We start from the raw sequence: 230686 nt of genomic DNA, 5'->3' as shown, positions 1-230686 counted from the left end.
ACCCACGCCACCTCCGTGACCTCGGGGTCCTCGTCGTTGAACACGCCGTCGACGTAGCGCAGGAGGTTGTGGTGGACCGTCTTGTGGATGCGCACGCCGTCCGAGACGAACCAGTAGTCGATCACGCCGAGCGTGTCAAAGGCCTCGCCGACGATGCCGGTCTCCTCCCACACCTCGCGCTCCGCGGTTTTCCACTGGTGCTCGCCCGGCTCGACGTGGCCCTTCGGCATCGACCACAGCAGCCGCCCGCGCCGGTCTAAGCGGCCGATGAGCGCGACGTAGATCCGGCTCATGTCCACCTTGCCGTCCGGGCCGACGGCCTCCGCCATCCCGGAGACGACGAGCCCGCCGGCGGACGTCTCGTCGCGGGTCTCTATCGAGGAATCGTGCCGGTCCGCGTACTGGTGTTGCCGGCGGTTACCGCCCCCGCGGCCGCGCTGGTTCTTCCCCCGCCGGTTGTTCGGGTTCCCGCCCCGGCGCTTGCGCTTCGGCTGCTCGGCGTTGCCTTGCTTTTGCTGGCCCTGCTTTTGTGACGACGCTTTGCCGCGGCGGCGGCGCGGGCGGCGCTTGCCACCCGATGCGCCGCCGTGCTCCGCGTTCGTGTTGTCACTCATTCGTGTCATGCTATCCGCCGTGGCCCCGGTTGTGGTACTTCCCGCGCGGGGGCGGCGGGTATCGTGTCCAAGGTGACAACGCCAGAGAAGCTGTTTGATGTGCCCGACCCGACCGATCCGCTGGCTGCCCCGGCCTTGATGGCGCGGGCCGAAGGGGTCGTCGAGAAGCATGCTGCTCTGCTCGAGCCCCTCGCGCGCGCCTTCCACGAGCGCGGCGAGACCTTATATATGGTCGGCGGCTCCGTGCGCGACGCCATGCTCGGCCGCGGGGTGCACGACCTCGACTTCACCACCTCCGCGCGCCCGGCCGTGATCCAGGAGATCCTCGGCGAGTGGGGCGAGAAGGTGTGGGACACCGGCATCGAGTTCGGCACCGTCTCCGCCATCCGCCGCGGCGAGACCGTTGAGATCACCACCTTCCGCTCCGACCTCTACGACGGCGTCACCCGCAACCCCGAGGTCACCTTCGGCGACACCCTCGAGGGCGACCTCGTGCGCCGCGACTTCGCCTGCAACGCCATGGCCATCGAGCTTTCGCTTGACGACGACCTCCGGCTCTCCCCCACCTTCCACGACCCCGTCGACGGGCTTTCGGACCTCGTTGCGCAGGTCCTGGACACCCCGCAAGCGCCCGAGGTCTCCTTCCGCGACGACCCCCTGCGTATGCTGCGCGCCGCCCGCTTCGTCTCCCAGCTCGGCTTCACCGTCGCGGACCGCGTGTTCGACGCCATGCGCGACATGGCCGGCGAAATCGAGCGCATCACCGCCGAGCGCGTGCAGGCCGAGCTGGACAAGCTCATGTGCGGCGCGCGCCCCTGGGAGGGCATCGACCTGCTCGTGGCCACCGGCTTGGCCGACCGCATCCTCCCCGAGGTGCCCGCCCTCCAGCTCGAGACCGACGAGCACATGCAGCACAAGGACGTCTACCGCCACTCCCTCACCGTCCTGCGCCAGGCCACCGAGCTCGAGGAGGACGGCCCCGACCTCGAGCTGCGCTGGGCCGCGCTCCTCCACGACATCGGCAAGCCCGCCACCCGCGCGCCCAAGGAGGGCGGCGGCGTGACGTTCCATCACCACGAGGTCGTCGGCGCGAAGCTGGCCCGCAAGCGACTCAAGGCCCTGAAGTACCCGAAGCACGTCATCGAGGACGTGGGCCAGCTTGTGTTCCTCCACATGCGCTTCCACGGCTTCGGGGAGGGCCAGTGGACCGACTCCGCCGTGCGCCGCTACGCCACCGACGCCGGCGACCTGCTCCCCCGCCTGCACAAACTTGTCCGCGCCGACTGCACCACCCGCAACGCGAAGAAGGCCGCGCGCCTCCAGCGCACCTACGACGAGCTCGAGGACCGCATCGCCGAGATCGCCGCGAAGGAGGATCTCGCCCGCGTGCGCCCGGACCTCGACGGCAACGAGATCATGGAAATCCTCGACCTCAAACCCGGCCCGGAAGTGGGCAAGGCGTGGAAGTATCTCAAGGAGCTGCGCCTCGAGCGCGGGGAACTCGACCACGACGACGCCGTCGCCGAACTCAAAGCCTGGTGGGAGAAGGAACGTGCCTGAGTACTTTTACGCTGACCGGCTGTTCAACGCACTCGAGCGCAACGAGCCCGAGCCCGGGATGCTCCTCGTCCCCGCGCCGGGGATGTTCTCGGACCTCTTCGCGCGCACGGTCGTGCTCATCGTGGAGCACGACGAGGACCACACCCTCGGCGTCATGCTCAACCGCCGCAGCGACGTCGCCGTCGCCAACGTCATGCCCGGCTGGGCCGAGCTGGCCGCGAAGCCCCAGGCCGTGCACATCGGCGGGCCCGTAAGCCCCGAGTCCGCCGTCGGCGTCGGCGTCACCCGCGTCGGCGTGGACATCGACGCGAGCCAGCACTTCACCCGCTTGGCCAACCGCCTCGTCCTGCTCAACCTCAACGCGGCGCCCGAGGACCTCGCCGACGAGGTCGACGGCATTCGCATCTTCGCCGGCTACTCCGAGTGGGCGCCGGGCCAGCTCGACGACGAGATCCTCCGCGGCGACTGGTTCGTCGCGCCCGCCCTGCCCTCTGACGCGGTCGCTTCTGCGGGGACGGATCTGTGGGGCGACGTGATGCGTCGGCAAGCGATGCCCCTGCCGCTGTTCTCGACCTTCCCCGCGAACCTCGAAGACAACTAGTGGCCGTTTCACGTGAAACATCGGAGCAGGTCCGCCTCGGCCTGCGCGACACCTGGCTCGTCGCCCTCGGGCTCATCCCGCTCGGCCTCGCGTTCGGCGTGCTCATGATCCAGTCCGGCTTCGCGTGGTGGTGGACGCCGATCTTCTCCACCGTCGTCTACGCCGGCTCGATGGAGTTCCTCGCCATCGACATGGTGCTCACCGGCCTCGGCCCGGTCTCCAGCGCGATCACCGCGTTCATGGTGAACTTCCGCCACATCTTCTACGGCCTCACCTACCCGCGCCACGTGATCCGCCGCGGCCTGCCGTCCGCGTACGCCACCTACGCGCTCACCGACGAGGTCTACGCCATCACCTCCACCCTGCGAGGCCCGGCCACCGGCGCGCGGCTGCTTACCATCACCATCGTCTGCCAGCTCGCCTGGGTCGGCGCGGGCATCGTCGGCGCCCTCGCCGGCGCGGTCATCCCGCCGAACCTCGAGGGCTTCGACTTCGCCCTCACCGCACTGTTCGCGGTCCTCGCGTTCGAGGCGTTCCAGGCCAGCCGCGACGTCTCCGCGCCGCTCATCGCCGCGGCCCTCGCGGTCCTCGCCGCGCTGATTGTCCCGGGGCAGGTGGTCATCGTCGGCCTCCTCTCCTACTTTCTCGTCCTCGTCGTGCGTTTTTGGGCACCGCGTATCGACGACACCCTCACCTGGCGGCTGCCATGACCAACTACGGCCTCCCCGACGGCGTCACGCTCGGCATGGTGGCGGCGGTGCTGATACCGGCAGGCGTCGTTACGCTGTTGCTTCGAGCGCTGCCGTTTTCACTGCTCCGCGTGCTCAAAGGCAGCCCCTTCATCGAGTTCCTCGCCCTGCTCATGCCCGTCGGCGTGATGACGGTCCTCGTCGTCTACACCCTCAGCGGCTTCGCCGGAGACCCGGCCCGACTGTGGGCCGCCCTTGCCGCGCTCGCGGTGACGCTGGTGCTGCACTGGTGGAAACGGCGCGCTGACCTGTCGATTCTCGGCGGCACCGCGCTGTACATGGTGCTGGTGAACTTGGTGCTGTAGCTGGGGTTACGCGTCGGCGAAGGCGACCTCCTCGTCCATGAGGGCGTTGTACTCGTCCATCGTCATCGCGTTGTCGCACCGCTGCGCCATGGAGTAGTTCCGGGAGACGAACCTGGTGCCGTCGCCGTAGATGAAGTGGATGTCCGCGTCCTCTTTGACGGTTTGGAGGTATCCCTCCGTAACCAGCGAGTGGCACGCGGAGCACAGCGGGAGGAGGTTCTCCAAGTCGGTGTGGCCGCCGTTCGCCCAGTCCAGGATGTGGTGCATCTCGATGAACCTGGTGTGCGTGCACCCCGGCGCCGCGCATTGCCCGCCCCACATGGTGAGCAGCGCGTTGACCTGCGCGGGATTGACCAGCCGGAACTGCCGGCCGGTGTTAAGGATCAGCCCCGTCTCGTCCACCGTGGACACGCGCATGTTGGCGTTGGCGAGGATGTTCGCGATGGCCATGCTCGGCGCCCCGAGGTTGTTCGGCATGTAGGCGCGCCCGTCCATGGTCGCGGTGATGTTCACGTGCGCCGCGGGCGTGGTCAGCGAGTTCCGCGGGTTCGTGCGGATCATGTGCACCATACCCATCAGCGCGTTGACCAGGATGCGCCCGATCGGCAGGCCGTACCCGGACGCGGTCTGGCGCGCCTGCACGGTCTCCTCGATGTCCATCACCGCGTCCCGCGCCTCGTCGACCGCGTCCTCCTCTTCCGGATCGCCCCCCTCGAGCACCTCGTCGAGGTCGTAGTAGGCGATCTCGCCGAGCTTCAGCGCGGCCATAAACGCCGCCCCGTCCGCCGGGTTGAGATTGCCGTGGAACGAAATGTCGCCGTTGTCGCGCGCGTGTAGGCGCAGGTAGTACTCCGGCGGGTCCTCCTCCCCTTCCCCCTCGGGTTCGCGCCCGGCAAGCGCCCGTTCCAGCTCGTGGTAGCCGAGCTTGAGCGCGAGGCTCACCAGCTCCTCCTCGTTTTCCTCGTTGAGGTACTTCAGCAGCAGCCTCACGGTCGAATAGCTGAGCTCGCCCTCGCGGAAGTGCCGCGCGAGGTGCTGAAACCTGCCGATCCGATGCGCGACGTGCACATATTCGTACGCCGTCGACGAGGAGATTGCGAGCCTGCGCACCAGAAACTGAGCGGTCGTCGTCGCGCCGCATTCGTGAGCGAGTTCGAGACAGTCAAACAGTCGGATCGCCTCAAGCAGATCAGCTTTGCTCCGCGTCATCGCGGTGTGCGCAGCCTCAATTTCCCGGGTCAACGACGTAGCAATGTTCTCCGCAGCGGGCGTGTTCGTCTCGGTCATGATGGCCCTTTCTTAGTCGATTAAAAGTTCGATGTGGAACATTATAAAAGTGCTGCCGATATTAGCTCTGAGCTGGGAAAACGAGGTTTATAACTTGCACTATAAACCGCTGTTTTGAGGCCTGTTTTCGCACTTGCTTATCGACGTTCCTTCGGCCCTCCACGCCCCCGCCTTCAGATGCGTGTGTGTTTCGAGCCCGAACTCCGCATTGCGGACAAGTTGGGCGCCACCAACTAACCCGCTGCGGCCTGGCCTTACCTGTGAAGAACTGATCCGGAACTCCGCATTGCGGAATCGTTGGGTGCGACCAAGTAACTATGGCGGGTGCTGGGCTGATCCGACGTGAACACTCCACATTGCGGACTCGTGGGTATTGACCAACCGTCGCACGCCCGCAACTCAGCGTTGCGGACAAGTTGGTGGTGTGCCAGTAGATCAGTCGCTACCCCACTCCGCATTGCGGACAAGTGGGGCGCGACCAACCAACTTGCTGTGGCCTGGCCATACTTGAGGAACTGATCCGGAACTCCGCATTGCGGACTCGTGGGGTGCGACCAAGTAACTATGGCGGGTGCTGGGCTGATCCGACGTGAACACTCCACATTGCGGACTCGTGGGTATTGACCAACCGTCGCACGCCCGCAACTCAGCGTTGCGGACAAGTTGGTGGTGTGCCAGTAGATCAGTCGCTACCCCACTCCGCATTGCGGACAAGTGGGGCGCGACCAACCAACTTGCTGTGGCCTGGCCTTACCTGTGAGGAACTGATCCGGAACCCCGCATTGCGGACTCGTGGGTATTGACCAACCGTCGCACGCCCGCAACTCCGCATTGCCTCCACATTGCGGACAAGTTGGGCGCCACCAACTAACCCGCTGCGGCCTGGCCTTACCTGTGAGGAACTGATCCGGAACCCCGCATTGCGGACTCGAGGGTATTGACCAACCGTCGATGGAGTCGCACCCCCACACTCCGCATTGCGGACAGGTGGCGCGCGACCAACTCACTGCCGACCTCACAGAACCCGCACTGCATAACGACTACGCTCCAGTTGGTGGGGGCGGCCGGAGGTGCGTCGATACGCGGGGGCTAATGCGGGAACTTGGCGGCGGCCTCGGCCCAGAGCGCCTCGAACTCCTCCTCGCTGAGGCGGGTTGCGGTGATGCCGTCGAGGGCGGCGTAGGTGTCGGGGTGCGGGACGGTGTCCATCGGCTGGTTGGCCTGGCCGATGACGCGGCCGTCGACGTAGATGCCGGTGATGGTCTCGGCGGGGTCGAGTTCGATCATGCGGAGCATGGCGCATTCGCGGGGTGAGAGTTCCTCGAGCTCGGCGATGTTGATGAGCTCGCCGCCGAGGTCGGGGACGCGGTAGTGGGTGCGGACGAAATGTTTCACGTGAAACTCCTACTGGGCATCGTGCTGCGAGACGCGCGAGACGTACGCGGAGCAGATGATGAGCTGGGACATGTGGTAGATCATCAGCGGGATGATCATGACGCCGAGCGACGCGCCGCCAAAGATGACGGTGGCCATGGGCAGGCCGGTGGCCAGCGACTTCTGTGTGCCGCACATTTGGACGGCGATGCGATCCTCGCGAGGGAAGCCGAGGGCGGCAGGCAGCGCGTTGGTGAGCCACAGCATGGCGCCGACGAGGGCGCAGGCGAAGACGACGAGGAAGAGGATCTCCCACAGGGACACGTTCGACCACACGCCGGAGACGACGCCCTTGGAAAACGCGGAGTAGACGACCATCCAAATGGAGCCGCGGTCGACGATCTTGGTGGCCTTCGACTGCGCGAGCTCCCCCACCCGCGGCACGAAGTTGTGCGCGAGTTGCCCGAAGACGAACGGCAGGAGCAGCTGGAGGCCAATGTCGCCGAACACGGAGGCGTCGACGTGCACGCCGTCGCCCGCGCCCATGAGCCACATCACGAGCAGTGGCGTGGCGACGACGCCGACAAGCGACGACAACGACGCCGCCACCACCGCGCCGGAAACGTTGCCGCGCGCCACGCCGGTGAGCGCGACGGAGGACTGGACGGTGGAGGGGACGAGGGTCATGAAGAGGAGGCCCTGGTAGAGGTCCTCGGAGATGATCGCCGTGGTGGGGCGCGCGAGGAGGCCGACGACCGGGTAGATGACGAACGTGAAGGCCAGGATCATGGCGTGGAGGCGCCAGTTGGTCAGGCCCTTGATCGCCTCCTGCGTGGACAGGCGGGCGCCGTAGAGGAAGAACAGCAGGGCGATGGCGAGCTTGACGGCAACGGCGAAGCCGTCCGCGAAGCCGCCGCGCGCGGGGACGAGGAAGGCGAGCACCGCCGCGATGACGATGCCGACAAGGAGCGGGTCGACCTTCTTCATCAGCCGGCCGGGTTCTCCGCGGAAACCTTGTCGCCGTTGTCCTTGAGCTCAACCTTGCGCAGGCCGGACAGCGCCGGGCCGGCGACGCGGTCGCCTGTGGCGATGTCGAAGGTGGAGCCGTGGGCGGTGCACTTCACCTTGTCCCCCTCCACCTTCGTGATCTTCTTCTGCTGGTGGGGGCAGACGCTCGAGTAGGCGACGTAGTTGCCCGCGGTGGGCTGGGCAATGATGAAGCGGTCGAGGATGACTGCCGAGCCGACGGGGACGTCGGTCTTGGCGATGTCTTCGGGCGCCTCCTCCCCGCACGCGGCGAGGAAGGCGCCGGCGAACGTAGTGGCGGTGCCGAGCAGGAACATGCGACGTGAACAGGTCATGGTGCCAGCGTAGCCCCCTTCATCGCGCCCACGTACTCCGTCAGCTCCCGCTTCAGCGCGTCCATGTCCGCGACGCGGTTGCCGTCGAGGTGGCGGGCGATGATGTTTGTGATCGCGGAGCCCGTGATGGCGCCCGCGGCCCCGGCGGCGATGGCGTCGCGCACGTGCTCCGGCTTCGAAATACCGAAGCCGAGGAGCACCGGGGCGCCGCCGAAGGCTTGCACATTATCGACGACGTCCCGCAAGCCCTCCACCGTCGCCTCCTTCTCGGCGCCGGTGACGCCGTCGCGCGAGATCGCGTAGATGTAGCCACGGGAGTTCGCGGCGACTCCCTCGAGCGTCTCCTTCGACGCCTTCGCGGGCGCAATGAAGATCGGGTCGATGCCCGCCCGCTCGGCGGCTGCGGTGAACGGCGCGGATTCCCGGACGGGGACGTCGGGAAGCAAGATGCTGTCGGCGCCCGCCTCCTTGAACTCGCTGTAGAAACGGTCGAGGCCGCGCGTGAACGCGACGTTGGCGTAGATGAGCATGCCGATGGGCAGGTCCGGGTAGCGCTCGCGGATGGTGCGCACTTGGGCGAGTGCCTTATCGACGGTCGCACCTCCGGCGAGTGCACGCACGTGCGCGCCCTGGATGGCGGGCCCGTCGGCGACCGGGTCGGAGAACGGCACGCCGAGTTCGAGGGCGTCGGCGCCGGCGTCGACGACGGCGGAGATGATTTCCTCCGCGTCCTCCGGGTTCGGGTCGGACAGCATGACGAAGGGGACGAAGGCGCCCTCCCCCGTGGCGAAGCGTTGCTCGTAGCGGTTCATCGGTTCTGCTCCTTCTGCTCCAGGGTGGCGCGCACGTGCGCAATGTCTTTGTCGCCGCGGCCGGACAGCCCGACGAGGATGTGCAGGGGTTCGGCGTCGGCGGGGTGCTCGGCCGCGCGCCTGAGTGCGTAGGCGAGCGCATGCGAGGACTCGAGCGCGGGGATGATGCCCTCGTGGCGCGAGAGCAGCTGGAAGGCGTCGAGCGCTTCGTCGTCGGTGACGGGCACGTAGGTGGCGCGGCCCGACTTGGCCAAGTGGGCGTGCTCGGGGCCCACCGCCGGGTAGTCCAGGCCGGCGGAGATGGAGTAGGACTCCTCCACCTGCCCGTCGCCGTCGCGCATGAGGTACGAGTACGTGCCGTGAAGGATGCCGGTCGTGCCCGCGGCGATGGCGGCGCCGTGCTTGCCGTGGCCGAAGCCCTCCCCGCCGGGCTCGGCGCCGACGAGTTGGACGCTGGCGTCGTCGATAAAGTCCGCGAACATGCCGATGGCGTTGGAGCCGCCGCCGACGCAGGCGGTGACGACGTCGGGAAGCCGGCCCGTGCGCTCGAGGATCTGGGCGCGCGCCTCGGTGGAGATGACGCGGTGGAACTCCTTGACGATCTTCGGGAACGGGTGCGGCCCCGCCGCCGTGCCGAGCAGGTAGTGGGACTCGTGGAAGGTGGCGGTCCAGTCGCGCAGCGCCTCGTTCACGGCGTCCTTGAGGGTGCCCGCGCCGGACTCGACGCCGACGACCTCCGCGCCCATGAGCCGCATGCGGTACACGTTCGGCTCCTGGCGCTGCATGTCGGTCTTGCCCATGTAGATGACGCAGTCGAGGCCGAGCAGCGCGCACGCGAGCGCCGTGGCGGTGCCGTGCTGGCCGGCGCCGGTCTCGGCGATGATTCGCGTCTTGCCCATCTTCTTCGCCAGCAGCGCCTGGCCGATCACCTGGTTGGTCTTGTGCGCGCCGCCGTGGACGAGGTCCTCGCGCTTGAGAAAGATGCGCGCGTTGCCGTCGAGCGGCAGGTTGCGGCACTCGGTGAGCGGGGTGGGCCGGCCGAGGTAGTCGCGCAGGAGGGCGCGGTACTCGGCCATGAACGCCTCGTCGTTGAAGGCGTCGACGAAGGCGCGTTCGAGCTGGTCCAGCGCCGGGATGAGCGACTCGGGCACGAACTGGCCGCCGAACTCGCCGTAGTAGGCAGGAAGCAGAGTCATGGGAGTGTCCTTTTAGTAGTGGAAGTTTCGGATGGTGGCGAAGGCTTGCCGCAGCGCGCCCGCGTCCTTCTCGCCGCGCGGGTTCTCGAAGCCGGAGTTGAGGTCGAGGCCGAGGCAGCCGACGCGGAGAGCCTCCTCGAGGTTGCCGGGGTTGAGCCCGCCCGCGAGCAGCGCATTCGTGGTGCCCACCCGCGACCAGTCGAAGGCCTCGCCGGTCCCCCCTGCCCCGGCATCGAGCACTAGCGTATCGACGAGCTCCGCCACCTCCCCCGCAACCTCAGCGGCCGGGCCTGTCATGTCCACGGCGCGCCACACCTCGACGCCCTCGCCGACCTCGCTGCGCACCCGCTCGATGAGCTCGCGCTCCGCGTCGAGCGAGCCCTGGTACGGCGCGTGCACCTGCACGGCCGAGACGCCCGGCTGCACGAGCTCGCCGTAGCCTGAGGCGCGCCGGGAGACGGCGACGTAGTCGAGGCCCGGCTCCGCGGCGATGATCGCGGCGGCCGTTTCACGTGAAACATTGCGCGGGGACGCGTCCTCGAAGATGAGCCCGCCGTAGACCGCGCCGCACGCCTTGGCCGCCTGGGCGGCGGAGGCGGAGCGCAGACCGCACACCTTGTTCGGGCCGTAGACGAGCTCGCGGCAGGCGCGGTCGACGTCCGGCTGCGAGGTGAGCTGCGAGCCGACGAGGAACGCGTCGGCGTGGGCGCCGAGGCGACGGACGGTGGCGGCGTCGCGGATGCCGGACTCGGCCACCACCGCCGCACCCTCGGGCGCGAGCGCGGCGAGGCAGGCGGAGCGCGAGAGGTCGATGGAGAGGTCGCTGAGGTTGCGGTGGTTCACGCCGAAGATGCGCGCGCCGAGGCGGGTCGCGCGGGCGGCCTCGTCCTCGTCGATGACCTCGGTGAGCACGTCCATGCCGAGCGAGTCGGCGACGGCGGCGAGGTGCGCGTACTCGGCGTCGGAGAGCACGGAGAGCATGAGCAGGACGGCGTCGGCGCCGAAGTAGCGCGCGGCGTAGAGCTGCACCTCGTCGACGATGAAGTCCTTGCACAGCACGGGCAGGTGCGTCGTCGCGGCGACGGTGGCGAGGTGGTCGTAGTCGCCGCCGAAGTAGTCCGGCTCGCAGAGGACGGAGATGGCGGAGGCGTAGCGCGAGTACACCGACGCGATCTCTCCCGGCCTGTAGTCGGCGCGGATGGTGCCGAGCGACGGCGAGGCGGATTTGCACTCCATGATGTAGGAGGCGCCGGGGGCCGTGAGGGCGTCGTAAAGCGACCGCTCCGAGTTGGGTAACGTGTCGAAAGGAACGTGATCCACCCGATCACGAATTCCGTCAAGGTGACGCTTTCGGTTGGCGACGATCTCGTCGAGGATGCTAGGCACTGTAGTCCGCCTCCTCGTGGGTGCGCAGCCACTCGGCGACGGTGCCGTCGGCGAGCAACTGCTTCGCGTGGGCGGTGCCCTCGGCGAAGGAGTCGGTGATGCCGTAGAGGGTGAACATCGCGCCGGCGCTCACGGCGACGGCGTCGCGGTGCGCGGCCGGGCCCTCCCCCGCGAAGGTGGCGCGCATCGCGGCGGCGTTCGCGGCGCCGTCCCCGCCGCGCAGGTCCTTGAGCGAGTGCTTTTCGACGCCGAGCACCTCCGGCGTGACGGTGTAGTGGGTGATCTCGCCGTCGCGGAGTTCCCACACGAGCGTGTCGCCGTGGACCGCGATCTCGTCGGTGCCCGCGCCGTGGACGACGAGCGCCCGGCCCCTGCCGAGCTCGCGCATCGTCTCCGCGATCATCTGCCCCTGGGCGGGGTTGGCGATGCCCATGATCTGGAACTCCGGGCGCGCGGGCGAGAGCAGCGGGCCCATGGTGTTGAAGAGCGTGGGCACGCCGAGGGCCTTGCGCACGGGTTGGACGAACGCGATGGCCGGGTTGTACGCCGGGGCGAAGAGGAACGTGAAGTTGGAGGACTCGAACTGGCGCACGGCGCGATCCGGGTCGAGGTCGAGCGGGATGTGCAGCGCCTCGAGCACGTCCGCGGAGCCGGACTTCGAGGAGACGGAGCGGTTGCCGCACTTGATCATCTTCACGCCGCCGGCCGCGGCGGTGAGCGAGGCGGCGGTGGTGATGTTGATGGTGTTCGCGCCGTCGCCGCCGGTGCCCGCGGTGTCCATGATCCCCTCCCCCGTCACCGGGAACGGGCGGCCCGCGGCGAGGAAGGCGCGGGCGGCGCCGGCGATGTCGGCGAACGTCTCGCCGCGGGTACGGATGGTCGCGAGGAGGGCGGCGATGTGCACGTCCTCGTAGTCGCCGACGGTGAGCGGGGTGAACGCCTCGACGGCCTCCTCGAGGGACGGCGCGGGGCTATTGATGAAGCGGCGGAAGATCTCGATGTGGTCAGCCATTGTCACGGCCTTTCTCTAGGAGGGTGTGCACGCACCGGTCCAGGATCTGCGGGCCGGCGGGGGTAAGGATGGATTCGGGGTGGAATTGCAGCCCGATGGACATGCCGTCGGCGCTGCGTGCGGCCATGATGACGTCGCCGATCGCGGTGTCCGCCCAGGCGAGCGGGACGACCCCGGTGGGGGCGTCCGTCGCGCCGAGGGAGTGGTAGCGGGCGACGGGGACGAGGCGGCCGTCCGCGGTGCGCATGGGCAGCGACGTGCCGTGCTCCGGCCCGCAGGGGCGGACGCGGCCGCCGAAGTGCTCGATGAGCGCCTGGTAGCCGAGGCAGATGCCGAGGATCGGGATGCGGCCCTGCGCGCGGTTGATGACCTCCATCATGCAGCCGGCGTCGGCGGGATAGCCGGGGCCGGGCGAGAGCACGATGAGCTCCGGGTTCGCGTCCAGCACGGTGTCGGCGTTCACGGTGTTGCGGTAGACCACCGTGTCGTAGCCCGCAAGTGCGTCGACGAGGTTGTAGACGAAGGAGTCCTGGTTATCCAGCAGTACGATCATTTCTCCACCTCCAGGTCGCGGCCGCCGGCGATGGCCTGGAGCACCGCGTAGGCCTTGTGCAGGGTCTCGTCGGCCTCGGCCTGCGGGTCGGAGTCGCGCACGACGCCCGCGCCCGCCTGCACCGTGGCCGTGCCGCCGGCGACGAAGGCGGAGCGGATGACGATGCAGGTGTCGAAGTCTCCGTCGCCGCGCAGGTACCCCACCGCCCCGCCGTACGAGCCGCGCCGGGTGCCCTCCGCCTCGCGCAGCAGCTCGGTCGCGCGCAGCTTCGGCGCCCCGGTGAGCGTGCCCATGTTCATGCACGCGCGGTAGGCGTCGAGGGCGTCGAGGTCCGGAGCGAGTTCCGCGGTCACCCGGCTGACCAGGTGCATCACGCGCGAGTAGCGGTCCACCTGGAGCAGCTCGCGCACGCGCCGGGTGCCCGGCACAGCGACGCGCGCCATGTCGTTGCGGGCCAGGTCCACGAGCATGGTGTGCTCGGCGATCTCCTTGGCGTCGGTACGCAACTCGAGCTCCATGCGCGTGTCCAGCTCGTGGTTCACCGTGCCATCGGGGTTGAGGCCGCGCGGGCGGGTACCGGCGATCGGGTACAGCTCGACGCGGCGCGTGGCGTGGTCGAACTTGAGGTTCGACTCCGGCGAGGCGCCGAATAGCTCGTAGCCGGGACCGCGCAGGTAGAACATGTAGGGCGAGGGGTTCGCCGCGCGCAGGCGCCGGTACGCCGCGAACGCGTCCGCGCACTCGGCGGTGAAGGTCCGCGCCGGAACCACCTGGTAGATGTCGCCGTTGTGGATGTTCGCCTGCAGCTTCTCGACGTTCCTCCGGAACTCCCCGTCGCCCACATCCGCGCGCACGTGGAGGGTGCCCGTCTCGGTGGGGGGCGCGGTGGGGGGCGGAGCTGCGTCGATACGCTGGGCGAGCTCTTCGAGGTCGATCGCGGTCGTGCCCACGCCCTCGAGCGAGGCGGTGCCCGCCTCGTGGTCGACGCGCAGAAGCACCTCCGCGAGCACGAACTGGTAGTCGGGGTACGTGTTCGGGCCCTCCGCGACCGGGGGCAGCTGCTCAAAGGAGTCGAGGTAGTCGAATGCGAAACCACCGGCGAGCAGCGGGAACACGCCGTTGCCGTAGCCAGCGCGGGTGGTCAGGGCGCGCAGCACGTCTGCGGTGGAGGCGGCGGTGAGGCGCTCGCGCTCGTCCGTGGCGGCGGCCGGCGGGAAGTCGTAGGTGTGCTCGGCGACGCGGTACTCGTCGAGGCCGAGGTCCGCGGCGATCGCCCCGCCGGAGGGGGTGAGCGGCTCGACGGTGACGCGGGTGCCGGTGCACGTCACGCGCAGGGACGCGCGGAGCACAGCCACGGACTGGAGGCCGGAGCGGGTGGTGATGTCGGCGGACTCGAGCAGCACGGCGTCGCTCGCCTCGAGCCCGCCGACGTGCGCGAACAGGCTGGCCACGTCCTCGTGGTAGCGCACCTCGCGGTGGGTGTAGTGCATGGGTTCCTCGGTTTTCGTTTCGGTGCACCGAGGGTGAAAAAAGGCCCGCGGTGCCTGGACAACACACTGGCGGGCCGTGACTTCGTGGGGTGGCGCGCCAGCTAGGCGAGCCACCACCAGTTGCAAGAAGTCATGTCAGTCACAGTTGGCAACTATAGCGGAACAGAATTTGCGCGGGGATTTTTTATTCAGGCAGTGCGTACATGCCGCGCGGGGCGGACTCCACGAGGCCGTCGACCTTGAGGCCCGTGATGGCGGCGTGGGTGAGCACGTCGACGTTGGCCACGCCCGGGTCCGCGAGGCCCTCGGCGACGATGCGGGCGCCGACGTCCTTGTACGCCATCGGCTCCCCCGCCTCGCGCAGGACGTGCAGGATCGCTTCCTCCCAGGTCATGCGGTTACTCCCCGTCTGCGTGGCCGGCGGCGCGTCGCAACGCATCGATGTTCACGGCGGGGCGCTCCGGCTCCGGCTGCGGGGTGTTGTCCTGCGCCTGCTCGACCGCGGCGGCCGCCCGGGCGCCGAAGTTGCCGCCCAGGGACGCCGCGACAACCGCCGCGAGGAACGCGACGGCCGGCAGGAGCCACATCCAGCCGGAGGCGATGAAGGAGAAGGCGGCGCCGAACGCGAGCGCGACGCCGGCGAGCAGCCAGAACGGGCCGGCGACCTTGTGCGCCTGGTCCCAGATCGCCTGGTTCTTGCGCACCGCGGGGACGTGGAGGCCGATCCACTTGTTGCCCGGCAGCTTGCCCGCGGACGCCATCGCGCCGGGGATGAGCAGCAGCAGCGTGAGCAGGATAAAGACGATGCCGACGACGACGTTCAGCGTGGTCATGTTCTCGAACGGGCTCATGGTGTCCAAGCATACGGCCGGGCCGCCGGCGAATGAAAAGTTGTTCAAATTGCAGTCAGGTGCATAATTACCGGCTACGCTGTTCCCATGAAAGATAAACTCCTCCACTCGCTGCTGTTCTGGGTGGTTGTGGCGATCGTCCTCGGCTTCGCCTGCAGCTTCTTCTTCCCGGATTGGCTCGCCCGCATCTTTGTCACGTTCAACGGGCTGTTCTCCAACTTCCTCGGCTTCTTCGTCCCAGTCCTCATCTTCGCCCTCATCGCGCCCGCGATCGCGGGCCTGGGCCAGGGCGCGGGCAAGTGGCTCGGCATCACCGCCGGCCTCGCGTACGGCTCCACGATCATCTCGGGCCTTATCGCCTGGGGCACGGCGTCGGCGCTGTACCCGACGCTGCTCGACGGCAAGCACCTGGTCACGGACGTCGCCGACCCCGAAGCCGGCGGCCTGGAGCCGTACTTCACGGTGGACATGCCCGCCCCACTCGCGGTCATGTCCGCGCTTCTGCTCGCCTTTGTCGTCGGCCTGGCCATGACGGGGGTGAAGTCGCCGAACCTCCTGAACGTGCTCGAGGAGCTCAACGCAGTGGTGATGAAGGTGGTCACCACCTTCGTCATCCCCCTGCTGCCGATCTTCATCTTCGGCACGTTCCTCAACCTCGGCATGAACGATAACTTCGGCGACACCATGGAGGCCATGGGCGTGGTCCTCGTCCTCTCCATCGTGATGACGCTCGTGATCATCCTCCTCCAGTACCTCGCCGCCGGTGCCATCGCGGGCGTGAACCCGTTCAAGGCCCTGAAGAACATGGCGCCCGCCTACTTCACCGCCCTGGGCACCTCCTCCTCCGCGGCGACCATCCCGGTCACCTACGAGTCCGCGCTGAAGAACAAGGTGGACGAGGACGTCGCCGGCTTCGTCGTCCCGCTCTGCGCCACCATCCACCTCTCCGGCTCGATGATGAAGATCACGCTCTACGCCCTCTCCATCGTCTACATGGCCAGCCTGGACATCTCGAGCGGCCAGATCGCAGGCTTCATCCTCCTGCTCGGCATCATGATGATCGCGGCGCCCGGCGTCCCCGGCGGCGCCATCATGGCGGCGGTGGGCCTGCTCCAGGCCAACCTCGGCTTCGACGAGTCCATGGTCTCGCTCATGATCGCCTCCTACATCGTGGTCGACTCCTTCGGCACCGCCGCCAACGTCACCGGTGACGGCGCGATCGCGCTCATCATGAACAAGTTCGCCGCGGGCAAGATCAAGGGGCAGTCGCTTAACGACGCACCTTCGGCCGTCCCCGCGCAGTAGCCTCGCGCCCGTACAGCCGCCCTTCGGGGCGGTTTTTGTTGTTTCACGTGAAACTTTATGGGCTGTCACTATAGGGTTCGGAGCGGTCACTGTATGTAGTGGGGGTGTCACTGTACGTAGTGATGGTGTCACTGTACGTTTACTGCGCCTTGCTGTCGATGTTGGGCTACAATGAGGGTGTGAGTGAACGAATGAATGACATCATGGCGCGGCTGGAGCGCCAGCGGAATGATGATCATTGCATTGAGGCAAAGTCGGGGACGGGCAAGCTAGATACCGCGTTCTGGAAAGCGGTGAGCTCTTTCGCGAATACCGATGGTGGGCTCATTGTCCTTGGTATTGAGGAAGAACAGGCGTCGGGCACCTTCCGTCCCACGCCGGGTTTCGATCCGCGACGCTCGAACGACCAACTCATCAGTGGGTTTACTGAAGGACAAGCAAAGCCACCGGTCACCCCTATTCCGAAACACAACATCGAGTCCGACGAAAATGAAGGCTCACCGGTAATCCTCGTCCGCATCCACCCGATGCGAGGCGATGTGCAGATGGGCAAGCAAATGCCCTGTTACGTCACTGCTCAGGGTTTGCGGGATGGGGCCTACAAGCGGGTACTTGACGGTGACCAGAAGCTTTCCAGTTATGAGGTTTTTCAGCTCACCACCTTGTATCAACCGGACGATTCCGAACAGTCTGTAGTGGACGGAGCGGAAGTTTCGGATTTGGACAGCCATGCTTGGACCGGCCTCATCGAATCGTTGGAAAAGCGCGGTTCGCGCATCCGCCAGGGCATCAAGAGCGAGGAGGAGGTGCTTGAACGCCTGCAAGTGATTGACTCGGAGAGTCGGCCAATCCTAGCGGGAATGCTTGCGCTGGGGTACTACCCGCAGCAGTTCTACCCGCAGCTGTACATTGACGTGGCCGTTCATCCGACAAAAGAGAAGTCGGCCGATACGACCCGTTTCCTCGACCGAGCGCACTGTGATGGGCCTCTCCCACTGGCTGTTGAAGACGCAATCAAGGTAATATTGCGAAACCTCCGGACTCGCACGGTCGAGCACGGATCGACGATGGTCGATGAACCTGAAATTCCGGAGATCGCTTTGCGCGAAGCGGTAGTGAATGCCGTGATGCACCGTGATTACAGCCCGCAAGTTCAAGGGCGTCAGGTGCAGATAGACGTCTTTCCTGATCGTGTAGAGGTGAACAACCCGGGAGGTCTCTGGGGGGACCGGACGCTCGATAACCTCGAAGAAAACAGGTCGATGAGCCGCAACCCAGCGCTCGCCAACCTGTTAAGCAACCTGCCCACCCCGTCTGGATCCATGCGCGTTGCTGAGAATGAGGGCAGCGGGATTCAGCGCATGAAAGACGGAATGCTTGAATACGGGTTGCCGCAGCCGAAATTCGATGCAAGGATCGGGGAATTCACCGTTGTTCTCTACCGATTTGGGCTGCTTGATCCGGAGATGTCGAGCTGGCTGGACTCGATCGCGCCGGAGAGCTCACGACAGGAGCGAGTCGCGCTGGCTATCGCCAGCGGACTTGGCGCGGTGTCTGTCCGCGAGCTCCGGCAGCATCTAGGCCTCGACAGTGATGACGCGCGGAAGCTGCTGATCACGCTGTCCCGAAGCGGTCTACTCAGGCCGGGTTCTGACGAAGACAGCTTCAGGCTAGGTGTGGGCGATAAAGAGCTCACGGAGCAGGAACTCGAGGTGATCGCAGTTTTGGCCAAACACGGCGAATCATCTGCAAAGGAGATTGCCGAGATGATGGGGGTAAGCGTGGGCTCCTTACGACCCAAGCTCCGGAGGCTCGTGGATGCCGGAGAGATTGCGCCTACCGCGCCTCAGACTAGCCGAATGCGGAAGTACCGCCTGCCGCGTTAGCGTTTCACGTGAAACAACGCGCGAGCGCGTACCCTTGACCCATGCCCTTCGAGATCGTCACCACCCACTTTGTGGCGCACGAGCACGACCTCGACAGCGCGTACGACCTGTACCGGCGGCGCATCGCCGGCAGCGGGGCGGAGATCGCCGCGGTCTCCCCGCACCCCCACCCCATCGACGACGAGTTCATGCTCTGGGACCTGCGCTGCCAGGCCGCCTACGACAACCTCGCCGCCCCGGAGTCGCTGCGGCTCTACGAGCTCAACGCGCTCGTGGACTTCGCCACCACGAACCGGGACGAGGCGCTCGACTCGTTCTTCTTCGAGGGCCCCGCCGAGCCGACGCGCTTCCCCGCCTCGCTCGGCGGGCTCACCGGCCTCACCGTGCGCGACGAGCCGCGCGGCCCGCTCTCGCTCACCACCATCGTCTACCTCGGCGCGCCGCAGCACGTGCTCCTCGCGCAGCAGCTTTTCGACGCCACGGTCGCCGCCCACAACACCGTCGCCTACCAGCCCTACGTCGTCCCGCTCGAGGGCACCGAACACGCGGCGCTCGTCGGCCCGCTGTGGCTGCGCGACGCGACGCTCAACCTCATTGGCAAGGGCGACGGCGTCTTCTCGCCCGGCAAGGACGCATGGGCGGGGTGGCTGCTCACGTCGGACGGGCCGGAGGACGTCGAGAAGCAGTTGCGCGAGCGCATCGAACCCGGCACCGTCGTGCTCGCCCGGGCGGTGGCCGAGCCGTTCTAAGGTGGAGCCATGCCCAACCTGAAGCAGATTGGAACCATCCTCGGCGCCACGGCGCTCGTCGGTCTGGCGGGCGGCGGTATCGGCTACGCGGCCGTCGACGTCCCCGACGCGCAGGAGGTGGCCGTGCAGACCGCCGGCGCGCCGCAGGCGAGCATCGACGACCCGCAGGGGGTCCTCTCCCCCGCCGACCGCGAGCGGCTCCTCAGCGACACCTCGCGTATCGACGCCCCGTCGGTGGTCACCGACCTCCACTACATGGTGTTCCAGACCAACCACCAGAACATCATGGACGACGTGGAGGGCCTCCTGCGCTCGGAGTACCCCGACCTCATCGACCAGTCGAAGGGCGAGAACGGCCGCCCGCGCGACGGCGTGCTCATCGTCGGCGTGGGCCTCGACCCGCGCCAGGGGTTCATTTACGGCGGCGACGACGTGACCTCGGAGCTCGCGCTCGACGACGACGGCCACGTCCAGGACCTCCTCGACGCCATGAAGCCCGGCGTGCGCGACGGCAACATCCCCGCGGGCCTGTTCCGCACGGCCAACCAGGCCATGGACGCGGATGCCATCGCGCAGCACAAGGTCGACGCGGCGGAAGATTCCCGCGTGGGCGCCGCGATGGGCCTCGGTCTCGGCGGCGCGGCCGTGGGGTTCGGTGGCTCGGCGGTGGCGGTGGCGGTGCGGGAGCGGCGTCGTAAAGCAATCGCCCAGGCGCGGGAGGACTACGACCTGGTCACCGGCGAGTACACGCGGCTGGCGGGGAGGCTGGACGAGGTGGACGTGCGGGCGAACTCGCTGTCCTCGGCGTTCGCGGACGAGACGCTGCGCCGCCAGTGGGCCGAGGTGCGCGACCGTTTCCTCTCTCTGAACGAGCTGGTCAGCGGCGCGGGCGGCCTGAGCTCGATCAATATGGGCGACGACGGCGTGGTGTACAAGCACCGCAAGCAGCTCGCGGACGCGGCGGAGGCGGTCGAGCACACCTCGAACGCGGAGGACAACATCGACCGCCTGTTCGCGGTGGAGCACGGCGACGCGGCGACGCGGCGCGCGGACCTGACCACAATCCGCACCGACGTCTTCCGCGCGCGCAGCGAGGTGAAGGACCGGGTGCTGCGCGAGGAGCTCGACGGCCTGCTGCGCCAGATCGAGGTGCTCGATGCGAACCCGACCTCCCCCACGTTCGTGGACGACTTCACGCGCATGCTCGGCGACTACCGCGTCATCCTCGAGGAGGTGAAGAAGAAGCAGTTCAGCGACGTGAAGGAGCGCGAAAAGCTCACGGTGCCGGCGGTGTACGACTCCGGCTTCTGGTACACGGGGTACGTGCCGTACGCCCACCTGTCCACGTGGCACGACTCAAACGTGCAGGCAGCACAGGGGGCGTCCTCGGGCGGCGGGAGCTCCTCGGTGTCCTCTTCCGGGTTCAGCGCGGGCGGCGGCAGCTCGAGTTTCTAAGCGTTCGCTCAGGTTCAACTCAGGTGACATTCATCACATTTTGCGTTTCAACTTTTCATTAATGAATCCGTGTTTATACTTGAAGCCACGGAGAAATTCGAAGCGCGGCCCGCCACCTAGAACACGAGGTGGCGGGTCTTTCGTTTTTGGGTCTTGATCTGGCCGCGCGCAAGACGAAACCCTTTCGCCTACTCGCACTCGAAATGGGGGGTGGGTGAGTGCTCTACCGGTCTCGGGGGGGTGGACCGTGGGCGAAAGGGCTCGCGAACATGAATATAGACCATCGCGCGTTGTCTGTCTAGATCATGTGGAGAGTTGGGCGTCGGTGCAGGTGGGGGTTTGGCGTGGGAAGATGGCTCGCATGAGTATTCAGGCCCGTGCGCTGACGTACAAACGTCAGAAGGAAGAGTCGGCGGCGATCCGCCTGCTCCACGCCGATAACGCGCCGGTCCTGCTTGCGGTGGTGGCCGAACACTTCCCGCGTGGCGCGGAGGCCCGGCCAGCCGCTCAGCTCTACGAGCTCATGGCAGCCGACTTCGCGGTGCTGCGCGAGACATTCGACCTACCAAAGACCCCTGCCGCCTACTGCAACGACTGGGTCAAAGCTGGCTGGCTTGTGCGTAAATCTGGCACGAAGGCATCGGGTGAGACACTGGAACCGAGCGAGCAAGCACTGACGGCGCTGCAATTCATGGAGCGGGTGAGCGCCCCGAGGTCGGCGGTGACCGCGAGCCGGGTTGCGTCGATAAGCAGTGCCCTGCAAGCACTCGCCCGAGATACCGATCCGAACATCGAGACACGGCTTGTGCAGCTGGAAGCTGAACGGGCGCGCATTGACGCTGAGATTGCCCAGGTAGAGCGCGGCGAGTTTGAGCTGCCCTCCCCCGCTTCCGTGCGCGAGCGAGTGAGCGACATCCTCGGCCAGGCCAGCGCGATCCCCGGGGACTTTGCACGTGTGCGGCACGAGCTCGAGGCGTTGAATTCGCAACTGCGGCGTCAGCTGCTCGACCCGGAAGGGTCGCGGGGCGATGTACTGGACGAGATCTTTGCGGGCGTGGACCTCATCGGTGAGTCGGACGCGGGGAGGAGCTTCAACGCGTTTTACTCGCTGGTGGTCGACCCAGAGCGCGGCGCGTGGCTGGACACGTGGATCAGGCAGATCCTCGAGCGTGTCGGCGAGGACGCGATGACAGCGGAGGAACGGGCGCGGTTCCGCGCGCTATTCCGAGACATGGAAGACGCCGGCTACGAGGTCAACGCAATGATGACGCGTCTCGCCCGGAACCTGCGCAACTATGTCGCCAGCGAGCAGTTCGCCGAGGACCGTCGGATGATTGAGCTGTTGCGTGATACCCGCAAGCTCGCCGCGGACGCCGCGGAGCGTGAAGAACTCTCTGCAACGCACAAAATGGCCACTCCGCTGCAGCGTATCGGCATGCAGGTGACCTCGGTAGCGCAGCTCAAGCTCGCCGACCCGGGCGCCGAGGTGATCACGAGCACAGTGGAGGCGTTCGAGCCGGGTGAGAGCGACCCCGAGGAGCTCTACAGCGTTGTGCGCGAAAGCGAGATCGATCTGGAGGAGCTCATGGAGGCTGTCAGTGAGACCGTGGAGGCGGCCGGAGGTGCGTCGATAAGCAAGGTGCTCGAACGCCACCCGGCGACCCAAGGCCTTGGCTCTGTGGTGGGATTGGTGTACCTCGCGGCGCGCTACGGCGTGCGTAGGGAGGGGCGCGAACAGGTCAGCTTTGAGGAAGAAGATGGGAGCATTCGCGTAGCGACGGTTCCACGCTGGCACTTCGACGTCGTTGCAGTAGAGGAGATGGCATGACGGAACCCCTGTGGACAGGAGACACCGGCACACTGTCCGAGGAATCGCGCCGGGCGCTAGTGGACCTGCTGAAAGGACCACTCATCACCGCCGACCGGAAGAAGGAAACGTGGCACGCGATCACTACCGATACTGAGGCCCTGCGTTCGCGACTGCACGACGTCTTCTTGGAGCTGATAGTGGACGAGGAAGCCGGCATCGCGTTCACACGCCACGTGCGCCCGGATAACCAGGATGTGCAGGTGCCGCCGGTCCTACGCACGGAGGCGCTCACGCACCTGCAGACGGCTATCTTGCTCCAGCTGCGCCACGAGCTGGGCATGTCCGCACCGGGCGAGCGTGTGATCGTCGGCGAAGACGAGCTGTACAACGCCATCGGCTACGTCCGCGCGGTGGATAACCGGGACGAGGCAGGCTTTAAGAAGCGGTTTACGGCGGCGGTGAACACGATCCGCAAATACAGCCTGCTCACTGACACGGAGACGGAGGGGCGTTGGGAGGTCTCGCCGGTGCTACGGCACATCTTCGACGCGGACACCGTGTACGCCCTGCGCGCGGAGTATTTGCGTTTGGCGCAGGAAGGGGATAAGCAGTGACAGCACAATTCCGTCTCGCGCGCGTGCAGCTGGTCAACTGGGGCACGTTCGACGGCTACTACGACATCCCTGTGGGCCAGAAAGGATTCCTGATCACGGGTGCGTCGGGATCGGGCAAGTCGACGCTCATCGACGCGTTGTCCGCCGTGCTGGTTCCACCCGGAAAGCTGCAATTCAACGCGGCCGCCCAGCAAGAGGTAGGTGGCCGGGACAAGGGCCGCAGTCGTGTGTCGTACATTCGCGGTGCGTGGCGGCGCAGCGAAGATCCAGCGACCGGCGAGATCCGCAGCCAGTATCTGCGCTCGGGCGCGACGGCGAGCATCGTCGCGCTGACCTACCGTGCGGGGGACGAGTCGCTCACGCTCACCGCGATCTACCGCCTCAACGCCGGGCAGCAGCAGGAGGCGCAGGTGAAGACGCTCTACGGCATTTTCCCCAGCGAGGTGGACGTGGACGGGTTCGTGCCGCTGCTGCAGAACTCGCTGGACAAGCGCAAGCTGGAGGCAGCGTACAAGACGGCCGGGGTGACGTTCACGGAGCAGTACTCCGTGTTTGCCAACCGCTTCCGCGCCAAGCTGGGCATCGGCAGCGAGGAAGCGCAGATGCTTCTCTACCGCACCCAATCCGCGAAATCCCTGGGCAGCATGGACGAGCTGTTCCGCAACTACATGCTGGACGTACCGGGCACGTTCAAGATCGCGGAAGACGCCGTGGCCACGCACGAGGACCTGCGCCAGGCGTACGAGCGGCTCGAAGACGTGCACCAGCAGATTGAGACGCTCGCTCCCCTGCCTGGGCTGAACTCCAAGCTCAAGGACGCGCAGGCGACGCAGGAGCACACGGCCGCGCTGTCTGCCGCCCTGCCGCACGTGCGGCGTGCGATTGAGGCGAAGCAGCTGCGCGAGCGTATCGACGTCAGCTCCGCCCACCACGTCGCCCTGGACGTGCAGGCGCAATCCCTTACCGCGCGCAAGGCCACGCAGCAGGAGGCGCTGCAGCGCGCGGCGATGCGGCGCGAGCACTTCGCCGGGGAGAGCCTGGGCGCGCTGGAGCGCGAGATCGCGCGGGAGGAGCAGACGCTTGCCCGGCGTGCAAAGGAGGTGAAAAAGCTCCAGGCCGTGGCGCAGCTAGAAGGCCCGTTGGACACGGAGCGTTTCGCGGAGCTGAAGGCCCAGGCCGCCACGGAACTGGCGGCGGCGCCGGAGCAGGAGCAGCGCCTGCTGGAGGCCTGGTTCGCGGCGCGCCGGGAACGCGACGGGCTCGCTGACGCGGAGGCGGCGGTGGGGGCGGAGTTGGCGTCGTTAGGCAGCCGCTCCTCCAACATCGAGCAGGCGTACGTGGAGCTGCGCGCGCGGCTGTGCGCGGACACCGGCCTGACGGTGGGCGAGCTGCCGTACGTGGGCGAGCTGATCGACGTGCTGCCGGAGCAGACGGAGTGGGAGCCGGTGATCCAGCGCCTGTTGGGCGGGTTCGCGGTGACCCTGCTGGTGCCCGCGGAGCTGGAGCGCGAGGTGAGTGGCTGGGTCAACGGCCGGCACGTAGGGATGCGGCTGGAGTACCGCACCGTGCCGGAGGGCGTGGAGGTGCCGCGCGGGCCGAGGAACGCGGACAGCCTGTTCCATAAGGTGCGGGTGGTGGAGCACGCGATGCGGCCGTGGCTCATGCGCATGCTGGCCACCACCTTCGACTACGCGCTGGTGCGCACCGTGGAGGAGCTGGAGCGGCAGACGCAGCGCGCGGCCACCATCGACGGTTTGGAGCGCAACCCGGCGGATAGGACCGGCTCTGCGCGGTACGTGAAGAACGACCGGCGCCGCCTGGGCGTGCGGCGCGACTACCGCCTCGGCTCCTCCAACCACGCCAAGGTGGAGGCGCTGCGGGCGGAGCTTGCGGACGCGAAACGCGCCACCGCGGCCGCCAGCAACCGGCTGAGCGATGTGGAGCGCAAGCAGCAGGCGCACAAGCGCGATGTGGAGCTGGCCACCACCATCGACGCGCTCGAATGGGCGGACGTAGACGTATCCGGTGTGGAGGAGGTCCTGGCCGGCCTACGCGCGGAGCTTGCGCGCCTGACCTCCTCGCCCGAGGCGCAGGAGCTGGAGCAGGCGTGGCGGGAGGCGTCCGAGGCGCTCAAGGCCACCGAGCGGGAGCTCGCCGGGGTGACGGGCCAGCTCGCGGTGGTGGCCGGGGAGCTGGAGAAGGCCCGCGCACGGCTGCGCACCATCCAGGAGGCGCAGGTTGAGGTGGACCCGGCGCTGGCGCAGGAGCTGGAGGCGATGCTCGCCGCCACCACGCGCCGCCTCACCCAGGAGAACCTGAGCGACAGCGCCGACAAGGTAGCCGCACAGCTGGATGCGCAGGCGAAGCAGGCGGCGCGGACCATCACGGAGTCCAGCAACGCCATCGTGACCATCCTGACCCAGTACATCGCCCAGTGGTCCGCCGAGTCCGCGGACTTGCAGGCCACGGCCGAGTTCGCCGGCGAGGCCATCACGCGCCTGGACGCGTTGCGCTCGGACCGCCTTCCGGAGTTCCGCGGCCGCTTCCTGGACCTACTCAACGGCCAGTCCGTGATGCACCTGAGCAAGATCTACACCGAGCTGCAGCGCGCCAAGGGCGACATTGAGACCAACCTGGGGCCCATCAACGCGTCGCTTCGCCGCTCCCCCTACACCGAGGGGCGTTTCCTACAGATTGAGGTGCGCGACAACCGCGACCGCGTGGTGCGCGACTTCATGCAGGACCTGCGAAACGCCACCGCCGGCAGCTTGAGCGAGGCAGACGAGAAGAACGCCATCGAGCGCTACCACCGCCTGGCCGCGATCATGGACCGGCTCGGCTCCTCCGAGCGCGCCGACCGCAGCTGGCGCAGCGTGGTGCTGGACACCCGCCGCCACGTGAAGTTCGTGGGCAACGAGGTCGACGCCGAGGGCACCGTGCACAACACCCACGTGGATTCGGCGGCGTTGTCCGGCGGCCAGGCGCAGAAGCTGGTGTTCTTCTGCCTCGCCGCCGCGCTGCGCTACCGCCTGGCGGGCGTGGACGCGGACGTGCCCCGCTACGCCACCGTGGTGCTGGACGAGGCCTTCGACCGCGCCGACCCCGTGTTCACCCGCACCGCCATGGACGTCTTCACCAGCTTCGGCTTCCACATGGTGCTGGCCACCCCGCTGAAGCTGATCAAGACCCTCTCCCCCTACGTGGACGGCACCATCGTGGTCCACTACACCGAGGACCCCGTCGCCCGCTCCACCTTCGAGCTCATAGATACCCATGCGCCTGCCTGACCAGTTGCCCGTGAAGTTCAACATGGAGCTTCTGCTTCTCGACGAACCTTCGGCCCTCTCCGTTCCCCTCCATCCCCCGACGCGTGCGCAGGTCCTCGCGGACGAGGCCGGTGCCCGCGCATTCGTCCGCGCCTGGCAGGCCTGGCATCCCGCCGAGGAGGTGGAGTGGGCCACCCGCTCCTGGGCTGGCATGGGCAAGCAGGACGTGCCGGTGCGTGTGGCGTTGAGCGGGTGGGACCGCATCGCGGAGGTGGCCGGGCGCGCCGGGGAGGTTGCGCTGGCCCGCGAGCGGTTCGCGGTGTTGGTGGGGTTGTTCCCGGATTGGCCGGAGTTCCGGGAGCGGGCGGTGCACTCGTGGTCGTCGTGGCTGGTGTTGTCTGACGACGACTTCACCCGCCTGTGCCTCGCTCTGCGATGGTTTCACGTGAAACCTTCGTCCGGCCTGCGCGCCCGCGCTGTGCCCATCGAGGGCTTAGACACCAAGTGGATCGCCGCGCACCGTGGACTGCTGCAGCGCCTGCTCGGCGTGACCGACCTGGGGCTGGCTGAGGGCGATCGGCTGATACGGGTGCGGTTCCTGGATGGTTTGCTTGCGCCCGCGCCGGGGTTGGTGGATGTGGCGGTGCCGTTCGGGTCGCTGGCGTTGCCCGACGGTTTGCTGGTGATCGTGGTGGAGAACAAGGAGACGTTCCTGGCCCTTCCCCAGGCCCCCGGAGGGTCCGGCGCGGTACTGGTGTGGGGCTCCGGGTACACCGCCGGCGCGCTTCCGGAGCTGCCGTGGGTGCGCGAGGCCCGCCGGGTGCTGTACTGGGGTGACGCGGATGCGGACGGTTACGCCATCCTGAACGCCCTTCGGTCGCGGCTGACTGGCGAGGGTTCTTTGGTTCCCGTTGTCAGCGTGGCCATGGACGTGGACACGGTTGAGCGCTTCCTGCACCTTGCGGTTGCCGACCCCGGCGACACGACCCGGGTACTCCCCCACCTCACCGACAACGAGGAACGCGCCCGCCGGTTCCTGGTCGCCTCCGGTGCGAAGCGACTGGAGCAGGAGCGCGTGTCCCTCGAGTGGGCGCTGGCGTTGCCGGAGTTTAAGGCGGTGTGGGGGCCTTGTGATTCGACTGCAGAGTAGTACTATGTGTGGTACTACTGGTTCCCATGGGGGACGATATCCAAAAGATCCTGGACGCGATGCAGCGTTCCGGCAACAACATTCGTTACGCCGATCTTCGTAAGGTGTGCGACCACTTCTTTGAGAAGCGGCCCAACAGTGGCGGAGATCACGATACATACAAGACACCCTGGGTTGGCGATCCGCGCGTCAATATCCAGAACCGCCACGGAAAGGCGAAGCCGTACCAGGTCAAGCAGGTGCTGGCTGCGGTGAAGAAGCTAGAAGAGCAGGAGTAGACGATGACTGAACGCTTGTCGGATAAATACACCTACCAAACCTTCTGGTCTGAGGAAGACGGTGAGTACGTGTCCACCGTTGCCGAGTTTCCGTCCTTGAGCTGGCTCGATGAGGACGCCCAGCGGTCGAGTGCAGGTCTCCGAGCGCTTGTCGCCGAGGTGATCGCAGACATGCAGCAAACCGGTGAACCTATCCCCCAGCCGTTCGGTCAGCGCGACTTTTCCGGACGGTTCAATGTGCGAGTCAGCAGTTCCCTCCACCGCCGTCTTGCCATGGACGCTGCGCGGGAGGGTGTGTCCTTGAACGCGTGGGTGACACAGAAGCTCGCGAGCGCGTAGACGGGAACTTAGGTCGGGATGAGCGCTGTCCGGGTCAATATCCAGCCCCGCATGCTTGCTTGGGCGGTGGATTGCACTGGCCTGCCAGAAGGCGAATTGGAGAAGCGGTTTCCAAAGCTTCCGCAGTGGCACTCGGGTGAGAGTCGCCCAACGCTGAAACAGGCGAGGGAGCTCTCGAAGCTCGCTCGCATTCCTTTCGGCCGATTGCTGTTGGATGAGCCGTCGGGTGAGCGAGTGGGTGTGACGGACTTTCGGACCGTCGGCAACAAGGCGATGGGTACCGTGAGTGCCGATTTGCGGGAGACTATCCGTTCGAGCCAGAGCAGGCTCGCTTGGTACGCCGAGTTCGCTGCTCAAGAGGATATCGCTCCACCGACAATGTATGCCTCGGCCACGGTCGAGCATGATCCGGCTGAAACGGCAGAACGGGCACGGGAGCTTCTCGGTATCGAGAAGGGCAAGCCCCTCCCGGGAAGCGACAAGGTAAGTGAGCTCGCTGCGGCCATGGAAGATGACGGAATCTTGGTGGCGAGAAACTCGATCGTCGGTAACACCACTTCGAGGAGGCTCAGCGTTGGCGAGTTCCGGGGCTTCACGATCGAAGACGGCGGCTACGTCTTGGTGTTTGTTAACACCGCGGATGCCAAAACTGCCCAGTTGTTCAGCTTGGCCCACGAATTGGGCCACGTTGTTCTTGGGCGCACTGGTATCTCTGATCACTCTGAGCATGCGGACGTCGAGCGTTGGTGCAACAGGTTCGCGACCGCGGTGATTGCACCGCTGGAGGCAGTGGAGCAGGACCCCACCTCACGCGCAGAAGCTAGAGACGCGGCCGGGTTACTCGAAGCACATCCATCCGACAAGCGTGAAAGCGGGGGCGCTCCCCCATTTCGCACAATGGTGCGCTTGCGCGTAGGCAGCCGTTTCTTCGACTCGATCACTCATGCATGGAGCCATGGGCAAATTGCGGATAGCGAAGTGTCCCGCCACCTCGGCGTCAGCACTTATGCGTCACTCTTTAAGCTCGTGAGCGCGTAAGGCAAAGTACCCTTAACCACTACTTGCCCTGCAAGCCCCGCGTTTGACCTTTATCTTCAACCGCATGGGAACTTTCATCATCTCGCTGATTGAGGCAATTGCGGCTGCCGCCGCAGCGATTTTGGCGGCCATGGCACTGAAAACCTCGAATAAGGCCAATGATCTCGCGGAGAAAATGCGGGATGACAACCAAAAGTTCAAGGATGAGGAACGCGAAAAAGACGAGGAGCAACGGCGCAATGCGGTTGCGATGAGTGTCTACGCCTACTGGGCGAAGCGGGACGACAATCAGTGGGGAGTGGTGATTAGTAACAAGGGTCCGCGTGCGACGGTGGTGAAGGACTTCCGGGTGGAGGTCAAGTGCAAGGACAAGGAGCGGACCTGCCACGAATCGCACCAGATGGTCGCACTGCCCGTGGGTGAGTTCTTCATCGAGCACAAGACAACGAAGTACGGCTGGGGCAACCTCGTCTCCATCAACGAAAACGAGCGGTTCAAGCCCGTGGTGTACGCCAACACGTGGCGCGTGGACAAAATCAGCTTCATCGACCATCTCAATGAGCAGTGGACCTACACGCCTGAGACTGGCTACACCCACCAGCCGGCCAGCTAGCTAGTCAGCGCCCGAAAATCGTTGCCGTTTCACGTGAAACGTCACGCAACCGACCCCCGCTCAAACACCCGTCCGATATAAACCTCCCCCGCATCGGGCGCGCCGGATAACCTGCCTAGTATGTCTTCTCCCACGCAGGAAGCGCGCACCGAAAATGCGGCGAACTCCACCGCCTACGCGCCGGGCCTCATGGTCAAGGTCCGCGACGAGTTGTGGCTGATCACCAGCGTCACCCAGTCCGTGGACGGGTACCTGCTCAAGGTGCGCGGCCTGTCGGACTACGTCCGCGACACCACGGCGAGCTTCTACACCGCCATCGACGACGTGGAGGTCTTCGACCCCGCCAAGGTGGAGGTCGTCCCGGACCGCTCCCCCGGCTACCGCACCACGCGCCTGTGGCTGGAGACCACCCTGCGCCAGACCCCCGTGCCCCTCTACCAGGAGGAGCTGTCGGTTGCGGACCAGATGCTCATGGATCCGCTGGATTACCAGCTCACCGCCGTACGCAAAGCGCTTAGCGACGACAACCTCCGCCCCCGCGTGCTCATCGCGGATGCCGTCGGCCTGGGCAAGACCCTCGAGATCGGCATGATCCTCTCCGAGCTGATCCGCCGCGGCCGCGGCGAGCGCATCCTCGTGGTCACGCCGAAGCACATCATGGAGCAGTTCCAGCAGGAACTCTGGTCACGCTTCGCCATCCCGCTGGTGCGCCTGGACTCCACCGGTATCCAGCGCGTGCGCCAAATGCTGCCGGCCAGCCGCAACCCGTTTACCTACTTCCCGCGCGTGATCGTGTCCATGGACACGCTGAAGAGCCCGAAGTACCGCGCGCAGCTGGAGAAGGTGCGCTGGGACGCTGTGGTGATCGACGAGATCCACAATGCCACCAACGTGGGCACCCAGAACAACGAGCTGGCCCGCACCCTCGCGCCCACAACCGAGGCGCTGCTGCTGGCGTCTGCCACCCCGCACAACGGCGACCCGGAGAGCTTCAAGGAGATCCTGCGCCTGCTGGACCCCACGGCGGTGCTGCCCAACGGGGAGATCGACAAGGACGCCGTGTCCCGCCTGCTCATCCGCCGCCACCGCCACAGCGACGAGGTCGCCAGCGTGGTCGGCGAGCAGTGGGCGGAGCGCAAGGACCCCGTCAACATCCCGGTGGAGGCCTCCGCGGAGGAAAACGCCGTCGCTGGCGAGTTGGAGCAGACCTGGATCCACCCGGATAGCGCCAAGGCCAACCCGGCCCAGGACCGCCTGTTCCCGTGGACGCTGGTCAAGGCGTTCCTCTCCTCCCCCGCCGCGCTGGGAGAGACCATCGAGAACCGCCTCAAACGCGTCCCCCAAACAGACACCAATCAGCGCGAAGCCCTGGAACGCCTCAAAGCACTCAACGCCAAGGTCACCCGCCAAAACTCCAACAAGTACGCCGCGTTGGTCAACTATCTCCAGGAGATCGGCGTGGGCAAGGGCAAGACAACCAGGGCGGTGGTGTTCTCGGAGCGGGTGGCCACGCTGCATTGGCTCAAGGAGAACCTGACCAAGGACCTGAAGATGCCGGCCGGTTCGGTGGAGGTCATGCACGGCGGGCTCTCGGACGAGGAGCAGATGCGGCTCGTAGACGAGTTCAAGCGCGAGGATTCCAAGCTGCGCATCCTGGTCACGGGCGATGTGGCGTCGGAAGGCGTGAACCTGCACACGCTGTGCCACAACCTGGTCCACTACGACATTCCGTGGTCGCTGATCCGCATCCAGCAGCGAAACGGCCGCGTGGACCGCTACGGGCAGATGGAACCCCCGCAGATCGCAGCCCTCCTGCTGGACACGAAGCAGGGCGGTTACGTGGGCGAGCTGCATGTGCTGACCAAGCTGATCAACCGCGAGAACGAGGCGCATGCGTTGCTTGGCGACGTCGGCTCGCTCATCGGCAAGCACACCGTCTCCGGCGAGGAGGATGAGATCCGCCGGGTGATCCAGAACCAAGCCGGCTTCGATGAGGTGGTCAAGTCCCCGGAGCAGGTCGCGAGTGCGGATGCGCAGTCTGAGGAGGATCTCATCGACCTGTGGATGTCGGGCTTCGGGCTTGACGACGAACCTTCGGAAAGCCCCGTTTCCGACCCCAATGCCCCGCACACGACGAGCCTGTACGCCTCGGAGATCGCCTACCTGGAAGATGCGCTGAACGAGGCCTTCTACGGCGCACCGGAGAAGGCGCTTGCCGCCAACGGCGTGGCCTACGAGCTGGGCAAAAACGGCGTGGCCGAGCTCGCCCCGCCGGAGGACCTGCGCCGCCGCCTGGACGTGCTGCCCCAGGACTACCTGGCGGACCGCAAGGTGCGCGAGAAGTTCCTCCTAGCCACCAACACCGCAGTGGGCAATGAGATCCTGCGCAACGCGCGCACCGGCCAGGACGGTTCCACGTGGCCCAAGGCCCACTTTTTGGGCCCGCTGCACCCGGTGACGGACTGGGCCACGGACCGCGCGCTGGCCTCGCTGTCGTCCGGCCAGATCACCGCCATCGAGGGCGAGGTGGACATGCCCACCGTGCTGCTGATGGCCACGCTGACTAACAAGCGCGGCCAGGTGGTCTCCCGCGCCTTTGTCACCGTCGCTGGCGGCATGCTGCCCAAGACCATCGAGGACCCGGTGGCGTGGTTGCGCGGCATCGATCTGACCGAAAACGCCATCAACCCGGAAACGCTCACACTGCCGGACAACGCGCAGGAGCTCGTCGCAAAGTCTGTGGAGATCGCCGGCAACCAGCTGCAGCCGATGATGGCGGCCGCCCGCAACCACGCAACCAGCCGCATCGAGTACTGGATCGACCGCGCCGACCGCTGGCAGCACGCCAAGGACGACAGCCAGCAGATGCTGCGCGTTGGCCGCTCCGCGAACCTGATCGCTGAGGAGCGCGCGCTGATCGCCTCGCTTGAACCAGACCGTGAACTTATCCGCCCGCTCGTCCTCGTCCTGCCGAAGGAGCAGTAGATCAATGGCTACCTACGACTCAATCATCAACGTTGATGAATGGATCAGCGACCACTACTTCACCACCGACGAGGGCGAGTCCTTCACCAAACGCGTGAAAAACCGCACCAAGGAGTGGGCGCAGCTGGAGCAGGAATCGGGCGCCCCCTCCCCCGTCAAGCGTTTCCAAGCCGAGCGTGGCGAGCTGCAACAAGCCTTTGCGACGCAATCGCCTACCGACGCGCTCGTGCGCGCCGCGTTCAGCTACGGCTCCCCCACCACGCAGCGCTACACCCGCGCCGGGGACACGTTTACCTACCAGGGCTGGGTGGGCAACGCCGGCACGCTGGTGGTGGTCAGCGCCGAGGTCGACGAGGCCACCACCGAGGAAGACCTGACCACACTCCCCGTCACCGGTGGCATCGCCCCGAAGGGTAAGGATCCGGAGCAGGCGAAAGTATCCAAGCTGGTCGGCGACCTTTTCCTCGCCGCCGAACCCCCGGAGTTCATCGTGGTCCTCGCCGGTGCGTGGGCCGTGCTCGCCGAGCGCGAGTCCTGGCCGCTGGGCCGCTACCTCGCGGTAAACCTGCAGCTGGCGGTGGAGCGAAACGACACCAAGAAAGCCGGCGAGCTCGAGCGCGTCGCCGTTATCCTCGCCCGCGAGAACCTGGAGCGCGCCGCCGACGGCACCACCTGGTGGGCCGAGACCCGCGAGGAATCCCAGCAGCACGCCGTGAAGGTCTCCGGCGACCTGCGTGACGCGGTGCGCGAGTCCATCGAGATCATCGGCAACGACGTCCTGAACCGCCGCCGGGAGCACAACCTGCCCATCGACGGCGTCGATGGCAACGAGCTCGCCCACCAGTCGCTGCGCTACCTGTACCGCATCCTCTTCCTGCTCTTCGCCGAGGCCTCCCCGGAGCTGGCCATCCTGCCCACCGGCGCACCGGAGTACGTGGAGGGCTACGGCCTGGACCGCCTCCGCGACCAGATTCTCAACCCGCCAGTGACCGACAAGGCGCGCCGGGGCACCCACCTCTACGACTCGCTGCAGCTGTTGTTCACCCAGGTCAACGACGGCCACGACCCTCTCGAGACCGCAGGCGCCGACCGGGACGCACAGAACGAGGGCCTGACTTTCCGCAACCTCGAGGCGGACCTGTTCAAGCGCGAGGCCACCTCGCTTATCGACGAAGCCAAGCTCTCCAACGACGCCCTTACCCGCGTCCTGCAGAACCTGCTGCTGTCGAAGGTCTCCGCCGGCAAGGACCGCGGCTTCATCTCCTACGCCACCCTGGGTGTCACCGAGCTCGGCCAGGTTTACGAGGGCCTGATGTCCTACCACGGCTTCATCGCCCAGGAAGACCTCTACGAGGTCGCACCGAAGGGCGACGCTTCCAAGGGCTCCTGGGTGCTGCCCACCCACGCCGCGGACACCGTGCCGCAGGACAGCTTTGTCATGGAGACCAAGCAGATGGAGGAAGGCGGCACCTCAAAGGTGCGCCGCGAGCACCCGGCCGGCTCCTTCGTGTTCCGCCAGTCCAGCCGCGACCGCGAGCGCTCCGCGTCCTTCTACACCCCGCAGGTACTCACCGAGTTCACCGTTGGCCAGGCCATCGAAGTGCTCCAGGAGGAAGGGCGCATCGAAACATCCGACGACGTGCTCAGCCTGACCATCTGCGAGCCCGCCATGGGTTCCGGCGCCTTCGCCGTGGAAGCGGTGCGTCAGCTGGCTGAGCTGTACCTGAAGCTACGCGAGGACGAGCTGGACACCCAGGTCGACCCCGAGACCCGCGCCGTTGAGCTGCAGAAAGTCAAGGCCCACATCGCCCTGCACCAGGTCTACGGCGTGGACCTCAACCCCACCGCGGTGGAGCTCGCCGAGATCTCCCTCTGGCTGGACACCATGACCAGCCAGCTCAAGGCCCCGTGGTTCGGCCTGCACCTGCGCCGTGGCAACTCGCTCATCGGTGCACTGCGGTCGACCTACTCCACCGCGCAGCTGAAGAAGCGCGAGTGGCTCACCGCCGTGCCGCGCCGGGAACCGGTACAAAACCTCGCAGAGGCTATCGACGCCGGCGAGCCCAAGGACATCCACACCTCCGGCCGCATCCACCAATTCCTCCTCCCCTCCTCCACCTGGGGTGCGGCAGCGGACGCGAAGGACCTGAAGACCTTGGCCAAGGACGAGATCACCGCCATGAAGGCCTGGAGACGCTCCGTCACCGGCAAGGCCCCCACCAAGGAACAGACGAAGAAGCTGACCAACCTCGCCGCCCGCGTGGAGTCCCTGTGGGCCATCACGCTGTCGAAGATGCGTATCGCGGAGGACCAGATCCGCCGCGACATTGATCTGTGGGGCCGCGAGACCGAGCACACCGCCAAGAACGTCCGCCGCGAACAGATTGAGCGGGAGCTGCTTCACGACGCCGAAGGTGCCTACCTCCGCCTGCGCCTAGTCATGGACGCCTGGAACGCCCTGACGTTCTGGCCCCTCACTGCAACGGAAGAGCTGCCGGACCTGGACGAGTGGCTCTCTGCGCTTACCGACATCCTCGGCGTAGACACCCAGGCCCGCGACGCCAGCCAGATCCGCTTGGCCAGCGCTACCAACTGGGACGAGCTTGTCCAGCTCGAGCGCACCGAGATAGGCCTCTCCGGCGCCCGCAAGATCGAGACCGTGCTGTCAAACCACCCGTGGCTCAACGTGGTGCAGTCCGTCGCCGCCGACCAAGGCTTCTTCCACTGGGACCTCGACTTCGCCGCGGTCTTCGCCCGCGAGGGTTTCGACCTGCAGGTAGGCAACCCGCCGTGGGTGCGGCCACGTACCGATCTGGATGCTCTGTACTCCGAAGCCGATCCGTGGTTCTCACTGGCACACAAGCCGACGCAAGCAGCGAAGAAAGCGCGCCGGGAGCAGTGGAACGATGATGGGCAGACTCGCGAAGTCGTGTACCGAGGTCTCGGCGAGTCAGTAGCGACATCTGCGGTGTTGACCGATGTGACCCGATATCCGCACCTCACTGGTCAGCAGCCAGATCTCTACCGTGGATTCATGGAACGCACCTGGGGAAATACCTCGTCAGAAGGCGTTATCTCGCTCATTCACCCGGAGTCCCATTTCACAGAGAAGAAGGCTGCTCGCCTGCGTCGAGGCGCATATCTGCGATTGAGGCGTCACTGGCAGTTCATCAACGCACTCATGCTGTTCGATATCGACGATCACGTGGTCTACGGTGTGCACCTCTACGGATCTCAACTCGAGGGGCCTAAATTCGTCATGGCCGGTCGCATGTACCACCCGGCAACCGCTCAAGATTCAGTCCATCATGATGGGACTGGGGACCTTCCTGGCATCAAAGATCCCGATTACAACTGGGACCTTCGACCTCATCGTGATCGGCTTCAAATTGTCGACAAGCACACTTTGCAAGTCTGGCACTCAATTCTTGAGGATGAATCGGTTCCGTCTATCGAGGCTCGCATGGTATACACCGTAAACTCCGAAGCCGCTGAGGTACTCGAGAAGCTTGCTTCCGCTCCCCGTATCGGGCAACTGGGGCTACAGTTTTCCGCAGGTTGGCACGAATCCGCCGACAAGAAGGCGGGATACTTCGATACAGGGTGGAAACACCCTGATTCCTGGAATGACGTGATTCTCCAAGGGCCCCACCTTGGGGTCTCAACTCCCATGATCAAACAGCCAAACCCCACTCTGAAACACAACCAGGATTGGTCTGAAATCGATCTCGAGGCGATGGCTGCTGATTTCATTCCGGCTACGGCCTACCAACCGGACCGGGATGCGCAGCCGACGTATGACTTCGACTATTCAAAATTCGAGCATGGCGATCAGGTGAACTCGGCGAAGGATTTCTTTCGCGTTGCGTGGCGTGAAATGGCAGCTACAACTGGGTATCGCACGCTCTACCCAGCAATAATCCCGCCCGGGGCTGCCCATGTGAACGCCGTAAACTCGTGCGCGTCAACATCCGTCTTTGAAACTGCAGCCGCCGGAACAGTGATGAGCACGTTGCTCACTGATTTCGCTGTCCGATCGGCGGGTTCTGCCCATATATCGAATGCGATCATTCGGACGATTCCTCTTCCCGCTGATAACCCGTTGATGACGAAGGCACGGAACCTGTATCTCCGGCTCAACTGCCTCACCGAGGCCTATGCCCCGTTGTGGGAAGAGGTTGTGGGGGAACCTTGGTACGTCGATACGCCTTTGCGTAAGGATGAGGAGCGGCGTGCGGCGCAGGTTGAGATTGATGCGATTGTGGCGTTGTCGTTGGGTGTGACGGCGGATGAGTTGTGCATGATTTATCGGACGCAGTTTCCGGTGATGCGTCGCTATGACCAGGAGGATCGGTTTGATACGAATGGTCGGAAGGTGCCGAAGGAGATTGTGAAAGCCGACGCGAAGTTGAAGGACGACGCGGAGTTGTCGGTGGCGGATCGGACGTGGACGCATCCGCAGTCGGGTGTGGAGTACGTGTACGAGTACCCGTTTAGGCAGTTGGACCGGGAGGCGGATATGCGGGAGGCGTATGAGAGGTTTGAGGGGATGGTGCGGGAGTAACGTTCTACTTATCGACTGCGAGTAATTGTATGGCCGTGGAGTCTTGCCGTTCTTCCGGCCGGAGTTGATTTCGTTTTTACGTGAGGGGAAAGTCTCGAAGGGACGATGAGAGTAGCATCCTGGCACTTCTTTCTACCACTTCTGGATGTGTTGCCTCTTCCACATGGGAAAGTCACACTAAAGACACCGACTGGAATGATATACAGCTCTCTGGGAGAAGCTATGGAGCTCCCTGATGGCGTCGCGATTATCGCCCACCAAGTGTTTGCGCAGGACACGACAGGTACTGCTGAGGAAGCCGTATTTGCGTCTATCGCTACCCGGGTTGCATCTACCCAACGGGTCGCCGCCCCGTCAGCAGTCCAAGTTAGTAAACCTGTCACGGTTCTTGAGGTTGTTGTTAGCCAGAGGTTTAGCAAGATCGGCGATTGGGGGAGGCGTTCTAATCGGGAGGATGCCTTTTCGCATGCGGTGGCAATGGCAAATGAATGGATTGGTGCTTTGTCGCTAGCGCTACAAATGCCACTTGCAAAGGTGCGCGTTGAACTTCTACCAAGTGCTCTTCCAGTCGGAATAGGATTGTTTGAGCCTTGGGAAATCCGTCCCGGAAAATTGACACGTCTAAAGATCGATGGCTGGATGCAGCTAAGGGAAACCCGACCGGTAGTTTCAACGCATCCCCCGCAGCCGGATGAGCTGGATCTTTGGATCGAGGCTGCGCTAATCAACCATGCTGAGAGGGGGCCTTTCGTTCGGTCGTCGGAGCTGCTCGAAGAAGCAATTCGTCAACAGAAAGAAACCGGTGAATATGAGATCGCAATGATTTTGTATGCAGCCTCGTGCGAATCAGCGATAGACGAACTAGTGCAACATCTGTTGTGGGAACAACAGACGACGCCCCATGAAGCGTCAGAGTTCTTTCTCCGAAGCCGCGCCAAAGCGAAAAAAGGGGGAACCCCTGTACCAGAATCGGTTGTTTCGCTTATGAAGAAGAAAGCGCTGAGCCTCCTAAGAGGTTCCACTTTTGGTCCGAGCGATGAGCCGGAACCGTTTAGACAATGGACTAAGTTCGTAGTTGAGCCAAGAAATCATGTAATCCACGGCGGGAAAAGAGTCACCCGTGAGGAGATTGAGAGATGTGAACGGGCGTTTTTCGAATTCCAGGATTGGGTTAAGAACGAGGTTTTCGCAAGTCGCTCGCGTTTTCCAATCACGACCATCGCGCTCTTGGGTGAAGCCCAACTCGTTAAACGGGGTGAGTGGGAGCGTTTTTCGCCTATCGAACAGTCGCTCTCGCAACTCCGTATTCGTCTTCAAACCTTCCGCCGCTGGAGTGACATGGTTGTCTCGCTACGGAGTAGTCCGACCCTGATAGGTCAGCTGGTAGACCCAGAACAAAGTGTTCTTCAGGTTGTTGTATCCGAGGATGGGCCGAAGGAATCATTCCTAGTGCATTCGGGTGGCGCTGTTATTTCGCGCCTACCACAAGAAATCACAGAGGAGATCGGCCGGCGTGTACCCATCCAGCCCGAGGCCGGTCCTGTGATCCAGTTGCTGGATTACGAGCTAGATTTCCTTACCGGCCGGGAGGTATGGGAAACATACCGTTACGAGATGTCTCCTAAACTGCTGTTATACCCATCAGATATCGGATACAAAGATGCTTTAGAGCGATTTGCCGAAGAAAACGAGTGAACCATGCTGAGTGTTGTGCGGCGTAGCTATTACCACCGTGTTGAGTATCGAGAAACTGTCCGGGGGAAGTTTCTGGTGACCGCGCGACCTCAGGGCGCGCGACGCTATCAGAGGTGTCTGATCGTGACTGACACCGGGCGGTAATGGATTACGCGGCGAAAGGGTGGTCTGTGCGCGAATGAGAACAAGTCCTCTCCCAGCGGTGAGACACCTTACGTAGAAGGATAGCTGGTGTCGCGGACATGTAGAAGCTTCTTAGACGCAAGATGTCAACGCAGACTAAAGTTTTGCACCGCGTATGTGGCTCCGTTCGGGGTAGTCGTGATGAGAGCCGAGGAGCTTTCCGACACGAGAGGCTCGGATCTCCAGCTCAGGATCGATGCGATGCGACGGGAGGTCTATGGCATGCTAGATGACATTCACGCGAGCATACGAGTCGCGCGCCCTCTTTCAATCTGGTTCCTTTGCGGGAGGAGTTGATGGGGGAACCTTGGAACGTCGATAAGCCTTTGCGAAAGGATGAGGAGCGGCGGGCCGCGCAGGTGGAGATTGATGCGATTGTGGCGTTGTCGTTGGGTGTGACGGCGGATGAGTTGTGCATGATTTATCGGACGCAGTTTCCGGTGATGCGTCGTTATGACCAGGAGGATCGGTTTGATGCGAATGGTCGGAAGGTGCCGAAGGAGATTGTGAAGGCGGATGCGAAGTTGAAGGATGGCGCGGAGTTGTCGGTGGCGGATCGGACGTGGGCGCATCCGCAGTCGGGTGTGGAGTACGTGTACGAGTATCCGTTTAGGCAGTTGGACCGGGAGGCGTATGCGGGAGGCGTACAAGAGGTTTGAGGAAGCTTTATCATAGTCGCAGTGCCAAAATAGCTCCGACTCTGGATTTCAACTGTTTTCTCCACAGCGCTGTGGCACCCACCCAGTTGCTAGGTGACAAAGCCCACGAGTCTGGTGGGCAGGTAGGTCCGAGGGCAAGTTATTTGCGTATATGCAATCCTCACAAATACAGTCCCGCTCTGGTGCCGTAAGTGGGCCGTAGAGTTGCCATTGTCGCGAAAACTCCGAACCCGAATCGACGGGAAGTATGTAATCGGGCTGTTGAGGGACGAGAAGGCTGTCCGCCTGCACGCCGAGAAGATCGTCCACGATCCGTTCGCCTTCATTGCGATTGAGCAGGTGCAGTCTAATTAAACATGCGATTACATCGAGGGTGGTAAGGCAAACGAGCCCCATCTGCCTAGCAACTTCTCTTCCACGACCGTCATCGATCCAAACAACTGGTTGTTGCGGAAAAATCCCATGAACCGCGTACGCAATACATGCAGACTCACCTGCATGCTTAACTGGGGCTTGAGGATTCGGATTTCTAGAAATCCGTCGCGCAAGAGGACTCTCCTTCGGAAATTTAGTCTCACGAATGAAGTTCGCCTGTCCGTCCGCGTCAGCGTCTAAAGCTAGAACGCAAAGCAGGTCTGAGTTAAGTACCCGTGAGTTGGTGAAGTCGTCTCTTTGGAGCTCCTTTTGCACCTCACGGGGGATGCCGAAGCTTAGCCCCAGCTTAGTGACTAGGCGGAGAACTTCGAGGTGGCCAGACTTTGATAGGTGGGAAAGGGGGCCGGTGTCTGCGATTATCAAGGGAGAGCCACACCGTAGCTGTAGTTAATAGCTTCTAGTTGATCCAGCTTCCCGAGTTTGATGCCCTCGGCAAGTTGACGGGAGTACTCCGCAGGGATCCGGTCAGACGGGAGGACGGAACTATGATCCATAACGCGCTGATCTGCTTCAGAGTGAGTTTTTAGCTTGGCTGCTTGCCCAGAAGAGATATGGCCCGCACTTTTCAGTAGACCGATTGTCGAACGCCAGCCGACTCCGTAAGTTTGCGCAGTTCGCACTGCCTCATCAACCAAAACGGACTCATCAGTAATCTGGCCAAAGTGGGCAAGAGCCTGTTCCGGTAGAAGCAAATGAGCAGCAAAAGAGTTGCAGGCTTGTTCGGGGTGAAGCTTGGAGCCCCTCTCTTTTCGAGAAGAAAACTCGTTGTCCACGGATTTGTTCTCGTAGGCATCTCCGATTAACCAGTGGCACAGCTCGTGAGCTAGCACGAAACGCTGGTGAAAAGAAGGCGAACAAGTGTTGATAACGGCTATGCCGATTGGAAGGTTGGCGGAGTCTGAATCTATTTCGAGCATTAGTCCCTGAGGTCCCCAGTTACCTTCAAACGGGGAGGCGAATTCCCAGAGGCCAAATTTATCACACAAGGCTGGTAGGTCAGCGATGGGTTCGGATTCGGAGATGTTAGCATCCCTTCGCACTTTTCGGGCCAGATGAGCAGCGTCCACGTGAGTTTTTGGACGTTTGAATGGTCCTGGCCTCTTCCCCACGAGGACTCCGGTATCCATGAGGTGGCGAATATCGTAGGCGAGCAATTCGATGCCCGCCTCAATATCTGAAGGTCGCGTGGTGTGCACATCCTGATAGCGCCGCGTGATCTGTGGGATCTCGGCCTGGACTGCCCACATGACCGGCTTGCGAAGAACAGCGAGAATCGCGTTCAGCTCACCTGCTGAGGGAAAGTAATCGCCAGATTCGATTTTGCCGATTGTAGATTCGGGAAGATTAGTGGCTCGAGCGAATTCGTCATCGTCCCACTCCTGGCGCACGAGCTCTGCGCGGAGTTTCTCACTGAAGGGCACGTTCATGATTACAACCTGGATGGCTAAATAAGGGTACTTGGCAACGAACCTTAGCCGATAGGCAGCGTAGAGGTCGCGCCGGACCGGCTGTTTGAAACCATTTCGTGGAATTGCTGTCGTCAGGTTTCGAGATTCTAGCCTGTGTCCTAGATAAAGTTGACTCCGTGTCTACCCTCATCCCCGTCCACGCGTCGGAGCACGTCCTCGGGGGCGTGTCCGAGTATTTGGCCACTGCGTTTTCGCTTGCGAATCCGGAGACGTCCAACGCGCTGAAGGCGTTTTTGGAGGATTCGGAGCGGGGCATGTTCCACGGGCCGTACGTGCGTACGCGGTTGCCGTATGCGCGCGCGATCGGGTGGGACGGGATTCTGGATTGGATGCCGGAGTGGTTTACGCCGTACCACCACCAGGCGGAAGCGTTCCGCAGGCTGCGCAGCAGGGATGAGCAGGGGGCGCGTCGTCCGGAGCCGACGCTGGTGATCACGGGTACCGGCTCGGGTAAGACGGAGTCCTTCCTCTGCCCGGTGCTGGATCACGCGGCGCGGGCTCGCGCTGAGGGGCAGCGCGGCACTAAGGCGCTGCTGCTGTACCCGATGAATGCGTTGGCGAATGACCAGGCGGATCGTCTGGCCAAGCTGATTACCAGTGAGCCGGCGCTTGCCGGTGTCACGGCTGGTATTTACACGGGTGAGGCGACGGGCAGCGTCAAGAAGGTCACGAAGGATTCGTTGATTAACGACCGTGACCAGATCCGCCAGGATCCGCCGGACATCCTGCTCACCAACTACAAAATGTTGGACCAGCTGTTGCTGCGTGAGGCTGACCGGGAGATTTGGAAGCGCTCAGCAACCTCGCTGCAGTACCTGGTGCTGGATGAGTTCCACACCTATGACGGTGCGCAGGGCACGGACGTGGCGTTGTTGCTTCGTCGATTAGGGCTGATGCTCAAGCAGCACCAACCGGAAGGGTTCGCTGGCGAGTACGCGTCGAACCCGCTGGGGTGGGTCACGCCGGTGGCGACCTCGGCAACCCTCGGTGGCAAGGACGACACGCAGAAGGTGCTCGACTTCGCCGAGACCATCTTCGGTGAGACGTTCACTCCGGATGCGCTGGTGGGGGAAAAGACGCTGACGTACACGGAGTGGACGGACGAGATCGCGCAGTCGTTTGGCGCGCATGCCGCTCCCCTCTCTCCCGACATCGATCAGCTGCGCGGCATCGTGGACGCGATCGCTAGCGACAACTCCGGCCGCGACCACGCCGAGGTGGTGCTGGATGTGTTCCGTACGCAGCTGTGGGGCGTGGACGCCGGCGCGGATTTGAAGAGCACCATCGCCGCGTATGCGGTGCACCCGCTGACGGAAAGGCTCCTGGGCGCGGCTAACCCGGCGAAGTCCCTGATCCGCCGTGAGGGCGAGGGCGGCAAGTCGCTGCCGGAGGCCATGTTCGACCCGATCGTGGTGCGCACCCTGGGCGAGACCACTGCGCGGGAGTTTGCCACCCACCTGCTCACCGCCGTGGCGCAGATCCGCGCGCTTGCCGGCGATGAGTTCGGTTTCGGAGGCAAACGCCTGCCAGGTGTGGAAACGCACTTGTGGGTGCGCGAGGTCTCCCGCATCGAGCGAGCCGTCACACCCACCGAGGACGGTGAGACTTTCCGGTTCGCGGACGACGGGCAGCTCGGCGGCGACAACGCCGGGGTGTGGCTGCCGGCCACGTACTGCCGCTCGTGCGGTCGCGCCGGGTGGATGACGGCACTTGAGCCGGGTACGGATGCGGTGGTGCTCAATGGGGCGGAGATTCGGAAGGCGAGCGTCGATAAGCCTGAGCTCGTACGTCCGCTCATCGATGCCACCGCTGAGCACCGCGAAGCCGTGAAGAACCACCTGGAGCTGACCCAGCTCGGCGACGAAGACGGCAACCGTGTGCTGATGTGGTTCCACACCAAATCCCGCACGCTGTCGCGTACCGAGCCCAGCGAGGAAGAGCTCGCTGAGGGCAGCTCCGTGCCGGTGCTTACGTACACTGGGCTTAACACCGAGGAGCTCGCGCGTGAGCAGACGTGCCCGTCGTGCGGGGAGGCGGATGCCATCCGCTACATCGGCTCGCGCGTGGCCACACTGCTGTCGGTGGGGCTATCCAACCTGTTCGGCATGCCGTCGCTGGAGCAGAATGAGAAGAAGACGCTGGTGTTCGCGGACTCCGTGCAGGACGCGGCGCACCGCGCGGGCTTCGTGCAGTCCAGGGCGCGTGCGTTTGGCATCCGTACGCTGATGCGCAGCGTCGTCGGCGACGACGAGGTGTCGCTTGCGCAGATGCCGATGCGGATCCTGGGGCGTGCGGACGGGGCCGCGGACCCGGCGCGTGCGCGCTTTGAGCTGCTGCCGCCGGAGGTGGCGGAGACCACCACGTTCACGCCGTTTTGGGCGAAGGACGCTGATACCGCGGCTCGTCGCGAGGCCACCACTGCGGCGCTGCACCGCCTGGAGTTGGATGCCGCGCTCGAGTTCGGGCAGCGTGCGCACCTGCCGCGCTCGTTGGTGTCCACGGGTGCGCTGGTGCCGTCGGTGCAGGTGGACGATGAAGTCCTGCTGGCGGCTGCCGAGGAGGCGCTGCAGCACGTGGACGAGGGCTTGTTTGAGGTCGCGGACGCCGGCTCGCCGGAGCTGCGGCTGCGCTGGCTGCGGGGCCTTCTGGAGCAGGTGCGCGACCGCGGCGGCGTGTACTCGCCGATGTTGAAGAGCTACCTGCAGGACGACGCGAACTCGTGGCGCCTGCACAACCGCTTTGCCAAGGCGCACGGTATGCCGAGCTTCCCCAAGGGCGGAGCACCCGAGTTCCCGCGCTCGGGGGCTGCCTTGGACGACAAGGACCGTGGCATCACTCCCCTGGGCAGCCCGCGCGGGCGGTATGCGCGGTGGACGTCGAAGGTGCTGGGGATCTCCACCCACGACGCCACGAACGTGCTCACCAACGTGTTCAAGGTGCTCGCCCGGGAGGGAGCGGTGCAGGCGGTGTCCACCAATTCCGGCGGCATCATCTACGCGCTTGCACCGGAGAACGTGGTGGTGCGCCACGAGGATGCAGCCGAGATGTTGCACTGTGGGGTGTGCAGGGGACCGTTGGGCGCGGACAGGCAAACCCGCTCCCTACTCGCCGGGCTGCCGTGCCCGACGCCCGGTTGCCTCGGCGAGCTGGAGGCGGAAGGCATCGAGCAGAACTACTACTCGCGGCTGTACACCTCCACCACCCCGCGCGCGGTGGTGGCGCGCGAGCACACCGGCCTGATCCCCAAGGAGGAGCGGCTGGCGCTCGAGCGAGCGTTCCGCGGCTCGGATGACGAGGCGCCGAATGCGCCGAACGTGCTGGTTGCAACGCCGACGCTGGAAATGGGTATTGATATCGGCGACCTGTCCACGGTCATGCTCGCCTCGCTGCCGACGTCTGTGTCCTCGTACGTGCAGCGCGTGGGCCGCGCCGGGCGCCTGACCGGCAACTCGCTGGTGCTCGCGTTCGTGCAGGGGCGCGGCACGATGCTGCCGAAGCTGAACCAGCCGCTGTCCGTGATCGCGGGTGCTGTGGTGCCGCCGGCGGCGTTCCTCTCCGCCACCGAAATCCTGCGCAGGCAGACCACCGCGTACCTGGTGGACACGATGGCGTTTGCCGCGAACGGGTTGCAGGTGCAACACGCGCAGGACGTGTTCAGCAGCCGTAAGACGTCGCTAGTGCAGGTGCTCAGCGAAGAGATCGCGGCCGGGGTGGAATCTCGTGTAGACGCGTTCTTGTCCACGGTCGAGGACGGCCACGTGGACGCCGCAACCGTGGACGGCGTGCGCGCGTGGGCGTGCGGCCAGGGGCCGGACTCGCTGCTGGGCAAGCTCGAGCGCACACGCCTGCTGTGGGAGGCCGAAAAGTCCGAGCTGCAGGCGCGCTGGGACACGTTGGCGGACCGGTTGAAGGAGCTGGAGGCCAAGGTCGACCCGAACGCGGGCACCGAGAACGCCGACCCGGAGTTGGAGCGGGAAAAGCGCAGTACCCGGGCGGCGTGGCGGCGCGCCGGGCGCGACTACAACGAGATCCTGCTCGACGAGTTCTGGATCAGCTCCATGGAGCGCTACGGGCTGCTGCCCAACTTCACGCTGTTGGATGACTCCGTGGAGCTTGCGGTGGTGGTCTCCCAGCTCAACCCGTCGTCCATGCAGATCGACCCGGAGACCTTCGAGCTCTCCCGCGGCGTGTCCTCGGCGCTGACGGAGCTCGCGCCGGGCAACACGTTCTACGCCCGCGGCATCGCCGCCACGGTAGACGCCGTCGAGCTCGGTGCCGGCGGCGCGGACGTGGAGCAGTGGCGCCTGTGCCCGGAGTGCTCCTACGGCGAAAAGGTGGTCACCGGCACCGCGCCGGGTGCTTGCCCGGTCTGTGGTGCGGGCGCGTTCGCGGACAAGGGCCAGATTGTGGAGACGGTGCGCATGCGCCGAGTCTCCGCCGAGGTGGACCGTGCGCGCGCGACCATCGACGGCTCGCACGAAGACCGCTTCACCATGTTCTTCCACACCGCACTGAGCTTCTCCGTGCCAGACGGCGGCCATGGCGGCAAGTGGTTCCTCTCCCAGGGCTTCGGCGCGGAGTACCTGCGGTACGTGAACTTGAGCTGGTTCAACCTGGGTCGCGGTCCCGCCACGAAGAAGATGCTGGCGGGCAAGGAGATCGACGCTCCCCTGTTCACCGTTTGCAACTACTGCGGGCACCTGGATTCGCAGAAGGGCGCGAACTCGAAGTGGGACCACAGGCCATGGTGTCCGAAGCGCAACGCTCGTGAGGAAGAGTCCGTCACGGTCGCGCTGGGCCGCACTCTGCAGACCCAAGGCGTGCTGCTGCACGTGCCGGTGCAACTCACCGCCGGCGACAAGGCGACCATCCCGAGCCTGACCGCCGCAATCAAGCTCGGCTTCAAGGAGGTCCTCGGCGGCGACCCGGACCACCTCAACGTGGTCACGGTGCGCGTGCCGGACGCCACCGGCAAGACGGTGGAAGCGCTGCTCATGCACGACAACGTGCCGGGCGGCACCGGGTACCTCTCGCAGTTCGCCTCGCCTGAGGACGTCCGCAAGCTCCTCGAGCAGGCCTTCACCAAGGTGCGGGATTGCGACTGCGCTGCTGACGAGCGCCTCGCCTGCCCGGACTGCTTGCTGCCGTACACCCTGTTCCAGCACGTCGAGGTCACCTCCCGCGCCGCCGCCGAGCGCGCCATGCGCGCGATCCTGAGCAACCAGGACCACCCCGCCCAGGACCTGGATCCGATGTCGGTGCAGTGGACCCCGCAGACGGAGGCCCCGCAGCTGGACCAGTCCTCCAACCTGGAGGTCCGCTTCCGCGAGATGGTGCGCGACGCACTCGAGGCCCGCAATGCGACGGTCAAGGACATCCCCAACGCCGGCGGCGTGGAGTGGCACATCTCGTTCGCCACCGGTGAGGAGTGGAGCATGCGCGAGCAGGTGGACTACGGCTACACCCGCCCGGACTTCCTGTTCCAGCACCGCCGAAAGCCGCTGCTGCGCTCGGTGGCCGTCTATACCGACGGTGCCGCGTTCCACTTCAGCGCGCAGCACTACCGCTTCCCCACCGACATACACAAGCGCAACAGTCTGCACTTCGGCGACAAGCAGATCCTGCCGTGGAACGTCACCGACGCCGGCCTGGATTGGTTTGCCCGGGAGACGACGTTCGGCGAGGCCGCACCGTCGTGGGTCAGCGAGAAAGCGGAGAAGCGCACGCGCGCCATGGAGGGCATCGGCAACAATGAGATCGCGTTCTTGAAAGCCTCCCCCATCACGCAGCTGCTGACCTACCTGGCGGAGCCGGAACGGTCCTCCTACACGCTCATGGACAAAGCCCTGCTGCAGATGCTCAGCACCTCCGTGGTGCCCTCGCGCATCCCGGGTGGGGCGCGCCTGACGTTCCGCAACGAGATCCACTTCGACGCCGCCAAGGTAGGCGAAGAGATGGTGCTGCAGCGACTGCTTGTCGACGCGCTGGCACCCGGTTCCATCACCGAAGACAACTGGCGCGACTTCCTGCGCTTCGCCAACATCGTGTGGCTGGCCAACAACACCGTTACGGTCGACGTTGGCGATGGTGATGCTGTGGGCGTTGGGCAACCGGAGGTCGTCGAGAAGCAAAGTGCCGTCGAGGCCGCAGTGGGTGGGCTGTGGGCCGAGGCGATCGAAGAGTTCGAGGACGAAGCGGACGTGGCCGCCGCGCTGCGCACCCTCGTGGACGCGGGTGCGCCGCCGACCGAAGAGATCGGCGAGGAAATCGAATCCATCCCCACCGCCATGTCCTGGACCGAGCTACGTATCGCGCTGCTGATCGAGCAGGACGCCTCCTACGCGGGTGCCGAAGCCAAGCTTCGCGAGCAAGGCTGGACGCTGCTGTACCCCGATACACTCTCGCCAGAGACCATCCCGGCCGCGCTGCTGGGTAAGGAGTGACACCATGGTGACGTTTAGCCTGTACAGCGGGTTGGACCTGGACGGTGCGCTGATGAAGCCGACGATGAACTTCCTGCAGAAGCTGTCTGCGGACCCGACGAACCCGTCGCTGAAGATCAAGACGCTCACGAACGCCGTGGACAAGCGCGTGCGCACCGGCCGCATCAACGACCAGTTCCGCGCGGTGCTCTTTGAGATCCGCGACCAGGACACGCACCACTTCGTGCTTGTGGACGTGGACTCGCACGACGAAGGCAACCTCAAGGCTGAGCGGCTGGACCCGGCGCGGCTGCGCTTGGACGTGAACCCGATCAACGGCATTACGACGCTGATCAAGGAGGAGCCTGCTGCGGGGGATGCTGCGGCGGATGTTGATTCGCGCGCGAAGGCTGAGGCGGCTGCGCAGGCTGCGCACGAGTTGGCGGCCCAGCAGGCGAAGGCGGTTGCGAGGGAGAAAGGGGTGGAGGCGGAGCTCGTCGAGAAGCAATCGCCCGCCCCGCGCGAGGTGCTGGGTGAGCTGACGCCCGAGAAGTTGTGGGAGGAGCTGGGCATCGACCCGGCGCTGACCGAGCAGGTGTTGGCGCTCGAATCCGAGGATGGGTTGGATGCGTTGCTGGCGCCGCGCCCGAAGTGGGAGCACGAGGCCGTGTTGGTGCTGGTGGCGGGGTATTCGGTTGAGGAGACACGCGAGTCGCTGGGTCTGCGGAAGGTCTCGGCGTCGGAGGCGGCGGAGTCCGAGGACGCGCGGTTGCTGGCTGGTCTGCGGCAGGCGGCTGCGGAGCTGGAGTTCGCGTACGTGGACGACGTGGATACCGAGTCTCTGCGCAGCGTGATCGAGTCCGGCAGCTTTGAGAAGTGGCGTGTGTACATCCACCCGGAGCAGCGTCGCATGGCGGAGAACTCGTACAAGGGTTCCGCGCGCGTGTTCGGCGGTGCGGGCACCGGCAAGACGGTGGTGGCGGTGCACCGCGCGAACAACCTGGCCATGGGGCGCGTTGCCGGGGCAGGCCCGCGCGTGTTGCTGACCACGTTTACGAAGGGTCTGGCGCAGGGGTTGAAGTCCCAGCTCAACGCACTGAACCAGTTGTACCCCGAGGCCGGCGAGCCCGGCGAGCACGGCGTGTGGGTGGACAACATCGACGCCGTGGTGCGCAAGGTGGTTTCCCTTGGCACGCCCGAGGAGGTTTCGGAGGCAACCCGGCGAGTCCTCGGCGTCGCCGCCCCGCGAGTCCGTCCGTACACGGAAATGGCCGCGCGCCAAGTGTGGGAGGGCGCGCTTGAGGCTACCGACGAATCCATGCCCCGCGAGATTGCCAACGAAGCGTTCCTGCAGGCCGAGTACGAGACTGTGGTGCTCGCGGGTGGCATTACGACGCTGGCGGAGTACCTGAAGGTCGCACGAAGCGGCCGCGGCACGCCGCTGAACCGCAGGCAACGCAAGCAGGTGTGGGCCGTGCTGGAGTCGTTGATGCAGACCCAGGCCATCGACGGGCAGCTGTTCTGGCCCACCATGTCCGCCGTGGGCGCCGAGATTTTGAATGTGCGCTACGAGCGCGGCGGCGGCTCCCTGTTCGACCACGTGGTTGTGGACGAGGCCCAGGACTTCAACGCCGGCCACTGGCGGTTCCTGCGCGCGTGCGTGGCTGAGGGCCCGAACGATGTTTTCATCGCTGAGGACTCCCACCAGCGCATCTACGGCAACCCGCTGACCTTGTCGCACTTTGGTATTTCTACTCGCGGCCGCGCTTCCCGGCGTTTAACGTTGAATTACCGCACCACCAAAGAGAACCTGGACTACGCGCTGCGCATCCTGGTAGGCGGTGACATGGAGTTCTTGGACGGCGAGGGCGACGTGGACTCCGTGACCGGGTACCGCTCCGCGCGCACCGGCCCGGCGCCGATGATCGTGACCGCCAAGTCCGAGGACGAGGAGTTCGCCGTTGCAGCTGCGTTGATCAACGGTTGGCTTGCGGAGGCCGAGCGTGCGGCCGAGGAGGGTAAGCACAAGGAAGTCCGCGTCGGGGTGATGTGCCGCACCCGCGGGCAGCTTTCCCGCGTGGTCTCCGGTCTTGCCGACCACGGCATCGACGCCGTCCAGACGAAGAACGCCGAGCTGGCCTCCCACGAGCAGGTTTCCGTGATGACCATGCACGGCGCCAAAGGCATGGAGTTCACCCATGTGATTCTCATGGGCGTGGGCAAGGAGATCATGCCGCTGCGGTTCCGCCTGAAGAACCTATCCGAGGAAGACGCCCGCGCTGCCCTGCAGCGGGAGCGCTCGCTGCTGTACGTGGCGGCCTCGCGCGCCCGCGACGCGCTGGTGGTGACCACGGTCGGCGAGCGCTCGGAGCTGCTGCCGGAGGGTTAGGGGGTTTCGGGCGGCTCGGGCAGCACTGCCTGCTGGTCGGCTTCGTCTCCCTCGCGGTCTTCCCAGGCTGCGAGCGTGGTGGACGGTTCATCCTGCAGGTGCTACATCGTTCTGCCATTTGCTGCACCGCCCACCAAGAACGCCGCTGCGGCGGACGGGCTGGTGAACTCCAAGTCAGAGGTCAGCGTGTTGTCCTGGATCTGGTCCGCGCTGGGACGCAGCTCCGGCCGCAACGTGGATCCCTCCAGGACGAGGAAGCCGGAAGCGGTGCGCTGGCCTAGGCCCTGAACACCTTGGCTGAGAACGGTGAGCTCGAAGACCGGTTCCTCGTCATCGCTCGGGCGCGCCGGGGCTGCAGCCGAGTTGGTCGAGGTGCGAGACTTCGACGAAGTTGCCTTCAGCTGGAATGCGGAAACGCCTAGAGCGCTGATGATGAGGTTGGTGTTCTCGATGAACTCGTCCAACTCTGCTTGGGTCTCTTCGCTGACACTGCCGGCGGACGGGGTGTTGCCGTTGGCGACTTCGTAACGGTCTGCCTTAATGGCGCGCTGGTGGAAGGCGTTTTCCAGGAAGGTGATTTCGGTGGCGCCCCAGGAGTCATCCACCACAACCACGTAGATGATGCGGTTGAAAAAGTCTTTGTCCGCGCTGCGTGAATGCTCGGCGGCCCTGGCAAATGCGACGCCGTTCTGACGGGGCGCGGTTTGGCCGATGTAAATGCGCGGCTTGTCCGTCTCCGGGTTCGTGCCAACAAGGAAGTACACCGCGGGGTGGTTCGCTCCGGACGCCTCGGAGTTCTTCAGAATTGAGCTCGGTGCGCGGGATTGAATAGACCCGGCCGACTCAATTTCTAATCGAGGCCTTGATCGGCCCGGCGGCAGTGCCGTCCATCATGAAAAGCTGCAGCGTTTTCGGGGAACCCAAGCGGTTGAGCGTAATCCGAAACTCAGGCTGCCTCAGCTTGAGGTGGCGGAGGTCGCCGATGCGTCATCCCGTGCGGACTCCGCATTGCGCCGTGTGGGGCCTGCCGAGATTCGACAGTTGCGCAGTTAAGCCGGGGTCGGCAATGCCAAGAAAAACTGTGGCGCGGGAGATAGAGTGTTCCTATGAAAAAGCTTCCTCTCCTTGCTGCAACAGCAGCACTACTCATCACAACACTGTCCGTGCCTGCTGCTAACGCCGAGATGACCCCAACTGAGCGGGATCAGTTCCGCACCGATCCCGTCGGGGCGATTGCTTGGCAAGCTATTAAGGGCTCTTCGGAATACGTGCGCGCCGATGGCAACACCATGATGGCCGCGTCTTTCTTCTCCATGACTTCGCCCGGGGAGAGTATCGGCCTGCCAGCCCTGGAGAACTGCGCCGAGCGCGTCGGTTCCTCTTCGCCGGCAGGCGGTGTGCGCTACGTGGCGGCAGCCCTGTGCGCAACCTTCGACCCGAATGCCCGCAGTCAGGTGCAGCGCGGTGACTTTGGCTACGCGCCGCTGGGCTAAGCCGGTGCGTAGATAGGCAGATCGCTGCGTGTATGCGGCCGCGACCACCCTTCGAGCTCACCCGCGACGGAACGAACGCGCCGATCTGATGGGAAATATCGCAAAATTGAGGCTGCGTGCGTCCAACTCGGATCGAACGCACCGAAATGCACTGTTTTGCGCTAAACTTACGGCCTATTGGAACAGATTCGGTGCGAACGTTCCGTAATACGATCGGCGAGGAGGCGTGGCGCGTGGATATTGAGGCACTCGGCAGCTTTGTGCGCGCTCAGCGCAAGGAGCGGAGGCTGACCCAACTGGAGGTCGCGGAGCTTGCGGACGTGTCGGATCGGTTCCTCCGGGAGCTGGAGCATGGCAAGCCGACGGCGGAGATCGGCAAGGTGATCGAGGTGCTTGCGGTTCTCGGTTACGACCTCGAACCTGTTGTGCACAAGGGTGATCTGCTGTGACGTCCCCGGTTGTTGCAGCAGACGTGTACGTGGGCGAGGAACTGGCCGGCCACTTCACTACCCATGCCGATGGCCGCACGGAGTTCGACTACGTGGAGGGCGCCACGAAGGCTGTGGCCTCAACGCTGCCGATCAGTGGCGCGCCCTATGTCACCTCAGCAGGTGCGCTCCCGCCGTTTTTCGCCAACCTGCTGCCTGAGGGCAGGCGGCTCTCCACGCTGAAGCGTTCGGTCAAGGCATCACTCGACGATGAGCTGGCTCTCCTCGTCGCAGTCGGTTCCGACACGGTCGGTGATGTCAGCGTCGTTGCGCACGGCAAGCCGCTCGCGCCCTCCCCCGCCGTGATCGATTTGTCCGGCCCGCTCGATTTCTCGGCGGCCATCACTGACGCCGGAATCGCGGATCCCATTGCCGTTCCCGGCGTGCAGGACAAGGCATCGGCACGCACCATTGCAGCCGCAGTTCGCGGCCACAACACCGAATACATTCTCAAGGTGTCCCCGCCCGAGTACCCGAAGCTTGTGGAGAATGAGGCCGAGTGCTTCGCCATCGCAGCCGCCGCCAAGTACCCGCTCGCTGAAACGCAGTTGCTTATCGACGCCTCCGGTCGCCCCGGCCTCCTCATCACCCGCTTCGACCGGTTAGGCGGCACCCGGCTCCACGTCGAAGACGCCGCGCAGGTCATGGGCCTGTACCCGAGCGCGAAGTACAGCCCAGCAATGGAGGAGGTGGCGGAGGCGTTGATGGGCGTGAGTGCGTCGCCAAGCTTGACTGCCCGATCAATCGCCTTCCAAGTCGCCCTTGCCTGGCTGACCGGAAACGGTGATCTACATGCGAAGAATCTGTCGTTGATCTGGAGGGGCCGCAGGGCCGAGATGTCCCCTATCTACGACATCCCATCAACGGTGCCCTACGGGGATTCCACGATGGCGCTGTCCGTGCAGGGGCGCAAGGACAACATCAGCGGCAAGGCGTTCCGGGCATTCTGCACGGAGATCGGTTTGACGGTGAACGCAACCGAGCGCGTTATGGCCCAAGCCCTGCGGGTAACCGATGGTGCCGCGGAGCGGATCGTGTCCGCGGCCGATTTCGATCCGCGCCGGGCGCGCGACCTCAGGAGGGTGCTGGATCGGCGGAGGGGGTTGTGGGGCTGACCTTTGGTGCGTCGATAGGCGGATGTCCACTGAAATGAGCACGTGAGGGGCTGTGTTTCCGAGGGAAGCGCCGTAAGCTGCCCGGCATGGGGATGAAAACTTGGAAAATTGGGGCCAAGGCGGCGGGGACGCACGTGCGGGGCCAGGTCATTGTTGCGAATCGGGCGGGCGAGCTGGACGCGTACGGGCGGGCGCTCGGCCAGGAGATCGGGGACGAGCTGACCCGGGTGGCGAGGCAGTGGCGCCCGGGCAACGAGAAGCAGCCGGAATCGGGTGAGGTGGCGAAGGACCTCGCGAGCTTGACGGTCATGGCGGGGATACCGCTGTTGCTGTTGCGGCGGGCGTCGACGCCGGAGTCGGCGGGCTCGGCGGCGCGGCTCATGGTGGACGTGTTGCGCGAGGCGATCGAGCTCGAGCCGCGCTTTGCGGGCCTGTACGGGCTGGCGGTCACGGCGCGGGAGCAGGCGGACGACGGCCGGATGGACCAGATGAGGCTGCTGTGCGACAGCATGTCGTGGGCGCTGCCGCAGCCCGTCGAGCGCGCCGGGCTGGTGGATCGGGCGATGCGGGTGGAAGTCCGCGACGTCGCGTTCCCGAAGCCGGGCGTCGAGCTGCAGAGCGCGGGGCTGGCGGAGTTCAACCTGAATTTGAAGTGCGACGAGGTGGACGGCCACGACGTGGGCAGGCAGCCGAGCAGCATGTATTTCCCGCTGCCCCTCTTCGGCCCGAGCCAGGCGGAGCCGCTCGCGGTGCTGGAGATGATGGTCGGCGACTTGCAGGTGCTCGTGGACCTGGAGACGAAGCGCTGCGCCTACGGCGTGCTGCGGGACATGCTGTTTGCGGTCGAAGATGTTGTGGAGGAGCACCGGCTCGAACAGTGGGGATCCCGGCCGGCGTGAGGTTGCGCCGATAGGTTTGGCGGTCCGCCGGCAGGAACCCCCGACAAACCGCCGCCGGCCGAAGGTGCGTCGATACGCAACGCCCCCGGAGTAACGTAAACCTCCATGACTAACGCCGAGCTGCCGGAACAATACAGTGAAGAACACCTGGAGATGGCGCGCCAAGAGTTCGACCGGGAGAACCTCTCGGATGCCGACATCGAGCAGATCAAGGAGCAGCGCGAGGGCGACGACCCGGACGGCTCGTTCATGCGGTGGGTGATCACGCTGTTTGGCACCGGCGTGGGCGCGGGCATCCTCTTCCTGCCCATCAACGCGGGCAGCTTCGGCTTCTGGCCGCTGGTCATCGCGACGCTGCTCATCGGCCCGATGGTGTTCTTCTCGCACCGCACGTACGCGCGCATCGTTTCGGCGTCGCCGGTGAAGGGTCTCGACGTGCTGCAGGTGATCACGGCGCTCACCGGCCGCAAGCGCGGGTTCGCCTCGGCGGTGCTGTACTGGCTGGGCATTTACCCGACGGTGCTCATCTACGGCATCTCGATTACGAATACGCTGGACAGCTTCATCGTTAACCAGCTCGGCGGCGTGCACGTGAGCCGCTGGGTGCTCGCCGGCGTGAGCGTGGGTGTGATGACGGGCGCGTACGCCGTCGGCAAGAAGCTCACCCTGTGGATCGCGAACGTGCTGGTCTACCCGCTCATCATCGCGCTCGCGGCGGTGTCGCTCTACCTCATTCCGTCGTGGGACTTCGACAGCTTCCTCCACTACGACTCCGCCTACCCCGTCTGGCAGGGCCTGCTGCTCATCCTGCCGGTACTCGTGTTCTCGTTCAGCCACATGGCGGCGCTGAGCCAGTTCGCGCTGGACATGCAGAAGAAGCACGACGGCGACGTCGAGGCCACCGAGCGCGAGGTGTCCAAGGTGGAGCTGGTCACCGCGATCATGCTGGTCACCTTCACCATGTTCTTCGTGTGGTCGTGCGCGCTCGCGCTCGGCGCGGACGGCATGGACGAGGCCGCGGCGCAAAACGTGCCGGTGCTGTCCTACCTGGCCAACGAGACGGACACCCCGTTCATGGCGTGGATGAGCCCGATTATCGCCATCTGCGCGATTGTCACTTCGTACTTCGGCCACCTGCTCGGCACGGAGGAGGGCACCGGCTACCTCCTGCGCGTCGTCGCCCCCAACACAGCAGCCCGCTTATCGACGAACACCCTCCGGTGGATCGTGAACATCTTCGTCTTTGTCACGGCGGTGCTTGTCGCGGTGGCGAACCCCTCGATTCTGGACATGATCTCGGTGGTCGGCGGTATCTTCGTGTCGTTCCTCGTCTACATCATGCCGGTGCTGCTGTTCCAAAAGGCGACGGCGTTCAAACACTACGCGCGGCGCCCCGACACGATCTTCGTTCTGGTGATGGGCCTAATCATTATGGCGGTGACGGTGTGGAACATGGTGCGCGGGTAACGCGCAGATGAACTTTTGGTGTGCTCATTTGTAAACACACAGGTCGCGGCGGCGCCGAAAAACCCGTGGTTTACAGACAGGTGAAACTTCGCGTCCGAGTGGAGATTACGTCCAAAATCTGTCGCATAATTTTTCGCTGTGAGCATCACTATCCTCCTCGTACTCATCATCGTCGTCTCGTTATTCTTCGACTTCACGAACGGTTTCCACGACACTGCCAACGCGATGGCAACCTCCATCGCCACCGGCGCGCTTAAGCCCAAGACGGCTGTGGCGCTCGCCGGTGTCCTCAACCTCGTCGGTGCGTTCCTGTCTGTGGCTGTTGCGAAGACTGTCGCGGGCGGCATCGTCAAACTCGACGTTTTCGACCTCAACGACACGCTCGATTCCGAGCGCCTCCTCCTCGTGGTGTTCGCCGGCCTCGCCGGCGGCATCATGTGGAACCTCTTTACCTGGCTCTTCGGCATCCCGTCGTCGTCCTCCCACGCGCTGTTCGGCGGCCTCATCGGCGCCGCGATCGCCGCGATCGGCTGGGACGGCGTGGTCTGGCACGGCGTGCTGGACAAGATCATCCTCCCGGCGCTGTTCGCCCCGTTCGTCGCGGGCCTCATCGCCGCGGTGGGCACCTGGCTGGTGTACAAGATCACCGCGAACGCCGAGCACAACCACCGCGACAACTACTTCCGCTGGGGCCAGATCGGCACCGCCTCTCTGGTGGCGCTCGCGCACGGTACCTCTGACGCGCAGAAGACCATGGGCGTGATCTTCCTCGCCATGGTCGCTGCCGGCCAGTTCGACCAGGATCACCCGATGCCGTTCTGGATCCAGCTCGCCTGCGCCCTGGCCATCGCCATCGGCACCTACTCCGGCGGCTTCCGCGTCATCCGCACCCTGGGCAAGGGCCTCGTTGAGATCCACCCGCCGCAGGGCATGGCCGCTGAGACCTCCTCCGCCGCGATCATCCTCACCTCCTCGCACCTGGGCATGGCGCTGTCCACCACCCACGTGGCCACCGGCTCCATCCTCGGCTCCGGCCTGACCGGCCCGAAGGGCGAGGTCCGCTGGGGCGTCGCCGGCCGCATGGCCCTGGCCTGGATCACCACCCTCCCGGTCGCCGCGTTCGTCTCCTACGTCACCTGGTGGATCGGCCACGGCGTGTCCGAGCTCACCGACAACCTGCTCTGGGGCGGCATCACCCTGGCGCTCATCATCGCCCTCGGCGGCGGCTACATGTTCTGGCAGGCTTCCCAGAAGCCGGTGCACAAGGACAACGTCAACGACGACTGGAGCGGCGACTCCAACTCCCCGGCGCACACCACCGGCTCCTCCGACTCCGACTCCGGCGCTCCGGCATCCGAGCACGACAAGCGCATCGAGCGTCGCGACGAGCGTATCCGCAAGGTGCGCGGCTACGGCGAGCCCGCCGACTTCGTGGACACCTCGAAGGGCCTCGACGCGACCCGCCCGGGCTCCACGACGACCATCACCCCCGACCAGACGCCGCGCGGTTAATAGGAAAGGAACCACGTCATGCCTGATTTGCTGCAATCCCTCCTCGCGGTCACCGGTGTTGGCCTCCTCCTCGGCGCCGGCCTGCCCGCCCTCTACGCCCTGAGCATCCACTTCCTCTCCCCCGGCGAGGACGGCTCCGCCCCGGCGGGCGGCCGCCGCGTGCTCGGCTGGATCTTCCTGGCCATCGTGTTCATCGCGGTCATCGCCGCGCTCCTGCTCATCGCGCGCGAGCGCATCGAGTACATCTCCGGCTGGGATCCGTACCCCTTCCTCTAGCCGCAGTACGGCGCTGCCGGGCTCCCGTTGCGGGGCCCGGCTTTTGCCGTTTCAAGGAGCCGTAACGGAGTGAATTTTTAGTGCGTATGCAGCCATAATGGCGCTGCGCCAATAGTTGGTGTTGACAAACTAATTTTGTGGAACCTAAAGTTACCTCCAGATGAACGGAAGGTGAACAACCTCCCGTCAGAGATGAAAGGAGGTGAACCCGTATGAAGTTCTTCGAGAACATCCGCGCGTGGTTCCGCGACGAGGAGCATGGCATCGCCACGTTCTCCGACGTTTCCCCGCTCGCCGTGCTCCCGCACGTCGACGCACGCTCCTAGCATTCGGAGCGCCAAATAAGACAGGCCCGCCGCCCCGGTCGTGTACCGGAGCGGCGGGCTTGTTATTTTGGCACCACGTACCTCGTGCGCGCGGTCGCGCCGGGGCATCTACGTGTTCATCTTCGTCACGGCCGTCGCCGTCATCATGGCAGTTGCGGTGTGGCAGATGCTTGCGTAGCTGCGCTCTTCCGGCTCCGCACGTACAACCAAATCCCCAGCACCGGCAGCGCGATGAGCAGCGCGATGATGAACACCGTCCCGGCGACGCTATCGCCCGCGAACTCGGCGCCGACGTTGTTCGCCGCGTGCAGGGCGTAGCCGGCGAGGAACCACGCGAGCGCGGTGCCGAAGCGCCAGCCGCCGGACGTGCCCGGGGTGAACATGGCCTTGCCCGCCCCGTACGCCGCCAGCGCGGTGTACAGGCAGTGGCTCACCGGGGTGATCACGCGCCCGGGCGCGGACTGCGCGAACCCGTCGGCGTCGCTGACCATGTTGTAGAGCACGCCCTTGTCCACGTAGAACACGTCCTCGACGCACTGGAAGCCAAAGCCGACGGTCATGCCGATGAGCGCTGCGGCGACCGGGTTGTCAATGCGCTTGAACGACGCCATGACGAGCACCGCGGCGAGCAGCTTGAGCGTCTCCTCCTCGATCGGGGAGGCCGCCCAGCGTGCGAAGCGCCCGGCCCCGTCGAGCGCGCCCATGAGCGCCTCGTTCACCGGCGCCATCGCGCCGAAGACGAGCACGCCTGCGACGAACGCCACCACGAACGCCCACCCCGTGCCGGCAGGCCGCGCCGGGTGGCGCCGCACGAGCAGCCAGTTCACCAGCGCAACAAGCGCCACCCACCCCGCGCCGGCAGCGGCCACGGACGGCACGAGCGCCCCGGTGGGTAGGAACACGAACACGCCGACCGCCGCGAGTACCAGCAGGTAGATGCCCAACAACACCCGGCTCATCGGTGCGCCTCCTCGTAGTGCTCGGCGGTGGCGCGGGCGACATCACCGGCGCCCTCGCCGCTGAGGCTGATGAAGGCGGCCTTGTTGCCGGACTCCTCGTCGAGGGGGACGAGGACGGTGGCGGCGGAGCCGTCGATAAGCATGCGCGTGCGTGCGCCCCGCTCGATCTCGGCGTCCGAGAGGCTGCCGGTGAGCGCCGTGGCGCGCTGCGCGCGGCGCAGGGTGACGTCCGGGTCCTCGTTGCCCCGCTCGACGTGCGCGATGGCCGCGTCGAAGCCGTCGCACGAGAAGGTGGCCATGGACGAGTGCTCGTCTGGGCCGTCGCACTCGAGCGGCGCGCCGTCCGGGCGGTAGGCCTCGAGCACCGACTCGTCGTGGTCGTAGGCGGCGACGGGCTGCCGGACGAGCGAGTCGTCCTCCCGCGCGCCGGCGGCGAATGGCAGCGCGACGCCGACGGCGGCGATCGCGGTCATCGTCAGGGCAATTGCGTGACGACGCCCCTCCGGCACCCCTTCTGTTTGCAATTCGGTCGTTGTGCTCATGGTGTGTCACTGTAACGCCTGGGCTTCATCAACGTAGCGACTACAGGTGCACGACCTCGATGCTCGGGTCCTGTTCGGCGAGGTAGGCGGCCGCCACGGAGCGGTGGCACACGCCCGGGTCGGGTTCGGAGCAGAGGAGGGCGGAGCCGTCGATAAGCTTGGGCATCTCGCGCTCGGCGAACTCGGCGCGCAGGCGCTGCGAAAATTCGTCGAAGGGCAGGCCCTCCTTGCGATACGCGCGCATGAGCCCCTCGCTGGGCGCGAGGGCGAGCTCGTGGGCGTAGCTGATGCCGGCGATCGTGTCGAGGAACCAGGGCAGATCCGACTGTTTGGTAAAGCCGGCGAGCTGGTTCGTGTTGTGCCGGCGGATGTCCACCACCCGCGTTACGCCGTGACCGCGGAGGATGTCAAAGAACTCCTCCGCAGTCTTCTGCGAGTAGCCGACGGTGTACAGGCGCATACCCGTGATGGTAGCGCTCGAAGTTGGCCTGCAGCTCGCGGCGGGTGGCGTCCATCTGCGATGCGTTGAGTGACATGGTGCCGAGGGGGCGCCGGGTGGCTGGGGAAACGGGATGGGGCCGGAGGTGCGTCGATACGCAAACGCCCCCGATTACACTGCGTAACCATGACTGAGGCGACCCCGCACCGCTACACGGCCGAGCTGGCCAACGACATCGAGCAGAAGTGGCAAGCGCACTGGCGCGAGCACGGCACATTCAACGCGCCGAACCCGGTTGGCGACCTCGCCACCGGCGAGGACCTGCCGAAGGACAAGCTCAACGTCCAGGACATGTTCCCCTACCCCTCCGGCGCGGGGCTGCACGTGGGGCACCCGCTCGGCTACATCGCCACCGACGTCTACGCGCGCTACAACCGCATGCTTGGCAAGAACGTCCTGCACACGCTGGGTTACGACGCCTTCGGCCTGCCCGCCGAGCAGTACGCCATCCAGACCGGCACCCACCCGCGCACGACCACCGAGACGAACATCAAGCACATGACCGAGCAGCTCGACCAGCTCGGCCTCGGCCACGACCGCCGCCGCTCCGTGGCCACGACGGACCCGGAGTTCTACACGTGGACGCAGTGGATCTTCCTGCAGATCTACAACGCCTGGTTCGACGAGGAGCAGCAGAAGGCCCGGCCGATCGAGGACCTGGTCAAGGACCTCATGACGGGGGCGCGCACGACGAAGGACGGGCGCGACTTCCGCGAGCTGACCACCGCCGAGAAGCACGCCGCCATCGACGAGTTCCGCCTCGTCTACCTCGCCGACTCCATGGTCAACTGGTGCCCGGGCCTGGGCACCGTGCTGGCCAACGAGGAGGTCACCGCGGACGGGCGCTCCGAGCGCGGCAACTACCCCGTCTTCCGCAAGCGCCTGCGCCAGTGGATGATGCGCATCACCGCCTACTCGGACCGCCTCCTCGACGACCTCGACCTGCTGGATTGGCCGGAGAAGGTCAAGAGCATGCAGCGCAACTGGATCGGGCGCTCGCGTGGCGCCGAGGTCAACTTCGCCTCCCCCGCCGGCGATATCACCGTCTTCACCACCCGCCCCGACACGCTCTTCGGCGCGAAGTACGTCGTGCTCGCGCCCGAGCATTCGCTTGTCGACGAGCTCGTGGCCGAGTCCTACGCCCCCGGCACCGATGCCCGCTGGACCAACGGCGGGGCCACCCCGCGCGAGGCCGTGGACGCCTACCGCCGCGCCATCGCCGCGAAGTCCGACGTGGAACGCCAGGAGAACAAGGAGAAGACCGGCGTGTTCCTGGGCACCTACGCCGTGAACCCCGTCAACGGCGAGGAGGTGCCGATCTTCATCGCGGACTACGTGCTCACCGGCTACGGCACCGGCGCCATCATGGCGGTGCCGGCGCACGACGAGCGCGACTACGAGTTCGCCACCGTCTTCGGCCTGCCGATCACACCGGTGCTCGACAGCGACGTGTCCGAGGCCGCGTTCACCGGGGACGCCGCGCACGTCAACTCCGCGAACGCCGACGGCCTGGACCTCAACGGCCTGGGCAAGGAGGAGGCGATTGAGAAGGCGGTCCGTTGGCTCGTCGATAAGCAAAAGGGCGCCGAGAAGATCCAGTACAAGCTGCGCGACTGGCTCTTCGCGCGCCAGCGCTACTGGGGCGAGCCGTTCCCGATCGTCTACGACGAGAACGGCCAGGCCCACGGCCTGCCGGAGGACATGCTGCCGGTCGAGTTGCCGCAGGTGGAGGACTACAACCCCGTCGCCTTCGACCCGGACGACGCCGACTCCGAGCCCGCCCCGCCGCTGGCGAAGGCTACCGACTGGGTCGAGGTGGAGCTGGACCTGGGCCACGGCACGCAGAAGTACTACCGCGACACGAACGTCATGCCGCAGTGGGCCGGTTCCTCCTGGTACCAGCTGCGCTACATCGACCCGACGAACTCGGAGGCGTTCTGCGACCTGGAGAACGAGCGCTACTGGACCGGCCCGCGCCCCGAGGAGCACGGCGCGAACGACCCGGGCGGCGTGGACCTCTACGTCGGCGGCGTCGAGCACGCGGTGCTGCACCTGCTCTACGCGCGCTTCTGGCACAAGGTGCTTTACGACCTCGGCTTCGTCACCTCGAAAGAGCCCTACCGCCGCCTGTACAACCAGGGCTACATCCAGGCGTACGCCTACACCGACGCGCGCGGCGTCTACGTCCCGGCCGCCGAGGTGGAGGAGCGCGACGGTGCGTTCTGGTACCAGGGCCAGGAGGTCAACCGCGAGTACGGCAAGATGGGCAAGTCCCTGAAGAACGCCGTCGCGCCCGACGACGTGGTCCGCGATTTCGGCGCCGACACCCTGCGCGTCTACGAGATGTCGATGGGCCCGCTGGACACCTCCCGCCCGTGGGCGACGAAGGACGTCGTCGGCGCGCACCGCTTCCTGCAGCGCCTGTGGCGTTTGGTGGTTTCGGAGACTTCCGGCTCGCTCGCGGTCGTGGAGGCGGACCTTACCGACGAGGACCTCAAGCAGCTCCACCGCACCGTCGCCGGCGTGCGTGACGACTACGCCAACCTCCGCGACAACACCGACGTCGCGAAGCTGATCGAGTACGTCAACTACCTCACCAAGACCTACCCGTCCGGTGCGCCCCGTCTTGCTGTGGAGCCGCTCGTGCAGATGGTCTCCCCGCTCGCCCCGCACATCGCGGAGGAGCTGTGGTCGCGCCTCGGCCACCCCGAGACCATCACCTTCGAGCCGTTCCCGGAGTTCTCGGAGCAGTGGCTTACCGACGACACCGTCGAACTGCCTGTCCAAATCAACGGCAAGGTCAAGGCCCGCATCGACGTCGTCGCCGACGCCTCCAAGGACGACCTCCAGGCCGCCGCGCTCGCCGATGCCCGCGTGCAGTCGCTGGTGGAGGGCAAGACGGTGGTCAAGGTCATCGCCGTGCCCGGGCGCATGGTGAACCTGGTGGTGAAGTAGCCGGGCCGGGCTGTCGATTTTTGCAACCGCTCGGGCTGGCTCCGGTTCTGCATTGCGGACTCGTTGGTGCGGCCCCACGATTTGTAAAAATCGGCACAAAGCGGTTTGTATAGGGCCGACCAGCGACCTGGGGAAACGCAGGCACCACCGGCCGCGCGGCTGTCGATTCTTACAACAGCACTCTGCATTGCGGACTCGTTGGTGGGAACCCACTAACCGCAAAGGCTGACACTGCCCGTGCAAAGGTGGTCGGCGAGCTGGGGCCCGGACGTCAACCGGGCGGGCGGGCCGGAAAGGCGGCACCTGGCCCAGCCGCCTGCCTCTGCATTGCGGACTCGTTGGTGGGAACCCACTAACCGCAAAGGCTGACACTGCCCGTGCAAAGGTGGTCGGCGAGCTGGGGCCCGGACGTCAACCGGGCGGGCGGGCCGGAAAGGCGCTACCTGGCCCAGCCGCCCCCTCTGCATTGCGGACAAGTTGGTGCGCACCCACGATTTGTAAAAATCGACACAGCTTCTGGGGCGACCTGGGGAAACGCAGGCACAACCACCCTGGCACTAAGGGCGGCGCTTTGTGTCAAGTGGTTGTGAACAGTTTCTGGTTTAGGCGACGGTAAGTGTGGGTGGCTGTGGGCGGGTTTTGGTGGTTGTGCGGATGATGGTGACCTCCTTGGGTAGTCCGGTCGGTGTTTTTGGCATAGCGGTGATGAGTCCGGCTTCGAGTGCGGCGCGTGCTGCGTTGATGCGGTTGGTTTCGTATTGTCTCCAGGTGCCGTCGAGCACGCTTTGCGGGGTGTAGCCGTTGATGCCGCTGTGGGGCCGGTTGTTGTAGTGCCTGGTAAACCGGGCTACCCATTGGGTGGCGGCGTCGATGTCGGCGAAGACTTTCGGGTAGTACGCAAATCCCTTCATGGTGTGAAACAGCGATTCCATTTGGGGGTTGTCGTTGCTGATGGCCGGCCGACTAAACGATGCGGTGACGTCGTGTTTGGCGAACACACGCTTTAAGGCGTTGCTTCGCATAGCTGCCCCGTTGTCGGAGTGCACGGTTTGCACTGTGGGGTAGCGCGTCAAGATGTCGTCGAAGAGTTTGGATACACCGCGCGCGTCTTCGCGGTGGGTGACCAGCGTGCCAATCACGGCGCGTGAGTACAGGTCGATAATGGTGTGGCAGGCGTAGGTTTCGTTGACGAACGGGCCGGGCAGGAATGTGATGTCCCAGCACAGCACTTGTGCTGGTGCAGTAGCGACGACATGTGGTGGCTGGTTGTTGCCGCGTTTCGACCTGCGTTTGGTGCTTGTGCAGTTGCGGTGTTTCAACAGTCTGTTGTGCTTGCGGGCGATGCGGTAGAAACTGCTCAAACTGGCGATGTAAGCGCCGTGGTTGTAGGCGTTGTAGAACACATCGTCCACGCTGGACTGCGGATTGGCGTCCAGCTGGGCGAGGATCTGGTCGATGTGTTCTTGTGTGAGCCGGGGGATGTTGCGTTCGTGGTGGGCAATCGGGTTGGCGGTTTTCGGCCGTGGGTTGGATTCGTAGTAGATCCGGCTGCGGCTGACTCTCAGCAACACACACGCCCGGGTTGTGGAGTGGCCTAATCCGACAAGTGCGTCGATGAGTCGTTGTTCTTCTTGTCGACCAGCTTCATAGCGTCGCGTTTCGTCTTCGGATAGGCGTTTTCCTCCGCGTCGTAGTCCACGCCAGGAAGATCGGGCATGGACGCTAAAGCTTTTCCCAACACATCACTGGTTTTGACCCATTTATCCAGTTCTTGTTCTTGCCGGGTGAGTTTGCGGTTGGCTTTGGCGAGTTCTTTTTTCAACCGGTCGTTTTCTCGAATCATCGCCTCAACCTGGCGCCGTGACTGCGTAAGGTCATCGGAGGTGTGTTTTCCCACTGTTCCTGCCTTTCGTGTATGCGTGTAATGCGCGATCGATCCGTCTGCAACCATGGTGGCCCACCGCAGCACTGTCCGGTGGCACAGATCATGCTTGGCTAAAAACGCCTCCTTTTCACCGTAAGGAAGTGCAAGGTAGCGCTGCGCCAGCGACGTCACCGCCGCAGCGTCAAGCACCGCTGGTAGTTCCTCGTCGCCGACCGACGCTGCTTTTTGCTGCGCGCAGGTCAAAAGCCCAAGCTGTTGGCCCCACCGAAAGATCTTGACTCCATACAGCCCATGGCGATCAAGCCAGATACCTTTCGCCCCGTAGGGCAACTGGCGATAGATCGTGACCATCTGCCGCTTCTGAGTGGCAGTAAAATCCAACCCCCGCGAATACGGCTCACACGCTCTAAACACAACCGCGCCAGCCTGCGGCATGACCAGGTCATCCTCGTCGAGGACCTCGCCAGGAGACAGCACCGTCACAGCAAGGGACAACACATCATCAGCACAAAGCCTCCGCCTGGGCAGGCGACCGCTTCGAACCTGTTGACCACCGACCGAAGCTGCCTCGGACAGCGCGTCCGGCTCCGGGATCAACACTGGAACATCGAGCAAAGTCATGAACAAAACCTCCTACGGATCGTTGTTCACAACCAGCCTGACAGAGAGGGAACTGTGCCGATTTTTACAAATCGTGGGGCCGCACCAACGAGTCCGCAATGCAGAACCGGAGCCAGCCCGAGCGGTTGCAAAAATCGACAGCCCGGCCCGGCTACTTCACCACCAGGTTCACCATGCGCCCGGGCACGGCGATGACCTTGACCACCGTCTTGCCCTCCACCAGCGACTGCACGCGGGCATCGGCGAGCGCGGCGGCCTGGAGGTCGTCCTTGGAGGCGTCGGCGGCGACGTCGATGCGGGCCTTGACCTTGCCGTTGATTTGGACGGGCAGTTCGACGGTGTCGTCGGTAAGCCACTGCTCCGAGAACTCCGGGAACGGCTCGAAGGTGATGGTCTCGGGGTGGCCGAGGCGCGACCACAGCTCCTCCGCGATGTGCGGGGCGAGCGGGGAGACCATCTGCACGAGCGGCTCCACAGCAAGACGGGGCGCACCGGACGGGTAGGTCTTGGTGAGGTAGTTGACGTACTCGATGAGCTTGGCGGCGACGGTGTTGTCGCGGAGGTTGGCGTAGTCGTCACGCACGCCGGCGACGGTGCGGTGGAGCTGCTTGAGGTCCTCGTCGGTAAGGTCCGCCTCCACGACCGCGAGCGAGCCGGAAGTCTCCGAAACCACCAAACGCCACAGGCGCTGCAGGAAGCGGTGCGCGCCGACGACGTCCTTCGTCGCCCACGGGCGGGAGGTGTCCAGCGGGCCCATCGACATCTCGTAGACGCGCAGGGTGTCGGCGCCGAAATCGCGGACCACGTCGTCGGGCGCGACGGCGTTCTTCAGGGACTTGCCCATCTTGCCGTACTCGCGGTTGACCTCCTGGCCCTGGTACCAGAACGCACCGTCGCGCTCCTCCACCTCGGCCGCAGGGACGTACACGCCGCGCGAATCCGTGTAAGCGTAGGCCTGAATGTAGCCCTGGTTGAACAGGCGGCGGTACGGCTCCTTCGAGGTGACGAAGCCGAGGTCGTAGAGCACCTTGTGCCAGAAACGCGCGTAGAGCAGGTGCAGCACCGCGTGCTCCACGCCGCCGACGTAGAGGTCCACGCCGCCGGGGTCGTTCTCGCCGCGCGGGCCCGTCCAGTAGCGCTCGTTTTCGATGTCCACGAACGCCTCATCGTTTGTCGGATCGATGTAGCGCAGCTGGTACCAGCTCGAACCCGCCCACTGCGGCATGACGTTGGTGTCGCGCCAGTACTTCTGGGGACCGTGGCCCAGGTCGAGCTCCACCTCGACCCAGTCGGTGGCCTTCGCCAACGGCGGCGCGGGCTCGGAGTCGGCGTCGTCGGGGTCGAAGGCGACGGGGTTGTAATCCTCCACCTGCGGCAGCTCGACCGGCAGCATGTCCTCGGGCAGGCCGTGCGCCTGTCCAGACTCGTCGTAGACGATCGGGAACGGCTCGCCCCAGTAGCGCTGGCGCGCGAACAGCCAGTCGCGCAGCTTGTACTGGATCTTTTCAGAGCCCTTTCGCTTATCGACGAGCCACCGGATCGCCCCCTCAATCGCCTCCTCCTTGCCCAGGCCGTTGAGGTCCAGGCCGTCGGCGTTCGCGGAGTTGATGTGCGCCGCGTCGCCGGTGAAGGCCGTCTCGGTCACATCGCCGTCGAGGACCGGGACGATGGGCAGGCCGAAGACGGTGGCGAACTCGTAGTCGCGCTCGTCGTGCGCCGGCACCGCCATGATCGCGCCGGTGCCATAGCCGGTGAGCACGTAGTCCGCGATGAAGATGGGCACCTCTTCCCCATTCACCGGGTTCGTCGCGTAGGAACCGAGGAAGACACCCGTCTTTTCTTTGTTCTCTTGGCGCTCGACGTCGCTCTTCGCAGCGATGGCCTTCTTGTAGGCGTCGACGGCCTCGCGGGGAGTCTGCGCGCCGTAGGTCCAGCGAGGGTCGGTGTTTGCCGGGAAGGTGGGGGCCGTGAGGTCGTCGACAAGCGGATGCTCGGGCGCGAGCACGACGTAGGAGGCGCCGAAGAGCGTGTCCGGGCGGGTGGTGAAGACCTCGATGTCGCCGGCGGCGGATTCGAACGCGACCTGCGCGCCGCGGGAGCGGCCGATCCAGTTGCGCTGCATGGAGATGACTTTTTCGGGCCAGTCGAGGAGTTCGAGGTCGTCGAGAAGCCGGTCCGAGTAGGCGGTGATGCGCATCATCCACTGCTTCAGGCGCTTGCGGAAGACCGGGAAGTTACCGCGCTCGCTTCGCCCGTCCGCGGTGACCTCCTCGTTCGCGAGCACCGTACCCAGGCCCGGGCACCAGTTCACCATGGATTCGGAGAGGTAGACCAGGCGGAACTCGTCGATCGCCTTGTGCTGTTCCTCGGTGGTGAGCTCGCGGAAGTCGCGGCCGTCCTTGGTCTGGCGGGTGCCCTTCATCAGGTCCTGGACCAGGTCCTCGATCGGGCGGGCCTTCTGCTGCTCCTCGTCGAACCACGCGTTGTAAATCTGCAGGAAAATCCACTGCGTCCAGCGGTAGAACTCCGGGTCCGTCGTGGCCACGGAGCGACGGCGGTCGTGGCCGAGGCCGAGCTGGTCGAGCTGCTCGGTCATGTGCTTGATGTTCGCCTCAGTGGTCGTGCGTGGGTGCGTACCGGTTTGAATGGCGTACTGCTCGGCGGGCAGGCCGAAGGCGTCGTAACCCAGCGTGTGCAGCACGTTCTTGCCCAGCATGCGGTTGTAGCGGGCGTAGACGTCCGTAGCGATGTAGCTCAGCGGGTGGCCCACGTGCAGACCCGCGCCGGAGGGGTACGGGAACATGTCCTGGACGTTGAGTTTGTCTGCGGGGAGCTCGGCTCCGGTGGCAAGGTCGCCGACCGGGTTCGGCGCGTAGAACGTGTGGTTGTCGCTCCAGTACTGCTGCCACTTCGTTTCGATCGTGTTCGCCAGCGCGGCGGTATAGCGGTGCGGGTTCGCGGTGGAGTTCGCGGTGGAGTTCGCCTCAGTCATAGTTGGCCAGTCTAATCCGTGCAGTTGGCGAGCTCCCCCGGGGCGCGGCGGTGGTGCGCGCGGCCGGTCTGGCGTCGTCCCCGTTGCAACGGCAGCTGCCCCGTTCCTCCAGCAGTTCATGCCGTAACCCCTGGCGGGCCCTACACCGACCGCTGTCGCACCCACTCCTCGACCACATCGAGGCGATTGAGGTCGACGCGGTCGGTGTCTTTTCCGTACGCGTCGATCATCGCGCGCTCGTTGTCGGACTTCCGCGGCTTCAGCCGCAGCGCACCCACGATCCCCTTCATCACCGCCGAGTGCGCGCTCGACAGCTCGGAGTAGTTGAGGCGGCCGGGCACGTAAAAGCGGGTGACGCGCTCGGCTCGCTCACCGAGCAAACCGGCGGCGGCGTCGGTCTGCACGGCATAGTCGTCGAGCGACATGCCCACCGTCACCAAAGCAACGGGCCACTGCTTCACGACGGCCTCCGGCAGCGACCTCACGAACTTCACCCCCGTGTGGTTGGGCCCGTGAATCGGCGAGAGGACCACGACCGGCCCGTCGGCCTCAACCTGCTCTGGGTGCTCGAGGCCAGAGACGCTAACCCCCAGCCTCTCCCCCAGCGCCTCGGCGTACTCGCGGGTGGATCCGTACACGGTGTCGTAGTAAATGCTGCAGGCCATGCGTTCCATTATTGCGCGTGGATCATGGCCGCACGCCAAAACCGCTAGATCGGTAGGTACTGGCGAACCTGATCGAGCAGCCACTGGACGGCACCGTTGAGCCCCGCCAACATGGCCAGTAGCAGACCAAGCGCTCCCACTGCAGCACCACCGGCGAAAAGACCGATGCTGCTGCCGACGTTGGACGAGCCGTCCTTTGCGGGCTCGGCAATAACTGTCGTCGCCGCCGGTACCGGTGTAGCCGTGACGGTGGTCGGAACGGCCACCGTGGTCGGAACGGCCACCGTGGTCGGGACGGCAACCGTGGTAGGAACGGCCACCGTGGTAGGAACGGCCACTGTGGTCGGGACGGCCACCGTGGTGGTTGCCGGAGCCGGAGTGGATGGCTGAGCAGAGCTCGAGGTAGGAGTCGGTGCCGGGGCCGTGCCGCGCGCGGTCAGCCACTGGTCCGGGCCAATCGGGTGATCCACGATGCGGATCTCGCCAATATTGCCGAACCAACCGTCGACCTTGTCGTTGTCCCAAGCGGACGTGCCCAGCAGCCACCTGTCGTCGTTCCCGCCCATACCCACGGGCCCGTAACCGTCGCGAAGGATGGGGGAGCCGTCGACGTACATGGTTACCGACTTATCCGCCGGATCGTTGACCACCGCAACGTGCATCCACGTGCCCTTCGGCACCTCGTGGGTCCAGTTGGAGAAGCCCCTGCCGTTCTCGCCATAGGAGTACCAGCGCAATTCGCGCAGGCTGGATACGCCGAGCATCTGGATCGGGTCACCGTCCTCGTCCTCCGGGTGGGTGATGGTGCCGGAGGCATCGCGGATCAACGCGTTCGACCACTTGTTGTTGTCGGCGTTCCAATCCTCGTCGAGTTTGAGGAAGGCCTCCATGGTGTAGCCCTTTTCAAACGTCATGGAGTTGATATCGGCGCCCGTTGCAGTCTCGAACCATGCGGTGGAGTGCTTGTACTTCGGGTCGGACCAACGCAGGGAGCCACGGTCGGACGAAAGCGGGTGCTTGTCGGTGGTGAAGGTCACGGCGTCTGCACCGGCCCCGATGCGGTGACGTACACGGGTCATATCGTCACCATTGGCTACGTCGGGGACGATGGCGCCGGCGGGGGCGGGAGCTCCGTCGTTAAGCAGCTTGCCCTCGAATGTGGTCTGGCCCGGACGCCAGTGCACCGCGGTGCCCTCGACGAACGCGTAGTCCTGCTCGTTCTTCGGCTTGTCCTTCTCGGTGACCTGGTATGGGGTGTAGCCGTCGGTGATCGTCTTCTTCAGCACCTCGGCGTAGTTCGGATCGTTCGCGTCACCAGCCTTGAACGCCGGCGCGAAGTTCTTGAAACGATCGGCGAAGTTGATGTCGATGACGTAGGAGTCGCCCTTGCCCTCGAGGAGAAGGTGATCGAACGAGGTCAGCTGCTCGTGCTTCTTCGACTTCACCCACGGCGAATAAGCAGTCATCTCCAGCTGATTGTTGGTCAGGTCGAACTGGAGCTGGCCCATCAGGCCGTTGCCACCCAGGTACGCCATTTGGTAGTCCTGAAGGATGTTGATGACGTCGTGACCTGCATCGTTCTTCTTCACGTGGTAGCCGGCCCCATGGTGGTGGCCCGCGATAGTGAGGAAGATCTGGTCGTTCTTCCGGATGAGCTTGTCCCAGAGATGCTCGCCGTACTCCTCGGTGAAGTACGTGGAACCGTCACCGTTGATACCAGTAATCTCGTGCGAGGTCAGAATGACAGGCAACTCGGGGTGCTTGTCGATGACCTGCTGCGCCCAGTCGAGCGTCTCATCATTTGCCCGGAAACCGAGCGCCAGCACCAGGTACTTTTGACCTTCAGCTTCAAAAATGTGGTACTCGGAGTCGACCGTTTGGCCCGGGAAGGAGTACTTGTCGCCCCTGCCGGTGGAGTAGATGTCGGTGGAGGAGGTGCGACCCATGAACGTGGAGTTCTTTTTCGCGCGCTCCTCCGGGAAGTACTCGGTGAAGGCGGATTTGCCGTCGAACATGGTCAGGTCGTGATTGCCCGGCAGCACGGAGTAGTTCACTCCGGCGTCCTCGAGTGTCTTCATCGCACGGTCCGCGATGTCCCAGCTGGCGCGGTCTTCAGGCTCGTCCACAACGTCACCGAGATGGGTGACAAATTGCGTGCCCAGCTTCTTGTGGTTTTCGGCCAGGAATTCAGTCTGCGCGTCGTACGGGTTGGTGCCGTAGCGGTCGCCGAAGATATCGCCGGCGGCCTCGGTGCCGTAGCGGGAGTAGAACTGCGTGTCCGGCATGACACTGAGGGTGAAGCGGGAGGCGAGATCCTCCGCGTTGGCGACAGGAACTGGGGTGAGCAGGGCGAGGGCGGTGATTGCGGCGACGTGCTTGCGCATGGCGGTCCTTCGTTTCAGAGGGGAAGTAGACAGCTCGAAACGTAGCGCCCTCAGGTTTCGCTGCGGTGAAATTCAGGTGAAACTTATGCTTATCGACGTTCAGCTCCGCCCCGCCGCCGTTTCCCGCTATTTCACCAGGGAATTCTTTTTGGTCCCGTTTTTCGACCCCGAAAGATATAGGAAAGATATAGCGGGCCGGTTTTTACTATTTTACCTGGTCAGCGAATTGTTCCGATATCTTTCTATATCTTTCACGCCCGGATCCAGCGGGTGCCGCGCCCACGCGGGGGACCTTCAGGGTCAATCTGTGCGCGACCAAGGCTGCGCAGGTGGCGGAGAATCCGCCCCGCCTCGGCGACGCTGACACCGGTTTGGTCTGCGATATCGGCGGACCGGAGCGATTCGCCGTCGAGAAGCTTTGCTTCTATCCACTCTTGGATACTCACGGTCGCCAGGTCGCCTGCCTGCCCGCGGCCGAGCAGCTTTCGCGCCTCGCCGCTGAGCGTCCACTCGCTCGCGTCCGCTACAGAGTCGAGTATTCCAAGCTCAACGAGCACACCCATAAGCTCTTCCACCTCAAGGGCAGTGAGTTGCGTTTTGCGGGCTGCAGTTGCGGCAGTGATCAAAGAAGCGGAATTGAGGTGCCAAAGCACAATCAGTGTTGCGACGCTACCGATGACCGGTTCGCCGTAACGCTCCGAGAGCTTCCTAAGCCCCTTTATGAAGGTCGTGTCGGGCTGCTGCGCGGCCAGGACCACTTGAACATAGGACTCGGTAGCAAAAACCTCAGGAACGTTTCGCCCCGTGCGGATCATCGTGGCCCACATGCGGTCGAAGCCGCGCGAGCTTTCCTCCGCCAGACCGAGCGTCCGCATCGCCGCCATGAGCCGGTTGTTCCTCGGAACAGATGTGGTGGTCAGCAGCTTATCCACCGACACTCCCGGCGGCAGGGGACCGGGCGAGGTGATCTTTAGCGTGCGGTAGGTCTGCTCGACCACAACCGGGCCGGGCAGCCGCCAATCGCGGTGAATGAACGCGTTGGAAACCACCTCGTCTACAGCCTGCTCAGGGAAGCGGCTAATAGCGATCTCTTCACCGCCGTCAAACTGCACCCGTTCGATCTCCCTGTCCCCGTTTTCCGCAATCAGGCGCCGCAGGCGGGGCAACGCCAGCAAAACTGGATCCGAAATCAGCGTGGCCTTCGGGTCTTCCCCCGGGATACTGCGCCACAGGTGCCGGACTACAACGTCTGTGGGGTCAGGATCGGCGAGGAGAATCTCAGCCGCCCGCTTGAGCTGGCCGTCATCGCGCACCAGGCCAAGTTCGCGCAGCAGCCCGGTCGTTGTTTGCGGAACCGCGGTCTCAGAACCGCGCGCCCTTCTGTGCTCGCGGAGCATCCTCCGCGCCTCTTCAATCACAGCTAGCGGCAGATCGTCCACGGAAATGTCCGCGGGACCATTCGAATAATCGGGATTGCGCCGAGCCTCGTCGATCGAGCGGCGCATTTCCTCAGTCATCGGCTGGCAGGAGAACTGGGCATCTGCCGTGCGACGTTTCGCAGCACCGTCACCCCGGGTGTAGAGCGCCCGCGCCTCCGGCACATGGATAACCAGAAGCCTCACTCCCCACGCTCGTACTGGCGTGATCTGCACATTCATGTTTGGCTTCGTGCCGTTGAATATCTTCTGAGCGAGTTTTTCCTCGTCCATCTGCGTACCGGTGAACGCGGCCTCGCCCGTGGCTTTATCCGCCACCCCTACAACAATGTGGCCGGTTGCAACTTCACTATTTGCCATGCAGATGGCTTCATTCAGCAGCTTCTCGACGAGCTTCGCTTTCGCCCCGTTCTCCCCCTCCCGAACAGCCGGATCCTCCTTGAACTCCAAGATGAGAGACTCCTGCGAGTCCGCCGTCGCCCCACCATGAATCGCCTCGAGAGCATCTCGGACGTGCGGTGCTAGTTCACCCCAGGCAGATTCCGTAATCATGCCAGCGATTGTACATTTCCCCAGGGAATTCTTTTTGGACCCATTTTCCGGCTCTGAAAGATATAGAAAAGATATAGCGCGGTGAATATACGCCGAAACCTACTGTTCCTGCTGGTCAGAGAATTGTTCCGATATCTTTCTATATCTTTTCGGGCGCGGAAAAGCCCTACCCAACGATGATGTTGCGCACCGCCACACCCATAATCACCAGGCCCACGACAAACACGAAGATGGTGTCGGGGCGGCAGGCGTAGTGCTTGAACGCGGTGGCCTTGTTAAACAGCAGCACCGGCATGATGTAGACCAAAAACGCCACGAACACGCCGCCGACCACGGAGATCATGTCCAGGATCGACGGGTTCAACACAGCGACAATCACTGCGGTGACGAACACGAAGATGTTGACTGTGAGGCGAAGCGTGGACGTCGATACGCGAGCCGCGAAGTTCGGCGCCACCGACCGCAACAAGTACGCAGTGCCCTCCTCCGTGCCGAGCAGGTGCCCGAAGTAGGAGGTGATGATCGCCGCGATAGCGATGATCGGGCTGATCCACGCCATAAACGGCGCGTCCGTCTGATTGGCCAAGTACGACAACACCGGCACGTTCTGCTCGCGCGCGGCGTCCATGCCGTCGGCGCCCAGGGATAGGGCGCACGACCACACGAAGAACATGGTGAAGGTGACCAGCATCGCGGCGGTGATCATCTCCACCTTGGACACCTCACGCTCCGTGGCGGCGACGTCGCCGTCCGTCTTCTTTTGCACATCCAGCGCGAACTGGCTCAGCGCCGCCATGTGGCTGAAGGAAAACACCAGCACCGGAAGGATCAGCAGTAGGCCCTGCCACACCGAATAGGAAGATTCGTAGGCGCGGAAGCTGGCGAAGTCCCAGCTCGGGATCAGGTAGAACGACACCGCCGCCAGGGCGATGATCAGCGGATACACCAGCGCGTTGGCCAGCCACAGGGTGAGTTTCTTACCAAAGGCGTACGCGCCCGTCATCAACCCCGCCGAAGCCGTGGCCAGCACCCACCGGCTCACCTCCGGGCCGCCGAGCTGGTTCACAATGAAACTGTCCAGCGTGTTGGTGATGGAGATGGCGTAAATCAGCACCGTGGGGTAGATGCCCAGCCAGTACACCAGCGCCGAGGCGAAGCCCCGCTTGCGGCCGGTCAGCGCAGTGATCACCTGCAGCACGTCCAACCCCTTCACCGGGGACGCGGAGACGATGCGCGCGTAGGTGCGGTGGGAGAAAAACACCATCGGGCCGATCAAAAGCGTCGCGATCACCAACGGCGAAAACCCGAAACTGCCTGCGTTGATGGGCAGAAACAGGATGCCCGCGCCCACGCCGGTGCCGAACAGCGTGATCACCCAGCGCATGAACGAGCCGTCGGGTTCGTCACCCTCGCGCTGCTCCTTGATCTGCTCGATGTCGGCGTCCGAGAGGTTCTCCCGGTCGAACTCTTGGCGCGAGAGCTTGAGGTGCTCGTCGCTGTGTTGCTCAGGTAGCTGGGCGTTAGTCATGGTGATCTAGATTACTCGTGGTGCCTTTGGGGCCGGTGTTTTGCATTCGCTTATCGACGACCCTCCGGTTGTGCCCACCCTCACCCAACATCCAGTTGTTAGCCAGGTTTTGTTATGTCCATAGGGTTTTTGGACATGGAGTCCGGTCTCTTTTTGGACACGGACTCCATGGTGTTCTTGGACACTTCTAGCGGCTCATGGTTGTAGCCTGCGTTTCGGCCGGGGTTTGGATAGGTTCGGGTTCATCTGCGGTGGTCGGCGATGTTTCATTCCTTCGACGAGGTTGATGTTGACCTGACCACCTGCTGGTCTGTGGCTTAACGTGATCGGCAGTGGCACGCTGAAGAGGAATTCACCATCGTGGGCCGTGTAGAACTCCGCAATGTTATCGACTGTGACCGTGGAGTAGAGTCTGCGATTTTTAAACCTCAGGCCAATGTAGAGACCGAAGCCGCACACGCGTACAACGCCATCTTTGCTCACACAGAGCTGGTCTGGGATGCCCCAATAGTTTGTTGAATTTGTCGTAGGCACCGTTAACGTAGGGGCATCGGTGGGAGGTACGCCTTGCTGAGCTGCCATGTCATCTGTGCTGGCCTCGTGTGAAGTTGCCGCTTCCGCGGGGCCGTTTAGCATGTCGGATGCAGCTTGTGGATTGTGCGCCTGGTTATAGGCAACTACGCGGGCCCAGATCTGATCAGGATCGAGTGGATGCGTAGGCTGTTTAGAAGATCGGAATGGTAGCGGTGTGGTGAGTTTGTGGTAGCGCCTGAGTGGGGATCCGGTAGCGGTCCCTGCTCAGGCGTTTTGTGTGTTACTGGTTAGTTTCCAGTCTCATGTTTGGTCCTTCGAGGGTGATGATTTCGGCGCCGGCGATGAGTCGGTTGAGGATGGACTCGGCGATGACGGCATCCGGGATGGATCTGTACCAGTCTTGCGGGGTGAACTGTGAGGTCACGATTGTTGATCGGTTGCCTTCTCGTTCGGAGAGAATGTTGAAGAGCAGGTGTGCGGTGGTGGCATCGACTGGGGTGGTGAGGAAGTCGTCGAGGACTAACACGTCGACGCTGATCAACTCGCGGATGAGTTTGAGCCGGGCTGGGTCGTCGAGCGGCATCACTGCGAAGTGCGCGGCAAGCATGTCGGTGCGGTAGAACCTGGCGGAGTAGTCGTTGCGGCATGCTGCGGTGATCAGTGCTTGGGCGCGGTAGGTCTTGCCGACTGAGGATTTGCCCAAGATGACAATGTTTTGGCCCAGGTGGCACCATTGTCCGTGAGCGAGTCGGCTGACTTGTTCTGGGTTGATGTTGCGGTCAGGTGCGTAGACAACGTCTTCGAGGCAGGCATCGGGGTTTGGCGATCGTGATGCCTTGAGCAGTTTGTTGATGCGGCGTTCGCGTCTGGCCGCGACTTCTTTGTCGAGTGCGTAGAGCACCTTTTGTGAGAAGGTCCACGTGTCGAAGGCTGGGTCGTTGGCGATGTCGATGACGCTTTTGCCGAAGGCTGTCATGCGCATTGCTGTGAAGTCCGCGAGGACGGATTCGTCGAGGAAGCGCTCCTGCGGCGGGGTCGGTGGGGTCATGGCGTTGTGGTTCCTTTCTTGATGAGGTTGTCCAGGCTGAACTGTGCTGCGCCACCGAGGTAGGCGCCGCTGGTGTCGCGTGTGGCAGCGGCGGGTGCGTGGGCCGGATGCCCAGGTGTGGCCGGTGCCGGTTGGTCGAAGCCGTGTGGTCGGGTTGCGGCTTCTTTGCGTACGGCGGCCATCATGTTTTTGACCGCGGTGTAGGACACCGCCCGGCGGGTCCCGTCGCAGGAGAGCAGACGCTTACATGCTTCTTCCAGCACGGGCTTGTTGGCGTGTTTGCCCATTGACAGCACGTTCCTGCACGATTGGTACGCCTGGGCCGGGATTGCTTTCGCCGCGATCATTTCCTCGATGACGGTGCGTGTCGCCGGGCCGATTTTTTGGGCTTCGCGCAGGAAGTAATCGCTCGTCCACAGGCCCTGGGTGTTATCCATGCTCGCCGGGATGTGATCGGCATCGGTGACATACGCCCCGCGGGTGTGGGAAAGCGTGTGGGTTGTAACGGCACGGCCACCATCGAAGACCGTGAGCACTTGCCCGGTGATGCGCACATCGACAGTGCGGCCAACGAGCTGGTGCGGCACGGAGTACCGCACGCTGGCTACGGTGATGTGGAAATCTGGGGCGATCTTGGCGCGTTTCCACTCGGTGCGCTGCCACGGGGTGTCGGGAAGTGCTGTCAAAAGGTGTCTTTCATGCGCATCGAAAATGTCTTTGCGGCTTGACTGCTGGTGACGAAACGGCACCGCCTGGTTGATCTGGTCAACCAACTGCTGAATTCGCGAGTTGAGTTCGTCAAGGTCGACGCACTGGTGACCATCGAGTGCGTGGATGACCTTGTGGGTGACGATCTTGACTGCGGCTTCGACATTGGCTTTGTCTTTCGGCCGTTTCGACCTCGTGGGCAGCGCTGCGGTGTTGTAATGCTCCAAAAACTGCTCGTAGGTGTCGTTGACCTTGCGGTTTCGATCCGCCGCGCTGATCGCGTTCGACGCAGTCGAGGCATTATCCGGCACCACAACCTCAGGCACGCCCCCGAAGTAGGCGAACGCGTGGTGGTGGGCATCAAGCCAGGAATGCTGGCGCTCATCCGGACATGCGAGGGCAAAAATCATCCCGGAATACGGCATTGAGGCGACAAACACGCTGAGCTTGACCCCCGGTGCGCCATAAGGGTCGAACAGGCGCATCTTGGCGCCTGCCCAATCCACCTGCATGGTGTGCCCCGGAGTGTGGGTGATGCGTGCGGTCAAACCGGCCGCATCGACATGGGACGCCACCAACTGGCGAAACCGGTCGTAGCTGTAATGGAGCTGGCCGGGTAAAGCAGGTGTGGTGGTGTAGCGAGCCCACAGCACTTGCAGTGTCTGCTTGTTACGCCCCGTGCGGGCTTTGACCACCGCATCGAAATCGATAGGGACGAACTCGCCCTGGCCTGTGCTGCGCCCATCGACGAATAACTCGTCGAGCTCATCATCCGTCAACGCCAAAACCTGGTCGACGGTGCGAATCCCGAGGGATCGAAGCACCTGGTTCGACCGGGAAATCGCGCGGTGCGAGCACCCGAGCTGTTGTTCAATCTGGCGGTACGAACGCTGCTGCACAAGCAGCTTCATCACCGCCCGGTAATCCGTCATCAGCGGACTCCTTCCGGTAACCGGCTGCACCCCTGTGGTGCAACCACCCGAAAGCATCACCCGCCACCGCCAACCCCGCTACCGGAAACCCACTGAACCGCTACCCGAAAGTCACCACACCGCTACCAACTAGCCGGTCGCAACATAGGCGACGGTGCCTTTGGGAAAGTATCGAAAGCCTGGCGTGGTGTGATGTGCATCTTGCCGACCAGCAGTGATTGGTGGCGTCGTCGCTCGTTGTAAACCTGGCGATATTCAGCAAGATATGTGTTGACCTCAGCAAGGCTGACTGGGTGGCGTGCATCGAGGAACTGGGTCAACGTACGGTGAGATCGCTCGTCTTTTCCCTGGGTTGTTGGGGCGAAACCTCCAATAGCAAGTACGCCTTCGCTGGCGAGCCAAGTTTCAGTAGCAGAGAGAAAACCCCGGTGGTAGGTGGCGAACGCATCGCCATTGTCAGAAAGGATTTCTTGAGGTTTGCCGTAGGCGGCGAACGCTGCGGCCAGCGCAGCGCGCGCATCAGTACCGTTTTCTGGTAGAGCGAATGCTGTGGTTCCGACATCAAATCTGCTGGCATCATCGATGATCTGGTAAATCGTCACGAGCGTGTGCGCATGGTCGAAGAGGCGATAGACCAGTCCATCGATCTGCCAGAGTTCCCCAACGAAATCGCGGGCGAAGCGCTTATAGGAACTCCGCGGCCGTTTGCGGGCATTGGCATCAACAAACCCCAGCTCTTGTAGCCACAAGGCGATGGTAGAACGCGACGGGGTCCGATCGGCACCGATAGAGTCGAACAAGAAGTAGTAGATCGACCAAGGCCCATAATCCAAGCCCTGCTCCATCAAATGTTGCCTGGCGTGGACAACTGCGATTTTGTCGGCCTTGTCAAATTTCTTAATCGGATTCTTCGGGGCAGTCGAATCAGGCACAATACCTGCGCGACCCTTCTGCGCTATCCGGTTTTTGATGTTGTGGTACGTCTGCCGCGAGATTCCTAATTCTTTGCAAAACTGTGTGACCGTCTTGCCGTCACGAACGGGATCGAAATCTGCGACCTTTCTACGCTTATGCAATGGAATAGCCATCCGGCTATTCCACCGCCGCAAACGTCCAAAAAGCCACTAGACATCCCGTCCAAAAACATCCTGGACTCCGTGTCCAAAAAGTCGCTAGACATCACATCCTTAGCTGAGGGAGGAACTAAACCCAGGGCGCTTCATTCTGAGTGGAACGATGAGCGGATCTCCAGTCTCCGGATCCTCGATCACCCGTGCCCGCAGATCAAAAGCCTGCTGCAGCAGCTCTGCGGTGATGATATCGGCGGGTGCGCCGGAAGCTATTACCTGGCCTTCCTTCATAACCACAAGGTAATCGGAGTAGCGCACCGCCAGGTTTAGATCGTGCAGCACCATTACTACGGTTCTTCCTAGTTTCTGACGCAGGCTATCGACAAGTTCGAGGATGTCCACGGAGGTAGCCAGGTCAAGGTAAGTGGTCGGCTCGTCTAGGAAGAGGATGTCGGTGTTTTGCGCTAGCACCATGGAGATCCACGCCCGCTGGCGCTGGCCTCCGGAAAGCTCATCCAACGTACGGCTCGCAAGATCTGCAGAACCGGTCTGGCTTAGAGCCGCGAAGACTGCTTCCTCGTCGGTAGAGGACCACTGCCGGAACCATGCTTGGTGCGGGTGCCGACCGCGGGCTACCAGATCGGAGACCAACAGGCCTTCAGGTGCCACGGGTGATTGGGGCAACACTGCCAGTTTTCGGGCGACGTCCTTGCGCTTGATGGCCGAGATATCTTGTCCATTTACATATACGGTCCCTGTATCGAGGTCGAGCAGTCCGGACATGGCACGCAGCAAGGTCGATTTACCGCACCCGTTGGGCCCCACGATAGTGGTGATTTTTCCCGCTGGGAACGTGGCGTTGAGATCGCGGATGATGGTGCGCTGGCCGTAGCCTACCGTGACCGAGGAAGCGACCACGCTACTGGTGGTATTCGGTTGGTCTGCGCTTGACTGAGGTATGGGGGAGGTCATGCGTCTGTGCTCCTAGTGCGTTGAACGAGTAGGTAAATGAGGAAGATACCGCCCAGCGCGGAGGTTACAATACCCACCGGAAGTTCCACCGGCAGAATAGTTTGGGTCACGATGTCCGCACCTAGTAACAGTACTGCGCCGGTAAGAGCCGACGCCGCAAGCGGGGGACTGGGTACGCCGCACATCCGAAGGGCTACTTGAGGCGCTACAAAGGCGATGAATCCGATGGGGCCGGCAGCGGAAACAGCTACCGCAGCTAGCGCTACGGCCAACGCCAGCATTGCCACCTGCACGCCGTTGACTCGCTGGCCCAGCGCTCGGGCTAGATCGGGTCCCAGAGTGGTGGCCAGCGTTTGGTGGGAGATCCAAGCCAGCAACGGGGCGCATACAATCACAAGGGCGACCATGGGGATGGTGGTATTCCACTCCGACTTGGCCAGGGACCCGGTGAGCCAGAACTGTGCCTGGCTGGCATCCCGCAGTTTCGCGCGGACCATGAGGAAATTGATGTAGGAACTTAGCAGCGCGGTAATGATGATGCCCACGAGTACGAGGCGGTAGGAATCCGCGTGGCGCCGCCAAGCCAACGCCCAGATAACCGTGGTGCTCAGTATCGCGCCCAGAAACGCGGCCAAGGGAATCCCAATTCCAGCGAGCCAGCCGGCGAAGCCACTGCCGCCACCGCCGAGCACGATGACCGTTACGGCCATGGCAGAGGCGCCCGTGGTGATGCCGAGGATATCGGGGCTGGCCAACGCGTTCCGGGTGACCGTCTGGGTTAGCGCTCCAGAAAGTCCCAGTGCGCAGCCGACCGCGATGGCTGTGGCTACTCGAGGCATGCGCCACTCGAGGACCACGAGTTTTTCCACGCGGGATCCTTCCCCATGAAAGATCACCTGTAGTACTCGGAGGACGGAAATAGGGTAGTCGCCCAGTCCGATGGAGAGTGCTCCTAAAAAGACAATGAGCGCTGTGGCGATAAGACACACCAGCACCACCCGCGGGCGCCAGAGAAAGGAGATTGGCCCAGCTCGGAATGGCACCCTGCCCGGCATCTGCCACGAAGTGCTTTGTTTATCCTGTACAGCCTTGTTATGTCGTATCACAGCGTCATCACCTTTTTCCGAGAGATTAAGGCGAGGAAGAACGGCGCGCCAACGAAGGCCAATACGATGCCCACTTGGAGCTCCCCGGGGCGGGCGATGAGGCGGCCCACTACGTCCGCACACAGCAACAGTGCCGCGCCGGCCAGTGCAGAGTAAGGCAAAATACACTTGTAATCTGGGCCTGTGAGAGCCCGGACAATGTGGGGCACTACCAGACCAATGAAGCCCAGCGGGCCCGCTGCAGCCGTGGCCGCCCCGGCCAGCAGTGCGATGATGCCCATGCCGCCAAGTCTTGCGGCCGCGGTGTTGATGCCGAGTCCTGCGGCCACGTCGTCGCCTAAGTTCAAGATGTTCAACTGTGGGCCGGTGGCAAACGCCAGGATCAGTCCCAGCACTATAAACGGCAGGATGCCTAGTGCAGTGTTCATATCCCGACCGGCAAGGGAACCGACGGTCCAAAAGCGCATTCGATCCAGGTTATTGTCATTGGTGAGAACGAATGCGCTGGTAATGGCGCTTAATACCGCCGACAGTGCGGCTCCGCCCAGTACTAAGGTCAAAGGGTCCACTGCTGCTTTGCCTGCGGAGGCTAGGCCGAAGACTAGTGCAGTGGCTGCGATCGCGCCGAGGAAGGCTACTACTGCGGTGGCCCACGGGGCGGTGATGCCAAACAGAGCGAAGCTGACCACAACGCTCAGGGCCGCGCCGGAGCTGACACCTAGGATTCCCGGATCTGCCAGGGGATTGCGGGTATGGCCCTGAATGAGAGCACCGGCCACTCCCAGTGCCGCCCCCACCATAATGGCCAGCAGGGTGCGCGGTAGCCGCAGCTCGGCTACTACGCGTTGATTGGTTGGAACTTCGTCTTGGGAGCCGCTCGCCCCTGGGAGATCCCGCAGCGCGGCCCACACATCCTCCGCAGGAATGGAACGGGCACCGTACAGCAAACTGCAGATCGTGCCGCCGAGGACCAGTAGGAACAGTACCCCTAGGCCCAGTAGGCGGGTAGTGCGCACACTCATAGCGTGGCCTCCAATCCCTGCAGTGGCCGCCAGCCCGCACCTAGCTGCAGGCGACCACATAACCGAGCCTGTTGGCCTGCCCACTGCTGCTTTCCGATGTCCGTGAAGTAGGCCCTAAAGAGTGCCCAGTAGGCGCTGGTGCTTCGGTAGTCTGGCCCGGACAAAACCATGAGGAGCTCCGAGTCCAGATCCAAGGGTGCTGTGACCCGATGGCCCAAGAAGGACGAGAGACGCTCATGACCGGTCATCTCTGCCATATCGATCACGATGGGAAATCCTAAGTTGTGGGGGCGGGAGAGGTGCGTAACGGTGAATTCGTCCCAGTGCGGTTGACAAAATTCCATATATCCCGACGTGCCCACAGGATCGTTCCTCCGCGATCGGGTACTTGCCACCTCTGGAAGGGGAGGGGAGCTTCGGCCGAGTTGTGGCTCAGACTTTTGCTGGGGGTGGTTGTCAATCATGGGAAAACATATTACCGACTTAAAGTAAGGTAAGCCTTCATTTACTTAAGGGGCGTTCAAAATAAGTTGCTGGAGATTAGGGATTGGCGTAAATGCGGCTACGCCGCTGGCGTCGGCATTCGGCATAACGACAGAATCGAGGGCGATACTCCGCGTATCGAAAAGACGATCCAGAACTTATCGTGACCGTGTCCTCGGACATTGATGAAAATGCATACAAGTAGCTGTCTGATATCGCCCCTGTTGTTGCGCGAAAGGGTGAAGGTATACCCCTTTAGATAGGTAATAACTATAGATCAATAACTAGAATAAACTATTGCAACGTGGCATAGGTAATGCTAACCTAACTTAAGAGTTACCTTCGGGTCTACCGAAAATTCTGATGAAAAGAAAAGAGCTGAAAGGTAGCTTGAGGAAACCGACTTTAAGGATAAAGGATGTCAGTAAAAAGAGGTGCGCGGTCATTCATTGCTGCCGCTATCTGTGCCGGATTAGTTCTGTCGGGCTGCGCGTCGAACGATTCAACCGATGAAGCGGCAACAACCTCCGAGGTTGCAGAAGGCGTGACCATTGAGCACGCACGGGGAACGGACACGTATCCGGTCAACCCGCAAAACGTGGTTGCCGTAGGAACGGCCGTTGATAACCTGCTGGAACTTGGAATTAAACCAGCTGCCGTTGTGCAGAATAGAATAGACAAGAACTCGCCTTGGCGCGAGGCCAAGCTCGATGGCGTCAAAGTGATCGATCAGACAGACTTCAAGACTCTGCCCCAGGAACAAATCGCGGCAATCGAACCCGACTTCATCGTTGGCGACTACTGGACAATTTCCGAGGCTCATTACAAGGAATTGTCTGCAATCGCACCGACTCTCGGCGGAATCTCCGATAAGGGTGAGGGAATTGGCTGGGAATCTCAGCTAGAAGCTTTGGGCAAGATCTTCAATAAGGAATCCGAAGCGAAGAAAGCCATTGAAGAGGATCAGAAGCGTTTCTCCGACGCAAAGGAAAAATTGCCTAACCTCTCCGGTAAAACCGGCGTTGTTTCCCAGTTCGCCCAAGGCTCCTTTGGCGCCGTTGCTGACCCTGAGGATCCGGGTGCTTCCTTCATCTACGATCTGGGCATGAAGTTCCCGGACAAGCTGACGGACGGATCCGTCCCAGCTAATAATGGCCGCGTCACGCTTTCCCCGGAAAATGTTTCCTACCTAGCCGCTGATTTCATGGTTATTTATAACCTCGACAGCTCAATCGAAGAGGTTGAAAATATTCCGGGATACAAAGATTTGCCACAGGTGAAAGCCGATGCGACTCTCGCTGGTGATTCAGCCGTCGTCGCCGGACTTAACAACCCGACGAGCTTGAGTCGAGCTTGGGTATTGGATAAGACGATGCCGACGCTGGAAAAGGTTGGAAAGTAGTCAAGGCCCGCACAACCCTGATACCTGCTAGAAGGGGCTCACTCCGTTGCAGCAGGTAGTCATGAACGCCTTCCGATTTATCGGAAGGCGTTGTTTTAGATGATGAAGTCCAAGGAAGTGGTGAGTTCGTTCTTGCCTCTCCGGCAACGAAATAAAAATCAACTTGACCAAAAGGAATGGTTAAAACTATGCCCAGAAACAGTCGAGGTAGAGAAATTTATCCAATCTCTTACCGGGAATTATATGTGCAAAATGTCGAAGATATATCGCCATGCATGCGGCGCATTACGCTTAGCGGAGAGCAACTCCAGGAGCACAAACACGATGGTATTTCCGTTCCTGCATTATTAAGCAATGGTTTTGATGACGACGTTCGGCTGATCTTCCCGGATCCGGAAACTGGAGAAAGGCCGCACCCAATCGCCCAAAAAGATGGCAACCTACTGTGGCCAGAAGCTGTCAAAAATCTATTCCGGACATACACGGTCCGCCACTTTGACGCTGCTAACCAGCGGTTAGCAATAGATTTCGCGCGCCACGGTGAGGGCCTAGCAGAAAACTGGTCACAGAACGCTCGAATAGGTGACGCCATTTTTGTGGCAGGTCCGAAGTCTTGTGCACAGTTACCTACGCATACCGATTGGCTATTTTTGGCAGGAGATGAGACTGCGCTCCCGGCAATTGGCCGCTGCGTAGAATCACTCCCGTGCGGGCACCCTGCGATTGCGGTGATAGAGGTTCCTACGAGCGCTGATATTCAGAGCTTAGACATTTCCGATTCAGTACAGGTCCACTGGGCGGTACGCGAACGGGGTGAGGACTTCGTGGAAAAGACTAGGGCGCTTTTTGAAGCTACTTCTCCTTCATTATTGCCTGATGGCGAAGGATACGTATGGGCGGCAGGGGAAGCTTCTCGGCTAAAACCGCTGCGCCGTTTGTTTAAAGCTTCCGGAATTACCCCTGAGCATCAAGAAATCACGGGCTACTGGCGGCGTACTAACCCGAAACACGGCAAAGGAAACGCATCGAGCAGTAGTAATAGTGTTTTGCATAATATCCATGATTTAGCTGAGTTGAACTCGGCCTTTGCGCTTCGCACTGCAGTACGTTTAGGACTATTTCAAGAAATCGATGCGGGTGCCAACACAGTCCCTGCCCTTGCTGTTGCGGCAGAACTTCACGAGGAGGCTTTGGGAAGATTTGTCCGTTACTTGGCCGCTCTTCAACTCGTCGAAATCAGCGGGGACGCCCTCACGTTGACTGCAATGGGAATGGAACTGGCGGACCCAGATTCAAATGCGGTGCGCTGGTTAAGCGGGCCTGCACATCTTGAGGCGATGGCGCTGATGCGACTTGAGCACAGTCTTCGTACCGGTGAGTCAGCACCTCAAGGGGAAAAGGGATTGCCGTGGTCAGAGTATGTTAGCCGTGACCCACAACTCGTGGCCGAACGCTTTGAGCAAAAGAATGTGAGCGCTGGGTGGACTGCTCCTTCGGCAGCTAAGGCACTACAGCAGTATTTAGATGAAACCGCTCGCGTTCTCATCATTGGCCAGGGAGGCGCGGTATATGCAGATGAAATACTCCGACGATGGGAGCATGCCCAGAGCCGTATTATCAGTGATGCTTCCTCGGAAGCGGTGCTACAGGAAATCGCAGTAACCTCTCGTGCACGATGCGAGACGAATGGCGAGGGAAGCGGTTTTTATCCCACTGAAGTGGACTATGTGTGGGCAACTGATGTAGTTTTCATCGATCCCTGGGGTGTCTTTGGTAGCGAGGAAGTAGCTCACCAATTAAACCGTGCAATAAGTAAGGATACGTTCCGGCGGGTTTATATCTTTACCGAGGTTATCGATACGGTAGGCGGAGATGAGCATTCCTATGAAGAGGACATGGTGAGGCTTTCCATGTTCGGCACCAAGATACCGACTCAGGAAGACATCAACGCTGCTGTCGCTGACAACGGCGCTTTTATTGCCTCCACCACGGCTGTTGGCTGGGGCAAACGCCTTTTCGTTCTTGAGGCAGAGGCGAAATCCTAAAGAGGAACTGCTGAGGTTTCCCTCGTGTAGTCGACACCCTGGCTGAGGTCAAAGAAAAATGCCGAAGGAACCACGGTGTCTATGCTGCGGTTCATGCCGGATAAAAGCCGCTGCTGTCCCTGTGAAAGAGAATCCGAGGGCAGCAGCGGCTAAAGCGTAGAGCGTGGCGGCTTAGAGCCCGAAGTACTCGCGCAGATCGGCGGCGATGGCATCGAGGCGATCGGCGTCGGGGGACTCGAGGTAGCACTTGAGCTTGGGCTCAGTGCCGGAGGGGCGGACGATGACGCGGTCATGGGCCCGACCCCCGGAAAGTGGACACGTCGGGGGTTAGCTATGCTGCTTTGGTCAGTGTAGCTGATGTGAGTGCTTCGAAGGTATCGGGGGCTACAAGATTGCACCAGGAGTGTCGCCGGCGTGTGTTGTAGCGCATGCACCATCGGAAGACTTCCTGGCGGCAGGCGATCGGATTGTCAAAGACTTTCCTATCACGCAGGACTTCACGCTTTAAGGTGGCGTTAAATGATTCTGCTAGGGCGTTATCCGCACTCGTTCCTACCGCTCCCATGGACTGGCGCACACCCAACGACGAGCAATAGCTTCTAAAGGTTTGTGAGGTGTAAACACTGCCGTGATCGGAATGGAATACAGCCCCGTCAAGACTGCCACGCACACCGTGGGCGTGGGCTAGAGCATCGACGATTAGTGAGACGCGCATGTGGTCTGCGAGCGCATAACCTGCAAGTTTCCGCGAGTAAGTGTCAATAACTGTGGCCAAATACATGTTCTTGCCGCCCTTACAGGGCAGGTAGGTAATGTCGCCGACATAAACGCGGTTTGGCTCGTTGGCTGTGAATTTGCGGCCTACTAAGTCCGGCATGACGCGGTGGCCACGCTTGCGCCTGGTAGTGACGCATCGGCGGCGCTTGGTAAAGCCTTTAAGTCCCATGGATTTCATGATGCGCGCAACCTTCTTGTGGTTTATCGGGCCAAAGCGCGTATCGGCTTTAAGGCTTGCAGCGATGCGTTTTGCCCCGTAAAGCCCGTGCTCATCATCGAAGATGGTCTTGATTTGTGCGCCAATAAGAGCATCGGAACACGTCTTTAACCTGCGTTTTTCGCGGGTATTGACCCATTTATAAAACGAGGAGCGATTGAGCTTTAACACGTGGCACATCCGCTTGACCGAGTATTCGGTTCGGTGGTCATAGACAAACTGGAAGCGGATCACCAGCGTGTCTCTTCGGCAAAATATTTCGCGGCCTTGCGCAGGATGTCGCGTTCTTCGCGCAGTTTTGCGTTTTCTTTTTCTAGCTGGCGGATCCGTTCGGAATCATTCGCCGCTTGGGCTTTATCATGCACAGCTTTAATGCGCGCACGCTTTCCGGTGCCGTACTTCTTGACCCAAGAATGAAGCGAGGCACGGTTGATTCCGAGCTCTGTTGATGCTGCGTTCAGCGAGAGGTCCTCATTGTTTTCATAGAGGGCCACAGCATCACGTTTGAACTGTTCGGAGTACCTAGGCATGGTGGTAGATTACCTTTCTTTCCAACCCAACCGGGCTGGAGATCAGGTGTCCACCAAAAAGGGGTCAGGTCCGTGAAGACAGTGAGCAGGATTGCGGTTAGGGCCAGCGCGCGCGAGGCGTTCTCGGAGCTCTTCTCGCGGCCGTGTGCGGCGACCATGGCCAAGGAGAACTGGGAAATCGCGGGGGAGTGGTTAAAGGAGAAGACCAGCACGGGGATGATGAGGGCGACAGCGCCGACGACGCGCCAATCACTGCTGCCAACCTCCATGAAGGAGGCGATATCCCAGCGCGGGATGAGGTAGATGGACAGTGCGCCGAGGCAGAAGATTAGCGGGTAGACCAAGAACTGCGTGACGGCCAGCACCGCTTTGTGTCGATTTTTACAACCGTGGGGGCCGGGAGGGCGTCGTCAAGGGCAAAGGCCCGAATCCGCATTGCGGACAAGTTGGTGCGCACCCATCAACGTCGCCGGGGATGTGACGGGTGTGACTGTTACCATCTCAAGGGAATGTGACCGATGAGCACGCGAAGGACAAACAGCATGTCGACCCCATATAACGGCGGCGGGTACGAGCCGTACCCGGAGCATCCGCGCGGGAGTCACCCGGAGAATGACCCGTACCCCTACCCGAGCCAGAACCCCTACCCGAGCCAGAACCCCTACCCGAGCCAGAACCCCTACCCGAGCCAGAACCAGTACCCCACCGGCTACGACGAGTTCGAGGTGAACACCGCGGCGTCGGCGGCGGGTGCGAGCGCGCTGCGCTTCCACGGCCAGCAGCTCACGGACAACGTCCCCGGCGACGGCGTGAGCCCCCACCCGATCAACGACCCGGCCTCGAACGGCTGGTTCCACGTCAAGGGCGACGGGAAGGTCCACGTCTTCGATGCGCTGGGCTGGGGCTTTAAGGCCGAGTTCGGCAACGCGAAGCTGTGGATCCCGCTCGGGATCATCTACGCGCTGCTCGTCATTGCACCAATGACCGCGCCGGCCATCGGCGTGCTCACGCCGATTGCCACGCTGCTGTTCGTGCCGTGGCTGACCGGCGTGGCGCTGCAGCAGACGCTGGCGAGAACCGTGACGTACAGCGACGCCAAGGCCCCCGCCTACGGCAAGACCCTGGGGGTGGCTGTGGTGCTCGGGTTGCTGCTCAGTGTGGTCATGACGATTCTCATCATGCTGCTGGCAGCCGGCGCGCTGAGCACGATCGACCTGGATTCGCTGCCGGATCCGAACAACGTCGACGAGGACCCGGAGGCGGCGTGGGACTTCCTCCGCCCGCTGCTCGGCGCGTTCGCGGTCGCGGGCGTGGTCAGCATGCTGGCGGGGCCGTTCTTCGTCATGCAGACCTGGTACGCGGCCGACAACAACGGCAGCTTCGGCGACGCGTTCGCCGCGGGCTTCAAGGCGGGTGCCTCGAACTACCTCCCGCTGCTCGGCCTGTTCGTGCTGCTGATCCTGCTCAACCTTCTGGGCGCGCTGCTCTTCTGTCTGGGGCTCATCGTCACGGTTCCGGCATCGCTGCTCGCGCTCGCGTACGCCTACCGCGAGATCTCCGGCGGTCCGCTGCCCAAGGGGCTATAGCGTCACGACGACGCGCCCGCTGCCCTCGCCAACCAACAGCCGGCGCCCGGCCTCCACCACGCCATCCAATCCGACCTGCTCGGTGCGGATGGCGTCGGTGTGTAAGGACTCGTCGAGCACGCCCCACGCCTCGTCCCGCAGCGCGTTCGGCGTGTCCACCGAGTTCACGCCCACGAGCTGCACCCCGCGCAGGATGAAGGGCAGCACGCTCGCGGGCAGGTCGTTGCCGGCGGCCATGCCGCAGGCCGTGGCCACCCCGCCCCAGCGCAGCTGCGACAGCGCGTTCGCGAGCACCGTCGAGCCGACCGTGTCCACCACGCCGGCGAGCCGCGCCTTCTTCAGCGGCTTGCCCTTGCCCTCGAACTCGGCGCGGTCGAGTACCTCGCTCGCCCCGAGCTCGCGCAGCCAGGCGCCGTGTTCCTCGACGCGCCCGGTCACCGCCCACACCTCGTGGCCGCGCGCGGCGAGCAGCTGCACGGCGATGGAGCCGACGCCGCCGGTCGCGCCCGTCACCAGCACCGGGCCGTCCAGCACCGCACCGTCAACCTCAAACGCCGCGCGCTCGAGCCCCGCCACGGACAGCGCCGCGGTGTAGCCGGCGGTGCCGATCGCGGCGGCGTCGAAGGCCGTGAAGCGGGAGGGGACGCGGGTGATGTCTTGAGCGTCGATACGCAGGCGCGGCGTGTAGCCCCCGTGCCGCCGCTCGCCGAGGCCGCGCCCGTTGACGCAGACGAGCGTGCCGTCGTCGAGCGTGCCCACCGCGTCGATGCCGGGCACGAGCGGCAGGGTGCGCAGGACGCCGCGGTCGCCGGTGAGCGCCATCGCGTCCTTGTAGTTCACCGACGAGTGGCTCACCTCGATGAGCGTGTCGCCCTCGCCCGCGAAGTCGCCTTGCGTATCGACGACCTCCGGCCCCTTCCCAGTAACCACCAAGCTGCGCTGCATGGCCGCCACGATAGTCCGCAGCTACGGTGGGCGGGGTGGCAACAGCGAGCGAGAGGTCGGCGCGAACCGCGGCGGCGGTGGTGACCGCGCTCGTCGTGCTCGCGTTCACCTTGGGCAAGGCGTTCGTGTCCGTGCCGGGGCTGTGGGAGGCGGACGCGCACCAGCTCCGCCAGATCCGCCTCAACCCGCTGGAAACGTTCGAGTACGCGCGCGTGTGGTGGGGGCCGTGGCTCAACTTCTTCGGCAACATCGCCCTGTTCCTGCCGGTGGGCGCGGTGCTCTACGGCGGCTCGGTGCGCAAGGCGGCGCTGTGGGGGGCGGTGTGCAGCCTGGGCATCGAGACGGCGCAGTTCGTGTGGGCGCTCGGTTACAGCGACGCCGATGACGTCCTCTGCAACACCGCCGGGGCGTGGTTGGGGGCGGTGGGGGCCGACAGGGCGTCGAGACGCGACCGCGAGACGGCGCTCTGGGCGATCTTCGCGGGCGGCCTGGTCGTCCTCACGGTGTACGCGGCGCTAGGGTGGGTCGCATGAGCGAGCGCGGTTGGTTTACCAGGCGGGCCTTCCCCGACGGCAAGGAACCCGACCCGCGCTTCACGCTCGCCAACGAGCGCACGTTCCTCGCGTGGACGCGCACCGCGCTCGCCTTCCTCGCCGGCGGGATCGCGCTCGAGGCGTTCGAGCTGCCGGGCGCCGTCGAGCTCATCGTCCTCGCGATGGCGATCTCCGGCGGCGCGGCGGTGCGGTGGGTGCGCATCGAGCGGGCGCTGCGTCACGACGAGCCGATCCCCGCCCCCGCCATCATCCCCGTCCTCTGCGTCGGGGTGTTCGTCGCCGCGGTCGTGGCGGGCGTGGGGCTACTGCGATGATCGCCGTCGCCGACCCCGGCCTGCAGGCGGAGCGCACGGCCATGAGCTGGACGCGCACCGGACTCGCCATGCTCGTGTGCGCGGCGACGCTGCTGCGGTGGTCGGAGGCGTACCCGGGCCTCATCGTCGCGGTGTCGCTCGCGCTCGCGGCGACGGGGCTGGTCATCGGGCTGCTCAACCGGCGCTCCTACCGGGTCGAGGCGGACGCGCTGGCGAACGAGCGCAGCGCGCCGAACACCGCGGCGGTGTTCCTGCTCACCGCGATGATGTTCGGCATCGGGTGCGTGGCGCTCTACCTCGTGTGGTAGTGCGAGAGGTGGAGGTGGAGCAGGAACGTGCCCTCGTCGGTAACGCGGACCTTGTTCGGCTCCGCCTCGCGCATGATCGCGAACGCCTCGAGCCAGGGCAGCCACTCGTGCACCGCTGGGTCGATCGGCTGGCCGCCGACGAGCCACTCCACGATGGAGCGCCAGCGGTCGGCGCCCATGAGCCATTCGAAGGCGCGGCGCAGGTTGCCCTCGATGCGGACGAGGGCGTCGGGGTGCATGTTGACCGCCGCGTCCGCCGCCTTCGTCGTGGACACCGTCCCGCCGCGCTTCTTCAGCAGCCCGCCGGCGACGAGCATGTCCACGACGGTGGCGGCGGGGGCAACGCCGCCGAGCATCTCCTCGATGCGCTGGGCGTCCTCCGCGGGCAGCGCCCCGTCCGCGTACGGTGTGCCGTCGACGAACAGGGACAGCACGCCGGCCACGATGTCGAGCAGGTCGGCTACCTCGCCGCCACCGCCGAGCACGTCGTTGAAGAACTCCGTCACCGCGTTGATCATGGCCGGGTTGCGCTCCGGGTGCGGGTCCATGTCGATGATCTCGAGCAGGTCCGGGCGGGAGTTGATGAAGTCGTCGAAGTGCTGGGCGAGGCCGGGCCCGTCGTTCTCCTCGCCCGCGGCGGCGACCTCGTCGAAGAACATCTCCTCCGCGACGTTGCCGATGCGGGTGGCCACCGCCACCGGGTCCGCCTGCGTGAGCCGGTCGAGCATGCGCTCCGGCGGCATGACGGGCAGGTAGCTGAACATGAGCGTGATGGTCTCCACGTCCGGCTCGATGCCGGCGGCGAGCAGGCGGGCCTGGTCGCGGAACGTGGTCATGAGCTCGGGCCCGGAGCAGGCCTCGATGACGTCGGGGCCTGCGGCGTCGACAAGCATCGGCGTCGGGCCCTCGAGGTGGGAGGGGCCGAGCACCTCGACGTGGATGTTCCAGTTCGCCGCCGGGTCGTAGACGTAGGTCATCGGGCGCATCTCGGCGACGGTGAGCTCGTCCTCGTGGTGCTCGCCCGGGCCCGGGGACTCGGCGTACACCTCCCGCTGCGAGCCCTCCTGGCCCACGAACAGGTGGGTCGCGGCGCCGGTGAAGCCGAGCGCGGCGTCGACGATCTGCGCGAGCTCGCCGAGGCGCATCGTCTCCTCGACGTTGACGCAGCGCGAAATCTCGGGCGACGTGCCCTCGACGATCACAAGCACAGAGACGGTCACGCAGGACCCCCGCCGAGGATGAGCACGTGCGCGATGTTGTCGGAGTGGTTCTCCAGCCCGAGGGTGCGGTGGCCGGCGTCGAGGAAGCCGACGGAGCGGCCGGGCACCGGCGTGCGGTTGACGGCGAGGTCCCCGTCCGCGGCGACGACGGCGTACTCGAACTCCTCGTAGACCGTGATGGCCAGCTCCGTCTCCGGGGCGATGGTGAGCTGCGCGGCCACGCACGGCTCGAGCGTCTCCACGTCGCCGGAGCGGCTGAACATCCGGCCCGCGAAGACGAAGGCCTCGCCGGCGGACTCGGTGGTCACGCTGCGCAGGACGAACGGGTCGGGCTGCGCGCGCTGGACGCGGTCGGGCACCGCGGCGGCGTCGATGAGCACCTGCGCCTGGGCGCGCTCGAGCACCCCGCCGAGGCGGGAGGTGCCGTCGTGGCGCCACATGAGGCTCTTGCAGCCGGCCGGCGTGTCCTCGGGGCCGCCGAGGCCGCGCAGGAACGCGACGCCGCGCCACGGGCCGGAATTCAGCTCGATAAATGACATACGGACAAGATTAGATGATCCGGCGCTGGCGGGCCCTCTCAACGGCGGCTGTCCGGTTGTCTACCCCCAGCTTCGAATAGATGTGGATGAGGTGCGTCTTCACCGTCGCCTGCGAAATGAACAGGCGCTCGGCGATCTCCCGGTTGCTCGCCCCGGTCTGCGGCAGCGCGACATCGCCTGCGGCTTCGTCACCCACGACCGCTCGCTCATCGAGCCCGGCGACGAGGTCTTCGAGCTCGGCGTGCGCGAGCCGGCCTTCGCGTAGCCTGGCCCGCATGTTCTACACCGCCCCCGGCCCCGCCCCGCTCGACCCGGTGCTCCTCGCCGCAGAGATCGACCGCCGGGCGGGGCTGTCCGACGCCGGCCCCCGGGTCACCGCGCTGCCGCCTGTGCCGGCGGACGGGGTGCTCGCCGGCGACGGGTTTTTCGTGGGCGGGCGCAGTGTCGTCGATACGCTGTGTGCGCTCGACCGCAACGCGGTGGCGTACCGGGTGGGCGATGCGTACATCGTGACCTCGGTGCAAGAGATGGGCGCGACGATGGTGCGCGGGCGCGACCTCGTGCGCGTGCCGCACGGCATCTTCCGGGTGCCCGGGTGGGGGCAGCGCACGTACGTCGCCGGCGAGACCGCCGAGTTCCTGCGCGGTGTCGTGGCGCTCGAGCCCGCGGGCCGGTTCGTCGAGCCGCGGCGCTACCGCAGGCGTGCGCGCGACCAGAGCGCCATGACGGCGAACGCGAGCGAGCCGAGGATCACCGAGCACAGCAGTGTGCCGGAGAGGAACCCGGCGTCCACTGCGGCGGCGCCGAGCGCGGAGCCGGACGCGATGCCGACCTGGAACGTGACCACGTAGATCGAGCTGGCGAGGTCCTGGTTGCGCTGGCCCGCGAACAAGAAGATCGTGGTGGCCACCGTGGGTAGCGCGCCCGCCGCGACGCCGAACACGGCGATGACGAGGAACATGCCCACGCCCGAGTTGTAGTGCAGCGCGAGCAGGCCCGCGATGGAGGAGACGACGAGGATCGCCGCGGCGAGGCCGTTGAGGCGGATCATGCGACTATCGACGAACCGGCCGGACAGCGTGACGCCCACAAGCCCGGCGACGCCGTAGAGCGAGACGCCGATGGGCACGAGGTTGTGGCCCGCCGTGTTCTCGACGAGCAGCGCGAGGTAGGTGAACGTGCAGAAGATAGCCATGACGGCGAGCACGAGGTAGATGATGAGCGACGGGATGGCCGACTTCGTGTTCGTGGCGTTGGCGCTCTGCGCGGGCTGCACGGCCGGCAGGCTCGGCAGCGTGATCAGGAGCATGACGAGCGCGCCAAGTACCGCCACGCCGAGCACCCAGGTCGACGCGCGCCACCCGATCGCCGAGCCCATCGCCGTGGTGAGCGGCGAGCCGACCACCATCGACAGCGTCGATCCGAACGAGACCGCCGCCACCGCCTTGCCGGTCTGCCCCGCCGGTGCGATGCGCGCGGCCATGGGATTGACCAGCGACCAGAACACGCCGTGCGTGAACGCCGCCGTGACGCGGCCCGCGACGAGCACGGCGTAGCTGTGCGCGCTCGCCTGCAGCGTGATGCCGCCGAGGAGAAACACCAGCGTCGCGATGAGCAGTGGCCGCCGGTTGAGGTTGCGGGTGAGGTGCATCAGCGGGATGGTCACCACCGCGACCAGGCCCGCGTACACGCTCATGAGCAGGCCAATCTGGCCTTCGGAGACGTTGAGGTCGCGCGCCATCGGGGAGATGAGACCGACGGCGAACATCTCGAAGGTGACGTAGACGAACGCCGCGAAACTCATCGCGGTGAGGGGGACGACCGGGAACTTCTGCGACTGGGTCGGGGCGGATATAGCCACTGCCACGCTACGGCCGCTACTGCATCATCGCAAACGCAGCGCCGGTGCCACCGAGGAGGACGAGCAGCACGACGATGATGCCGATGACCGCGCCGGTGCTCGACCCCGTGGACTTGCTGGTGTTCGAGGCGCCGCTGTTGGCGCTCACGTCCCTGCTCGTGGTGGCGGAGACGTTGATGCTCTCGGAGTGGCCGGAGGTCGTGGTCACGGAGGTGCTCGTGCCGTTCGCGTTCACCGTCACCGTCGTCGACGTGGAGCCCGGCTTCGGGGTGGGCTTCGGCGTCGGCGTGGTCGCGCTGTAGCTCGTCGTCGGCTTCGACACCTGCTCCCCCTGGGCCGTGGCCGGCGCGGTGGGCTCGGACGGCTGGGTCTTCGCCTTGTCCGGGTTCGTGCCGTCGGTCGGCAGGAGCACGATGCCCCCGCCCTGGGCGCAGGCCTTGCGGGCGTCGTCGAACGCGAGCTGGAACTCCGCGACGCGGCGCGCCTGGGAGGTCTCCTCGGTGGAGTTGTAGGCGTCGACCCACGCGGTGATCTGCTCCTTCGGCGCGGACGGGAACCTCGCCGTCTTTGCTTCGATGAGGCCCGCGCGATCCGGGATGCGCTGGGTCTCCGGGTAGCGGTCGTCGCGCGACGGCGCCTTGATCACACCGTCCTTCGCGGCGGCGGTGATCGGGCCCCACAGCGCCTCGAAATCGTAGCCGTCGTGGCCGCTCGTCGTGACGTTGTTCCACGGACCGTACGTGAAGTAGAACTCCGCGATGCTCGCATCGATGCCCTGGGCGACGTACTTGTTTACCCAGACCTTCGTGTTCGCCTCGGGGTTGCGGTTGAGCAAGTTGACATAGCTCGGCGAGGCGGCCAGCTCCAAGAACTCCTCGGTGACCGGCGCCGCCTGGGGGAAGGCGCGCTCAAACGCGTTGAGCCAGCGATCGCGGATCGCCGAATCGCCGGTGCTGACGTTGTGGGGAAGCGAATCCAGGTACGCGCGTTCCGCGGAGTTCATGTTGAACTTGCAGACGCCATTTTCCGGCTTCTCTACCGTGGCGGCCTTTGCGGAGGGTACGACAAACGCCCCTGCGCCGATTGCGGCCGCGCAGGAGAGAGCTGCGATTCTCCGATTGTTGAACACGTTGGACACAGTAGCGCACTTTCTGCGAATGTATGCATTCCACGCGCGAGTGACCTAGATCTCTTTCACGGCCAGATCCGTTTTTATTTAACATTCTCGCAGGCCGCGTGGATGCATTTATGAAGATCTTAGGAAAATAATAGGTGAACAAAAGGAGTATTTTCTCCAAAATTCTCCGAAATACCTGCATATAGGGGTTAATTACGTTCGTGTAATTTATGCGTTTGGGTGTTGGTGGCTGTTGTCGTCGGGTCAGGCGTGCCGGTTTGTAAAAATCCACACCGACCCCTCTCTGTCAGGCTGGTTGTGAACAACGATCCGTAGGAGGTTTTGTTCATGACTTTGCTCGATGTTCCAGTGTTGATCCCGGAGCCGGACGCGCTGTCCGAGGCAGCTTCGGTCGGTGGTCAACAGGTTCGAAGCGGTCGCCTGCCCAGGCGGAGGCTTTGTGCTGATGATGTGTTGTCCCTTGCTGTGACGGTGCTGTCTCCTGGCGAGGTCCTCGACGAGGATGACCTGGTCATGCCGCAGGCTGGCGCGGTTGTGTTTAGAGCGTGTGAGCCGTATTCGCGGGGGTTGGATTTTACTGCCACTCAGAAGCGGCAGATGGTCACGATCTATCGCCAGTTGCCCTACGGGGCGAAAGGTATCTGGCTTGATCGCCATGGGCTGTATGGAGTCAAGATCTTTCGGTGGGGCCAACAGCTTGGGCTTTTGACCTGCGCGCAGCAAAAAGCAGCGTCGGTCGGCGACGAGGAACTACCAGCGGTGCTTGACGCTGCGGCGGTGACGTCGCTGGCGCAGCGCTACCTTGCACTTCCTTACGGTGAAAAGGAGGCGTTTTTAGCCAAGCATGATCTGTGCCACCGGACAGTGCTGCGGTGGGCCACCATGGTTGCAGACGGATCGATCGCGCATTACACGCATACACGAAAGGCAGGAACAGTGGGAAAACACACCTCCGATGACCTTACGCAGTCACGGCGCCAGGTTGAGGCGATGATTCGAGAAAACGACCGGTTGAAAAAAGAACTCGCCAAAGCCAACCGCAAACTCACCCGGCAAGAACAAGAACTGGATAAATGGGTCAAAACCAGTGATGTGTTGGGAAAAGCTTTAGCGTCCATGCCCGATCTTCCTGGCGTGGACTACGACGCGGAGGAAAACGCCTATCCGAAGACGAAACGCGACGCTATGAAGCTGGTCGACAAGAAGAACAACGACTCATCGACGCACTTGTCGGATTAGGCCACTCCACAACCCGGGCGTGTGTGTTGCTGAGAGTCAGCCGCAGCCGGATCTACTACGAATCCAACCCACGGCCGAAAACCGCCAACCCGATTGCCCACCACGAACGCAACATCCCCCGGCTCACACAAGAACACATCGACCAGATCCTCGCCCAGCTGGACGCCAATCCGCAGTCCAGCGTGGACGATGTGTTCTACAACGCCTACAACCACGGCGCTTACATCGCCAGTTTGAGCAGTTTCTACCGCATCGCCCGCAAGCACAACAGACTGTTGAAACACCGCAACTGCACAAGCACCAAACGCAGGTCGAAACGCGGCAACAACCAGCCACCACATGTCGTCGCTACTGCACCAGCACAAGTGCTGTGCTGGGACATCACATTCCTGCCCGGCCCGTTCGTCAACGAAACCTACGCCTGCCACACCATTATCGACCTGTACTCACGCGCCGTGATTGGCACGCTGGTCACCCACCGCGAAGACGCGCGCGGTGTATCCAAACTCTTCGACGACATCTTGACGCGCTACCCCACAGTGCAAACCGTGCACTCCGACAACGGGGCAGCTATGCGAAGCAACGCCTTAAAGCGTGTGTTCGCCAAACACGACGTCACCGCATCGTTTAGTCGGCCGGCCATCAGCAACGACAACCCCCAAATGGAATCGCTGTTTCACACCATGAAGGGATTTGCGTACTACCCGAAAGTCTTCGCCGACATCGACGCCGCCACCCAATGGGTAGCCCGGTTTACCAGGCACTACAACAACCGGCCCCACAGCGGCATCAACGGCTACACCCCGCAAAGCGTGCTCGACGGCACCTGGAGACAATACGAAACCAACCGCATCAACGCAGCACGCGCCGCACTCGAAGCCGGACTCATCACCGCTATGCCAAAAACACCGACCGGACTACCCAAGGAGGTCACCATCATCCGCACAACCACCAAAACCCGCCCACAGCCACCCACACTTACCGTCGCCTAAACCAGAAACTGTTCACAACCACTTGACACAAAGCGGACCCAGAACGCGAGCTGGGAAAACGCATGTGAAACCGGGCCGCCGCCGCGCGATGTCGATTTTTACAAGGACCCCGCCACACGGGCGGCGATGTCGCGGGCGAAAGGGCTCACCCCGCCGATGGTGCCGGCGCCGGGCCCGTTGAGGCGGTCGAAACCCAAGACATACAGCCCAGGGGTGTCCAGGGGGAGGCCGCGGACTGGGGCGAGCGCGGGGCGGAAACCGGTTGCCCAAATGAGGGCGTCGAAGCCGTCGAGCTCGTCCAGGGAGGTGACCATCGGGCTGGCGGTCAGCAGCCCGGCCGCACGGGCGCGGTGCACCTCGGGAACGACGACGATGTCGCCGCCGAAGTCGGCGCCGCCGGGATCGCCGTCGCCGCGGGCGATGGCGACGAAGCGCTCCCGGTTGCGGCGGAAGAGCTGCTCGCCGTCGACGTCGTCGGGCATGAACGCAGGTGGGCGGCGCGTGAACCACTCGACGTCGACGCCGGCGAGGCCGAGGTCGGCGACGATCTGCGCGCCGGAGTTGCCGCCGCCGACGACGGCGACACGCTGGCCCGCGAAGTCGCCGGGCCGATGGTAGAACGCCGAGTGGAGCTGGCGGCCGGGAATGGAACCGGGGACGAAGGGGACGAACGGGGCGGACCAGATGCCGGTGGCCACGACGACGTTGCGGGCGGAAAGGCCGTTGAGGTGGAAGGCGGAGCCGTCGTAACGCATGTGCGAGACCCGCACCCCGCGGCGGATGGGGAGGTCGTAGCGCTGCTCGTAGCGGGTGAGGTAGTCGATGACGTGGTCGCGCGGCGGGTAGCCGTCGAAGGGCGGCATGGGCCAGCCGGGGAGGTTGGAGAACTCCGCGCGGGAGAACAGTGTGAGCGCGTCCCAGTAGTGCGGCCACGCGCCGCCGGGCCTGTCGGCGGCGTCGAGGACGACGAAGTCCGAGCCGTATTTGCGCAGGTAGTAGGCCACGGCCAGCCCGGACTGGCCCCCGCCGACGACGACGGCGTCACGCATGCGAGACCAGCGCCGTCGCCGGCCGGATGAACGCGGCGATGCGGCCGGCGGGCGCCGCGGCGTCGCCGTACGGGGTCGCCGCCGCGAGCTTCGCCGCCACCGCGTGCACGGCCACGGCGCCGGCGAGCGCCGCCTCCTCCCCCAGCGATTTCGCCTCCATGAGCGCGAGGTGCGCACCCATGATGCCGGAGAGCACATCGCCGGAACCGGGGGTCGCCGCCCAGGAATTGCCCGCGTCGACGGCGTAGGCGGTGTGCGGATCGTCCTCGTGTGCAATGACGGTCGCGCGCCCCTTGCGTACCACCGTGCATCCCAGCGCCCCCGCCAGCGCGATCGTCTCGCCCATTCGGTCGCTCTCCCCCACCCCGGCGGCCTCGCGCAGGCGGGCGAACTCGCCGTCGTGTGGGGTGAGCACCGTTGCCTGCGCGCGTCCGCGCACCAGTTCGCGCAGGTCGGGGTGTGTGGTGAGCAGGGTGAGCCCGTCGGCGTCGACAAGCACGGGCACGTCCTGCTCCAGAACCCACCGCAGCTCGTCTGCCGCGCCCTTATCTGTGCCCGCGCCGGGGCCGAACACCCAGGCCTGGACCCGCCCGGCGTCCTCGAGCGTTTGCGTAGCGACGACCTCCGGATGCGCCCGCACCACCTCCGCGGCCTGGGGACCTGCGTAGCGCACCATCGCTGGCGTGGCATTGACGGCGCCGGCGACGCTGAGCACCGCCGCCCCCGGGTAGCCGTCGCTGCCGGCGCGGATGCCAACAACCCCGCCGGAGTACTTGTCGTCGTCCGGGCCCGGGGCGATATCTAGAACCGGGGCCTGCCGCATGGGATACAGGTCCTCCGGCCACGTGCGCTCGGGTGTCACGGCGCGGTTGGCGAGGAGCAGCGGCGGGCCGTCGGCGGCCCACTCGGCGAGCTCGTCGCCGAGCGTTTCGTGCAGGCGCCGCGCCGGGAGGCCGACGTCCGCAAGGAGCTGCGCGCCGCACGCCGGGGACAGCGCGTGCGCGCGGCGCCACCCGCCGAACGTGACGGTCGTGTCGGCCTCGACGTGCACCTCCCCCGCCGCGCCCGTGTCCGCGTCGACGCCGGAGGGCACGTCGACGGCGAGCACCGCCGCGCGCGAGGCGTTCGCCCACTCCGCGGCCGTGCGGAGGCCCCCGCGCAGCGCGCCGGACCCGCCGATCCCCGTGAGTGCGTCGATGACCAGGGCGTAGCCCTGCCCGGCGGCGGGCTCCGGGAGGGCGTCGAGCACGGCGCCGCCCGCCGCCTCGAACGCGCGCAGCGCCCGCTCGTGCGCCTTGCCGGCCGGGAGGAACGCGTCCGTCCGGCGGCCGGCCAAGAGCAGCTCCGCGCCGGCGTAGAGGCCGTCGCCGCCGTTGCCGCCCGGGCCGGCGAGGACGAGGACGCGGGCGGCGTCGTCAGGCAATGCGGCGTCGTCAAGCATCGCCCGTGCCGCCTCCGCGACGGCGTGGGCGGCGGACTGCATGAGCTCGTCGTCGGCCTCCTGCGCGGCGAGCAGCGGCTGCTCCGCCCGCCGGATCTGGTCTGCGGTGAACGTGGGGGCGAACATGGCTGCCACCATACTTTCAGCTGCCCCGCAGCGTTGCCGGGTGCGGGAAGCCGCCCGCACGCCTTAGACTTGCGCGCATGCCGTATGCAATCGGGTTCGACCGAGACAAATACATCCAGATGCAATCCGAGCACATCCAGGCGCGGCGCGCCGAAGTGGGCGGCAAGCTCTACCTCGAGATGGGGGGCAAGCTGTTTGACGACAACCACGCGTCCCGCGTGCTGCCGGGGTTCACCCCCGACAACAAGATCGCGATGCTCGACCGGATCAAGGACGAGATCGAGATCATCATCTGCTTCAACGCCGGCGACGTCGTCCGCCAGAAAATGCGCGCCGACCTCGGCATCACCTACGAGGACGACGTGCTGCGGCTTGTCGACGTCTTCCGCGAGCGCGGCTTCCTCGTCGAGAACGTGGTGTGCACGCAGATCGAGGGGCACAACCAGAACGTCGAGGCGTTCCTCGAGCGCCTCGGCCGGCTGGGCCTGAAGGTCTCGCGCCACTACATGATCCCGGGCTACCCGCACGACACCGCGATCGTGGTCAGCGAGGACGGCTTCGGCCGCAACGACTACGTGGAGACGAGCCGCGACCTCATCGTGATGACGGCCCCGGGGCCGGGCTCCGGCAAGCTGGCCACGTGCCTGAGCCAGGTGTACCACGAGAACCAGCGCGGCATTCCCGCAGGTTACGCGAAGTTTGAGACGTTCCCGATCTGGAACCTGCCGCTGTCGCACCCGGTGAACCTGGCGTACGAGGCAGCGACGGCGGACCTCGACGACATCAACGTCATCGACCAGTACCACCTCGAGGCGTACGGGGAGAAGGTCACCTCCTATAACCGCGACATCGAGGTGTTCCCGCTGCTGAAGACGCTGCTGCGCGAGGTCACCGGCACCGAGCCGTACCAGTCCCCCACCGACATGGGCGTGAACATGGCGGGCTACTGCATCTCCGACGACGACGCCTGCCGGCACGCCGCCCAGCAGGAGATTATCCGCCGCTATTACGCCGCGCGTGTCGACGAACGCCGCGCCGGCACCGACTCCACCATCTCCGACCGCATCATGAACGTCATGCGCAAAGCGGATCTCTCGGTCGCCGACCGCGTCGTCGTCGCGCCCGCGCTCGAGGTGGCGGAGCGCACCGGCAACCCGGGTGCGGCGCTCGAGCTGCCGGACGGGCGCATCGTTACCGGCAAGACCTCGGACCTGCTCGGCCCGTCGGCGGCGGTGCTGCTCAACGCTTTGAAGCTCCTCGCCGGCATCGACGACGACGTGCACCTGCTCTCCCCCGACTCCATCGAGCCGATCCAGACGCTGAAGACGAAGCAGCTCGGCTCCGTGAACCCCCGGCTGCACACCGACGAGGTGCTCATCGCGCTGTCCGTCTCGGCGTCGACGAACCCGGACGCAGCGCTCGCGCTCGAGCATCTGCGCAGCCTGCGGGGCTGCGACGCGCACATCACCACGATCCTGGGCTCGGTGGACGAGGGCATTTTCCGCAACCTTGGCGTCCTGGCCACGTCCGAGCCGCAGTACTGGCGCAAGGGGCTGTACCACAAGCGCTAGGAAACCTATTGCGCTCGTTTCGGTTGTGGTTTAGGGTGGGGGCATGGCTGACAAACTCTCCCCCGTCGAATCCGCGCTTGCCGAGCTCAACGGCAACCTCGCCGTCGCTCGCGCCGAATCCAAAGACGAAGTCGTCCTGCCCAAGCAGACCGCGGTGTGGGTGCGCGACCTGCTCGAAGACATGGCGGAGGGCCGCCTCATGCGCGCCCCCGAGCCCGAGGAGGAGATGACCACCCAGCAGGTGGCCAACCTCCTCGGCGTCTCCCGCCCCTTCGTGGTTAAGCTCATCGACGAGGGCCGCCTTCCCGGGCACAAGGTGGGCACCCACCGCCGCGTGTACACGCGCGACGCGTACGCGTTCAAGCAGAAGCGCGGCTGACCCTAGACTTGTCGGGCATGACCGACAAGATCCTGCTCTACTATAAGTTCCAGCCCGTCGCGGACCCGGACGCGGTGCGCCTGTGGCAGCGCGACCTGTGCGAGGGGCTGGGGCTTACCGGCAGGATCATCGTCTCCCCGCACGGCATCAACGGCACCGTCGGTGGGGACATCCGGGCGTGCAAGACGTACGCGAAGAAGACGCGCGAGTACTTCCACGGCATGGAGTTCAAGTGGTCTGAGGGTTCGGCGGCGGACTTTCCCAAGCTCAGCGTCAAGGCGCGCGAGGAGATCGTCGCGTTCGGCGCGCCGGACGAGCTCAGAGTCGACGAGCACGGCGTCGTCGGCGGGGGAGCGTACCTCACGCCGCAGCAGGTCAACGAGCTCGTCGCCGCGAACCCGGAGGCCGTGCTTTTCGACGGCCGCAACGCGCGCGAGGCCGAGATCGGCCGGTTCAAGGGGGCTGTCGTGCCGGACGTGGAGACCACCCACGACTTCATCGCCGAGCTGGACAGCGGCAAGTACGACTGGATGAAGGACAAGCCCGTCATCTCCTACTGCACCGGCGGCATCCGCTGCGAGGTGCTCTCGAGCCTCATGGTCAACCGGGGGTTCAAGGAGGTCTACCAGCTCGACGGCGGCATCGTGCGCTACGGCGAGCAGTTCGGCAACTCCGGGCTGTGGGAGGGCTCGCTCTACGTTTTCGACGACCGGATGCACACCGAGTTCGGCGCGCCGGACGACCCGGACTACGTCCAGCTCGGCCACTGCGTGCACTGCGGGGCGCCGACGAACCAGTTCTACAACTGCGCGAACGAGCCGGCGTGCCGCCGCCAGTACCTCAGCTGCGAGGCGTGCCGTGAAGCGAACCCGTACTGCAAGGAGTGCGCCGAGCGCTAGGCGGCGAGCATGCCCACGGTGATGATGAGCCAGGCCATGGTGAACGGCACGAGGGGGACCCAGAACACGCCCATCCACGGCACCCAGCGCTCGTAGCGGTTGAGCTTGCGCACGGTGATCACGGCGCACCCGATGAGCCCGGCGACCGGCGGGATCGAGGTGAGCACGGCCCACCACGTGCGCCAGGTGTCGGTGCAGAGCCAGGCGGAGCTGGCGTCGCAAAGCGGACCGCCCTGGGACCGCGAAATACCCGCCAAGAGCAGGGCGAACAGGAGCGTCACCGCGACGGTGCCCAGCGCGTAGACGACGGCGTTGCGGGTGGAGCGGCGGTTGCGGCGGACGAGCTCGAGGGGGTCGGGCTCGTCCGCGAGCTCGTCGAACGTGCGCGGCTCCGGGCGCACGCGCGAGAAGCGGTCGGCGGGGGAGTGCAGGTCGTTCTCGGGGTGCTCCATGCGGCCCAATCTAGCGCCCCGGATTAGCGTTCCGCGCGCGGGCAGACGATGACGGGGACGGAGGCGTAGCGGATGAACTCGCCCTCCCGGGTGCCCACGAAGACGCTGCGCAGCTGGCCCGAGGGCTGGGAGCCGAGGCACATGATGTCGCCCTTCTTCCACTTCACCGAGTCGATGGAGCGCTTCCACCCCTTCGCGGAGGAGACGGCGCTGGTGACGTCGAAGGTTTCCACGCGCTCCGGCGCGAGCTGCGCCGCGAGCGCCCACGCGCAGTCCCGGGCCCGGTCGAGCAGGCCGAGCGTCTCCTCGTTCCAGGCGGAGGTGTGCTGGTCGAAGGCGGTGGGGGAGAACGCGATGATGCGCAGCGGCAGCCCGAGCGCGCAGGCGAGCGCGGTGGCGTAGTCGAGCCCGGAGAAGACCGAGTCGTCCGGGCCGCCCTCGACGATGGCGTAGGTGACGCGGGTGACGCCCTTCTTCGACAGCTTCACGCCGCGCGGCGCGAGCCCGAGGGGGACCGGGCAGGAGCGCATCATCTCGTCCGCCACGCTCGACGGGCGGAAGCGGCCCTTCGGCGTCTTCGCCCGGGAGCCGAGCAGGATGAGGTCGGCGTGGAAGTCCTCCACCGTGTCGTAGAGGGAGCGCACCGTGTCCTTGCTGTCCACAAGGCGCGCCGGGTGCTTCGACCACTGGGAGCGGGGGAGGTGCTGGTCGAGGGTGGATTCGACGCGGCTGCTGAACGCCTCGCGCGCCTCCTTGAGCCACTTCTTGCGGCCCTTCGTCGCCTTCGTCAGCGCTTTCACCGGCGGGACCTGGGTGCTCGACATCACCTGCACCGTCACCGGCAGGGAGCGCCCGAGCCAGGCCGCGAACTCGACGGCCTCCGTGTTGGCCATATCCCACCCCACCACGACGCGCAGCGGCGAGCCGTTGTCCGGCAGTCGCGCGGACTCGGGGGAGATGGAGGGGCAGGTCATGGCAGCTATCATAAACAGCCGCCCGCGGGGGCAAAAACAGCCGTTTACAATCGGGCGGATGTTCAGCTTCGAGCACGAGGTGTCGCACGAGTGGCAGCGGCGCACCGCCCTGCGCGAGCTCAGCCAGGGGCGCTTGCGTGTCGACGACGCCTGCGACGCCGACTTCCTCCTCCGCGCGGCCGCGGAGCACCACGGCGTGGACTCGCCGCGGCCGTGCCCGGTGTGCGGGGCGCCGATGCGCGAGGTGAAGTGGGTGTACTCGGAGAAGCTGGGCCGGCGCACCGGGACGGCGCGCAGCGATGAGGAGATCGACCGGCTCGTCGCGGAGGTGGGTCCGATCACCGTGCACGTCGTCGAAGTGTGCGCCGCGTGCAAGTGGAACCATCTGTTAAAGGAAGTCACAGCTGTCCCTGTAGTGTGAATCCGCACTGGGCAGGTAGGGTGTCCGATAGGTATGAAGTAGGAACTTGCCCGTCTCGCCCTCTCCCGCGGGGCGGGGCGGGTACAACTGTGCAGGGAAAACGTGTGACTGACAAGAGTAACGGCAAGGGCGCAGACCGGGCCGACAAGGTGCAGGTACGCAAGGCCGAGCCAAAGGCCGGCAGCACCGCAGTGAAAAAGAAGAAGAAGTCCCGCGTCTGGCAGTGGGTGCTCGCGTTCCTGCTGTTCCTGCTGCTGCTCGCCTGCATCCCGATCGGGTGGTTCGCGTGGAAGTACTCGAAGGCCGTCGTGCCCGAGCCGGGCGAGATTGAGACGGCGCAGATCTCCTCGATCTACTTCAACGACGGCCAGCAGGAGCTCGCCCGCATCGTGCCCCCGGAGGGCAACCGCGAGCAGGTGTCCCTCGACCAGGTGCCCGAGGACGTGCAGAACGCCGTGCTCGCCGCCGAGGATCGCGACTTCTGGACGAACTCCGGCTTCTCGCCCACCGGCTTCGCGCGCGCCGTGGTGGGGCAGGTCACCGGCAACGCGTCGGCAGGCGGCGGCTCCACGATCACCCAGCAGTACGTGAAGAACGCGCTGGTGGGCAACGAGCACTCCTACGAGCGCAAGGCCAACGAGCTGGTCTACTCGGTGAAGATGACCAACCAGTGGTCGAAGCAGGACATCCTGCGCGCCTACCTCAACACCGTGTACTTCGGCCGCAACGCCTACGGCATCGAGGCCGCCGCGCACGCCTTCTTCGGCAAGTCCGCCTCCGAGCTCACGCTCGAGGAGGGCGGCGTGCTCGCCTCCTCAATCCAGCTGCCCAGCGAGCTCGACCCGTGGACGAACCGCGAGGCCGCGGAGCAGCGCTGGAACTACGTCATGGACGGCCTCGTGGAGATGGGCAAGATCACCCCGGAGCAGCGCGCCGGGCTGCACTACCCAGAGACGCGCGACCCCGCGACGTACTCCGCCTACACCGAGGCGACCGGCCCGAACGGCCTGATCAAGAACCAGGTGATCACGGAGCTCGAGGCCCTCGGCATCACCGAGAGCGACCTGACCAACCGCGGCCTGCAGATCACCACCACTATCGACGCCGGAACGCAGGCCAACGTCGAGGAGATCTCCCGCAACCGCCTGTCGGCGCTGCAGGAGGACGCCCGCACCGCCGTGGTCGCAGTGGACCCGAAGTCGGGCGCGGTGCGCGCCTACTACGGCGGCGACGACGCGAGCGGCTGGGACTACGCCAACGCCGGCCTGCAGACGGGTTCGACGTTCAAGATCTTCGCGCTCGCCGCGGCGCTGCAGCAGGGCATCCCGCTCACCGCGATGTTCGACTCGTCCCCGGTGACGCTGCCCGGCAACATCCAGGTGACCAACTGGGACGGCGGCGGCGGCGGGATGCTCTCCATGGCGGACGCCGTGCGCATCTCCTCGAACACCGCGTTTATGCGCATCCAGGACGAGCTGGACAACACCACCCAGGACACGGCGGACATGGCGCACGCCCTTGGCGTCGCTAAGTCGATCCCCGGCATCCCGGTGACGCTGCGCGAGAACGGCGGGCAACCGTACGAGGGCATCGTGCTCGGCCAGTACCAGTCCCGCGTGCTCGACATGGCCAGCGCCGTGTCCACGCTGACCAACCGCGGCCTCATGCACCCGACCCACTTCGTGGAGAAGGTTGTCGACGCCAACGGCGAGGTGCTCTACCAGGTGGACAACAACTACACCGAGCGCCGCGTCTCTGAGCAGGTGGCGGACAACGTCATCCAGGCGATGCAGGGCGTGGTCGGCTACTCCAACGCCACGCTCGCCGGCGGGCGCCCGTCCGCGGCGAAGACCGGTACCGCGCAGCTCGGCGACACGGGTAACAACAAGGACGCGTGGATGGTCGGCTCCACCCCGCAGCTCGCGCTGGCCGTGTGGGTCGGCACCGCCGACAACACCTCGCCGATCTTCAACGAGTGGGGCGGCAACATGTTCGGCTCCAACACCCCGGCGAAGATCTGGAAGGACATCCTGGACACCGAGCTGGAGGGCCAGGAGTTCGAGAACTTCCCGGAAGCCAGCCCGGTGTACTGGGGTGTCGACCCGTACAAGGGCGGCACGGGCCTTGGCGGGTACTACTCTGACCCGACGCAGAGCTGGGGCACGGGCACCGGCGCTGGGACGGAGACCGGCACCGGTACCGGCACGACGGGGCAGGCGTCCCTGTCGGCGGCGAACCCGGCCGCGCCCGCGAACCCGGCGCAGCCCGCGAACCCGGCAGCCCCTGCGCCAGCGCCGGCCCCCGCGCCCGCCCCGGCCGCGCCCGCGCCCGCGCCCGCGCCGGCTCCGGCGAACCCGCCCGCGCAGGACCTGCGCGACGCGGTGAACAATGTGATCGACCAAGTCCAGGGAGCGTTGCAGTAAATGTCGCAGACGAACACCTCCACCACGTGGCCCGACCCGGCAGACCGCGTCCAACCTGGCCGCACTGAGCCGCTCGCGCAGGGCTGGGTGAACTTCCTCGGTGGGCCGATGGGCCGCTTCGCGCAGATCGGCCGCGCCCGCTTCTGGACGCCGCTGCGCTCCATCCTCGCCGTCGCCTACGTCTTCCTCTCCTTCGGCGCGCTGCAGAAGTCGCACTGCGCCGGTGGCAAGGCCGACGACAACGGCATCATCCAGCTCAACTGGGACGGCAACCGCCAGTACACAGCGGCCTGCTACAACGACATCATCCCGCTCTACGGCGCGCGCGGCCTGGACAAGCCCGGCTTCGTCTACGACTACTCGTGGGTGGAAGACGGCGTCACGCGCTACATGGAGTACCCGGTGCTCGCCGGCATGTTCCAGCAGTTCTGCGCCTGGATTTCGCGCGGCACCTACTTCCTCGTCGATAGCTTCCTGCCGGACTCCGGCTGGTACTTCTATGTCACCGCGTTTGTCATGTCCATCCTCTGGGTGTGCACCGTGCGCATGGTCGCCGAGCTCGCCGGCAACCGCGTCTGGGACACCCTCCTCGTCGCGGGTTCCCCGCTCCTCATCGTCCACGCGTTCACGAACTGGGACATCCCCTCGATCTTCTTCGCCGTCGCCGCCATGCTCGCCGCGCGCAACAGGAAGTGGTGGCTCGCCGGCGCGCTGATCGGCCTCGGCACCGCGTTCAAGCTGTGGCCGCTGTTCCTCCTCGGCGCGTACCTCACGGTGGCGATCCGCAAGCGCGACTTCGCGCCGTTCGGCAAGATGCTCGTCGGCGCCGCGGTCGCGTGGGTCGTCGTCAATGTGCCGGTGTACCTGCGCAACCCGGACGCGTGGGGCGAGTTCAACCGCCTGAATACCGACCGAGGCTGGGAGTGGACCACTATCTATGCCGTGATCTCGCGCGCGTTCGGCTGGACCGGTTTCGATTCCGGCGAGGGCGCCCCGGTGATCCTCAACTCGGTGACGCTCATCCTGTTCCTCCTGGGCTGCGCGTTCGTGCTCGTCCTTGGCCTCAAGGCGCCGCAGACGCCGCGCATCGCCGAGCTCGTCGCGCTCATCGTCGGCTTCTTCCTCCTGTTCAACAAGGTGTGGAGCCCCCAGTACTCGCTGTGGCTCGTCGTCCCCGCCGTGCTCGCGCTGCCGTACTGGCGAGTGCTGCTCGGCTGGATGACGGTGGACATGTGCGTCTGGCCCGTCCTCATGTGGCACATGATGGGCGCCGACAACCTCGGCGTGCCGGGCTGGTTCCTCAACCTGTTCATCCTCGGCCGCGACGGCTTCATCATCGCGATCATGGTGCTCATCGTGCTGCAGATGCTTGGCAAGCGCCCGGACAAGGTCCGCGATGCGCACAACGGCCATGACCCGCTCATGTCGCTGCCGCCGGAGTGGAAGGAGCCCAAGCTTGACGACGCCCTTCCGGCCCCGCACGCCGACGCCACCGCCGCCGACGAGCCGGTCTCCGCGGCAGCCGGTTCGACCGCCGTCGCGGGCTAGGCGCGCGACGTGAACGCCACCACCATCCTGGGCATCGCCTCGATCGTGGTGGCGTTTGTGCTTTTCACGGCGTCGTTCTACCTGGCCGTGCGGGGGCGCAAGCGCCCGGCGATCGTCCTGGGGGCGGTGGCGTTTTTGTTCATGACGCTCATCCCCGTCGCGCTCGCCCTCTTCGTCGCGGTGCCCAACCCGTCCTGACTGTGGGTTGGCGGGGTGGGGCCGAAGGTGCGTCGATACGCAACGGCCCGGTTTTGAGCTGGGGAAACCGTGGGGTAGGCTGGCCAGGTTGCTTGACGCAACGACCCTCCTGCCATCGCCACAAGGGTGATGGCCGAAACAGACTAAGACCATAGGAGGTGATGAGGTCCGTGCGTCACTACGAAGTAATGATCATCCTCGATCCGCAGCAGGATGAGCGCACCGTTGCCCCGTCCCTGGATAAGTTCCTCGAGATCGTCCGCAAGGACAACGGCAAGGTGGAAAACGTTGATGTGTGGGGCAAGAAGCGCCTTGCCTACCCGATCAACAAGAAGGAAGAGGGCATCTACGCCGTCGTCAACCTGGACTGCGAGTCCGCGACGGTCAACGAGCTCGACCGCGTGCTGAACCTGAACGAGAACGTGCTGCGCACCAAGGTTCTGCGTACCGATAAGTAAGAACCGGTAGGCTCGAAACCCACACGATCACCCAGGTAGGAAAGGTTTACGAAGATGGCTCAAGGCGATACCCCGATCACCGTCGTCGGCAACCTCGTTGCGGACCCGGAGCTGCGCTTCATCCCCAGCGGCGCCGCGGTGGCGAACTTCCGCATCGCGTCCACCCCGCGTTCGTTCAACCGTGAGACGAACCAGTGGGAGGACGGGGAAGCCCTGTTCCTCACGTGCAACTGCTGGCGCCAGATGGCCGAGAACGTCGCGGAGACCCTGACGAAGGGTATGCGCGTCATTGTCAACGGCAAGCTGCGCCAGCGCTCCTACCAGACCAAAGAGGGCGAAAACCGCATCGTGTTCGAGGTCGAGGTCGACGAGGTCGGCCCGTCCCTGAAGTACGCCACCGCCTCCGTCAACCGCAACCCGCGTGAGGGCGGGCAGGGCGGCTACGGCGGCGGCAATTACGGCGGCAACCAGGGCGGCGGCAACTTCGGCGGCGGCCAGAACCAGGGCGGCTACCAGGGCAACCAGGGCGGCTACCAGGGCAACCAGGGTGGCTACGGCAGCCAGCCCAACCAGGGCGGCCAGAACCAGTCCCAGCCCGATCACGATCCATGGGGTTCCGCACCCGAGGCCGGCGGTTTCGACGGCGGAGCGGGCGACGAGCCACCGTTCTAAACGACAACCACACATCAAGCATTTTTCACCAGAAGGAAGGTTAGGATTATGAAGCTGATCCTCACCGCTGCCGTCGATAAGCTTGGCGAACCTGGCGAGGTCGTCGAGGTCAAGGACGGTTACGGACGCAACTTCCTGCTCCCGCGTGGCCTGGCTATCCCCGCCACCCGCGGCGCAGAGAAGCAGATTGAAGACATCACGCGCGCTCAGGCTGACCGCCAGGTCCGCGACCTGGATCACGCCAAGGAGCTGCGCGACCAGCTCGACCAGCTCAAGGGCGTCAAGGTTGCCGTTCGCACCGCGAACAACGGCAAGCTGTTCGGCTCCGTGAAGCCGGGCGACATCGCCGACGCTGTGAAGGCGGCCGGCGGCCCGAACCTGGACAAGCGCCGCATCAACGTGCCCAAGGGGCTCGTGACCAAGACCGGCGGCTACCAGGTCAAGGTCAACCTCCACGACGACGTGGAGGGCAAGGTGAACTTCGAGGTCGTTAGCGCGTAAGCATTCGCGTTACGACGATTGCTCCGCCCGAGCGGCTGCAATCCAACGACAACAGCATTTCGGCGCGGGCCCCACTTGTGAGGAGTGGGGCCCGCGCTTTCGTGTCGGCTGGGGCGGATACACTGTCGTCGTTTTCGCGGGGTTGAGTGTGGAGGAGTCGGTATGGCCTGGAGGTAGGTTCGGGGGGTCGTCGCAACGCTGTGTGCGATGGTTTTGGGGCTGGGGGCGACGGCGGCGCCTGCGGCGGCGTACACGGTGTACCCGGGCGACAGCATCCACATCCGCTACAGCAACGGGGAGCGGTTCTCGTGCACCCTGAACTCCGTGGCGTACCGGGGGGACGCGATGTACGGGGTGACCGCCGGGCACTGCCTGGAGCCGATCGGGGAGGCGGTGCCGGTGACCATTTACGCGGCGGATGACCGCACTGTTATCGGCGGTGACCTACGCGATTCGGTTTACCTCTAAACCGGGTTCCCGCCCGCGAACCGGGCGTGTGTTCCGCGCCCACCTCGGATGGATGACTCCCGCATACCGGCTTACCGGTATGCGGGAGTGGTCGTATGATCTAGGCGTGTTAGCCAACAATCTGAGGAGACGCACGTGCGTGGCCTGACTCACCGGATCACGTCAGTTGCGGTGTCCTTCGGCGTCGCGGTGGGGGGACTCGCCCCCGCAGCCCACGCCGCGCAGGTCGCGCCCTTCAACGACGGGGTCTGCACCGTAGCCCCCACGTCTGCCGAGACCGCGGCTGTGTCCCAGATGTACGCCAACGCGAACGAGTCCCGCGCGCTCCACGAACGGGCGTACGTGAGTGGTTTCGACGCGGTCTACCCGGGGACCCGCCAGGTTGTGGAGGCGGCGTGGGCGGACCCAGAGGTACAGGTGGCATACGACGCGTACCTCGCCGCCCTCGAAAGCGACACGTTTGAGCTCAGCGAGGCGCAGTCCGCCGCAGATGACGCGCTCATCGACCGTTACTCCTCGCGCCTTATCCGGGAGGCGGGGATGCCGGGTGAGGTCGCCGACGAGGTGGTCCACTTTTTCGCGTCCCATCGCGTTGATGTGCTCACAGATCAGCGCATCGCCGCCGACCTCGCCGCCACGGATTACGCCGCTGACGTGGCAAACCCGGTCATCCTGTCGACGCCCCCGGACGACACGTTGACCACGCAAACCGTGGATACCGACTGGGACACGATGCTCACGCACGCCCGCCAGCGCCAGGCCGCGCTAGAGGCGCATCCGACCGCGGGCCGATCCCTCGCTCCGCGGTTTTTGTCCCCGGCTCAGGCGGCCGCGTTCAACCAGGCGGCGTTCGCGACTCCCGGCATGGAAGAGTTCTACGCCGACGAGCACGCGCTCAAGCTTGCCGACGTCACCCTCCGCATCGCCTGCCTCACCGGCGGCAACACTTCCGTCGCGCTCCCATCCTCCTACCGTTTCGGCGCAGCGGAACCAGTGCTGGCGGAGCGTGGGCATGAGGTTCCGGAACCGGCCCCCGCGCCCGCGAAATCCAAAGCCCCTCAAAGTTCCCCCACCCCGCCGAGCGACACCAAGCGCAGCTCCAAACCTGTCCTCGGGATCGTGCTCGGGGTGCTAGCCGTGCTGGCGGCGGGCGTTGGCGCACTGGTGTACTTCGCGCCGGAGCTGGGGATCGAGCTTCCGTTGTAGTTTTCGAGTCGCCGTGTTCCTAACCAAAATCTCCGTCACCGCCCCGGTTTCCGGGTACGCGGCGGGCCTTGGGGTCGTCGATAAGCTGGCGCGAAGGCCGCTCGAACTGGCACAGGTCACGATCCTCACCGGCGACAACGGCTCGGGCAAGTCCACCCTCGTGGAGGCGATCGCCATCGCCGCGGGCGCCAACGCCGCCGGCGGGTCCCGCCACGCGCGTTTCCGCGCCTCCAATCACTCCTCCTTCCACGAGTCGCTCACGCTCACCCGCAGCCACAACCCCCGCGACGTCTACTTCCTGCGCGGCGAAACCTTCCTCGACCTCGGCGAATACCACCAATCCTTAGCCAGAGACACCCCGTTCGGCCCAACGGACCCGCTCGCCGACATTCCCCACAAAAGCCACGGTCAGGGCATCATGCACCTCGCGCGCACCCGCTTCGGCCCCGACACCCTCATCATCCTCGACGAGCCCGAGGACGGCCTCTCCGTCTTCTCCCAACTCGAACTCCTGGGCTACCTCGGCGACCTCGCCCGGCGCGGCGCGCAAGTGCTCATGGCCACCCACTCGCCGGTGCTGCTCGCCGTCCCCGACGCCCGCATCCTCGAGGTACCCACGCTCGAGCCATTGCTTTACGACGCCTCCGGCCCCGTCACCGCCACCCGAGAATTCATCCGCGACCCCCGCGGCACCGCCCAGTACCTCACCCGCCCCTGACGCGCCGGGGCGCCCCGCCCTGCCCCGGTCAATGCCCCCCAAACCCGCTTCGCCCCGCCCCGGTCCCAATGCCCACCCGGACCCGTTTCGCCCCGCACCGCAGAATCCAGCGAAACGGTCGTAGCGAATCCCCGATTTGGGCCGATTCGCTACAACCGATCCGCTGGAAACTTGCCGGGGGCGCCGGGGTGCTGGGGTCTAGGGGCACAGGGGGAAGCGGGCCCGCGGGTAGGGTGCGCCTATGGCCGGTCCCCTATTCATCCAGCGCGTGCACGTCGATCCCGCAGAGGCGCCCGAGTGGGCTGTGAAGACACCAGCGATCGAACACGTCGCAGAGTTCGGCCTGGAGTTCCAGCAACCGATCACCATTTTGACCGGCGGAAACGGCGTCGGGAAGTCGACACTGTTGGAGGGGATTGCCCGGGCGTGGGGGTTTGGTGTGGAGGGGGGAACCTGGGGCGTCGATAAGCCAAGAGCCCAGGACGCGATGTTCGGGGCGCTGACGCTGACCACCGGTCCGAAGGCGAAGGCCGGGTACTTCTTGCGCGCGGAGGCGATCGCGCGGGTCAACTATTTCGGCGGGCGTTCCCACGGGGAAAGTGTCATGGAGCTGACTTCGCGCCTTATCCCGAACGCGCTGTACCTCTTGGACGAGCCTGAGTCCGGGTTATCGGCCGTGGCACAGATGGCGCTGTTGGCGCAGCTGCACGCGCTGGCCGAACACGATGCGCAGGTGATCATGGTGACGCACTCGCCGATTCTCACCGCGGTGCCCGGCGCGCAGTTGCTCGAGGTGGACGAGCACGGCATCCACAAGCGCGAGGTAGAGGAGACGATGGCGTTTCGTGCGATGCGCGACTTCCTCGAGGACCCGCACGGGATCGCGGAGTTCATGGCGCAGTGGGCTAGTGACCAGCGAGCGCCCTGATCCGGGCGGCAAGGGCATCCACATCGGGGTGGCGCTGCAGTACCGCGGCCAAAAGGTCGTGTCCGGCCCGTGTTATAGCGTGTCCCTCATGACAGCCACATGCGAACACGCAAACGAACTCCTGAAAGGCATCGCGGGCCCGAACGCCCAGCTCCGCGACGACCAATGGTCCGCCATCGATGCGCTCGTCAACCAGCGAAAACGCATGCTGGTGGTGCAGCGCACCGGCTGGGGTAAGTCGGCGGTGTACTTCATCGCCGCGAAGCTGCTGCGGGAGCAGGGCGCGGGCCCGTCGATTATCGTCTCGCCGCTGCTCGCGCTCATGCGCAACCAGGTCGAGGCGGCCGCCCGCGCCGGCATTCGCGCCGCGACGATCAATTCCGCGAACGTCACGGAGTGGGGCCAGATCGACATCGGCGCCCTCGACGTGCTGCTCATCAGCCCGGAACGCCTCAACGCGCCGGACTTCCGGGAGGAGGTCTTGCCGTCGCTCAGCAAGAGTGTCGGCATGCTCGTCGTCGACGAGGCCCACTGCATCTCCGACTGGGGGCACGACTTCCGCCCAGATTACCGGCGCATTGCCGTGCTTATCGGCGACCTCCCGGCCAGCACGCCCGTCCTCGCCACCACCGCGACGGCGAACGACCGCGTCGTCGCCGACGTGGTGGCGCAGCTCGGCGCGGACACGGGCGTCCTGCGCGGCGGGCTCGACAGGGAGTCGCTCTCCCTCAACGTCGTGCAGCTGCCCGACCCGACCCAGCGCGCCGCGTGGATCGCGCAGTACCTCGCGCAGGTGGAGGGCTCCGGCATCATCTACTGCCTCACCGTCGCCGCCGCGCACGACCTCGCGGAGGCGCTCGAGACTGCCGGGTGGAACGTTGCTGCCTACACGGGTCGCACGGAGGCGGAGGAGCGCGAGCGGCTCGAGCGGGCGCTCATCGGCAACGAGCTCAAGGCGCTAGTGGCCACGTCGGCGCTGGGTATGGGCTTCGACAAACCCGACCTTGCCTTCGTCGTCCACCTCGGCGCGCCGAGCTCCCCGGTGAGCTACTACCAGCAGATCGGCCGCGCAGGCCGCGCCACCGACCACGCCGAGGTCGTGCTCCTGCCCGGCCCGGAGGACCAGCGCGTGTGGGAGTACTTCGCGTCGGTGTCCATGCCGGAGGAGCCGGTGGTGCGGCAGCTGCTCGCCGCGCTCGGGGACGAGCCGTTTTCCACCGCCAAGCTGGAGAACGCCGTCGACCTCTCGCGCTCGCGCATCGACCAGGCGCTCAAGGTCCTCGACGTCGACGGCGCGGTGCGGCGCGTGAAGGGCGGCTGGGTCTCCACAGGCGAGGGGTGGTCCTACGATCACCAGCGTTACGACGGCCTCTCGGCCGCCCGCGAGCGCGAGCAGGACCTCATGCTGGCCTACGAGGCGACTGACGGCTGCCGGATGGCGTTCCTGCGCCGCGAGCTGGACGATCCGACGCTCGGGGACGGCCAGCGCTGTGGACGTTGCGACAACTGCACCGGCAACCACCTGCCCGTCGAGGTCGACGCCGCGCTGGCCGAGCGCGTCGACGCGCGCCTCAAAGCCCCCGGCGTGCCGCTGCCGCAGCGCAAGCTCTGGCCGACCGGGTCGGCGCGCCGCGGCAAGATCAAGGGTGTGCAGCCCGGCAAGGCCCTGGGCAGGCTCAACGACGTCGCTCGCGGCCCGGCGCTCGCGGCGCTGCTGCGCGACAACGCGTACCGGCCCGCCGAACACTGGCGCGAGGACCAGTGGCTCACCCGGTTCGTTGCGGTGCTGGCGGACTGGGACTGGGACGCGCGCCCGTCCACGGTGGTGGCGCTCGGGTCGGCGGACCCGGCCCGCACGGCGATGGTTGCCGCCACCGCGGAAGCGCTCGCCCGCGTGGGGCAGATGCGCTTCGGCGGGGTGGTCCAGGCCGGCAACGCCGAGGTGGAGGCCCGCAACTCCGCGTTCCGCGTCAACGCGCTCGACCGGTACTTCGACTTCTCCGGCGTAGACGCGGTCGACGGCCCGGTGCTGCTGCTCACGGGCGAGGTGGATACCGGCTGGTCGGTGACCGTCGCCGCCGCGGACATTGCCGAGCGCTTCGGCGTGGAGGTCCTACCGCTCGCGTTCGCCTCGCGCGCGTGAGGCCTTGGCGATGTTTTCGCGGCGCCGCGTCCTGTGACGGAATGTGGATAAGTAGAAAGTTAGAACGCCTGCATAGGGCCCAAATTGTCCACTCGAGTGGACACCGCGGCGTTGTCAAACCCCGTGGTCAGAAAAGTTATCCACCGTTTCCGTCACGGTGTGCCCATCTGAACATATAGTCGCTGACCTGCGCATTCTGGAATTTGACCTGGGGTTGGAGGGGCCGAATCCACACGAATTCCACACCCTGCCAGCCCGGGTTGTGGAAAACATACCCGCGAGTTGCGAGTTTGTGCACACCCCCTGTGGATAACTCGGGTTGCGGTTTGCTTCGCGGGGTAGTGTCATACCCACAGCGAAAGGGGAGCACATGGGCGCAGACAACAGCTTCGACGACGGCTACGTCCCGCCGCCGGAACCGGCGGCCGACTACGGGGATTTCAGCGACGCCGACTTCGACGACTTCAGCGGCAACGGGGGCGGCTCGACGCGCCGGGGGCGTTCGGGGGGCGGCAGCTCGTCGAGAAGCAGCCGCTACTCCAACTTCAATCGTGGCAGCAGCGAGCTGCAGGAGTACCGCACCCCGCCGCACGACGAGCGCGCGGAGCGCTCGGTCCTCGGCGCGATGCTGCTCAACTCGGAAGTGATCCTCGACGTCGTGGAGGGCCTGCGCCCGGAGGACTTCTACTTCCCGGCGCACCAGCTCATCTACCAGGCGATCCTCGACCTGTTCGCGCAGGGCAGCTCGGTGGACGTACTCATTGTCGCCGGCCGCCTCGACCGCCTCAACGCGCTCGAGCGCGTCGGCGGGGCGCCGTACCTGCACACGCTCATCTCGGAGGTGCCCACCTCCGCGAACGCGCGCTACTACGCGGAGATCGTGGAAGAGAAGTCCATCCTGCGCCAGCTGGTCAACGCCGGCACGGAGGTGGTGCAGCTCGGCTACGAGGGCGAGGAGGGCATGGAGATCGAGGCGCTCGTGGACCACGCCCAGCAGAAGATCTTCGCCATCTCGCGCAATCAGGTAGGCGAGGATTTCAGACCGCTGTCGGATCTGCTCAAGCCCACCATCGACGAGCTGACGATGATCGCCTCCAGCGGCGCGCTCGAGCAGGGCGTGCCCACGGGGTTCATCGACCTAGACAAGCTCACGAACGGCCTGCACGCTGGGCAGATGATCATCATCGCGGCGCGTCCCGGTGTGGGAAAGTCCACGCTCGCGCTCGACTTCATGCGCTCGTGCTCGATCCACAATGGCAAGACGAGCGTGATCTTCTCGCTGGAGATGAGCGCCTCAGAGATCATCATGCGCATGCTCTCGGCGGAGACGGAGATCAAGCTCTCCTCGATGCGCTCCGGTCAGATGGAGGAGCGCGACTGGGAGAAGCTCACCCAGCGCCTCACCGAGATCCAGGACGCGCCGCTGTACATCGACGACTCGCCGAACCTCACCATGATGGAGATCCGCTCGAAGGCGCGCCGCCTCAAGCAGCAGCACGGCCTCGACCTTATCGTGGTGGACTACCTGCAGCTCATGAGCTCGGGCAAAAGGGTCGAGTCCCGCCAGCAGGAGGTCTCCGAGTTCTCCCGCCAGCTCAAGCTGCTGGCGAAGGAGCTCGAGGTCCCCGTCATCGCCATCTCCCAGCTCAACCGCGGCCCCGAGGCCCGCACGGACAAGAAGCCGCAGCTCGCGGACCTGCGCGAGTCAGGCTCCCTCGAGCAGGACGCGGACATGGTGTTCCTGCTCTACCGCCCGGATTCGCAGGACCGCGACGACGAGCGCGCCGGCGAGGCCGACATCATCGTGGCGAAGCACCGCGGCGGCCCCATCGACACCATCCCGGTGGCGCACCAGCTCCACTACTCCCGTTTTGTCAACATGGCGCGGGGGTAGCTAGACGATGTTCAGTAGGTCGACCCACCGCCGCCCCGGGCTGTCGAAGGCGACCAGGGGATCATTGCCGGCGCCCATGCAACTGAGTGTTCGCCCGTCCGAACCCACGGAGCACGCAAGGTTGGAGGTCTTTCATGCTACCTCAGCCGAGCGCGACCCCGCGCTGCTCAGGGAGGGTAAACGCGGCCGCGCACGCGAGCGCGAAGGCCGCCGCGAAGAGGCCGAAGACGGCCGGGGAGCCGCCGAGTGCGAGCACCGGTGGGACGATGAGCGGGGCGAGGATGGAGCCGATGCGACCGAACGCGGCGCCCGCGCCGGTGCCGGTGGCACGCACGGCGGTGGGATAGAGCTCCGGCCCGATGGCGTAGAGCGCGCCCCACGCGCCGAGGTTGAAGAAGCTGAGCAGGCAGCCGGCGGCGATGATCTGCCACTCGGCCGTGGCCATGCCGTACACGAACGCCGAGACGGCCGAGCCCGCGAGGAAAACCGCGAGCGTCGTGCGGCGGCCCCAGACCTCGATGAGCCAGGCCGCGGCGGCGTACCCCGGTAGCTGGGCGAGGGTGATGACGAGCGTGAACGCGAACGAGCGCACGAGCGAGAACCCCTGCTCCACCAGCAGTGACGGGATCCAGATGAACGCGCCGTAGTAGGCGAGCGAGACGCAGAACCACACGACCCAGAACGCGGCGGTGCGGCGTCGCAGGTCGGGGCCCCAGATGCCGCCGCGGACGGGCTCCTCGCGGGGCGCGGTGGCGGTGTCGTACTGTGACGGGTCGGCCTCCGCCTCGAAGGACCGCACGATTGCCTCAGCCTCCGCGTGGCGGCCCTTCGACTCCAGGAACCGCACCGATTCCGGCAACCCCATGCGCACGTAGATGGCGTAGAGCGCCGGCACCGCGCCGAGCGCGAAGCCCCAGCGCCAGCCACTATCGCCCTGCGTAACGACGAACGTTCCGATCACCGCCGCAAATATCCAGCCCACCGCCCAAAACGCCTCGAGCCAGACGACCATCCGACCGCGCACCTTCCGCGGGGAGAACTCGCTTACCAGTGTGGATGCCACCGGCAGCTCCGCGCCGAGTCCGAGGCCGACGAAGAAGCGGAACACCATGAGCGACGCCACCGACCAGGCGAGCGCGGACGCGCCCGTGGCCAGGCCGTAGACGAGCAGCGTGGCGGCGAACACCTGGCGCCGCCCGATCTTGTCCGCGAGCAGGCCACCGAGCGACGCGCCGATGGCCATGCCGATGAACCCGACGGACGCGATCCAGCTGGTGGTGGACTTGTCCAGCTCCCACTGGGCGGCGAGCGCGGCGATGATGAAGGACACGAGGCCGACGTCCATCGCGTCGAGCGCCCAGCCGAGGCCGGAGCCGAGGAGGAGCCGCTTGTGCTTGGGGGTGACCGGGAGCCTGTCGAGGCGCTCGGTGCGGGTGGGCTGCTGTTCAGTGGTCATGCGCGGGATTGTAGGACCGCGGGCGCCGGTAATTCTGCAAATGAACAGATAATATTCAGGCCCTGCCGCCCCAGCCCCCGCTACGCCAGCGACGTGAAACCGCGCAGGCGCAGCGAGTTGGACACCACGAACACCGAGGAGAACGCCATCGCGATGCCGGCGAGCATCGGGTTGAGGTACCCGAACGCGGCGACGGGGATGAGGATGACGTTGTAGGCGAAGGCCCAGAACAGGTTGCCCTTGATCGTCTTCAGGGTCTTGCGGGACAGGCGGATCGCGTCGGCGGCGGACATGAGGGAGTCGCGCATGAGCGTGATGTCGGACGCTTCGATGGCGACGTCGGTGCCGGCGCCCATCGCCAACCCGAGTTCGGCCTGGGCGAGCGCGGCGGCGTCGTTGACGCCGTCGCCGACCATCGCCACGCGCTTGCCCTGCGCCTGCAGCTGCTTGATCACCTCGACCTTGTGCTCCGGCAGCACGCCGGCGGTCACGTTGGCCGGGTCGATGCCCACCTCGGCCGCGATCGCCTGGGCCGCGCCCTCGTTGTCGCCGGTGAGCAGGTGCGGGGTGAGCCCGAGCGCGCGCAGCTGGGCAATCGCCTCGGCCGAATCCGCGCGGACGGTGTCGCGCACGGCCACAAAGCCGGCCAGCGCACCGTCGACCTCGACGGCCACCGGGGTGGCGCCGGATCGCTGGGCCTCGTCGAAGGCGGCGGCCAGCTCGCCCAGGTCGGTGGTGGGGCGGCCGACGCGGGCGGAACGACCGTCGATACGCGCGGAAGCCCCCTGTCCCACCTCGTTCTGGAAATCCTCGGAGGCCGGCGCCTCGGGCGCGGCGGCGACGATCGCGCGGGCGATCGGGTGCTCGGAGCCGGCCTCGACGCCGGCGGCGAGGCGCAATACCTCGTCGGCGGTAATGCCCGCGGCGGGGACGACGTCGACGACGCCCATCTGCCCGGTGGTCACCGTGCCCGTTTTGTCCATGACCACGGTGTCCACCTGCCGGGTGGACTCGAGCACCTCGGGGCCCTTGATCAGCAGCCCGAGCTGCGCGCCGCGGCCGGTGCCCACGAGGATCGCGGTCGGGGTGGCCAAGCCGAGCGCGCACGGGCAGGCGATGATGAGCACGGCGACGGCGGCGGTGAACGCGTGGACCGCGGTGTGCCCGGCGAGGAGGTGGCCGGCGAGCGTGAGCAGCGCGACGACGATGACGGTGGGCACGAAGACCTGCGAAATCCGGTCTACGAGCCGCTCCACGGGTGCCTTGCCGGACTGCGCGTCGCGCACGAGCTTGCCCATCTGCGCCAACGTGGTGTCGGAGCCGACGCGCGTCGCCTCGACAACGAGGCGCCCGGACGTGTTCAGCGTCGCGCCGGTGACGGTGGAACCCTCGTCCACCTCGACGGGCACGGATTCGCCGGTGAGCATCGATTCGTCGACCGCCGAGTGCCCGGAGACCACGCGCCCGTCGGTGGCCACCTTCTCGCCGGGTCGGACGACGAACTTGTCGCCAACGGCTACCTGGCTGATCGGTACGCGCACCTCCTTGCCGTCGCGGATCACGGCGGCGTCCTTCGCGCCCATGTTGAGCAGCTCGCGCAGCGCCTCGGAGGACTGGCCCTTCGCGCGGGTCTCAAACCACCTGCCGAGGAGCAAAAACGTGATCACGACGCAGACGGACTCGAGGTAGATCTCGTCCATCGACGCGTGCGAGGGCAGGATCGACATCTCCATCGTCATGCCCGGCTCGCCGGCGCCGCCGAAGAACAGCGCCCACACGCTCCACAGGTAAGCGGCGGTCGTGCCCAGCGAGATGAGCGTGTCCATCGTCATCGCGCCGTGCTTGAGGTTCGTGATCGTCGCGCGGTGGAACACCGACCCGGCCGCGAAGTACACGAGCGTCGTCGCGGCGAAGGCGGCCCACTGCCAGTTCGTGAACTGCAGCGCCGGGATCATGCTCACGAGCATCACCGGCAGCGACACGAGCGCGGACCAGATGGTCGTGCGCTTGAGGCGGTCGGCCTCCTCCAGCCGCGCGTTGTCGAGCTTGTCGCTTGACGACGCACCTCCGGCCCCCTCCGCGCCAGCGTCGGACTCCGCGCCGGGCCCGCCGTCGGCGTGCATCTCGAAGGCGTCGTAGCCGGCGTTTCGTACTTCGTCGATAAGCTGCTGCGGCGTCGCCTTCGCCGGGTCGAAATCGACGGCGGCGGTCTCCGTGGAAAAGTTCACGGCGGCGTCGACCCCGTCGAGCTTGTTGAGCTTGCGCTGGATGCGCGAGGAGCACGACGCGCAGGTCATCCCCGTCACGCCGAGCTCGATGTGTTGCTGTGCCACGGGTGTTTGGGTCATACCCTCACCATATACCCGCAGCAAAATCCCCTAGTTAGGCGAGCGTGTAGCCCGCTTCCTTTACCGCGGCGGCGATGTCGTCCACGGAGTAGTCCTCGCCCTCGACGACGACCTTGCCAGTGGTGTGGTCGGCCTTCACCGCGGTGACGCCGGCGACCTCGCCGACCTCCTCCTGCACGCTCAGCTCGCAGTGGCCACAGGTCATGCCCTCGACGTTGAATTCGCGCTCAGCCATGGTGTTTCCTCCTTGAAGTCGGGAAATCGGTTCCACGTCCGATGGTAGCGCTCAGGCCTCGACGGTGTAGCCGGCGTTCTGCGCGGCCTGGCGGATCTCCTCGTCCGCGAAGGTGAACCCGATGACGGTGAGGCGGCCCGCCTCCACGTCGATGTCAACCTCGTGCGTGCCTTCAACCAGGGAGAGCTCGTCCGCCAGGGACTCAACCGCGACGTCTTCCTTCGGTCCCATAATGCGGTACGTCTTGGTCATGGTCGGTGCACGCCTCCTCGGCTGGGGTCGGAATAGGGCGGGAATTGTTAGGGTTGTACGAGAGACAACATTTCAAACAGTAACTAAAAGCTTTAAGGAGCGGAATCGTGAGCACCATAGATGTAACGGACGACACTTTCCAGGACACGGTCAGCCAGGACGGCATCGTCTTCGTCGACGCCTGGGCGTCCTGGTGCGGGCCGTGCCGCCAGTTCGCGCCCACCTACGAAAAGGCCTCCGAGAAGCACACCGACGTCACGTTTGCCAAGCTGGACACCGAGGCGAACCAGCAGGTTGCGCAGGGGCTGGGCATCCAGGCCATCCCCACGCTGCTCGCGTTCCGCGACGGCATCTTGCTGTTCCAGCAGGCCGGGGCGATGCCGCCGGCGGCGTTCGATGACGTCATCGAGCAGGTCAAGGCGCTTGATATGGAAGATGTCCGCCGCCAGATCGCGGAGCAGAACGCCACCGAGTAGCGTCCGATGCCGCGCCAGCGCCCGCGTGCCGGGCGCTTTTTCATGCGTACACTTGTCCTACGACGAATCCCCCCATTCGGAAGGACACACCCCATGGCGAACCCGTTTAGCAAGGGCTGGAAGTACCTCATGCAGTCGTTCGACACCAAGATCGACGAGAACGCCGACCCGAAGGTGCAAATCCAGCAGGCGATTAACGCGGCGAAGGAGCAGCACCAGGCGATCTCGCAGCAGGCGGCGAACATCATCGGCAACCGCAACCAGCTGCAGATGAAGATGGAGCGCCTGATCAAGTCCCAGGAGGACCTGCAGACGAAGGCGCGCACCGCGCTCCAGGCGGCGGACAAGGCTGCGGCCGCCGGCGACGCCGAGAAGGCGCAGCAGTTCAACTCCGCCGCCGAGGTCATTGCCACCCAGCTCGTCTCCGTCGAGCAGGAGCTCGAGCAGACGAAGCAGGCCTACGCCGCCGCGGATCAGGCCGCGAAGGAGGCGCAGCAGAAGCAGCAGCAGTCCGAGGCGCGCCTGAAGGAGCAGATGGCGCAGGTCTCCCAGCTCGAGTCCCAGCTCAACCAGGCGAAGATGCAGGAGCAGACCGCCGCGACGATGGACTCGATGAACCAGTTCAGCGACAGCGACGCGCCGACGCTGGACGGCGTGCGCGACAAGATCGAGCGCCGCTACGCCAACGCGCTGGGCCAGCAGGAGCTGATGAAGGACTCGATGACGGACCGCATGGCGGAGATCGAGTCCGGCACCGCCGACGTCGCCGCCGCGAGTCGCCTCGAGCAGATCCGCGCCTCCATGGGCGGCGAGCTCGAGTCCGGCACTGCCGCGACGGAGCGCCAGCTCGAGGCGGGCGCGGCCGAGGCCGAGCAGTCGGCGGCGTCCGGCAGCTCCCGCCGCGTCGCCCCGGAGGCCCTGGCCGGCAACACCGCGGACACCGACGACATCCTCGCCGACGCCGAGAAGTACATGCGAGACGGCGAGTAACCCGGCCTCCCGCCACGCGAAACGGCGGCGCCCCGCAACCCGGGGGCGCCGCCGTTTTGCGTCGCTACTGCTCGTGGCGGATGTTGATGAGCACGCTGCGGATCCCCGAATGGAACCCGTCGCGCAGGTTCACGCGCTGCGTCTCGGTGAGCGTGTACTCGTGCAGCGTCTCGCAGGCGAACTGCAGCAGCGGCCTGTCAATCTCGGGCGGCAGCCCGCCGCCGGAGAGTAGGTGGGCGCTGTCGCGCTGCTCCATCGACGCCGCGTTCTCGAACCACCACGACGCGTACTGTTGCCCCACGTCGTAAGGGGTCTGGAAGCCCGCGGAGGTCCACACCTCTTCCGGCAGCGGCACGTAGCGCGAGCGCAGCTTGCGCCGCGGCGCCATCATCGACGGCTTCGGCGCGGGCTTCGGTCCCGGCTTCGGCGCCGGGGCGTTGTCGCTTGGCGACGCCTCCGGTGCCGCCTGCACTACCTGCTGGCTCGCCGGCTCGCTGGAGACGTGCTGGTTGCCCGGCTTGTTCGTCTCGTTGTTCGCCTCCACCTGCGCCTCGGACGGCTCGTCTACCTCGGGGGAGTCGGGCTCGTGCGTGCGCTGCTGGGCGGTGGGCTGGCCCACGATGTCGGACGGTTTCGGCGCCTCCTGCGCCTCCTCCTGCTCGCTCGGGGCCTCGGTGTCGGCGTCCCCGGTCGCGTCGGACGCGGCCGGCGCCTCCGGCGACAGCGGTTCCGGGCCCAAGCCTGGGACAGCGACGGGGCCTTCCGCCTCGTCGAGCGGAGTGGCGTCGTTAAGCGGGCGCTCCCTGATGCTCGGCGGGAGGGGGCCTTCGAGCACCTGGAGGCGCATGGCTTCGGCGAAATCCTCGCGGGGGTCGAGGATGGTGGTGGTGTCGCACGCGTGGCGCAGGGCCGAGGACATGGAATCCCAGCCGAAGCCGTAGAGGTGCATGCGCCCGCCGCGGCTGGTCACCTCCTCGACGCCCGGGATCATGTCAGCGTCGCCGGAGACGAGGACGAAGTCGGTGAACTTCTCGCTCATCCCGTTGACCACGAGGTCGGCGACGAGACGGGTGTCCACACCCTTCTGTGTGCGGCGCTCCCCCCATTCAATGAGCTGGCCCGTGCGTAGCTGTACGCCGTCGCATGTGCGCAGCGCGCGTTGATAGCGGTGAGGGCCGGTGTCGGGGATGCCGTCGTACCAGAACTGCCTATGGATGGGTTGATGCAGCTGGTTCGTAATCATTTTGTCCAGGGTTGCGACAACCTCGGGCAGGTCAATTTCTAACTGTGCGCGCGCGCCGATCTCCCACGAGTTGTAAAAGCTCGCAAGCAGGTACGACGTATCCACGAACACGAGTGTGCGTTCAATCATGGCTCCTAAATTCCGATTCTTTTCGTTTTTTCACGTCTTTTACCTGTCCTATATTGCCCGAAATCCCCGCCTTTTACCACGGGGCCCACCAATGAGCCGTTGCTTTGCGACGGCTCCGTATGCTATCTAGTTAGTTACTCCACTAACTAACCGACTCACCGATCGAGGGGTCATGAACCCAGATTCCGAACCGCTCTTCATCCAGGTCGCACGTTTCGTGGAGGACCTGATCGTGGACGGCACGTTGCTCCCCGGCCAGCAGGCGCCGTCGCAAAACCAGCTCGCGCAGTTCCACGAAATTAACCCGGCCACGGCGCGCAAAGGACTGGCAATGCTCGCGGATTCCGGCGTGCTGGAAAAGCGCCGCGGCCTGGGCATGTTCGTCGCAGACGGCGCCCGCGAGCGGATCCTGGCCCAGCGCCGCGACGCGTTTGCGGGCCAGTTCGTCGCCCCGCTCATCGACGAAGCCCTCCACCTCGGCACCACCCGCGCCGAACTCCACGACCTCATCAACCGCGTCGCAGAAAGCAGAGGCATGTACCAATGACAATTATCACCCGCGATCTCACCCGCTCCTTCGGCAAGAAAGAGGTGCTCACCGGCGTTGACCTCGACCTAGGGCCCGGCATCCACGGCCTCCTCGGCCGCAACGGTGTGGGCAAATCCACCCTGCTCTCCATCATCGGCGGGCAGATGAAACCCACCGCCGGCACGATCGAGGTCTTCGGCGAGCAGCCCTTCGACAACGCCCGCGTCATGGACAACACATGCCTCACCGGCGTCGACACCGCCTACCCTGGCTCCTGGTCCGCCAAAAACGTGCTCAAGGGCGCGAGCCTGCGCTACCCCAGCTGGGACCAGGCGTTCGCTGACGAGCTCGCTGGCGACTTCAACCTCGACCTCGCCACCACCTACTCGAAACTCTCTCGCGGCCAGCGCGCGATGGTCGCCATCGTCGTCGGCCTCGCCTCGCGCACGGAGCTCTTGCTTCTCGACGAACCCTAGGTCGGCCTCGACACCCACAACACCACCGTGTTCTACCGCCACCTCCTGGCCCAAGCCGACACCGGCCGCACCATCGTCATGGCCACCCACCACATCGAAGACGCAGCCAAAGTCCTCGACACCGCCACAATCCTCGGCCGCGACGGCCGCGTCGCCCGCCACATCCTCCCCGGAGACGCCGACGCCTACGCCGTCTCGGGCCCCGAGCTACTGCTTATCGACGACGCACCGCGTCATTCCCGCCCCGCCCACTTCGACGACCTCATCGAGCACGCCCTGGAGGTGTCTTAAATGAATCCCGCGGCACTCCTCCGTCACCAGTTCACGGCCAGTTCCCTGTGGCGCCTGCTGTACATGCTCCCTGCCGGGGCAATGCTCACCGCAGCGGTTGTGTCGAGGCGTGACAACGTATTTGTGCAGCTTTTCGGCCCGGCCATGCTGACGCTGTTCTTGTTCGGGGTCGTGCTGCCGGAGGAGTCCGTGTTCACTGCCTACGGTATCCCGCGGCAGCGCGCGCTCCGGGCGGTGGGTTGGGTGGCCGTGCCCGTCGTACTGGTCTCGGCAGCGGTAGGGCTGTCGGGCAGGCCGGATTGGATTGGCGTACTTGGCGCGCTGGGCGCCGCCGTGGTGGGGTGCGCGCTTGGTGCGAGGTACCTGCCGCAGGCGGAACCCGCAGAGACCAAGAGCAGTCGTGCCGGAGAGCTCGGCGACCGCTCCCTGCTGTACGAAGTCATCTGGTCGCCGCACCTGTTGTGGGCGGTGGTCATCGCATGTGCCCTTAACCTCACCTACTACCTGACCAGCTTCATCGAACAGGTCGAGTTCCGGACGTTCGTGGCAGGGCTTCCCTTGCTCATCTGGTACTGCGCGCACGCCAGCGTGACTGCGGATTCGCCGGGCCCGCAGCACGCGGCGGCCTACGGCATCCCGCGAAAGACCTGGGTCGCGAACACCGTCGGCGCAGCCGCCGCGTCCGTTCTCATCTTCCTGGCGCTCGCCTGTGTGGTGAACCTCGTCGTGGCAGGTGCGCTGGACCTCCCGCGCCTCCCGCTCATCGCGATCCTCGTGGCGGCCGTGGGTGCGTTCGCAGTCATTATCGGCGGTGCCGGCAGCCGGATCCGGTTCGGTACACCGGCGATCTTGTGCGCCTTCCTCATGTACTTCGTCATGAGCGATCTGCTCGACATCCGTGGGGAACCCAACGGGAGGCTCGCCGTCGCCTCCCTGGTCATTGCCGCGGTGATCTTGGCATTCGGCGTAGTGCTCCTCGCCCTTTACGCCGCCGGAAAGCTCGATCCAAAGCCGAATGAAGGCGCGTTTATCGGCACATGAAAACGCGGTACAAGCTGCGGGTTTGTGTTGTGCGTGGGGTGTGTGTAACTTATATCAAGTCAGCGAGACCGACAACGCCCCGCCGGTGAGTGAGATTCTCCTGGTTTGTGTGGCGGGCAGGAAAACGATCGTTGGCGGATTCCAAAGTCACTTGAGGCTGGCTCGCGTTGTGTGGGTTGGTTTGGGTGTGCTGGTGTTGTTTGAGAACTCGATAGTGTGCCAATGTACTTTTGTTGCGTGGGTTGTTTGCCTGCCTTGTGTGCACTGTGTTTTGCATCCTTTGTGTTTGTTTGGGTGTGTGCCGGTGGTGGTGTGGTTGAATCCATTGATGGATCATGCTGCTGTTTGGTTTGGTGTGCGCGGGTTGGTTGATTTTCTCGCGTATTTTTGCTGACCCCTGTTTTCCCTGTCGGGTGGGGGTTGGTTGTTGAACCTTTGTAATTTTTGGATTTTTTGCCAGGTCTGATGCCGCTGCTTTTGGTGGTGGTGTTGGTTTGGTTTGTTTTTTGGTTGGGTTTTGGGCTTTTCACGGCCTGTTTCACTGGTTTTGTTGAAACGTTTTGTGGAGAGTTTGATCCTGGCTCAGGATGAACGCTGGCGGCGTGCTTAACACATGCAAGTCGAACGGAAAGGCCAGTGCTTGCACTGGTACTCGAGTGGCGAACGGGTGAGTAACACGTGGGTGATCTGCCCTGCACTTCGGGATAAGCTTGGGAAACTGGGTCTAATACCGGATAGGACCGCATTTTGGATGGTGTGGTGGAAAGTTTTTTCGGTGTGGGATGAGCTCGCGGCCTATCAGCTTGTTGGTGGGGTAATGGCCTACCAAGGCGTCGACGGGTAGCCGGCCTGAGAGGGTGTACGGCCACATTGGGACTGAGATACGGCCCAGACTCCTACGGGAGGCAGCAGTGGGGAATATTGCACAATGGGCGCAAGCCTGATGCAGCGACGCCGCGTGGGGGATGACGGCCTTCGGGTTGTAAACTCCTTTCGCTAGGGACGAAGAGTAATTGACGGTACCTGGAGAAGAAGCACCGGCTAACTACGTGCCAGCAGCCGCGGTAATACGTAGGGTGCGAGCGTTGTCCGGAATTACTGGGCGTAAAGAGCTCGTAGGTGGTTTGTCGCGTCGTTTGTGTAAGTCCGCAGCTTAACTGCGGGACTGCAGGCGATACGGGCATAACTTGAGTGCTGTAGGGGAGACTGGAATTCCTGGTGTAGCGGTGGAATGCGCAGATATCAGGAGGAACACCGATGGCGAAGGCAGGTCTCTGGGCAGTAACTGACGCTGAGGAGCGAAAGCATGGGGAGCGAACAGGATTAGATACCCTGGTAGTCCATGCCGTAAACGGTGGGCGCTAGGTGTGAGTCCCTTCCACGGGGTTCGTGCCGTAGCTAACGCATTAAGCGCCCCGCCTGGGGAGTACGGCCGCAAGGCTAAAACTCAAAGGAATTGACGGGGGCCCGCACAAGCGGCGGAGCATGTGGATTAATTCGATGCAACGCGAAGAACCTTACCTGGGCTTGACATACACTGAATCGCTGCAGAGATGTAGTTTCCCTTGTGGTTGGTGTACAGGTGGTGCATGGTTGTCGTCAGCTCGTGTCGTGAGATGTTGGGTTAAGTCCCGCAACGAGCGCAACCCTTGTCTTATGTTGCCAGCGGTTCGGCCGGGGACTCATGAGAGACTGCCGGGGTTAACTCGGAGGAAGGTGGGGATGACGTCAAATCATCATGCCCCTTATGTCCAGGGCTTCACACATGCTACAATGGTCGGTACAACGCGTCCGCGAGCCTGTGAGGGTGAGCTAACCGCTGAAAGCCGGCCTTAGTTCGGATTGGGGTCTGCAACTCGACCCCATGAAGTCGGAGTCGCTAGTAATCGCAGATCAGCAACGCTGCGGTGAATACGTTCCCGGGCCTTGTACACACCGCCCGTCACGTCATGAAAGTTGGTAACACCCGAAGCCAGTGGCCTGTCAAAGGGAGCTGTCGAAGGTGGGATCGGCGATTGGGACGAAGTCGTAACAAGGTAGCCGTACCGGAAGGTGCGGCTGGATCACCTCCTTTCTAAGGAGCTTTATGTTTGCCCGCAGTTGTGGGTGTGGTGGTTGATGTCACCGAGTGTGTGACTGCCACCTGTATTTTGAGAAATCCGGAGTGGATGCGCACCTGCCTCATTGTGTGTGGGGTGGATAGGGAGCAACCACAAAGGGGTTGAGCGTGAACACGGTTTGTGTGCGTGTGTGGTGGGTTGAGTGACCTGGTTGCGTGGCAAAAGTGGTTTGTTGGTGCACTGTTGGGTGTCTGGGGCAGCACGAGTGTGTGTGTTCCTGATTGTGCCCCTGTCGTGGGTGTGCTGCTGCTTTTGGTGGTGGTGTGCTTGTGGGGGGTGGTGTTGTGTGAGAACTGTATAGTGGACGCGAGCATTATTTTTCTTTCTTTTTTGTGTTTTAGTGTTTTGTGCGCTGATTGTGTGTCCGTGTGTTTTGTTACGGGCGTATGGTGGATGCCTTGGCATGCTGAGCCGATGAAGGACGTGTGAGGCTGCGTTATGCCTCGGGGAGTTGCCAACAAAGCGTTGATCCGAGGATGTCCGAATGGGGAAACCCAGCACCAGTTGTGTGGTGTTACCTGCAGGTGAATGCATAGCCTGTGTGGGGGTTGACGCGGGGAAGTGAAACATCTCAGTACCCGTAGGAGAAGAAAACAATTGTGATTCCGTGTGTAGTGGCGAGCGATAGCGGATGGTGGCTAAACCGTGTGCGTGTGATACCTGGCAGGGGTTGCGTGTGCGGTGTTGTGGGGCATGAATGTCGCAGGCTGTCAACTGTGAGCATGATGCGCGTGTGTCAGCGGAAGCATCTGGGATGGTGCACCGGAGTGGGTGATAAGTCCCGTACGTGAAGGCATGTGTGGTTGTGTTGTTTATGTTCCCGAGTAGCAGCGGGCTCGTGGAATCTGCTGTGAATCTGCCGGGACCACCCGGTAAGCCTGAATACTCAGTGTGACCGATAGTGAATGAAGTACCGTGAGGGAATGGTGAAAAGTACCCCGGGAGGGGAGTGAAAGAGTTCCTGAAACCATGCGCTTACAATCCGTCAGAGCACCTGTATGTGTGTGATGGCGTGCCTTTTGAAGAATGAGCCTGCGAGTCAGCGGCATGTCGCGAGGTTAACCCGTGTGGGGTAGTCGTAGCGAAAGCGAATCCGAATAGGGTGTTGTTAGTGGCATGTCCTGGACCCGAAGCGGGGTGATCTACCCATGGCCAGTGTGAAGCAGCTGTAAGAGGTTGTGGAGGCGCGAACCCACTTAGGTTGAAAACTGAGGGGATGAGTTGTGGGTAGGGGTGAAAGGCCAATCAAACTCCGTGATAGCTGGTTCTCCCCGAAATGCATTTAGGTGCAGCGTGATGTGAGCTTGCCGGAGGTAGAGCTACTGGTTGGTTGAGCGGGACTATCATCTTAGCGACGTCAGCCAAACTCCGAATGCCGGTTGAAGTGGTGCATTGCAGTGAGACTGTGGGGGATAAGCTTCATAGTCGAGAGGGAAACAGCCCAGATCGCCGGTTAAGGCCCCTAAGGGTGTGCTAAGTGGAAAAGGATGTGGGATCGCGATGACAGCCAGGAGGTTGGCTTAGAAGCAGCCACCCTTGAAAGAGTGCGTAATAGCTCACTGGTCGAGTGGTTCCGCGCCGACAATGTAGTGGGGCTCAAGCACACCGCCGAAGCCGCGGCAACAATGTTTTGTTGGGTAGGGGAGCGTCGTGTGTGGGGTGAAGCCGTATCGTAAGGCGCGGTGGACTGCACGCGAGTGAGAATGCAGGCATGAGTAACGAATGGCAAGTGAGAATCTTGCCCGCCGGATGACTAAGGGTTCCTGGGTCAAGTTCGTCTTCCCAGGGTGAGTCGGGTCCTAAGGCGAGGCCGACAGGCGTAGTCGATGGTCAACGGGTTGATATTCCCGTACCCGTATACGCGCGCCCAGTATCGAAGCGGTGATACTAACCACCCTGACCCTCCGGCATGATCATCATTGATGATCAGTTGGTGGTAACGCGTGGGGCCTGATCCGTGGTAGGTCAGTGATGGGGTGACGCAGTGAGGTAGCCGAGCCGCTTATTGGATTGCGGTGCAAGCGTGTGGCACGACAGCATGTCAAATGCGGCTGTCAATAAGTGTGAGGCGTGATGCGTAGCCCAAACGTTGGGTGATGTTGGTGATCCTGGACTGCCGAGAAAAGCCTCTAGCGATGTGCGTGTACGGCCCGTACCCTAAACCGACACAGGTGGTCAGGTAGAGAATACTAAGGCGCTCGGGTGAACTGTGGTTAAGGAACTCGGCAAAATGCCCCCGTAACTTCGGGAGAAGGGGGACCACACTCGGTGGCACCACACACGTGGTGGAAGCTGAGGGTGGTCGCAGAGAAGAGAGGGGAGCGACTGTTTATCAAAAACACAGGTCCGTGCGAAGACGATGAAGTTGATGTATACGGACTGACGCCTGCCCGGTGCTGGAAGGTTAAGAGGACCTGTTAGACCCCTTGTTGGGTCGAAGCGGAGAATTTAAGCCCCAGTAAACGGCGGTGGTAACTATAACCATCCTAAGGTAGCGAAATTCCTTGTCGGGTAAGTTCCGACCTGCACGAATGGCGTAACGACTCCCCTGCTGTCTCAACCACAGGCCCGGTGAAATTGCAGTACGAGTAAAGATGCTCGTTTCGCGCGGCAGGACGAAAAGACCCCGGGACCTTCACTATAGCTTGGTATTGGCATTCGGTGCGGTTTGTGTAGGATAGGTGGGAGACTGTGAAACCGTCACGCTAGTGGTGGTGGAGTCGTTGTTGAAATACCACTCTGACCGTAGTGGATATCTAACCTTGGCCCATGATCTGGGTTGGGGACAGTGCCTGGTGGGTAGTTTAACTGGGGCGGTTGCCTCCCAAAATGTAACGGAGGCGCCCAAAGGTTCCCTCAGCCTGGTTGGCAATCAGGTGCAAGAGTGTAAGTGCACAAGGGAGCTTGACTGCGAGACTTACCAGTCGAGCAGGGACGAAAGTCGGGACTAGTGATCCGGCACCTACTTGTGGATGTGGTGTCGCTCAACGGATAAAAGGTACCCCGGGGATAACAGGCTGATCTTCCCCAAGAGTCCATATCGACGGGATGGTTTGGCACCTCGATGTCGGCTCGTCGCATCCTGGGGCTGGAGTAGGTCCCAAGGGTTGGGCTGTTCGCCCATTAAAGCGGCACGCGAGCTGGGTTCAGAACGTCGTGAGACAGTTCGGTCTCTATCCGCCGCGCGCGTTGAAACTTGAAAAAGGCTGTCCCTAGTACGAGAGGACCGGGACGGACGTACCTCTAGTGTGCCAGTTGTTCCGCCAGGAGCATCGCTGGTTGGCTACGTACGGGAGGGATAACCGCTGAAAGCATCTAAGCGGGAAGCCTGTTTTAAGATGAGGTTTCATTCGAGGTTCCCAGCAGACTACTGGGTTGATAGGCCGGAACTGGAAGCACCGCAAGGTGTGGAGGCGACCGGTACTAATACACCAATAAACACACCAACACGCTCAACCAGGTGTGCAAAACACCAAACAACCAAACACGAAACACGACAAGAAAACAATCCACCGCGTCCACTGTGCAGTCACTGACACAACACCAACACAATCACACAACCAAATACACACAGACACATCGTGTACACCCCACATAGATGTGTCGGTGGTTGATAGCGGCGGGGAAACGCCCGGTCCCATTCCGAACCCGGAAGCTAAGCCCGCCCGCGCCGATGGTACTGCCCCCGGGAGGAGGTGGGAGAGTAGGTTACCGCCGACCCAACAACTTCACACCAACACCCGCCACACACCAACCCTAATGGTGCGCGGCGGGTGTTGCCTTATACCCAACCCCCAGCACACACCACGCACGCGCATCGCAGACACCGCATTGCGGACACTGCAGGTACCCACCGATCCCGCGACGGGGGCTTTCCGGCGGGTAAGTCGGTTCAGTCTCATTGCGGACTCCACCAGTCTGCATTGCGGACACGGCAGGTACCTACACACTCCGCAATGCAGACCTGGTTCGCAGCGGGGGAAGGTACTTCACCCTCATTGCGGACACCGCAGCTCCACATTGCAGACAACGCAGGTACCTACACACTCCACAATACAGACTTCCCGGCGTGCAAGACGGCCCAACCCGGTTGCGGATGTGTTTTGTCAAGTTGTTGTAGGCCATTTCGGCTCGGATTTTTAGGCCAGGTCTGCACGGTTTTGGGCCGTTTAAGCGTTACTGGGGTTTCGGGGTTATTTCATGAGGGCGTTGGCCATGCGGTAGGACTGGCCGGTGAAGGTGATCATGCGGCCGTGGTGGACGATGCGGTCGATCGCTGCTGCTGCCATGTCGTCGTTGCCGAAGACTTGGCCCCATTGGGAAAACGCGAGGTTGGTTGTGATGATCAGGCTGCGTTGTTCGTAAGCGTCGGCGATGGCTTGGAACAACAGTCTTGCCCCGTCGGTGTCGATGGGGATGTATCCGAGTTCGTCGATGACGAGGAGTTCGTTTTTGCCCAGAGCTGTGAGCTCTTTATCGAGCCTGCCTGCGTGTTTCGCGTTGCGTAGATGGTCGACAAGTCCGGCGGCGGTGAAGAATCTTGCGGGGATGCCTTGCAGGCACGCTTGGGTGACGAGTGCGATAGCGAGATGTGTTTTCCCGGTGCCGACATCACCGTAGAAGACGAGGTCTTCACTGCCGTTGAGAAACTCGAGTGTGGTGAGGTGTTCGCGGGTGATGTCGGCTGGCAGGGTGACCGGTGACCAGTCGTAGCTGTCGAGGGTTTTGCGTACCGGGACACGCGCGCGGTGCATCAGGCGGCGCGCTCTGGATGCGGCCCTGGATTCAAGCTCCGCTTCGAAGAGCTCAATGAGGATGTCGCATTGGCGTGGGGTGGCATGGTCTGCGCATTCGCGTAGTACGGCGGTGGTGAGGTAGAGCTGGCGGCCAAGTGCGACAACGCGATCTTTGGGGGTTGGGGTGGTCACTTTGCGGTTGCCTCCGCATGCTGTGAGGTGGTGGTTGTGGTGGCAAGGAGCTGGTCATAGGTGGTGAGGTTCGCTCTGCTGTGTTGTGTTGGTGGTGGGGCGCTGTAGCGTGCGGCGATACCCAGATGAGGCCCAGTTGGTTGGGCGTCGGTCTCTAACAGTGCTGCGGCTGCGGTGACGGTGGCGTCGAATCCGCACTCTGTGGCGGTGGTTTCGGCGTGGGTGAAAAAATCCCGGCGTGTAGCGGCATCCGCCCCGTCGAGGTAGCCCACGACAGCGTCCGGCATGTGATGGCGAAGCGGCGAGTTCGTCCACGCCCCGGGTTTCTTCGCTAACCCAGGCAGCAGACTCATCGGGTTGATCACCGTCGAGTCCGCAGTGCCGAAGACTCTCGGCAGCGCGATGATACGTCTGGTGTCGTCATCTAAGACGGTGACGGTGTCGTGGGACAACTCCAGCGTGACTTGCCTGTTCGCCCAGGCAGGCCCGACCAGGTAGCGATTGCCGTCTAGCGTGACAACACCGGTTTTGTCGGTGCGGCGCACGTCGAAACGCACCGGGTTAAACCGCACCGACGGGCACGCTTTAAGCGCATGCTGATCATGTGTGAACAGCTCAGCGACCGTGGCTGCCTTCTTGTAGTGGGTGTGGGTAGCAAACGCGGCGCACCCGGACTCCAAAAGGGTGTTCAACTCCGCTAGGGAGGCAACTTCCGGCACAGGCACGAGCAGGTTTCGGCGGATGAAGCCGACCGCGTTTTCCACATTGCCTTTCTCATGGCCCGAATACGGGTTGCAGTACCGCGCCCGGGTCCTATAGTGCGCTTTGAACGCGGCGAAAAGCTCCGATTCCACCACTTTCGGGCCGACGCGACGCCCGACGGCGGTCGCGTTATCGAAGACCATCTCAGTTGGCACCCCGCCGGCGGCGTCGATGACATCCAGCAGCCCGGTAATGACGCACTCGGCGGTTTCACCGGCAAAGGCCCTGCAAAACCTCATATTTGAGTACGGAAACGTCACCACCAGAAGGTGCACAACCCGCGCGGCTGAGGCCATGATGACTTCTGCCTGGCCGAAATCGACCTGGATGACCCCCGGTGACCATTCCAACTCCATGAACCCATCGCCTGGGGCTTTATGGTCCTTCTTCCACTGCTTCACGTAGCGCTGCACCGGTGAATACGAGCCTGTATACCCATGCTCGTTGGTAAGCCGGTCACAGATCCGTTTTGCTGTGTGGCGTTGCTTGCGCGGCATGCGCTGGTCTTGCTCAAGCCACTGATCAACAACCGCGCACAACGCCTCACCCAGCACGATTGAGCCTGGTTTGCGTGTCTTCACCGGCGCGGTCGGGCTGAAATCGTCCTGGTTGACGTACTTATCGACCGTAGCGCGCGACACGTTCACCGCCTTCGCGATCGCTCGTCTGGACATTCCCTCGTCGTCGAGCTGTCTGATAGTTTCGATCGTGGTCATGCTGATCGTCATCTACTTTCTGGTCCCTTCCTGAAAAATCCAAGTCCCCAACCTCGCGGCCAAACGAAGATGGGACGTTTCTCAGGAACAGAAACCTACTGGGGGGTGGTTATCGGCATGGCCCTTTCCCTTTCCAGAAAAGGGGCCACACCAGCCACAGCAACGCACCGGGGAACTGGCCTACTTTTCCGCGCTGAAACGGACCAAAACAGGCCGCCGAAACGGACTACTTCCCAAGCCGAACTGGACCACCTACATCAGATCAGACACATGCGGACTCCGCGGCCCCACATTGCGGACAACGCTGGTACCTACGCACTCCGCAACGCGGACTTGCCGGCGGGGAGGCGGCTTTCGGACAGCACCGGTAACGCATTGCGGACTCCGCCGCTCCACATTGCAGACAACGAAGGTACCTTCACACTCCACAATGCGGACCTGGTTCGCAGCGGGAGAAGGCACACCAGCCTCATTGCGGACACCGCCCCTCCGCATTGCGGAGTCCTGGATTGCCCTGGATTGCGGACTTTCGAAGTCCCCAATACGGCTAACCCGAACGATTGTGGACTCCACCAGTCTGCATTGCGGACACCGCAGACACCTGCACACTCCACAACGCGGATTCGCCGGCGTGCAAGAAGACCCAACCTCATTGCGGACTCCTGGCGGACACCGCGACTCCGCATTGCAGACAACGCAGGTACCTACACACTCCGCAACGCGGACTCGTCGGCAGGCAGGGGTGGCACGGACTCATTGCGGACTCGGAAACCCGCACCGTAAGCGCAGATACGACAGTTTTTGGGACCAGCCACTACGCGTTGCGGACAACTCGACCAATGGGGAGAGGGCCTGCTTTGTTGCGGACTCCGCAACTCCGCATTGCAGACAACGCAGGTACCTACACACTCCGCAACGCGGACTCCACCTGTCACGGCGAGAGATTGTGACCGGGCCTTATTGGAAACTCCACAACTCTGCATTGCGGACACCGTACCTCCGCAATGCGGCACTGAGCGCCACTAGCCCTCAGTGCAGAAACCACCACACCAGTCACACGCCACCAGGGCAAACGTGCAACGCACCACGCTGAGGGCTAGTAACACCAGGGCGCTAGCGCTCAACGACAAAACCGCCACACGAGTAACAGGCCACCAGGGGAAACGCGTGGGCCACAATGCTGAGGGCTAGCAACCGCACCCAGCACACCCAAGCACCCAGCACACCCAAGCACCCAGCACACCCAAGCACCCAGCACACCCAAGCACCCAGCACACCCAAGCACCCAGCACACCCAAGCAACCAGCACACCCAAGCACCCAGCACACCCAAGCACCCAGCACACCCAAGCAACCAGCACACCCAGGCATCTACCCCACCGCGAAGGAACGCGCGGCTCCGGACAGTGGGTCGGTGAACTCGAGCCGCGTGCACCGCAGCTGCATGGGGCGCGAGAAGTCCTCGTCCTCGGCGGGGCGGAGGACGGGGTAGATGAGGTCGCCGAGGATGGGGGCCGCCTCGACCATCATTTGCACGCGCAGCTGGTGGGTGCGGCCTGTCTTGGGGCGCAGGGTGTAGCGGGCGAGCGGGGCGGGAACGTCGTAACGCTGCTGGAGCTCCAACTCCTCAAACGGAGCGAGGCGGGAGACGGCGGCGAGGGTGGTGAAGGCGTTCGGCTCGGCGCCGGGGACGACCTGCGCGGCGGGCTCGCCGGGTGCCTTGGTGAGGTGGTGGCGCCAGGGGGCCGGAGGGACGTCGATAAGCGGGGCGATCGCTTGGTACTCCTTGCGGACTTCGCGGCGCGCGAACAGCTCCTGGTACGCGCCGCGGATCTCGCGGCGTTTGGTGAGCAGGAGGAGACCGGAGGTCGCGCGGTCGAGGCGGTGCGCCGGCGTGAGTTCCTCGTTGCCGGTCGCGCGGCGCAGGCGCACCGTGGCGGTCTCGGTGATGTGGGAGGCGCGCGGCATCGTCGCCAGGAACGGGGGCTTGTCCACGACGAGGATGTCGCCGTCCTCGAAGACGGGGCGGATCTCGAACGGGACGGGCACCTCGGGCGCCGGGCGCCGGTAGAAGTAGACGTCGGTGCCGGGCACAAGCCACGCGTCGGGGCTCAGAGCGGAGCCGTCTCGCGTGACGACGCAACCTTCGGCGAACCGCGCCGCAACCGCGGCAATGTCGTCCTCGGGGTGGCGGTGCCGCTGGGTGGACACGAGGTGCCACACGAAGTCGTCCGCCCTTATGCCCGGGCCCTCGGGGACCCGGGCGCGGGTGGCGCCGAGGCCCTCGCGGGGCGGGAGGGGGCCCGGCTGGAACGCCTTCTTTCGTGCCATGTCGTGTAGTAGATTATCCGCCATGGATCTCAGCGCACTCATCGAACCGGTTGTCGCGTTCTTCTCGCAGGGCATTGGCAAGACGATTGCCGACGTGCTCACGCTGGTCTACGAGGTGCTCTTCCCCGCGAATGCCCCGGCAGCAACCCCGGTGGAGATTCCGCGCTAACAACCACGCACGGCACTAGACTGTGGGTATAACCAGCCGACTCGAAGAAGGTGCATTATGACCCACGAAGATATCGTCGTCGTTGCCGTTGACGGCAGCCCGGCCTCTGACAACGCGGTGCGCTGGGCGGCGAACACCGCGATGAAGCGCGGTATCCCGCTGCGGCTCGCCGCGAGCTACACCATGCCCCAGTTCCTCTACGCCGAGGGCATGGTCCCGCCGCAGGAGGTGTACGACGACCTGCAGCGCGAGACGCTCCAGACCGTGGAGCGGGCCCGCGAGATCGCGCTCCAGGTCGCGCCCGACCTGCGCATCGGGCACGCGGTTGCGGAGGGTTCGCCGATTGACATGCTGCTGGAGATGTCGCGGGACTGCACCATGATCGTCATGGGTTCGCGCGGCCTGAGCGGGCTGTCCGGCATGGTGCTCGGCTCGGTCTCCGGCGCCGTGGTCTCGCACGCGCACTGCCCGGTCGTGGTGGTGCGCGAGGACAACGCGGTGACGGACGCGAACAAGTACGGCCCCGTCGTCGTCGGTGTCGACGGCTCCGAGGTGTCCCGACGCGCGACGGAGGTCGCGTTCGAGGAGGCCGCGGCCCGCGGCGCGGAGCTGCACGCCGTGCACACCTGGGTGGACACGCAGATCCAGGGTCCGGGCGCCGGCTACGCGGTCTCGGAGGACCACTGGCAGGCGGTGCAGCAGGAGAAGGCGGAGGTTCTGGGCAGCTACCTCGACGAGCTTTCCGCGAAGTACCCGGACGTGAAGGTGACCAAGACCATCACGCGGGACCGCCCGGTGCGTGCGCTCGCGAGCGAGGCGGAGGGCGCCCAGCTGCTGGTCACCGGCTCGCACGGGCGCGGCGGCTTCAAGGGCATGCTGCTCGGCTCCACCTCCCGCGCGCTGCTGCAGTCCGCGCCGTGCCCGATGATGGTAGTCCGCCCGCAGGACGTGTAAGCGATTCGTTATATAAACTCGCCCGAAGCGTTGCCCACTCTCGCCCCGCGCGGGGGGATAATGGGCGAGGAACCAACTGTTGTATTTAGAAGGGTCAGAACATCATGTCTTCTCTTTCCATGGGCTTCCTCGGCTGGATCATCATCGGCGGCATCGCCGGCTGGATCGCCTCCAAGATGCAGAACCGCGACGCGCAGATGGGCATCGGCCTGAACATCCTCGTCGGCATCATCGGCGGCCTGCTCGGCGGCTGGCTGCTCTCCGCGTTCGGCGTTGATGTCGAGGGTGGCGGGCTGTGGTTCAGCTTCTTCACCTGCCTGCTCGGCTCGGTGATCCTGCTGTGGATTATCAACATGGTGACGGGACGCCGTCGCTAAGCAAAAAGCCCAACAATGCCCCCGGGACCTGCCTCCCGGGGGCATTGCCGTGCGTAAGACGTACCGGTTTGTCTATATTGAGAGCATCGTCCACCCACCCGCGTTCGAAGGAGTCCCACTTGGCACCTGGCACCAGCAAGAAGAAGCCGGCGCCGCGGCGGCGGGACCGGCCGAGCCCACGGCAGCGGCTGCTCGACGCTGCGACGAAGCTGTTCACGGAGGAGGGCATCCGCGTCATCGGCATCGACCGCATCCTGCGCGAGGCGGATGTGGCGAAGGCGTCGCTGTACTCGCTGCTCGGCTCGAAGGACAACCTCGTCATCGCGTACCTCGAGCAGCTGGACGAGCAGTACCGGGCGCGCTGGGGCGAGCGGGCGGCGAAGGCGCCGGATGCGGATGCGAAGATCCTCGCCTTCTTCGACATGGCCATCGACGAGGAGCCGGAGAAGGATTTCCGTGGCTCACCGTTCCTCAACGCCGCGGCGGAGTACCCGCGCCCCGAGGCCGAGTCGGAGGAGCGGATCGTCGCCGCGTGCGTGGCGCACCGCACGTGGATGCACGACACGATCACGGCGCTGCTGACCGAGAAGAACGGGTACGACTCGTCCGCGCTCACCGACGAGCTGCTCATCTTCCTCGACGGCGGCCTCGCCGGCGCGCGGATCCTGCGCGACAGTCAGCCGCTGCGCACCGCGCGCTCGCTCGCGGAGTCGAAGCTCGGCGCCCCGCCGCCGGACTACTCGATTTAAGGCGCTACCCTCTATGGCCATGACCACTCGCGTGAGCGTTTCGCAGGTGATCGGCGAACTGCTGCTCACCGTGGGGGTGCTGCTCCTGCTCTTCGCGTTCTACGAGTCCTACTGGACGAACATCGAGGCGGGGCACAAGCAGGACGAGGCGCAGGCCCGCCTGGAAGCGGCGTGGGTCAACCCCCGCCAGAACGCGGCGCCGCAGCTTGGCGACGCGTTCGCGAAAATGTACATCCCCGCATTCGGCCAGGACTACCAGTTCGCCATCGTCGAGGGCGTGCAGGAGGCCCAGCTGCTCACCGGCCCAGGCCACTACCCGGGCACCCAGCTGCCGGGGGAGGACGGCAATTTCGCCGTCGCCGGGCACCGCGTGGGCAAGGGCGCGCCGTTCAATGACCTCGGCGCGCTGCAGGCCTGCGACGCCATCGTCGTGGAGACGCAGCGCGAGTGGGTGACCTACCGCGTGCTGCCGATGTCGCTCGACCCGGGCGAGCGCCGCGGCGAGGGCGCCGGCTGCCTGCCGGGGCAGCTCAACGAGCGCGTCGCCGCGAAGGACTACGCCGGCGTGCAGGGCCGCCAGATCACGGTGCCCGGGGACATCAACGTGGTCAACCCGATGCCGGGCGCGCGCTCGACGAAGGTGGCGCCCGGCATGGAGGGCCTGATCACGCTGACCACGTGCCACCCCCAGTTCTCCAACGCGCAGCGCATGATCATCCACGCGGTGCGCACCGAGGTCATGCCAAAGGACCCCGCGGGCGCGCTGCCCCCGGCGATGAAAGAGGTGAAGTAATGTACGCGGCACTCTGGCGCAAGCTGCCGGGCTCGACCCCGGTGAAGTGGCTGCTCACGCTGATCATTCTCACGGGGGTGTTCTTCCTGCTCATGGACGTCGTGTTCCCGTGGGTGTCCTCGCTCATGCCGTACAACGACGTCGCGGTTTAGCCCAGCGAGTTACAGCCAGCGCGGCACCGGCGGCGCCCACGCGCGCAGCTTCGCCAGCAGCTCTGCCGGGTCGTCGGCCACGACCATGTGCGCGCGGTCCGTCGGTCGCAGGAAGCCCTCGGCGACCATGTGATCCACCATCGTCACCAGCGGCGCCCAGAACTCGCTGCCCAGCAGCCCGATCGGCTTCGTGTGCAGGCCGAGCTGCTGGCTCGTCCAGTCGTCGAACAGCTCGTCGAGGGTGCCCGCGCCGCCGGGCAGCGCCACGATCGCGTCGGCCAGCTCGCTCATCCGCGCCTTGCGCGCCGCCATGGTGGGCACGACCTCGAGGCGCTCGAGCCCGTCGTACTCGATCTCGTATCCCTGCAGGTGCTCGGTGATGACGCCAATGCTTCTCGACGCACCTTCGGCCACCTGCCCCATCAACCCGAGCCTCGACCCGCCGTAGACGAGCGTGATCCCCGCGTCCGCGAGCGCCTCGCCGAACGCGCGCGCGAGCGCCCGGTTGGCGGGGTTGGTGCCGTCGCGCGCCCCGGCGTAGACCGCCACGGCGGTGATCTCGCGGGCGCCGAGGGCGGGGAAGATGCGCTCGCGCAGCAGCGGCGCGATCTCCCGGTCGGGTGCGGCCGGGTCGATCCAGGCGGCCTCCGCGATCTCCGCCGCCGGGGCCGGGCGCAGACTCGGGCGCAGACCCGGGCCGGGGTGGAGGAACACCGTCGAGGTGACGGTGCAGCCCGGCTCGTTCGAGGCGGCGGCGGTGAACCGGCCGAGGAAGCTCAGGTCCTCGGCGTCGACGTCGATGCCGACCTCCTCGCGGGTCTCGCGCAGCGCGGTGGCCACGGGGCCCTCACCGGGCTCGGGCTTGCCGCCGGGGAGCTGGAAGCGCGGGCTCGAGTGCTTGCGCACGCACAGCACCCGGCCGGCCTCGTCGGTGAATACGATGGCCGCGACGGCGATATCTCGCGCCATCACAGCCCCAGGTTCGCGATGGCCTCCTTGGCCACCGCCTCCGCCTTCACGGACTCGTCCTGGTTGGTGAACACGGTGACGGCGACCGGGCCCTTCGCCACCGAGTACGCCGCGCCGATGCGCCCCGGCACCGCCCCGCCGCCGTGGCGCCCGCCGTTCCAGCCGGCCGGCTGGTCCGCGGGTTGGGTGAGGTCCACCGGCGTGGCCCAGTCCACCACCGCCATCGCCTGCTCGGGGGTGGGCATGTGGCGCACGATGACGGTGAGCTGCGGCTCCTCCGGGAAGGACCAGAACTGGCAGGCGGGGGTGTCGAAGCGGTCGTCGGTGCCCACGCCGGTGACGCGCTGGCCGTTCGTCTGCGCCACCCACTCGGTGTCCAGGTACGGGCATTCCGTCCAGCCGTCGCGGGCGGTGTCCGGCAGCGCCTCCACCGGCAGGCCCTGGTCCGGGGCTGGGGCTGGCGCGGGGGCGGCGGAATCGGCGTCGTCACGCGTCGGCCCCTGCGCACAACCTGCGAGGGCGAGCACGAGCACGGCGGTGGGTAATCTCAGACGCATGAGCTCCAGACTAGTGCTGTTGGAGCAGCACCCCGTGAAGACGGCGGACAACCGGGCGCTCGACTCGGGCATCACGTTCCTCGCGGTGTGCCTCATGGTGGTCTCGCTCGGCGCGCTCGCGCGGATGCCGCTCGACGCCGCGCTGCTGCACATCGTCCTCGTGACCGCATTCGCGTTTCTGCTCTTCTACGGCATGGTGGAGATGCACCGGTGGGGCCGCCCCGGGCGCATGATCTGGATGTTCGGCGCGAGCGCGGTGTGGGTGGCCGACATGACGGTCTCCGCGGTGGCGGTGTACTGGGTGTTCATCCTGTTCTTCGTGGCGCTGCGGGCGTTTGACTCGTGGCTCGGCTACGCGTGGATGGCGGTGTGCCTCGCGGTGAGCGTGGCCATGCAGATCCCCGCCGGGCTCACGCTCGGCGGCGTCATGGGCCCGGCGCTGTCGGCGGTGGTGGTCATCGCCATCAACACCGCGTTTTCCACCATCACCCGGGTGAGCCGGGAGCGGCAGCAGCTTATCGACGAGCTCCTGTCCACCCGCGACCGGCTCGCCGAGACGGAGCGCGCGGCCGGCGTGGCGCAGGAGCGTGAGCGCCTCGCGCACGAGATCCACGACACGGTGGCGCAGAACCTCTCCTCGATCCAGATGCTGCTCCATGCCGCGGAGCGCGACGTGCGGGCGCTCGACGTGGACCCGGCGCTGGTGGAGCAGCCGCTGCGCAAGATGGAGGCAGCGCGCCGGGCGGCGTCGAACAACCTCGCCGAGACGCGGGCGATGATCGCCGCGCTGGCCCCGGCGCCGCTGTCGGAGGCCTCGCTGCGCGACGCGCTCACGCGCGTGGCGGGGGAGTTCGGCGCCGCCGGCGGTGTGGAGATCGGGGTGGAGGTCGACGGCGACCCGGTGCCGCTGCCCATGCGCGTCGAGGCGGGGCTGCTGCGCATCGCGCAGGGTGCGGTGTCCAACGTGGTGGCCCACGCCGACGCGACGGTCGCGCGGATCACGCTCACATACGCGCCCGGGGAGGTGCGCCTCGACGTGGTGGACAACGGCCGCGGCTTCGACGTCGGCGCCCAAGCGCTCAAGCCGAGCGGGCTCGGGCACCTCGGGCTCGACGCGATGCGCTCGCGGGCGGCGGAGCTGGGCGGGCGCCTCGAGATCGAGTCCGCGCCCGGCGGGCCGACCGCGCTCTCCGTCGCCATCCCGGTTAGGATCAACCAAACGATGGATGAGGAGGCTACACGGTGATTCGCGTATTGCTCGCTGACGACCACGAGATCGTGCGCCTCGGGTTGCGCGCCGTGCTCGAGGAGGCCGACGACATCGAGGTCGTCGCGGAGGTGGCCACCGCGGAGGGTGCCATCGCCACCGCGCAGGCCGGCGGCATCGACGTCATCCTCATGGACCTGCGCTTCGGCGCCGGAGCCGAGGGCCAGCGTGTGACCACCGGGGCGCAGGCCACGGCGGCGATCCGGGCGAGCATGGCCCACCCGCCGAAGGTGCTCGTGGTCACGAACTACGACACCGACGCGGACATCCTCGGCGCCATCGAGGCCGGGGCGGTGGGCTACCTGCTCAAGGACGCCCCGCCGGAAGAGCTCGTCGCGGCGGTGCGCTCCACCGCCCGCGGGGACGCGACGATGTCGCCGGTGGTGCGCGACAGGCTGGAGACGCGGGAGCGGGCGCCGCGCTCCTCGCTTACGCCGCGCGAACTCGAGGTGCTCCAGCTCGTCGCCGCCGGCGCATCGAACCGGGAGATCGGTCGTCAGCTCATGCTTTCCGAGGCGACCGTGAAGTCCCACCTCGTGCACATCTACGACAAGCTGGGCGTGCGCTCGCGCACCTCCGCCGTGGCGTCGGCGCGCGAGCAGGGCGTGCTGTAGCGGCCGGAGGCTAACGGCGCAGCTTTGCCTGCACCTCGGCGGTGAGCTCGGCGAGGTCGTCCTCGACGGACTTGAGCGCGAGGCGGCGCTGCTCCGGGCTGGCCACCTCGGCGTTGCGCACGGCCTGCTCGAGCTCGTCGAGGCGCACGCGCGCGTCGTTCTTGAACCCCTCGCTCAGGGAGTCGGAGTGCTCGACGTTCTCCCGGGCGGCGTCGATACGCGCCTTGAGCTCCGCCCCGCGCCCGGAGTGGCGCGCGAGGTCCTGCGAGCTCAGCCCGAGCCCCGCGGCGCGGCTGTTCACGCGCTGCTGCTGCAGGGAGGTCAGACCCTTGTACGCGAGCGGCAGGAGGATCGGCACGAGGACGCGGGCGGCGCCGGTGGCCTGCTTCGCCTTCTTCTTCGTGATGCCGGACTCCTCGATGCGCTTGAGGTGCGCCTTCGCCAGGTCCTTCTCGTGCTTCTGCTTGCGCTTCAGGCCCTTCTTCTCCTCCTTGAGTAGGCGCTTCTCCGCCTTGTCCAGGAGTTTCGCGGTGCGCTGGTCGGCCTTCGCCTCCTGCTTGGCCAGCTGGCGGGCGTGCACCTCGGCAGCCTTCACCTCGGCTTTCGTGCGCGCGCGGGACTTGCGGATCGCCTCGAAAACACCCATGGTTGTTTCTCCTCGTCGTGTGAGCGTGAACGCCTGCCCACTCTACCTGCCGGTCCGCCCGGCACGCCCAGGTATCGTGGCGGGCATTGTGAGTACTCAACCCGTGCGCGCCTCGGACCTCGTGGGCTGCCGCTATCGCCTGCGCCAGCGCCGCGCGCACCCGGAGACCCCGGAGCTGCCGGACGCGCTCATCCGCCAGCCGCAGATCGACGCCGCCCGCGCCGCCGTCTTCGAGCTCCTGCCCGTCAAGCGCGCCCTCGGCGACGGTGCGGGCAAGGCGTTCGTGCGCGTCGACATTGACCCGGCGGGCGACCGCGTCGCCGACACCCGCGCCGCGCTGCGCCGCCGCGCCCACCTCATCACCAACGCCGCGCTCGCCGGGGAGGTCGACGGCGTGCCCGCCGAGGCGGACGTGGACGTGCTCGTGCGCACCGAGCGTGGCTACATGCCGGTGGTGATCTCGAACCACCGCGTCGCCCGCCCCCACCCGGACGAGCACCTCGAGATGGTGCCCACGGGCCGGCTCGGCCTGGGCCAGCCGATCAGGGTCGGCGCGAAGGTGCGCCACCACACCGTCGACGGCTACCGGGTGGCCATGGCGCACCTACTGCTCGGTGAGCTCGCCGACGGCCGCGCCGGGGTGATCGGCCAGGACCGCACGCGCGCCTACCTGTGCGACCCGGCCCGCTTCGTCGAGTCCCTCACCCGCGTCCTCGCCGCCGAGCTGCCGGACGAGCCGAAGCGCCTGAAGCAGTGCGCCGCCTGCCGCTTCTGGCCGCTGTGCGAGCCGCGCCTCGTCGAGCTCGACGACATCTCGCTGCTCCTGCCGGGCGGCCGCGGGGACGTGTGGCGCGAGCGCGGCATCCACACGGTGCAGCAGCTTATCGACGAAGCTCCGCCCGAACCCGCCGCCCTCGCCCGCGCCTGGCGCGCCGGGGTGCCCGTGCTGCGCCGGCCGGGGGTCGCCGCGGCCGCCGCGCAGGCGGTGCCCCGCGCCGACGTGGAGGTCGACGTGGACATGGAGGCGTACCTCGACCAGGGCGCCTACCTGTGGGGGACGTTCGACGGCGTGGACTACCGCCCGTTCGTGACCTGGGACGAGGTCGGCGGCGCGGCGGAGGAGGAAAACTTCGCTGCGTTCTGGTCCTGGCTCATGGCGCGCCGGGCTTCCGCTCACGCCGAGGGCAAGACCTTCCGCGCCTACTGCTACGCCGCGGGCGGGGAGAACCACTGGCTGCGCTCATCTGCTCGCCGTTTTAGCTCGGTGGATGAGGCGGAGGTGGCCGCGTTCATCTCCTCCGACGAGTGGGTGGACGTCTTCGCCCACGTGCGCCGCTCGCTCGTGGGCACCGACGGGCTGGGCCTGAAGGTGCTCGGCCCGGTAGTGGGCTTTGAGTGGGAGGATGACGACGTGGACGGCGAACGCTCCGTGGCCCTGCGGCGTGCGGCCCGCCTCGGCGACCAGGCAGCCCGCGACATGCTGCTTCGCTACAACGAGGACGACTGCCGCGCCACCCGGGCCGTGCGTGACTTCCTCGCCGCGGGCGCGCCGGGGATTCCGGTGCTTGGGGAGGTGTGACGCGCGCGGTGCTCCGTGCCTGCCGGATGGTATAGCGATTACGCCCGCGCTGCTATACCATCCGGCGGTGACCTCTTGATTTTCCCAGGTCGTGCTGGAAGTGATGTTCAATAGCGTGCGGATGGTATAGCAGGACCTCCGCGCTGCTATACCATCCGGCGGGGTGGCCTGGCCACCCCGCCGGGCGTGCCGGAGCTCGGCGAGGTGTAGGCGAATCGCTGGCCGGGAGCGGCCGGTTGTTCCCGCGACGCCACGCTGCGAGGGGGTTATCCGGCTCTTCGTGTTTTAGAGTGCGTTGATCTTGGGTTGGAGGCCGCCGGAGTGAATCAGGCAACGCAAGATGTAGTGGTTGATGTTGCGGAACCCTAGCGCGATGCCGCGGAGGTGTTCGAGACGGCCGTTGATGGCTTCGACCGGCCCGTTGGAGGCGCCGATATCGAAGAACGCGAGGATGTCGGTGCGGCGTTTGTGCAGGCTTCGCCCGAGTTGGGTCAGCTCTTGAAGCCCGGCCTGACGAAGCCCGCGGAGCCGGTTGATCAGCCTGCGCATCTTCGTTTTCGCACGGCGCTTGTTGGGGTCTTCGTAGCAGTCGATGATCTCCTGGTACACCAGCCATGTCTCTTGCAGCACCGCGTAGTCATCGTCGTAGTTGAACAACACATCCAAGCGGTGCTGCTGCTCGCCATTAAGCAGACCGGTGCGGGTGAGCATGGTGCGACGGTTTTTATATAACGGGTCGTTGGTCCTGCCGCGCCTGCCGTAGGTTTCACGCTGCAGCCTCTGACGGCACGCGGTGACTTTGTCGCCGGCAAGACGCACCACGTGAAACGGGTCCATCACCCGGGTTGCGTGAGGAAGCGCCTCGTCAGCTGCGGTGGCGTAGCCCTGGAACCCATCCATGGTGACCACTTCCACCTCGTCGCGAAATGCTTTCGGCTGTTGGTTGATCCAGCATGTGAGCACGTTCGCGCTTCTTCCCGGAATGACATCGAGCAACCTCGCTGGTTGGCCTGTGTGGTGGCGGGTCATATCCACGATCACGGTGACGAACCCGCCGCCGGCCGCACGTCGATCGTGGGCCCATTTGTGCTCATCAACCCCGATAATGCGCACCCCGGCCAAGTGGTCGGGGTCGGCGACGAGTTCCCTGGCCATGGACAATGCGAGATCGCATGTCAGCTGCCAGCTGATCCCGAGTGCTTTGGCGGTGGCGGCGATACTCATCCGGTCAATCGCTAAACGCTGCAAGATCCAGCGCACCACCCGATGCGTGACCTTCGAGCGATCGTCAGCACATGCCAGGCCAGCCCGGAAGATCTTCTGCGAACAGAGGCGGTTCACACACCGAAAGCGCGGCAGACGCACCCGTAACCGGGTGGGAAACCCGACAACAGGAAGATCCACCAACTCCCGGCAGACGTGGTCACGCAGCACACCTGGCTGTCCACACGATGGGCAGGAGTTGATCGGGTCGAGCGCTTCACAGTCGATGACGGTGAGCGTGTCGTTGTGGGCGGCATTCGTAATCGCCAACCCAAGCTCCGCGGTGCGGCAAATGGTATCGGCGACAATGTTGGAACTAGGCTGCATTACAGGGTCCTTGTTGAGTTCGGATTGGCTTGAACACCTAAATCCTTAACCCAGCAAGGACCCCCACATCTTGTGCCACACCCAAGCACCCCGAAAAACGACCCACGCACTCCCAAACACGAAGAGCCGGTTATCCCCGGGTTCGCGGCCGAGCTCGACCGCCCACGCAAGTGGTCGCCAAGTCTATCGAAGACAACCGGGGGAATTCGGGCTCGAGTCGATTATTCGCACCCTTGCGGCAACCAACGCGGAAATCGAGCTGAGTATCTACTACATCAATCGTGCCATGACGAGGTCGGTCTAGGGGCCGGAGCGTCGTTAAAAGATAGCCTCCTGAATTATGATGCCGGGCCACCTCTCGCAGATTTCCGCTTTGCCCACTTCCTGCAGACTGGACCCATCGGGGAACACTGTTCGCTCGTCAATCGTTGCTCCATCGAAGGTGTTCGCGTCGCAACTACACCCGTTTAAATTCGCTGCGACAAGAGTCGCGCCCCGAAAATCGCACTCCTCTAATTTTGAATCCTCGAACAGGGACATGCTCAAGTCGCACATCGTGAAGTCCGAACCGCGCATATCGGCGTGTTGAACGATCAATGCGTTGACGTGTGCATGGGAAAAAGAGGACCATTTCAGGCTCCCACTGAACGTCGTCGAATCGAGGTACGCACCTTTGAAATTCCCCTCGTCCAACACGCAGTTGTTGAATTCGGCGTAATCCAGGCACGCACCCTGCCACATCAACCCCGATAGTCGGGCGCCGCTCACTCTCACACCCCTCAGGTTGATATCCGAGAAATTCACCCGAACTTCCGCAGTTCGCTCGCCCGGCCCGGAAGCCAGCGATGCCCAGCTGTAGTTTGGGGAAAACTCATCCCAACTCGCAGGTGTGGGTATGCCAGCCTGTTCGCCCTGCAACGGGGCTCTCAACCTTGCGGAAAGACCTTCAAAAGCGGCGACGCGGGCGCGCAAATTCGGATCCTGGCCCTGTTGTTGAGGATCGCCTGAGTGAATGAAAGAGATCAGAACGTCAACGATCTCCTGTAACCGACCCGCAACAGAGCCGGGGTCAAGCGATGCCCATTCATCAGCGATATGAAGCAAATCAAACACTGACGCTAGACGTACGAATGATGACCTTGATTTGAGGGCTTGGCAAGAATGGAAGAACCGCTGATCCAGCTGTCGAATTGTGTCTAATTGCATTATGTAGTTATTCATTGCGGCTGGGCGGGAAATCGTCGTCAGAAAAATGGGATTTTCGGCGTCGCGGCATCTCTGCTTCTTTATAAATGTGTGGCTACGGCTACCGCCACGTTACTCTGCTACCGCGCGCCCTTCCACAGCGCCGCGGCCACCACGGCGAGCGCGCCGAGCAGCGCCGCCAGCACCGCGACGAATCCGGCCCACGGCAAACCCTCGTACGCCCAGCCGGTGGCGGCTCCCAGGATTGACGAGCCCATGTAGTAGCAGAGCACGTACATACTGGAGGCTTCTGCGCGGTCGCGCTCCGCGATGAGGCCGACCCAACCGGAGGCCGTCGAGTGGAGTGCGAAGAAGCTCGCCGTGAACGTCAAAAGGCCAGCGAGCGCGATCCACAGGGAAGACGCTGCCACGGCCAGCGCGCCCAGCAACATCATCGCCGCCGACGCCAGCACGACCACGCCGCGCCCGTAGCGTCGTGAAAGTGCCCCGGCCCGCGCGCTGGACCACGTCCCGGACAGGTACACCACGTACACCAGACCCGACAGCGCCGCTGGCAGCCCGTAGTCCAGCACCGCGCGGAAGCCGAAGAAGTTGTACATGGACACGAACACGCCCATCGCTACGAAGGCGGTGGCGTAGAGCCCCACGAGGCGGGGGTTCGCAGGTGGCCGAGCATCGCGCGCACCTCCACGCTCGGGCGTATCGACGCCTTCGGCACGAAGTTGCGCTGCGCCGGCAGCGCCCACGCCGCGACCACGGCGAGCGCGAACGCGACGAGCGCGGTGCCGAACAGCGCCCGGCGCCAGGAGGCGAATTCGAGCAGCAGCGCGGGGATGAGGCGCCCGGTGAGCCCGCCGATGGTGTTGCCGGCGATGTAGAGGCCCATCGCGCCGGGCAGGTCGTCCGGGTCGAGCTCCTCCGACAGCCACGTCATGGCCACCGCCGGGGTGCCCGCAACGAGCGCGCCCTGCGCCGCGCGCAGCGCGATGAGCTGGTCCGCCCCCCGGGCGAGCGGCAGCGCGAGGCCGAACGCGAGCATCGCCAGCGTCGCGCGACGGTACTCCGGGCTCCCTCGCTTCATGTGACCCATGTTACGAAACCCGCGCGGATTATTTTGCGGAACCCCTTGCGCGTTAAGGTAAGGCTAACCTAGTATCAATCGTGAGTTCGCAGGGACTCGACGTATCACAGGGAACGCCAACGCCCGCCCTTCCGGAAACGGAAGTGGCGGGCGTTGGTACGTGGTGGGCGGAACGAGCCGTCGTTACGCAGCTGCCTTGGCGTAGCGCTCGTTGACGTCGTCCCAGTTGACAACGTTCCACCAGGCCTCGATGTAGTCGGCCTTGACGTTCTTGTACTGCAGGTAGAACGCGTGCTCCCACATGTCCAGCATGAGCACCGGGGTGAAGTCCACGGAGATGTTGCCCTGCTGGTCCGTCATCTGCTGGATGATGAGGCGGCCGGCGATGTGGTCGTAGCCCGCGACCGCCCAGCCGGAGCCCTGCAGGCCGTTGGCCACGGCGGAGAACTGCTTCTTAAAGCCCTCGAAGGAGCCGAAGCCGCGGTCGATGGCCTCCGCGATCGCGCCGGTCGGGTTGCCGCCCGCGTTCGGTGCCATGTTCTTCCAGAAGATGGAGTGGTTGGTGTGGCCGCCGAGGTTGAACGCGAGGTTCTTCGACAGCGCGCGGATCTTGTCAGCGTCCGCGTCGCCGTTGCGCTCCGCCTCGAGCGCCTCGAGCGCGGCGTTCGCGCCCTTGACGTAGTTGGCGTGGTGCTTGTCGTGGTGCAGCTCCATAATCTCGGCGGAGATGTGCGGCTCCAGCGCGTCGTATGCGTACGGCAGGTCCGGAAGCTCGTAAACAGCCATGATGGTGTCCTTTCGTTCGATTTCGTGTACGGGCCCCATGGTAGAGAAGTTTCGGGAACAGCGTCGTGGGCCCCGTCGTTGTACGGGGCATGGGATTTCTGTTCAGTAATACGCCATCGCTTGTCGACGCAAGCTCCGCCCTCCCCGGCCGCCCCGAGCCGATCCTGGTCAACCCCCGCGCGCACGCGGTGCTGGGTACCCCGATCACTGGGCTGTGGCGCGAGGGGCAGAAGCGCGTCCTCATCGGCATCGGCTGCTTCTGGGGTGCCGAGAAGATGTTCTGGCAGCTCGACGGGGTGGAGGCAACCTCCGTGGGCTACGGCGGCGGGGTGACACCGAACCCGACCTACCGCGAGGTGTGCACCGGGCAGACGAACCACGCCGAGCTCGTCGAGGTGGTCTACGACCCGGCGGTGATCTCGCTCAAAGAGATCGTGAAAACCGCGCTCGAGGCGCACGACCCGACGCAGGGCTACCGCCAGGGCAACGACGTGGGCACGCAGTACCGCTCCGCGTTCTTCACCGACACCGAGGAGGAGGCGGAGCAGATCCGCGGCTGGATCCGCGAGTACGCCGCCGACCTCAAGGACGCCGGCTACGGCGACATCACCACCGAGGTGCGCGCGGGGGCCGACTACTACCTCGCCGAGGACGAGCACCAGCAGTACCTGCACAAGGTGCCGGACGGCTACTGCCCGCACCACTCCACCGGCGTCGCCTGCGGCATCTAGTACCCGTGCTTTGAGGGGAAGCCGCCCTTGGGCATGCGCAGCTTCGTGGCGTCGCTGTGGATCCACTGCGCCGCGCGCGCGATCTCGTCCGCGGTGAGCGCGCCGGGGCCGGCGGCCTCGCCCTCGCCGTGGATGACGGCGTTCCAGTACGCCACCGTCTCCGCGTGGTAGTTGTGCCCGTGGGGGGACGGGTAGTCCTTCGACGGCAGCTGGTCGATGCCGATCTGCCAATACGTGACCAGCGGCATCCAGCGCATCGTGTCGAGGGCGTCGGAGTGCTGCGCCGCCGGCGCCGGCACCCCGCGCGAGCCCGGTTCTTTCAGCCAATCCGGGATCTTCCACGCCAGGCTCGGCTCCCACCACACCACCGGGTCGGAGGCGTGCTGGGCGAAGACGAAGCGCGGCTCCTCCCACGTGTGCGCGTACGGGTCGCCCCGGAAATCGCGGGAGATGTGGTCGGGGTGGGCGGTGAAGCGGACGTGGCGGCCGCCGTCGATACGCGGGAGGCGCTGCGGCGAGCCCTTCTCGCGGCCCTTCGTCAGCGTGCGGTGGTTCGCGGAGAACCCCGGCGTGCCGGTGAACACGCCGCCGGCGGTGCGCTCGAGGAACTCGTCGACGGAGTCGAACGCGTCCGAGACCCCGTACGCGCCGAGGGACTCCCCGCCGACGTAGAGCTTCGGGCGCGCGCCCTCGGGCAGGCCGTCGATCTCGCGCAGGATCGCGTCGATGAGCGCGCGCGAGGACGCGACCGGGGAGGAGTGGTCCGCGAGGTACGCGTACGCGCTGGGCAGGTAGGAGTACTGCATGGCCACGACCGCGGAGTCCCCGCGGGTGACAAACTCCAGGCCGGACGTGTGGAAGTCGTTGATCCAGCCCGTCCCGGCCGCGGACATCACGGCGATGTGGCCGCGGTCGAATGCGCCGGTGCGGCGCAGCTCCTGCACGGCCACCTCCGCCATCGCCCGGAAGTCGGGGTCCGTTTTCGCGTCGGTGTCCAGGCCGACGAACACGCGGATCGGCTCCTTGGCGTCGCCGCCGAGCAGCCGCTCGATGTCCTCCTTGCGCGGCCCGCCCGAGACGACGGCGCGGCCCTGGCGGCCCATCGTGTTCCAGTCCACCGCTGAGGCCGGCGAGCCGGAGCGCTCCGGGCGCCGCGGCTGGGCGGCGCCGCGCATGAACTCGCGGTCGAGCTTGAGGGCGGAGCGGCTCACGCTCGACGCGAAGCGGCGGACCACCATCCTGTCGCCCACGAGTACGAGGATCGCCCCGCCCCCGGCGACGGCCAGCGGCCACGACGCCACCGGGGGCAGCTTCTTGCCCAGCAGGTCGTTGAGCGCGTCGATGAAGGACTGGACGGCCTCGCCGACGAGCAGCACCGCGCCGTAGCCGAGGGTGCCCAGCGTGATGCCGAGGGCCTGCTCGCTCACCTTGAACGTGTCGTCGCTCTCCACGAGCTTCTCCTGCCGCAGGCGCCGCTTCGCCGACGTGGCAAAGACGCCGAGCGTGACGCCGGTGAGCGCGAGGCGGGCGGGCACGGGCAGCGGCCCGCGCGCGGTGTCGTGGACGACGGGCCGGGCCGCCTGGGAGACGAGGGTGCCGATGCCGTGGCCGATGCCCTGCAGCACGCCGACGTTCGCCGCCGTCGCCCACCAGTTGTGCGGCAGCAGCGACGGCGAGACCGCCCCCCACGTGGCCACCTCCGCGCCGACGAGGCCCGCACGAAACGTGGCGGGCAGCCGGCGCAGGCCGCGCATGCGCACCGCGGGCGAGATGTCGCCGAGCACCTCGAGCGCGCCGATCGGCAACGCGAGCACGCCGTCGCGCTTGACGGAGTACCGCCGGCGGGCCCGGTTGAGCGCGTCGGGGAGTTTGGCGCTGGCGGCGCGTGCGTCGTCGATAAGCATGGGGTCCATTGTCCCAAACTTGCAGCGGTCGCGCGGGCACCGGGGCGCGGGTAGCGTGATGGCACGTGAGCGAGACGAAGCTGCCGAAAATAGTCGCCCATCGCGGGTTTTCCGGGCGGTACCCGGAGCTCACCCGCCGGGCCTTCGAGGAGGCGCTCAAGCTGCCGATCCACGGCGTCGAGTGCGATGTGCGGCTCACCCGCGACGGGCGGCTCGTGGTGTTCCACGACGCGACGGTGGGGCGCACCACGAACGGCCGCGGGCGCGTGGACGCCATGGACTTCGCCGACCTGCGCGCGCTGAACAACGGCACTGCCGAGGACCCGCAGCAGGTCATGCTGCTCGAGGAGCTGCTCGAGCTCATGGAGGACTACCCGGACAAGCACCTCTACATCGAGACGAAGCACCCCACCTTCTACGGCCCCGAGGTGGACGAGCAGACGCTGCGTGCGCTCAAGTACGCCCGCCTCGACGAGTCGGAGCGCATCCACCTCATCTCCTTTTCCCACCGCGCGGTGCGCTACTTCACCGAGATGGCGCCGGAGCTGGAGACATTCTACCTGTTTCGACTGCTCGAGCGGAAGTGGAACCCGCGGTCGGCGATGTTCTCGCGGCCGTACGGCGTCGGCCCGGCGCTCGCGCACCTGCAGGCGCGCCGGGAGCTGCTCGGCTTCCGCGGGCTGCGCACCTACACCTGGGCCGTGGACACACCGCACCAGATGCGCTGGTGCGCGGACCACGGCGTCGACGTCATCGCCACCGACCTGCCCGACCTGGCGCTGGAGACCTACGGGCTCGAGAGAGAGGAACTACTGCAATGACCGGCATCATCGCCCACCGCGGGCTGAACGGGCTCTACCCGGAAAACACGCGTCGCTCGTTCGAGGAGGCGCTCAAGCTCGACATCGTCGGCATCGAGTGCGACGTGAACCTGACCAAGGACGGCGAGGTGGTGGTCATCCACGACCTCAGCGTCGACCGCACCTCCGACGGCACCGGCGAGGTCGGCGACATGACCCTCGACGAGCTGCGCCGCCTCAACGTGGGCACCGAGCGCGACCCGCAGCAGATCATGACCCTCGACGAGCTGCTCGACCTCGTCTGCGAGCACCCGGGCAAGCACATCCTCATCGAGACGAAGCACCCCTCCCCGTTCGGCGCCGCGCTCGAGGAGGCCGTCGCCCGCGTCCTGCGCGCCCGCGGCTTGGAGGCGGATGAGCGCGTCCACCTCATCTCCTTCAACCCCGAGGCCATCGAGCGCTTCCAGCGCCTCCTCCCGGAGCTCGAAGCATTCTTGCTTTACGACGAGCGTTCCGCCCCCTTCGCCCCAATCGGCACCTGCGGCGCCGGGCCGTCGATCTGGCAGGCCAAGGCGCAGCCGGAGCTCTTCGACGGGGGCGCGCGCACCTACGTGTGGACGGTGAACCTGCCCAAGGAAATGCTCTGGCTCGCAGAGCGCGGCGCGTCCCTGATCGGCACCGACCTGCCGCACATTGCCGCGGAGACGCTGCGGTAGATTTGCCCGCATGGTGCAACGCAAGCCGAAAAAGAAGAAGACCCGCGACGAGCTGCCCGAGGGCATGAGCCGCCGCGAGGCGAAGCTCGCCGCCCGCGCCGCCGAGCGCGAGCAGTTTCAGAAGGACCCGCGCCCGTTCGGCGGGCTCGCCGCCGAGGCGGACCTGGTCGCGCTGCAGGAGTTCGTCCCCTCCGCGATCGCTGAGTTCGAGGTAAACGGCACCCCGGTGAACGTGGTCACGGTGCTCCCGGGCGCAGGCGGTGCGCTCGTGCGCGAGGAGGCGCAGGGCGGCGGCCGTTTCGTCGCGCTGCAGGCGACCTCGCACTCGCAGAACCCGGGCCGCGACCTCGCCTACGCCCTGAACTGGGTCCTTTCTGCGGAGCCGGGGGAGACGCTGCAGTCCACCGCCGCCGACGGGTCCCAGCCGGAGCTCGCCTCGCTCATCGCCGCCGACGCGACGCCCACCATCACCAACCACCAGGACTTCGCCTGGTGGTTCCCGGAGGGCACCCAGATCCCGCCGCAGATCCAGCAGGCGATGCGCCAGGCCAACGACGCGGTCCTGCCGTCGCAGCAGCTCGGCAGCGACCTGCCCGGCTCCATCTGGTGGGTCAACCCGGGCGGCGGCAAGGCGCACATCCGCTGGGTGCGCACCGAGGACAACGAGGCGCAGATGCTCGCCGCGCTCGCCCGCATCGCCGCGCGCGGCGAGCTCAACCTCGGCGAGGGCACGAAGTTCGCGGGCGCCTTCCGCACCCACGGCCTCGTCGTTCCCGTCTTCGACCTCGACCCAGCGGTGGACGCCGAATCCTACGATGACGCCCTCGCCGCCCTGGACAAGGCCATCACGGCGGAGTACGCCAACGACGCCGCGCTGAGCGCCGAGGAGCGCAAGCAGCTCGAGAACATCAAGTCGCGCCAGGTGACGATCTAGGCGTCGCTCTCCCGCCCCGCTCTCCCGCCAAATCCAGCTACCAAGGCCCAGCTTTTCGCGATCAGATTGCGAAAAGCTGGGTCTTGGTAGCTGGATGCTGTGTGTGCTGGGACAGTCCGCGCGCGACGTGTGACCTGCACGAACCGTTGCATTAACGTTCCTTTTAATAAAATCTCATGTTCACCGGGTGTTCACGGGCGGCACATAGAGTCCTCCGCATGAACACAATGATCCCCGCAATCTCCGCGGAGCCAGTGGTCTCCGAGGAATACGCGGCAACGCACAAGAAGCGGAGATCGAAGACGGACTGGCGGCAGGTGGGCCTGGCGACGCTGCTCATCGGGCCAAACCTGCTGCTGCTCATCCTGTTCACGTACCGCCCGCTCATCGACAACATCCGCATCTCGTTCTACAACTGGAATATTTCCTCGCCGACGATGACGTTCGTGGGGCTGCAGAACTACCTCGACTGGTTCCACGCGCCCGAGACCCCGACGGTGGTGTGGAACACTGTGCTCTTCACGTTCTTCGCGGTCGCCGGCTCGATGGTCATTGGGCTCGCGCTCGCGATCTTGCTCGACCAAAAGCTGTTCGGCCGCGCGGCGGTGCGTTCGATGGTGTTCGCGCCGTACGTCATCGCCGGCGCCGCGATCGGCGTCGCCTTCCAGTTCGTCTTCGACCCGCGCTACGGCCTCATCCAGTACTTCCTCGGCCTCATGCACATCCCGGTGCCGAACTTCTACCAGCGCTCCGGCTGGGCGCTGTTCATGGTCACAGTGACGTACATCTGGAAGAACGTCGGCTACGTCTTCGTCATCTACCTCGCCGCGCTGCAGGGCCGCCGCGCCGACCTCGACGAGGCCTCGGAGATCGACGGCACCCCGCCGGCCCGCCACTTCTTCCGCGTCGTGCTGCCGCAGCTGCGCGGTACCACGTTCTTCCTGCTCATCACGGTGCTGCTCAACTCGTTCCAGGTGTTCGACGTGATCAACGCGATGACCCGCGGCGGCCCGTTCACCTACGGCACCACGACGATGGTGTTCCAGGTCTACACCGAGACGTTCGTAAACAACCGCGCGGGCTACGGCGCGGCGGTGGCGACGATCATGTTCGTCGTCGTCCTCATCATCACGGTGCTCCAGATCAAGCTGCAGGAAAGGCTGGACAAGTAGATGTCGACGAAATTCTCCGCCGGGCTTCCTCCAGTCCCCGGCAGCCAAGCCGAAGGTGAGCCCGTCGTCACGCAAACGCAGCGTCAGCGCAAGGGGGCGCCGGCCGAGCGCGGCTCCGTGGGCATGAAGGTCCTCGGCTACGTGGCGCTCGTGCTCACGGTGCTCATGATCATGGTGCCGCTGTACTTCATCGTGATCACCTCGTTTAAGACGTACCAGGACGTGTACTCGGACCCGATCACCTTCTGGCCGAACCCGTTCGTGCCCGAGAACTACAAGCGCGTGTGGGAGACGTCCGGGTTCCCGAACTACCTGCGCAACTCGATCGGCATCACGCTCATCCTCACGGTGGTCAAGGTGGTGCTCGGCGTGCTGTCGGCCTACGCGTTCGCGTTCCTGCGCTTCCCGGGCCGCAACGCGCTGTTCCTCCTGGTCATCGCCGCGCTCATGGTGCCCAACCAGATCACGATCATCTCCAACTACGCCCTCGCCGCCTCCCTCGGCTGGCGCGATACGTGGATGGGCGTGATCGTGCCGCTGGCGGGTGTGGCGTTCGGCTGCTTCCTCATGCGCAACCACTTCCAGTCGCTGCCCACGGAGATCATGGAGGCGGCAGAGATGGACGGCGCGGGGTTCTTTACCAAGCTGTTCAAGGTCGTCCTGCCTATGTCGTGGCCGACGCTGTCGGCGTTCATCCTCATCACCGTGGTCAACGAGTGGAACGAGTACCTGTGGCCGTTCCTCATCACCGACACCCCGGCCGCGGCGACGCTGCCGGTGGGCCTGACCAGGCTGCAGGACGCCGAGGGCCTGACCAACTGGGCCCCGGTGATGGCCGGCACGGTGCTGACCACACTGCCGATGATCATCGTGTTCCTGGCGCTGCAGAAGCAGATGATCAAGGGCCTGACCGCGGGCGCCGTCAAGGGCTAGCCCACTCAAACCAACTCAAGAAACGGAGAGATCAATGTCCACTTCCCTCACCAAGCGCCTCGGCGCCGCCGCGCTCGCCGCGATGACCGCCGTGTCCCTCACCGCCTGCGCCGGCGGCTCCACGAACGGCAGCAACGACGGCGACAAGAACGGCGGCAACGCCTCGGGCGACGAGAACAAGATCGTCTTCTGGTCCAACCACCCGGGTTCCTCGCGCGACCTCGAGGTCGAGATGATCAACGAGTTCGAGAAGCAGAACCCCGACCTCCACGTCGAGCTCGTCGACGGCGGCGCCAACTACGAGGAGCTCGCGCAGAAGTTCAACGCCGCACTCGCCGGCTCGGACCTGCCCGACGTCATCGTCGCCTCCGACGTGACCTGGTTCAACTTCGCGCTCAACGACGCGACCACGCCGCTCGACGACCTGTGGAAGTCGGAGAACATCAACTCCGACTCCTACGTGGACACCCTGCGCGACGACTACAAGTACGGCGACAAGCACTACGGCGTGCCGTACTCCCGCTCCACCAACCTCATGTACTGGAACACCGACGACCTCAAGGCAGCCGGCTTGCCGACGGACCGAGGGCCGCAGACCTGGCAGGAGTTCGCCGACTGGGCGGACAAGCTCAAGGCGAAGACCGGCCACGCGGCGCTGGTGATCCCGGACGGCTCGAGCTACCTCGACTGGTACTTCCAGGGCATGGTGTGGGCGTTCGGCGGCGCGTACTCCGACGAGTGGAAGCCGACGTTCTCCGACCCGAAGACCATCGAGGCCGCGAAGTTCCTCCAGGACCAGGTGAAGAAGGGCAACATCGAGATCGGCACCGACCCGACCGTCACGTTCGGCAACGGCAACGCCTCCGCGCTGCTTGAGTCCACCGGCTCCCTCGGCGGCCTGACCAAGTCCGCCACCATCCCGTTCATCACCACCTACCTGCCGGGCCCGGGCCCGTCGGCCGCCACCGGCGGCGCTGGCCTCGCCGTGCCGAACGGCATCTCGGACGCGCGCAAGAAGAACGCCGTGAAGTTCATCGACTTCATGACCAACACCGAGAACACCATCAAGTTCTCCCAGGCCACCGGCTACATGCCCGTGCGCAAGGACGCGCTGGACAACGCCGACGAGCGCAAGTTCCTCGACGACAACCCGAACGCCGAGACCGCGATCAAGCAGCTCAACGAGAACACGAAGCCGCAGGACTACGCGCGCGTGTTTGTGCCGGGCGGCGGCAAGCGCATCGGCGGCGCGCTGGACAAGATCACCGTGGGCAACCAGGACGTGGAGCAGGTCTTCGCGGATCTGGACAAGGAGACCCAGCAGGTGATCGACCGCGACATCACGCCGAAGCTGAACAAGTAAGTCCCTCTCCCCACCCCACCCTGGAAGGAGCACGTCCATGGCAACCGTTGAGTTCCGCCAGGCGTCCCGTATCTACGACCCGTCTCGCCCGCCGGCCGTGAGCCGCGTCAGCCTGGACATCGCCGACGGCGAGTTCCTCGTACTCGTCGGCCCGTCCGGCTGCGGGAAGTCAACGACGCTGCGCATGCTCGCGGGCCTCGAGCCCGTCGACGAGGGGCAGATCTTCATCGACGGCGTGGACGTCACGGAGACCCGCCCGCGCGACCGCGACGTTGCCATGGTGTTCCAGTCCTACGCGCTCTACCCGAACATGACCGCCCGCCAGAACATGGCCTTCGCGCTGCAGAACGCGAAGGTGGATAAGGCGACGATCAACGAGCGGGTGGACTTCGCGGCGAAGATGCTCGAACTCGAGGACCTCATCGACAAGAAGCCGGCGGCCATGTCCGGCGGCCAGCGCCAGCGCGTGGCCATGGGCCGCGCCATCGTACGCCAGCCGAAGGTGTTCCTCATGGACGAGCCGCTGTCGAACCTCGACGCGAAGCTGCGCGTGTCCACCCGCGCCCAGATCATGCAGCTCCAGCGCGAGCTGGGCACGACCACCGTCTACGTCACCCACGACCAGACGGAGGCCATGACCATGGGCGATCGGGTCTGCGTGCTGAAGAAAGGCATTCTCCAGCAGGTGGACACGCCCGCCAACCTCTACGACAACCCGGGCAACACGTTCGTGGCCACCTTCATCGGCTCCCCGGCGATGACGCTCATCGAGAACGTGCCCTTCATCGAGGGCCGCGCCGTCGGCGGCCGGGGCCACGCACTCGACTACTACATGCCGCGCGAGCTGGCGGCGAAGGTGCGCGGCGACCGCGTCATCGTCGGCGTGCGCCCGGAGAACTGGGAAATCGTCGGCGTGAACCAGCCGGGCGCCGAATACGGCCTGCCGGTGCACGTGGACATCGTGGAGCACCTCGGCTCCGAGCTCTACATCTACGGCCACCGCCAGGAGCAGGCGGACGAACTCATCGCCGTGCGCGGCGACCGCATCACGGTGAAGGTGGAGCGCGGCGTCGAGGTGGACCAGGGCGACACCGTCTACCTCCGCCCGATCGAGGGAGGCAGCGTCTTCTTCGACCCGGAGACCGAGATCAACTACGACTACCTCTAGCGCCGGTACCAGCTGGCGGCGTTGTTCCAAAATACGTCGTCGGCCGCCTGCTCGCCGCCCACCTCGAGCGCGACCCTCTCGATGAAAGCCGGCGCGCCATTTAGCCGTAGACCTTCTTGCCCGCGACCCAGGTCTGCCAGGTGATGGGCATGCCCGGGCGGTAGGCGAGGTTGATGGCGTTTTCCGCGTCGAGGATGTGCAGGTCAGCGGCCGCACCGGGCACGAGCGTGCCCTTCGCGGGGCGGCCCTGCGGATCCTTGCCGTCGCCGACGTTGTGGCGTCGCAACGCCTTCGCCCCGCCGGTGGTCGCCGCCTCGATCGCCTCGTCGAGGGTGAGGCGCTGCTGCAGCACCGCGGTGGTGACGCAGAAGTTCATCGAGGAGGTGAAGCTCGTGCCCGGGTTGAGGTTCGAGGCGATGGCGACGGTCGCGCCGGCGTCGATGAGCTTGCGGCCGGGCGCGAGATCCTCGCGCGTGGACAGGTCGCAGGCGGGCAGCAGCGTCGCGACGGTCTCGGATTCCGCCAGCACCTTGATGTCCTCGTCGGACAGGTAGTTGACGTGGTCGACGCTCGCGGCGCCCATCTCCACGGCGAGCTTGACGCCCGGGCCCTCGCCGAGCTGGTTGCCGTGCACGCGCACCCCGAGGCCGGCCTGCTTGCCCGCCTCGAGCACGCGGCGCGACTGCTCCTCGTTGAACGCGCCGCGCTCGCAGAACACGTCGATCCAGTTCACGTGGTCCTTCACCGCGTCGAGCATCGGGCCGACGACGAGGTCGACGTACTCCTCCGCGTCGGCCCCCGGCGGCACAAGGTGCGCGCCGAGGAACGTCACCTCGTCGACGTGGCGCGACGCGACGCGCGCGGCCTGCGCCTCGGACTCGACGTTGAGGCCGTAGCCCGTCTTCGTCTCGAAGGTCGTCGTGCCCAGCGCGTGGCCCGCGGCGACGCGCTCGGCGACGAGCTGGTCGAGGCGTTCCTCGCCCGCGTTGCGGGTCGCCTCCATGGTCACGGCGATGCCGCCCGCGGCGTAGCCCTCGCCGGCCATGCGCGCTTCGAACTCCTCGGCGCGGTTGCCGTCGAAGACCATGTGGGTGTGCGAATCCACCCAGCCCGGAAGCACAGCCCGCTTCTCGACGTCTACAGTTTCATCCGCCTCGGGTGCCTCCGACGCGGGGCCGACCCAGGCGATGACCTCGCCTTCGATAAGCAGTGCCGCGTCCTTAATGGTGCCGAGCTCGGAGACGGTACGCAGCTCGGAGATGCCGGTGATGAGGGTGCTCATAGGGTCCTTTCTCGTCGCGGTTAGTCGCGGGCCTTGAACTCCATCGGGATGCGCACGCCGCGCTCCTGCGCCACCTCGTAGGCGCGGGTGTAGCCGGCGTCGACGTGGCGGATGACGCCCATGCCCGGGTCGTTCGTGAGCACGGCCTTGAGCTTCGCCTCGGCGAGCTCGGTGCCGTCGGCAACCGTGACCTGGCCGGTGTGAATGGAGCGGCCCATGCCCACGCCGCCGCCGTGGTGGATGGACACCCAGGTGGCGCCGCCGGAAACGGCAGTCATGGCGTTGAGCAGCGGCCAGTCCGCTACGGCGTCGGTGCCGTCGAGCATGGACTCGGTCTCGCGGTACGGGGAGGCCACGGAGCCGGAGTCCAGGTGGTCGCGGCCGATGACGATCGGCGCCTTGACCTTGCCTTCCTTGACCAGGTTGTTGAAGATCACGCCGGCCTTGGCGCGCTCGCCGTAGCCGAGCCAGCAGATACGCGCCGGCAGGCCCTCGAACTCCACGTACTCTTCGGCGGCGTCGAGCCAGCGGTGCAGGTGCTCGTTGTCCGGGAAGGCCTCCTTGAGCGCCTCGTCGGTGACCTTGATGTCCTCCGGGTCGCCGGAGAGTGCCACCCAGCGGAACGGGCCGAGGCCCTCGCAGAACAGCGGGCGGATGTAGGCGGGCACGAAGCCCGGGAACTCGAAGGCGCGGGTGTAGCCGGCCTTGCGGGCCTCGTCGCGGATGGAGTTGCCGTAGTCGAAGACCTCGCAGCCCTCGTCCTGGAACTCGACCATCGCCTGAACCTGGGCGGCCATGGACTCGCGAGCCTTCTTGGTGAAAGTGACCGGATCCGCGTCCGCCTCGGTGTGCCACTCCTCGACGGTGATCTCGGTGGGCAGGTAGGACAGCGGGTCGTGCGCGGAGGTCTGGTCGGTGACGACGTCGACAGTAAGCTTGCCCGCCTTGTGGCGGCGCAGGATCTCCGGGAACACCTCGGCGGCGTTGCCCACGAGGCCGACGGAGAGCGCGCGCTTCTCCTCCTTCGCCTCGGTGACCAGCTTGATGGCCTCCTCGATGTCGGTGGTCACCTCATCGAGGTAGCGCTTGGACTGGCGGCGCTTCAGGCGGGACTCGTCGACGTCGACGATGAGGCACGCGCCGCCGTTGAGGGTCACCGCCAGCGGTTGCGCGCCGCCCATGCCGCCGCAGCCGCCGGTAAGGGTGAGGGTGCCAGCCAGGGTGCCGTCGAAACGCTTCTTCGCGACTGCCGCGAACGTCTCGTACGTGCCCTGGAGGATGCCCTGCGTGGCGATGTAGATCCACGAACCGGCCGTCATCTGGCCGTACATCATGAGGCCCTCGTCCTCGAGCTTGCGGAAGTGCTCCCAGTTCGCCCAGTCGCCGACGAGGTTGGAGTTGGCGATGAGCACGCGCGGGGACCACTCGTTGGTCTTCCACACGCCGACCGGCTTGCCGGACTGGATGAGCAGCGTCTCGTCGGACTCGAGTTCCTTCAGCGTCGCGACGATCGCGTCGAACGCCTCCCAGCTCCGCGCCGCGCGGCCGGTGCCGCCGTAGACAACGAGCTCATCGGGGTTCTCCGCCACCTCCGGGTCGAGGTTGTTCTGCAGCATGCGCAGCGGCGCCTCGGTCTGCCAAGATTTCGCGGTGATCTCCGTGCCGCGGGGTGCGCGGACCTCGCGTGCGCCTTCGGACCAGTTCTTCGCCATGTCGATGTCCTTTCGTGGATGTTGCCCAGTCGTGCTAACGGGTAGAGGGTAACGCCGGTCACACGCCGCGGGCAGGGGCTTGCGTCGCGTGGTGTCTCGGATGCGAGACGGGGCGGGCGGCGCCGGGCCAGAAGAGCCAAACCGGCTCTTCGTGTTTTAGAGTGCGTTGATCTTGGGTTGGAGGCCGCCGGAGTGAATCAGGCAACGCAAGATGTAGTGGTTGATGTTGCGGAACCCTAGCGCGATGCCGCGGAGGTGTTCGAGACGGCCGTTGATGGCTTCGACCGGCCCGTTGGAGGCGCCGATATCGAAGAACGCGAGGATGTCGGTGCGGCGTTTGTGCAGGCTTCGCCCGAGTTGGGTCAGCTCTTGAAGCCCGGCCTGACGAAGCCCGCGGAGCCGGTTGATCAGCCTGCGCATCTTCGTTTTCGCACGGCGCTTGTTGGGGTCTTCGTAGCAGTCGATGATCTCCTGGTACACCAGCCATGTCTCTTGCAGCACCGCGTAGTCATCGTCGTAGTTGAACAACACATCCAAGCGGTGCTGCTGCTCGCCATTAAGCAGACCGGTGCGGGTGAGCATGGTGCGACGGTTTTTATATAACGGGTCGTTGGTCCTGCCGCGCCTGCCGTAGGTTTCACGCTGCAGCCTCTGACGGCACGCGGTGACTTTGTCGCCGGCAAGACGCACCACGTGAAACGGGTCCATCACCCGGGTTGCGTGAGGAAGCGCCTCGTCAGCTGCGGTGGCGTAGCCCTGGAACCCATCCATGGTGACCACTTCCACCTCGTCGCGAAATGCTTTCGGCTGTTGGTTGATCCAGCATGTGAGCACGTTCGCGCTTCTTCCCGGAATGACATCGAGCAACCTCGCTGGTTGGCCTGTGTGGTGGCGGGTCATATCCACGATCACGGTGACGAACCCGCCGCCGGCCGCACGTCGATCGTGGGCCCATTTGTGCTCATCAACCCCGATAATGCGCACCCCGGCCAAGTGGTCGGGGTCGGCGACGAGTTCCCTGGCCATGGACAATGCGAGATCGCATGTCAGCTGCCAGCTGATCCCGAGTGCTTTGGCGGTGGCGGCGATACTCATCCGGTCAATCGCTAAACGCTGCAAGATCCAGCGCACCACCCGATGCGTGACCTTCGAGCGATCGTCAGCACATGCCAGGCCAGCCCGGAAGATCTTCTGCGAACAGAGGCGGTTCACACACCGAAAGCGCGGCAGACGCACCCGTAACCGGGTGGGAAACCCGACAACAGGAAGATCCACCAACTCCCGGCAGACGTGGTCACGCAGCACACCTGGCTGTCCACACGATGGGCAGGAGTTGATCGGGTCGAGCGCTTCACAGTCGATGACGGTGAGCGTGTCGTTGTGGGCGGCATTCGTAATCGCCAACCCAAGCTCCGCGGTGCGGCAAATGGTATCGGCGACAATGTTGGAACTAGGCTGCATTACAGGGTCCTTGTTGAGTTCGGATTGGCTTGAACACCTAAATCCTTAACCCAGCAAGGACCCCCACATCTTGTGCCACACCCAAGCACCCCGAAAAACGACCCACGCACTCCCAAACACGAAGAGCCGCCAAACCATGAGAACCAAACCAGGAGAATCCCCCTGTTTTGGCGGATTCTCCTGGTCTGGTTCTCATGGTTTGCGTGGGGTTGGGGCTTTGAGCGGGGAGGGGCGGAGCTTTCGTCGCTACGCAGGCGGCTCAGTGGGTTCCGGTTCCGCTGGCGGGAGGATCGTTTCAGGCGGGATTATGCGCTTATCCAGCGGTTGGAGAGCCAAGTAAAGCAGCGCGGTAACGATGAGACCGATGATCCAGGAGATGTCGGTGCCACCAAGGCGTTCGACAAGGGGGCCGCTGTAAAACGCCGTGTCGACGAACGGTAGCTGGATGAGAATGCCCAGTACGAACGAGATGATCGCCGCTGCGTTCCACTTACCGTATCGGCCGTTTGGATCGGACAAAGCTGGCACGTCGTAGCGTTCCTTCGATAGGACGTAGTAGTCCACCAGGTTGATTGCAGACCACGGCGTGAAGAAAGTGAGCAGGAACAGCAGGAACGAGCTGAATGCGTCGAGGAAGTTGCCACGTCCCCACATTGCAACAGTGACGGCCACTGCAGTCATTATGACGATGATGAACACGCGCAGTTGTGGTGGGATCTCGGTCTTGCCCCGCAGGCCGCTCCAAATGGTTGAAACCGACATGAAGCCGCCGTAGGTGTTCAAGACGTTGACGCAGAGCTTGCCCAAAGCGATGACGAGGTAAATCACGCTCGCGATGAATGCGTTTGATCCGAGCGAAACCAGCGCTTCGACCTCGTGGTGCCGGAAACCGTCGCCCACATACGCGGCGAGCAGCACGCCGAACGTCATTGCAATGGTCGAGCTCAACACCGAGCCGCCGAGACAGGCGAAGAACACTGCACGAGGGTTTGTATCCACTGGGAGGTACCGGGAGTAATCCGCCACATACGGCCCATAGGCAATCTGCCATGACGCGGCGAGTGCCATCGCGAGCAGGAATGAGGGAAGTGAAAACTCATTGATGTGCAGGAGGGCGTTCACGTCCGCTACTACGAAAAAGCGGTAGATGAGGTAGATGAACGCGATCGAGCTGATGACCGTTGCCCAACGCCCGAGTTTGTGAATGATGTCGTAGCCGATGATCGCGAACACGGCGCTTACGGCGCCGAACACGACGATTCCGGTCCACTCTGGGGCGTGGAAAAGGTGCGCGGTTGCCTGGCCGGCAAGCACCGTGCCAGAGGCGGAAAATCCGAGGTACATCAGCACGATGAGAACCAAGGGGATTGCCGCACCATACACCCCGAATTGGGCACGGGAGGAGATCATTTGAGGCAAGCCGAGGCGTGGGCCCTGCGCCGCGTGCAAGGCCATAACGCAGCCGCCCGCGAGCTGGCCTATGAACAGCCCGATGATGGACCAGACAACGTCCCCGCCGAATACAAAGGCAAGCGCCCCAGTGACCAGGCACGTGACCTGCAAATTGGCGCCGAACCAAAGGGTGAACTGGTTCCACGGGGAGCCGTAGCGCTCGTTCGCGGGGATATAGCCGACGGAGCGTTGTTCAATTTTGCCACCGAGCGCAGCCGGGGCGGTGGTGGGTGGGGCGGTGTCGTACGACGACATGGTCTCACTCCCTTCTGCTAGTTAGGACGTGCGGGGTTCTTCCGCGAGCCACTCCGAGATGGCGTCGTTGTCTTGCCCGAGTTCAGGGGCAGGGGTAGGCCGCGGCATGTTGTGCAGAGCGATTGGAGACGCGAGGGTCCGGAATCCATCCGTTTCTTCGGCGACGACTCCGCGCTCTTTTGCTAGATCGCTCTCCAAGGCCTCGTCGAGCGGGTAGACACGAGCAGTCGGGACGCCGTATTCAGCGAAGAGGGCGAGGGTTTCCTCGACGGTCTTGTCCGCAAGTGCGGTCTCGATTTCCTCACGCAATTCAGCCCGGTTGGCTGAGCGCTTGAGCGGATCGTCGAAACGCGGATCGCTCGCGAGATCCGGCTTACCCAGGCTTTCGGCGAGGCGGTCGAAGAGGCGGTTGGTGGTGATTGCGATCACTACCTCGCCGTCCTGCGTCGCGTAGGTGCTGAACGGCGCGGACAACCCGTGGTCGTTGCCAAGTCGCGTAGGCGGGGTATCGGTATGCAGGGCGCGCATGCCGACGGATTCCATGATGGAGATCAGCGAGTCGTACATCGCTAAGTCGACATGTTGCCCCTCGCCGGTCAGCTCCCGCTGACGCAACGCGGCGAGCGTCGCTATGGCCGCGTACAGCCCGGGCACCTCGTCGCCAAGGCTGATACCCACTCGGGTGGGGTTGCCGTCCGGCCAGCCCGTGACGTGCATGAGGCCGCTCATTGCCTGGGCGACTAGGTCGTACGCGGGTTCTTGCGACATTGAACCGGTCTGGCCGAAGCCGCTGATGCTGGTAACGATCAAGCGCGGGTTGATTTCCCGCAACGCCGATGGGCCGATGCCGAGCTTTTCCATTACGCCCGGGCGGAAGTTCTCGATTACCACGTCAGCGCGCTCAACCAGTCCACGCAGGGTGGTGAGGTCGTCCTCGTTCTTGAAATCGAGCGTGATTCCACGCTTATTCCGGTTGAAGAGGCGGAAGTAAGCGGACGTATCGTCAACGAACGGCCCGAACTGGCGCGAATCGTCGCCCCAGGGGGACTCCACCTTGATTACTTCCGCGCCGAGGTCGGCGAGGATCATCGCACAAAACGGGCCTGCGAGCACGCGGGAAAGGTCGAGGACGCGTACACCGTCGAGGGGAGCGGGATTCTGGGTGTTCATCCTGGCCCCCTAGACGAAGGCGGACTCGCCGGTAATGGCGCGGCCCACGATGAGCTGGTTGATGTCGTACGTGCCTTCGTAGGAATAGATGGCCTCGGCGTCGTTGAAGATCTTGGCCATGCGATAGTCGGAAATCAGGCCATTGCCACCCATGATCTCGCGACCGAGCGCAACCGTCTCGCGCATGAGCTTGGAGGTGAACGCCTTTGCCAGCGCGGACTGCTCGTTGTTCGCGGAGCCGCGATCCTCCATGCGCGCGAGCTGCGCCATCATGGATTCGCTTGCGACCAAGTTGCCCTGCATCGTGGCCAGCTTGTTCTGATTCAGCTGGAACGAAGAAATCTTCTTGCCGAACTGGATGCGCTCATCTGCGTAACCCAGTGCGACGTCAAGTGCACCCATTTGCGTGCCGACGGCTTGCCAGCCCACCGTGGAGCGCGCCGACTTGAACACCTTGTTGATGTCCTTGAACGAGTTTGCGCCCTCGAGCTTGTCGCCGTCTGGGACGAAGACGTTGTCCAGCGTGATGTCGGCGTTTTGCACCGCGCGGATGGCAATACGGTTTTCCATCAGCGTGGCCTTGTAGCCTTCGGCGTTCGTGTCCACGATGAACCCCTTGACTTGGTCATCCTCGGGGTCGCGTGCATAAACGGCCACGTAGTCGGAGAACGTGGCGTTGCCTATCCACCGCTTCGCGCCGTTGAGGATCCAGCCGCCGTCGACCTTCGTCGCGGTGGTGCGCATGCCCTGCGCGACATCTGAACCCGCCTCCGGCTCTGTGATCGCAAGCACGCCGGTCTTGCGAACCGCGTACAGGTCGTCGAGCCAGCGTTCTTTTTGCTCTTCTGAGCCGAGCAGCTCGATGCTGCCGGTGAACAGCCCATCCTGACCTGAGAAAAACGTGCCCACCGAGCCATCAGCGCGGTGAATCTCAGCGGTGACTAGGCCAGCAAGCAGGCGCGAACGCCCCTGTCCTCGCACGAGGCTGATGATGTTCAGCTCGCTGATTGATGGCAGCAGCTCGTGGGGGAACTCGGAGCGGTTCCAGTAGTCCACCGCGATAGGCAGGACGGAGGTCTGTGTCCAGTCGCGTACGCGATAGAGGATGTCCTTCTCCTCGGTGGACAGTTCGCTTTCAAAGTCGTAAAAATCGCCGTTTGGGTATCGCCCAGCCATGATGAGACTCCAATCACAATCGACGCCAAAATATGGTGTGCGCGACAGTGTATGGAGAAACTGCAAGGGCATACGATTCTCGGGGAGGCAGTTGTCTTGGATCCCAGACGGTTGACTGATCGTGTCCTACTTGCCCATCGAGCTTGATGTCATGTCGGACCCCCGCCGTGAGCCAAACCATGAGAACCAAACCAGGAGAATCCCCTGTTTTGGCGGATTCTCCTGGTCTGGTTCTCATGGTTTGCGTGGGGTTGGGGTTCTGGGCGGGGAGGGGCGGAGCTTTCGTCGCTACGCAGAGCCCTCCAGCCCGGCCTGCGCCGCGGAGTCGGAGCCCGGCACGCGCATCTCGAACTTCTCGGTGACCACGGTGTAGTCGAAGTAGCCCATGCGCGCGATCGGCTTGATCTTGAGGATGTCCAGCTTGCCCTCGTCGTCGATGACGGCGTCGTCGATGTGGATCGTCTCCACGTCCGCGACCACCAGGTCGATCGTGCCCACCGGCGAGTTGCCTGGGATGCGCAGCGTGGTCTTGTACTTGCACTCGAACTTGAGCGGGCTCTCCTTGACCATCGGGATGTTGAGGTGGTCGGCGTACTCCTTGGTCACGTCGAGGTGGTCCCACTCGCTGTCGCTGTGCTCGAGCGCCATGGCGGACTTGTTGACCTCTTCGCGCAGGTCGTAGGTCGCCATATTCCATACGAACCAGCCCGTTTGCTCGGCGTTGAGCACAGTATCTTTGCGACGCCCATCCGGATACTGGTTCGCCGAAAACATCACCATCGGCGGGTCAAAGGTGAGGTTCTGCCACTGCGAGTATGGGGCGATATTCTCGCACCCCTCCGTATCCACGCTGGACAGCCACCCAATCGGGCGCGGAACAGTACTGGCTTTGAAGGGGGAATACGGCAGCGGGTTCGGTTCGGACTGTGGGTGCCACTTCATTGCTTGGACCTCTGCTTCATGCGTTGCGGGTTATGGTTTGGGCCCAACGTACTCTCGGTCGGCGCTCCGCATTGCGGATTCGTTGCGACGATCCAATGGTGGGTTTTCCCAACCACTCCGCATTGCGGGGGCGGGCAGTGTCCGCAACGCATCCAACTCCGCATTGCGGATTCGTAGCGACGCACCAACGGTGGGCCACCCCACTAACTCCGCAACGCGCACTAGCCCTCAGCGCAAAAATAGCGAGGCAGCAAACCGGCGACCGGGGACAACCCGGACAGCGCGCGAAAGTCTGCTAGTAGCGCACCAGCAGACCCCCGACAAACCCACTACCGCAGCTCGCCGACGGCGCCCTCGACCGCCGCGACGTAGTCCCCGCCCTTGACTAGCTGCACGGACTGCTCGATCTCGGGGGAAAGGAACCGGTCGGTGCCGGGGCCCTCAACGCGCGAGCGCAGCACCGCGACGGCAGCGCCGGTGCCGGCGGCCGGCTCCCCGGAGCGCATGTCCAGCGCGCGGGCCGCGGTGAGGATCTCCACGGCGAGCACGCGGTGCAGGCCGTCGATGCTGCGGCGCAGCTTGCGGCCGGCGGACCAGCCCATGGAGACGTGGTCCTCCTGCATGGCGGAGGACGGGATGGAGTCCGCCGACGCCGGCACCGCGTTGCGCTTCAGCTCGCCGACGATGCCTGCCTGCGTGTACTGCGCGATCATATGGCCGGAGTCCACGCCCGGGTCGCCGGCGAGGAAGGCGTTGAGGCCGCGGTTGCGGGCGGGGTCGAGGAAGCGGTCGGTGCGGCGCTCGCTAATCGACGCCAGGTCTGCCACCACGATGGCCAGGAAGTCCAGCACGTACGCCACCGGCGCGCCGTGGAAGTTGCCGTTGGAGGCGACGCGGCCGTCCTTGGCCACCACGGGGTTGTCGTTGGCGGCGGCGAGCTCGCGGTTGGCTACCTGCGTGACGTAGGTGAGCGTGTCGCGGAAGCCGCCGGCGACCTGCGGGGTACAGCGGATGGAGTAGGCGTCCTGGACCTGGTTCGCCTTGAACTCGTCGAGCGCGGCGGCGAGGATGGGCGAGCCCGCGGCGACGGTGCGGATGTTGTACGCGGAGTCGGCCTGACCCGGGTGGGGGCGCAGCTGCTGCAGGTCGTCGTCGAAGACGGACAGCGTGCCGGTCAGGCCCTCCACGCTCATGGCGGTGGCGATGTCGGAGACCTTCGCCGCCTCGCGCAGGTCAGCGATGGCCAGGCACAGCATGCCGAGCATGCCGTCGGTGCCGTTGATGAGCGCCAGGCCCTCCTTCTCGCGCAGCACGAGCGGCTCGATGCCCGCCTCGGCGAGGGCGTCGGCGGCAGGGACGATCTCGCCGCCGTGGACGCGCACCTCGCCCTCGCCGATGAGCGCGAGCGCGCAGTGGGCGAGCGGGGCGAGGTCGCCGGAGCAGCCGAGCGAGCCGAATTCGCGCACGACCGGCGTGATCCCGGCGTTGAGGGCGGCGGCGTACGTCTCGGCGACGACGGGGCGCACGCCGGTGCGGCCGGTGCACAGGGTGGACAGGCGCAGCAGCATGAGGGCGCGCACGACCTCTTCCTCCACCTCCGGGCCGGAGCCAGCGGCGTGGGAGCGCACGAGCGAGACCTGGAGCTGCGCGCGCATGTCCTCGGGGATGTGCTTCGTGGCCAGCGCGCCGAAGCCGGTGGACACGCCGTAGACCGGGGTCGGGTCGGCCGCGAGCTCCTCGACACGCTGGCGCGTGGCGGCGATCTCCTCGAGGGCGGCCGGGTCGATCGAGACCTGCGCGCCGTGGCGTGCGACGGCGACGACGTCCTCGATGGACAGCGCGCCGATTCCCACAGTGATTGCGTTGTTTGTTGTCATGGGCGCGATGGTAGACCTGCGCAGGGCCCTACTCGACCGCGTTGCCGAAAAATTGCTCGCGGAGGTGCTCGGAGGCGTCGGCGAGGGCGTCGAGAAGCAGTTGCTTATCGACGCGACCTACGGCAAACGTCGCCGCCAACGCCGCAGCCGGGCGCGACAGGTGGTCGAGGACGGCGACGGCGACGGACTCCTGCCCCCGCGAGACCTCCTCGCATTCGCCGGCCCAGCCTTGGCGTCGATACGCGGAAAGCTGCTCGCGCACCTCGCTGTAGCGGCCGCGCTCGCCCGAGGAGGTGAACACCGCGCGGCGCTCCGCCTCGGGCAGGTGCGCGAGCATGATGCGGCCCGACGCGGTGGAGAGCGCGGGCAGGCGCACCCCCACCTCCGTGACCAGGGAGACGGCGCCGGGCGCGCGGACCTCGTGGAGGTAGACGATCTCGGAGCCGGCGAGGCGGGTGAGGTGCGCCGAGCCCCCGGCGAGGCCGGCGATGCGCGCAAGCGGCTTCGTGGCCAGGCGCACGAGCGGCTGCTGCGTCGTGTACGCCTGCGCCATGCGGTAGGCGGCGAGGCCGAGCCCGTACGTCCCCGCTTCCTCCAGGTGGACGACGAAGCCGGAATCCTCGAGTTCCCGCAGCATGTGGTACGTCGTCGAGCGCGGTAGGCCGAGCTCGCGCTGGATGCGGGTGGCGGAAATCGGCGCGTCGGTGGTGGACAGCAGCGACAGGATCCGCAGCACGTTGTGCGCGGCGGGAACCTGGGGTTTGCTCATCACACCAAGTATGCACGAGCGCTAGGCTCGGGACGCATGAACACAGTCACCGCACCGCTATTTACCCCCGCCTCCGACTGGTCCGGCCGCGACGACGGCCCCGGCCCCGAGCACGCGCGCTGGCACAGCGTCGTGGACACCCAGGCCGCCCCGCGCGAGGGTGCCGTCCACCTCATCGGCTTCGCCTCCGACGAGGGCGTCGAGCGCAACGGCGGCCGCCAGGGCGCGGCGCAAGGCCCCGCGGCGTTGCGCGCCGCGCTCGGCTCCCTCGCCATCCACGACGAGCAGTTGCGTATCGACGCCGGCACCGTGACCACCCAGCACGACGACCTCGAGGGCGCCCAGCGCGAGCTGTCCGACCGCGTGCGCGACCTCGTGGCTGCGCAGGGCGCGTCCGGCATGACCGTCGTCCTCGGCGGCGGGCACGAGACGTCCTTCGCGTCCCACCGCGGGGCGTACGAGGCGCTCGGCCCGCTGCAGGTGATCAACTTCGACGCCCACTTCGACCTGCGCGCCGCCGACCGGCCCACCTCCGGCACCCCGTTTAAGCAGATCGCGGAGCTCGAGGGCGAGCACTTCGACTACTCCGTCTTTGGCATTTCCAAGCCGAACAACACGAAGGTGCTCTTCAATACCGCCGCGGAGCTCGGTGTGACCACCGTGCTGGACACCGAGCTCGCCGAGATGACGGTGCGCGAAGCTGCCGAGCGCGCGCTCGCCGCCGTCGACGGCGACCTGCCGATCCACCTGTCCATCGACCTCGACGTCCTGCCCGCGGCGGTCGCGCCGGGCGTGTCCGCGCCCGCCGGCTTCGGCGTGGCTTACGCGGCGCTGCGCGCGATGGTCGAGGCCGTGGCGTCGGCCGGGCGCGTGGCGCTGCTCGACGTCGTGGAGCTCAACCCCGACTTCGACGTGGACAACCGCACCGCCAAGGCCGCTGCGCGCCTTATCGACGATGCGGTTGCGGGGGCGCGCTAGAACAGCAGGTGCGCGACGGGCACCGTGATGAGCACGGTGAGCACGACGCGGATGAACCAGATCTCGATCATCTTCACGATGTTGAGCGGGATGTCCGTGGCCAGCACCGCCGGCACCATCGCCGAGAAGAAGAAGATCTGGCTCACGCAGGTCACGGCGATGGTGAACTTGAGCACCATGCTCGTCGAGCCGGCGACGAGGGTCGCGGGCAGGAACATCTCCGCCAGGCCGGTGGCCAGCGCGCCCGAGGTCGCCCACGGGTCCGGCAGCTGCAGGGCCCACACGAGCGGGTAGAACACCACGCCGAGGATCTTGAACACCGGCGTGTACGTGGCCAGGACCAGGCCGATCACGCCGACGGACATGATGCCCGGGATGACCTGGACGGCCATGGTGATGCCGTCGCGGAAGTTCTCCCACAGCACCTTGCCCAGCGACGGCGCTTTCGCCAGCTCCAGCTTCGCCTCGCGCCACGCCGCCTTGAGGCGGTTGCCCGTGATGGCCTTCTCCGGGTGCGGGGTGGCGCCCGGGTAGTAGTCCTCGGGGATGCGGGAGATGGGAGGGATGCGCACCGTGATGGCGGTGACGATGAACGTGATGATGAAGGTGATGAAGAAGTAGGCCGTCCAGTGGTCCATCATGTCCAGCGTCTTCGCGACGATGACCATGAACGTGGCGGAGACCGTCGAGAAGCCTGATGCGACGATGGCCGCCTCGCGCCCGTTGTAGTTGCCGTTCTTGTACATGCGGTCCGTGATCAGGAGCCCCAGCGAGTAGGAGCCGAGGAAGGACGCGACCGCGTCGACGGCGGACTTGCCCGGGGTGTGGAACACCGGGCGCATGATCGGCTGGACCAGCACGCCGATGAACTCCATGAGGCCGAAGCCGACGAGCATGCCGAGGAAGATCGCGCCGACCGGGATGAGCAGGCCGACCGAGATGACCAGCTTGTCCAGGATGAACGGGCCGATTTCCGGGTTGAACAGCCAGGACGGGCCGAAGCCGAACGTGAGCATCGCGCAGAGCAGGATCGCCAGCACGGACAGCGCGGCAAACGCCATGCGCGCGTAGTCCTCTTTCCACCGGCCGGTGACGAACTGGTAGATCGTGCCCGCGACGATGGCGATGAGCGCGAGGTAGCGCGAGCCGTCGCCGAGGGTGGTGGTGATCCAGGTGACGATGTGGTCGAGCAGGATCGTCGACTTCGAGTCCCCGATCTTGAACGGGATGAAGAACGCGAAGATGCCGATGGCGCTGTAGACGAAGAAGCGCCACACGTTCGCCGGGTGCGGGTCCGCCTCGGGGGCGTCGCTGGTGGTGGGCTCGTTGGGGTCCGTGAGGTCGTCGATAAGCACGCTCGACCCCGCGGGAAGATCCTTCACCGGCCACGCCGCGGTGAACCTGCGGGCGGGGTGCCGCTTGCGTGGGGGAGGGGTGGGGGCGTCCATGGGTGGTCCTTCCATTAGAGAGTGTCGGCGGATAATTCATACACCAAAAGTGACACGGCGCACAACGAAATGGTCTACATTCGCAACTACCTGCAAGGGCGAGCTGGAAAACCCCAGCGCAACACATATTAAGGAGGCGCCATGGCAGACTTCATTGATTCACTCAACGGGATCATCTGGTCCAACTGGCTGGTGTACCTGTGCCTCGGCGCCGGTGCATATTTCACGCTAGTGACGCTGTTTTTGCAGATCCGCTGCCTGCCGGACATGATCCAGCAGCTCAAGGCGGGCGAGAGCTCCGAACAGGGCATTTCCTCGTTCCAGTCGCTCATGATCTCGCTCGCAGGCCGCGTCGGCGTGGGCAACATCGCGGGCGTGGCCACGGCCATCGCGTTCGGCGGCCCGGGCGCGGTGTTCTGGATGTGGCTCGTGGCGCTGCTCGGCTCCGCGACGTCGTTCGTGGAGTGCTGCCTCGCCCAGATTTACAAGGAACCCGACCGCGACACCGGCGAGTACCGCGGCGGCCCGGCCTTCTACATCGAGAAGGCGTACAAGCACACCTCGGCCCGCCCGTTCATGCTCGTCTACGCGGTCATCTTCGCCATCTGCATGCTGCTGGCCACGTCCTACTTCCTGCCCGGCATCCAGGCCAACGGCGTCGCGGCGGCGGTGGACAACGCGTGGGGCGTCAACGTGTGGATCTCCGCGGCGGTCATGGCCGTGCTCCTCGGCTTCATCATCATCGGCGGCGTGAAGCGCATCGCCAACTTCGCCTCCATGGTCGTGCCGTTCATGGCCGGCATCTACATCATCGTCGCCATCATCGTGCTCTTCGCCAACGCCTCGGACATCCCGCACGTGTTCGGCATGATCTTCCGCGCCGCCTTTGACAAGGAGGCCGCGTTCTCTGGCATGCTCGGCGCCGCCATCATGTGGGGCGTCAAGCGCGGCATCTACTCCAACGAAGCCGGCCAGGGCACCGGCCCGCAGTCCGCGGCGGCCGCCGAGGTCTCCCACCCGGCCAAGCAGGGCTTCGTCCAGGCGTTCGCGGTGTACGTGGACACGCTGTTCGTCTGCTCCGCCACCGCGTTCATCATCATCTCCACCGACATGTACAAGGTCTTCGACGGCCAGTCCGAGGACGGAGACGTGATCTACGCAGGCTCGCTTCCCGACGGCGTCCCCGTCGGCCCCGGCTTCGTCCAGGAGGGCCTGAACTCCTTCGCCTCCGGCCTCGGCCCGTCTTTCGTCGCGCTGGCGATCATGTTCTTCGCCTTCACCACCGTGCTGGCGTACTACTACATGGCCGAGGTGAACTTCGCCTACCTCATGCGTTGGGTGAAGAGCGAGAGTGCCCGCAAGGTCATCCTCTGGGGCCTGCGCGTGCTCATCATCATCGCGATCTTCGTCGGCGCGACCACGACCCCCGGCACGGCCTGGGCGCTCGGCGACATCGGCGTCGGCGCCACGGCGTGGCTCAACATCGTGGCAATCCTCTTCCTGCAGGTCCCGGCCCTCAAGGCGCTGTGGGACTACCGGCGCCAGAAGAAGGCCGGCCTCGACCCGCAGTTCGACCCCGAGGCCCTGGGCATCAAGAACGCCGACTTCTGGGTGGAGCGCAAGCACAAGATGATCGAGGCGGGCACGTGGCCCGGCGTCGAGGGCAAGGTGGTGACGGTGGCTGCGCCTGCTGCGCCGGGCGCGGCTGATGCGCCGGGCGCGGCTGGGTCGGCTGGCTCCACCGCCGTCCGCGGCGAGTAGCTCGGAGCGTCCCCACCACAAAACCGGCTACCTCCACCCGGTTAACCGCCCGTTTGGGGATGCGGTCTTTTTGTTGGAGTGCGTTTTGGGGGACTTTGTCTCGTTGTTATGCACTCAGTGCCTTGCGGTGCTCGGCGATGGTGGTGTAGCCCTCGCCGAGTGTCGACTTCAATCGTGTGTTGATGTAGAAGTCGATGTAGGAATCAATATAGTCGCGCATTTGCGCCACCGTCATCGTCGACACCACAGGCCTGCCTTTGAGCAGTTCTTGTTTCATCGTGCCGAAGAAGCCTTCGGTGCGCGCGTTGTCGCCGCTGGTGGCTTTGCGCGACAGTGACGGGATGTATCGCCACCGGTTGCCGCACCATGTATCGGCCTGGCAGTCGGGGCAATCCAAGATGTTGTGGGTGTGGTCGGTAATCAGACTGACCCAGCGTTCACTGCGGTAGAGCCCACCACGATCGGAATGGATGATCGGTTGTGCCTCGTCGGGTTTTACCTCGTCGATTCGCGCGATCATCTCGGCGACCAAGTCGTGGTTCGGTGATGTTGACATGGTCACCGCAATCGGCATCCCGTCGTAGAAATCGATCGCTGCCGACAGAAACAATTTGCCGTCTGGGCAGTGGATTTCGGTGACGTCGGTGCCGATTTTCTCCCACGGGGCATCCGCGTGGAAATCGTGGGTCAGCCCCTGAGCGTCGGCGTGGTCGATGAAGTACTGCGACGGTGCAACAACCGGCCGGGCCACATCCACATCCGCATCCCCATCATCGTCACTGTTGTCGGTTGGGGCGATCAGCAGCAGGTTCGCGGGTTTGTGGTCGGTTTCACCGGTGTAGGAGGAGTATTTGCCCGACGCTTTCGCCGGCGGGCGGCACCCAAGCTCTTCCATGAGGGTACGCACGATCTTTTCCGACACTGTATGCCCCATGATCTTCAGCCAGGCGTGGATGCGCCGGTAGCCGTAGCTTTGCCCGGATTCGGCTGCTGCCTGCAAGATCAGCGGTTTGAGTGCAGCGCGGCGCTGTTCGCGCTGGTGCACCACCTTCGTGTGGGTGTGTCGGTGGTAGTAAAACGTCGACTGCGCAATCCCGACAACCGCGCATGCTTTGGCGATGGAAAACCCGTGGGCGTCCGTGAGGGCAACCACCACTGCGGCTTTCGCCGCGGTGGACAGTTCCCCGTCACGGACGTCGTCTTTTCCCCGCGACTCACCGCCACGGACGTTGCCTTTTCCCTGCGGCTCACCGTCGCTCATGAGCACTTGGATAATGGCGTCTTTGACTGTTTCCCGGTCGCGCATCTCGACAACGAGCTTTTTCAGCTCGTCCATGTCACTGGGTAAATCAGCGATGTCGTCTATCGGTCCAGGCCCTGGCAGCCACTCGTTGACTGGCCGGGGTGGCCTTTTCGCATCGGCTGCTTCATCGACTCGCTGCTGTTGATGGTTGCGTTGGACTTTGCGGTGTTTGCTCACGCGTTCCATTGTCGCCGCAAACGCCTCGTCGAAGGTCATCGACGCTGCCGAATCGCGGTCGTCATCGTCTGGCCAGTACCGCTTCGTCCAGGTCAGTGCTGCGGTGTCGTTGACATCGAACTCCACGGCAATCTCACGCACCGTCGCCTGCGAGGTCAACCTGCGTGCTACAACCTTCGCGATGGTCTCAGCGTCGTAGGCGCGTCGCGTGCCATCAAAGGACTGGCCGCGGCGTTTGGCCGCAACCCAGTTGCCGACCGTGTCCACCGATGGTCGGCGACCACATACGTCTTCAGCCCAGTCGCAGACCTCACGGGCAGACGCCCCAGCCAAAAACCTCTCAACCGCACCATCGCGGATATCAGATGGAAACCCTGCGGGCATTGGAATACCTTCCAGCCCCCAACACTCCAACTTTTTGTCCGCGCTCCCTTTTCGGCGTGGTAGCCGGTCGTAGGTAGCCGGTTTCTCCGTGCAGACGGGGCACGGCGGCCCGGGGCGGGGCGCGGCGGGACACGACGGGGCACGGCGGCCCGGGGCGGCCTGGGGCGGGGCACGACGGGGCACGGCGGCCGCACGGCCCGGCGCCCGCACGGCCGCCCGCCCTACCGCAGCGACGCGAACAGCGCCTCCGCCGCCGCCTCATCCCAGAGCACGACGTTGCCCACGTCGGTGTCCTCGAAGCCGCCGACGGGCACGGTCTCGGTACGCAGGCCGCCGCGGATGGCCACGAGGATCCGGGCAAGGTTCCACACGTGGTCGCCGCCCCCCACGGTCACGAGCTTCGGCGAGACCCACAGCAGCCGGCCCAGGCGGAACGGGTTGAGGAACACCGCCGGCGACATCATCCGCGCGACGAGGGCGCCGAGGAACTCACGCTGCCGCGCCACGCGGTCGAGGTCGCCCTGCGCGGTCGCGCGGGTGCGCACGTAGCCGAGCGCGGTGGCGCCGTCCATCTTCTGGCAGCCGGGTTGGAGGTTGATGTTGGCCAGGGGGTCGTCGATAGGCTCGGCGACGCAAATGTCCACCCCGCCGACCGCGTCCACGACCGACGCGAGCCCGCCCATGCCGACCTCCGCGTACCGGTCGATGTGCAGCCCGGTCGTCTCCTCGACGGTCTGCACGAGCAGCTCCGGGCCGCCGAACGCGAAGGCGGCGTTGATTTTGTCGTAGCCGTAGCCGGGCACCGACACGTAGGAGTCGCGCGGGATGGACAGCAGCGTCGGCTGCCCGCGCAGCGGCAGGTGCAGCACCATGATCGTGTCTGTGCGCGTCGTCCCCAGATCCCCGCCGGTGCCGAGGCGCTCGACCTCCTTCTCGCTCAGGCCGGTGCGCGAGTCCGACCCCACGAACAGCCAGTTCGTGCCGGCGGTGCCGGGGATCTGCTCGTCGGGCAGCGCGTCGACGCGAGTAAGCCGCGCGTCGGTGAGCAGCACCAGGGCAAGCACGATCGCGAGCAGCAACGCGATGATCGCGCCGCAGCCGGGGCGTTTCGCTTGACGACGCACCTTCGGCCGACTCTCACCCCGCCGCCGCGCACGCGACACCTGCATCGGCACCTCGTTGCGGGGGTCATGGGCGTTGCGGACCTCACGTGCGTCACGGACCTCACGCGCGGGCGCGTACTGCGGGGCGCGCCGGGGTTCGTACTGGGGCTCCCGCGCCGGCTCGTAACGGGTCTCGTGGCGGGTTTCGTAGCGGGTCTCGTACTGCGGGGCGCGCGTTTCGTCTCGTCGAGAAGCGGGCGGCTCGGCGCGGCGGTGGACGGGGCGCCCGTAGCGGTCCACCAGCGGCTTTCCGTCTTTGCCCAGGGCGAACTCGCCCGCGTTGTCGCGGGGGTCGTTGGAGTGGGGCGTCATCGGCATGCGCACAGTGTAACCAGTGTGACGCGAGTGTTTAGATTCCTAACCAGCTCAGGTCGAGCAGCGGGTAGGCGATGAACGCGACGGCGTCGATGAGGAAGTGCGCGAGGATGAGCGGCCAGACGCGCCCGGTTTTGTGGAAGTACCACGCGAAGATCACGCCCATGATGAAGTTGCCGAAGCCGGCGGAGACACCCTGGTAGAGGTGGTACGACGCGCGCAGCAGGGCGGAGGCGCCGATGAACTGCCACGGCTTCCAGTCGAGCTGGCGCAGGCGCGTGACCAGGTACATCACCACCACGATCTCCTCGCCGAAGCCGTTGGCGAAGGACCACAGCAGGGAGGTGGGGATCTGCACGGCAGCGGTCGTGGGCACCACCACCTTCGACAGGCCGAGGTGCACCGCCGCGACGTAGAGCGCGAGCCCCGGGATGCCGATGAGCGCCGCGAAGCCCGCCCCGCGGGCGAGGTCGCGCCACGTGGGCCAGCGCCAGTGCTCGTCGAGAAGGTACCACGCCAGCCCGCCCCACGCGAACAGCGAGAGCGCCGAGGTCGCCTGCAGGGCCAGATCGAGCCAGGGGACGGTGGAGGCAGCGTCGTGGATCGTGGTGGTCTGCTGGTTGAGCGGCGCCTTCTGCAGCGAGTCGATGAGCCGGAAGATCGCGCGCAGCCCCGAGGTGCCGAACGTGACGGCGAGCACGAGCAGGATCTCGAGCTTGAGGCGTCGTTGCATGCGGTAACTTTAGCGCCATGTACGAATCGTGGGCGCGCACCGTCGCGCGGGTGGTCGCCCAGGAGTACCCCGCCGCCATGCACCACGAGCAGGACGGCCCGCGTCTCGCCGCGCCGCACGAGCTGCACCCGGCGTTCTGGGGCTCGTACGACTGGCACTCCTGCGTGCACATGCTCTGCACCGCCGCCAAGCTGCAGTTGCGTATCGACGACCTCCGGACCGCCACCCTCCTCAGCGACCTCCTCGACGAGCGCCTCACGCCGGACAACCTCGCTGCTGAGGCCGCGTACCTGCGCGCGCACCCGCTCTACGAGCGCCCCTACGGGTGGGCCTGGGCGCTGCAGCTGGCCAAGACATGCCGCGGCACGCGCTGGGAGACGGCGCTTGGGCCGCTCGAGGCGCAGCTCGAACGCAACGTCGCCGCGTGGCTGGGCACCCAGCAGTGGCCGGTGCGCCACGGGGCGCACGCGAACTCGGCGCTCGCGCTGCTGCTCATCCACGACGCCTCGCCGCGCCTGCGCGAGCCGGTGGAGCGCACCGCCCGGGCCTGGTTCGGCGGCGACCGCGACTACCCGCACGCCTGGGAGGTCTCGGGCCACGACTTCGTCCCCAACGGCCTGGCGGAGGCCGCGCTCATGCGCCGCGTGCTGCCCGCTGGCGAGTTCGAGTCCTGGCAGGGCGGGTTCTTTGCGCCGGGCGCGTTCGCCTTCTATACGGCGCCGATCCAGGTCAACGACCCCGAGGACGGCCAGCAGGCGCACCTCGTCGGGCTCATGCTCACGCGCGCGTGGCTGCTGCGGGAGATCGGCAGGCCGGAGGGCACGCAGCGGCTCGTCGAGGCAGCGGCGCCGCACCTCACCGGAGAGAACTTCATGGCCACGCACTGGTTGATCACCTACGCGCTGCTCGCGGAGGACGCGGACGCCGCCCAGCGGCCTGCCTGACATTCGTGTACAAACGGGCCTATGGGAGCGCGCACGAATTACTGGGTCACGTGGGGCGAGCGGGACGCGTGGCCGCAGTGACGCGCGTCGCCTACCTCGGCCCCGCCGGCACGTTCACGGAGGAGGCCGCCCGCCGCTTCGACATCCCTGGCGCGCAGTACGTCCCCGTCGACTCGCCGGCTGCCGCCCTTTCCGCCGTCGACGCGGGCGAGGCCGACTACGCGGTGTGCGCCATCGAGAATTCCATCGACGGCGCCGTGACCACCACCATGGACGCGCTCGCCGCCACGCCGAGCGCGCGCATCGTGGGGGAGACGGAGCTCGCCATCGCGTTCGCCGTCATGACGCGGCCGGGGCAGATGCTTGACGACGCCTCCCGGCTCGCCACCCACCCCGTCGCCCACCAGCAGGTCAAGCGCTGGGCCGGCGAACACCTACCCCGCGCTGAGTTCATCCCCGCCTCCTCCAACGCCGCCGCGGCGAAGATGGTCGCGGACGGCGCCGCCGACGTGGCGGTCGCCCCGGAACGGGCCGCAGCGCTGCACGGGCTGGAGGTGCACGCCCGGGGCGTGGCCGACTCTGGCACGGCGCGGACCAGGTTCGTGCTCGTCGCAAAGCAACCCGCCCTCCCGGCGCCGACCGGCGACGACCGCACCGCCGTCGTCTTCCGCACGAGGAACGAGCCCGGCGCGCTGGTGCGCGTGTTGCAGGAGTTTGCGGCGCGCGGCGTGGACATGACGCGCATCGAGTCGCGGCCCACGCGCGAGGAGCCGAACACGTACGACTTCTTCGTGGACCTGGCGGGCCACGCAGACGAGGAGGCGGTCGCGGGCGCGCTGGAGGCCGGGGCCGCGCACACCACCAGGCTGCGGCTGCTGGGCACCTGGCCGCGCGCGGCGCGAGGGCCTCAGCCCCAGCCCAGTGCGTGGAGCTCGTGCTCCTCGAGCCCGAAGTAGTGGCCGACCTCGTGGAGGACGGTCACCTTCACCTCGTGGCGTAGCTGCTCCTCGTCGACGCAGATCGCCTCGAGGGCGTTTTTGTAGATGAACACCGCGTCCGGCAGGAAGCCTGTGTGGTTCGAGTGCTGCTCCGGCAGCGGCACGCCCTCGAACAGCCCGAGGAGGGTGGGGTTGTCCGGGTTGTAGTCCCGGGCGAGGATCACCATGTTGTGCATGTTGCGGGCGAACTCGTCGGGGATGGTGTCCAAGGCGTCGTCGATCATTTCCTCGAACGCCTCGTCGCTGACCGGGAGCATCAGTACCCCGTGTACGGGTCTTGGCCCGTGTCCTGCTGGACGTCTTGCTGCGCGGGCGCCGGATCCTGTGCGGCCCCGGCGTCGTTCGGGTTCGGCGGGACCGTCACCTGCGAGGACGTGGCCGGCTGGCCGCCGGGCTGCTCCGAGCGCAGTGGGCGGCGGGCGGGGCGTTCGGGTGGCGGAGCGTCGTCGATACGCAGGTGCTCCCTGCCCTCCTTCGCGGAGCCGGCGAGGGTGGCGAACTGGCCCTCCGGGCGCGAGTAGACGAGCGCGCAGTTCACGCTGCGCGAGCCGCCCTCCCAGGCGGCGGCGGGCTGCGTGGTCCAGAACGGGCGTAGCGCGATCTGGTAGAGCTGCTCCTCGCCGCCGAGGTAATCCTGCGCGGCCTGGGTACACACGTCTTGGAGGTGTTTGTCCTGGTCCTCGACGCTCGGCGTGCGGTCTGGGAAGACGCCGGCGAGGTCGACCTTGCTCGTGATCTCCAGCTGGTGCGGGTCGGCGCACTCGACGGCGGTGAGCGTGTTCGTGTCGCCGATGGAGACGCACTGGCCGGGCTCGAAGACGCGCGCCTGGTCCTGGTCGGCGACCTTGCCCGTGGTGAGCACCGGCTCGCCCGCCCGGTCCGTCTCCTGCAGCCCGCACAGCATGGTGCGGTCGCCGCGCTCCCACGCGTCGGCGGGCGGGAGGATCGGGGCGATGGAGTAGCGCCCGTTCGGGTCGAACTTGCCGCCCAGGTAGTGCAGCGTCGCCGCGCCGCAGAGCTCCTCGCGCAGCTGGGCCTGGCGCGTCTGGTTCGGCATCGGCGCGTCGGGGCCGAACTCCGCCGTGGGGTAGGTGGCCAGGTCCTGGCGCAGGGAGACCTCGAAGCGGTGCTCACCGGCGCAGTCCGCCTGCTCGAACTTGGAGATGGTGCCGTCCGCGGCGGTCTCCCAGGTCAGGCACGAGCCGGCGTCGGCGGTGGTGAACGACGCCGGCGCATCGTCGGGCGCCGTCGTCGCCGCCGACGTGCCCTCGGCGCGCTCGTCGGTCTCGGGCGCGTCAGCCGCCAGCCCGTACGTGCCGGCCGCGACCGAACCCGCCAGCGCGGCGATGAGGAACGCGCGCAGCGTGGTCGTCTTGGAAGCCATGGGCCGACATTATTCCACGTCGCGTGCGACCCGGGTAGTCAGCCGGTAGCGGTCGGTGCGGTAGACCGAGGAGCAGAACTCCACGTTGTGCGCGCCGCTGCGGGCGTAGCGCACGATGTGCAGCAGGGCGGTGTCCAGCGCGACGTCGAGCAGCGGGGCGTTGTGGGCGCCGGCGGCGACGGCGGAGACGGTCTGCTCCGCCTCGGTGATGCCGAGGCCGTACTCCTCCTCGAGCAGGGTGTAGACGGAGTGGTAAACGTCGTTTTCCAGCAGGTCCGGCACGAGCGCCGCATTGTACCAGGCGTCGTCGACGGCGTACGGCTCGCCGTCGCCAAGCCGGAGCCGGCGCAGGTGGATGTGCGGCGCGTTCGGGGGAGAGCCGAAGTACGTTGCGACGTCCTCCGGCGGAGCCGTGCGCTCCGAGAGCAGGATGCGTGACGACGCCTCGACGCGCTGCGCCTTCATCTCGTCGGAGAAGCTGGCGAGGTGGAGCCTGCTCACGAGCGGCGCGGGGGCGACGAACGTGCCCTTGCCGCGCACGCGGCGCAGCCGCCCGGCCGCGACGAGGTCGCCGATGGCGCGGCGCACCGTGATGCGCGAGACGCCGTACGCCTCCTCGAGGGCGCGCTCGCCAGGCAGGGGGTCGCCCGGGGAGAGCTCGTTGTCGCACATCTCCTCGAGGATCAAGCGCAGCTGCTCGTGTTTGGGGACCGGCCCGTCGGTGATCATACGGCCACCATAGCGCACTGGTTATGACCGGTCGAGCGGTGCGCGTCGGGCGACGATGTAAGGTAAACAACCGTGATTGATCTCAAGCGTGTGCGCGAAAACCCAGAGGAAGTCCGGGCGTCCCAGCGGGCCCGCGGCGAGGATCCGGCGCTCGTCGACGAGCTGCTGGCCGCCGACGAAGCGCGCCGCTCCGCCATCCAGGCGGCGGACGAGCTGCGCGCGGAGCAGAAGGCGTTCGGCAAGAAGATCGGCCAGGCCACGCCGGAGGAGCGCCCGGCGCTGCTCGAGGGGTCGAACGAGCTCAAGGCGCGCGTGAAGGAGGCGGAAGCGGCGCAGGCGGAGGCGGAGGAGAAGGTCAGCAAGCTCCAGTACTCCATCGGCAACGTCATCGAGGGCGCGCCCGCCGGCGGCGAGGAGGACTTCATCGTCCTCGAGCACGTCGGCGAGGTCCCGGAGTTCGACTTCGAGGTCAAGGACCACCTCGACCTCGGTGAGGCGCTGGGCATCATCGACATGAAGCGCGGCACGAAGGTCGGTGGCGCGCGCTTCTACTACCTTGTGGGCGACGGCGCGTGGATGCAGCTCGGCATGCTCATGCTCGCCGCGCAGAAGGCCCGGGAGGCCGGCTTCAAGGTGGTCATCCCGCCGGTGCTCGTGCGCCCGGAGATCATGGCCGGCACCGGCTTCCTCGACCAGCACGACGAGGAGATCTACTACCTCGAGCGCGACGACATGTACCTCGTGGGCACCTCCGAGGTCGCGCTCGCGGGCCTGCACCAGGACGAGATCATCGACCTCTCCGACGGCCCCCTGCTCTACGCCGGCTGGTCCTCCTGCTTCCGCCGCGAGGCCGGCTCGTACGGCAAGGACACGAAGGGCATCCTGCGCGTCCACCAGTTCGACAAACTCGAGATGTTCGTCTACTGCAAGCCCGAGGACGCCGAGGCCATGCACCAGAAGCTGCTTGGCCTTGAGCGCGAAATGCTCGCCGCCGTCGAGGTGCCATACCGCGTCATCGACGTCGCGGCGGGCGACCTCGGTTCCTCGGCCGCCCGCAAGTTCGACACGGAGGCCTGGGTGCCGTCGCAAGGCACGTACCGCGAGCTCACCTCCACCTCGAACTGCACCACCTTCCAGGCCCGCCGCCTCTCCATGCGCTACCGCGACGCCGACGGCAAGACCCAGACCGCGGCGACGCTCAACGGCACCCTGGCCACGACGCGCTGGCTCGTGGCCATCCTGGAGAACAACCAGCAGGCGGACGGGTCCGTGCGTGTGCCGGAGGCGCTGCGTCCGTGGGTGGGCAAGGATGTGTTGACGCCCTAATGGATACGCGCCGATACCGCGGATTTACCGTCCCGCGCTTCTACGAGGGCATCGCCGCGAACCGCGACGAGGCGGTCGAGCGGTTTTACCAGCGGCTCGTTGGATCCATGCGCACCCTCATGCGGGCGCTGCGCATCGACACCACGGTCATCGGCGCGGAGCACATCCCCGCACAGGGCGGCGCCCTCATCGCCGGCAACCACACCGGCTACGCGGACTTCATCTTGCTGGGCACCGGCCCGTTCCTCCACGGGGAGCGCCTCGTGCGCTTCATGGCCAAGGCTTCCGTCTTCGACGTCCCCGTCCTCGGCCATGTGCTGCGGGTGATGAAGCACGTGCCGGTCGATCGCGCCCGCGGCGGCGACTCCATCGCGCCCGCGGTGGAGATGCTGCGCGGCGGCAACTTGGTGGGCATCTTCCCCGAGGCCACCATCTCGCGCTCCTTCGAGCTCGCCCACTTCAAAACCGGCGCCGCGCGCATCGCCTACCAGGCCGGCGTGCCGCTCATCCCGTGCGTGATGTGGGGTTCCCAGCGCATCTGGACCAAGGATCTGCCGAAGCACTTCCACAACGTGCCGGTCATCGTCCGCTACGGCGAGCCCGTGGAGCTCACCGGCGACGCCGAGGCGGACACCGCCGAGCTCAAGCGCAGGATGCAAGAGCTTCTCGACGCCTCACGGGCCGAGTACACCGCCCTCGCCGGCCCAGGCACCGGCGAGGCCTGGATGCCCGTCGCCCTCGGCGGCACCGCCCCGACCGTTGAGGAGGCGGAGCGGATCTACGCCCGCGAGCGGGCCGAGCGTGACGCGAAGAAGGCTGCGAAGCAGGCAAAGCGCGCCCGGAAGGTCCGGAAGTAGGCGCTATGCCCGCCGCCGCGCCCCGCCTCATCGTCTCGGACATCGACGGCACCTTCATCACCTCCGCCGGCCGCGTGACCCCACGCCTGCGCTCCGCGGTGGTGCGCGCGGTGGACGCCGGCGCGTACTTCGGCCTGGCCACGGGGCGGCCGCACCGCTGGCTCATCCCGGTGCTTGAGCAGCTCCCGCTCGCGCCGGTGTGCGTGTGCGCGAACGGCGCGGTGGTCTACGACCCGTCATCCGACACCGTCCTCCACGCCTTCGAGCTCGCCCCGGACGCGATGGCCGACGTGGTCGGCGCGGTCGAGCGCGCGCTCGATGGTGTGCCGCACGGCTACGGGGTGGAGCGCGTCGGCTCGTCGGCGCTCGACCCGGAGGACGAGTGCTTCCTCATCACGCCCGAGTACAACCCGGACGCGTGGGACAGCCGCTTCGGTGTCGTGGACACGCAGACGCTCATCAGCGAGCCCGCCGCGAAGTTGCTCGTGCGCTGCGCCGCGATGACGTCGGCACAGATGTACGAGCTCATCGCGCCGGCCGTGGACGCCGAGCTCGCGCACGCGACCTACTCCATGGACGAGGGCCTCATCGAGTTCTCGCTGCCCGGCGTGAACAAGGCCGCCGGCGCGCAGTTCTTGGCCGAGCGATACGGGGTGGGGGCAAGCGAGGTGATCGCGTTCGGCGACATGCCCAACGACATCGAGCTGCTCACCTGGGCGGGCACCGGCGTGGCCATGGCCAACGCCTCGCCGGTGCTGCACGACGCGGCGGACATGGTGACGCTGGCCAACGATGAGTTCGGCGTCGCTGCGGTGCTCGAGCGCTGGTTCTAGCCGGCCCGGCGCTCGGGGTTAGTGCACCACTCGCGGTACGTGGCGTCGATACGCGTAGGCAGCTGCCGCACGCCCGGATGCGCATCGATGCACAGCTGCAGTAGCGCGATGAGGGCGTCAGACTGCGCCTGCTTCCACCCGACGCGGCGCACGATGGCGCCGGTATTTTGGAGCTCCTTCTCGCGGTGGCGCTCCCGGTTCACCGCCTCCTCGGCGTCGCCCATCGCCCCGCTCGTCTTCTCCGCGCCATCCGCCTCCACGATGATGAATCCGTTGATGAGCACGTCCACCCAGGCGATCGTGGGCCACCCATCTGCGTCCAAGACCTCGAACCCGATCTGGAACTCGATTGTTTCCACGCCGGTGAGCTGCCCCGACGCGATGGCGCGCAGGATTCTGTCGCGCGCGATCGTTTCCAGTGCGCTCGCCGAGGTGTCGCCGGAGTGCGCGATGAGCTCTCGGAACCCGCGCAGTCCCTTCGCGCGGGGGAGCGTCGCCGTCTTGTGCAACAGGGTGTCGACGGTGAGGTGCGGGTGCTGGAACCGCGCCGACTCCAGCTGTACGAGCGCTTCCGTGCGGCCGTAGTAGCGGTACGAGTCGAAGATGGCGCGGATAGCGACGGCGGTTCGCACGCCCTTGTGGGTGCAGATTTCGCCGGGCCGGAGCATCCCGCCCCGGTATATCCGGTCCGGGTATTGCTTCCCCCACGTCCGCGAATTGCCTGGGAGCGCCAGGTCGACCCTGGTCACCCAGTCAAACGTGGACAACCCGAGCCACCGCGCGGCCGCCGGCCCCGTGAGTACGGCGGTCTTGCAGTGTCGGGCCACCTGCCTGATCAGCTCGAGTTCTTGCTGGCGTCGCTGTTGAATGTCCCCCACGGGAGGGACTTTTGCATGATTCGTTTGTGAGGTCAATGCATTGTCCACTGAGGTGGACACGCGGGTGGGGTTCCTTGTCTGCTAGTGGCGTGGCGGCGCCTACTAGCCCTCAGCGAAACGGGTTCGGTGTTTCCCCAGTTGGCGGATCGGCGCTGGGGCCGAAAATGCGCTGAGGGCTAGCAGCATCCAATCGCTACTAGCCCTCAGCGTGCTGGTCCGCGTGATCGGCTACTTCGTGTTGATATTCACCGCGCCGGTGAGCGGGTTGTAATCGATGGAGCCGCCCTCGAAGTCCACGCGCACGGTGTCGGCGGTCGGGTTGTACTGCTTCGAGGTGGGCATGCCCAGCGGGCCGGCGTCGAGGCCCTGCTGCAGCCAGGTCTCCGCGATCTTGCCCACGAGGGTGAAGATGTCGCCGTTGGCGTTGCGAGCGCCGATGCCACCCGAGTAGAGCGCCACGGCCGGGCCGGTCGGTCCGCCCACGCCGGCGACGAGCTTGCCCAGCGTCGGCTCGAGGGTGTACCAGACGGCGGCGGCGTCGCTCGACCCGAACGCGTTGAGGGTCGGGCCGACGACGGGGTTGATTTGCTGGGCGACCTTGGCGGCGTCGGAAAGCGTGAAGCCCTGGAGGATCTCGACGTTGCCGAGCTGGCCGATCTTCGGCGCGATGCCCTGGGACACGGCGTAGAGGAGGATCGTGCCCACGGCGGTGCCGGCGATCGCGGCGATGGTGACCGGGTCGCCCGAGGAGAGCTTGGTGAACAGGTCGCTCTCGCGGGCGAGCTCACCGATGGTCGGCGCGTTCGGGTCGGTGGCGGCGTCGCCGGCGGGCAGCGGCGCGGTGGTGGTCACGGTCGCGGTGCTGCCGGTGTTGGAGCCGGCCCCGGCCCGGTCGCCGGCGCGCAGCGTGCGGTACTTCAGGGCCGCGGTGGCGCGGATCGTCGGCAGTTTGGCGTAGAGGTTGTCGCCCGGGCAGGTGTTGTAGTGGAAGTCGCGGTGCGCGTTGATGTTCGGGAACATCGCGCCCTCGCCCGCGCGGTACTTCGAGCCCTGGAAGTTGCCCTCCGCGTAGTGGTAGCTCGAGCCGTTCGGGTCGAAGCCGGCGACGGCGGCCTTCCAGCCGATGATCTCGCCCATCGCGCGCAGCGCCTCGGGTGTCGGCTGGGCCTCCTGGTAGTTGCCCAGCATGGACACGCCCCAGGTGTTCTGGTTGAACGAGCCGACGTGCGCGCCCTGCGGGCCGCGGTCCATGCCGCCCGCGTGGCCCTCGTAGATGTTGCCGTACTTATCGACGAGGGCGTGGTAGCCGATGTCACCCCAGCCCAGCGTATTCGCGTGGTAGTTCCAGATGCCGCGCACGATGCCCGGCGCCTCCGCCTCGGAGTACACGTTCGAGCCCGCGGTGTGGTGCACCGTCGCCGCGGTGGTGGGCTCGGCGTAGTACGGGGCGCTGCTGCGGCCGGCGCCCCACTGTGCGCGAGTGATCACCTTGGGCATGCCCCAGGTGTAGCTGTCGGCGACGGGCTGGATGCCGCCTTGGTTCGTGCCCTCGCCGCCGTCGAGGAAGACGGCCTTGATGTCGTTGGCGGTGGTCGGCGCGCCGGAGTCGGTGCGGCCGCCGTCGAGGAGGTCGACGTTGCCGGTGGAGACCTGCACGCGGCGGGTCTTGCCCACGAAGATCGGCTCGGTGCCGAACGTGTTCGAGCCGGCCGGCGGGTCGACCGGGTCCATGGCGTACCACTCGGACCAGGAGCCGTCGGCGTTCTGGGAGCGCACGTAGGCGGCGATGTCCCGGTCGCCGGTCCAGGTCAGGCCGACGAGGGAGAAGTCGCGGTCGTTGGAGAACTCCTTGACCACGCGGCGTGCCTCGGAGTCGCCGCCCTGGGTGCGGATGGCGGCGTCGTCCACGGTGATGTTGGCGCCGGCGGCGAAGGATTCGGAGGTGGTGTACACCTCGGGCGCCGCCGCGCCGAGGGACTGAACCTTGAGGATGCCGTGGCTGCCGAACGCGTCGGCGGCGACGAGGGAGACGACGAGGAGGACGGACACGATCACGGGCATGATCGCGGCCCGGGTGGGTCGGGCCGCGCCGCCCTGGATGCTGCGACGTTGCTGCACGGTATTACTCCTGGGGCTCTAAGAGATCACTGCGAAAGCAGTGGCAAATGTGACAGAAACGAAGTGTAGTGCACATTGAAGTCTCAAGAAAGACTTGAGACTTGACGGGCGTGTCGCGGTCCCGCGGCGTGTGTCGGGCGAAGCTGCGTCGATACGCAACTGTGCGAAAATGGGCCGTATGGCATACGACCTCATTGTTGTTGGATCGGGTTTCTTCGGGCTCACCGTCGCGGAGCAGGCGGCGAGCGAGCTGGGCAAGCGCGTGCTCGTGGTGGAAAAGCGCGGCCACATCGGCGGCAACGCGTACAGCGAAAAGGAGCCGGAAACCGGCATTGAGGTGCACAAATACGGAGCGCACCTGTTCCACACGTCGAACGAGCGCGTCTGGGAGTACGTCAACCGCTTCACCGACTTCACGGACTACCAGCACCGCGTCTTCGCTATGCACGACGGCACGGCGTACCAGTTCCCGATGGGCTTGGGCCTGATCAACCAGTTCTTCGGCCGCTACTACTCGCCGGACGAAGCGCGCGAGCTGATCGAGCAGCAGCGCGAGGGCCTCGACCCGGCGGCCGCGACGAACTTGGAGGAGCGTGGGATTGCGCTCATCGGCAAGCCTTTGTATGAGGCGTTTGTGAAGCACTACACCGCCAAGCAGTGGCAGACCGACCCCACCGACCTGCCGCCGGAGATCATCTCGCGCCTGCCAGTGCGCTACACCTTTAACAACCGCTACTTCAACGACAAGTACGAGGGCCTGCCCGTCGACGGCTACGCGGCGTGGCTCGAGCGCATGGCTGCATCTGACCTGATCGACGTCCGGCTCGACACCGACTGGTTCTCCGTGGCTTCGGAGCTCCGCGCTTCTTCTCCGGACGCGCCGGTCGTCTACACCGGCCCGCTGGACCAGTACTTCGACTACGCCGAGGGCCGCCTGGGCTGGCGCACCCTCGACTTCGAGCAGGAGGTGCTGGACACGGGCGATTTCCAGGGCACCCCGGTGATGAATTACAACGACGCCGACGTCCCGTACACCCGCATCCACGAGTTCCGCCACTTCCACCCGGAGCGTTCCTACCCGGGCGACAAGACCGTCATTGTCAAGGAGTACTCGCGCTTCGCCGAGGACGACGACGAGGTCTACTACCCCATCAACACCCCAGAGGACCGCGCGAAGCTCGAAGCGTATCGACGCCTCGCGGCCCAAGAAACCGAGTCCAACAACGTCCTGTTCGGCGGCCGCCTGGGCACGTACCAGTACCTGGACATGCACATGGCGATCGCGGCGGCGCTCACGTTGTTCGACAACCAGCTGCGCCCGTTCTTCGAATCCGGCGAGCCGTTGAGCCAGCCGCGCGGCCACTAGAAGGTACTTGTGAGCACCGAGATTTTCGTCCACCCTGACTGTCCCGACTGCACGGACGTGATCGCGCAGTTCCAGGCAGACCCGCAGGTGTTCGGCGACGCGGAACTTCTCGACGTCACCAACCTGCCCAACCTCAAACGCTTCCTCACCCTGCGCGACTCGCTCGACGGGTTCGCAGACGTGCGCGCCACCGGCAAGATCGGTGTGCCGTCCAAGGTGATCGACGGCACGACGGTCGAGTTCCCCGGCGAGGTGTAGCCGGCCTCGGCTGCTCGGCTGCTCGGCGGTTCGGCGGCCCAGTGCTGGGGCGCGGTGCTCGGGCGCGGTGCTGGGGCGCGGTGCTGGGTGGCTGGGACGCCCGCCCCGCCGTCCGACCTTGCCCTTTTCGACGATGGCGATAGCTCGATGTCGATAGTTCCTGGTCACGGCGTTTTCGCGTTTCTCGTCGCACCACAGGCTAAAACTCGCTGACCTGCAAGTATTGTCATCGAGCTATCGACATCAAGGTTTCGGCATGAACTAGCACCTCATCAAAACGCTGGCCAGGTTGTGGGTGATAACCACGCTTCCTGACCGGCTGATGAGCGCGATCGTGCCAAGAATGGCAGCTCCGGTCGATCGGCCGGTCGAGTTATGAACAACTCCAAACAACTAGTCTGACCTGCGGCGATGGGCCTATTTCGGGTCAGTTGTATAGCGAGTTGTTTCAGAGTTGTTTTAAAGAACTCCGGAACAACTTTTGCTAGGCGCTTGGGACCGGGGCGACGAACGTCGAGACGAGGTACCGGTTGATGTCCGGGCGGGTAGCGTGTCCGCGCCGTCACCTGCTTTGAAGGTGGCTAGCCACTCCAGCTACGCGGGCGCTAGAAGACAGTGTGCTTTACACTTTTATTAGGTTAGGCAAGCCTATATAGTTTGCAGGGTGAGTTTTAGACCCTTTCTTGCAACCGTCGTCCGGAGTGAACGTATTGCACCGAGTTTCCAGCGGGTGACGTTCACCGGGGTTGACGCCATGGGGCCCGCCGTTCCGATCAGAGATTTGCGTATCAAGCTGCTGATCCCGCCTGCCAGCGGTCTGTTCGAGCTTCCCGAAGAGGGGTGGTGGGACACATGGCGTGAGATGCCGGAGCACATGCGCGGACATCTGCGTACCTATTCCATTCGGGAGTTCCGGCGAAGTGCTGACAGCCCTGACGAAGTGGATGTGGATTTTGTTCTGCACAGCGATAGTCCCGGTCCCGCCTCGGCGTGGGCACAAGACGCACACCCTGGACAGCAGCTGCTGATTATTGGACCAACACGCGCCGATGATTCCGGTGTTGGTATTGAATTTAACCCCGGATCTGCTGTGGTTGCCCGTCTTTACGGCGATGAAACCGCGTTGCCCGCAATGGCTCGTATCTTGGAGGAGTGGCCCGAGGGGCTCACCGGTTCGGTTGATATCGAGGTGCCCGCCGGCAATTACCTGCCCATCGACTCTCCTTCACAGGTTGATGTCCGTTGGCATTTTCGTGCAGAGGGGGACTTCGACTACGGAGGCTTGCTTCTTGCGCAGCTGAAACAGGAAGTTGGATCCCGTTGTGGCTCTGCTTCGTTGGAGACTGGAAAACCTGGCCTTGTGGACGAAGCCCAGCTCGATGAAGTCTGGGAGACACCCACGTATTCCAGCAGTGGAGAATTGATAGGTCCCACGTCGGGTAGTGCAGGGCACACCTACTACTGGATCGCTGGGAAGAATACAGCTGTGACGGCGATGCGGCGGCTTCTGGTGGGTGAGGCGGGAGTGCCTCGCCACCACGTGTCGTTCATGGGGTACTGGCGGTAACGGAGTAACAGCGTGACTAAACGTGTTGGGCTTGTCGTCTTCCTTGTGGTTTCCACTGTGTGTGCAGCGCTGGTGTCGCTGTTGATCGGGGCGCGCGAAATGGGTTTCGAGGCAACGGTGAGCGCGGTTCGTAATGGACTCCCGCTGGCGTTCTCGGGCGCAGCCGAACAACTTGAGACGTCCAGTGATGAGGCGAAGATCATCGCGCAACTCCGTGTTCCGCGCACCCTACTTGGTCTGTTGGTGGGGGCAGCGCTGGGCACCGCGGGCGCACTGCTGCAGGGACACACCCGAAACCCGCTCGCAGACACAAACCTGCTAGGTGTAGGTCCTGGCGCCGCGCTTGCGGTGGCGGCAGCCATTTCCTTTCATGGCTCAATGACGGTGTTGGGCACTGTCGGGGTGGGATTCCTCGGCGCAGTACTTGCGGTAGCGCTTGTTTTCTTGCTCAGCGTGAGAAGCCTGGGATCGAGCCCGATCATGGTTGTGCTCGGTGGTTCTGCGCTGGGCGCGGTTTGTAGTGCGCTTACCAGTGGCATCGTGCTGACGAATACGCAAAGCCTCAACGAGATGCGGTTTTGGACGGCAGGCGCTATTGCTGGGCGCGACATGCAAGTGGTCGCGGTGCTCGCACCGGTGATTCTCCTCGGGCTTGTGGGGGCCTTTGCTACGGCAAATCGGGTGAACCTCCTGAACTTGGGAGACGATGTGGCAAGTGCCCTTGGCGTGAGAGTCCCCATCACGCGAGCTGTAGGCATTGTTCTTGTCGCATTGCTCACGGGTGCCGCGGTGGCTGGGGCGGGCCCAATCGGGTTCGTCGGCCTGGTTGTTCCGCACCTCGTGCGTAGCCTCACCGGCCCGGACTACCGCTGGGTGCTGCCGTGTTCCGCGCTGGCTGGAGCGACGTTGCTCTTACTCGCTGACGTTATTGGTCGCGTCATCGCGCGCCCTGGAGAATTGCAGGTCGGCATCACGCTTGCCTTCGTTGGAGCCCCATTTGCACTGCATATCTTGCGGAAAGGGGCGAATCGCTGATGCGGGTTTTCGCGATAAACGCTGCTCTTGCGGTGCTGGCCCTAGCCGCTGCCCTCGGGGGCGTGATGGTTGGAGATTTCGAGCTATCAGTTCGAGACGTAGTCTCTGCCCTTATGGGCCAAACCACGGAGTTGGCCCGGACTGTAGTTCTTGAGTGGCGCCTGCCACGAGTGGTTACGGCGCTGGGTGTAGGTGCTGCGCTGGGCTTTGCCGGGGCGATCTTCCAGACCATTACAAGGAACCCGCTGGCGAGCCCGGACATCTTGGGGGTCACCTCGGGCGCCTCTGCTTTCGCTTTGACCGCGTTACTCGCTGGTGGAAGTACCGGGATGATGTTGCGTGGACTGGGAGTACCACTCAGCGCATTCCTCGGTGGAGTGGCAGTATCTGCTGCAATCTGGTGGCTGAGCCGTGGTGCAGGTTTAGGGTCCTTCCAGCTTGTTTTTGCCGGCATCATCATCAATGCGCTGGCGATGGCTTATAACTCGTTCTTGCTTGTTCGCGCCGACTATCGGGATGTTGGCAAGGCGCAGGCGTGGATAACCGGTTCAGTGGGTTCCTCTAGTTGGCACGATGTCCTCGCAGTACTCATTGCGCTGGCAGTTGTTATTCCACTGTTGCGGTGGGCAGCCTTCAAACTTGAGGCGCTCTCTCTTGGGGAGGCCACTGCTGCTGGCCTCGGGGTAGAGCCCCGCCGTACCCAGCTCATCCTCATGATGATGGCTGTAATGCTGGCATCGATGGGCGTTGCAGCGTCTGGGCCGATAGCGTTCGTGGCGTTTGTCGCACCACAGATCGGACACAAGCTCGCACATGCAGCAACGCCGCCATTAGGAACCGCGATGCTTACTGGCGCGGCGATCGTCTCCGTCGCTGACTTGGCGTTGCGAGTCCTGGTGCCGGGGAACCTGCCGGTGGGGATAGCCACAACTGTAATTGGTGGCGCAGTGCTGCTTTACACGCTGTTGAGTGCAACACGAAAGGTGTCCATATGATGCTTCAAGGCCGAAATCTTAAGGTAAGTTATGGCGATTCCGTCATACTCAATGGCATTGATTTCGACGTGCCCAAAGGCGGAATCACCACAATCATCGGGCCAAACGGTTGTGGCAAGTCAACGCTGTTGCGTGCTGCGGCAGGGCTTCTTACGCGTGACTGTGGCACAGTAACGCTGAACGGCGTGGACCTGGCAAATCTGAAGCGCCGCGAGATTGCACGCCAGCTTGCTGTGTTGCCACAGACTCCGGTTGCTCCCGAGGGGCTGCAAGTTCGTGATTTGGTTGGCCGCGGACGCCACCCACATCAATCTTGGCTGCGACAGGGCTCGACTGAGGATTCACGTGTGGTCGATGCAGTGATGAAACTGACCAATATCACGGAGTTTGCAGACCGTCCGCTCGAGCGGCTTTCTGGTGGTCAGCGTCAGCGCGCTTGGATTGCGATGGTTTTAGCGCAGGAGACTCCGCTCGTGTTCTTGGACGAGCCGACGACTTACCTAGACTTGTCTCACTCTGTCGAAGTCTTGTCGCTCGTACGTCAACTCGCCGATCAGGAGGGCAGAACCGTGCTTATGGTGCTGCATGATTTGAACCTCGCAGCACGCTATTCGGATCAACTCATCGTGATGCAGCGTGGCGAGGTGGACGCGGTCGGTGCGCCCGCTGAGGTGCTTACTGAGTCTTTACTGGACCGCGTTTTTCATCTGCCTGCTGTCGTGACAACAGACCCAGTAAATGGGGGCCCACTGGTTGTCCCCCGGTAAGCACCACTTCCGCCTGGTGTTCTAGAGCGACTTTTTGATTTGCTCGATTGCGTACGGGATGGTGAGGGGGTTCGGCATGCTCATTGCAGTGGCGGTATCGGTGTCTAACCAGTAGACCCCGCCACGCTTATTCACATCGAGGTCCATGAAGGTGGCGTCGTTTTTCAGCGCATCGATTGCGCTGTAGTAGTCCAGTACGAAGAGGTAATCCACGTCATTGAAGTCGACGTAGTTTTCAGGCGACCAGTCGAGGAAGTAGCTGGAGCCATCGCCGTTGAACTTCTCTGGGATCTTGAACCCAAGCTTTTCAATGAAGGAGCCGCGGCCGTCGCCCGAGGTATATACGCCAAACTTCCCGTCGTAAGGCATGCCGATTACCGCTGTTTTGCCTTGCAACTCAGGGTGAGCTTCGCGGAAATCTTGGAAAGCCTGCTCGGAATCGGCGATGAGTTTTTCGCCTTCGGCTTCCTTATTCAACGCCTTGGAGATTTCCTTAATCTGTTCATCCCACGGCACTTGCCAATCTTTGTATTCATCCGAGTGGAAAGTGGTTGGCGCAATCTGCTCGAGCAATGCCTTCTTGTCGGCTTCGAGACCACTGTTCACCGCAATGATCTTTGTCGGGTTGAGCGAGGCAACTTGTTCGGCAGTGTCGGTGCTGAACTCGGTGGTCGTGTCCCGGATCGGGTTTGGGTCGACTGTGAGCTTGTCCTTGGCCCATGGTCCAAGTCCGGAAGGGTCTCCCGAACCTTCCTGTTCCCAGGTGGCGTAACCGACCGGTTGTTCACCGAGCGCAAGGACCGTATCGACATCGCCGAGACCCATTGTCACGATGCGCTCCTCTGACCCGTTGGCATTGGAGGTTTCGGGAGCGGTTGTTGAATCGCTTGATTCGGTGGAGCAGCTGGCAAGCATGAGCGCCGCAGTGAACGTGGCTGCGATCCCCTTCAGTGCGCGAGAGGTAAAGAGTGTCAAGGTTGCACCTTTCGTAGGTGGTCAAAGAATTTCGCGTTAGGTCTCCCTAACCTAACGCGACCACTCTAAGGTATGCCTTGCCTAAGTGGCAATCCTTGTCTAGGTGCTCGGGACCGGGTCGATGAACGTCGAGACGAGGTACCGGTTGATGTCGGAGCGGTTGATGATGCCAACCACCGTGTCGTAATCGGTGCCGACCTCGGCCGAGTCGTTTTGGGCAAGCAGTGCGTATGGGACGGTGAAGGCTGGGACGGAGTTGCCGAGGACGTCCAACACGTTGCCGGCGGAAGACGATAGCTGATTTCTGTGAATTGGGCTGATGGGCGAGAGAGAGCCGTGTCGTAAGCTGGGTCAGCGTGGGAACTTTCATTGCACTTATCGGGCTGCTGCTCGCCACCGTCTTTGTCGCCGCGATTGGCGAGCGCACCGGGTTGCCGTGGCCGGCGCTGCTCACCGTCGTTGTTGCTCCGGTGCTGTTCATACCGGGGATCGAGACGGTGTCCATACCGCCGCACCTGATCCTGCCCATCTTCCTGCCGCCGCTGTTGTGGTCGTTGGCGAGGCGCACGAGCTGGGGGCAGATTGGCTCGCAACTCAACGTGGTGCTGACCATGTCGGTGATCCTGGTGTTTCTCACCATCGCGGCGCTGACGGCCACGGCAATGTGGATGCTGCCGGGGCTGAGCCTGGCCACTGCGATGGTGCTCGCCGCCGCGATTGCCCCGCCGGACCCGGTGGCTGTGGACGCGGTGGCAGGCCCGGCCGGCATCCCGAAACGCATCACCGGCACCTTGCAGACGGAGGGCCTGTTCAACGACGCCGCCTCCATCGTCACCTTCAACGTGGCCATGTCTGCGGCGGTGGCGCATGGTGAAGTGGACTTCAGTAAAGGGTTCTTCCAATTCCTCTACGCGGCGATCGCCGCTGTGGTCATCGGCCTGGTGGTGGGCAGGCTCGCCGCCATGTTCGCCAACTCTGTGCCGGACTCCGTTATCCGCACCGCATTCACGTGGGTGCTCCCGTTTGCCATCTATGCCGGTGCTGAGGCGATCGAGGCCTCGGGCGTGATTGCCATCGTCATCGCGGCGGTAGAGATGTCGTCCCGCTCCGCCATGACGGCCGAAGACCGCCTCACCGGCCACTCTTTCTGGGAAACGGTGGAGCTGCTGTTCACCGGTGTGGCGTTCGGCCTGATCGGCATGAGCGTGCGCGACGCCATCGACACCGCCGGCACGCACATCTGGCAGGCGGTGCAGGTGGGCGTGGTGCTGTCCCTCGTGGCGTTCGCCGTGCGCTTCGGCTGGATGTGGGTGCTGTACAAGATGAACACGAAGCGCGGCCGCACGAACGTCTCCCCGCTGCGGCTGCAGGAGGTGCTGCTGATGGCGTGGTCCGGCATGCGCGGCCTGGTCACGCTTGCGCTCGTTTTGTCCATCCCGGCGTCGGCGACGAGTTACCACTACGAGCTCTCAGTCATCGCGCTCACCGTCCTCACCTGCACGATGGTGGTGCCGGGGCTGTTGTTACCTTGGCTCGTCGATAAGCTTGACCTGCAAAATGGGCCGGGCGGGGACAAGGCCATTGAGGAGCTGAACCAGCGCGCGTACGCCGCCGCGCGCAAGGCGGTGAAGCAGCACGGCGAGGAGTACGCGCCGGAGGCGTACGCGATGGTGCAGGAGTGGTTGGATTCCATCGCGGAGAAGCGCCTGCAGGATCCCGAAGGGTCCGAGGAGCGCAAGGAGGCCTTCAAGCGTGCACGCACCGGGGCGTTGCAGATGCAGGAAGTCGCGCTGCGGGCCGCGAGCCGGGAGCTGCAGCAGGCCCGCCGCGAACGCCAGTACAATCCCGCCGACGTCGACGCGGTGCTGGCAGACCTGGACAAGCTGATTCTCGCCCGCGACCGCAGCGCGCTTGCCACACCCAGCACCATGGTGAAGTGGGAGCCGGAAGAGTAACTACTTCTACACCGTGCCGGTGACAGTTTTCGTGGGCCGGACGCCCGCGGCGGCGGCGTGGCTACCGAGCTCAACGAGCGCGCGTACGAGGCCGCGCGCCACACCGTCCAGGAACACGGGCCGAAGCTCGCCCCGGAGTCGTACTCCATGGTCCAGGAGTGGCAGGACGCGCTGGCCGAACGCCGCCACGTAGGGAAGGAGAGTTCCCGGGAGCGCCGCGAGGCGTTTGAGCAGGCCTGCGCCGCCGCCATCGAGGTGCAGAACATGGCCCTGGCCGCCGCCACCGCCGAGCTGGAGAACGCCCGCACCGAGCGCGGCTACAACCCCGCGGACGTGGACGCGGTGCTCGCGGAGCTCGACAGCATGGTCTTCGCCGCCGAGCGCGACGCCCTCGCGCCTCCCCGGCGGTTGCGGTAGGGGCCTTTCGCTTATCGACGCCCCTTCGGCCCGCAGATCACCCGAGACCATACAGCGATAGAGCTCAACGCGCTGATTTAGGCAGAAGACTGCCCGCTTTTTGGGCCTGTCATGCGCTATCGCCAACAACCTCCGTTTTCAAAATGACAACCAAACGGCTTTCGATATGAAAACCAACTCATTTTCAATATGTAAATCAACACGCTTTCAAAATATAAACCTGAGCTTTCTAGCTGCTACGATATGGATCCATGGCTCGCGTGTATCTACCGCGTCTCGCGGATGACGAATTGGAGAAGGCGCTCCGTCGACAGGGCGGGGTGCTGATTCAGGGGCCGAAAGGTTGCGGCAAGACAGAGACGGCGAAGCGGCAAGCTGCGAGTTTCCTCAACGTGGAGACTGATCCCGGCGTCTCACTTGCCATGGATACGGACCCGCGGCTGTTGTTGGAGGGTGCGACGCCGCGTCTGATCGATGAATGGCAGTTACAACCGCGTCTCTGGGATTTCGCGCGGCACTCGATTGATGAGCGTCGGACGACAGGGCAGTTCATTTTCACCGGTTCCACAGCACCCGGGGCGGATGCGACGAGCCACTCGGGCGCGGGCCGGTTTGCCCGTTTGACCATGTCGACGATGACGCTTTTTGAAACCGGTGAATCTGATGGGTCCGTTTCGCTTTCAGCGGTGGTTGCTGGTGACCCGTTGCCGTTCGCCGCTCCATCATTGACCCTGCCCGAGTTGGCAGAACGGGTTTGCCGAGGCGGCTTACCCTACAACGTTGGTCTACCGCTCGAAGACGCTCTGGAAAACGTCCGGGACTACGTACAGACTGTCGCGGACGTGGACATCCACACTCCTGGCGGGGTGAATCGTGACTCTGAGCGCGTGAGGCGGATGATCCGCTCGCTTGCTCGGGGCGTCGGAACCGAGCTGGAGCTGCAAACCATTGCGACCGATTCCGATTCGTCGCGAGTGACCACACGGGACTATCTCGATGCGCTGGCGAGCATCTTCGTCTCCGTGGATCAGCCCGCGTGGTTCACGCACCTCCGTTCCAAGGCGACGTTGCGGAAGGCTCCGAAGCGCCACCTCGCAGACCCCTCCTTCGCCATGGCTGCACTCGATCGTGGGCCGGAGCACCTGCTCCGGGATCCTGCCTACTTCGGCCAACTCTTCGAGTCTCTCGTGGTGCACGAACTGCGCGCGCTCACGGGCAGAACGGTCTACCACGCCCGTTTGAACACGAAATTAGAGGTAGACGCGGTCGCGAACGTCGGCGGACGGGACGTGCTCGTCGAGGTGAAGCTCGGCTACAGTCCCGAGGTAATCGATCACGCCGCCGACACTCTCAAACGGTTCGCTGGCCACCTCGAGGACGATCCGGCGTTGGTAGTCATCACTTCTGGTGGCCCTGCCATTCGACGGAACGACGGTGTCGCAGTGATCCCGATCGGGGCACTGGGACCGTAGGTAGCGAGCTCCAACCGACGCAGCGAACCAAATCGGTGCTAGCGACGTTTGCCTTGCGCTGGCAGCCCGCCACGATAGGCGCGCACGCTCGAACCCGAGTCGATGCTGTGATCGTCCCGGCCCCAGCTGTCAAGGCAAATGAGCGCATATCGGTCGGCGTGGCGCTGCTGCTGCCGCCGCTCTGCAACGCGACGGGAATTGACTTAAAGGTAGCAAACGCGCTGCTCACTAGGGGTGCGTTTTCCGCACACACTGTCTCCCATAGCTTGCTTGGGCGAAACCTGAATTCAAGGGGGCCCACCGGCATCTTGCGTCCCTAAAGGCGCAGGTCGCGTTGCGATGGTTTCCCCCGACACTGCTTGCGAATTCAGGTTTGCCTGTAGCAAACACTTGGCGAGTGATGTAACCCCGCCGTGGGGCAGCTACAGCCTCGTGCTGCCGCCTGCACCACCCGCGCCGCCAGACCCCTCGCCGAATTCGCGTCGGTAATGCGCATCCCAGTCGAAGCCCGAATCGAGACCCGTGTTGAACCCCTCGCCGCGGGGGCCGGGGATGCCGTACTCCTCGACAGCCAAAGGGTCCTCAGCGAAGTGCTCGATCTGCGACCCGCGCACGAATAGCACCATGCCGGACACCGCGGCGGCGATGGCGACGAAGACGGCGAGGGAGCCGTCCAGGAACACCATCGCGAGCGTCGCCAAGACCATGAGGAAGCCGCCGAACGCGTAATCCCTGCCCGCAGAACCCATGCGCACGAGTATCCCGGCGCGTGGGCAACCCGTCAACCGCGAGCCACAGCCCGAATTCGGGCGTGCAACCGTTACGCTTGAAACCCAACTGCCCACTCAAGCTACCCAGCACGAAAGTGAGAGCCGTGGATCAGCACGCAAACCAAGACGCCGACCGCGTCCTTGCCCGCATCCTCATGCCGAAGAAGGGCGAGCCGCGCGATGTGCGCATGCTCTACCTCATCGAGCCGGAGCAGAACACGCAGCGCCTGGGCTGGGACACCCGCACGCAGTTCACGGTCCCGGCGGGCCAAGAGGTGAGTTTCGAAACATACTTCAACGCGTTCCCGGCGAGCTACTGGCGCCGCTGGTCGCAGCTCGACGAGGTCATCCTCGCGCTCGACGTCACCGGCCGCGCCACCGTGTCCGTGTACCGCTCGAAGTACGACGGCACCCGCATCAGCGTGACCAACGTCGACGCCAGCGGGTACACGGAAATCCCGCTGAAGCTCGCGAACTTCGAGGACGGCGGCTGGCTCTGGTTCGACCTCACCGCGGACGAGGACACCACCGTCTCGCAGGCCGCGTGGGTCGCCCCGCACGCGCCCAAGAAGCAATTGCTTGCCGACGGCTCCGTCGTCCCCCCGCAGCCCAAACACGTCGCCGTCGGCATTCCGACGTTCAACCGGCCGCGCGACGCCGTCAACGCGCTGCACGCGCTGGCGGAGGACCCGTTCGTGGCCGAGTGCATCACGGATGTGCTCATGCCGGACCAGGGCAACCAGCACCCGGCGGATGAGCCCGATTTCGCCGAGGCCGAGAAGAACTTGGGCGGCAAGCTGACCATCTTCCCGCAGGGCAACCTGGGCGGCTCGGGTGGGTACGCACGCATTATGTACGAGGCCCTCAGCAGCACCGACGCGCCGTTCATCTTGTACATGGACGACGACATCGCCATCGAGCCGGACTCCATCGCCAGTGCGGTGCAGGTGGCCCGGTACGCGAAGTCGCCTTTCCTGGTCGGCGGGCAGATGCTCAACCTGCAGGATCGCTCGCAGCTGCGGACGACGGGTGAGACGGTGGACAAGGACATCTTCATGTTCCGCGCCGCCGAGCACGCGGTGTACGATCACGATTTTGCCAAGTACCCGCTCGGCTACGTGGGCACGGACGAGGAGGACCTGGACCCGAGGAAGACCACCTCGCGCCCGCTGCACCGCCGCATCGACGTGAATTACAACGGATGGTGGATGGACCTCATCCCGCGCGTGGTGGCGGAGCGGATCGGGTTGCCGCTGCCCCTGTTTATCAAGTGGGACGACAACGAGTACGCCTTCCGCGCAGAGGAAGCAGGCTTCCCGACGGTCACCTGGCCCGGCGTGGCCATTTGGCACATGGCATGGGCGGACAAGGACGACGCGATCGATTGGCAGGCCTACTACCACATGCGCAACCGTCTGATCGTCGCGGCGATCTATGGGCCCGAGAACCCGGAGGCGATGCTGAAGAACATGCGAAAGTCCACGCACAAGCACTACATGTGCATGGAGTACTCCACAATCGCGATTCAAAACGAGGCGATGCGCGACTTCCTCGCCGGCCCCGACCAGCTTTTCGACATCCTCGAATCCTCGCTGCCGCGAATCCAGGGCATCCGCTCCAACTACTCGGACGCGCAGATCGTGCCCTCGGCCGCCGACCTGCCCGCGGCCACGGGCGCGCCGGGCGTGCCCACGAAGAAGATCGGCGGGCGCTTGGCCAAGGTGAAGAAGCTGCCGTGGGCGGCCAAGGCGCTGCTGCACCTGACCAAGCCTGAGGACAAAGGCCACTGGGACGCCCCGCAACTCAACCTCACCGCGGAGGAGGCGCGCTGGTTCACACTCGCCCGCCTCGACTCGGCGACGGTGTCTACAGCCGGCGGCACGGGCGTGGCCTTCCGCAAGAGGAACAAGCAGCTTGCCGACGACCTGGCCAACGAACAGAAACAGCTCCGCGAACAGATCCAGCAACGCTGGCCCGAACTCAAGCGCACCTACCGTGAGGCGCGCCCGGAGCTATCCAACCGCGAGAACTGGGGGAAGGTGTTCGATGCCCAGTAAAGAAACGAAGCTCCTGGTCGCGATCCAGGACCTGGCCTACAGCCAAGCGACCGTGAAGGCGGCGCGGGCGTTGAGCCACTTCGGCGAGCACGACCTCGGGTGGTTGGCGCTCGCGGCCGGAGGTGCAATCGTCGATAAGCAACGGCGCTCGAAGTGGCTCGCCCTCGGGGCGGGAACCTTCGCGGCGCACGCGGCGACCGTGGTGCTCAAGCGCATTGTGCGGCGCCCGCGGCCGAGCGACGAGCGCGTGAAGGTGGGGGTGAAAACGCCGTCCCAGCTGTCGTTTCCCTCCTCGCACGCGGCGAACACGGCCGCGGCGGCGGCGCACCTCGCGGACATCACGGGCAGGAAGACGCCGTGGCTGCTCGTGCCGGTGATGATGCTCTCGCGTAACGTGCTCGGCGTCCATTACCCAACTGACACCCTCGCGGGCGCCGCGCTCGGCGTGGGCGCGGCGAAGGTGGCCATCGAGGCGGAGAAGAGGATCTAGTGGAATACACCCAGGAACCCGTCGACGAGCCCCTGATCAAGTCGGAGCCGCACACCTCCGGTGTCGACCAGGTGATGAAGAAGACGCCCCCGAAGAATCTCGCGGACGCCATGGTCAAGGGCCTGCGCCCGAAGCAGTGGGTGAAAAACGTCCTCGTGCTCGCCGCGCCGCTGGCCGCGGGTGCGGACTCGTTCAACTCGCGTACGGCGGTGGACATCCTCCTCGCGTTCGTGGTGTTCTGCTGCGGCGCGTCCTCGATCTACCTCATCAACGACGCGCGCGACGTCGAGTCCGACCGCGAGCACCCGACGAAGCGCTTCCGCCCGATCGCCTCGGGCATGCTGCCGATCAACCTGGCCTACGGTATGGCGGCGGTGCTCATCGCCGCCGCGCTCGGCCTGTCGTTCCTGGCCACGGACGGCGGCGCGCTCGCCTGGGTCATCGGCATCTACATCGCGCTTCAGCTCGGCTACTGCTTCGGCTGGAAGCACATCCCCGTGATCGACATCGCGCTCGTGTCCTCCGGCTTCATGCTGCGCACGATGGCCGGCGGCGTCGCGGCCGGCATCGCCCTGTCGCAGTGGTTCCTCCTCGTCGCCGCGTTCGGCTCCCTGTTTATGGCCTCGGGTAAGCGCTACGCCGAGCTGCTGCTGGTGAAGGAGACGGGCGCGAAGATCCGTCGCTCGCTGCAGGGCTACACCGAGACGTACCTGCGCTTCGTGTGGACGCTGTCCGCCACCGCCGTGGTGATGTCCTACGCCCTGTGGGGTTTCCAGCTCTCCAACGAGGTCGGGGGCACCGCGGCAATCTGGTACCAGGTGTCCATGGTGCCGTTCGTCATCGCGATCCTGCGCTACGCCTCCGTCGTCGACGGCGGCCAGGGCGGCGCGCCGGACGAGATCGCGCTCGAGGACCGAGTGCTGCAGACGCTGGCGCTCGCCTGGATCTTCTGCATCGTCATGGCGGTCTACGTCGTGCCGCACTTCGGGTGGTAGGACCGGAGCCGCTAACATCTCACCAATGACCAACAACGCCCGCCTCTCCGCGCTGCTCGCGGCCGCAATGGCGGGCGTCGCTGCGTTCTGGGGCGGGTGGACCCGGCGCTGGATGTCGGACGACGGCCTTATCGTCCTGCGCACCGTGCGCAACATCCTCGCCGGCAACGGCCCCGTGTTCAACGCCGGCGAGCGCGTCGAGGCCAACACCTCGACGCTGTGGCAGTACCTCATCGCCGCGTGCGCGTGGCTCACCGGCGCGCGCCTCGAGGACGTCGCCATGTGGCTCGCGCTCGTGTGCACCGTCGCGGCAGCATGCGTATCGACGTTTGCCTCCGGCCGCTACTGGTTCACCAAGGGCGGCGCGCACTACGTCGTCCCGTTCGGCATCCTCATCTACCTCGCGCTCCCGCCCGCCCGCGACTTCGCCACCTCCGGGCTCGAGTGGGGTTTGTCCCTGCTCTGGATCGCGGTGTGGTGGGCCCTGCTCGTCGCGTGGGCGGCGCCCGACCGGCCGACCCGCCACGGCATGCCGCCGGTGGGCTACCTCCTCGCGTTCTGGTGCGGGTTGTCCTGGCTCGTGCGCCCGGAGCTGGCGCTTTACGGCGGCGTCACCGGGATCATGCTCATCGCGTACGCCCCGCGCAAGACTGGCGGCATCCTCGCCGCGGCGCTGCCGGTGCCGGCGGCGTACGAGCTGTTCCGCATGGGCTACTACGGCCTGCTCACCCCGCACACGGCGGTGGCGAAGTCGGCCTCCGGCGCGGAGTGGGGCAGCGGGTTCGAGTACCTCTGGGATTTCGCCGGCTACTACTGGCTGTGGCTGCCGCTCCTCGGCGCGGTGGCGCTCGGCTGGTGGTTGCTCGTGGGGACCCGTGGGCGTCGATTAGCAATCGCCCTTGTAGTGGTGGGGTGCGCGCTCGCGCACATCGTCTACGTCCTGCGCGTGGGCGGCGACTTCATGCACGGGCGCATGTGGCTGCTGCCGCTGTTCGCGCTGCTGCTGCCCGTCATGGCGGTGCCGGTGAGCCGCGCGAGCGTCGCGCTCACCGCGGCCGTCGCCGTGTGGGGCGGGGTGACCATCGTGCGCGCGCACCCCATCGACTGGGAGGCGTACCAGACGGGGGAGAAGGAGCTCGGCATCGTCGACGAGCGCGAGTTCTGGACCCTCGCCCTCGGCCGCGAGCTCGGCGATCCCCCGCGCCACGCGGAGGACTTCCTCGGCTCGAAACTCATGCAGAACTGGGAGGACGCGCTGCAAGACGGCATCGATGCGGAGGCCGCGCAGCTCAACCTGGCCTACGTGAGCGCGGATCCGGAGATCTACAAGTGGTTCTACCGCGACCGCGTCGACGCGGAGACCGACCTGAACAACCTGGGCCTCACCGCCTACCTCATCAACCTGGGCATGACCAGCATGAACGCGCCGCTCGACGTGCGCGTGCTGGACACCGTCGGCCTGGCCACCCCGATCGCGGCGCGCATGCCGCGCATCCCCGGCGGGCGCATCGGCCACGACAAGCAGCTCGACCCGGCGTGGCAGGCCGCCGATTCCGGCACCGACCTGGACAGGCTGCCCGCGTTCATCAACCCCCTGCGCGCGAAGCAGGCCCGCGCGGCGCTGCGCACCCCCGAGATCGCCGAGTTGCTGGCCACCTCGCGCGAGCCGATGAGTTGGCAGCGGTTCTGGGCGAACGTGCGGTACTCCGTGGGCAAGGGCCGAACGCTCACGCTTCACGACGACCCGGGGGCCTACCTCGACCCAGCCACCCGCAAGGCGATCCGGCGAGGCGAGGACCCGGGCGAGAGCGGCACGCAGATCGCGTGGCCCGTGACGGTGAAGACCGCAAACGACCCCAGCGAATAGCGACCAGTGTTGCATTTTGGTAACTTGATCGTGTCTATCACCTGAAAAATGATGCGAGGGAGACTATGAACGCCCGATCTTCCGTGCGCCGAAAGCTCACCGCAGTGCTGGCGACCGTCGCCAGCGCCGCCGCCGTCGTAGTCGGCGCGCCGCAGGCGTCCGCCGCGAACCGCGACTGGCTGCGCCCCGATTCCACCGGCATGTGCGAGTGGGACCGCGTCGGCTTTTGGGTGCAGCGCTGCACCGTGTGGTCCCCGGCGATGAACCGTCACATCACCGTGCAGATCCAGCCGGCCCAGCGCGGCGGCAACGCGGGCCTGTACATGCTCGACGGCCTGCGCGCGACCGAGATCACGAATGCTTGGGTTAACGACGTCAACGCCGCGCGCACGTTCAAGGACAACAACATCACCCTCGTGATGCCGGTGGGCGGCGAGTCCTCGTTCTACACCGACTGGAACGCCCCGGCGACGTACGACTTCAACAACCCCGTCACCTACAAGTGGGATACGTTCCTGACCAAGGAGCTGCCGCCGTACCTGCAGCGCAACTTCGGCGTCTCCCCGACGAACAACTCCATCCTCGGCCTGTCCATGGGCGGCACGGCCGCGATCAATCTCGCCGCGCTGCACACGAACCAGTTCCGCCAGACGCTGTCGTACTCCGGGTACCTCACCACCACCATCCCGGGTGCCCAGACCGCCGTGCGCGCCGCTCTTCTCGACGCCGGCCGGTTCAACGTCAACGCCATGTGGGGCTCCTCCCTCAACCCGCGCCGCTTCGAGAACGACCCGTTCCTCAACATGGGCAACCTGCGCAACACCGACGTGTACGTCTCCGCCGGCTCCGCGATCCCAGGCCCGGCCGACGAGAAGTACCTGCCCCAGCACCGCGCCGCGGGCATCGCCCTGGAGTCCATCGCGAACGCGACCACCCACGCGTGGGACGCGAAGGCGACCGCCATCGGCGTGAAGCACACCGCCGTGTACACGCCGACGGGCCTGCACAACTGGGACCAGTTCGGCTCGCAGCTCGAGGCGACGAAGCCGCGCATCCTCAACGTGATGAACGCCTGGTAGGGCGGGCTCGCGCGTCGGCGCTGTTCGGCCGGGGCTGTTCGGCCGGGGCTGTTCGGTCCCGCCCGCCCCGCCCGCCCGCCCCGACCCGCCCGCCCCGCCCGCCCCTTTTTGGCTGTTTCCAGCTACCAAGACCCAGCTAATCGCCATTTGGGACCGATTAGCTGGGTCTTAGTAGCTGGATTTGGCGATTCTGGGGGGCTGGGGGGCGGGCGGCGGGCGATTCTGGGGGCTGGGACCGCGCCACAGAACGCCCCCGCACGGACCAACACCTCGCGCACCGCACGTAACGCAACGCGTGTCGCTTACGACTAAAGCTTCAAGTGAAACTTAAGCTTTAAGCGATACTGTTGTGACACTAGTAGCCCGACGAGGTAGGAGACTCATGCGAGACAACCGGACCACCCCAACCAGGCTGTCGGCCGCGAAATTGCCGGCCGCCCTCGCGCTGCCAGCGGCCCTTGCGCTGACGCTGGCTCCGGCGCTGGCGACGTCGGTAGGCACGAACGCCCAGGCGCAGTCGTCCTCCTCCGACCTGACCGCCCTCTCCTCGAACCGCGGGCTGTCCGACGGCCTGCGCCCCTCGGACCCGCCGAAGCGCACCCCGATCGAGGTGGAGCAGAACCCCGTGGTGCCGGGCCTGCCCGCGGGCGTGTCGGTGGACCGCATCGAGTGGATCACGAACCGCCGCGTCGCCGTCTTTATCAAGTCGGCCGCCATGCCGGAGCACCCGATCCAGGTGCAGATCCTGCTCGCGCGCGACTGGCACTCCAACCCGACCGCGAAGTTCCCCGAGGTCTGGGCGCTCGACGGCCTGCGCGCCCGCGACGACGAGAACGGCTGGACCATCGAGACGAACATCGAGCAGTTCTACGCCGATAAGAACGTCAACGTCATCCTCCCGGTGGGCGGCGAGTCCTCCTTCTACTCGGACTGGCAGCGCGAGAACAACGGCAAGCACTACATGTGGGAGACGTTCCTGACCAAGGAGCTCATCCCGGTGCTCAACAACGAGTTCCGCTCGAACGGCCACCGCGCGGTGACCGGCCTGTCCATGGGCGGCACCGCGGCGGTCAACCTCGCCGAGCGCAACCCGCAGCTGTTCAACTTCGTCGGCTCGTTCTCGGGCTACCTGGATACGACGACCACCGGCATGCCCACCGCGATCAAGGCGGCGCAGCTCGACGCCGGTGGCTACAACGCCGAGGCAATGTGGGGCCCGCTCGGCTCGCAGGACTGGATCGACCACGACCCGAAGCTGGGCATCGAGAACCTCAAGGACATGACGGTCTACGTCTCCGCGGGTTCCGGTCGCGACGACTTCGGCGCCGCCGAGTCCGTGGCTAAGGGCCAGGCCAACCCGGCCGGCGTCGGCCTCGAGGTGCTCTCGCGCCTGTCCACCCAGACGTTTGTGGACTACGCCAGCCGCACGAGCGTGAAGCCGATCGTGCGCTTCCGCCCGTCCGGCGTCCACTCCTGGGAGTACTGGCAGTTCGAGATGGCGCAGGCGTGGCCGTTCATCGCCAACGCGCTCAACGTCGCCGAGGCGGACCGTGGCTCGAAGTGCACCCCGGTCGGCGCGATCGCGGAAGAGACCACCTCCGGCGTCATCGGCACCTGCGTCAACGACGAGTACGACACCGGCAAGGACACGAAGGGCAAGGCGCAGGACTTCCGCGGCGGCACCGCGTTCTGGTCGCCCGGGACCGGCGCGCACGCCCTCTACGGCGCGATCCTGGCCAAGTACAACGCGCTCGGCGGCGCGTCCGGCTGGCTCGGCTTCCCGGTCACGGGCGAGACGCAGACGCCGGATGGCAAGGGGCGCTTCGTCCACTTCCAGAACGGCTCCGTCTACTGGACCGCGGAGACCGGCGCCTACGCTATCCCGGGCGACATGTTCGAGGCCTGGGGCAAGAACGGCTATGAAACGGGCGACCTGAAGTACCCGGTGGCCGAGGCTAACCAGGTGGGCAAGGGTTACGTGCAGAAGTTCCAGGGCGGCTACCTCACCCGCAACCCGGACGGCAGCCACTTCATTGTCCACGGCGCGATCGGGGAGAAGTACGGCGAGATCGGCACCGCCACCTCCGAGCTGGGCTACCCGACGGCGAACGAGGTCGCGGTCAAGGGCGGCTTCTTCCAGGCCTTCGAGCACGGCAACATCTACTGGTCCGCGGCGACAGGCGCGCACACAGTCCTCACCGGCGACATCTTCGACGAGTGGGGTAAGCGCGGCTACGAGCAGGGCGAGCTGGGCTGGCCGGTTAAGGACATGGCGAAGATCCCCGCCGGCGGCCTGACCATCGACTTCCAGCGCGGCACGATCGAGCAGGTCAACGGCCAGGTCAACGTAAGGAAGAAGTAGTGCGCAAGTTCGCATTTTGCTTGGCGACGTTCGCCAGCGCCGCAACGCTCGCCGCGTGCGGCGGCGCGACCGTGGACTCGGACGACGTGACGGAGTCCGGGGCGACGAGCACCACCGCGGCGGCGTCCACGGGCGCGACCGACGCAACCGCGACCGCAACCACGTCGGCCTCGACGGCGACGGTGACGGAGCGGAGCACGTCGATACGCGAGGGCTCCTACGAGGACCAGCCGGCGCGCGAGGTGGACGCGCCGGCGACGATGGTGCCCACCTACTCGCCGCAGGAGCAGGCGTACCTGGACCATCTCAAGGAAAGTGGAGTCAACGTCGACGGTATTGAGGATCAGCTCACAGCCACCGGCGCTACCGTGTGCGCGAACGATCCGATTACCCGCGACGCGGTCGCCGGGCAGCTCGTGGAGCAGCGCCGCACCGACATGGACGCGTCCGCCGTGGCCGCCCTGCTGAGCGACACCGCGCGCGCCAACCTCTGCTCCTAGCAGAAAGGAGCCTCAAGGTATGCGCAGATCGCGCAACGTATTCGTCGTCGCTGCGGTGCTCGTGGTGCTCGCCCTCATCGGGCTGGGCATCTACCAGTGGCGGACGGGGTCCGAGGGGGAGCTGCCGAACGCGGGCGGGCCACTGGGCACGTCGAGTAGCCCGGCCCCGGAGACGGCGGCGACCACGACGACGCCCGCCGAGCCCGAGTGGTGCCCCGCCGTGGAGGTGGTCTCCGTGCCGGGCACGTGGGAGTCCTCCGCCGACGACGACCCGTTCAACCCGCAGGCGAACCCGGCGAGCTACATGCTCACTATTACGAAGCCGCTGCAGGAGGCCTACGACATCGGTCGCGTGCGCGTGTTCACCGTCCCGTACACGGCGCAGTTCCGCAACATCCAGACGGAGCGTGGCCGCGCGGAGATGACGTACGACGACTCGCGCGCGGAGGGCACCGCGAAGCTGTCCGGGGAGCTGCGGTTCGTGGCCCAGACGTGCCCGACGACGAAATTCATCATCGCCGGGTTCTCGCAGGGGGCGGTGATCGCGGGCGACGTGACCTCCCAGATCGGCAACAGTGCCGGGCCGATCGCGCCGGAGCGGCTGCTCGGCGCGGTGATGATCGCGGACGGCCGGCGCGAGAACGGCGTGGGCGTCAACCCCGGCGTGGACGTGAAGGGTACCGGTGCGGAGATCGCGCTGCAGCCGCTGCAGCGGGTGGCGGACACCGTCACCCCGGGCGCGACGCTCACGGGCCCGCGCCCCGGCGGGTTCGGGGTGGTGGCGGACCGCGCCTACGAGATCTGCGCGCCCGACGACACGGTCTGCGACGCCCCGCTCAACGTGGGAAACGCGGTGGAGCGGGCGCGGGCGCTCATCGCCGCGAACGGCAACCACTCCCTGTACGCGACGAACCCGGGCGTGATTCCGGGAACGACGGCGTCGGAATGGACGGTACATTGGGTGCGCGGTGTGGTAGAGAGTATGTAGGCGAATTCGTTTACATATGTACGAGAAAGGGGTTCGGATGGACCTGCAGCAGCTGACTGCCCAATTCATCGGCGCGGACGGGGCCATCGCGCTGCCGGAGCACTTCACCCTCCCGCGGCTCGCGGAGATGCTCTACCAGGCCCACCTCGAGGCGGGGAAAGGCGACGCGGTGAACATCCGCGACTGGGACTTCTCCTCCGCCCCCGACGGCGAGGTGACCACCTACACCCGCACCGAGGTGAACACCCGCATCAAGGCAGTCGCGGCCCGCCTCGCGCAGATCGGGCAGCCGGGGGAGCGCGTGGCCATCATGGCGGCCAACTCCGCCGAGTACCTCTTCGGCTTCATGGGCGCGCTCTACGCCGGCCTCGTGCCGGTGCCGCTCTACGACCCGAACGAGCCCGGGCACGAGGGGCACCTCAAGGCAGTGCTTGACGACGCTGCCGTGCGCGTCGTGGTCACCAACGGCGCCGGCGCGGCAGCGGTGCGCGCCCACTTCGCCGAGCTGCCCGCCGCCGAGCGCCCCCGCATCCTCGTGGTGGACTCGCTGCCGGACTCGCTCGCCGAGTCCTGGCAGCCCATCGCCCCGGTCGACGGGGAGGACACGGGCGCGCAGGTGTGCTTCTTGCAGTACACCTCGGGCTCGACGCGCAACCCCGCCGGCGTGATCATCACCAACGAGGCGCTGGTGACGGACGTGCTGCAGATCAACGAGGCGCTGCAGTTCACTACGCCCCTGCGCATCCCCACCTGGCTGCCCTTGCACCACGACATGGGAGTGATCGTGGCCGTGATCGGCGTGGTGCTGGGCCAGGAGCTCGAGCTGTTCGCGCCACGCGACTTCGTCCAGCAGCCGAAGCGGTGGGTCGAGCGCCTCTCCCGGCGCGAGGACGACCCGCAGGATCTGCACATCTACAGCTGCATCCCCAACTTCGCGCTCGACCTCTCGGCCCGCTACGCCGCGCCGGCGGACCCGTCCGAGTACGACTTCTCCGCGGTGGACTGCATCATCGTCGGCTCCGAGTCAGTGACCAAGCCCGGCGTGGACGCGTTCATCGAGGCGTTCGGGGCGTCCGGGCTCGACCGTACCGTGCTGCGCCCCTCCTACGGGCTCGCGGAGACGACGCTGCTCGTGGCCACGGACCGCACGCAGGATCGGCCGAAGTTCGTCGAGTTCGACCGCGACGCACTCGCGGACGGCAGGGCCGTGCCGGCGGACGGCGGGGTGCCCATGGCGTCGAACGGGCAGCCGGTGAAGTGGATGCACTTCGCCATCGTGGACACCGAAGACACCCGCAACGAGCTGCCCGAGGGCGAGATCGGCGAGATCTGGGTCAACGGCGGCAACGTCGCCGCGGGCTACCTCGACCGCCCCGAGGAGACGGAGGCGACCTTCCACAACACCATCGGCGAGACGCTCCAGGAGGGCCTGCCGCGGGACAACTGGTGCGCCACCGGGGACCTCGGCGTCGTGCTCGACGGGCACCTCTACATCACCGGCCGCGTGAAGGACCTCGTCGTCGTGGCCGGGCGCAACCACTACCCGCAGGACATCGAGGCCACCGTCATGGAGGCGAGCGACCACGTGCGTACCGACGCCGTCGCCGCGTTTGCTGTGCCGGGCGACGACGTGGAGCGCCTCATCATCCTCGCCGAGCGCGCGGACGGCGCCGACGCCGACGGCGACGCCGCGGCCGAGGACGCCATCCGCTCCGCCGTGACCACGAACCACGGCGTCTCGCCCGAGGTCATCGAGTTCACCGAGCCGGGCGGTATCGCGCGCTCCTCGGCGGGCAAAATCGCGCGCCGGGTGAACGCGAAGCGGTTCACCGAGCGCGAACACGCAGGTTCCAAGTAACGAAACGGTCACGGCGGGCGATACTCTGAACTGTTATGAACGAGCATGATCTGATTCAGTGGCTCACCAGTTGGGTCCAGGGTGCCACGGGTGTCGACGCTGTCGACCCCGCCACGCCGCTGGAGACGTACGGGCTGGCCTCGCGCGACGCGGTCATCCTTTCCGGGGAGCTGGAAACGCTGCTCGGCCGCCACGTCGACCCGACCATCGCCTATCAGTACCCGACCGTGGCGTCGCTGGCCAAGGCGCTCACGGCCCCGCGGGGGGCGGTGCCGGAGGCGCCGGAGGTGCGTCGTCACGCAACCGCGACAACTCCCGCGACCCACGACATCGCGGTCGTCGGCTCGGCCGGGCGCTTCCCCGGCGCGCGGGACAACGACGAGTTTTGGCAGTTGCTTCTCGACGGCCGCTCGGCCACCCGGCCCCTCCCCGCGCCGCGGTGGGACGAGTACCTCGGCGACCCGGTCGTGCGAACGAAGATGGCGGAGGAGAACACCGACGGCGGGTATATGGACGGCATCGCGTCGTTCGACCACGAGTTCTTCGGCGTCTCCCCGCTTGAGGCGCAGAACATGGATCCGCAGCAGCGCATCATGCTCGAGGTGGCGTGGGAGGCGCTCGAGGACGCGGGGCTGGCGCCGAGCGCGTTGCGCGGGACGCCGGTCGGCGTGTTCGTGGGCTCGTCGAACAACGACTACGGCATGCTCATCGCCGCGGACCCGGCGGAGGCGCACCCGTACGCACTCACCGGCGCGTCGAGCGCGGTGATCCCGAACCGCATCTCCTACGCCTTCGACTTCCGCGGGCCGTCCATGAACGTGGATACGGCGTGCTCGTCGTCGCTGGTCAGCGTGCACCACGCGGTGCGCGCGCTGCGCGACGGGGAGGCGGACGTGGCGCTCGCTGGCGGCGTGAACATCCTGGCCAACCCGTTTGCCTCGCTCGCGTTCTCCGAGCTCGGCGTCATCTCGCCGACGGGGCGCATCCACGCGTTCTCTGACGACGCCGACGGCATTGTCCGCGCGGACGCCGCGGGCTTCGTCGTGCTCAAGCGCGTCGAGGACGCGGTGCGCGACGGCGACGACATCGTCGCAGTGGTCAAGGGCTCGGCGACGAACTCGGACGGGCACTCGAACGGGCTCACCGCACCGAACCCGGAGGCACAGGTGGACGTGCTGCGCCGCGCCTACGCCGACGCCGGGGTGGATCCGCGCGACGTGGACCTCGTCGAGGCGCACGGCACCGGCACCATCCTCGGCGACCCGATCGAGGCCACCGCGCTCGGCGAGGTGCTCGGCCGCGGGCGCGAGGCGTCGAAGCCGCTGCTGCTCGGCTCCGCGAAGTCGAACATCGGCCACTCCGAGTCCGCCGCGGGCGTGGTGGCGCTGATCAAGGTGCTCGAGGCGCTTAAGCACGACACGATCCCGGAGACCATCAACTTCACCGCGCCGAACCACTACGTCGACTTCGACGCCGAGCGCATCGAGGTCGTGCAGGACCCGCGCGAGTGGCCGCGCTACTCCGGCCGCCGCGTCGCCGGCGTCTCCGGCTTCGGCTTCGGCGGCACGAACGCGCACGTCGTGCTCGCGGACTTCGACCCGGCCGACTACGACGTCGACGTCCCCGAAACCGAGGCGAGCTTCACCGGGGTCGCCGCGGCGGCGCTGCCGGTGACGGGCCTGCTGCCCTCGCGCCGCAAGGAGGCTGCCGCGCGGCTGGCGGACTTCCTCGAGGGCCGCGACGACGCGGACCTCATCCCCGTCGCGCGCTCGCTGGCGAAGCGCAACCACGGCCGCTCCGCCGCCGTCGTGCAGGCCGCCACCGTCGAGGACGCCGTGAAGCGCCTGCGCCAGGTGGCCGACGGCAAGATCGGCCCTGGCATCGCGGTCGCCGACGCGCCGAGCCCGATGGGCCCCGTCTTCGTCTACTCCGGCTTCGGCTCCCAGCACCGCAAGATGGCCAAGGAGCTCATCAACCGCTCCCCGCTGTTCGCGCGCCGCATGCGCGAGCTCGACGAGATGGTGAAGTTCCAGGCCGGCTGGTCGATGCTCGACATCATCGAGAACGACGAGCTCACGTACGACACCGAGAACGGCCAGGTCACCATCACCGCGATCCAGATCGCGCAGACGGACCTGCTCGCCTCCGCCGGCATCACCCCGGCGGCGACCATGGGCATGTCCATGGGCGAGATCGCCGCGGCGTACGGCGCGGGCGGGCTCTCCGACAGCGACGCGATCCTCATCGCCACCGCCCGCGCCCGCCTCATGGGCGAGGGCGAGGCGATGATCGCCGGCACGGACCAGGAGGGCGCGATGGCCGTCGTGGAGCTGTCACGGGAGGCGCTGGCGGAGTTCGTCGAGAAGCATCCCGAGGCGACCGGCGTCGAGCCCGCGGTGTACGCGGGGCCCGGCATGACCACCGTCGGCGGGCCGTCGAAGGCCGTGGACTACATCGTGGAGGCGCTCACCGCCGAGGAGAAGTTCGCGCGCAAGCTCAACGTGCGCGGCGCCGGGCACACGAGCGCGCTCGACCCAATCATGGGCGACCTCGCCGGTGAGATCGCCGGCATCGACGCGAAGCCGCTGCGCGTCCCGCTGTTCAGCTCCGTGGACCGCGGCGAGGTGTACCAGCCGGGCCAGGTCGTGCACGACGACAAGTACTTCCTGCGCATGACCCGCCAGCCGGTGTACTTCCAGGACGCCACCGAGGCCGCGTTCGCCGCGGGCCACTCCACCCTCGTGGAGGTCACCCCGAACCCGGTGGCGCTCATGGGCATGATGAACACCGCCTTCGCCGCCGGCAAGCCGGACGCCCAGCTGCTCTACACCACGAAGCGCAAGGTGGATGAGCTCGAGTCCCTCATGGACCTCGCCGCGAAGCTCTACGTCGGCGGCATGCCGGTGGACTTCGGCGTGTTCTACGGCCCGGGCGAGGCCATCGCCGCGCCGAAGACCGCGTTCAAGCAGGTGGACCACTGGACGCCGGCGCGCCCGTCTTCGTCGCGCACGACGCTGCTCGGCGCGCGGGTGCACCTGCCCGACGGGCAGGTCGCGTTCTCGACCGCCGCGGACCAGGTCTACAGCCCGCACCAGCTCATCGAGGCCGCCGCGGCCGAGGTCGCGCCGGGCGCGCGCGTCGTGGCCACCGAGGAGCACGGCTACCTGCCCGCGGACGGCGAGGTGACCACTGTCGTCGCCGCGTCGCTCGGTGGGCTCGCGGTGAAAGTGTACGACGGCGTCGCGCTCGTCGCGGAGGGCTTCGCGGCCACCCTCGACGTCGCCGGTGCGCCCGTGCAGGGGGTCATGGAGCCCGAGCGTCACGACGGCCCTTCGGCCCCCGCCGACGCCGCCGACGCCGCCGCCGCTGGCACTGATGACGCGGACGTCGAGGCGGTCCGCTGGGACCCCGCCTCCGGCGAGACCGTCGCCGAGCGCCTACGCGGCATCGTCTCCGAGTCCATGGGCTACGACCCGGAGGACCTGCCGGACGAGCTGCCGCTCATCGACCTCGGCCTCGATTCCCTCATGGGCATGCGCATCAAGAACCGGGTGGAAAACGACTTCCAGATTCCGCCGCTGCAGGTGCAGACGCTGCGGGACGCCTCCGTCGCCGACGTCATCCGCATCGTCGAGGACGCGGTGGCCGGCGAGCCCGAGGCCCCGCAGCCGCTGCCGTACAACGACGAGGCGCGCGACCCGGCCGCCGCGACCGCGAAGACGCAGGGTGTGGGCGTGGCGCCGCGCGACGCGTCGGAACGCATGGTCTTCGGCGCGTGGGCGAAGTACGCCGGCGCCGCCGCGGCGGGCGTGACGTCGCCGTTGCCGGAGATCACCGAGCAGCAGGCGGGCGAGATCGCCGCGCACCTCGCCGACCGCTCCGGCGTCGAGGTGACCGCCGCCGACGTCCTCGGTGCCGCGACCCTCGAGCCGCTGGCGAACATGGTGCGTGAGGGGCTGGAGACCCCGGTGGACGGCAACATCCGCGTCTTCCGCGACGGCTCGGCGGACGTGAACCCCGTGTTCGTGTTCCACCCGGCCGGCGGGTCGAGCGTCGTATACGCGCCACTCGCGCGCCGGCTCGCGGAGGACGTGCCGGTCTACGGCATCGAGCGCCTCGAGGGCTCGCTCGAGGACCGCGCGAAGGCGTACGTCGAGGACATCGAGCGGATTGCCGACGGGCGCAAGGTCGTCCTCTCCGGTTGGTCCTTCGGCGGCGCGCTCGCCTACGAGGTCGCGCACCAGCTGGGCAACGACCGGGTCGAGTTCATCTCGCTGCTGGACACGACGCAGCCCTCCGAGCCGATCCCGGACACGCTCGAAGAGACGAAGGCGCGCTGGGGCCGCTACGCCAAGTTCGCCAGCGACACGTACGGCCTCGATTTCGAGCCGCCGTACGAGCTGCTCGAGACCGCGGGCGAGGACGCGTTGCTCGAGATGCTCACCGAGTTCCTCGCCACCACCAACGCCTCCGAGCACGGGCTCGCGGCCGGCGTGCTCGAGCACCAGCGGGCGTCGTTCGTGGACAACCAGATCCTCAACCACCTCGATTTCCGCCGCTGGGCGGACGTCGACGTGCCGGTGCTGCTCTTCCGCTCGGAGGGCATGCACGAGGGCGCGATCACGCTCGAGCCGAACTACGCGCACATTGACGAGGACGGCGGTTGGGGCGCTATCGTGGACGACTTGACCATCGTCCACCTGCCGGGCGACCACCTCGCCGTGGTCGACGAGCCGGCTGTCGGCATCGTGGGCAAGCACATGAACGCATGGATTGAGGGGAAGCGGAAGTGACGGAGTCGTCGATACGCACAAGCTCGACCGCGGAGAAGCTCGCCGACCTGCGCGAGCGCCTGGACAAGGCGCAGGACCCCGGGTCCGAGCGCTCGCGCAAGAAGCGCGACGAGGCCGGGCGCACCACCCCGCGCCAGCGCATCGACGCGCTGCTCGACGAGGGCTCCTTCGTCGAAATCGGCGCGCTCGCCCGCACCCCCGGCGACCCCGACGCGGTGTACTCCGACGGCGTGGTCACGGGCTACGGGCGTATCGACGGGCGCCCCGTCGCCATCTACGCCCACGACAAAACCGTCTACGGCGGCTCCGTCGGCGTGACGTTCGGGCGCAAGGTCACCGAGGTCATGGAGTTCGCGATCAAGATCTCCTGCCCCGTCATCGGCATCCAGGACTCCGGCGGCGCGCGCATCCAGGACGCGGTGACGTCGCTGGCGATGTACTCCGAGATCGCGAAACGCCAGCTGCCGCTGTCGGGCCGCGTGCCGCAGATCTCGATCATGCTGGGCAAATCCGCGGGTGGCGCGGTCTACGCCCCGGTGACCACCGACTTCGTGGTGGCCGTCGACGGCGAGTCCGAGATGTACGTCACCGGCCCGAACGTGATCCGCGAGGTCACCGGCGAGGACATCACCTCCGCCGAGCTCGGCGGCGCGCGCGTGCAGGAGCAGGCGGGCAACATCCAGGCCGTGGTCGCCTCGGAGGAGGAGGCGTTTGACTACGTCCGCGACCTGCTCGCGCACCTGCCGACCTCCACATTCGATGCCGCCCCGGTCGTCGCCGCGCAGCCCGATGAGGAGCTCGACGACTCCGCGCTGGACACCTTCATGCCGGACGACACGAATGCCGGCTACGACATGATGGACCTGCTCGTGCAGCTCGGCGACGACGAGGACCTTGTCGAGGTGCAGGCAAACTACGCCGAGAACCTCATCTGCGCCTTCGGCCGCATCGACGGGCGCGCCGTCGGTTTTGTGGCCAACAACCCGCTCTACCTCGCGGGCTGCATCGACGCCGACGCCGCGGATAAGGGCGCCCGCTTCATCCGCACCTGCGACGCCTACAACATCCCCGTGGTCTACGTCGTGGACACCCCGGGCTACCTGCCTGGCGTGGAGCAGGAGCGCGAAGGCCTCATCCACCGCGGCGCGAAGTTCGCCTTCGCCGGCGTGGAGGCCACCGTGCCGAAGGTGACCCTCATCGTGCGCAAGGCCTACGGCGGCGCGTACGCGGTGATGGGGTCGAAGAACTTGAACGGCGACATCAACCTCGCGTGGCCCACCGCCCAGATCGCGGTGATGGGCTCCTCGGCCGCCGTGGTCATGCTGCAGGGCAAGCAGCTCGCGGCGATCGAGGACCCGGTTCAGCGCGAGGCCATGAAGAAGATGTTCATGGACTTCTACGACCAGGAGATGACCTCCCCGTACGTCGCCGCGGAGCGGGGGTACATTGACCAGATGATCGAGCCCTCGCAGACCCGCATTGCTTTACGACGAGCCCTCCGGCAGCTAGCCTCCAAGCAGGAGTTTGACCTGCCGAAGAAGCACACCATCAGCCCCCTCTAACACGTAGAAAGATTTGTTTCCTATGCTCTCTTCCACCCTTGACATCGTCGGCGACCTCATCAGCATGGTGATCGTGTTCGTCAACGGTCTCCTAGCCAACAACCACGACCCGCTGTACAACTGGGGCTCCAGCTTCTAGCGGTTCCGGCGCAGACCCGGGCGGCGCTGGCCGCCCGGGTTTTCTGTTGCGCGGCGGTCGTGGCGGGTGCGCGCCCTTGTAAAAATTCGCATAAGCGAGCGATTTCTAATAGTGCCCTGACCTGGGGCACCTGGTTGCGGGCTAGCGCTTTTTCGCCAGCTTGGCCACCCCGCGCCAGCCGAGCATGAGCAGCGCGGACATCGTGGTGGCTACGACGATGAAGGACCAGTGGGGAACCCGGCCGTTGCGGATGCCCCAGATCACCAGCCCGGTGACCACGGTGATGATCCAGATGAGACCACCCTTGTTCTCGCGGGTGATCAGCCAGCCCAGCGTCACACCGAGGGCGAACGGCCACAAGGTGGACAGCCAGCCGGAGAAGTTGAAGGGCATCTCGTCGGACTGGTGCGCCGCCCGCGCGAGGAGCGCGAAGGCGGCGATGGCGACGTAGTCGGCGGCGATGGCGTACGGCTTGGAGATGGTGTTGCGCATGCCAGCCACTCTAGAACTTAAAAGACGGAGTCGTTCCACCAGCGGCGCTCGGGGGTGCCGGCGCGCGAGCCGTTTTCGTCGAGCTTGACGCCGATGACCTGGTGCAGCTCGACGACGTCGTGCTCGAAGCCCCACTCCGAGCCGGCCATGTACATGCCCCACAGCTTGGCGGTGTTCATGCCGACCAGCGAGACCGCCTCGTCCCAGTTCGCCTTGAGGTTCTCGCACCAGTCGTGGAGGGTGCGCATGTAGTCGAAGCGGATGTTTTCCTCGTGGTAGACCTCGAAGCCGTGATCCTGCATCTCGTGGATGATGGTGCCGGAGCCGGTGAGCTCGCCGTCGGGGAAGATGTAGCGGTTGATGAAGTCGCCCTGCGGCGTCTCGTGGTTGTCCGGGTAGGTGATGCAGTGGTTGACCATCACGCCGCCCGGGCGCAGCTTGTCGGCGAGGAACTGGAAGTAGCTGGCGTAGTTGTCCACGCCGATGTGCTCGAGCAGGCCGATGGAGGAGATGCCGTCGAAGCCGGTCTCGGTGACGTCGCGGTAGTCGAGGAAGCGCACCTCGGCGAGGTCCTCGAGACCCTCCTCTTTGATCTTCGCCTGCGCCCACTCCGCCTGCTCCCTGGACAGGGTGACGCCGAGGGACTTCACGCCCTGGCGTGCGGCGTAGCGCACCATGGAGCCCCAGCCACAGCCCACATCGAGGTGCTTGTCGCCGGGCTTGAGGTGCATCTTTTCAAAGACGAGGCGGAACTTGTTCTCCTGCGCCTCGTCGAGCGTGGCGTCCGGGGTGGGGTAGTAGGCGCAGGTGTAGGCCATGGACTTGCCCAGGAAGAGCTCGTAGAAGTCGTTGCCCACGTCGTAGTGGGAGGAGATGACCTGGGCGTCGCGCTCCTTGGAGTGCGGGGCGAGGCCCTGGCGGATGGTGCGCTCGAGCCAGGACGCGTGCTCCGCCTCGGGCACGGGCTGGATCTGCAGCGCGCCCATGGAGCGCAGGGAGCGCGCGATGCGCACGATCTCGCGCGGGTTGGGGCGCTTGTAGTTGCCATACAGGGTGCGCATGTCGTCGAAGACGTCGTAGGGGTGGGCGAGGTGCGCGCCCTCGACGGCGAGGCCGTCGGTGACCCAGGCCCGCGCGAGGCCGACGTCGCCGGGGTGGGTGACAATGTAGGACAGACCCTCGGGGCTGTTCACCCGCACGGTGTGCTTCGCGTCCGCCGGCCCGGTCGACGAGCCATCGAACGCCTCCCACTTAAACGGGGTGCCGGAGGGAAAAAGGGTGTCCACGATGTCCGCGACGGTCATCGGAGTGAAGGTTGCCATTGTGCTGAATTCTCCTACGCGTTTTCCACTGTTTTTTCGTAGAGGCCCGGGAAGCGTCGGTCCGGATCGTACTGGGCCTTGATCCGCTCCGGTAGGTCCCCGCCGTAGAGCTGCTCGAACTCGGCGCGGTCGTAGAACGCCTCCGAGTAGAGCGACTTGTGCCCGCCGAGCTGCGAGACCTTGCGCTCGATGACCTTGTTGAAGGCACCGGGCTCCTGCGCTGGCGAGACGTGGTCGGCGGGCACGCCGGACCAGAACCCGACGTTGATCCAGGTCGTGCCGGGTTCGAGCGGGTAGAGCGGCCACGGCGCGCGCTCCTCGAGCTCGACGCCCGCCAGCGTCTCGACGCCCTCACGGAGCCGAATGGGGCAGAGCCAGACCGGCTCGATGTCGCTCGCCTGGAAGAACCAGTCGAGGAACTCGGCGAGCTGGGTGTCGCGCACCTCGATGTCCTGCACGACGCGTTCGGTGCGCGGCAGGTGCTTCGGCTTCTTCAGGAAGCGGTATTCGAGGTCGTACTTCTTGTCCAGGCCGACGAGCTTCCAGTAGAACGCGCTGCGGCGCAGCTCGCGCGGCCACACCTTGCGCACCTTGGGGTTCTGGGTACCGAAGGCGCGGGAGCACCAGAACCAGTCCGTGTCCCAGCGCCAGATGTAGTCGCGGATGGTGAGGTAGTCGTGGTGCACCCCGGACGGGTGCTGCAGCGAGCGGTAGTAGATGGCGTCGCGCGTGTAGTCGGACACCCCGGGGGCGTCGTTGGTCTGGAACGCGCACACGAGGTACTGCTCGGAGGGCGAGAATGCGACCGCGTCGAGGCCGTGCAGCGCCCGCCCGTCCCACTCGCCGGAGGCGGCCGCGGCGGCGAGGGCGTCCTGGAAAGCCGTGAGGTCGTCGAAACGCACGTGATCGAGCTCGATAAAGGGGGCGACCTCCTCGAGCTCGATTTTCAGGCGCACCGCGTAGCCGAGGGAGCCGTACGAGTTCGGGAACGCGCGGAAGAGCGCGACGTTGTGCTCGCGCGAGCAGGTGATGATCTCGCCGGTGCCCACGAGGACGTCCATCTCGATGACGGACTCGTGCGGTAGGCCGTTGCGGAAGGACGTCGATTCCACGCCCATGCCGGAGACGGCGCCGCCGAGGGTGATGGTCTTGAGCTGCGGCACGACGAGCGGTGCGAGCCCGTACGGCAGCGTCGCGTCGACGAGGTCCTCGTAGGTGCACATGCCCTGCACGTCCGCGGTCTTGGCCACCGGGTCGATGGCGATGACGCCGCGCAGCCCGTCGACGTCCAGGCCGACGCTGCCCGTGCCGCGGGAGCGGAACAGGTTCGACGTCTTCTTTGCCAGCCGCACGCGCTGCCCGTCCGGCACCTGCCGGAAGCTCTCAAGGAGCGCGGCGACCGCTTCCTCGTGCGCGTGCCAGCCGACGGGCAGGACGCGTTGGAAATCCACGGTGCGACCGTAAAGCATGCTGGAAACGCTCATGTAGGGCCACGATAGCCCTCACTTGCGCGCAGTGCGCAAGTTAATATCGTCACGCCAGCTCAGACGGCGTCGCCCGCGACGGGCCGCCCGACCATGAAGCCGCGCCCTGCGTAGACGGCGGCGTAGACGACCCACCCGATCGCCGTAATGAGCACGAACGAGATCGCCCTGTACACCACCGTCGCCGCGGTCGCGTGCGCGAGGGTGAGCCCGCCCGCGACGAGCATGCCCGCGGCGACGGGCTCGACCGTGCCCAGCCCACCCGGCGTCACCTGCGCCGAGCCCGCCAGTTTCGTCATGACGTACGCGAGGCACACCCCCATGAGCGAGATGCCGTCGCTTGACGACGCCACCTCCGGCCCGCCCGGCGCCCCACCCGGCATCACGCCCGTGACGGCCCAGACGGAGAAGACCATGGTGGCGACGTCGAGCAGCTGGTTTGCGAGCGAGAGCCCCGCGGCGGCGGTGAAGGCGGGCCCGGAGATGCGGATGGCGGCGACCTGGTCGATCACCCCGTCGACGCGGCCGCGCACCTTGTCGGGCAGGAAGCGGACCCACCGCTTGAGCACCGCGGGGTGCACCGTCGCCCAGAACACCGCGGCGATGGTGAGGGCCGCCGCGGCGAGCGTGGCCAGCAACGACCACAGCGACAGCTCGGCGCCGAGCAGCATCACCGCCACGACGCCGATGAGCACCATCCACACCGTCGACAGCGCGCCGGAGACGACGAAGAACCAGCCGCACAGGCCGGGTGACGCGCCCCAGGAGCGGTGCACGCGGTAGGTGAGCCAGGCGGAGATCGCCGGCCCGCCCGGCACCGTCGTGGACCACGCGTTGGACGCGAGCGTGATGGCGTTCGTGCCGGCCGCGTCGGCCACCGGGCCGTCCACGTTGAGCAGGATCTGCATCACCGCGGCCATCGCCGCGAGCGCGAGCGCGGCCGTGGCCGCGGCGCACGCGAGGGGGAGGGGGGAGGCCGCGCCGATCGCCTGCCACGCCTCGCCGAAAAACGGCAGCTGGTCGCGGAGGATGACGAGCACGGCGGCGAGGGCGGCGACCGGCGCGAGCCAGCGCAGCCACTGGCGCCAGTGGCTAGCGCTCAAGTTCCTTCTTCTTCAGCTGCTCGAGTGCGGCGCGTCGCCCGTCGCGCCCGCCCCGCTCGTCGAGCTCGCGCATGAGCTCGGAGAAGGGGACGAGGGAGGCGTTTTCCGCCACGCTCACGCCGGCGCGCCCGGGCTGGTCGTCCACGACTGCTTGTTCGATGGGGGTCTCGCCGGAGGTGGGCGTCGATACGCCTGAGCCCTCGCCGAACGCCCCGGCGGCGCGCTTCACCCAGCGAGGCGCCCACCAGCTGTCCTCGCGCAGGAGATGCATGACGGCGGGGACGAAGAGGAGGCGGATGACCGTGGCGTCGAGGGCGAGGGAGAAGATCATGCCGTAGGCGATGTACTTCATCATCACGATGTCGGAGAGCGCGAACGCGGCGGCGACCACGATCATGATGAGCGCGGCGGCAGTGATGATGCCGCCGGTGTGGGCGGTGCCGCGGCGGATGGCGTCGTCGGTGGAGGCGCCGTCCTGGCGGGCCTCGACCATGCGGGAGACGAGGAAGACCTCGTAGTCCGTGGACAGGCCGTAGAGGATGGCGATGATGAGCACGAGGATCGGGCTCATGAGCGGGCCCGGGGTGAAGTTGAGCGCGCCAGAGCCGAGGCCGTCGACGAAGACGGCGGTGAGGAAGCCGAGCGTCGCGCCGATGCTGAGCACGTTCATGATCACGGCCTTCGCCGGGAGGATGAGCGAGCCGAACACGAGCGCCATGAGCAGGAACGTGGCCAGCACCATGTAGAGCGCCATCCAGGGCAGGCGGTGCAGGAGCGCCTCGATGGACTCGACCTCCATCGCCGGCGTGCCGGAGACGTACGTGCGCACGCCGTCCGGCGCCTTGATCTCGCGCAGCTGCTTTACCACGTCCGCGCTGTCGGTGCGGTCCGCAAGCGGCGCGGAGAGCACCGTCGTGCCGTCCTGCGTCGGGTGGGCTGGCTTCATCGGCGCGGCGAGGCCGTCGACCTGACGGGTCTGCATGACCACGTCGATGAGCTGCTCGTTCGACGCGCCCGTGACCACGAGCTTGACCGGGTCGGTGCGGAAGGCGGGGAACTCCTCGTTGAACTCGTCCTGGGCCTGGCGCGTGACCTGGTCTGGTGGGAGGTACGTCTCGTTGATGCCGCCGAACGTGATGCCGAGGATGGGCAGCGTGAGCGCGACGAGGAGGACGGCCAGGCCGGCGGTGACGCCCTTCGCGCGCCGCATCGCCCAGGCGGGGATCTTGTACCAGACGGTGTCTTCGAGGCGCTTACCGCTTCTCGACGTCCTCCGGACCGACCACATGTCGATCCTCGGGCCGAGCATGCCGAACAGTGACGGGAGCATGATCACCGAGATGAGCGCGGCGAGCAGGACTGCGCTCATTGCGCCGTACGCCACGGATTTGAGGAAGGCCTGGGGGAACATGAGCAGGCCGGACAGCGCCACGCCGACCATGAGGGCGGAGAAGAAGACCGTCTTGCCCGCCGTGTTCGTTGTCACGGCGACGGCGTCTTCGGTGGACCGGCCGCGGTCGAGCTCCTCCCTGAACCGCGAGACCATGAACAAGCCGTAGTCGATGGCCAGGCCGAGGCCGAGCAGCGTGATGATGGACTGGGAAAAGATGTTCACCTGCTGGAACTGCGCGAGCACGCTGAGCAGCGACAGCGACCCGATGATGGAGAGGATGCCCACGATGAGCGGCATCGCCGCCGCGACCACGCCGCCGAAAACGAAGAGGAGGATGACGGCCACGAACACGAGGCCGATCTTCTCCGCGCGCGCGATGTCGTCGGCCATGCCCTTGTCCAGCGCGTCGGCGACGGCGGTGGCCCCGGCGACCTGGACGGTGCCGCCCGGCGCCTCGAGCGCGTCGAGCACGGGCTTGATCGTCCGGAAGTCCTTGAGCGTCTGCTCACCGTCGCCCTTCAGCCCGATCGCCGCGAACGCCTTCGTGTGCTCGGCGTTGACCTGCTGCGGGTTGGGGTGCTCGAAGTAGCTGTTCACCGAGGCGATCTCGTTCGGGAACTGGTCGCGCAGCCCCCCGAGCTGGGAGTTCATCGACGCGACGAGCGCTTGCGTATCGACGCCCTCCGGAGCATCCACGAGCACAATCACATCGCCGGAGTTGTCGCGCCCGAACGTGTCCTGCTCGATCGCCGCGGCGGCGGTGGAGTCCGCGCCGGGGTCCTCCCACCCCTCCTGCGAGAGGCGCTCGCCGAGCTTGGAGCCGAAGCACACCTGGAGGATGAGGATGAGCGCGACGACGACGAGCGGGATGACGCGGCGGTGGCGGTAGGCGAAGCGGCCCCACTTGGTGAACACGGCGGATGCCCCTTCCTAATCGCGGGTGCTGTGCAGCAGCGACTTGAGCGGGCGGAACGGCTGCAGCCAGGCGCCCTCGTCCGGCAGTTGGTCGAGGTTGACGCGCGGCAGCGGGTTCTGGAACACGCCCGGGATGTCCTCGAGGTCCACGAAGCGCACGTCCGGGGAGTTCACGGCCCAGGAGGCGTGCTCGTGGAAGCCCAAGACGGTGACGGGGACGCCGGCGCCGACGAGCTCGAGCAGCGGTTCCTGGAAGTTCTGGCCGTCCGCCGACGCGACGACGACGCCCTGCAGCACGCCCTCGTCGCGGCGGCGCTCGATGTGGGCGAGCATATCGCGGTCCACGTCCGAGTCCTCGTCGCTCTTCGGTTTGGCGAAGACGGCGAAGCCGACATTGCGCAGCGCCTCCACCCACGGGCGGATCGCGTCCGCGCCGCTCGCGGCGACGTTGGTGAACACGGTGGCCTCGGGTTCCACGGCGTGGCCGAGCTCCGCGGAGCGCTCGTCGGCGAGGTCGATGAGCCAGCGCCCGATCGCGTCGAAACGCGGGCGGTGCGCCGCCGTGGGGCGGCCGCCGAGGATGGCGCCGAGTCCCATGTCGAGGTTCGGCGCGTCCCACACGAGCAGGTAGCTCTCCGGGCCGGGGGCCGCACCGGGCGTGTAGGGGTGCGTCAGCGACTGCAGGTCCATGCT

The 230686-nt window shown here is 65.5% G+C and carries 192 protein-coding genes, 3 rRNA genes and 3 pseudogenes (2 of these 198 only partly in view); 108 read left to right on the top strand and 90 right to left on the bottom strand.

Annotated features, from left to right (window positions below; all coding sequences use genetic code 11):
- Positions 1–614, bottom strand: partial view of an NUDIX hydrolase gene (locus CJEDD_RS12170; RefSeq protein WP_415857864.1) — the 5' portion only. 127 nt of this gene lie to the left of the window's left edge; only the first 614 of its 741 coding nucleotides appear in the window; the start codon lies at positions 612–614; its stop codon lies beyond the left edge, outside the window.
- 138 nt (positions 615–752) lie between these two features.
- Here CJEDD_RS12170 and CJEDD_RS12165 point away from each other — a divergent pair, with 138 nt between their 5' ends.
- The 4 genes from CJEDD_RS12165 to CJEDD_RS12150 are packed head-to-tail and all read left to right on the top strand — an operon-like array spanning position 753 to position 3829.
- A complete protein-coding gene (locus tag CJEDD_RS12165) occupies positions 753–2174 on the top strand; it encodes a CCA tRNA nucleotidyltransferase (protein WP_273657550.1) in 1422 nt (473 codons plus the stop codon).
- Positions 2167–2775: a YqgE/AlgH family protein gene (locus CJEDD_RS12160; protein WP_042410199.1), complete on the top strand. Its 609-nt coding sequence runs from the start codon at positions 2167–2169 to the stop codon at positions 2773–2775. Before CJEDD_RS12165 ends, CJEDD_RS12160 begins: the two co-directional genes overlap by 8 nt.
- Positions 2775–3485: an AzlC family ABC transporter permease gene (locus CJEDD_RS12155; RefSeq protein WP_042410196.1), complete on the top strand. Its 711-nt coding sequence runs from the start codon at positions 2775–2777 to the stop codon at positions 3483–3485. The genes CJEDD_RS12160 and CJEDD_RS12155 overlap by 1 nt, the downstream gene beginning before the upstream one ends.
- Positions 3482–3829 (top strand): branched-chain amino acid transporter permease, encoded by a 348-nt coding sequence (locus tag CJEDD_RS12150; RefSeq protein ID WP_042410193.1) that lies wholly within the window; start codon positions 3482–3484, stop codon positions 3827–3829. The genes CJEDD_RS12155 and CJEDD_RS12150 overlap by 4 nt, the downstream gene beginning before the upstream one ends.
- A gap of 6 nt (positions 3830–3835) precedes the next feature.
- Here the strand turns inward: CJEDD_RS12150 and CJEDD_RS12145 are convergent, their stop codons facing one another.
- The 12 genes from CJEDD_RS12145 to CJEDD_RS12090 all read right to left on the bottom strand — a co-directional run bounded on the left by CJEDD_RS12145 (position 3836) and on the right by CJEDD_RS12090 (position 15151).
- Positions 3836–5116 (bottom strand): HNH endonuclease signature motif containing protein, encoded by a 1281-nt coding sequence (locus CJEDD_RS12145; protein ID WP_052333885.1) that lies wholly within the window; start codon positions 5114–5116, stop codon positions 3836–3838.
- 1089 nt (positions 5117–6205) lie between these two features.
- Positions 6206–6511: a hypothetical protein gene (locus tag CJEDD_RS12140; protein ID WP_273657548.1), complete on the bottom strand. Its 306-nt coding sequence runs from the start codon at positions 6509–6511 to the stop codon at positions 6206–6208.
- 9 nt (positions 6512–6520) lie between these two features.
- The gene (locus tag CJEDD_RS12135) at positions 6521–7477 is read right to left on the bottom strand and encodes a bile acid:sodium symporter family protein (RefSeq protein WP_042406868.1); all 957 of its coding nucleotides are present in this window, start codon (positions 7475–7477) and stop codon (positions 6521–6523) included.
- Complete coding sequence (locus CJEDD_RS12130) at positions 7477–7851, bottom strand: Rieske (2Fe-2S) protein (protein WP_157034458.1); 375 nt, start codon at positions 7849–7851, stop codon at positions 7477–7479. Before CJEDD_RS12130 ends, CJEDD_RS12135 begins: the two co-directional genes overlap by 1 nt.
- Entirely contained in the window at positions 7848–8663 is an 816-nt protein-coding gene (gene trpA, locus CJEDD_RS12125) for a tryptophan synthase subunit alpha (RefSeq protein ID WP_042406873.1), read from the bottom strand. The genes CJEDD_RS12130 and trpA overlap by 4 nt, the downstream gene beginning before the upstream one ends.
- The gene (gene trpB / locus CJEDD_RS12120; RefSeq protein ID WP_042406876.1) at positions 8660–9859 is read right to left on the bottom strand and encodes a tryptophan synthase subunit beta; all 1200 of its coding nucleotides are present in this window, start codon (positions 9857–9859) and stop codon (positions 8660–8662) included. The genes trpA and trpB overlap by 4 nt, the downstream gene beginning before the upstream one ends.
- Before the next feature lie 12 nt (positions 9860–9871).
- Complete coding sequence (gene trpCF / locus CJEDD_RS12115; protein ID WP_042406878.1) at positions 9872–11245, bottom strand: bifunctional indole-3-glycerol-phosphate synthase TrpC/phosphoribosylanthranilate isomerase TrpF; 1374 nt, start codon at positions 11243–11245, stop codon at positions 9872–9874.
- Entirely contained in the window at positions 11238–12257 is a 1020-nt protein-coding gene (trpD, locus tag CJEDD_RS12110; RefSeq protein WP_042406882.1) for an anthranilate phosphoribosyltransferase, read from the bottom strand. The genes trpCF and trpD overlap by 8 nt, the downstream gene beginning before the upstream one ends.
- Entirely contained in the window at positions 12250–12810 is a 561-nt protein-coding gene (locus CJEDD_RS12105) for a glutamine amidotransferase-related protein (RefSeq protein WP_042406885.1), read from the bottom strand. The genes trpD and CJEDD_RS12105 overlap by 8 nt, the downstream gene beginning before the upstream one ends.
- Positions 12807–14300: an anthranilate synthase component 1 gene (locus tag CJEDD_RS12100; RefSeq protein WP_042406887.1), complete on the bottom strand. Its 1494-nt coding sequence runs from the start codon at positions 14298–14300 to the stop codon at positions 12807–12809. Before CJEDD_RS12100 ends, CJEDD_RS12105 begins: the two co-directional genes overlap by 4 nt.
- Positions 14301–14484: 184 nt before the next feature.
- A complete protein-coding gene (locus CJEDD_RS12095; RefSeq protein WP_042406892.1) occupies positions 14485–14694 on the bottom strand; it encodes an HTH domain-containing protein in 210 nt (69 codons plus the stop codon).
- A gap of 4 nt (positions 14695–14698) precedes the next feature.
- Positions 14699–15151, bottom strand: coding sequence for an SdpI family protein (locus CJEDD_RS12090; protein ID WP_232297702.1), 453 nt, complete (start codon positions 15149–15151; stop codon positions 14699–14701).
- A gap of 87 nt (positions 15152–15238) precedes the next feature.
- Between CJEDD_RS12090 and CJEDD_RS12085 the strand changes: the two genes are divergently transcribed.
- From CJEDD_RS12085 to CJEDD_RS12010, 16 genes are all read left to right on the top strand, one after another.
- Positions 15239–16456, top strand: coding sequence for a dicarboxylate/amino acid:cation symporter (locus CJEDD_RS12085; RefSeq protein ID WP_042406895.1), 1218 nt, complete (start codon positions 15239–15241; stop codon positions 16454–16456).
- 191 nt (positions 16457–16647) lie between these two features.
- Positions 16648–18342, top strand: a complete 1695-nt coding sequence (locus CJEDD_RS12080) for an ATP-binding protein (protein ID WP_273657547.1) — start codon at positions 16648–16650, stop codon at positions 18340–18342.
- A 41-nt stretch (positions 18343–18383) separates the two neighbouring features.
- Positions 18384–19091 carry a hypothetical protein gene (locus CJEDD_RS12075; RefSeq protein ID WP_052333772.1) on the top strand — a complete coding sequence of 236 codons (708 nt, stop codon included), beginning with the start codon at positions 18384–18386 and terminating at the stop codon, positions 19089–19091.
- Between the two features lie 9 nt (positions 19092–19100).
- Complete coding sequence (locus CJEDD_RS12070; protein WP_042406897.1) at positions 19101–20546, top strand: hypothetical protein; 1446 nt, start codon at positions 19101–19103, stop codon at positions 20544–20546.
- 361 nt (positions 20547–20907) lie between these two features.
- Positions 20908–22374, top strand: a complete 1467-nt coding sequence (locus tag CJEDD_RS12065; RefSeq protein ID WP_042406900.1) for a DUF3375 domain-containing protein — start codon at positions 20908–20910, stop codon at positions 22372–22374.
- Positions 22371–22970: a DUF4194 domain-containing protein gene (locus CJEDD_RS12060; RefSeq protein ID WP_273657546.1), complete on the top strand. Its 600-nt coding sequence runs from the start codon at positions 22371–22373 to the stop codon at positions 22968–22970. The genes CJEDD_RS12065 and CJEDD_RS12060 overlap by 4 nt, the downstream gene beginning before the upstream one ends.
- Positions 22967–26257: an ATP-binding protein gene (locus CJEDD_RS12055; protein ID WP_273657545.1), complete on the top strand. Its 3291-nt coding sequence runs from the start codon at positions 22967–22969 to the stop codon at positions 26255–26257. The genes CJEDD_RS12060 and CJEDD_RS12055 overlap by 4 nt, the downstream gene beginning before the upstream one ends.
- 22 nt (positions 26258–26279) lie before the next feature.
- The gene (locus CJEDD_RS12050; RefSeq protein ID WP_273657544.1) at positions 26280–27386 is read left to right on the top strand and encodes a DUF3322 domain-containing protein; all 1107 of its coding nucleotides are present in this window, start codon (positions 26280–26282) and stop codon (positions 27384–27386) included.
- Between the two features lie 26 nt (positions 27387–27412).
- Entirely contained in the window at positions 27413–27664 is a 252-nt protein-coding gene (locus CJEDD_RS12045) for a toxin HicA (protein WP_042409417.1), read from the top strand.
- A 3-nt stretch (positions 27665–27667) separates the two neighbouring features.
- Positions 27668–28003 carry a type II toxin-antitoxin system HicB family antitoxin gene (locus CJEDD_RS12040; RefSeq protein WP_042409414.1) on the top strand — a complete coding sequence of 112 codons (336 nt, stop codon included), beginning with the start codon at positions 27668–27670 and terminating at the stop codon, positions 28001–28003.
- A gap of 51 nt (positions 28004–28054) precedes the next feature.
- A complete protein-coding gene (locus tag CJEDD_RS12035) occupies positions 28055–29041 on the top strand; it encodes an ImmA/IrrE family metallo-endopeptidase (RefSeq protein WP_232297764.1) in 987 nt (328 codons plus the stop codon).
- A gap of 64 nt (positions 29042–29105) precedes the next feature.
- The gene (locus CJEDD_RS12030; RefSeq protein WP_157034522.1) at positions 29106–29654 is read left to right on the top strand and encodes a hypothetical protein; all 549 of its coding nucleotides are present in this window, start codon (positions 29106–29108) and stop codon (positions 29652–29654) included.
- A 120-nt stretch (positions 29655–29774) separates the two neighbouring features.
- A complete protein-coding gene (locus CJEDD_RS12025) occupies positions 29775–32639 on the top strand; it encodes a DEAD/DEAH box helicase (RefSeq protein WP_042409406.1) in 2865 nt (954 codons plus the stop codon).
- Between the two features lie 4 nt (positions 32640–32643).
- A complete protein-coding gene (locus tag CJEDD_RS12020) occupies positions 32644–37203 on the top strand; it encodes a DNA methyltransferase (protein ID WP_273657543.1) in 4560 nt (1519 codons plus the stop codon).
- A gap of 222 nt (positions 37204–37425) precedes the next feature.
- Positions 37426–38898, top strand: a complete 1473-nt coding sequence (locus CJEDD_RS12015) for a hypothetical protein (RefSeq protein WP_157034507.1) — start codon at positions 37426–37428, stop codon at positions 38896–38898.
- A 464-nt stretch (positions 38899–39362) separates the two neighbouring features.
- A complete protein-coding gene (locus CJEDD_RS12010) occupies positions 39363–39740 on the top strand; it encodes an SPRY domain-containing protein (RefSeq protein WP_273657542.1) in 378 nt (125 codons plus the stop codon).
- Positions 39741–39788: 48 nt separating this feature from the next.
- Here the strand turns inward: CJEDD_RS12010 and CJEDD_RS12400 are convergent, their stop codons facing one another.
- Complete coding sequence (locus CJEDD_RS12400; protein WP_475678942.1) at positions 39789–40538, bottom strand: PIN domain-containing protein; 750 nt, start codon at positions 40536–40538, stop codon at positions 39789–39791.
- Positions 40535–41602, bottom strand: a complete 1068-nt coding sequence (locus CJEDD_RS12005; protein WP_081764567.1) for an XRE family transcriptional regulator — start codon at positions 41600–41602, stop codon at positions 40535–40537. Before CJEDD_RS12005 ends, CJEDD_RS12400 begins: the two co-directional genes overlap by 4 nt.
- A 158-nt stretch (positions 41603–41760) precedes the next feature.
- Between CJEDD_RS12005 and CJEDD_RS12000 the strand changes: the two genes are divergently transcribed.
- The gene (locus CJEDD_RS12000) at positions 41761–48087 is read left to right on the top strand and encodes a DEAD/DEAH box helicase (protein WP_273657541.1); all 6327 of its coding nucleotides are present in this window, start codon (positions 41761–41763) and stop codon (positions 48085–48087) included.
- A 4-nt stretch (positions 48088–48091) separates the two neighbouring features.
- On the top strand, positions 48092–50455 hold the full coding sequence (locus CJEDD_RS11995) for a 3'-5' exonuclease (RefSeq protein WP_042407530.1): 2364 nt from the start codon (positions 48092–48094) through the stop codon (positions 50453–50455).
- Positions 50456–50556: 101 nt separating this feature from the next.
- Here CJEDD_RS11995 and CJEDD_RS11990 read toward each other — a convergent pair whose 3' ends face one another.
- Entirely contained in the window at positions 50557–51219 is a 663-nt protein-coding gene (locus CJEDD_RS11990; protein ID WP_198132998.1) for a GIY-YIG nuclease family protein, read from the bottom strand.
- A gap of 342 nt (positions 51220–51561) precedes the next feature.
- On the opposite strand from CJEDD_RS11990, the gene CJEDD_RS11985 reads away from it, so the two are divergent.
- The 7 genes from CJEDD_RS11985 to CJEDD_RS11955 all read left to right on the top strand — a co-directional run bounded on the left by CJEDD_RS11985 (position 51562) and on the right by CJEDD_RS11955 (position 57705).
- Positions 51562–51948 (top strand): hypothetical protein, encoded by a 387-nt coding sequence (locus tag CJEDD_RS11985; protein WP_042407533.1) that lies wholly within the window; start codon positions 51562–51564, stop codon positions 51946–51948.
- A gap of 191 nt (positions 51949–52139) precedes the next feature.
- Complete coding sequence (locus CJEDD_RS11980) at positions 52140–52397, top strand: helix-turn-helix transcriptional regulator (RefSeq protein WP_239356533.1); 258 nt, start codon at positions 52140–52142, stop codon at positions 52395–52397.
- Complete coding sequence (locus tag CJEDD_RS11975; RefSeq protein ID WP_042407540.1) at positions 52394–53551, top strand: type II toxin-antitoxin system HipA family toxin; 1158 nt, start codon at positions 52394–52396, stop codon at positions 53549–53551. Before CJEDD_RS11980 ends, CJEDD_RS11975 begins: the two co-directional genes overlap by 4 nt.
- A gap of 86 nt (positions 53552–53637) precedes the next feature.
- The gene (locus CJEDD_RS11970; protein ID WP_042407543.1) at positions 53638–54450 is read left to right on the top strand and encodes a hypothetical protein; all 813 of its coding nucleotides are present in this window, start codon (positions 53638–53640) and stop codon (positions 54448–54450) included.
- Positions 54451–54555: 105 nt separating this feature from the next.
- Positions 54556–55917: an amino acid permease gene (locus CJEDD_RS11965; RefSeq protein WP_052333807.1), complete on the top strand. Its 1362-nt coding sequence runs from the start codon at positions 54556–54558 to the stop codon at positions 55915–55917.
- Between the two features lie 138 nt (positions 55918–56055).
- Entirely contained in the window at positions 56056–57429 is a 1374-nt protein-coding gene (locus tag CJEDD_RS11960; RefSeq protein ID WP_042407546.1) for an inorganic phosphate transporter, read from the top strand.
- A gap of 18 nt (positions 57430–57447) precedes the next feature.
- A complete protein-coding gene (locus CJEDD_RS11955; RefSeq protein WP_042407548.1) occupies positions 57448–57705 on the top strand; it encodes a hypothetical protein in 258 nt (85 codons plus the stop codon).
- A gap of 469 nt (positions 57706–58174) precedes the next feature.
- Here the strand turns inward: CJEDD_RS11955 and CJEDD_RS11950 are convergent, their stop codons facing one another.
- The 3 genes from CJEDD_RS11950 to CJEDD_RS11940 are packed head-to-tail and all read right to left on the bottom strand — an operon-like array spanning position 58175 to position 59992.
- Entirely contained in the window at positions 58175–58990 is an 816-nt protein-coding gene (locus tag CJEDD_RS11950; RefSeq protein ID WP_042407550.1) for a PrsW family glutamic-type intramembrane protease, read from the bottom strand.
- Positions 58987–59532: a hypothetical protein gene (locus CJEDD_RS11945; RefSeq protein ID WP_157034480.1), complete on the bottom strand. Its 546-nt coding sequence runs from the start codon at positions 59530–59532 to the stop codon at positions 58987–58989. The genes CJEDD_RS11950 and CJEDD_RS11945 overlap by 4 nt, the downstream gene beginning before the upstream one ends.
- 40 nt (positions 59533–59572) lie before the next feature.
- Positions 59573–59992 carry a DUF488 domain-containing protein gene (locus tag CJEDD_RS11940; RefSeq protein ID WP_042407553.1) on the bottom strand — a complete coding sequence of 140 codons (420 nt, stop codon included), beginning with the start codon at positions 59990–59992 and terminating at the stop codon, positions 59573–59575.
- Between the two features lie 165 nt (positions 59993–60157).
- On the opposite strand from CJEDD_RS11940, the gene leuS (CJEDD_RS11935) reads away from it, so the two are divergent.
- Positions 60158–62986: a leucine--tRNA ligase gene (gene leuS / locus CJEDD_RS11935; protein WP_273657540.1), complete on the top strand. Its 2829-nt coding sequence runs from the start codon at positions 60158–60160 to the stop codon at positions 62984–62986.
- Between the two features lie 602 nt (positions 62987–63588).
- Here leuS (CJEDD_RS11935) and CJEDD_RS11930 read toward each other — a convergent pair.
- The 14 genes and pseudogenes from CJEDD_RS11930 to CJEDD_RS11865 all read right to left on the bottom strand — a co-directional run bounded on the left by CJEDD_RS11930 (position 63589) and on the right by CJEDD_RS11865 (position 82441).
- A complete protein-coding gene (locus CJEDD_RS11930; RefSeq protein ID WP_074432590.1) occupies positions 63589–64557 on the bottom strand; it encodes a DDE-type integrase/transposase/recombinase in 969 nt (322 codons plus the stop codon).
- 23 nt (positions 64558–64580) lie between these two features.
- Entirely contained in the window at positions 64581–65492 is a 912-nt protein-coding gene (locus CJEDD_RS11925) for a hypothetical protein (RefSeq protein WP_273657502.1), read from the bottom strand.
- A gap of 151 nt (positions 65493–65643) precedes the next feature.
- Positions 65644–68484, bottom strand: coding sequence for a leucine--tRNA ligase (gene leuS / locus CJEDD_RS11920; protein ID WP_273657539.1), 2841 nt, complete (start codon positions 68482–68484; stop codon positions 65644–65646).
- 140 nt (positions 68485–68624) lie between these two features.
- The gene (locus CJEDD_RS11915; protein WP_042408782.1) at positions 68625–69149 is read right to left on the bottom strand and encodes a flavodoxin domain-containing protein; all 525 of its coding nucleotides are present in this window, start codon (positions 69147–69149) and stop codon (positions 68625–68627) included.
- Positions 69150–69193: 44 nt separating this feature from the next.
- Entirely contained in the window at positions 69194–71533 is a 2340-nt protein-coding gene (locus tag CJEDD_RS11910) for a LamG-like jellyroll fold domain-containing protein (RefSeq protein ID WP_052333842.1), read from the bottom strand.
- Between the two features lie 251 nt (positions 71534–71784).
- Complete coding sequence (locus CJEDD_RS11905; protein WP_042408777.1) at positions 71785–73521, bottom strand: RNA-binding domain-containing protein; 1737 nt, start codon at positions 73519–73521, stop codon at positions 71785–71787.
- Positions 73522–73687: 166 nt separating this feature from the next.
- Positions 73688–75049, bottom strand: a complete 1362-nt coding sequence (locus tag CJEDD_RS11900; RefSeq protein WP_042408779.1) for an aromatic amino acid transport family protein — start codon at positions 75047–75049, stop codon at positions 73688–73690.
- A 195-nt stretch (positions 75050–75244) separates the two neighbouring features.
- The gene (locus CJEDD_RS11895) at positions 75245–75631 is read right to left on the bottom strand and encodes a hypothetical protein (RefSeq protein ID WP_232297749.1); all 387 of its coding nucleotides are present in this window, start codon (positions 75629–75631) and stop codon (positions 75245–75247) included.
- Positions 75632–75863: 232 nt separating this feature from the next.
- Positions 75864–76631 (bottom strand): ATP-binding protein, encoded by a 768-nt coding sequence (locus CJEDD_RS11890; RefSeq protein ID WP_042408781.1) that lies wholly within the window; start codon positions 76629–76631, stop codon positions 75864–75866.
- Positions 76628–78271, bottom strand: coding sequence for an IS21 family transposase (gene istA / locus CJEDD_RS11885; protein ID WP_273657537.1), 1644 nt, complete (start codon positions 78269–78271; stop codon positions 76628–76630). Before istA (CJEDD_RS11885) ends, CJEDD_RS11890 begins: the two co-directional genes overlap by 4 nt.
- Positions 78272–78417: 146 nt before the next feature.
- A pseudogene (locus CJEDD_RS11880) lies at positions 78418–79359 on the bottom strand (integrase core domain-containing protein); the annotation flags it as partial.
- A gap of 99 nt (positions 79360–79458) precedes the next feature.
- Positions 79459–80313, bottom strand: coding sequence for an ABC transporter ATP-binding protein (locus CJEDD_RS11875; protein WP_042406185.1), 855 nt, complete (start codon positions 80311–80313; stop codon positions 79459–79461).
- Complete coding sequence (locus tag CJEDD_RS11870) at positions 80310–81368, bottom strand: FecCD family ABC transporter permease (protein ID WP_042406187.1); 1059 nt, start codon at positions 81366–81368, stop codon at positions 80310–80312. Before CJEDD_RS11870 ends, CJEDD_RS11875 begins: the two co-directional genes overlap by 4 nt.
- 47 nt (positions 81369–81415) lie before the next feature.
- On the bottom strand, positions 81416–82441 hold the full coding sequence (locus tag CJEDD_RS11865; RefSeq protein ID WP_042406189.1) for a FecCD family ABC transporter permease: 1026 nt from the start codon (positions 82439–82441) through the stop codon (positions 81416–81418).
- A 901-nt stretch (positions 82442–83342) separates the two neighbouring features.
- Between CJEDD_RS11865 and CJEDD_RS11860 the strand changes: the two genes are divergently transcribed.
- Both CJEDD_RS11860 and CJEDD_RS11855 read left to right on the top strand, forming a co-directional pair.
- On the top strand, positions 83343–84326 hold the full coding sequence (locus CJEDD_RS11860) for an ABC transporter substrate-binding protein (RefSeq protein ID WP_042406191.1): 984 nt from the start codon (positions 83343–83345) through the stop codon (positions 84324–84326).
- 188 nt (positions 84327–84514) lie between these two features.
- A complete protein-coding gene (locus CJEDD_RS11855) occupies positions 84515–86371 on the top strand; it encodes a siderophore-interacting protein (RefSeq protein WP_042406193.1) in 1857 nt (618 codons plus the stop codon).
- 171 nt (positions 86372–86542) lie between these two features.
- On the opposite strand, the pseudogene CJEDD_RS11850 reads toward CJEDD_RS11855, so the two are convergent.
- Together CJEDD_RS11850 and CJEDD_RS11845 are read right to left on the bottom strand one after the other, a co-directional pair.
- A pseudogene (locus CJEDD_RS11850) lies at positions 86543–86662 on the bottom strand (hypothetical protein); the annotation flags it as partial.
- 40 nt (positions 86663–86702) lie between these two features.
- Positions 86703–87895, bottom strand: a protein-coding gene (locus CJEDD_RS11845; protein WP_415857851.1) for an IS3 family transposase whose coding sequence is annotated in 2 segments (ribosomal slippage) — positions 86703–87613 and positions 87613–87895 — 1194 coding nt in all. Because the reading frame shifts where the segments join, the coding sequence is not laid out codon by codon here.
- 72 nt (positions 87896–87967) lie between these two features.
- Here CJEDD_RS11845 and CJEDD_RS11840 point away from each other — a divergent pair.
- On the top strand, positions 87968–88198 hold the full coding sequence (locus CJEDD_RS11840) for a hypothetical protein (protein WP_198132976.1): 231 nt from the start codon (positions 87968–87970) through the stop codon (positions 88196–88198).
- Between the two features lie 239 nt (positions 88199–88437).
- Positions 88438–89481 (top strand): hypothetical protein, encoded by a 1044-nt coding sequence (locus CJEDD_RS11835; RefSeq protein ID WP_042406195.1) that lies wholly within the window; start codon positions 88438–88440, stop codon positions 89479–89481.
- On the opposite strand, the gene CJEDD_RS11830 is transcribed toward CJEDD_RS11835, so the two are convergent.
- Complete coding sequence (locus CJEDD_RS11830) at positions 89476–90426, bottom strand: acrylyl-CoA reductase family protein (protein ID WP_052333755.1); 951 nt, start codon at positions 90424–90426, stop codon at positions 89476–89478. The two genes, CJEDD_RS11835 and CJEDD_RS11830, sit on opposite strands and share 6 nt — an antisense overlap.
- Positions 90427–90461: 35 nt before the next feature.
- Between CJEDD_RS11830 and CJEDD_RS11825 the strand changes: the two genes are divergently transcribed.
- The 3 genes from CJEDD_RS11825 to CJEDD_RS11815 are packed head-to-tail and all read left to right on the top strand — an operon-like array spanning position 90462 to position 91602.
- Positions 90462–90959, top strand: coding sequence for a VanZ family protein (locus tag CJEDD_RS11825; protein WP_042406198.1), 498 nt, complete (start codon positions 90462–90464; stop codon positions 90957–90959).
- Positions 90956–91294, top strand: a complete 339-nt coding sequence (locus CJEDD_RS11820; RefSeq protein ID WP_042406200.1) for a YidH family protein — start codon at positions 90956–90958, stop codon at positions 91292–91294. The genes CJEDD_RS11825 and CJEDD_RS11820 overlap by 4 nt, the downstream gene beginning before the upstream one ends.
- Positions 91291–91602 (top strand): DUF202 domain-containing protein, encoded by a 312-nt coding sequence (locus tag CJEDD_RS11815; RefSeq protein WP_042406202.1) that lies wholly within the window; start codon positions 91291–91293, stop codon positions 91600–91602. Before CJEDD_RS11820 ends, CJEDD_RS11815 begins: the two co-directional genes overlap by 4 nt.
- Here the strand turns inward: CJEDD_RS11815 and CJEDD_RS11810 are convergent.
- From CJEDD_RS11810 to CJEDD_RS11790, 5 genes and pseudogenes are all read right to left on the bottom strand, one after another.
- Positions 91587–92822 (bottom strand): IS1096 element passenger TnpR family protein, encoded by a 1236-nt coding sequence (locus tag CJEDD_RS11810; protein ID WP_052333753.1) that lies wholly within the window; start codon positions 92820–92822, stop codon positions 91587–91589. The genes CJEDD_RS11815 and CJEDD_RS11810 overlap by 16 nt on opposite strands.
- The gene (locus CJEDD_RS11805; protein WP_042406203.1) at positions 92819–93361 is read right to left on the bottom strand and encodes a hypothetical protein; all 543 of its coding nucleotides are present in this window, start codon (positions 93359–93361) and stop codon (positions 92819–92821) included. Before CJEDD_RS11805 ends, CJEDD_RS11810 begins: the two co-directional genes overlap by 4 nt.
- 10 nt (positions 93362–93371) lie before the next feature.
- Positions 93372–93521, bottom strand: a pseudogene (locus tag CJEDD_RS11800) (response regulator transcription factor); the annotation flags it as partial.
- Between the two features lie 531 nt (positions 93522–94052).
- Positions 94053–95216, bottom strand: a complete 1164-nt coding sequence (locus CJEDD_RS11795; RefSeq protein ID WP_042406219.1) for an MFS transporter — start codon at positions 95214–95216, stop codon at positions 94053–94055.
- Positions 95217–95238: 22 nt separating this feature from the next.
- Positions 95239–96360, bottom strand: a complete 1122-nt coding sequence (locus CJEDD_RS11790) for a hypothetical protein (protein WP_273657536.1) — start codon at positions 96358–96360, stop codon at positions 95239–95241.
- Between the two features lie 327 nt (positions 96361–96687).
- Here CJEDD_RS11790 and CJEDD_RS11785 point away from each other — a divergent pair, with 327 nt between their 5' ends.
- Positions 96688–97599, top strand: coding sequence for a hypothetical protein (locus CJEDD_RS11785; RefSeq protein ID WP_273657502.1), 912 nt, complete (start codon positions 96688–96690; stop codon positions 97597–97599).
- Positions 97600–97622: 23 nt separating this feature from the next.
- Positions 97623–98591, top strand: coding sequence for a DDE-type integrase/transposase/recombinase (locus tag CJEDD_RS11780; protein WP_074432590.1), 969 nt, complete (start codon positions 97623–97625; stop codon positions 98589–98591).
- A gap of 98 nt (positions 98592–98689) precedes the next feature.
- On the opposite strand, the gene CJEDD_RS11775 is transcribed toward CJEDD_RS11780, so the two are convergent.
- Both CJEDD_RS11775 and CJEDD_RS11770 read right to left on the bottom strand, forming a co-directional pair.
- On the bottom strand, positions 98690–99640 hold the full coding sequence (locus CJEDD_RS11775; protein ID WP_042410495.1) for an FAD-dependent oxidoreductase: 951 nt from the start codon (positions 99638–99640) through the stop codon (positions 98690–98692).
- Positions 99633–101207: an NAD(P)H-hydrate epimerase gene (locus CJEDD_RS11770; protein ID WP_273657535.1), complete on the bottom strand. Its 1575-nt coding sequence runs from the start codon at positions 101205–101207 to the stop codon at positions 99633–99635. Before CJEDD_RS11770 ends, CJEDD_RS11775 begins: the two co-directional genes overlap by 8 nt.
- A gap of 77 nt (positions 101208–101284) precedes the next feature.
- Here CJEDD_RS11770 and CJEDD_RS11765 point away from each other — a divergent pair, with 77 nt between their 5' ends.
- From CJEDD_RS11765 to trhO, 3 genes are read left to right on the top strand one after another with little or no spacing between them, the layout of a single operon-like run.
- Positions 101285–102778: a DUF1846 domain-containing protein gene (locus CJEDD_RS11765; RefSeq protein WP_042409305.1), complete on the top strand. Its 1494-nt coding sequence runs from the start codon at positions 101285–101287 to the stop codon at positions 102776–102778.
- 43 nt (positions 102779–102821) lie between these two features.
- Positions 102822–103157, top strand: a complete 336-nt coding sequence (locus tag CJEDD_RS11760) for an excisionase family DNA-binding protein (RefSeq protein WP_042409307.1) — start codon at positions 102822–102824, stop codon at positions 103155–103157.
- 17 nt (positions 103158–103174) lie between these two features.
- Positions 103175–104056, top strand: coding sequence for an oxygen-dependent tRNA uridine(34) hydroxylase TrhO (trhO, locus tag CJEDD_RS11755; protein ID WP_042409310.1), 882 nt, complete (start codon positions 103175–103177; stop codon positions 104054–104056).
- Here the strand turns inward: trhO and CJEDD_RS11750 are convergent.
- Together CJEDD_RS11750 and CJEDD_RS11745 are read right to left on the bottom strand one after the other, a co-directional pair.
- Entirely contained in the window at positions 104053–104508 is a 456-nt protein-coding gene (locus CJEDD_RS11750; RefSeq protein ID WP_042409313.1) for a hypothetical protein, read from the bottom strand. The genes trhO and CJEDD_RS11750 overlap by 4 nt on opposite strands.
- Positions 104509–104531: 23 nt before the next feature.
- Positions 104532–105482 (bottom strand): universal stress protein, encoded by a 951-nt coding sequence (locus CJEDD_RS11745; RefSeq protein WP_042409317.1) that lies wholly within the window; start codon positions 105480–105482, stop codon positions 104532–104534.
- Between the two features lie 58 nt (positions 105483–105540).
- Here CJEDD_RS11745 and CJEDD_RS11740 point away from each other — a divergent pair, with 58 nt between their 5' ends.
- The 13 genes from CJEDD_RS11740 (at position 105541) to dnaB (ending at position 119060) form a co-directional block, all read left to right on the top strand.
- Positions 105541–105903: a DUF5318 family protein gene (locus CJEDD_RS11740; protein ID WP_042409320.1), complete on the top strand. Its 363-nt coding sequence runs from the start codon at positions 105541–105543 to the stop codon at positions 105901–105903.
- Positions 105904–106007: 104 nt separating this feature from the next.
- Positions 106008–108326: a transglycosylase domain-containing protein gene (locus CJEDD_RS11735; protein ID WP_420536340.1), complete on the top strand. Its 2319-nt coding sequence runs from the start codon at positions 106008–106010 to the stop codon at positions 108324–108326.
- Positions 108327–109874: a glycosyltransferase family 87 protein gene (locus CJEDD_RS11730; RefSeq protein ID WP_042409814.1), complete on the top strand. Its 1548-nt coding sequence runs from the start codon at positions 108327–108329 to the stop codon at positions 109872–109874.
- A 9-nt stretch (positions 109875–109883) separates the two neighbouring features.
- Positions 109884–110072 carry a hypothetical protein gene (locus CJEDD_RS11725; RefSeq protein ID WP_042409817.1) on the top strand — a complete coding sequence of 63 codons (189 nt, stop codon included), beginning with the start codon at positions 109884–109886 and terminating at the stop codon, positions 110070–110072.
- Positions 110073–110233: 161 nt separating this feature from the next.
- On the top strand, positions 110234–110530 hold the full coding sequence (gene rpsF, locus CJEDD_RS11720; protein WP_042409819.1) for a 30S ribosomal protein S6: 297 nt from the start codon (positions 110234–110236) through the stop codon (positions 110528–110530).
- A gap of 54 nt (positions 110531–110584) precedes the next feature.
- Positions 110585–111202 (top strand): single-stranded DNA-binding protein, encoded by a 618-nt coding sequence (locus tag CJEDD_RS11715; protein WP_042409822.1) that lies wholly within the window; start codon positions 110585–110587, stop codon positions 111200–111202.
- Between the two features lie 48 nt (positions 111203–111250).
- Positions 111251–111703 carry a 50S ribosomal protein L9 gene (gene rplI, locus CJEDD_RS11710; protein ID WP_042409823.1) on the top strand — a complete coding sequence of 151 codons (453 nt, stop codon included), beginning with the start codon at positions 111251–111253 and terminating at the stop codon, positions 111701–111703.
- Positions 111704–111910: 207 nt separating this feature from the next.
- Entirely contained in the window at positions 111911–112171 is a 261-nt protein-coding gene (locus CJEDD_RS11705; RefSeq protein WP_042409833.1) for a hypothetical protein, read from the top strand.
- Positions 112172–112306: 135 nt separating this feature from the next.
- A complete protein-coding gene (locus tag CJEDD_RS11700) occupies positions 112307–113377 on the top strand; it encodes a hypothetical protein (protein WP_042409826.1) in 1071 nt (356 codons plus the stop codon).
- A 13-nt stretch (positions 113378–113390) separates the two neighbouring features.
- Positions 113391–114095: an AAA family ATPase gene (locus CJEDD_RS11695; RefSeq protein ID WP_273657534.1), complete on the top strand. Its 705-nt coding sequence runs from the start codon at positions 113391–113393 to the stop codon at positions 114093–114095.
- Between the two features lie 241 nt (positions 114096–114336).
- A complete protein-coding gene (locus CJEDD_RS11690) occupies positions 114337–115023 on the top strand; it encodes an AAA family ATPase (RefSeq protein WP_042408090.1) in 687 nt (228 codons plus the stop codon).
- A gap of 88 nt (positions 115024–115111) precedes the next feature.
- Positions 115112–117166: a RecQ family ATP-dependent DNA helicase gene (locus tag CJEDD_RS11685; protein WP_042408120.1), complete on the top strand. Its 2055-nt coding sequence runs from the start codon at positions 115112–115114 to the stop codon at positions 117164–117166.
- 370 nt (positions 117167–117536) lie between these two features.
- Positions 117537–119060, top strand: coding sequence for a replicative DNA helicase (dnaB, locus tag CJEDD_RS11680; RefSeq protein ID WP_042408092.1), 1524 nt, complete (start codon positions 117537–117539; stop codon positions 119058–119060).
- Positions 119061–119202: 142 nt separating this feature from the next.
- On the opposite strand, the gene CJEDD_RS11675 is transcribed toward dnaB, so the two are convergent.
- The 4 genes from CJEDD_RS11675 to CJEDD_RS11660 all read right to left on the bottom strand — a co-directional run bounded on the left by CJEDD_RS11675 (position 119203) and on the right by CJEDD_RS11660 (position 123351).
- Positions 119203–120516 carry an MFS transporter gene (locus CJEDD_RS11675; RefSeq protein WP_042408095.1) on the bottom strand — a complete coding sequence of 438 codons (1314 nt, stop codon included), beginning with the start codon at positions 120514–120516 and terminating at the stop codon, positions 119203–119205.
- A gap of 80 nt (positions 120517–120596) precedes the next feature.
- Complete coding sequence (locus tag CJEDD_RS11670) at positions 120597–122864, bottom strand: heavy metal translocating P-type ATPase (RefSeq protein ID WP_042408098.1); 2268 nt, start codon at positions 122862–122864, stop codon at positions 120597–120599.
- A gap of 34 nt (positions 122865–122898) precedes the next feature.
- The gene (locus tag CJEDD_RS11665; protein WP_042408103.1) at positions 122899–123099 is read right to left on the bottom strand and encodes a heavy-metal-associated domain-containing protein; all 201 of its coding nucleotides are present in this window, start codon (positions 123097–123099) and stop codon (positions 122899–122901) included.
- Between the two features lie 51 nt (positions 123100–123150).
- Positions 123151–123351: a hypothetical protein gene (locus tag CJEDD_RS11660; RefSeq protein ID WP_042408106.1), complete on the bottom strand. Its 201-nt coding sequence runs from the start codon at positions 123349–123351 to the stop codon at positions 123151–123153.
- A gap of 107 nt (positions 123352–123458) precedes the next feature.
- Between CJEDD_RS11660 and CJEDD_RS11655 the strand changes: the two genes are divergently transcribed.
- On the top strand, positions 123459–123827 hold the full coding sequence (locus CJEDD_RS11655; RefSeq protein ID WP_042408111.1) for a thioredoxin family protein: 369 nt from the start codon (positions 123459–123461) through the stop codon (positions 123825–123827).
- Positions 123828–123920: 93 nt separating this feature from the next.
- On the top strand, positions 123921–124817 hold the full coding sequence (locus CJEDD_RS11650; RefSeq protein ID WP_081764554.1) for a PspA/IM30 family protein: 897 nt from the start codon (positions 123921–123923) through the stop codon (positions 124815–124817).
- A gap of 64 nt (positions 124818–124881) precedes the next feature.
- Here CJEDD_RS11650 and CJEDD_RS11645 read toward each other — a convergent pair whose 3' ends face one another.
- Complete coding sequence (locus CJEDD_RS11645) at positions 124882–126189, bottom strand: NYN domain-containing protein (RefSeq protein WP_042408114.1); 1308 nt, start codon at positions 126187–126189, stop codon at positions 124882–124884.
- A 172-nt stretch (positions 126190–126361) separates the two neighbouring features.
- Here CJEDD_RS11645 and CJEDD_RS11640 point away from each other — a divergent pair, with 172 nt between their 5' ends.
- The 7 genes from CJEDD_RS11640 to rrf all read left to right on the top strand — a co-directional run bounded on the left by CJEDD_RS11640 (position 126362) and on the right by rrf (position 134366).
- On the top strand, positions 126362–126736 hold the full coding sequence (locus tag CJEDD_RS11640) for a GntR family transcriptional regulator (protein WP_042408118.1): 375 nt from the start codon (positions 126362–126364) through the stop codon (positions 126734–126736).
- Entirely contained in the window at positions 126733–127194 is a 462-nt protein-coding gene (locus CJEDD_RS11635) for an ATP-binding cassette domain-containing protein (RefSeq protein WP_052333829.1), read from the top strand. The genes CJEDD_RS11640 and CJEDD_RS11635 overlap by 4 nt, the downstream gene beginning before the upstream one ends.
- Before the next feature lie 27 nt (positions 127195–127221).
- Positions 127222–127485: a hypothetical protein gene (locus CJEDD_RS11630; RefSeq protein ID WP_273657533.1), complete on the top strand. Its 264-nt coding sequence runs from the start codon at positions 127222–127224 to the stop codon at positions 127483–127485.
- On the top strand, positions 127486–128526 hold the full coding sequence (locus tag CJEDD_RS11625) for a hypothetical protein (protein WP_042410544.1): 1041 nt from the start codon (positions 127486–127488) through the stop codon (positions 128524–128526).
- A 559-nt stretch (positions 128527–129085) separates the two neighbouring features.
- A 16S ribosomal RNA gene (locus CJEDD_RS11620) occupies positions 129086–130600 on the top strand.
- Between the two features lie 412 nt (positions 130601–131012).
- Positions 131013–134092, top strand: a 23S ribosomal RNA gene (locus CJEDD_RS11615).
- A 156-nt stretch (positions 134093–134248) separates the two neighbouring features.
- Positions 134249–134366 (top strand): 5S ribosomal RNA (gene rrf, locus CJEDD_RS11610).
- Together the 16S, 23S and 5S rRNA genes form the textbook arrangement of a ribosomal RNA operon.
- A 473-nt stretch (positions 134367–134839) precedes the next feature.
- On the opposite strand, the gene istB is transcribed toward rrf, so the two are convergent.
- From istB to CJEDD_RS11595, 3 genes are all read right to left on the bottom strand, one after another.
- Positions 134840–135574: an IS21-like element helper ATPase IstB gene (istB, locus tag CJEDD_RS11605; RefSeq protein ID WP_081764632.1), complete on the bottom strand. Its 735-nt coding sequence runs from the start codon at positions 135572–135574 to the stop codon at positions 134840–134842.
- Entirely contained in the window at positions 135571–137064 is a 1494-nt protein-coding gene (istA, locus tag CJEDD_RS11600; protein ID WP_273657484.1) for an IS21 family transposase, read from the bottom strand. The genes istB and istA (CJEDD_RS11600) overlap by 4 nt, the downstream gene beginning before the upstream one ends.
- A gap of 1358 nt (positions 137065–138422) precedes the next feature.
- Positions 138423–139406 carry a pseudouridine synthase gene (locus tag CJEDD_RS11595; protein ID WP_042409907.1) on the bottom strand — a complete coding sequence of 328 codons (984 nt, stop codon included), beginning with the start codon at positions 139404–139406 and terminating at the stop codon, positions 138423–138425.
- Between CJEDD_RS11595 and CJEDD_RS11590 the strand changes: the two genes are divergently transcribed.
- The 6 genes from CJEDD_RS11590 (at position 139405) to CJEDD_RS11565 (ending at position 142576) form a co-directional block, all read left to right on the top strand.
- On the top strand, positions 139405–139551 hold the full coding sequence (locus CJEDD_RS11590) for a hypothetical protein (protein WP_198133028.1): 147 nt from the start codon (positions 139405–139407) through the stop codon (positions 139549–139551). The two genes, CJEDD_RS11595 and CJEDD_RS11590, sit on opposite strands and share 2 nt — an antisense overlap.
- Positions 139552–139608: 57 nt before the next feature.
- Entirely contained in the window at positions 139609–140505 is an 897-nt protein-coding gene (locus tag CJEDD_RS11585) for a universal stress protein (RefSeq protein ID WP_042409903.1), read from the top strand.
- Positions 140506–140609: 104 nt separating this feature from the next.
- Positions 140610–140882, top strand: coding sequence for a GlsB/YeaQ/YmgE family stress response membrane protein (locus CJEDD_RS11580; protein WP_042409900.1), 273 nt, complete (start codon positions 140610–140612; stop codon positions 140880–140882).
- Between the two features lie 119 nt (positions 140883–141001).
- Positions 141002–141631: a TetR/AcrR family transcriptional regulator gene (locus tag CJEDD_RS11575; RefSeq protein ID WP_042409897.1), complete on the top strand. Its 630-nt coding sequence runs from the start codon at positions 141002–141004 to the stop codon at positions 141629–141631.
- Positions 141632–141650: 19 nt separating this feature from the next.
- A complete protein-coding gene (locus CJEDD_RS11570; RefSeq protein WP_232297775.1) occupies positions 141651–142424 on the top strand; it encodes a class E sortase in 774 nt (257 codons plus the stop codon).
- The gene (locus CJEDD_RS11565; RefSeq protein ID WP_042409890.1) at positions 142424–142576 is read left to right on the top strand and encodes a hypothetical protein; all 153 of its coding nucleotides are present in this window, start codon (positions 142424–142426) and stop codon (positions 142574–142576) included. The genes CJEDD_RS11570 and CJEDD_RS11565 overlap by 1 nt, the downstream gene beginning before the upstream one ends.
- A 9-nt stretch (positions 142577–142585) precedes the next feature.
- Here the strand turns inward: CJEDD_RS11565 and CJEDD_RS11560 are convergent, their stop codons facing one another.
- A complete protein-coding gene (locus CJEDD_RS11560; RefSeq protein WP_042409887.1) occupies positions 142586–143545 on the bottom strand; it encodes a TIGR00730 family Rossman fold protein in 960 nt (319 codons plus the stop codon).
- Positions 143545–144102 carry a DUF2020 domain-containing protein gene (locus CJEDD_RS11555; RefSeq protein WP_273657532.1) on the bottom strand — a complete coding sequence of 186 codons (558 nt, stop codon included), beginning with the start codon at positions 144100–144102 and terminating at the stop codon, positions 143545–143547. The genes CJEDD_RS11560 and CJEDD_RS11555 overlap by 1 nt, the downstream gene beginning before the upstream one ends.
- Here CJEDD_RS11555 and CJEDD_RS11550 point away from each other — a divergent pair.
- Entirely contained in the window at positions 144101–145348 is a 1248-nt protein-coding gene (locus tag CJEDD_RS11550; RefSeq protein WP_042410035.1) for a sensor histidine kinase, read from the top strand. The two genes, CJEDD_RS11555 and CJEDD_RS11550, sit on opposite strands and share 2 nt — an antisense overlap.
- A complete protein-coding gene (locus CJEDD_RS11545; RefSeq protein ID WP_042410034.1) occupies positions 145345–145983 on the top strand; it encodes a LuxR C-terminal-related transcriptional regulator in 639 nt (212 codons plus the stop codon). Before CJEDD_RS11550 ends, CJEDD_RS11545 begins: the two co-directional genes overlap by 4 nt.
- Before the next feature lie 10 nt (positions 145984–145993).
- Here CJEDD_RS11545 and CJEDD_RS11540 read toward each other — a convergent pair whose 3' ends face one another.
- Complete coding sequence (locus CJEDD_RS11540; RefSeq protein WP_042410032.1) at positions 145994–146629, bottom strand: DUF6474 family protein; 636 nt, start codon at positions 146627–146629, stop codon at positions 145994–145996.
- Between the two features lie 88 nt (positions 146630–146717).
- Between CJEDD_RS11540 and CJEDD_RS11535 the strand changes: the two genes are divergently transcribed.
- Positions 146718–148208 carry a TM0106 family RecB-like putative nuclease gene (locus tag CJEDD_RS11535; protein WP_232297777.1) on the top strand — a complete coding sequence of 497 codons (1491 nt, stop codon included), beginning with the start codon at positions 146718–146720 and terminating at the stop codon, positions 148206–148208.
- Between the two features lie 285 nt (positions 148209–148493).
- Here CJEDD_RS11535 and CJEDD_RS11530 read toward each other — a convergent pair whose 3' ends face one another.
- From CJEDD_RS11530 to CJEDD_RS11510, 5 genes are all read right to left on the bottom strand, one after another.
- Positions 148494–149798 (bottom strand): ISL3 family transposase, encoded by a 1305-nt coding sequence (locus tag CJEDD_RS11530; RefSeq protein WP_273657482.1) that lies wholly within the window; start codon positions 149796–149798, stop codon positions 148494–148496.
- 318 nt (positions 149799–150116) lie between these two features.
- A complete protein-coding gene (locus CJEDD_RS11525; protein ID WP_198132992.1) occupies positions 150117–150911 on the bottom strand; it encodes a pentapeptide repeat-containing protein in 795 nt (264 codons plus the stop codon).
- A 212-nt stretch (positions 150912–151123) separates the two neighbouring features.
- Complete coding sequence (locus tag CJEDD_RS11520) at positions 151124–151615, bottom strand: MFS transporter (RefSeq protein ID WP_273657531.1); 492 nt, start codon at positions 151613–151615, stop codon at positions 151124–151126.
- An 8-nt stretch (positions 151616–151623) separates the two neighbouring features.
- A complete protein-coding gene (locus CJEDD_RS11515) occupies positions 151624–152085 on the bottom strand; it encodes an MFS transporter (protein ID WP_052333782.1) in 462 nt (153 codons plus the stop codon).
- A 183-nt stretch (positions 152086–152268) separates the two neighbouring features.
- The gene (locus CJEDD_RS11510; RefSeq protein ID WP_042407182.1) at positions 152269–152871 is read right to left on the bottom strand and encodes a superoxide dismutase; all 603 of its coding nucleotides are present in this window, start codon (positions 152869–152871) and stop codon (positions 152269–152271) included.
- Between the two features lie 89 nt (positions 152872–152960).
- Between CJEDD_RS11510 and msrA the strand changes: the two genes are divergently transcribed.
- Positions 152961–153602, top strand: a complete 642-nt coding sequence (msrA, locus tag CJEDD_RS11505; RefSeq protein ID WP_042407184.1) for a peptide-methionine (S)-S-oxide reductase MsrA — start codon at positions 152961–152963, stop codon at positions 153600–153602.
- Here msrA and CJEDD_RS11500 read toward each other — a convergent pair.
- Positions 153599–155506, bottom strand: a complete 1908-nt coding sequence (locus tag CJEDD_RS11500) for an alpha/beta-hydrolase family protein (RefSeq protein ID WP_081764527.1) — start codon at positions 155504–155506, stop codon at positions 153599–153601. The genes msrA and CJEDD_RS11500 overlap by 4 nt on opposite strands.
- 65 nt (positions 155507–155571) lie before the next feature.
- Here CJEDD_RS11500 and CJEDD_RS11495 point away from each other — a divergent pair, with 65 nt between their 5' ends.
- The 7 genes from CJEDD_RS11495 to CJEDD_RS11465 all read left to right on the top strand — a co-directional run bounded on the left by CJEDD_RS11495 (position 155572) and on the right by CJEDD_RS11465 (position 162592).
- A complete protein-coding gene (locus CJEDD_RS11495) occupies positions 155572–156327 on the top strand; it encodes a glycerophosphodiester phosphodiesterase family protein (RefSeq protein ID WP_081764528.1) in 756 nt (251 codons plus the stop codon).
- The gene (locus CJEDD_RS11490) at positions 156324–157022 is read left to right on the top strand and encodes a glycerophosphodiester phosphodiesterase (RefSeq protein ID WP_042407187.1); all 699 of its coding nucleotides are present in this window, start codon (positions 156324–156326) and stop codon (positions 157020–157022) included. Before CJEDD_RS11495 ends, CJEDD_RS11490 begins: the two co-directional genes overlap by 4 nt.
- A gap of 10 nt (positions 157023–157032) precedes the next feature.
- Positions 157033–157956, top strand: a complete 924-nt coding sequence (locus tag CJEDD_RS11485; RefSeq protein ID WP_042407189.1) for a DUF5926 family protein — start codon at positions 157033–157035, stop codon at positions 157954–157956.
- A gap of 218 nt (positions 157957–158174) precedes the next feature.
- Complete coding sequence (locus CJEDD_RS11480; RefSeq protein WP_042407191.1) at positions 158175–159128, top strand: carbohydrate ABC transporter permease; 954 nt, start codon at positions 158175–158177, stop codon at positions 159126–159128.
- Complete coding sequence (locus CJEDD_RS11475; RefSeq protein WP_042407194.1) at positions 159129–160061, top strand: carbohydrate ABC transporter permease; 933 nt, start codon at positions 159129–159131, stop codon at positions 160059–160061.
- Positions 160062–160095: 34 nt separating this feature from the next.
- The gene (locus tag CJEDD_RS11470) at positions 160096–161424 is read left to right on the top strand and encodes an ABC transporter substrate-binding protein (protein WP_042407196.1); all 1329 of its coding nucleotides are present in this window, start codon (positions 160096–160098) and stop codon (positions 161422–161424) included.
- Positions 161425–161461: 37 nt separating this feature from the next.
- On the top strand, positions 161462–162592 hold the full coding sequence (locus CJEDD_RS11465; RefSeq protein WP_042407198.1) for an ABC transporter ATP-binding protein: 1131 nt from the start codon (positions 161462–161464) through the stop codon (positions 162590–162592).
- Between the two features lie 100 nt (positions 162593–162692).
- On the opposite strand, the gene hutI is transcribed toward CJEDD_RS11465, so the two are convergent.
- From hutI to CJEDD_RS11420, 9 genes are all read right to left on the bottom strand, one after another.
- Positions 162693–163874 (bottom strand): imidazolonepropionase, encoded by a 1182-nt coding sequence (gene hutI, locus CJEDD_RS11460; protein WP_042407201.1) that lies wholly within the window; start codon positions 163872–163874, stop codon positions 162693–162695.
- A 20-nt stretch (positions 163875–163894) separates the two neighbouring features.
- Complete coding sequence (locus CJEDD_RS11455) at positions 163895–165586, bottom strand: urocanate hydratase (protein WP_074432520.1); 1692 nt, start codon at positions 165584–165586, stop codon at positions 163895–163897.
- A 156-nt stretch (positions 165587–165742) separates the two neighbouring features.
- On the bottom strand, positions 165743–167047 hold the full coding sequence (locus tag CJEDD_RS11450; protein WP_273657482.1) for an ISL3 family transposase: 1305 nt from the start codon (positions 167045–167047) through the stop codon (positions 165743–165745).
- Positions 167048–167293: 246 nt separating this feature from the next.
- A complete protein-coding gene (locus CJEDD_RS11445) occupies positions 167294–168754 on the bottom strand; it encodes a purine-cytosine permease family protein (RefSeq protein ID WP_042408871.1) in 1461 nt (486 codons plus the stop codon).
- 21 nt (positions 168755–168775) lie between these two features.
- A complete protein-coding gene (locus CJEDD_RS11440) occupies positions 168776–169924 on the bottom strand; it encodes a CaiB/BaiF CoA transferase family protein (RefSeq protein ID WP_042408874.1) in 1149 nt (382 codons plus the stop codon).
- 9 nt (positions 169925–169933) lie between these two features.
- Positions 169934–171100, bottom strand: a complete 1167-nt coding sequence (locus tag CJEDD_RS11435) for an acyl-CoA dehydrogenase family protein (RefSeq protein ID WP_042408877.1) — start codon at positions 171098–171100, stop codon at positions 169934–169936.
- A gap of 288 nt (positions 171101–171388) precedes the next feature.
- A complete protein-coding gene (locus tag CJEDD_RS11430; RefSeq protein WP_042408879.1) occupies positions 171389–172042 on the bottom strand; it encodes a flavin reductase family protein in 654 nt (217 codons plus the stop codon).
- A 329-nt stretch (positions 172043–172371) separates the two neighbouring features.
- A complete protein-coding gene (gene hutH / locus CJEDD_RS11425; protein WP_042408882.1) occupies positions 172372–173919 on the bottom strand; it encodes a histidine ammonia-lyase in 1548 nt (515 codons plus the stop codon).
- Positions 173920–173947: 28 nt separating this feature from the next.
- The gene (locus tag CJEDD_RS11420; RefSeq protein ID WP_042408886.1) at positions 173948–174688 is read right to left on the bottom strand and encodes an IclR family transcriptional regulator; all 741 of its coding nucleotides are present in this window, start codon (positions 174686–174688) and stop codon (positions 173948–173950) included.
- Positions 174689–174724: 36 nt separating this feature from the next.
- Here CJEDD_RS11420 and hutG point away from each other — a divergent pair, with 36 nt between their 5' ends.
- Positions 174725–175666, top strand: a complete 942-nt coding sequence (hutG, locus tag CJEDD_RS11415; RefSeq protein WP_042408889.1) for a formimidoylglutamase — start codon at positions 174725–174727, stop codon at positions 175664–175666.
- Here hutG and CJEDD_RS11410 read toward each other — a convergent pair.
- The gene (locus CJEDD_RS11410) at positions 175663–177114 is read right to left on the bottom strand and encodes a YjiH family protein (protein ID WP_273657530.1); all 1452 of its coding nucleotides are present in this window, start codon (positions 177112–177114) and stop codon (positions 175663–175665) included. The genes hutG and CJEDD_RS11410 overlap by 4 nt on opposite strands.
- 141 nt (positions 177115–177255) lie before the next feature.
- On the opposite strand from CJEDD_RS11410, the gene CJEDD_RS11405 reads away from it, so the two are divergent.
- Positions 177256–178875: an alanine/glycine:cation symporter family protein gene (locus CJEDD_RS11405; protein ID WP_081764626.1), complete on the top strand. Its 1620-nt coding sequence runs from the start codon at positions 177256–177258 to the stop codon at positions 178873–178875.
- A 106-nt stretch (positions 178876–178981) separates the two neighbouring features.
- On the opposite strand, the gene CJEDD_RS11400 is transcribed toward CJEDD_RS11405, so the two are convergent.
- The 3 genes from CJEDD_RS11400 to CJEDD_RS11390 all read right to left on the bottom strand — a co-directional run bounded on the left by CJEDD_RS11400 (position 178982) and on the right by CJEDD_RS11390 (position 182950).
- Complete coding sequence (locus CJEDD_RS11400; protein ID WP_273657480.1) at positions 178982–180739, bottom strand: IS3 family transposase; 1758 nt, start codon at positions 180737–180739, stop codon at positions 178982–178984.
- 221 nt (positions 180740–180960) lie between these two features.
- Positions 180961–182214 (bottom strand): LCP family protein, encoded by a 1254-nt coding sequence (locus tag CJEDD_RS11395; protein ID WP_081764595.1) that lies wholly within the window; start codon positions 182212–182214, stop codon positions 180961–180963.
- 37 nt (positions 182215–182251) lie between these two features.
- Positions 182252–182950 (bottom strand): CPBP family intramembrane glutamic endopeptidase, encoded by a 699-nt coding sequence (locus CJEDD_RS11390; protein ID WP_042409476.1) that lies wholly within the window; start codon positions 182948–182950, stop codon positions 182252–182254.
- Between the two features lie 17 nt (positions 182951–182967).
- Between CJEDD_RS11390 and CJEDD_RS11385 the strand changes: the two genes are divergently transcribed.
- Complete coding sequence (locus CJEDD_RS11385) at positions 182968–183894, top strand: DUF2891 family protein (protein ID WP_042409474.1); 927 nt, start codon at positions 182968–182970, stop codon at positions 183892–183894.
- A 68-nt stretch (positions 183895–183962) separates the two neighbouring features.
- Complete coding sequence (gene pheA / locus CJEDD_RS11380; RefSeq protein WP_052333858.1) at positions 183963–184850, top strand: prephenate dehydratase; 888 nt, start codon at positions 183963–183965, stop codon at positions 184848–184850.
- Here pheA and CJEDD_RS11375 read toward each other — a convergent pair.
- Genes CJEDD_RS11375 through CJEDD_RS11365 form a run of 3 tightly spaced genes read right to left on the bottom strand, consistent with a single transcriptional unit; the run spans position 184802 to position 187005 of the window.
- Entirely contained in the window at positions 184802–185149 is a 348-nt protein-coding gene (locus CJEDD_RS11375) for a metallopeptidase family protein (RefSeq protein WP_042409472.1), read from the bottom strand. The two genes, pheA and CJEDD_RS11375, sit on opposite strands and share 49 nt — an antisense overlap.
- Positions 185149–186276 carry a septum formation family protein gene (locus CJEDD_RS11370; RefSeq protein ID WP_081764594.1) on the bottom strand — a complete coding sequence of 376 codons (1128 nt, stop codon included), beginning with the start codon at positions 186274–186276 and terminating at the stop codon, positions 185149–185151. Before CJEDD_RS11370 ends, CJEDD_RS11375 begins: the two co-directional genes overlap by 1 nt.
- Before the next feature lie 9 nt (positions 186277–186285).
- Entirely contained in the window at positions 186286–187005 is a 720-nt protein-coding gene (locus tag CJEDD_RS11365; RefSeq protein ID WP_042409468.1) for a GntR family transcriptional regulator, read from the bottom strand.
- Positions 187006–187077: 72 nt separating this feature from the next.
- Between CJEDD_RS11365 and serS the strand changes: the two genes are divergently transcribed.
- The 3 genes from serS to CJEDD_RS11350 are packed head-to-tail and all read left to right on the top strand — an operon-like array spanning position 187078 to position 190021.
- Positions 187078–188331 carry a serine--tRNA ligase gene (gene serS, locus CJEDD_RS11360; RefSeq protein ID WP_273657529.1) on the top strand — a complete coding sequence of 418 codons (1254 nt, stop codon included), beginning with the start codon at positions 187078–187080 and terminating at the stop codon, positions 188329–188331.
- Positions 188331–189188 (top strand): lysophospholipid acyltransferase family protein, encoded by an 858-nt coding sequence (locus CJEDD_RS11355; protein ID WP_042405865.1) that lies wholly within the window; start codon positions 188331–188333, stop codon positions 189186–189188. Before serS ends, CJEDD_RS11355 begins: the two co-directional genes overlap by 1 nt.
- 5 nt (positions 189189–189193) lie before the next feature.
- Positions 189194–190021, top strand: a complete 828-nt coding sequence (locus CJEDD_RS11350; RefSeq protein WP_042405874.1) for an HAD family hydrolase — start codon at positions 189194–189196, stop codon at positions 190019–190021.
- Here CJEDD_RS11350 and CJEDD_RS11345 read toward each other — a convergent pair.
- Entirely contained in the window at positions 190018–190899 is an 882-nt protein-coding gene (locus CJEDD_RS11345; protein WP_157034415.1) for a hypothetical protein, read from the bottom strand. The two genes, CJEDD_RS11350 and CJEDD_RS11345, sit on opposite strands and share 4 nt — an antisense overlap.
- Positions 190900–191127: 228 nt before the next feature.
- Positions 191128–193017: an N-acetylmuramoyl-L-alanine amidase gene (locus tag CJEDD_RS11340; RefSeq protein WP_042405881.1), complete on the bottom strand. Its 1890-nt coding sequence runs from the start codon at positions 193015–193017 to the stop codon at positions 191128–191130.
- 178 nt (positions 193018–193195) lie between these two features.
- Here CJEDD_RS11340 and glf point away from each other — a divergent pair, with 178 nt between their 5' ends.
- From glf to CJEDD_RS11310, 6 genes are all read left to right on the top strand, one after another.
- The gene (glf, locus tag CJEDD_RS11335; protein WP_198132965.1) at positions 193196–194383 is read left to right on the top strand and encodes a UDP-galactopyranose mutase; all 1188 of its coding nucleotides are present in this window, start codon (positions 193196–193198) and stop codon (positions 194381–194383) included.
- 9 nt (positions 194384–194392) lie between these two features.
- On the top strand, positions 194393–194641 hold the full coding sequence (locus CJEDD_RS11330; protein ID WP_042405885.1) for a hypothetical protein: 249 nt from the start codon (positions 194393–194395) through the stop codon (positions 194639–194641).
- 664 nt (positions 194642–195305) lie between these two features.
- Positions 195306–196208 carry a siderophore-interacting protein gene (locus CJEDD_RS11325; protein ID WP_042405887.1) on the top strand — a complete coding sequence of 301 codons (903 nt, stop codon included), beginning with the start codon at positions 195306–195308 and terminating at the stop codon, positions 196206–196208.
- A gap of 12 nt (positions 196209–196220) precedes the next feature.
- Complete coding sequence (locus CJEDD_RS11320; protein ID WP_042405888.1) at positions 196221–197243, top strand: FecCD family ABC transporter permease; 1023 nt, start codon at positions 196221–196223, stop codon at positions 197241–197243.
- Positions 197243–198238 carry a FecCD family ABC transporter permease gene (locus CJEDD_RS11315; protein WP_042405890.1) on the top strand — a complete coding sequence of 332 codons (996 nt, stop codon included), beginning with the start codon at positions 197243–197245 and terminating at the stop codon, positions 198236–198238. Before CJEDD_RS11320 ends, CJEDD_RS11315 begins: the two co-directional genes overlap by 1 nt.
- Positions 198235–199005 carry an ABC transporter ATP-binding protein gene (locus CJEDD_RS11310; protein WP_042405892.1) on the top strand — a complete coding sequence of 257 codons (771 nt, stop codon included), beginning with the start codon at positions 198235–198237 and terminating at the stop codon, positions 199003–199005. The genes CJEDD_RS11315 and CJEDD_RS11310 overlap by 4 nt, the downstream gene beginning before the upstream one ends.
- A 21-nt stretch (positions 199006–199026) precedes the next feature.
- Here the strand turns inward: CJEDD_RS11310 and CJEDD_RS11305 are convergent, their stop codons facing one another.
- Positions 199027–199980, bottom strand: coding sequence for an iron-siderophore ABC transporter substrate-binding protein (locus CJEDD_RS11305; protein ID WP_232297676.1), 954 nt, complete (start codon positions 199978–199980; stop codon positions 199027–199029).
- 99 nt (positions 199981–200079) lie between these two features.
- Complete coding sequence (locus tag CJEDD_RS11300) at positions 200080–200256, bottom strand: hypothetical protein (RefSeq protein ID WP_157034416.1); 177 nt, start codon at positions 200254–200256, stop codon at positions 200080–200082.
- An 80-nt stretch (positions 200257–200336) separates the two neighbouring features.
- Here CJEDD_RS11300 and CJEDD_RS11295 point away from each other — a divergent pair, with 80 nt between their 5' ends.
- From CJEDD_RS11295 to CJEDD_RS11285, 3 genes are all read left to right on the top strand, one after another.
- Complete coding sequence (locus CJEDD_RS11295) at positions 200337–201935, top strand: cation:proton antiporter (protein WP_042405894.1); 1599 nt, start codon at positions 200337–200339, stop codon at positions 201933–201935.
- A 57-nt stretch (positions 201936–201992) separates the two neighbouring features.
- Positions 201993–202352 (top strand): hypothetical protein, encoded by a 360-nt coding sequence (locus CJEDD_RS11290; protein WP_052333735.1) that lies wholly within the window; start codon positions 201993–201995, stop codon positions 202350–202352.
- 251 nt (positions 202353–202603) lie between these two features.
- Complete coding sequence (locus tag CJEDD_RS11285; RefSeq protein WP_042405896.1) at positions 202604–203824, top strand: ATP-binding protein; 1221 nt, start codon at positions 202604–202606, stop codon at positions 203822–203824.
- A 422-nt stretch (positions 203825–204246) separates the two neighbouring features.
- Here the strand turns inward: CJEDD_RS11285 and CJEDD_RS11280 are convergent, their stop codons facing one another.
- Positions 204247–204573, bottom strand: coding sequence for a hypothetical protein (locus CJEDD_RS11280; protein WP_042405897.1), 327 nt, complete (start codon positions 204571–204573; stop codon positions 204247–204249).
- A 176-nt stretch (positions 204574–204749) separates the two neighbouring features.
- On the opposite strand from CJEDD_RS11280, the gene CJEDD_RS11275 reads away from it, so the two are divergent.
- The 11 genes from CJEDD_RS11275 (at position 204750) to CJEDD_RS11225 (ending at position 223145) form a co-directional block, all read left to right on the top strand.
- Positions 204750–206651, top strand: coding sequence for a glycosyltransferase (locus CJEDD_RS11275; RefSeq protein ID WP_042405911.1), 1902 nt, complete (start codon positions 204750–204752; stop codon positions 206649–206651).
- Positions 206641–207141, top strand: coding sequence for a phosphatase PAP2 family protein (locus tag CJEDD_RS11270; protein WP_042405899.1), 501 nt, complete (start codon positions 206641–206643; stop codon positions 207139–207141). The genes CJEDD_RS11275 and CJEDD_RS11270 overlap by 11 nt, the downstream gene beginning before the upstream one ends.
- Positions 207141–208136: a decaprenyl-phosphate phosphoribosyltransferase gene (locus tag CJEDD_RS11265; RefSeq protein ID WP_042405900.1), complete on the top strand. Its 996-nt coding sequence runs from the start codon at positions 207141–207143 to the stop codon at positions 208134–208136. The genes CJEDD_RS11270 and CJEDD_RS11265 overlap by 1 nt, the downstream gene beginning before the upstream one ends.
- 25 nt (positions 208137–208161) lie before the next feature.
- Positions 208162–210003, top strand: coding sequence for an arabinofuranosyltransferase AftB family protein (locus tag CJEDD_RS11260; protein WP_042405902.1), 1842 nt, complete (start codon positions 208162–208164; stop codon positions 210001–210003).
- 65 nt (positions 210004–210068) lie between these two features.
- On the top strand, positions 210069–211082 hold the full coding sequence (locus tag CJEDD_RS11255) for an alpha/beta hydrolase (protein ID WP_042405905.1): 1014 nt from the start codon (positions 210069–210071) through the stop codon (positions 211080–211082).
- 382 nt (positions 211083–211464) lie between these two features.
- Positions 211465–213444 carry an alpha/beta hydrolase-fold protein gene (locus CJEDD_RS11250; RefSeq protein WP_052333824.1) on the top strand — a complete coding sequence of 660 codons (1980 nt, stop codon included), beginning with the start codon at positions 211465–211467 and terminating at the stop codon, positions 213442–213444.
- Positions 213444–213944: a hypothetical protein gene (locus tag CJEDD_RS11245; protein WP_042407961.1), complete on the top strand. Its 501-nt coding sequence runs from the start codon at positions 213444–213446 to the stop codon at positions 213942–213944. The genes CJEDD_RS11250 and CJEDD_RS11245 overlap by 1 nt, the downstream gene beginning before the upstream one ends.
- A 19-nt stretch (positions 213945–213963) precedes the next feature.
- Complete coding sequence (locus tag CJEDD_RS11240) at positions 213964–214932, top strand: cutinase family protein (RefSeq protein WP_042407958.1); 969 nt, start codon at positions 213964–213966, stop codon at positions 214930–214932.
- Between the two features lie 37 nt (positions 214933–214969).
- Positions 214970–216790: a FadD32-like long-chain-fatty-acid--AMP ligase gene (locus CJEDD_RS11235; RefSeq protein ID WP_042407955.1), complete on the top strand. Its 1821-nt coding sequence runs from the start codon at positions 214970–214972 to the stop codon at positions 216788–216790.
- Between the two features lie 35 nt (positions 216791–216825).
- A complete protein-coding gene (pks13, locus tag CJEDD_RS11230) occupies positions 216826–221583 on the top strand; it encodes a polyketide synthase Pks13 (protein WP_042407953.1) in 4758 nt (1585 codons plus the stop codon).
- A complete protein-coding gene (locus CJEDD_RS11225; protein ID WP_232297731.1) occupies positions 221580–223145 on the top strand; it encodes an acyl-CoA carboxylase subunit beta in 1566 nt (521 codons plus the stop codon). The genes pks13 and CJEDD_RS11225 overlap by 4 nt, the downstream gene beginning before the upstream one ends.
- Before the next feature lie 280 nt (positions 223146–223425).
- Here CJEDD_RS11225 and CJEDD_RS11220 read toward each other — a convergent pair whose 3' ends face one another.
- The 7 genes in view from CJEDD_RS11220 to trmB are tightly spaced (at most 59 nt apart) and all read right to left on the bottom strand, a layout consistent with a single transcriptional unit that may run on beyond the window.
- On the bottom strand, positions 223426–223776 hold the full coding sequence (locus CJEDD_RS11220; RefSeq protein ID WP_232297730.1) for a DUF3054 domain-containing protein: 351 nt from the start codon (positions 223774–223776) through the stop codon (positions 223426–223428).
- Positions 223777–223793: 17 nt separating this feature from the next.
- The gene (locus CJEDD_RS11215) at positions 223794–225098 is read right to left on the bottom strand and encodes an SAM-dependent methyltransferase (protein ID WP_042407950.1); all 1305 of its coding nucleotides are present in this window, start codon (positions 225096–225098) and stop codon (positions 223794–223796) included.
- A 14-nt stretch (positions 225099–225112) separates the two neighbouring features.
- Positions 225113–226582: an FAD-binding oxidoreductase gene (locus CJEDD_RS11210; protein ID WP_273657528.1), complete on the bottom strand. Its 1470-nt coding sequence runs from the start codon at positions 226580–226582 to the stop codon at positions 225113–225115.
- A gap of 59 nt (positions 226583–226641) precedes the next feature.
- Positions 226642–227685 (bottom strand): lysylphosphatidylglycerol synthase transmembrane domain-containing protein, encoded by a 1044-nt coding sequence (locus CJEDD_RS11205; RefSeq protein WP_042406281.1) that lies wholly within the window; start codon positions 227683–227685, stop codon positions 226642–226644.
- Positions 227675–229993, bottom strand: a complete 2319-nt coding sequence (locus CJEDD_RS11200) for an MMPL family transporter (RefSeq protein ID WP_042406280.1) — start codon at positions 229991–229993, stop codon at positions 227675–227677. The genes CJEDD_RS11205 and CJEDD_RS11200 overlap by 11 nt, the downstream gene beginning before the upstream one ends.
- A 15-nt stretch (positions 229994–230008) precedes the next feature.
- Entirely contained in the window at positions 230009–230683 is a 675-nt protein-coding gene (locus CJEDD_RS11195; protein WP_042406276.1) for an NYN domain-containing protein, read from the bottom strand.
- 2 nt (positions 230684–230685) lie between these two features.
- On the bottom strand, position 230686 holds a 1-nt sliver of the coding sequence (trmB, locus tag CJEDD_RS11190) for a tRNA (guanosine(46)-N7)-methyltransferase TrmB (protein WP_081764504.1). 770 nt of this gene lie beyond the right edge of the window; just 1 of its 771 coding nucleotides falls inside the window; its start codon lies off the right edge, out of view; the stop codon is cut by the window's right edge — 1 of its three bases falls inside, at position 230686.

Origin of the sequence: Corynebacterium jeddahense, from assembly GCF_028609865.1 — a bacterium.
Classification (GTDB): domain Bacteria; phylum Actinomycetota; class Actinomycetes; order Mycobacteriales; family Mycobacteriaceae; genus Corynebacterium; species Corynebacterium jeddahense.
The sequence above is the reverse complement of the archived record's forward strand: the minus strand, read 5'-3'. Positions and strand labels throughout refer to the sequence as shown.

What these genes read in the sequence shown, in the direction of transcription:
- CJEDD_RS12165 (WP_273657550.1), top strand. Translation starts at nt 753, where the DNA reads ATGGCGCGGGCCGAAGGGGTCGTCGAGAAGCATGCTGCTCTGCTCGAG.
- CJEDD_RS12150 (WP_042410193.1), top strand. Translation starts at nt 3,482, where the DNA reads ATGACCAACTACGGCCTCCCCGACGGCGTCACGCTCGGCATGGTGGCG.
- CJEDD_RS12145 (WP_052333885.1), bottom strand. Translation starts at nt 5,116, where the DNA reads ATGACCGAGACGAACACGCCCGCTGCGGAGAACATTGCTACGTCGTTG.
- CJEDD_RS12135 (WP_042406868.1), bottom strand. Translation starts at nt 7,477, where the DNA reads ATGAAGAAGGTCGACCCGCTCCTTGTCGGCATCGTCATCGCGGCGGTG.
- CJEDD_RS12130 (WP_157034458.1), bottom strand. Translation starts at nt 7,851, where the DNA reads ATGACCTGTTCACGTCGCATGTTCCTGCTCGGCACCGCCACTACGTTC.
- trpA (WP_042406873.1), bottom strand. Translation starts at nt 8,663, where the DNA reads ATGAACCGCTACGAGCAACGCTTCGCCACGGGGGAGGGCGCCTTCGTC.
- trpB (WP_042406876.1), bottom strand. Translation starts at nt 9,859, where the DNA reads ATGACTCTGCTTCCTGCCTACTACGGCGAGTTCGGCGGCCAGTTCGTG.
- trpD (WP_042406882.1), bottom strand. Translation starts at nt 12,257, where the DNA reads ATGGCTGACCACATCGAGATCTTCCGCCGCTTCATCAATAGCCCCGCG.
- CJEDD_RS12105 (WP_042406885.1), bottom strand. Translation starts at nt 12,810, where the DNA reads ATGATCGTACTGCTGGATAACCAGGACTCCTTCGTCTACAACCTCGTC.
- CJEDD_RS12100 (WP_042406887.1), bottom strand. Translation starts at nt 14,300, where the DNA reads ATGCACTACACCCACCGCGAGGTGCGCTACCACGAGGACGTGGCCAGC.
- CJEDD_RS12095 (WP_042406892.1), bottom strand. Translation starts at nt 14,694, where the DNA reads ATGACCTGGGAGGAAGCGATCCTGCACGTCCTGCGCGAGGCGGGGGAG.
- CJEDD_RS12090 (WP_232297702.1), bottom strand. Translation starts at nt 15,151, where the DNA reads ATGAGCCCGTTCGAGAACATGACCACGCTGAACGTCGTCGTCGGCATC.
- CJEDD_RS12085 (WP_042406895.1), top strand. Translation starts at nt 15,239, where the DNA reads ATGAAAGATAAACTCCTCCACTCGCTGCTGTTCTGGGTGGTTGTGGCG.
- CJEDD_RS12080 (WP_273657547.1), top strand. Translation starts at nt 16,648, where the DNA reads ATGAATGACATCATGGCGCGGCTGGAGCGCCAGCGGAATGATGATCAT.
- CJEDD_RS12075 (WP_052333772.1), top strand. Translation starts at nt 18,384, where the DNA reads ATGCCCTTCGAGATCGTCACCACCCACTTTGTGGCGCACGAGCACGAC.
- CJEDD_RS12070 (WP_042406897.1), top strand. Translation starts at nt 19,101, where the DNA reads ATGCCCAACCTGAAGCAGATTGGAACCATCCTCGGCGCCACGGCGCTC.
- CJEDD_RS12065 (WP_042406900.1), top strand. Translation starts at nt 20,908, where the DNA reads ATGAGTATTCAGGCCCGTGCGCTGACGTACAAACGTCAGAAGGAAGAG.
- CJEDD_RS12060 (WP_273657546.1), top strand. Translation starts at nt 22,371, where the DNA reads ATGACGGAACCCCTGTGGACAGGAGACACCGGCACACTGTCCGAGGAA.
- CJEDD_RS12050 (WP_273657544.1), top strand. Translation starts at nt 26,280, where the DNA reads ATGGAGCTTCTGCTTCTCGACGAACCTTCGGCCCTCTCCGTTCCCCTC.
- CJEDD_RS12045 (WP_042409417.1), top strand. Translation starts at nt 27,413, where the DNA reads ATGGGGGACGATATCCAAAAGATCCTGGACGCGATGCAGCGTTCCGGC.
- CJEDD_RS12040 (WP_042409414.1), top strand. Translation starts at nt 27,668, where the DNA reads ATGACTGAACGCTTGTCGGATAAATACACCTACCAAACCTTCTGGTCT.
- CJEDD_RS12035 (WP_232297764.1), top strand. Translation starts at nt 28,055, where the DNA reads ATGCTTGCTTGGGCGGTGGATTGCACTGGCCTGCCAGAAGGCGAATTG.
- CJEDD_RS12030 (WP_157034522.1), top strand. Translation starts at nt 29,106, where the DNA reads ATGGGAACTTTCATCATCTCGCTGATTGAGGCAATTGCGGCTGCCGCC.
- CJEDD_RS12025 (WP_042409406.1), top strand. Translation starts at nt 29,775, where the DNA reads ATGTCTTCTCCCACGCAGGAAGCGCGCACCGAAAATGCGGCGAACTCC.
- CJEDD_RS12020 (WP_273657543.1), top strand. Translation starts at nt 32,644, where the DNA reads ATGGCTACCTACGACTCAATCATCAACGTTGATGAATGGATCAGCGAC.
- CJEDD_RS12015 (WP_157034507.1), top strand. Translation starts at nt 37,426, where the DNA reads ATGGAGCTCCCTGATGGCGTCGCGATTATCGCCCACCAAGTGTTTGCG.
- CJEDD_RS12005 (WP_081764567.1), bottom strand. Translation starts at nt 41,602, where the DNA reads ATGAACGTGCCCTTCAGTGAGAAACTCCGCGCAGAGCTCGTGCGCCAG.
- CJEDD_RS11995 (WP_042407530.1), top strand. Translation starts at nt 48,092, where the DNA reads ATGGTGACGTTTAGCCTGTACAGCGGGTTGGACCTGGACGGTGCGCTG.
- CJEDD_RS11985 (WP_042407533.1), top strand. Translation starts at nt 51,562, where the DNA reads ATGAAAAAGCTTCCTCTCCTTGCTGCAACAGCAGCACTACTCATCACA.
- CJEDD_RS11970 (WP_042407543.1), top strand. Translation starts at nt 53,638, where the DNA reads ATGGGGATGAAAACTTGGAAAATTGGGGCCAAGGCGGCGGGGACGCAC.
- CJEDD_RS11965 (WP_052333807.1), top strand. Translation starts at nt 54,556, where the DNA reads ATGACTAACGCCGAGCTGCCGGAACAATACAGTGAAGAACACCTGGAG.
- CJEDD_RS11955 (WP_042407548.1), top strand. Translation starts at nt 57,448, where the DNA reads ATGCCTGATTTGCTGCAATCCCTCCTCGCGGTCACCGGTGTTGGCCTC.
- CJEDD_RS11950 (WP_042407550.1), bottom strand. Translation starts at nt 58,990, where the DNA reads ATGAGCCGGGTGTTGTTGGGCATCTACCTGCTGGTACTCGCGGCGGTC.
- CJEDD_RS11945 (WP_157034480.1), bottom strand. Translation starts at nt 59,532, where the DNA reads ATGAGCACAACGACCGAATTGCAAACAGAAGGGGTGCCGGAGGGGCGT.
- CJEDD_RS11940 (WP_042407553.1), bottom strand. Translation starts at nt 59,992, where the DNA reads ATGCGCCTGTACACCGTCGGCTACTCGCAGAAGACTGCGGAGGAGTTC.
- leuS (WP_273657540.1), top strand. Translation starts at nt 60,158, where the DNA reads ATGACTGAGGCGACCCCGCACCGCTACACGGCCGAGCTGGCCAACGAC.
- CJEDD_RS11925 (WP_273657502.1), bottom strand. Translation starts at nt 65,492, where the DNA reads ATGACTTTGCTCGATGTTCCAGTGTTGATCCCGGAGCCGGACGCGCTG.
- leuS (WP_273657539.1), bottom strand. Translation starts at nt 68,484, where the DNA reads ATGACTGAGGCGAACTCCACCGCGAACTCCACCGCGAACCCGCACCGC.
- CJEDD_RS11915 (WP_042408782.1), bottom strand. Translation starts at nt 69,149, where the DNA reads ATGGCCTGCAGCATTTACTACGACACCGTGTACGGATCCACCCGCGAG.
- CJEDD_RS11910 (WP_052333842.1), bottom strand. Translation starts at nt 71,533, where the DNA reads ATGCGCAAGCACGTCGCCGCAATCACCGCCCTCGCCCTGCTCACCCCA.
- CJEDD_RS11905 (WP_042408777.1), bottom strand. Translation starts at nt 73,521, where the DNA reads ATGATTACGGAATCTGCCTGGGGTGAACTAGCACCGCACGTCCGAGAT.
- CJEDD_RS11900 (WP_042408779.1), bottom strand. Translation starts at nt 75,049, where the DNA reads ATGACTAACGCCCAGCTACCTGAGCAACACAGCGACGAGCACCTCAAG.
- CJEDD_RS11895 (WP_232297749.1), bottom strand. Translation starts at nt 75,631, where the DNA reads ATGGCAGCTCAGCAAGGCGTACCTCCCACCGATGCCCCTACGTTAACG.
- CJEDD_RS11890 (WP_042408781.1), bottom strand. Translation starts at nt 76,631, where the DNA reads ATGACCCCACCGACCCCGCCGCAGGAGCGCTTCCTCGACGAATCCGTC.
- istA (WP_273657537.1), bottom strand. Translation starts at nt 78,271, where the DNA reads ATGACGGATTACCGGGCGGTGATGAAGCTGCTTGTGCAGCAGCGTTCG.
- CJEDD_RS11875 (WP_042406185.1), bottom strand. Translation starts at nt 80,313, where the DNA reads ATGACCTCCCCCATACCTCAGTCAAGCGCAGACCAACCGAATACCACC.
- CJEDD_RS11870 (WP_042406187.1), bottom strand. Translation starts at nt 81,368, where the DNA reads ATGCCGGGCAGGGTGCCATTCCGAGCTGGGCCAATCTCCTTTCTCTGG.
- CJEDD_RS11865 (WP_042406189.1), bottom strand. Translation starts at nt 82,441, where the DNA reads ATGAGTGTGCGCACTACCCGCCTACTGGGCCTAGGGGTACTGTTCCTA.
- CJEDD_RS11860 (WP_042406191.1), top strand. Translation starts at nt 83,343, where the DNA reads ATGTCAGTAAAAAGAGGTGCGCGGTCATTCATTGCTGCCGCTATCTGT.
- CJEDD_RS11855 (WP_042406193.1), top strand. Translation starts at nt 84,515, where the DNA reads ATGCCCAGAAACAGTCGAGGTAGAGAAATTTATCCAATCTCTTACCGG.
- CJEDD_RS11835 (WP_042406195.1), top strand. Translation starts at nt 88,438, where the DNA reads ATGTCGACCCCATATAACGGCGGCGGGTACGAGCCGTACCCGGAGCAT.
- CJEDD_RS11830 (WP_052333755.1), bottom strand. Translation starts at nt 90,426, where the DNA reads ATGCAGCGCAGCTTGGTGGTTACTGGGAAGGGGCCGGAGGTCGTCGAT.
- CJEDD_RS11820 (WP_042406200.1), top strand. Translation starts at nt 90,956, where the DNA reads ATGAGCGAGCGCGGTTGGTTTACCAGGCGGGCCTTCCCCGACGGCAAG.
- CJEDD_RS11815 (WP_042406202.1), top strand. Translation starts at nt 91,291, where the DNA reads ATGATCGCCGTCGCCGACCCCGGCCTGCAGGCGGAGCGCACGGCCATG.
- CJEDD_RS11805 (WP_042406203.1), bottom strand. Translation starts at nt 93,361, where the DNA reads ATGTCATTTATCGAGCTGAATTCCGGCCCGTGGCGCGGCGTCGCGTTC.
- CJEDD_RS11785 (WP_273657502.1), top strand. Translation starts at nt 96,688, where the DNA reads ATGACTTTGCTCGATGTTCCAGTGTTGATCCCGGAGCCGGACGCGCTG.
- CJEDD_RS11775 (WP_042410495.1), bottom strand. Translation starts at nt 99,640, where the DNA reads ATGCGTGACGCCGTCGTCGTCGGCGGGGGCCAGTCCGGGCTGGCCGTG.
- CJEDD_RS11770 (WP_273657535.1), bottom strand. Translation starts at nt 101,207, where the DNA reads ATGTTCGCCCCCACGTTCACCGCAGACCAGATCCGGCGGGCGGAGCAG.
- CJEDD_RS11765 (WP_042409305.1), top strand. Translation starts at nt 101,285, where the DNA reads ATGCCGTATGCAATCGGGTTCGACCGAGACAAATACATCCAGATGCAA.
- CJEDD_RS11760 (WP_042409307.1), top strand. Translation starts at nt 102,822, where the DNA reads ATGGCTGACAAACTCTCCCCCGTCGAATCCGCGCTTGCCGAGCTCAAC.
- trhO (WP_042409310.1), top strand. Translation starts at nt 103,175, where the DNA reads ATGACCGACAAGATCCTGCTCTACTATAAGTTCCAGCCCGTCGCGGAC.
- CJEDD_RS11750 (WP_042409313.1), bottom strand. Translation starts at nt 104,508, where the DNA reads ATGGAGCACCCCGAGAACGACCTGCACTCCCCCGCCGACCGCTTCTCG.
- CJEDD_RS11745 (WP_042409317.1), bottom strand. Translation starts at nt 105,482, where the DNA reads ATGACCTGCCCCTCCATCTCCCCCGAGTCCGCGCGACTGCCGGACAAC.
- CJEDD_RS11740 (WP_042409320.1), top strand. Translation starts at nt 105,541, where the DNA reads ATGTTCAGCTTCGAGCACGAGGTGTCGCACGAGTGGCAGCGGCGCACC.
- CJEDD_RS11730 (WP_042409814.1), top strand. Translation starts at nt 108,327, where the DNA reads ATGTCGCAGACGAACACCTCCACCACGTGGCCCGACCCGGCAGACCGC.
- rpsF (WP_042409819.1), top strand. Translation starts at nt 110,234, where the DNA reads ATGAGGTCCGTGCGTCACTACGAAGTAATGATCATCCTCGATCCGCAG.
- CJEDD_RS11715 (WP_042409822.1), top strand. Translation starts at nt 110,585, where the DNA reads ATGGCTCAAGGCGATACCCCGATCACCGTCGTCGGCAACCTCGTTGCG.
- rplI (WP_042409823.1), top strand. Translation starts at nt 111,251, where the DNA reads ATGAAGCTGATCCTCACCGCTGCCGTCGATAAGCTTGGCGAACCTGGC.
- CJEDD_RS11705 (WP_042409833.1), top strand. Translation starts at nt 111,911, where the DNA reads ATGGTTTTGGGGCTGGGGGCGACGGCGGCGCCTGCGGCGGCGTACACG.
- CJEDD_RS11690 (WP_042408090.1), top strand. Translation starts at nt 114,337, where the DNA reads ATGGCCGGTCCCCTATTCATCCAGCGCGTGCACGTCGATCCCGCAGAG.
- CJEDD_RS11685 (WP_042408120.1), top strand. Translation starts at nt 115,112, where the DNA reads ATGACAGCCACATGCGAACACGCAAACGAACTCCTGAAAGGCATCGCG.
- dnaB (WP_042408092.1), top strand. Translation starts at nt 117,537, where the DNA reads ATGGGCGCAGACAACAGCTTCGACGACGGCTACGTCCCGCCGCCGGAA.
- CJEDD_RS11675 (WP_042408095.1), bottom strand. Translation starts at nt 120,516, where the DNA reads ATGACCACTGAACAGCAGCCCACCCGCACCGAGCGCCTCGACAGGCTC.
- CJEDD_RS11670 (WP_042408098.1), bottom strand. Translation starts at nt 122,864, where the DNA reads ATGACCCAAACACCCGTGGCACAGCAACACATCGAGCTCGGCGTGACG.
- CJEDD_RS11665 (WP_042408103.1), bottom strand. Translation starts at nt 123,099, where the DNA reads ATGGCTGAGCGCGAATTCAACGTCGAGGGCATGACCTGTGGCCACTGC.
- CJEDD_RS11660 (WP_042408106.1), bottom strand. Translation starts at nt 123,351, where the DNA reads ATGACCAAGACGTACCGCATTATGGGACCGAAGGAAGACGTCGCGGTT.
- CJEDD_RS11650 (WP_081764554.1), top strand. Translation starts at nt 123,921, where the DNA reads ATGGCGAACCCGTTTAGCAAGGGCTGGAAGTACCTCATGCAGTCGTTC.
- CJEDD_RS11645 (WP_042408114.1), bottom strand. Translation starts at nt 126,189, where the DNA reads ATGATTGAACGCACACTCGTGTTCGTGGATACGTCGTACCTGCTTGCG.
- CJEDD_RS11640 (WP_042408118.1), top strand. Translation starts at nt 126,362, where the DNA reads ATGAACCCAGATTCCGAACCGCTCTTCATCCAGGTCGCACGTTTCGTG.
- CJEDD_RS11635 (WP_052333829.1), top strand. Translation starts at nt 126,733, where the DNA reads ATGACAATTATCACCCGCGATCTCACCCGCTCCTTCGGCAAGAAAGAG.
- CJEDD_RS11625 (WP_042410544.1), top strand. Translation starts at nt 127,486, where the DNA reads ATGAATCCCGCGGCACTCCTCCGTCACCAGTTCACGGCCAGTTCCCTG.
- istA (WP_273657484.1), bottom strand. Translation starts at nt 137,064, where the DNA reads ATGACGATCAGCATGACCACGATCGAAACTATCAGACAGCTCGACGAC.
- CJEDD_RS11590 (WP_198133028.1), top strand. Translation starts at nt 139,405, where the DNA reads ATGGATCTCAGCGCACTCATCGAACCGGTTGTCGCGTTCTTCTCGCAG.
- CJEDD_RS11595 (WP_042409907.1), bottom strand. Translation starts at nt 139,406, where the DNA reads ATGGCGGATAATCTACTACACGACATGGCACGAAAGAAGGCGTTCCAG.
- CJEDD_RS11585 (WP_042409903.1), top strand. Translation starts at nt 139,609, where the DNA reads ATGACCCACGAAGATATCGTCGTCGTTGCCGTTGACGGCAGCCCGGCC.
- CJEDD_RS11580 (WP_042409900.1), top strand. Translation starts at nt 140,610, where the DNA reads ATGTCTTCTCTTTCCATGGGCTTCCTCGGCTGGATCATCATCGGCGGC.
- CJEDD_RS11570 (WP_232297775.1), top strand. Translation starts at nt 141,651, where the DNA reads ATGACCACTCGCGTGAGCGTTTCGCAGGTGATCGGCGAACTGCTGCTC.
- CJEDD_RS11565 (WP_042409890.1), top strand. Translation starts at nt 142,424, where the DNA reads ATGTACGCGGCACTCTGGCGCAAGCTGCCGGGCTCGACCCCGGTGAAG.
- CJEDD_RS11560 (WP_042409887.1), bottom strand. Translation starts at nt 143,545, where the DNA reads ATGGCGCGAGATATCGCCGTCGCGGCCATCGTATTCACCGACGAGGCC.
- CJEDD_RS11550 (WP_042410035.1), top strand. Translation starts at nt 144,101, where the DNA reads ATGAGCTCCAGACTAGTGCTGTTGGAGCAGCACCCCGTGAAGACGGCG.
- CJEDD_RS11555 (WP_273657532.1), bottom strand. Translation starts at nt 144,102, where the DNA reads ATGCGTCTGAGATTACCCACCGCCGTGCTCGTGCTCGCCCTCGCAGGT.
- CJEDD_RS11540 (WP_042410032.1), bottom strand. Translation starts at nt 146,629, where the DNA reads ATGGGTGTTTTCGAGGCGATCCGCAAGTCCCGCGCGCGCACGAAAGCC.
- CJEDD_RS11530 (WP_273657482.1), bottom strand. Translation starts at nt 149,798, where the DNA reads ATGCAGCCTAGTTCCAACATTGTCGCCGATACCATTTGCCGCACCGCG.
- CJEDD_RS11515 (WP_052333782.1), bottom strand. Translation starts at nt 152,085, where the DNA reads ATGAAGCGAGGGAGCCCGGAGTACCGTCGCGCGACGCTGGCGATGCTC.
- CJEDD_RS11510 (WP_042407182.1), bottom strand. Translation starts at nt 152,871, where the DNA reads ATGGCTGTTTACGAGCTTCCGGACCTGCCGTACGCATACGACGCGCTG.
- msrA (WP_042407184.1), top strand. Translation starts at nt 152,961, where the DNA reads ATGGGATTTCTGTTCAGTAATACGCCATCGCTTGTCGACGCAAGCTCC.
- CJEDD_RS11500 (WP_081764527.1), bottom strand. Translation starts at nt 155,506, where the DNA reads ATGCTTATCGACGACGCACGCGCCGCCAGCGCCAAACTCCCCGACGCG.
- CJEDD_RS11490 (WP_042407187.1), top strand. Translation starts at nt 156,324, where the DNA reads ATGACCGGCATCATCGCCCACCGCGGGCTGAACGGGCTCTACCCGGAA.
- CJEDD_RS11485 (WP_042407189.1), top strand. Translation starts at nt 157,033, where the DNA reads ATGGTGCAACGCAAGCCGAAAAAGAAGAAGACCCGCGACGAGCTGCCC.
- CJEDD_RS11480 (WP_042407191.1), top strand. Translation starts at nt 158,175, where the DNA reads ATGAACACAATGATCCCCGCAATCTCCGCGGAGCCAGTGGTCTCCGAG.
- CJEDD_RS11475 (WP_042407194.1), top strand. Translation starts at nt 159,129, where the DNA reads ATGTCGACGAAATTCTCCGCCGGGCTTCCTCCAGTCCCCGGCAGCCAA.
- CJEDD_RS11470 (WP_042407196.1), top strand. Translation starts at nt 160,096, where the DNA reads ATGTCCACTTCCCTCACCAAGCGCCTCGGCGCCGCCGCGCTCGCCGCG.
- CJEDD_RS11465 (WP_042407198.1), top strand. Translation starts at nt 161,462, where the DNA reads ATGGCAACCGTTGAGTTCCGCCAGGCGTCCCGTATCTACGACCCGTCT.
- hutI (WP_042407201.1), bottom strand. Translation starts at nt 163,874, where the DNA reads ATGAGCACCCTCATCACCGGCATCTCCGAGCTGCGTACCGTCTCCGAG.
- CJEDD_RS11455 (WP_074432520.1), bottom strand. Translation starts at nt 165,586, where the DNA reads ATGGCGAAGAACTGGTCCGAAGGCGCACGCGAGGTCCGCGCACCCCGC.
- CJEDD_RS11450 (WP_273657482.1), bottom strand. Translation starts at nt 167,047, where the DNA reads ATGCAGCCTAGTTCCAACATTGTCGCCGATACCATTTGCCGCACCGCG.
- CJEDD_RS11445 (WP_042408871.1), bottom strand. Translation starts at nt 168,754, where the DNA reads ATGTCGTCGTACGACACCGCCCCACCCACCACCGCCCCGGCTGCGCTC.
- CJEDD_RS11440 (WP_042408874.1), bottom strand. Translation starts at nt 169,924, where the DNA reads ATGAACACCCAGAATCCCGCTCCCCTCGACGGTGTACGCGTCCTCGAC.
- CJEDD_RS11435 (WP_042408877.1), bottom strand. Translation starts at nt 171,100, where the DNA reads ATGGCTGGGCGATACCCAAACGGCGATTTTTACGACTTTGAAAGCGAA.
- CJEDD_RS11430 (WP_042408879.1), bottom strand. Translation starts at nt 172,042, where the DNA reads ATGAAGTGGCACCCACAGTCCGAACCGAACCCGCTGCCGTATTCCCCC.
- hutH (WP_042408882.1), bottom strand. Translation starts at nt 173,919, where the DNA reads ATGACAACAAACAACGCAATCACTGTGGGAATCGGCGCGCTGTCCATC.
- CJEDD_RS11420 (WP_042408886.1), bottom strand. Translation starts at nt 174,688, where the DNA reads ATGAGCAAACCCCAGGTTCCCGCCGCGCACAACGTGCTGCGGATCCTG.
- hutG (WP_042408889.1), top strand. Translation starts at nt 174,725, where the DNA reads ATGAACACAGTCACCGCACCGCTATTTACCCCCGCCTCCGACTGGTCC.
- CJEDD_RS11410 (WP_273657530.1), bottom strand. Translation starts at nt 177,114, where the DNA reads ATGGACGCCCCCACCCCTCCCCCACGCAAGCGGCACCCCGCCCGCAGG.
- CJEDD_RS11405 (WP_081764626.1), top strand. Translation starts at nt 177,256, where the DNA reads ATGGCAGACTTCATTGATTCACTCAACGGGATCATCTGGTCCAACTGG.
- CJEDD_RS11400 (WP_273657480.1), bottom strand. Translation starts at nt 180,739, where the DNA reads ATGCCCGCAGGGTTTCCATCTGATATCCGCGATGGTGCGGTTGAGAGG.
- CJEDD_RS11395 (WP_081764595.1), bottom strand. Translation starts at nt 182,214, where the DNA reads ATGACGCCCCACTCCAACGACCCCCGCGACAACGCGGGCGAGTTCGCC.
- CJEDD_RS11390 (WP_042409476.1), bottom strand. Translation starts at nt 182,950, where the DNA reads ATGCAACGACGCCTCAAGCTCGAGATCCTGCTCGTGCTCGCCGTCACG.
- CJEDD_RS11385 (WP_042409474.1), top strand. Translation starts at nt 182,968, where the DNA reads ATGTACGAATCGTGGGCGCGCACCGTCGCGCGGGTGGTCGCCCAGGAG.
- CJEDD_RS11375 (WP_042409472.1), bottom strand. Translation starts at nt 185,149, where the DNA reads ATGCTCCCGGTCAGCGACGAGGCGTTCGAGGAAATGATCGACGACGCC.
- CJEDD_RS11370 (WP_081764594.1), bottom strand. Translation starts at nt 186,276, where the DNA reads ATGGCTTCCAAGACGACCACGCTGCGCGCGTTCCTCATCGCCGCGCTG.
- CJEDD_RS11365 (WP_042409468.1), bottom strand. Translation starts at nt 187,005, where the DNA reads ATGATCACCGACGGGCCGGTCCCCAAACACGAGCAGCTGCGCTTGATC.
- CJEDD_RS11355 (WP_042405865.1), top strand. Translation starts at nt 188,331, where the DNA reads ATGGATACGCGCCGATACCGCGGATTTACCGTCCCGCGCTTCTACGAG.
- CJEDD_RS11350 (WP_042405874.1), top strand. Translation starts at nt 189,194, where the DNA reads ATGCCCGCCGCCGCGCCCCGCCTCATCGTCTCGGACATCGACGGCACC.
- glf (WP_198132965.1), top strand. Translation starts at nt 193,196, where the DNA reads ATGGCATACGACCTCATTGTTGTTGGATCGGGTTTCTTCGGGCTCACC.
- CJEDD_RS11315 (WP_042405890.1), top strand. Translation starts at nt 197,243, where the DNA reads ATGCGGGTTTTCGCGATAAACGCTGCTCTTGCGGTGCTGGCCCTAGCC.
- CJEDD_RS11310 (WP_042405892.1), top strand. Translation starts at nt 198,235, where the DNA reads ATGATGCTTCAAGGCCGAAATCTTAAGGTAAGTTATGGCGATTCCGTC.
- CJEDD_RS11285 (WP_042405896.1), top strand. Translation starts at nt 202,604, where the DNA reads ATGGCTCGCGTGTATCTACCGCGTCTCGCGGATGACGAATTGGAGAAG.
- CJEDD_RS11280 (WP_042405897.1), bottom strand. Translation starts at nt 204,573, where the DNA reads ATGGGTTCTGCGGGCAGGGATTACGCGTTCGGCGGCTTCCTCATGGTC.
- CJEDD_RS11275 (WP_042405911.1), top strand. Translation starts at nt 204,750, where the DNA reads ATGCCGAAGAAGGGCGAGCCGCGCGATGTGCGCATGCTCTACCTCATC.
- CJEDD_RS11270 (WP_042405899.1), top strand. Translation starts at nt 206,641, where the DNA reads ATGCCCAGTAAAGAAACGAAGCTCCTGGTCGCGATCCAGGACCTGGCC.
- CJEDD_RS11260 (WP_042405902.1), top strand. Translation starts at nt 208,162, where the DNA reads ATGACCAACAACGCCCGCCTCTCCGCGCTGCTCGCGGCCGCAATGGCG.
- CJEDD_RS11255 (WP_042405905.1), top strand. Translation starts at nt 210,069, where the DNA reads ATGAACGCCCGATCTTCCGTGCGCCGAAAGCTCACCGCAGTGCTGGCG.
- CJEDD_RS11250 (WP_052333824.1), top strand. Translation starts at nt 211,465, where the DNA reads ATGCGAGACAACCGGACCACCCCAACCAGGCTGTCGGCCGCGAAATTG.
- CJEDD_RS11240 (WP_042407958.1), top strand. Translation starts at nt 213,964, where the DNA reads ATGCGCAGATCGCGCAACGTATTCGTCGTCGCTGCGGTGCTCGTGGTG.
- CJEDD_RS11235 (WP_042407955.1), top strand. Translation starts at nt 214,970, where the DNA reads ATGGACCTGCAGCAGCTGACTGCCCAATTCATCGGCGCGGACGGGGCC.
- pks13 (WP_042407953.1), top strand. Translation starts at nt 216,826, where the DNA reads ATGAACGAGCATGATCTGATTCAGTGGCTCACCAGTTGGGTCCAGGGT.
- CJEDD_RS11220 (WP_232297730.1), bottom strand. Translation starts at nt 223,776, where the DNA reads ATGCGCAACACCATCTCCAAGCCGTACGCCATCGCCGCCGACTACGTC.
- CJEDD_RS11215 (WP_042407950.1), bottom strand. Translation starts at nt 225,098, where the DNA reads ATGGCAACCTTCACTCCGATGACCGTCGCGGACATCGTGGACACCCTT.
- CJEDD_RS11210 (WP_273657528.1), bottom strand. Translation starts at nt 226,582, where the DNA reads ATGAGCGTTTCCAGCATGCTTTACGGTCGCACCGTGGATTTCCAACGC.
- CJEDD_RS11195 (WP_042406276.1), bottom strand. Translation starts at nt 230,683, where the DNA reads ATGGACCTGCAGTCGCTGACGCACCCCTACACGCCCGGTGCGGCCCCC.